Raw genomic sequence first — 198,270 nt, forward strand, 5'->3', positions numbered from 1 at the left:
GTAGTTCTCGTCCTTACCGCTGGCGTACAGCGCGGTCAGCACGGACGCCAGGGCCATCGCGATCAGCGCGGCCCCGGCCAGCGTGATCACCGCCAGGGTGAGCAGCCGCTGCGCGTACGCCTCGCCCCGGTCGGCGTCGAGCTTGCGGCGGCGCACCAGCACCGGGATCAGCACGCTGGTGAGCACCCCACCGAGCAGGAACTCGTACACCTGGTTCGGTAGGAACTGTGCCGTGGTGTACGCGTTGCCGACCAGGCCACCGCCGAGCGCGGCGCCGATCATCAGGTTGCGGATGAAGCCCGTACCCCGGCTGACCAGGCTGCCGACCGCCATCACCGCGCTGTTCGCCGCGGCGCTGGTCTCGGCGACCACCTCCTGCGGTGGCGCGGTCGCCTCCACCCCCGGCTGGTTCAGCGGCTCGGCGGAGATGAAGGTCGCCCCGTCGTACGGCCGGGGCCCGTCGCCACCCTGCGCGGCGTTCGCGCTGCGGTAGAGCCCGCCGCTCATCTCCAGCCTCCCAGGGGTACGGCGGAGCCGGCACCGGTCCGCACGTCCATGACCATAGTCAACCCGCACCGGATACCCACGCCCGGCGGATCGGTTCCCGTCCCCGCCCGATAGGCTGGCGATCCCATGTCCGAAGCCTCCGCACCCCAGGCCGCCGAGCGTCGTGAGCTGACCGCCGCGCAGCGCAACGCCGTCGCCGAACTGCTCCGCGTCTCCCCGGTCGCCGACGAGTTGGGCCGCCGGTTCGCCCGCGCCGGCCACGAGCTGCACCTGGTGGGTGGTTCGGTGCGCGACGCACTGCTCGGCCGGCTCGGTGACGACCTGGACTTCTGCACCGACGCCCACCCCGACCAGACGCTCCGGATCATCAAGGGCTGGGCCGAGTCGATCTGGGAGACCGGCCGGGAGTTCGGCACCATCGGTTGCCAGCGCGACGGTCTCCGGCTGGAGGTCACCACCTTCCGCGCCGAGGCGTACGACCAGGTAAGCCGCAACCCGGTCGTCGAGTACGGCACGAACCTCACCGACGATCTGAAGCGGCGCGACTTCACCGTCAACGCGATGGCGGTCAGCCTCCCCGAGCACCGCTTCACCGACCCGTACGGCGGGCTGGACGACCTGGCTGCCAAGATCATCCGTACGCCGGGCACCCCGGACGAGTCGTTCGGCGACGACCCGCTGCGGATGCTGCGGGCGGCCCGGTTCGCCGCCCAGCTCTGCTTCGCCGTCCACCCCGACGTGCGCACGGCGATGGCCGCGATGGCCGCCGACCTGGACCGGATCACCGCCGAGCGGATCCGTGACGAGTTCACCAAGCTGCTCTGCGGCACCGATCCGATCACCGGGCTGCGGCTGCTGGTCGACACCGGGCTGGCCGACCGGTTCCTGCCCGAGCTGACCGGCCTCAAGCTGACCATCGACGAGCACGCCCAGCACAAGGACGTCTACGAGCACACGCTGACCGTGGTGAGCAACGCGGTGTCGTACGAGACGGACGGCTGCGACTTCGTGCTCCGGATGGCCGCGCTGATGCACGACGTGGGCAAGCCGGCCACCAAGGCGGTCGGGTCGGACGGCCGGGTCAGCTTCCACCACCACGAGGTGGTCGGCGCCCGGCTGACCAAGGCCCGGATGAAGGCCCTGCGCTACCCGAAGGACGTCACCGCCCAGGTCACCAAGCTGGTCGGCCTGCACCTGCGGTTCTACGGGTACGGCCGGGGCGAGTGGACCGACTCGGCCGTGCGCCGGTACGTCACCGACGCCGGTGACCTGGTGAGCCGGCTGCACAAGCTGACCCGGTCGGACTGCACCACCCGCAACCGTCGCAAGGCCGCCCAGCTCGCCGCCGACTACGACGCGTTGGAGGAGCGGATCACCCGGATCGCCGCCGAGGAGGACCTGGCCCGGGTCCGGCCCGACCTGGACGGCAACGCGATCATGGAGCTGCTCGGGGTGCCGCCGGGGCCGGTGGTCGGCCGGGCCTGGCAGCACCTCAAGGAGCTGCGCCTGGAACGCGGCCCGCTCGACCGCGACGAGGCCGAGGCGGAGTTGCTGCGCTGGGCCCGCGATCAGGGCCTGGTCTGACGTACGCGAAGGGGCCGTCCGATGCCGGACGGCCCCTTCGTCGTCGGGTCAGCGGGTCTCGACCGCGCTGCCCTCGACCGACGACTTGCCGTTGGCCGTTGCCGCGCCCAGCTTGGCGAGCAGGGCCGGCAGGTCGATGCCGGTGAGGTCGGAGCCGAGCTGGAGGCCCTGGGCCACGTTGCCGGCCACCGACTTCGTCAGCGAGGACGCCCCGTCGGTGGAGATCACCGTCAGCTTGTCGATCGCGCCGATCGGGGCGCTGGCCGCCTCGACCACCTGCGGCAGCACCTTGACCAGCAGGTCCAGCACGGCTGCCTCGCCGTACGCGGCGAACGCCTCGGCCTTGCGGGCCATCGCGTCGGCCTCGGCCTGGCCCCGGGCCAGGATGGCGGTGGCCTCGGCCTGGCCCTCCCGCTCGACCGCCTCGGCGATCGCGGAACGCCGGCGCTGCTCGGCCTCGCCCTCCTTGGCGCCCTCGATGGCGTTCGCCTCGGCGAGCGCGGCCCGGCGGGCCCGCTCGCCCTCACCGGTGAGCCGGGCCTGCTCGGCGGCGGCCTGGGCGGCGGCGATGGTGGCCTGCCGCTGCGCGTCGGCGTTCAGCACCGCCGCGTTGCGGGCCGCCTCCGCCTCCTGCTCCACCTTGTACCGGGCGGCGTCGGCGGGCTTGCGGACCTCGGTGTCGAGCTGACGCTGCTTCAGCTCGGCGTTGCGCTCGGCCACCTTCTGCTGCTCGGAAAGGATCGCCTGGTCCCGCTCGGCCTGGGCGAGCGGCCCGGCCGCCGCCGACTTCGCCTTCGCCGCGTCGATCTCGGCCTGGATGCCGGCCTGCTTCAACGACAGGTTCCGGTTCGCCTCGGCGATCGCCTCCTCGGCCAGCAGCCGCTCCTGCTCGGCCTGCTGCCGGGCGCGGGCCTCGGCGATGGCCGCGTCCTTGAGCACCCGGGCCGCCTCCGGCCGACCCAGGTCCTGCAGGTACGACCCCTCGGCCAGGATGTCCTGGAGCTGGAAGGTGTCCAGCACCAGCCCCTGGTTGGTCATCGAGTGCTCGGCCTCCTCGGCGACCGCGTTGGCGAAGGCGGCCCGGTCCCGGATGACCTCCTCGACGGTGAGCCGACCGACGATCGAGCGCAGCGCGCCGGCCAGCACCTCCCGGGTGAAGTTGTCGATCTCGTCCTGCTGGTGCAGGAAGCGCTGGGCGGCGGCGCGGATCGCGTCCTCGGTGCCGCCGACCTTGACGATGGCGACGCCGTGCAGGTCGGCCCGGATGCCCTGCTTGCTGACCGCGCCCCGGATGCCGACGTCGATGCGGCGGCTGGACAGGTCGAGCGACTGGAGCTTCTGCACCACCGGCAGGACGAAGACCGACGCGCCGAGGACGACCTTCTGGCCGGAGTTGTCGGTGGACCGGCCGCCGTCGGCGGTCTGCGTGGTCCGGCCCTTGCGGCCGGTGACGATGAACGCCTCGTTGGGCCCGGCCACCTTGATCCGGGAGAGCACGAACAACACGAGGACGAGGGCGAGGACGACCGCGCCGCCGATGGCGATGAGGAGTGGCATGGGGGTTCCGTCTCTGCGAGAAGAGGGTCAGTAGGTCTCGACGTGCACGCTGGTCTCGCTCAGCGTCTGCACCACGAAGATCTGCGCGCCGAGCGGGATGGGCCGGTCGGCGCGGGCGTTGAGTTTCACCGGCTGGCCGGCGACGCGTACCCGCACCTCGCCGTAGCCGGCAGCCGGGATCGGGGTGACCACCAGGCCGAGCGCGCCGACCAGGTCGTCGCGGGTGGGGGTGGCGTCGGTGCGCATGTCCCGCGCCGCCCGGCTCATCCGCCGTGCCAGCCAGGCGGTGGGCACGGCCGCCAGCACGCCGCCGCCGACCGCCGCCGCGATCATTCCCGGGGTACGCCCGCCGAGCAGCTCGTTGACGATGGCCGCGCCGAAGCCGAACGCGCCGAGGAAGCCGGCGACCGCCTCGACGGAGATCGGACCGTCGAGGTCGGGATGACCGAAGTGGAGGAGTTCGCCGCCGAGCAGGGCCAGCGCCAGCACGCCGACGCCCACCCCACCGATGATCAGAAAAATGAGCGTCCCCGTGGCCACGACCTGCACGGTAGCGAGCCGGCGCAACGCGCCGCGTGATCATTTCGGGGCGACGGTCACCGTCCGTTCGGCCAGCTTCCTCGGCAGCGGCAACCGTTCCCATTCGTGCCCGGCGGGGTCGGCGAGCACGACGTCCTGGTACCCGCCCGGCCGCCGGTAGAGCAGTCGGTCGTCGGTGACCCAGGCGACGTCGACCACCGGCAGGGTGCCGAGCACCGTGCCGGTGACCGCGTCGACCAGCAGCCATCCCGCTGCCGGTCCGCCGATCGGCCTCGAACGTCATCGCGAATAGCCCTGTGCGCCCGTCACCGGGGATGGAGCATCTCGTACGGGAACTGACGCCGGCGTGCCGGGTACGTCACCGGCTCCGCCCCCGCCCGATCAACGAGCCGAGGGATCACGGCCGTTCCACCACGTAGCGTTCGGCCACGATCGGGGGCGGGTGTCGGTTGCCCGGCCCGGCCGGAAGAATGGTCGGCATGCGTTGGACCGTGTTGGACTCCCCGATCGGAGAGTTCTCCGTGGCCGTCGACGGCACGGCGGTCTGCGGCACGTACTTCGGCCGCATGGCGTCGGCCGGGGACAGCTCCGGTGCCGGGCCGGCCGACCGGGCGGTGGCGGAGCTGCGGGCGTACTTCGCCGGTGAGTTGACCGAGTTCACCGTGCCGGTGGCGGTGCCGCGCGGCTCCGAGTTCGAACGTGCGGTCTGGCAGGAGATGACCCTGATCCCGTACGGGGAGACGCTCACCTACGGCGAGGTGGCCCGCCGGGTCGGCGATCCCGGCGCGGCGCGGGCGGTCGGAGTGGCCTGCAACCGCAACCCGATCCCGGTGATCGTCCCCTGCCATCGCATCGTGGGCGCGGGCGGGAAGCTGGTCGGCTTCGGTGGCGGGCTGCCGCGCAAGGTGAAGCTGCTGGAACTGGAGGCCGGCGTCGCGCTGCGCCGCGCCTGGTCGTGATCGTCAGCCCCACCCGTACTCCGCCCGGGGATCGGTGTCACCGCGTACGGGGTGTCCCGGGCGCGTTCGGTCAGCTGGGCGACGATCTGTGGGGAGTCCACGCCTGCTCCTTGGGTGGGGTCGGAGGGAGGTGGCTCAGGTCGTACCCGGAAAGGGTGGTCGTGACGCGCGATGGCCGGGCCCCGTTCGGGCCCGGCCATCGCGGCGGTGCTGGTGTCGTCGGGTCAGCGCTCGATCTCGCCCTTGATGAAGGACTCGACGGCGGCGTGCGCGTCGTGGTCGGCGTACTGCTCCGGCGGGGACTTCATGAAGTACGAGGAGGCCGAGAGGATCGGACCACCGATCTTGCGATCGAGGGCGATCTTGGCGGCCCGGACGGCGTCGATGATGACGCCGGCCGAGTTCGGCGAGTCCCACACCTCGAGCTTCAGCTCGGCGTTGAGCGGGGTGTCACCGAAGGAACGGCCCTCCAGGCGGATGTAGGCCCACTTGCGGTCGTCGAGCCACGGCACGTGGTCCGACGGGCCGATGTGCACGTCACTCTTGACCATCTCGTGCGGGATCTGGGACGTCACCGACTGGGTCTTCGAGATCTTCTTCGAGACCAGCCGGGTGCGCTCCAGCATGTTCATGAAGTCCATGTTGCCGCCGAAGTTGAGCTGGTACGTCCGCAGCAGCTCGACCCCACGGTCCTCGAACAGCTTCGCCAGCGCGCGGTGCACGATGGTGGCGCCGACCTGGCTCTTGATGTCGTCACCGACGATCGGCAGACCGGCGTCGGTGAACTTCTGCGCCCACTCCGGGTCGGAGGCGATGAAGACCGGCAGCGCGTTGACGAAGGCGCAGCCGGCGTCGATCGCGGCCTGGGCGTAGAACTTGGCCGCCTGCTCGGAACCGACCGGCAGGTAGCAGACGACCACGTCGACCTGGGCGTCGCGCAGCGCCTTGACCACGTCGACCGGGGCGGCGTCCGACTCCTCGATGATCTCGCGGTAGTACTGGCCCAGGCCGTCGAAGGTCGGGCCGCGCTGGACGCTGATGCCGGTCGGCGCCAGGTCGCAGAGCTTGATGGTGTTGTTCTCACTGGCGACGATCGCCTCGGCGAGGTCCATGCCCACCTTCTTGGCGTCCACGTCGAACGCCGCGACAAAGTCCACGTCCGATACGTGGTAGTCGCCGAAGGTGACGTGCATGAGACCCGGGACGCGGTCGTTCGGGTCGGCGTTGCGGTAGTACTCCACGCCCTGTACGAGGGACGAGGCGCAGTTACCCACACCGACGATGGCGACGCGGACGGAGCCCATAGCGTCTGCCTCCTTCTTCTTCATCACGGCCGCTCATTCCTGGACTCACCAGGCGGAGGCGGGCTGTTGTTGTCTCGTCGGCCGCCGGCCGTCCCGGGTTGCGGGACTGTCGGGGCACGGCCGGAGCGCTCGTTGGCGATGAGCTCCTCCAGCCAGCGGACCTCGCGCTCGCAGGCGTCGAGCCCATGGCGCTGCAGTTCCAGGGTGTACGCGTCGAGGCGCTCGGCTGCCCGGCCCAGCACGTCACGAAGTCCCTCGCGACGCTCCTCGATGGTGCGGCGGCGACCCTCCAGGATGCGCAGGCGGGTCGCCTGGTCGGTACGGGCGAAGAACGCGAAGTGCACGCCGAAGCCCGTGTCGTCGTACGTCTCGGGCCCGGCCTGCGCGATCAGCTGGGCGAATCGTTCCTTGCCCTCCGCGGTGATCTTGTAGACCACCCGACCTCGTCGGCTGGTCAGCGCGGGAACCTCCTCGGCGGTGGCGGGTGCCTCGGCGGCTTCGGTGATCCAACCCGCCGCCTGCAACCTGCGCAGGGTCGGGTAGAGCGAGCCGTAGCTGATCGCCGCCCGGATGGCGCCGAGCTTGGCGGCGAGCTCCTTGCGGATCTCGTAGCCGTGCATCGGGGCCTCCTGGAGGAGGCCGAGGATGGCGAGTTCGAGCACGGGCCACCCTTCCCTTACCCTCGGGGTGGAACGTTAACCACCTCGATGTATCGGACCGATACATCGCACGTTAGTACCTCACCCGCCATCAGGGCAAACCCTCGTTCCGCCGCAACCTCCTCACCGATCGTGACGGTGGTCGCCCCACCCGGGCGAAACGCGTACCCTTTGCCGCATGCGCACGTCTCGACAGGTGGTCGACTACTCGCTCCAGAAGCGAGCGGTGCTGCGTGAACTGCTCGCCGGGCGGGTCGGCACGTACGACGTCTGCGACGCGTCGCCCTACCTGAAGAACGCTGCTCGCTTCCACGGGGAACCGACCGAGGAGCGGTGCCCGATCTGCCGAAGCGAGAACCTGACCCACGTCCACTACATTTACGGGGACGAACTCCGGCAGTCCGCCGGCCAGGCGCGCACATTGGCCGAATTGCCCGTGCTGGCGATGACGCTGCGTGAGTTCCAGGTCTTCGTGGTGGAGGTGTGCCTCGGCTGTGACTGGAACCATCTCGTCGAGCAGTTCCTGCTCGGCCGGGACGGGCTGGCCGAGGGCGGTCCGGAGCAGGGAGCGGCGGAGGCCGCCGCCACTGCGACCCAGGGGCGAAGGCGAGAGGCGCAACGGTGAAGCTTGCTGATCCGGTCGACTCGGGTGTCGTACGACACAGACACCGCGACCGGCGGCTCATCGGCCCGAATGGCCCGATTGATGTGGAAATTGCAGCGCGACCCTGGCCCCTCCCCGGCCTCATGGCGCGTGTGTCAACTCACGGCAACCCGGTGGTGGCGCCCCCGCGTCCCACCGCGACCGGCAGGGTGTGAGGAATGAACTCGTACGGCGATCCCAGTTCCCCGCGTGCGCGGGCCCAGGTACCGGGCTCGAGCGGCGGCCCCGGACCGGGGGACGACGCGTACCCCCGACGCTCCGGTGAGGCCCGGGGGGCGGCTCCGGCCGGCGGCCGGGCCTCCGTCGGCGGTGCTGCGCCCACCGGGCGGGCCTCGGCGGCGGTACCCCCGCCGCGGTCGGCGGGTGGCGCCGCCGGCTCGGCCTCGGTCGGCCGGGCGGGCGCGGGGCGGGCCTCGGTGCCGGTCTCCCCGGCCGGGCCGGGCCGGGCCTCCGTGCCGGTCTCCCCGGCGGCGCCGGGTCGAGGTGGCGCGGGTCGGGCCTCGGTGCCGGTCTCCCCGGCAGCCGGACCGGCCGGCCGGGCCACCGTCGGGACGGCTTCCGCCGGCCGGGCCAGCGTCGGCGCGGCCTCGGTCGGCTCCGCCGGGCGGGCCTCGGCGCGGGCCGGCGTCGCACAGGTCGGCGGCGGTCCTGGTGGTCCGGGTGGCCCGAACGGGCCGGGCCGTGGCCACGGCGGCGGTACCGGCGGCGGGCGTGGGCGTGGGCCGGGTGACCCGGACGCGATGGCGCGGGCGAAGCGGCGCAAGCGGATCAACCTGCTGATCGCCGGCTTCGCGGTCTTCGTCATGCTCGCCGGCCTCGGCGTGGTCGGCTTCACCTACTACTCCACCACGGTGGTGCTGCCCAACCAGATCAAGCTGCCGCTCGCCACGACCATCTACGCCAGCGACAACAAGACGGTCATCGCCAAGGTGGGCGAGCAGAACCGCACCTTCGTCTCGATCAACCAGATCCCGCAGCACATGCGGGACGCGGTGGCGGCGGCGGAGGACAAGAACTTCTACGAGCACGCCGGCGTCGACTACAAGGGCATCGCCCGCGCCGCCTGGAACAACCTCTCCAACGGTGACAAGCAGGGTGCCTCGACGATCACCCAGCAGTACGCCCGCAACGCCTACGAGAACCTCCAGGACGACTCGTACGCGCGAAAGGTGAAGGAGGCGATCGTCGCCTCCAAGCTCAATGATCAGTTCACCAAGGACCAGATCATGGAGCACTACCTCAACACCATCTACTTCGGTCGCAACGCGTACGGCATCGAGGCGGCGGCCTGGGCGTACTTCGGCAAGCCGGTTTCGAAGGTCGACGTGGCCGAGGCCGCCGTGCTCGCCGCATTGATCAAGCAGCCGGAGCCGAGCGCCACCCACCAGGGCTACGACCCGTCGGTCAACCCGACCGCGGCCAAGGAGCGGTGGGACTACGTCGTCAAGAACATGATCGAGATGCACTGGGTCGACGCACCCAACCGCCCGGCGCACCCGACGGTGTACCCGACCAAGACGTTGCAGACCCCGAAGGAGTCCCGGTCCGGCGTCAAGTTCGGCGTCAACACCCCGATCGGTAACGTGATCAACTACGTCTCGGCGGAGATGCGGGGAAAGAAGCTCTGCACGGAGAACGAGGCGGAGATCACCGACCGCAAGCCGCTCTGCTCGGCGATGCTCCGCGAGGGCGGCTACCGGATCCGGACCACCATCGACAACAAGGTGCAGAAGGCCATCACCGACGCCGCCCAACGCAGCACCAAGGGCTCCGAGCTGGACGGCTCCCGGAAGAACCTGATGGCCGCCGTGGTGTCGATCGACCCGAAGAACGGCCGGGTGGTCGGCTACTACGGCGGAGACGACGGCACCGGCACCGACTACGCCGGCAAGAACACCGACACCAACGGCAACGTCACCGGCGGTCACTCGCCGGGCTCCAGCTTCAAGATCTACACGCTGGCGGCGGCGCTCGAGGCCGGCAAGTCCGTCGAGTCGCGTTGGAAGGGCCGGGCGTTCACCCCGGAGGGCGTGGAGTTCCGGGTCAGCAACGCCGGCACCGACAACCCCACTTGCGGAGACTCCTGCACGCTGCGGGAGTCGACGCTCAAGTCGTTGAACGTGCCCTTCTACCACGTCAGCCTTGACATCGGGCCCGACAAGATCGTCGACATGGCGGCCAAGGCCGGCGTCAGCATGATGTGGCAGACGAACGTCGACCCGCCGAAGGGCCACGACCTGACCAAGACGAAGGCCGCCGACCTGGCGCCCGACCCCTTCTACCACGTGGTCGCCTACGGTCAGTACCCGATCACCGTGCTCGACCACGCCAACGGCATCGCCACCTTTGCCAACAGGGGCGTCTACAACAAGGCCCACTTCCTGATCTCCGCGGAGAAGCAGAACAAGGAGACCGGCAAGTGGGAGAAGCTCGGCGACGAGCAGCTCAAGCCGCAGAAGCGGATCAACCCGGACGTGGTCGCCGATGTGACAGACGTGCTGGAGGACTATCCCGGCCGGATCAACCACACCCTGGCGGACGGCCGGAAGGCGACCGCCAAGACCGGCACCTGGGAGCTCAAGGAGGGCACCACCGAGAACGGTGACGCCTGGACCATCGGGTACACCCCGCAGCTCGCCACCGCCGTCTGGGTCGGCAACAAGGGCAAGCGGGAAGCCATCAAGCTGAAGGACGGCACCAACATCAGCGGTGCCACCATGCCCGGTGAGATCTGGGAACGGGTCATGAACGGCGCGCTCAAGGGCAAGGAGAAGGCGGACTTCCCGCCGGCCGCGAACGTCGGCGACCCGAACTCCGGCAACGGCACCCCGCCCCCGCCCCCGCCGCCCAGCACGCCGCCCGACGCGCCGGGTTGTGACCCGGCCGACCTGGCCTGCCAGCTCGGTGGCGGCAACCAGGGTGGAAACCAGGGTGGAAACCAAGGCGGCAACCAGGGCGGCAACCAGGGTGGAAACCAAGGCGGCAACCAGGGCGGCAACCAGGGTGGAAACCAAGGTGGCAACCCGGGCGGCAATCCAACGGACCCGCTCAACCCGGGCGGCCCGGGTGGCGGAATCGGTGGCGGCATCCTGCCAACCCCGTCACCCCGTACCCGGGAGTGACCTGATCCCGGGTCGACCATCGATGCCGCTGCCGGCGTCCGCAGAGCTGCGGACGCCGGCAGCGGCGTTTCTCGCCAGGCCCTGGGATGCGCGGTTCGGGGACGGCTGTGCCGGTCCGGCGGAATACTCGGCCGGAACATGCTCCTCGTCCGGGAGCCATTCATAGGGCAGGATGTTTCCTCATGAGCACCCAGCCCACGGCCGGCATCGACGACGCCGGGAGCAGCGACCACCCGTCCCGATCGGACGGCTTCGTCCGTGGCGCCTCAGAGGCGATCGGTGGGCCACTCGGCGACCACGCCGTCGCCCTCGACCGGCCTGTCGGTCGGGAGAGTCGGTTCTGGACGGCGGCCCGAATCGTCCTGGCCCTGGTCTGCCTGACCCTGGCCCTGCACTGGGTGCAGAAGTCGCCCTGCCAGGACGGCGCCTGGCAGAACAACGTGCAGTACACCCGGATGTGCTACACCGACGTGCTCGCCCTCTACTACGCCGAGGGCCTCAACGAGGGCAAGGTCCCCTACCGGGACCACCCGGTCGAGTATCCGGTGCTCACCGGCTACATGATGGGCGCGCTCGGCCTGCCGGTGCACGCGCTCGGCGTCGACGACCCGACGATCAACCAGGGGCGATGGTTCTACAACGCCAACGCGTTGACCCTCGGCGCGCTCGCCGTCGCCACGGTCGCGGTGATCCTCGCCCTGCGCCGCCGACGACCCTGGGACGCCGCCCTCTTCGCCCTGGCCCCGGCGCTGTTCCTCACCGCCACCGTCAACTGGGACTTCCTCGCCATCGGGCTGGCCGCCTTCGGGCTGGGCGCCTGGGCGAAACGACAACCCGTCCTGGCCGGCGTCCTGCTCGGCCTGGGCGGCGCGGCGAAGATGTGGCCGCTGTTCCTGTTCGGCCCGATCCTGATCCTCGGCCTGCGCGCGGGTCGGCTGCGGGCCGCGCTCACCGCCGTCGCCACCGGCCTGGTCGCGCTGGTCGCGGTGAACCTGCCGGCGGCGATCCGTCACCCGGACAACTGGGGTCGGTTCTTCGAGCTGAACACCACCCGGCCCATCGACTGGGGCACGCTCTGGTACATCGGGCGGTACCTGGACGGCAAGGTGAACGCCGGCAATCCCGGCGACCAGGGCCCGTTCCAGTGGCTGAACGCCAACATCCCGACCCTCAACAACCTGTCGTACGCCCTCTTCGGTCTGGCCTGCATCGGGGTGGCCGTGCTGGCCCTGCGGGCACCACGCCGGCCCCGGCTGGCACAGCTCGCCTTCCTGGTGGTGGCCGCCTTCCTGATCTTCAGCAAGGTCTGGTCCCAGCAGTTCGTGCTCTGGCTGCTGCCGCTGGCGGTGCTCGCCCGGCCCCGCTGGGGGGCCTTCCTCGCCTGGCAGCTCGCCGAGGTGTGCTACTTCGTCGCCTTCTACGGCGAACTGCTCGGATCGGCCACCAGCCGGCCGATCTTCCCCGAGGGGGTCTTCGTGCTCGCGTCGTCGTTGCGGCTCGGCACGGTGGTGCTGCTCTGCGTCCTGATCGTCAAGGACATCCTGCACCCGGAGCGCGACGCGGTCCGCTGGACCTATCCCGACGACCCGGACGGCGGCGTCCTCGACGGTGCCCCCGACGCCCCCTGGCTGGCCAAACTACGCCGCCCAGCCCCCACCCCCGAGCCAGAACCAGCCCCCACCCCCGCCTGAAACCACTGAACCCCAAACCCCACCCAGACGCGCTAGTCCGAGACGGCCATGCGCCCGTCAGGTTTGCGGGGAGCCCAGCCGGCGCAGGGATCAAGCCTGACCGCCCGGAGCCGGCTGGGCTCCCCGCAAAACCCCACCGCAACCGCGACCTCAGAGACGGAACACCACAGCGTTGCCGACCTGTTGGCGGGTGATGCCCAACTGGTCGACCGGGGCGTCCACGGTCACCTCCCACGGCGTGCCGACGATCTGGTCCCGCAGCACCACCACGTTGCGCACGCCGAGGGTACGCAGGTAGTCGACGCTGGTCCGGTCGGGGAAGGCGACCGTCACCCGGCGTACGTCGTCGAGCTGCCTCGGGGTGAACCCGCTGCCACCGTTCACCACCTGCTGGAAGCGGCTGGTCGACCAGAGCATCACCGGCTGGTCCTGGTTCTGGCCGCTGGGCAGCACCAGCAGCGGACCGTCCACCGTGCGCATCGCCACCGGCTGCTCCGGCACCACCGGGTGCGGCATGTCGTTCAACCCCTCCACCGTCACCAGCAGCAGCGGAAGCAGGGTGGCGGCACGCAGCCACGGCGACGGCCAGGACGGCACCCGGTCGGCGCTGATCTCGCGTACCCGCTCGGCGAAGGCGCTCACCGCACCGGCCGCCAGCACGCCGAGCAGCAGCGTCGTCCAGAGCATCATCCGACCCGGCGTGCGCAGCCCGTTGAAACCCGGCAGGTACTCGAAGAGCGGCGCGTAGGTGAAGGTGCCGTCGAAGAACCGGGTGCCCATCGCCAACACCATGGTGACCAGCACCCCGGCGAGCAACAGCAGCCGGTGCCGCAGTCGCCACACCGAGAAGAACAGCCCGCCGGCCGCCAACGCGTACAGCACGAAGCCCGGCAGCAGCGTCATCTCCGGCGACCAGGACAGCGTCGCCCGCGCCCCCTCGTGCAGTCCACCCCAGATCCACGACTGGGCCGGCGCGGTGAAGAAGCCGCTGGCCGGTGGGGAGTAGACGTCGATGTCACCGATCGTCCGCTCCGCGTTCGGGTGCAGCTCGGCCACCTTGAAGTACGGCACCGCCAGCAGCGCGCCGACGGCGGCGAAGAGCAGGCCGCCCACCAGGTCGGCGACGAACAGCTTTCGGCCGAACGGGTGCCGCACCGTCCGCCGCCGCCAGAACCACACCACCGCCGAGACCAGCAGGATCGCCGCGAGGACGTAGGCGAACACCAGGCCGATACCGAAGCCCAGGCTGAGCTGCCAGGCGGCCACCATCCAACCGGCGTACGCCCAACCGACCCGCCGACGCTCGGGGCGGTAACCGTGCCGGAGCGACCAACCGTGCCCCCGGGCCAGCATGGCCAGCGCCAGCGGAATTCCGCCGTTGGAGACGATGTGCAGGTGACCGGCCTGGGCGAGCAGCCACGGCGCGTAGGTGTAGCTGACCCCGGCGACCGCCGAACCGATCCGGCCCGCGCCCAACTGCCGGGCCAGCACGTACGCCCCGAACGTGGCCATCGCGTGGGCCAGCACGAACATGATGTTGTAGCGGAGCACGGCGGCGTCGGGGCCGGAGCCGATCAGGCCGGCGGGGGCGTACCCGAGCAGCATGTCGGAGAAGGCGAAGCTCCACGGTTCCGGGAAGAACGTGTTGGAATGGAACAACTGCCCCGGGTCGGTCCGCAGGGCATGCCCCGACCAGGCCATCTGCCAGGCCTGAAGACTCGGATCCCAGTAGTCCATGGGCAGCGTGTAGAGCGGGTAACGCAGGGTCGGCCAGGTCATCCCCACGGCGAGGGCGAGCGAGGCGACGACGGCGAGCGTCCACTCGTGCACCAGGAACCGGCCGGTGGCGCGGGCCGCCCGCCGGGGGCGACCGGGCACCGGCTCCGGCGCGGGTGCGAACGAGGTCCACGGGTCGGCCTCGACGGCCGTGTCCTTCCGGTCCGCCTCGCTCGCGGCGCTGCCGGTACCGGCCTTGTCGTCCTTGCCCGGCCCGGCCTTGCTGGCCCCGTCCTCGCTCGTGCCGGTCTTGTCCTCGCCGTCCTTGTCCTTGCCGTCCTTGTCCCTGTCGGTCTTGCCCTGGGCGGTCTTGTCGTTGTCGGTCTGGTCCCTGCCGGTCTTGTCCTGGGTGGCCTCGGACCTGTCGTCCTTGCCCCGACGGCTGGCCTTGTCGTCCCTGCCCGGGAGGGCTTCGTCCCTGTCCGGGGTGGCCTCGGCCTTCGTGCCGGTGTCGCGCCTGGCGTCCGTGGCCGGGGTAGCCTCGGCGTCCTTGCTCGTGCCGGGCTCGCGCCCGTCGCTCGTGCCGGGCTCGCGGTCTCCGGTCGGGACGGGCTCGCGCCCGCCGGTCGGGACGGGCTCGGTGTCCCCGGCCGGGGCGGGGACACCGGCGGAACCGGGAGCCGGGTCGGGGGTGGTGTCGGCCCGGCTGGTCTGCCGGGGCGGCTGGCTGCCGCCTGTCGCGTTGGTGGTCATCGGCGCTCAGGCTCCCGTGCCGAGTTGCTCACGGAGGAAGGCGATGTCCGCGCCCTGACCGGTGGCACCGCCGGGAGTCTCCACGATGACCGGGGCGTCGGCCGCCCGGATCACCGCCACCAGCAGCTCCGGGTCGATGGTGCCGCCGTCGAGGTTGTCGTGCCGGTCCTGCCCGGAGTTGAACCCGCCCTTGGAGTTGTTCGCGTGCACCAGGTCGATCCGGCCGGTGATCGCCTTCACCCGGTCGACCAGGTCGAGCAACTCCTCGCCGCCGGCGTACGCGTGACAGGTGTCGAGGCAGAAGCCCACCTCGTAGTCACCGAGCGCGTCCCAGAGCCGGGCCAGCGCGTCCAGCCGTCGGGCGCAGGCGTTGTCGCCGCCGGCGGTGTTCTCGATCAGGACCGGGACGGGGAAGCCGCCGGAGTCGGCCGCGTACGCGAAGGTCTTGCGCCAGTTGTCGAAGCCGACGGCGAGGTCGTCGCCGGCGTTGACGTGGCCGCCGTGCACGATCAGCCCTCGGGCGTCGAGTTGCGCCGCGGCGGTGGCGTGGCCGAGCAGGAGCTTGCGGCTGGGAATGCGGATCCGGTTGTTGAGGGTGGCCACGTTGATGACGTACGGGGCGTGGACGTAGAGGTCCACGTCGGCGGCGCGGAGCCGGTCGGCGTCCTCCCGGGGTTTCGGGGCCTTCCAGCCCTGCGGGTCGGAGAGGAAGAACTGCACCGCCTCGGCGGCACGGGTGGTCGCCTCCGCCAGCGGGTCGGCCTGGTCGACGTGGGCTCCGATACGCATGCAGGCGAGCCTACGTCCCGCGGCCGACGCCGGCGGTGATGGTCACGGGCAAGTCGCGCCGTCCGCGTGGGCGCGTCACCTGCCGACCCCGGCGATCGTTGAGCCGGGTGGGACCGCCGGGACACGCCGTACCGTCGCCATCGTAATCTCGGACTAATAGCTTCAATTCGGCTATCACGTGACGATTGCTGTTGTACCGTCAGATAACAACAGGATGAAGCTCCGCGGGGTGTCCTCGATCCAACCTCATCGGTGTGGTCGTTCCTCCCCAGGTCCCACCCAAGGAATGCGGACGGGACGCCCCGCGGTCTCGTGGACAGGGGTCCGCCGCCGGCCTTCGGGTGTCGCGGCGGGCCCCTGTCGCTCTCCCTCGACCTGCCGGGCCGACCTGCCCGGGGGTGATCGTCGCGACCGGGTATCCTGGTGCGGTTGTCCGCGTCCGGCCGGGTTCCCCCGACGCCGGGCGGGCACGACGCACGACCTCCTGCCACGGAAGGACCGTGGCCGCCTAGCCCACAGGAGGTGAGCACGTCTTGCGTCATTACGAAGTCATGGTGATCCTCGACTCCAGCCTCGAGGAACGCACCGTTGCACCGTCGCTCGACACGTACCTGAACGTGATCCGGACTGCGGGTGGCTCGGTGGAGAAGACCGACGTGTGGGGCCGCCGGCGCCTCGCGTACGAGATCAACAAGAAGGCCGAGGGCATCTACGCCGTCATCGACCTTCAGGCGACGCCGGAGGCGGTGGCCGAACTCGACCGCCAGCTGCGGCTCAACGAGTCCGTGCTGCGCACCAAGGTCATCCGGCCGGAGATGCGCTAAGCATTCAACCCCGGTTCGCCCGGATCAGCCTCGTCGATGCTGTCGGAGGGCTCTGAGAGCCTGTACGGCAGAACGATGAGTGCGCGAGGAGATGGTCATGGCAGGAGACACCACCATCACGGTCATCGGCAATCTGACCGATGACCCCGAGTTGCGGTTCACCCCGTCCGGTGCGGCGGTCGCCAAGTTCCGGGTCGCTTCGACGCCCCGGTTCATGGACAAGACCACCAACGAATGGAAGGACGGCGAGCCGCTCTTCCTGGCCTGCACCGTGTGGCGGCAGGCGGCGGAGCACGTCGCCGAGTCGCTCCAGCGGGGCGCCCGCGTGATCGTCTCGGGCCGGCTGCGTCAGCGGTCGTACGAGACCCGCGAGGGTGAGAAGCGTACCGTCATCGAGCTCGAGGTCGACGAGATCGGCCCGTCTCTGCGCTACGCCACGGCGAAGGTGCAGAAGATGTCGCGCTCCGGTGGCGGCGGCGGTGGCTTCGGCTCCGGTGGCGGTGGCAATCAGGGCGGCGGCGGAGGCAACTTCGACGACCCCTGGGCCTCTGCTGCTCCGGCTGCCTCCTCTCGCGGTGGTTCGGGCGCCAATTTCGATGAGGAGCCTCCGTTCTAATGGCGCCGAGCGCCCGCGATCGCAAACCAGGAGCACGTGCAATGGCCAAGGCTGCGGCACTTCGCAAGCCGAAGAAGAAGGTGAACCCGCTCGACAAGGACGGGATCACCTATATCGATTACAAGGACACCGCGCTGCTGCGTAAGTTCATCTCCGACCGCGGCAAGATCCGCGCTCGGCGGGTGACCGGCGTCACCTCGCAGCAGCAGCGGCAGATCGCCCGTGCGGTCAAGAACGCCCGTGAGATGGCGCTCCTGCCGTACACCGCCACGGCCCGCTGAGAGGAGGCACCGACATGAAGATCATCCTGACCCAGGAAGTTTCCGGTCTCGGTGCCCCCGGCGACATCGTCGAGGTCAAGAACGGCTACGGCCGTAACTACCTGCTGCCGCAGGGCTTCGCGATCAGCTGGACCAAGGGTGCGGAGAAGCAGGTCACGGTCATCAAGCGGGCCCGTTCGGCCCGTGAGATTCGCGACCTGGGCCACGCCAACGAGGTCAAGGACCAGCTCGAGGGTCTGAAGGTCAGTCTGAAGGTCCGCGCCGGCGACGGTGGCCGGCTCTTCGGCTCGGTCACCCCGGCCGAGGTCGTCGACGCCGTCAAGGCGGCCGGCGGCCCGGTCCTCGACCGTCGTCGGCTGGAACTGCCCGGTCACATCAAGTCGACCGGCTCCTACCCGGTGCGGGTCAAGCTGCACCCCGAGGTGGCCGCCAAGTTCGACCTCAACGTCGTCCAGGGCTGACACCGCAGCACGGCATCACGTGAAGGGCCCGCACCGGACACGGTGTGGGCCCTTTCGCCGTACCCGGCCCCGCCGCACTCGCACCACCTCGCCCACGGTGACCCGTACCGCGGAAGTCAGCCGATCGGCTGACCGGTGACCGCGCTGATCATCACGGTGGAGAGACCACCACCGACCACCGCCGCCGCCAGCGCCACCGTCGCCGAACGCCAGGTCGTCCCGACCCGGCGCAGCAGCACCGCCACCACCAGGCTGCTCAGCAACGCCAGACCGAACCGGGGCGCGCCCGCGATCAGTGAGCCGAAGGCGTGTGCCCGGGGCGGTTCGCACCCGCCCCCGCTGATGTCCGTGACACAACCGGCCGGCGGCTGACCGTCCAGGGTCAACAACCACAGGAACACCAGCACCGCCGGCACCAGGTAACAGGCGGCGGTGTAGACCAGCGGACGCAGCGGACCACCCGGGTCCGGGTCGAGCAGGTCGTCCTCCAGGCGACGGTTCCACGACCCGCCGCCCACCGACCCGATCCGGTCCCGCAGTGAGGACGCCGCCACCGCCCGGCCGGACACCGGCTCGGCCCGACGTCGTGGGGCCGTCCGTGGCCTCGGCGCGGTGTAACCCACCACCGGGGACCGGGGCGCCGAGGCCGGCGGATCCATCCACCGGGGATCGTCCCCCGCCAGCCGGGTGCCCGACCAGAACCCCTCCGGCTGCTCACCCCACGGCCAGCCCTCACCCGTCACCGGCTGCGACGACCGGGGCGGCACCGACCGCTCCCACCGGCCGGCGTCGCCCCGGTCCCGGCGGTCGACCTCATCCCGGCCCCGGCGGTCGAAGTCGCCCGTGTCCCGGCGGTCCGTCTCGTCACGGTCCGCGGTCACCGGACCCCACCGGCCGACGTCCGTCCGGTCCCACTGCGCGGTGTCCGTGAACCGGTCCCACTGGCCGGTGCTGTCGCGCTGCTCCCAGCCCGACGCCGCGCTGAGACGGTCCCACCGGTCGTCGGCGGCCGGACTCTGCCAGGTGTGCAGGCCGGATGCGTCCCACGGGTCCACCGCAGGGCGGTCCTCCGGCTCCGGCTCGGCGAGACGACTCCACGGGTCGGCCGCCGGACGGCTTTCCGGGCTGGTCATCGGGCGGGCCCACGAATCGTCCGTGTTGCGTCGCCGACGTCGGGGCGGCTGCTCGGGCACGGTCTCGACGGGGAGGTCGGAGTCGTCACCGCCGGACCAGATCACCTCCGGACGACGGGACGGGGAGCGGCGCGGGCGGGTCGTCGGCGCGGCCCCGGAGATCGGCTCATCCTCGTCGGAGTCCGCCCGCCGGCTGCCGACGTACCCCTGTTCCTGGGGGCGGTCGAAGGTCCACTCCCGGGTGTGGTCGGACTCGGGGGCCGCACCGATCGCCCGGGGCTCCCGACGTGCGCTCTCCCGCCGCCGCCTGGCCGCGCGCCGGCTCACCCCGGACACCGGACGGGTGTCGTCGTCCTCGTCGTCGTCTGGGGCGGCGTGCCGACCCCTGCCGTCGGCGTGCGCGATCCCCGATTCGACCGCCCAGCGAGGCAGGTAGGCGTCGACGGGTTCCTGCTGGCCACGCCCGACCGCCCGTCGGCGGCTCGGCGTACGGTAGCGGTCCGTCGAGGAGTACGAATCTGACGGAACCGGGTCGCCGAGGTCGTCCCACGGGGCGATCGGCTGACGCTCGCGCGGGCTGCCCTCCCCGCGCTCCCAGTCCCGGTAACTCACGGCCGGAGCGTGACCCTTCTCAACCGAAAGTGCAATCCGCTGTCCAGGTGTAGCCGTTTCGCAGCGATAGTACGGGAAGACCGACCCAAGAGCCTTACCGGAAATTATTCGTCCACAGGGTGTGGACAACGAACTAGCAGGTCAGAGGCGTGTCGCCCGGAATTCCCCCACAGTTTTCCACAGGCTGTGCACACGCTGCGCACATGGTTGTCCACTCGCGTCCACAGGTTGTCCCGAGGCTCGTCCACCGCGGCGGTTGAGGGGCTGACCTCGGGGTCCGTATCGTGGGGCACCGACCGGTCGCGCGATGGCCCCCGATCGACCGGACCGGTCCGATCGGAAGGTGGCACACCGCCGGCGTACTGCCTGCTGGACCAGCTCGACCTGACGCTGTGGAGGGGGAACCGTGTCGGTCACCGACGACATGCGGGCGGAGCCCCGAGTCGCGGGGCAGTCGTCCGCCCCGCCGCCGCGCGACGGCCAGTTCGACAAGACCCCACCCCAGGACGTCGCCGCCGAGCAGTGCGTCCTCGGTGGCATGCTGCTCTCCAAGGACGCGATCGCCGACGTCGTCGAGATCCTCAAGTCCACCGACTTCTACCGGCCCGTCCACGCCACCATCTTCGACGCCATCCTCGACATCTACGGTCGCGGCGAGCCGGCCGACGGCATCACGGTCGCGGCGGCCCTGTCCGACTCCGGCGACCTCGCCCGGATCGGGGGCGCTCCCTACCTGCACACCTGCATGGCGGCCGTGCCGACGGCGGCGAACGCCTCCTACTACGCCCGGATCGTGGGCGAACGCGCGGTGCTGCGCCGGCTGGTCGAGGCCGGCACCCGGATCGTGCAGCTCGGCTACGGCACCGCCGCCGGTGGCAGCCGGGACGTCGACGACGTCGTCGACCTGGCCCAGCAGGCGGTCTACGAGATCACCGAACGGCGGGTCAGCGAGGACTTCGCGGTGCTCGCCGACATGCTCCAGCCGACCCTGGACGAGATCGAGGCGGTCGGCGCGCAGGGCGGCGTGATGACCGGGGTACCGACCGGCTTCACCGACCTGGACCGGCTGCTCAACGGCCTGCACCCGGGCCAGTTGATCATCGTGGCCGGCCGGCCCGGTCTCGGCAAGGCGCTCGCCCTGGACACGCCCCTGCCAACCCCGGACGGCTGGACCACCATGGGCGAGGTCGAGGTGGGCGACCGGTTGCTCGCCGCCGACGGTACGCCGACCACGGTCACCGCCGCCTTCGCGGTGCTCACGGGCCGCCCCTGCTACGAGGTCGAGTTCTCCGACGGCAGCGTGATCGTCGCCGACGCCGAACACCTGTGGCAGACCACCCACGCGCAGTCCCCGGCACCGGTCGGCGCGATGCCCGGGAGCACACGTCCGGGCCGTACCGGGATCCTGGCGCGTCGCGACGGCGTGGTCACCACCGCGGAGATCGCGGCGACGCTGCACACCGGCCCGGACGCCCGCCCCAACCACACCGTCACCGACTGCGCCCCCCTCCAACTGCCCGAACGGCGGCTGCCGATCCCGCCCTACAACCTGGGCGGATGGCTCGGCGGCGGGCACCGCGACCGGGCCGGGCTCACCGACTCGCTCCGCGCGTCGCTGCGGCGGATCGGCGTCTCCCCGGAGAAGCACATTCCCCAGGAGTACCTACGGGGCTCCGAGGCGCAGCGCCGGGCGCTCCTCGCCGGCCTGATGGACGCCGCCGCCACGATCGCCCCGACGGGCAACCTCCGGTACACCTCGACCTCCCGCCGGCTGGCGGAGGACGTCCGGGAACTCGTCGTCAGCCTCGGCTACCACTGCACGGTCACCGGGCGGGCGGTACACGGCCGTACCGAGAGGTCGTCGACGGCGTACACGATCGACTTCGCCGCCCCGGACGCCGTTTTCCGGCGGGAGCACAAGGCGTCCGTCCACGCCGCCCGCCGGCGCACCGGTTCGGACGTGCGGGCCGGCGTCCGGCACGTGGTGGATGTCCGGCCGGTGGCCAGCGTGCCGGTCCGGTGCGTGACCGTGGACAATCCGGAACACCTCTACCTGGCCGGTCGGTCGATGATTCCGACGCACAACAGCACGGCAAGCATGGACTTCGCCCGCAATGCTGCGATCCGCGCCAACCAGGCCGCCGCCATCTTCTCGCTGGAAATGAGCAAGGTCGAGATCGTCATGCGGCTCCTCTCGGCCGAGGCGCGGGTCCCGCTGCACGTGCTGCGCAGCGGTCAGCTCTCCGACGACGACTGGACCAAGCTGGCCCGCTGCATGGGCGAGATCAGCGAGGCGCCGCTCTTCGTGGACGACACCCCGAGCATGAACCTGATGGAGATCCGGGCGAAGGCCCGTCGGCTCAAGCAGAAGCACGACCTCAAGATGATCGTGGTCGACTATCTCCAGCTGATGACCTCACCGAAGCGCACCGAGAGCCGCCAGCAGGAGGTCGCCGACCTGTCCCGTGGCCTGAAGCTGCTCGCCAAGGAGGTCGAGTGCCCGGTGATCGCGGTCAGTCAGCTGAACCGTGGCCCCGAGCAACGCACCGACAAGCGCCCTCAGCTGTCTGATCTGCGTGAGTCCGGCTGCCTGACGGCAGAGACCCGGTTGATCAGGGCCGACAACAACGCGGAAGTCACCATGGGCGAGTTGCTGACGGCAGGGACGAGGGAGATCCCGGTCTGGGCACTTGACGAGAATCTCCGGTACTCACCCCGCACCATGACCCATGTCTTTCCCAGCGGCCGCCGGGAGATCTTCCGCCTGACGCTCGCGTCGGGAAAGCAGATCGATGCGACGGCAAACCATCCGTTCCTCACCTTTGCCGGCTGGGTGCCGCTCGGCGAACTGGCTACCGGAGCGCGTCTGGCCACGCCGAGGCACCTACCTCCGCCTCTGGCGACGCGGCCGTGGGCAGAGGCGGAGGTGGTACTACTCGCGCATCTTCTTGGTGACGGCTCATTCGTCCGACGTCAGCCCATTCGGTACGCCAGCCGGGACGAGGAGAACCTGTCGGCCGTCGCTGAGGCCGCAAAGCACTTCGGGATCACCGCCGTACGAGACGAGTACGAGGCTGCCCGGGTCACGACGCTCCGGCTGCCCGACCCGTACCGACTGGCCCGGGGCAGGCGTAACCCGATCGCGGAGTGGCTGGACAGGCTGGGGCTCTTCGGGTTGAGGTCGCACGAGAAGTTCCTTCCCCAGGCGGTCTTCAGCCTGCCCAAGGAGCAGGTCACCCTGTTCCTTCGCCACCTGTGGTCGACCGACGGATCGGTGCATGTCAACAGGTCGGGTCGGGGCGGACGCGTCTGTTTCTCCTCGACCAGCCGTCGAATGCTTGAGGACATCTCCCGTCTCCTCCTGCGGTACGGCATCACCGCACGCCTCGAAGTCGTGCCGGTGGTGGCCCACCGACCCCAGTACACCCTCGACATTTCGGGCCGGGACGACCAGTTGCGGTTTCTGCGTGAGATCGGAGTTCACGGGGAGCGTGCGGATGCGTGTGGCGCGCTGCTCACCGCTCTGGAGACGACAGAGAGCAACACCAACGTCGACACCGTGCCGACCGAGGTGTGGAGCCGGGTCCGGGAGATCCTGGTGGAGCAGGGCATGAGCCACCGCGACTTCGCGCGATCCGTCGGTACCCAGTTCTGTGGCAGCGCGCTCGGGAAACACGCACCCAGCCGATCCAGACTGGCGAAGATCGCCTCGGTGCTCGACGCTGCCGACCTCGACCTGCACGCCACCAACGACATCTTCTGGGACGAGATCATCTCGATCGAGTCCCTGGGTGAACAGGAGGTCTACGACGCGACCGTGCTCGGCACCCACAACTTCATCGCCAACGGGATCGCCACCCACAACTCGATCGAGCAGGATGCCGACGTAGTCATTCTTCTGCACCGGGACGATTACTACGACAAGGAGTCGCCGCGCGCCGGGGAGGCGGATTTCATTGTTGCCAAGCACAGAAATGGACCGACCGACTCAATTACGGTGGCGGCCCAGCTCCACCTGTCCCGCTTCGTCGACATGGCGATCGTCTGACCCACGCCGACGCCGCTCCGGTACGCCGTAGCACGAGTGGCCGTCGTGCCGGGCAACGTGTCGCCGGCAGGGCACCGGCTCGGACACGCCGCAGGCGGCGCGGTCGTCCGCTCCGGCCCGCCGCCGGCCGGGCGACGACTCCGGTGACTCAGCCGAGCAGGGGGAACCAGCCAGCGGCCTCGCCCAGCTCCCGCCGGTCCCGGTCGGTGAGCGGTTCCCGGCCGGTGGCCTTGAGCAGGTACTCCGCGTCGTCCCAACTGCCGGGCCGGACGGCGTCGTCGCTGAGCAGGCCGTCCATGGCGGCTACCGCGACCCGGACGGCGAGCGCGCCGGGCGGCGGCGCGTCGGGCAGGTCGAGTACCAGGTCCAGGTGGTGGATGGTGGCCTCGGTGGTCAGCGTGGCCAGGAAGTGGGGCACCCGCAGCACGTGTCCCTGGGTGGCGACGTGGCCGTCCGGGTCGGCGGCGCCCGCCGCGCGGACGGCGGCCGGGGCGGTGTCGGCCCAGATCCGGACCACTGCGGTGGGCCGGTCGAAGGCGGCGGCGGAGCGGCGGGCCCACCAGGCGTGTCGGGCCGCGTCGCCGCCGTCTCGGCCGGGCGGGAACGACCGCCAGTAGCTGACGTCGTCGACGTCCGGTGGCCCGTCGGCGGGGCTGGCCAGGGTGACCATTGCCCGCTGGGCGTCGCAGAGCAGGTGGAAGAGCAGGTCGACGACGACCCAGCCGCGACATCGGGTGGGTCGTTGCAGGGCGTCGTCGTCGAGGTCGGCGACCACCCGGGTGATGCCGTCGTAGGCCTGCGCCAACGCGAGGTGCTGCCCGGCGAACGTCATGCAGTGCAGCGTCGCATGCGGGACACCGCCCGGCACGACAGTCGGCGACCCGGGGTCAGGGAGCGTCGACCGGGCCGGGTGGTGAGCGTCCGGCCCGGTCGCGACCTGTCGGTCAGCCGAACATCTCGTCGAGGAAGCCCTTGTGCTTCTTGCGCTTGTAGTGGCCGTGGTAGCCGTGGTGCTGCTGCGGGTGGCCGTAGCCGCCGTGGGTGCCGTACGCGGGCTGCGGCGGGTAGCCCGGCGGGGGCGGGGGCGGCGGTACGGCACCGTAGCCCGGTTGGTGGCTCGGGGCGGGCGGCGGCGGAGGTGGCGGCGGGTAGCCACCCGGCGTCTGGACGTGCTGCTGACCGGGGGCGGGCCCCGGCTGGCCGGGCGCGGGTGCGCCGCGCTGCTGGTTCCAGTTCGCTTCGGCCTCGAACAGCTTTTCGAGTTCGCCGCGGTCCAGGAAGATCCCCCGGCACTCGCCGCACTGGTCGATGACGACTCCGCTGCGCTCGTACTGGCGCATGTCTCCGTGGCACTTGGGACAGGTGAGCTGCATCGCTCGACGGTACCCGGTCGACGCGGGATTCAGGCGGTGGTGATCAGCGCCTCGGTCACCTCGTCGTCGTCGACCTCGTGAAAGTCGTCGTAGTAGGCGCTGACCGCGCCGAAGTCGACGGGGTGTTGGGCGCATACCACCTGGTCGGCCTCGGCGGCCAGCATCTCGTACGCCTCCTGCGCGCCGACCGGCACCGCGACGACGACCCGTCGGGCGCCGAGCCGGCGGGCGACCTGTACGGCGGCGCGGGCGGTCGCCCCGGTGGCCAGGCCGTCGTCGACGATCAGGGCGGTCCGTCCGGTCAGGTCGAGCGGGGGGCGGCCGGTGCGGTAGCGGGCCTCACGGCGGTCCAGCTCGGCCTGCTCGCGGCGCTGCACGTCGGCACCGTCGGCCGGGTCGAGCCGGGCGGCGACCGCGTCGTTGAGGACCCGGACGCCACCAGGGCCGAGCGCGCCGAAGGCCACCTCGGGGGCCCAGGGCAGGCCGAGCTTGCGGACCACCAGCACGTCGAGCGGTGCGCCGAGCCGGTCGGCGACCACCCGGGCGACCGGGACTCCGCCGCGTACCAGGCCCAGCACGACGACGTCGGGTTGGCCGACCAGCGCGGTGAGCCGTTCGGCGAGTTGCCGGCCGGCGTCGGCGCGATCACGGTAGCTGCCCATGCTCTCAGGTCTACGCCCTGCGGGCGGGCCGTGCCGGGGACTCGGCGGAACCGGTGCCCGGTGGGCGGTCAGGGCGGTGGCCCAGCTCAGCAGGGCAAGCGGGTAGAGCAGGTAACCGAAGCGGGTGGTGGGCATCAGCCCGATCGCGGCGAGCAGGCCGTACCCGCAGATCAGCGCGGCGGCGGCGGCGCTGCGCGGCGGGCGGCGGAGGAGCCGGACGGCGATCGCGCCGCCGACGGCGACGAGCAGCCCGGCGGCGATGATCCGGCCACCGGGCAGGGCCGTGGCGATCAGCTGGCCGGGAAACGGGGACTGGGCGGGGCTGGTGACCTGCCCGTGGCCGAGCGGAAAGCGGATCACGTTTTCCACAAGCGCGTCCCGGTCCACCAGCAGGGCGGGGAGCAGGGCGAGGACGGGCAGGCCGAGCGCGCCGGCGGCGACCCGCAGCCCGGCCCGTCGGGTCACCCCCCAGAAGATCAGGACCAGGGCGACCGGCCAGGCGAAGAGCTTCAACGCGCCGGCCAGCCCGACCGCCGCGCCGGCCGGGCCGGGTCGGCCGGCGGCGGCGAGGGCCAGCGCCAGCAGACAGAGCGCGAGTACGGGCAGGTCGTCGCCGCCGGTGGCCAGGGTGAGCGCGCAGATCGGCAGGACGGTCGCCGCCTGTACACCGCGCAGTACCGCAGGTGCTTCGGTCCATCGTCCGGTGGGGCGGGCGGAGCGGCGGAGCGCGCCCACCGCGAGGGCCAGTGCCGCTGCGGTGACCAGGGCGAACCAGACGCGGGAGTCGGTCCACCAGGCGTCGGCGGCGGCCCGGGGCAGCCCGAACAACGCCATCCCCGGCTGGTACGGGGTGTAGCCGAGCAGCCGCTCGTCGGCGGGCAGCGCGGCGATCGCGTCCGGCCCGAGGTAGGGGGTGCCGTGCTCGGCGAGCCGGATGCCGGCGTGCTCGACCACCACCACCTCCTCCTGGGCCCGGTCGGTCCGCCCGGCGGCCCGTTGCCCGGCCTGGACGACCAGGGGGAGCAGGGCGGTGGTGGCCCAGGCGAGGCCGGTGACCACCCAGCGGGCGGTGGTGCCGGCCAGGGCCGGGCGGCGGTGCCGGTTGAGGAACTGACCGGCGACCAGGAGGGTCGCGGCGAGGTAGCCGACGGCGGCGATGCTCCCCCAGGCCCGGTGCGGTGCCAGGGTGGAGGTGACGGCGGTGGCGGCGGCGAACGCGGCGGAGACCGCGTAGAGGCCGAGGTCGAGGGCGAGTCCGCCGGCGGCGGTGTCGACGGCCCGCCAGGTGCGGGCGGCTCGGTCGGCGGCGGTCACGCCGGCAAGTGTGGCAGACCCGTCGGACGGTTCCGGGCGGGCTGGCGGCGGCCGGGGGTGCTGAGTCGGATGACCGCGCCGGTGTCGTGCAGTGGGGTGGCGAGGGTGCCGGGCCGTCCGCCGGAGCCGCGCTGGAGGGCGGCGAGGAGCGCACCGGCCGGCAGCGGGCGGGCGAAGAGGTGCCCCTGGCCGGCGGCGCAGCCGAGTGACCATAGTGCCCGGCGTTGGGGTTCGCTCTCCACACCCTCCGCGACGACCGCCAGGTCGAGGCTGCGGCCGAGGTCGAGGGTGGAGCGGATGACGGCCGCCGCCTCCGCGGAGCTCTCCATCGCGGTGACGAAGCTGCGGTCGATCTTCAGCTCGTGGACCGGGATACGGGAGAGCAGGGAGAGCGAGGAGTAGCCGGTGCCGAAGTCGTCCAGCGCGAGCCGGATGCCGGAGTCGCGCAGCCGGCTGAGCACCCGGTCGACCACGTCGAGCTGGCTGAGGGTCAGCGTCTCGGTCAGCTCCAGGACCAGCCGGTCCGGGGGGAAGTCGTGGGCCTGTAGCCGGGCCAGCACCGCGCCGGGGAACCGGGCGTCGAGCAGGCTGCGGGGGGAGACGTTCACCGAGACCGGCAGGTCGAAGCCAGCGCTCCGCCAGGTGACGGCGGCGACGAGCGCCTGGTCGAGGATGGCCTCGGCGAATGCGGGGAGCATGCCGGAGCGTTCCACCGCCTCGATGAAGCGCAACGGGTCGATCATCCCGTGTCGGGGGTGGTGCCAGCGGGCCAGCGCCTCGGCCCCGGTCACCTCGCCGCTGCCGAGGTCGACGATCGGCTGGAAGTTGACGGTGAACTCGTGGTCGGCCACCGCGCGGGGCAGCTCCCCGCCGAGGGTGAGCCGGCGCAGGTCGGCGGTGTCCCGGGCCGGTGCGTAGGTGGCGATCCGCTGACCGGCCCGTTTGGCCTGGTACATGGCGACGTCGGCGCGGCGTAGCAGTTCCGGCACCCCGCCGCTGGCGGGGGCAGCCGCGATGCCGCCGCTGGCCTCCACGCTGATCCGCATGCCGTCCACGTCGAGCGGTTCGTGCAGCGCGTTGAGCAGCATCTCGGCCCGGTGTGCGGCGATGGCGGGGGCGGGCAGGGCCCGCAGCAGCACGGCGAACTCGTCGCCGCCGAGGCGGGCGACCAGGTCCTGGTCGCGGGCGGCGGCGCGCAGCCGGCCGGCGACCTGCATCAGCACCTGGTCACCGGCGGCGTGGCCGAGGGTGTCGTTGACCTCCTTGAAGTGGTTGAGGTCGATCAGGACGAGCGCGGTCACCCCCTCGGCGTGCCGGGTGCCGAGCTGTTCGGTGCCCCGGTCCAGCAGTTGCCGGCGGTTGGCCAGGCCGGTGAGCGCGTCGTGGCTGGCGGCGTGGGCGTGTTCGTCGGCCACCCGGGCCAGTTCGGCGTACGCCTGGGCGTTGCGGACGGCGGTGCACAGGGCGGAGGCGAAGGTGCGCAGGGTGTACTGCTCGCGTTCGTTGAGTCGTACCGGGCCCCGGAACCGTAGCCGCAGCATGCCGACGTCGGCGGTCCGGTCGTGGCCTTCTAGGCGGGCGGACAGGACGGTGCCCGCGATCTCGCTGGGCGTGCCGGACGGCCCGTCGTAGGTGATGGTGCCGCTGGCGCCCCGCACGGTGCGGCCGGCGTCGCGCAGCTCGATCTCGACCTCGTCGGCGGAGAAGAGTTCGGTGGCCTGGGTGACGGCGGTGGTGAGGACCTTGTCCAGGTCGACCACGTTGAGCGCGTCGGTGGTGCGGGCGAGGCGCTGCCAGGCCTGCTGCTCGGTACGGGACTTGACCTGGTTGGAGTAGAGCAGGTGGAGGCTGAGCACCAGGGGTGGCACGGCCAGCAGGAGCCGGGGATCGGCCTGGAGGATGACCAGGGTGACGCCGATGATGACGAACCGGGCCAGGGCGCTGGTCAGGCGGAGCCCGAGGTCGTCCCAGAAGAGCCTGCGCAGCGGGGTGCCGGTGGCCATCGCGATGACCGGCAGGGTCAGCAGCTCGTCGAGGACCACCGCGACGATGTAGGCGAGCCCGATCATGCCGATGACGTGTTGGAGATCGGTGTTCTGGGGCGACCAGCCGAGAGCGTGCAGGGCGATGCCGCCGCCGGCCGCCAGCAGCATGCTCTTGGCGATGCCGAAGGCGGTCTTCAACGGTGAGCGCTTCATGGACAACAGGGCGATCGCGACGCCGGTTCCGGTGGTCAGCACGACCAGTGGCGCCGGGGCGACGGCCAAGCCGAGGACGATCGCCGTCTCGCTCCAGGAGATTGCGTGGACCGTGGCCCGAATTCGAATTTGCCAGTTGATCCGGACGCCGAGTGCGGCCATGAAGGCCAGGGCGAATGATCGGGTGAGGTCGTCGCCGGTGAGGTCAAGGTGGACCAGTTGGTAGAGGGCGACGACCGCCGCTGCGGTAGCCACCACGCAGACGAGGCCGACGTGCAGCTTCAGCTGCCGCTCGGCCTCCGTCTTGCCATCGTCCGGTCGTGCCATCGTGTCCTCGACAACCACTCCGTGTCGCTGAGCAGAAGCCAAGGCTACGTGGGGTCACGCCGCCACCACAATCGTCTACAGCCACTCGTGTGCGGACATCGCGTTGCCCTCCCCTGATCGTTGCGCCGACGCTTCCGGTCGGCGTCTGACAGGGGACAGCCTAAGTGCGGTTAGGCCGATTTTGGAGGTATAAATGTAACTATGAGCGATAGATGAGAATTGAGTGGGAGTTGGTGACTTTCCGTTTCCGTGGGGAAACGGAGTGCTGAGTACTCCGGCCGGTTCTCGTTAACGCTAGATAATGGTGCAGCGGCCAGGTCTGCGACATCGGGCGAGGGGTGCTGGTTGCGGTTACTCCGAGGTGGCCGGCGTCCAAGTGTGGCGGATCACTCGATGGCGGAACGGAGGGTAGTCGGATCGGCGCGTACGTGCCAACGTCGCCGAAGTGGGCCGGTAGCGATTCGCGGTCGCGGTGCGACGTAGGGTTTCTCGGCGGTGACGTTCCCGTGTCCGATCCCGGATGCGATGGCGTTTCCCGCTCTCCCTCCGGTCGGAGAACCTATTAGTGGCGACCGATGAAATCGACGATGAACTATCGATCAAGAATCATCCCGTACGGCGTCGACCCGTCGTTCCCCACGGTCCGGTGCGAACCGGACGTACCCCCCTGTCGGATCCGACCGTTAGGCTCCTGGACGTGATCGATCCCGCGCAGCTCAGCCATGTCGACGCTGCGGGCGCGGCCCGCATGGTCGACGTCTCCGCCAAGCCGGTGTCCGGCCGGCTCGCCGTGGCCGCCGGCCGGTTGCGCACCACCGTCGAGGTGGTGGAGCTGCTGCGCCGCGACGGGCTGCCCAAGGGCGACGCGTTGGCCGTCGGCCGGCTCGCCGGCATCATGGGCGCCAAACGCACCCCGGACCTGATCCCGCTCTGCCACCCGATCGCGCTGCACGGGGTCACCGTCGACCTGAGACTCACCGACGACACCGTCGAGATCACCGCCACCGCGCGCACCGCCGACCGGACCGGGGTGGAGATGGAGGCGCTGACCGCGGTGGCCGTCGCCGGGCTGGCCCTGATCGACATGGTCAAGGCGGTCGACCCGGCCGCAGCCGTGGACGCGGTCCGGGTGTTGCGCAAGTCCGGTGGCAAGACCGGCGAGTGGGTCCGCCCGGAGGACCGGCCGTGATCCGGGCCCGGGTGATCGTGGCGTCCAACCGGGCCGCCGCCGGGGTGTACGCCGACACCAGCGGCCCGCTGCTCGTCGCCGGCCTGCGCGAGCTGGGCTGCCAGGTCGACGAACCGGTGGTGGTGCCCGACGGCGAGCCGGTCGGCGAGGCGCTGCGCGCCGCCCACGCCGACGGGGTCGACGTGGTGCTGACCAGTGGCGGCACCGGCATCACCCCCACCGACCGGACCCCGGAGGTGACCCGGGCGTTGCTCGACCACGAGGTCCCCGGCATCGCGGAGGCGATCCGCGCGCACAGCCGGGACCGGGTGCCCACCTCGGCGCTGTCCCGGGGGCTCGCCGGCGTGCTGGGCCGGATGCTGGTGGTCAACCTGCCCGGCTCGCGGGGCGGTGCGAAGGACGGGCTGGCCGTGCTCGGGCCGATCCTCAGCCACACGGTGGACCAGCTGCGCGGCGGCGACCACTGACCGCATGGCCGGTGCGGCGGCGTTAGGCTCGCGGGGTGAACGCGAGGCCCTCGCCCCGCGTCCCGTCCGAACGGAGGCCCGCCCGGTGAGCACGGAAACCGCCGCCGCCGCGGCGCAGGTCGCCGCGCCGCCGCCGGCCGGATGGGAAGAGGCCCGCTCCCGGGTGTACGCGGTCGGTCTGGCCGCCGTCCTGCCCACGGTCAACCGTGCGCTGGCCGATGCCGACGGGCACACCCTGGCCGAGCCGTTGACCACCCGGACCGACCTGCCCGCCTTCCCCACCTCCAGCGTCGACGGCTGGGCGGTGCGCGGGGCCGGCCCGTGGGACGTCGTGGGGCGGGTGCTCGCCGGCCACACCCCGGCCGCGTTGACCGCCGACGGCACCACCGTCGAGATCGCCACCGGCGCGATGGTCCCCGCCGGGACGACCGCCATCCTCCGGATCGAGGACTCGGACCGTACCCCCGACGGACGGGTGACCGGCACGCCCCGGGTCAACCCGGAGTGGCGCGAGCCGGGCGAGGAGGCGGTGGCCGGTGAGGAACTGCTGCCCGCCGGCACCCCGGTCGACCCGGCGCTGATCGGGCTGGCCGCCTCCTGTGGCCACGACCAGCTGCGGGTACGCCGTCAGCCCCGGGCCGCGCTGCTGGTCTTCGGCGACGAACTGCTCACCGCCGGCCCGCCCGGGTCGGGTCGGGTCCGCGACGCGCTCGGTCCCGCCGTGCCCTCCTGGCTGCGCCGCTACGGCTGCCAGGTGCGGCCCGCCGACGTGGTCGGCCCGGTGGCGGACACCCTGCCCGCCCACGTGGCCGCCCTGCGCGGGGCGCTCGCCGTGGCCGACCTGGTCTGTACCACCGGCGGCACCATGCACGGCCCGGTCGACCACCTGCATCCCGCGTTGGAGGCGCTCGGCGCCGACCACGTGGTCAACACCGTCGCCGTCCGGCCCGGCTTTCCGATGCTGCTGGCCCGGCTGGTCGACGCCGACGGGCGGGTCCGCTTCGTCGCCGGGCTGCCCGGCAACCCGCAGTCCGCGATCGTCGCGCTGGTGTCGCTGGTCGCGCCGCTGCTCGCCGGGCTCCAGGGCCGCGCCCTGCCGGCGCTGCCGCAGGCCACCCTCGCCGAGCCGGTGCCCGGTCGGGGTGAGTACACCCACCTGGCCCTGGTCCGGCTGGACCGGGCCGCCGGCACCGCCCACCCGGTCCGGCACGTCGGTTCGGCGATGCTGCGCGGGCTGGCCGGCGCGGACGGGTTCGCGGTGATCCGACCGGGCACCTCCGGCGAGGTCGGGGCCCGGGTGCCGGTCGTACCGCTGCCGTTGCTGCCCGGGGAGCGCTCGTGGTGACGGCCGGCCCGACGACGGCCCTGCTCGCCGTCACCGACCAGCCGCTGGACCTGGCCGCGCACGAGGCGGCGGTCGCCGACCGCCGGGCCGGCGCGGTGGTCTCCTTCCGGGGCGTGGTCCGTGACCACGACCACGGCCGACCGGTCACCCTGCTGGAGTACGAGGGTCACCCGAGCGCCGTCGAGACGCTGCGTGCGGTGGCCGCCGAGATCGCCGCCGACCCCGATGTCTACGCGGTGGCCGTGTCGCACCGGGTCGGCCGGCTCGACATCGGTGACGTGGCGCTGGTGGCGGCGGTCAGCACGGCGCACCGGGCGGCGGCCTTCACGGCCTGCGCCCGGCTGGTCGACGAGGTGAAGGCGCGACTGCCGATCTGGAAGCGGCAGGTGTTCGCCGACGGCACCGAGGAGTGGGTCAACTGCCCCTGAGCGGGGTGTGCCGTCGTCGGTGGTCCGGCCCGGCGGGTGTCTGCCGGGCCGGACGGGGTCAGCGGCGGCCGGCTGCGGAGGTGGCGCGGGCCAGCCGGTCGGAGTAGAAGGCGGGCTCGGCGCCGGGCCGCCACGGCAGGGCGGCGACCAGCACGATCAGCGACAGCGCGAGCGAGTTCTCCATCAGCGCGCCGAAGAGGCCGTCCTGGTAGTGGGACACCTCGGGGAGCTTGTGCTCGTACGGCCAGATCGGCGAGACCAGGAAGAGCAGGTACAACCCGAGGGCCGCGACACCGTGCCGCAGGCCGGTCAGCGTGGGGTACCAGATCGGTGGGCGCAGCCCGCTGACCCCGGGTGGCCCGCCGAACGACTGGTGACCGGTACGCAGGGACAGCCCCCGGCTCGCCTCGCGGCGGCGTACGGCGGCATCGGCGAGCACGACGATCGCCGGGATGACCCAGACCAGGTGGTGCGACCAGGAGATCGGGCTGATCACGTTGGCGGTCAGCCCGACCAGGGTGAACGCGGTCAGCTCGTCGCCGTCGGCGCGGGCGTTGGCGGCCCGGGACATCCCGAGGGCCAGGATCAGCACCGAGAACGCCAGCCAGAGCAGACCGGGCGTCTCGATCGAGTCGTAGAGCCGGGCGAGCAGGCCGGCCAGCGACTGGTTGGGCGTCATGTCGGCGGCCCCGACCCGTTCGGTCTGCCAGAGCACCCCGCCGAAGTAGGCCCGCGACTCGGTGCCGACCAGCGCGAAGCTGCCCAGGGTGACGCCGATGGTGGTGCCGACGGCGGTGGCGGCGACCCGCCACTGCCGGGTGATCAGCAGGTAGGCGATGAACAGCGCCGGAGTGAGCTTGACGGCGGTGGCCAGGCCGATGCCCATCCCCGCCCAGGAGCCGCTGTAGAGCAGCCGCAGGAACGGGCCGTCGGTGTCGCGCCCGTGGGTTCCCCGCCGGGAGCGCCAGCGTAGGCCCACCAGATCGGCCATGATCAACGCGAACAGGAGCAGGTTGACCTGCCCGTACCCGAGGGTCTCCCGGACCGGTTCGATGGCCGCCGCCATCGGGGTGGCGATGGCCACGGTGAACCAGAGGGGCCAGCCGAGCCGGTCGACGATCGGACGCAGCAACGCGGCGAGGACCACGGCCAGGGCGGCGATGCTGCCGGCCGCGTTGATCCACCCGGCCACCTCGATCGGCAGTCCGGCCATCGGCAGCATGGCCAGCGCGGCGAAGGGCGGGTAGGTGAAGCCCAGCGTGGTGGTGGGCGCGATGAACTCGTACAACTCGTGCCCGCTCGCCCACCACACCACCGCGCCGTGGTAGATCTTCATGTCGAAGAAGTTGTACGGCCGCCCGAAAGCACCGATGGCGAGCCATGCGGCATAGGCGACGGCGGCCACGATGCCGGTCCGTACGACTGTCCTACGATCGATCCCACGCGTTGCGCGACGGACTGGGGCGAGGCGGTCCGCACGTCTACCGACGGTTGTCGGCATGGCGTGGCCACCCCCGTACCAAGGTCGTCCTACCCGTCCAGGTCCGGTACGGAGCCTAGAACGGCGCCTCACCTTGCTGCCTCCCGCGTTATCCGACCGTGTCCGATCCCACACATGTTTGCGACATTTCCACCGCGTTAACGGCTGTCGGGTGGTTCAGGTAATTCGCGGCCTTGCGGGGGGTGATGGCCGGATCGCTGCGGGTCAGCCAGGAAGCCGGCGGGCGGCGGAGGCCGACCGGACGGCGATCCGGGCCTCCCGCCGGGCGGTACGCACCGCGCGACCGACCGATCTTCGGGAGTGGCCGATACGGTGGCCGGCCCGCCAGCGCAGGCCCGGCCTGCCCTCGGTGTCGGCGGCGGCGAGCAGCAGGCCACCGAAGAGCCCGAGGTTCTTCAGGAAGTGGACCTGGTTGTTGCTCCGCGTCGCCGGGTCGTCGTTGTCCCAGAACGGGTGACCGGCGGCGGTGGTGGGCACCAGCGTGCCGGCGAGGACCAGCGCGGCCGGCCGGGTGAACTTACCGGTGGCCAGCATCAGGCCGGCGGTGAGCTGCACGGCGGCGTTGGCGCGGATCAACGTCTCGGTGTCGGTGGGGAGCTGCGGCGCGGCCCGTTGGATCAGCGGGGCCACCCGGTCGGTGACCGGCTTGGCCGCCGGGACGAGCCGCTGGGGGTGTTGGAAGTTACGGGCGCCGCTGACCACGAAGATGCCGCTCAACATGACACGGGCGAGGGAGCGCACGGGTTTCATGGATCAGTCATACCCCGTTCGGACCCCCACTATCCGGGCAACGGCCGATCCGGATCGGTCCGGGTGCCGTCGGCGCGGACCGTTCCGGGCCGACGACCCGGATCGGTGGACGTGGACGTCCCGCCACGCCGAACGGAGCGACCGTCGCTGATGGACCGGCCCCGACCGGTAACGTCGCGCGGGTGACAACCCTGCGGTTGCGTCCCGAGGGCCCGGCCGACGCCGGCCCGGTACGTCGGGTGCTGGCTGCCGCCTTCGCCCGCCCCGACCGCAGCACCCCCGGTGAGGTCACGCTCGTGGACGAGCTGCGGGGCAGCGCGGCGTGGCTGCCGGAACTGGCGATGGTCGCCGAGTACGGCGGCGAGGTGGTCGGGTACGCGCTGCTCACCCGGGTCCGGGTCGAGGCCGACCGGGCCCGCGTCCCGGCGCTGGTGCTCGGCCCGGTGGGGGTGGCTCCGCACCGGCAGCGGGTCGGGCACGGCACGGCGGTGGTGCAGGCCGCGCTGGAAGCCGCCACCGAGCTGGGCGAACGGCTGGTGGTGGTGCTCGGCGACCCGGCGTACTACCGGCGTTTCGGCTTCACCCGGGCGGACCGGATGGGGCTGACCAGCCCGTGGTCGGGGCTGGGGGAGCCGTGGCAGGCGCTGGTGCTGCCGCCGGACACCAGCGACGCGCCACCGCCGCCGCGCGGCGAGGTGGTCTTCCCGTCGCCCTGGTCCCGCGTCTGACCCGGCCGGCCGGTGCTTCGCCGGCCGGCGGCTGGGCGGAGCGGCCCGGTGGTCTCGCGGCCCGGACGGCGGGTGCGGCGGCGTGGCGGGTGGGTCAGGCCGGTTGGGTGCGCAGGTACCGGCCGAAGTGCGGGACGGTGAAGGCAACCGTGCCGCGCTCCCCGGAGTAGATCAGCCCCTTCTTGATCAGCGCGTCCCGGGCCGGGGAGAGGCTCGCCGGCTTGCGCCCCAGCGCGCGGGCGATCTCGGCGGTCGGCACCGCGGCGTCCATGTCGTCCCGACCACCGCTGTCGGCCTCCCCCGCGACCTGGGAGAGAGTGGCCATGGCCCGCATGTACTCGCGTTCGGCCGGAGTGGCCCGTTCGAACCGGGAACCGAAGAAACCGACCGCCAGCTCCGCCTCCGCCTCCGGCGCGGCGACCCGGACGTCCGCGTCGGTGATCGGTGACCGGGGAGCATGGTCCCAGGTCGCCTTCCCGTACGCCTGGACGAAGTACGGGTAGCCGCCGGAGGACTCGTAGAGCAGGTCGAGGGCCTTCTGCTCGTACTCGACCTGCTCCCGCTCGGCCGGCGCGCAGAGGGCCTGATCGGCGGCGATCCGGTCCAGCCGGTCGATCCGCAGATAGCGGAACAGCCGCTCGGAGTACGACTTGGCGGCGCTGAGCACCGCAGGCAGGTGCGGCAGACCCGCGCCGACCACGATCAGGGGAGCGCCGAGCTGCGACAGCTCGTGGCAGGCGGCGCAGAGCGCCGAGACGTCCTCCGCGCCGAGATCCTGCATCTCGTCGATGAAGACGGCGATTCCGGTACCCACGTCGCCGGCGATCGCCGCCGCGTCGGTGAGCAGCTCCACCAGGTCGATCTCGATGTCGCCGGAGTCGGCCCGGCCGCTGCTGGCCGGCACGTCGATGCCGGGCTGCCAGCGGTCACGCAGCCGGGGGGCCGCACCGGCCCGCCCGGTCGACGGCGCGCTGCGCTGCGCAAACGCCTTGAGTACGCCGAGGAAGGCGTCGATCCGGTCCGGGGCGCGGTGGCGGGGGGCCAGCTCGCGGACCGCCATGTGCAGCGCGGCGGCGATCGGTCGACGCAGCGACTGGTCCGGTCGGGCCTCGATCTTGCCGGTGCCCCAGAGCTGGTTGATCGCCTGTGAGCGCAGCGTGTTGAGCAGGACGGTCTTGCCGACGCCCCGCAGGCCGGTGAGCATCAGACTGCGTTCGGGGCGGCCCCGGGCGATCCGTTCCAGCACCACGTCGAAGACGTCCAGCTCCCGCCCCCGCCCGGCGAGTTCGGGCGGGCGCTGACCGGCGCCCGGAGCGTACGGGTTGCGGACCGGATCCACGATCGCACAGTATCGGGCGGTCTAGCCTCCGGACTAGAGATGCGTAGACGGGGCTATCGGCGTGTTTCCCGCCCGGTCCGGCGGCGGCCCTCGATACGAATCTGGGGCTGTCTAGCATCCACGCTAGACAGCCCCAGATTTGCCTGTTCAACTGCGTTTGCGCAGGCAGAGCACGTAGTCGAAGAGGTCGACCGAGTTGTCGTGCACGTAGTTGGCGTTCGACTCCGGTGCCAACGACTTGCACCGCTCCCCGTTGGTGGAGGCCGGAATCCGCAGCAGCACCTCGTACGTGTTCGGGCCGCACGGCACCTTGCGCAGGTCGGCGTTGCTGGCCGTGCCGTCGTTGACCACACAGTCGCCCTTGGCGAACTGCTCCGCCCGGGTCGGCGTCTGGGTCGGCTCGGCCGTCGTCGGTTCGATGGTCGGTTCGGCGGTCGGCTCCGTCGGCCCGGTCTCCGTGGGCCCGGTCTCCGTGGGCCCGGCGGACGAGTTCGCCACCGGTGGCGAACCGTCGCTGTCGGCCGACGTCACGAGGAACCAGCCGGCCACCCCGAGGCACGGGCAGAGCAGCAGGATCACCACCAGCCCGACGATCAGGGCGATCCGCCCGCCCCGCCCCTTCGCCGGCGGCACGGGCGGGGGCGGGTAGCCCGGAGTGGGCTGACCCGGATATCCCGACGGCGGCACGGGCTGACCCGGGAAGCTGGGCGGGGGCACGGCCTGGCCCGGATATCCGGGGGACGGCGTGGCCTGGCCCGAGAAGCCGGGTGGCGGTGGCGGCAGGGACTGGCCGGGATGACCGGCCGGCGGCGGTGCCGGTGAGCCGAACGCGCTTGCTGCCGGTGCGGCAGTCGGCCCGGCAGGCGGGAAGGGGCCCGGTGGCGGCCAGCCGGCCCCCGAGTTCGGCGTCGGCTGGCCGGTCGGCGGAAGGTAGGTGTCCGGCGGCGGGTAGCCGGCTCCTGAGGTCGGCGGCGGGTAGCCGGCTGTCGATGCGGGCATCTGGGTGGTCGGGGAGTACCCGCCTTCCGACGCGGGCATCTGGGTGGTCGGTGAATACCCGCCTTCTGGTGCGGGCATCGGTGTGGTGGCGGGATGCCCGCCTTCCGACACCGGCAGCCGGGTGGTCGGGGGTTCCGGTTCCGGTGGCGTGGATACCGGTACGGTCGGGGGTTCCGGGGGCGACGGGGCCATCGGTGCGGTCGCCGGCTCGTCCGCCGCGTTCGGCGGAGGCGGGGAGATCTGGGCGGTCGGCGTCTCGTCCTGGCCACGGGCGAGGGGAGCCGTCGGCGACTCGTTCGAATCACGCGGGATCGGGGCCGTCGCCGGGTCCGTGTCCGACGGGATTCCCACCGTGGGCTGCTCCGGCTCGGAGCGAGCGATGTGCTTCGTCGGTGGTTCGGGGTCGGAGTGTGCGAGGGGCGTGGTGGGTGGTTCGGGGTCGGGGTGTGCGAGGGGCGTGGTGGGTGGTTCGGGGTCGGGGGTCGGGGACCGGTGTTCCTCGTCGGGGCGGCCGGAGTCGGGTGGGCCGTAGGTTGACAATTTCTCCCCCAGGGGTGGGCTCAGCGCTGCTTGAGGCAGAGGACGAAGTCGAGGGTGTCCAGCTCGCTGTCGAAGAAGTACCAGTTGGTGTAGCCCTCCACCTTGCCGCACTTCGCCTCGGCGTCTCTTTCACCACTGGTGGCCCCGTCGAAACGACGTAGCACCTCGTACGTCGTCGGGGCACATGCGGTGATCAACAGCTTGGGCTTGCCGCCGGCCGGGCCCTCGTTGCGGACGCACTGTCCCGCCTTGACGAAGCGAGGATCGGCCGACGAGGCGGGGGCGGGGGTGGTGGTTGTCGGCTCGACCGGGCCGGTGGTCGCTGCGTCCGGCTCGACAGGTGACGTCGGAAGCACGGTGCCGGCCGGCTGCTCGTCGTCGTTCCCCAGCAGGTACCACAGGGTGCCACCGCCGACGACCAGCACCGCGAGTACGGCCAGCACCGCGATCAGCGGACCACGACCGCGCCTCGGCGTCGGGTTACCCGGGTACGCCCCCGGCCCGCTCGTCGGATACGGCTCCGCCGGCCCGTACGTCTGCGGCGGGTACTGGTCGTACGACGGGTAGCTGGGCTGGCCGCTCTGCGGTTGCACCGGCACGACCGGCGGTGGGTGCTGGTCCGGGGCGGGCTGGCCCCAGCGGTCGTCCGGGCGTCGCCCACCCCACGGTTCCGGGGAACCGCCCGGTGGTCCATAGTTCGCCATGCCCCTCCTCCCGCGTGTCGAGATGCCGGCCGTCCGGGAAGGACGTCGACGACCTGGTCACCGTAGCGTGGTCCCGCGATGACCTCATCCTCCTCGGCTGCGACACCCACCCGACCTGCCCTGATCTGGACCGCACTGATCCTGGTCTACGTGCTGTGGGGTTCCACGTACCTCGGTATCCGGGTCGCGGTGGAGTCGTTGCCGCCGCTCGGCTCGGCCGCCGTCCGTTTCAGTGGCGCCGCGCTGGTGCTGGCGGTCGTCCTGCGGCTCCGGCGGGGGCCGGGCGCGCTGCGGGTCGACCGTCGGCAGTTCGGCTCCGCCGCGCTGATCGGGGTGCTGCTGCTGGCCGGGGGCAACGGCCTGGTGGTGCTCGCCGAGTCCGGCCCGTCCGGCGTGGCGGTGCCGTCGGGAATCGCCGCGCTGCTGGTGGCCACCGTCCCGCTGTTGGTGGTGGTGCTGCGTACGGTCACCGGGGACCGACCCCGGGGGTGGACGTTCGCCGGGGTGACCGTGGGCTTTCTCGGGCTGGTGCTGCTGGTCCTCCCCCGGGGCGGGTCCGGGGTGGTGCCGTTGGTCGGCGCGCTGACCGTGGTCGCGGCGGCCACCTGCTGGTCGGTGGGGTCGTTCCTCTCCGGCCGGCTACGGATGCCCGCCGACCCGTTCGTCGCCACCGTCTACGAGATGGTCGCCGGGGCGGTGGTGCTCATCGGGCTGGCCCTGACCCGGGGTGAGCTGCGGGGGTTCTCCCCGACACAGGTGACGGCCCGTTCCTGGCTCGCCCTGGTGTACCTGATGCTGGCCGGGTCGGTGGTGGCCTTCACCGCGTACGTCTGGTTGCTGGCCCACGCCCCCATCTCGCTGGTCTCCACGTACGCCTACGTCAACCCGGTGGTGGCGGTGGCGCTCGGCGCGCTGCTGGTCGCCGAGCCGATCACCGGCCAGGTGCTGCTCGGCGGTGCGGTGATCGTGGCCGGCGTGGCGCTGGTGGTGACCACCGAGCGAACCCGACGGTCGGCCGGTCGCGGGGCAGCCACGACGCTGTCCCGCCGGTAACGTCGAGGGTCGTGTCCGTCGACCCGGTGACCGCAGCGGCGACCCTCGGCGTCCTGGCCGGCCTCGCCGCACCCCGGATCGCCCGCGCCTTCCCACCTGTTCCCGCCGCACCTCTCTCCGCCGCACCTTGCCCCGCTGCACCTCTCCCCGCCGCACCGACCGAGGTCACCGGTCGTTTGGCGGCCGAGACCTCGGTTGTCCCGTCGGTCGGGTCGTCAGCGGGCTCGCCGGCTGGCTCTCTGGATCGTCCCCTGGTCAGCTTCCTGCCTGGTGGTCGTCCGGGCGGATCGCCGATCGTGGTCGCGGTGGTGGGGGCGGTGGTCTTCGGCGGGTTGGCCGCCGCGCGGGGACCGGAGCCGGCGCTACCGGCGTTTCTCCTGGTGGCGGCCGTGGGACTGGTGCTGGCGGTGGTGGACGTGACCAGTCTGCGCCTGCCCGACCCACTCGTCGGCGCGGCGGCCCTCGGCAGCGGCACCGCGCTGACCGGTGCGGCCGTTGCCGCCGGCACTCCGGGCCGCCTGCCCCTCGCGCTGGCCGGGGCCGCGCTCTCCTTCCTCCTGTACGTGGTGCTGGCGCTGCTGCCCCGGTCCCGGCTCGGTTTCGGCGACGTGAAGCTGGCGGCGGCACTCGGCCTGCCGCTGGGTTGGCTGGGCTGGCCCGCCCTCTGGCTCGGCCTGCTCCTGCCGCACCTGCTCAACGGGGTGGTCGTGCTGGCGCTGCTGGCCGTCCGGCGGGTACGCCGGGACACCACCCTGCCCTTCGGCCCCGCCCTGCTTGCCGGTGCCTGGCTGGCCGCCGTGCTGGCCTGAGCCCCACCCGCTCCCGCCCACCGACAACCAAAGGAATCGAGGTAGATCTTGGAAGATGTCGGCCCTCCCAGGGACCATTTCTTACCAGATCACTCGTTGGGCTGGCTGCCGGTGCCTCGTCCGACCGCTTGGCCAGCGACGGGTGCCGGCGGGGTGCGCAGCGAGGGTCAGATGAGGCGGAGTTGGCGGTCCTTCGGGCGGCGCGGCTCGGCCTCGCCGAACCGTTCGAACAACCCGGGGTCGACGACGTCCAGGAACGGTGACGGTCGGCAGTCGCGTTCCGTGCCGTGGCGTACCCGACGGGCGGCGTGGCTGACGTAGAGCCGGTCCTGGGCGCGGGTCAACCCGACGAAGAAGAGCCGCCGTTCCTCGGCGATCGCGTCGTCGTCCGGTGTCGAACCGGGCCAACGCAGCGGCAACAGGCCGTCCTCCACGCCGACCAGGAAGACCACCGGGAACTCCAGCCCCTTCGCGGCGTGCAGGGTGAGCAGGGTGACCGCCTCGGCGCGCGGGTCCAGCGCGTCCACCTCGGCACCCGTGGCGAGCTGGGAGAGGAAGAGTTCCAGGTCGTCGCCGCAGCGCCGGGCCAGCGGCGCGAGCAGGTCGACCGCCGTCCGGACGTCCTCGGGGCGGACCGTGCCGGCGGCGTCCAGAGTGGGGGCGGCGAACCGCTCGGCGAGCACCTGCCCGGCGAGGCGGACCCGGGCGGGCAGCCCACCGGCGAGCCCGTCGGCGTGCCGCAGCTCCCGGGCGATGGCGAGGACGCCGGGCCGGTCCCGGAGCCGGTCGTGCGAGCGCTTCTGCACCGGGATGTTCGCGCGGGCCAGCGCGTCCACGATCGGGGCGGCCTGCGCGTCGGTGCGGTAGAGCACCGCGATGTCGGAGAAGGACAGGGTGGTCGAACGGCCGTCGATGCGTCCCGAGTCCAGCGACCGGTGGGAGAGCCCGCCGACCAGGTCGTCGACGGTGCGTACCACGAAATCGGCCTCGTCGGCGACGGACGCCGCCGGGTAGCGGCCGACCAGCGGGGCCTCCGGGTCGAGCCGGGCCGGGTCGAGCCGGCGGCCCCGGACCAGCGAGGACGGCGCGATGGCCTGGACGGCGGCGGCCAGGATCGGCGCGGACGAGCGGTAGTTCCGGTTGAGCCGGACCAGCCGGGCGTCGGTGAAGTCCTCGGAGAAGCGCAGGAAGTAGCCGACGTCGGCACCCCGGAACGAGTAGATCGCCTGGTCCGGGTCGCCGATCGCGCACAGGTTGCCGTCGGCGGGGCTGAGCAGCCGCAGCAGGTCGTACTGGACGGCGTCGACGTCCTGGTACTCGTCGACGAAGATCCACCGCCAACGTTCCCGGTAGTCGCGTACCAGCTTCTTGTCACCCTTGAGCAGCGCGACCGGCAGGGTCAGCAGTTCGTCCAGGTCGACCAGGTCCTGCTTGCGCAGCAGCGCGGTGTAGCGGGCCGGGTCGTCGCCGGCCTCCGTCCGCGCCGCCGTCCGTTCGGCGTCGTCGGCGATCCGGAAACCCTCGGGCAGCCCGGCGGCCCCGGCGTTCTCCCGCAGGATGCTCAGCCCGAGCGAGTGGAAGGTGCCGACGGTGACGTCCTCGGCGACCGGGCCGAGCAGCCCGTCGAGCCGGTGCCGCAGCTCCTCGGCGGCCCGCCGGGTGAAGGTGATCGCCAGGCACTGCTCGGGGAAGACGTTCAGCTCCGCGCAGAGGTACGCGATCCGGTGGGTCAGCGTCCGGGTCTTGCCGGTGCCCGGCCCGGCCACGATCAGCAGCGGACCGCCCGGTGCGGAGGCGGCCACCCGCTGCATCGCGTCCAACCGGTCCAGCAGGCCGGTGCCGACCTCCTCCATCCCGGCGAGCATCGGCTCGAACGGCTCGTGCGGGGAGGGCGTCGAGGCGAGCGGTGGCGGTGGTGGGGTCGGCGCGGGCTTCGGCTCGGCCTTCGCCGCCACCGTCGGCCGCTTGGCCTTCGGTTTCGCCGCCGGCTCCGTCGGCCTGCGCTGCGCCGGCACCGGTACGTCGAACAGCGTCTCCTGCCCCGACCCGGCGGCCCCGCCCAGCTCGGCGGGGTCGAAGAGGGTGATCACGCCGTACTCGCCGTCGTAGCCGGGCACCCGGCGCACGTCGCCCCGGCGCAGCCGGCCGATGCCCTCGGCGAGCAGTTCCCCACCGACCCGGCCGATCTCGTCGACCGGGGTGCGGGTCAGGATCTCCAGCTCGGGGCCGAGCGCCGCGACCAGCTCGTGGAGCTTTCCCTCGACCCGCTTGGACCGGGCGCCCACCTTGTTGATCTCGCCGAGGATCTCGGCCAGCGGCACCAGGTGGGTGACCTCGCGGGCGTGCTCGGGGCGGTGCCCGTCCGGCCGGTCGGCCAGCTCCTCGACCCGGCTGAGCACCCCCACGGTCAGCGGCTTGCCGCACTCCGGGCATCGGCCGCCGGACGCCCGGGTCTGCTCCGGTGACCAGTTGACGCCGCAGAGCCGGTGCCCGTCGGCGTGGTACTTGCCCTCCTCGGGGAAGAACTCGATGGTCCCGGCCAGCCCGTCGCCGGTACGCAGCGCGTCCCGGATGGCGAAGTAGTCGCGGGTCGACGAGAAGACGGTGGCCTCCCGGGCCAGCGCCGGCGGGGAGTGCGCGTCGGAGTTGGAGACCAGCCGGTAGCGGTCCAGGCTGCCGACCCGCCAGTTCATCGCCGGGTCGGAGGAGAGCCCGGTCTCCACCGCGAAGACGTGCTCGGCCAGGTCGGCGTAGCAGTCGGCGATCGCGTCGAAGCCGGACTTGGAACCGAGCGCGGAGAACCACGGCGTCCAGATGTGCGCCGGCACCAGGTAGCCGTCCGCGCTGGCCTCCAGGGTGATCTCCAGCAGGTCCCGGGAGTCCAGACCGAGGATCGGCCGGCCGTCCGAGCCGAGGTTGCCGATCCGCCCCAGCGCGGCGTTGAACCGGGCCACCGCGTCCAGGTCGGGCAGGTAGATCAGGTGGTGCACCTTGCGGGTCCGGTCGTCCCGCTTGTAGATGGTGGAGATCTCCACGCTCAGCATGAACCGGACCGGGTCGGCCTCCGCCGCGTCGGCCAGCCGGGGCGGCAGCCGCCGGGCGATGTCCGCCTCGGCTTCCGGGCCGAGCCGGTACAGGCCGGGCTCGGCCGGCTGCAACGTCTCGCGCAGGTGGTCGTACCAGGCGGGATGGGTGAAGTCCCCGGTGCCGAGCACGCCGATGCCCTTGCGTCGGGCCCACCAACCGAGGTTGGGCAGGGTGAGATCGCGGCTGCACGCGCGGGAGTACTTCGAGTGGATGTGCAGGTCCGCGACGAACGGCGGGACGCCACCGGGGGGAGTGGCGTTGAACGGAGGCACGCCGCATCCTGTCACGACCGGTCCCCTACCCGCCCTCCGCCACGCGTACGCGTGACCTGAGCAATCCGGTGCTGGACACTGCCGGCCGGGCGCGCTATGGGCCTGAACTCCCCCGCCCCGGGGCGCGCACGGGCTGAACTCCTCCCGCCCGGGGCCGCGCTACGGGGCGCGCAGCTCCACCAGGGTCACCTGTGGCGGTGCGCCGACCCGTACCGGTGGGCCCCAGAAACCGGCTCCGTTGGTGACGTAGACCTTGGTGCCGTCGATCTCGCCGAGGCCGGAGACCACCGGTTGCTGGAGCTTGACGGCCAGGTTGAACGGTGCCAACTGGCCGCCGTGGGTGTGCCCGGAGAGCTGGAGGTCGACGCCGAACTTCGCCGCCTCGTGCGCGGCCACCGGTTGGTGGGCGAGCAGCACCACCGGGCGACTGACGTCCCGGTCGCCGAGCGCGGCGGCGAAGTCTGCCGGCCCGGCCAGGCCGGTGCCGTCGGCGGTGACGTCGTTGATCCCGGCCAGGTCGAGCACCCCGCCCCGGGCCCGGATCTCCTGCCGCTCGTTCTGGAGCACCCGCAGGCCGAGCCGGTCGACCTCGCGGACCCACTCCTCGACGCCGGAGTAGTACTCGTGGTTGCCGGTGACGAAGAAGCTGCCGTACCGGGAACGCAGGTCACGCAGCGGCTCGGCGGCCTCGCCCAGCTCGGCGACCGAGCCGTCGACCAGGTCACCGACGACCGCGACCAGGTCGGCGTCCAGTCGGTTGATCATCGCGACGATCCGCTCGGTGTGCGCCCGGCCGCGCAGCGGACCGAGGTGGATGTCCGACACGGTGGCGATGCGCAGGCCGTCCATGCTGCGGGGGAGCTTCGCCAGTGGGATGCGTACCCGGTCGAGCTGTGGCGGTCCCAGCGCGGTGCGGACGCCGTACCCGGTGATGCCGACGGCGGTGAGCCCGGCGAAGATCGCGGCCCCCCGGGCGAGCAGCAACCGGCGGGACGCGTCGTGGTCGGGTTGGTCCACCGCCTCGGCGGCCGGCGGGTCGGCGCTGCCGGTCGCGCCGACCAGCACCGGCTCGGGGGCGGCCGTGGTCGCCTCGGCGGCGGCGCTGCGGCGACGCAGCACCAGCCGGGTCACCGCCATCGGCACTTCCAGCAGCAGCAGGACGATCAGCAGGTAGAACATCACCGCGAGCCAGAGGTAACCGGGCCAGGCCAGCCAGAACGCCCCGGCCACCTGGGTGCCGGCCATCGTCGCCGGGACGAGCACCGCCAGCACCAGCGCGACGACCGTGCCGACCCGCCGCAACCGGCCCGGACCGGTGGTGTCCTTGACCAGCCGCTTCCACAGGTAGCAGTGGATCAGGCCGGTGACCAGCGCGAGCATGCCCACGAATCCCAGAATCGCCAACACGACAGAGCCCTCTCTCAGCCGCCCGCGAAGGGAGGCAGCACGTCGATCGTGGCCCCGGCCGGCAACGGTGTCTGACGATCATGGCAGGCCACCCCGTCGACCAGGAAACTCGCCACCTGGAGCACCGCAGCCAGCCGGGGGCCGTGCCGGTGCGCGAGTTCACCGAGCAGTTCGTCCAGGGGACGGCCGGCGGATGCGGTCTCCTCGCTGCGCCCGGCGGCGGCCCGCGCCCCGGCGAAGTACCGGACGGTGAGGTGCACCTCAGCCTCCGATCGCCGACATGGGTCGGACGGGTTGCAGGAAGGTCGGATCGTCGATGCCGTGCCCGGCCCGCTTGACCACCGTGGCGGCCTGCCAGCGCCGGGCCAGTTCGGTGTCGTCCGCGCCGGCCCGCAGCGCGCCGCGCAGGTCGGACTCCTCGGTGGCGAAGAGGCAGTTGCGGATCTGACCGTCGGCGGTGAGCCGGGTCCGGTCGCAGTCGCCGCAGAACGGCCGGGTCACCGTACCGATCACGCCGACCCGGGCCGGACCGTCGCCGACCAGCCAGGTCTCGGCCGGGGCGGCGCCCCGCGCGACCGGGTCGGCGGTGAGGGTGAACTCGGCGGCCAGCGCGGCCAGGATCTCGTCGGCGGTGACCATCGTGGCCCGGTCCCAGCCGTGCTGGGCGTCCAGCGGCATCTGCTCGATGAACCGCAGCTCGTAGCCGTGGTCGAGGGCGAAACGCAGCAGCGCCGGTGCCTCGTCGTCGTTCACCCCGCGCATCAGCACCGAATTGATCTTCACCGGGGTGAGCCCGGCGGCGGCGGCCCCGGCCAGCCCGGCGAGCACGTCGGCCAGCCGGTCCCGCCGGGTCAGCGCCGCGAACCGCGCCGGGTCCAGGGTGTCCAGCGACACGTTCACCCGGTCCAGGCCGGCGTCGCGCAGCGCCGGGGCGAGCCGGTCCAGCCCGAGACCGTTGGTGGTCAACGAGATCCGGGGACGGGGGCTGAGCGCGGCCACGGCGGCGACGATGCCGACCAGGCCCGGCCGGATCAGCGGCTCACCGCCGGTGAACCGCACCTCGGTCACCCCGAGCCGCTGCACGGCGACCCGCACCAACCGGACGATCTCCTCGTCGGAGAGCAGCTGCGGCCCGGCCAGCCAGGGCAGCCCCTCCGCCGGCATGCAGTAGGTGCAGCGCAGATTGCACTTGTCGGTCAGCGACACGCGCAGGTCCCGGGCGACCCGGCCGTGCCGGTCGACGAGAACGCCGGGGGTCGTCGGGACGCCGGCGGTCGTCGGGGCGGCGGTCACCCGTCGACCGTAGCGCGGCCGGCACCCCGCAGCGCCGTGCGGGCGGCTGCGGTGACCGCATCGCGGTACGCCGCACCGAACAACGCGGTGTGCACGAGCAGCAGGTGCAGCTGGTGCAGCGGTACCCGCTCCCGCCAGCCGTCGGCGAGCGGCCACGTCTCCCGGTAGCCGGCCATGATCCGGTCGTGGTGCGGCGGGCCACCGAAGAGCGCCAGCTGGGCCAGGTCGGTCTCCCGGTGGCCGCCGTGCGCCGCCGGGTCCACCAGCCAGACCCGGTCGTCGGCACCCCAGAGCAGGTTGCCGGGCCAGAGGTCGCCGTGCAGCCGGGCCGGCGGCTCGTCGCCGCCGAACTCGCCGACCCGCGCCACCACCTGCTCGACCAGGGCGGCGTCCGGACCATCGAGCGCGCCGCCATCGACCGACATCCGCAGGTACGGCAGGAGCCGCCGCCGGGCGAACCAGTCCGGCCACGGCCCCTCGTCCGGGGTGTTGTCCGCGGGGAGCGTGCCGATGAACCCGGGCCACGCTGCCCCGAACGCGGCAGCGCCGGCCCGGTGCGTGGCGGCCAGCTCCCGACCGAACCGCTCGGCCGCCTCCGGCGTCGGCTCGCCCGGGTCGACCCAGTCGAGCGCCAGCAGCTCCGGCAGCGCCACCACCACCTCCGGTACGGCCACCGCGCCGGCCTCCCGCAGCCAGCGCAGCCCGGCGGCCTCGGTGCTGAAGAAGCCCTCCGGCACCGGCCGGCCGGCCCGCTCCGGCCATGACTTCGTGAAGATCGAGTGACCGTCGTCCAGGGTCAGCCGGGAGGCCGCGCAGCTGTCTCCGCCGGCTACCGGGGTCTCCCGGATGCGCTGGTGGGTCAGGAAGGTGGGCAGGTGCTCCGGGTGCGCCCGCAGGTACGCCAGGTCCATCAGCGCAAGGTAGCCCCTCTTTCCGACCCCGGTGGGCCGTGCCGCCTTCCGAATCGTGGCTACCTGCACAAATACTCTCCGTATCTGTGGATAAGCCGCGTGTCGTCCACAGGGCGTCCTCGGGGTCTGTCGGGGCGTTCCCGCGCGCCGCAGGCTGCCGAACATGAACGCGACCGACCGCCCCCGGCTCACCGTCCGCTCTCCCGCCGACCTGATCACCGCCGTGCCGTACCTGCTCGGCTTCCACCCCACCGACAGCGTCGTGGTGGTGGCGATGCGCGGCCGGCGGATCGTCTTCGCCGCCCGCGCCGACCTGCCCGCGCCGGGCACCGACCCGGCGCTGCCCGCCCGGCACCTCGGCGACGTCCTCGGCCGGCAGGACGCCGAGTCCACCACCGTCGTCGGCTTCGGCCCACCCGAGCGGGTCACTCCGGCGGTGGACGCCGTCCGGTCGGCGCTCACCGCCATCGGGCTGCCTGTGCTCGACGCGCTGCGGGTGACCGGCCGCCCTCTGCACCGCGCCGGACTGCTGCCCGCCCGACGGCACCCCGTACGACCCGGACGCCAGTCAGGTCGCCGCCGCCGCGGTCTTCGCCGGCCAGGTGGCGCTCCCCGACCGGGCGGCGCTCACCGCACAGGTCGCCCAGGCCGCGGGTATCGACCGGGTCGCGTTGCGCCAGGCCGGCGACCGCGCCGAACGACGCCTGCTCGACCTGCTGGAATCGGCCCCCGCCGCCGACGAGTTCGGCGAACGGACGATCCGCAGGGCCGGCATGGCAGCGGTCCGGCAGGCACAGCGCCGGCACCGGCGCGGTGAGCGGCTCACCGACGACGAGGTGGCCTGGCTGACCCTGCTCCTGACCCACCTACCGGTACGGGACCACGCGTGGGAACGCACCGACGGGCGGGAGGAGGACATCGCCCTCTGGGGTGAGGTGCTGCGCCGCACCGAGGAGGAGTTGGTTCCCGCCCCGGCCTGTCTGCTCGCCTTCGCCGCCTGGCGGGCTGGCCAGGGCGCGCTCGCCGCCGTGGCGCTGGAACGGGCGCTCACCCTCCGCCCGGACTACACCCTCGCCCAGATCCTGGACGACCTGCTCCGCACCGGTGTGCCGCCGTCCGACCTGGACGGCTGGCCGGCCGTGGCGCAGCCGGGGGTGCTGCGCCGTCGCCGTCGCCGACCTCGTCGCCGCTGACCGGCCGCGCCTTCGGCCTGGTCCGTACCGGTGACTTCGCCTGCGCCTCACGGCGGGTCGCTCGACAGTGGTGGGTCGGTCGGTGGCGGTGGATCGGGGTTCGACCGGTAGCGGCGGTTCGGGGGTTCGGTCACGGCGGTGGGTGGCACTGGGCTGGTAGGTGGCGGTGGGGTCAATGTGTTGCCGGAGAGAGGTATGCCGAGCTGTCATGTTCATGCCGCAGTGGCATATCGAATGGCTCGGGTGGCTGGCGGCGGACGAGGAAGGTCGATGCGGCTTTCGGGGTGGCCCGTCGGCCGGGGACGCGCGAGCAGTCGCCCTCCAGGGTCACCTCGGTGCCGATGGCGAGACCAATACGAAGCGCCTGCCCTGAAACCAGGGCAGGCGCTTCGTCGAGACGGGGTCGGTCAGGTTCGGTCGGTGATCCGGGCGACGAACGTGCGCCATGCGGTCGGCGCGATCGTCAGCGCCGGGCCGTCCGGGTCCTTCGAGTCGCGAACGGCGACTGCGCCGGGAAGGTTGTCGGCGACCTCGACGCAGTTTCCGCCGCTGGTGCCGCTGCGGGAGGACTTGCGCCATCGCGCGTCAGTCAGGTCCATTGATTCGCCACCTTCTCGCAGGCGTTCGGCCAAGCTACGCAAATCCTCGGAATCTATTGTGGACCGGGTTGGTCAGGTTCGGTAGGTCAGCCCGGCGACAAAGGCGCGCCACGCGGTCGGCGCGAACGTCAGGGTCGGTCCGTCCGGGTCCTTGGAGTCGCGGACCGCGACCGCGCTGGGAAAGTTGTCAGCGACCTCGACACAAGCGCCGCCATTGGAACTGCTGCGGCTACTCTTGCGCCAGTGCACGCCGGTCAGTTCATCCATGATCGTGCTCTCAAAAGCTCGATGGTCTGGTCACGCGGTAGCGCTACCGACCTGACTGTATCCCAGACCGCCCAGAGGGACGCAACGTCCTTTGTGATGCGTCCTGCGGCTTGGTCGTCCAGGTAGCCGACATCTTCACCGTCTGACGTGCTCGCGATGATGAACGGGCCGGCCTGGCCCGGGTGCAGCCCGGCGCGTAGCGGCAGGACGTGAATCATCAGGTTTGGTCGCTGGGCAAGCTGCACCAGGTGGTCCAACTGGGGAGCAAGAATATCGGGAGTACCCCGACGAAGCGCCGCCTCGTCGATCACGAACACGAGCAAAGGTGGGCGCGGCCGGTCGAGTACGGCAGCCTGCCGTTGTAGTCGAGAGTCGACATGATCCTCCGCGTCGGCGGCAAGGGGACCGCTGGCGATGATGGCACGCGCATAGTCGGGAGTCTGGAGTAGGCCCGGCAGGACGGCGCTCTCAAACCATCGCAGGCCGGATGCCTCGCGCTCGATCTCGGCCCAAGGTCTGAACCAAGTTGGCTCACGTTTCTTCAGAACGTCCGGCCATAGTTCCTCAATGTCCTTGCGCAGAATCTCGGCGACCTTGGCGCGGTGGCGAGTTTGAGGGATCCGTCCTTGGTTTACCCATCGAGCTGCCGTCTTCGGATCGACTCCGATTTGAGCTGCAAGGCTCTCGGCGGTCTCGCCAACGGCGACCATCGCTCTCTGAACTGTCCGGTTCACCCAAACTCCTCGGACTGAACGTCCCGAATGTCTTGGGTACAGAGTGCTACGCGGTGTCATTGCTTCGCAACCCTCGGCAAGGTCGAATCAGGGCGGCGCTGTCGGTAGTGGTCGAGAGCTGTCGATCGCGTCTGCCGAGGGGCTGTCCCGTGGAAGGGCGGGACGGCCCCTCTTCCATGCCGACGAACAGGAGGGGATCTCGTGCCCAGGGAGAAGCCGAAGCCTGAGAAGAGCCCGACGCCCGTACCCAGCCCGACGCCCACGCCCGGCACGGAGCCCGATCCGGCCCCTGGGCCGCCAGCGCGTCCGATCGTCCCGGGACCGATCGGGCCGTTCATTCCGCCGTATCGGGGGCCGGGACGGATGACCGGCATCGTGCCGGCGCATCGCTGGGCGGTCGGCCGGAACCGGGGGCCCGGTGAGTGAGCCGGAGGTCAGGTCGGGCGACGTGTTGCGCCTGTCCCGCGCCGCGAGTGTGCAGTTCATCCGGCCGATCACGGTCCGGGTCATCCGGTTGCTGACCGACTGGCACACGTACGACGGGTGGTTGTGGATCGACGCGTACGAGCTGAACGCCGCAGGCGACGCGGTCCGTCGGCGGACCCTGTTCTTCATGCCGGCGGGTGCCCGCCGGCTCACCCCGCAACCGAGGCCACCCGCCGCGCAGTCAAAGGCGGCGGCCCCGCAGCCGAGGCCAACGACTACCCAGCCGAGGGCGGCGGCTGCGCAGCGCGGGGCGACAGCCGCGCAGCCAAACGGAACAACTGCGCAGCCGAAGGTGGCGGCTGCGCAGCGCGGGGCGGCTGCGCAGCGCGGGGCGGCTGCGCAGCGCACCGCCCGGTCCGGGGCGGCGCAGGTGCGCGGGGCGGCGGTGACGCGGTGACCGCACCGCTGCCGGGCCGGCACACGCCGGTGCGCCCGATCTGGTTGTGCCGGGTCGACGCGAGCCCCTGGCCTTGCGGCGAGGCGAAACTCGCCCTCCTCGCCAGGTACGACGGCGACCGGGCGGGCCTGCTGATTCTGCTGTCCAGGCTGTCGGCCGAGGCGACCGACCACCTGACGCAGCTCGACGGCGGGCGTCAGGTCGACCTGACCCGCCGCTTCCTGGACTGGGCCCGCCCACCCACCGACTGACCCTCCTCCACCGATTGCCCTCCCCGTCGACTGCCCTCCTCCACCGACCGGCTTCCCTCCGCCGACCCGACAGGTGGCCGCCAATCATCGCCCCTCGATCCCGATAGCCGGGACAGGGGACGACACCCGATGGATTGTGAAGAGTTGTTGCGGCCCTGGCGACAACAACTCTTCACAAACCACACCGCACTCTCTTCTACCCGCACCGCACCGTGCCGTGCCGCAACCGAACCAATGCCGCCACCGCGCCCGTGCCGCCACCGCGCCCGTGCCGCCACCGCGCCCGTGCCGCCACCGCGCCCGTGCCGCCACCGCGCCGTGCCGCGCCGCGCCCGTGCCGGCCGGGCCTGGTTGCGCCGGGCAGGGCCGGGTTGCGTTGCGCCGGGTTGCGTTGCGCTGGGCTGGGCTGGGCCGTGAGTGGACCTGATCAGGGTGTGACGCGGTGGGATCCGGTGTAGACGTTCATCGTCCGGCCACGCAGGAAACCGACCAGCGTCATACCCGCCTCGTCGGCCAGGTCGGCCGCGAGGGTGCTCGGCGCAGATACCGCTGCCAGCAGCGGTATCCCGGCCATCCAGGCCTTCTGGGTCAGCTCGAAGCTCGCCCGACCGGACACCAGCAGCAGGTGCCCGGCGAGCGGCAGCAGTCGTTGCCGTACCGCCCAGCCGACCACCTTGTCCACGGCGTTGTGCCGGCCGACGTCTTCGCGCAGCACCACCAGCTCGCCCGCGGGGGTGAACAGGCCCGCCGCGTGCAGGCCACCGGTGCGGTCGAAGGCGCGCTGCGCCGCGCGTAGCCGGTCGGGCAGGTCGGCCAGCAGCTTTGCCGGCACGGTGAGCGGGTCGTCCGCGACGGTGAAGCGGGAGCGGGTGCGTACCGCGTCGATGCTGGCCTTGCCGCACACACCGCAGGAACTGGTCGTGTAGAAGTTGCGCGACGGGTCGGTAGCCGGTTCCGGTACGCCGGGGGCGAGCACCACGTCGACCACGTTGTACGTGTTCGGCGTCTCCGCCCCGGAGCAGAGCTGGGCGGTGTGCACGTCGGCGTCGGTGCGGATCAGCCCCTCGGTCAGCAGGAAGCCGATCGCCAGGTCGAGGTCGTCGCCGGGGGTACGCATGGTCACCGCCAGCGGGCGGCGTCGACCCGGGCCGCCGGGACCGACCCGGATCTCCAGCGGTTCCTCCACGGCGAGCGTGTCCGGCCGGCGTAGCGCCACCCGGGCGTCGTCCGCCGCGTCGAGGTCGATCCGGAGCACGCTCCGCCGGTCAGTGGCCCGTCCCATCCCGCCATCCTGCCCCGCCCGCCCGACCCTCCGCACGCCGACGGCCACGGCTGAGAAGGGCCACCGCTGTGCACGGCCACGGCTGCGCACGGCGGCGGCCACAGCCACGGCTGTGCGGGGCCACGGCTGAGAAGGGCCACGGCTGCGCACGGCGACGGCTACAGCCACGGTTGTGCACGGCCACGGCCACGGCGACAGCTGCGCACGGCGACGGCTATGGGCTGTGCGGGGCGACGGCTACGGTGGCCAGGTGACGGCGTACGCGGCGGTGGTGTTGGCGGGTGGGGCCGCCCGCCGGATGGGCGGACGGGACAAGCCTGCGGTGCCGGTGCACGGGCGGCCGATGCGCGACCGGGTGCTCGCCGCGGTCGCCGACGCCGTACCCCGGGTGCTGGTCGGGCCGGCCGGGCCGCTCCCCGCCGACGTCCTGGTGACCCGGGAGGAGCCGGCGGGCGGTGGCCCGGTGGCTGCCACGGCGGCGGGGCTGGCCCTGCTCCACCCCGGTACGACCGTCGTCGCCCTGCTCGCTGCCGATCTGCCGCTGCTCACCCGCCCGGCCGTCGGCGTCCTGCTCGACGCGCTGGCCGGCGGCTCCGGCCCGGCGGCGGACGGCGTCTGCCTCCTCGACGATCAGGGACACCGACAGCCGCTGTGCGGGGTGTGGCGGGTGCCTCCGCTGCGCGCCGCGCTGGACCGGGTGGCCGCCCGGCGGGCCGGCACGCTGGCCGGGGCGTCGATGCGGGAACTCCTCGGCGAGTTGACCGTGCGCGAGTTGGCCTGGTCCGCTGCCGGCCCGCCACCGTGGTTCGACTGCGACACTGACTCCGACGTACGCCGGGCGGAGGAGTGGACGCGATGACGGTGCTGGACGACTGGGTGACGGCTGCCTGCGCCGAACTGGGGCTCGATCCGGCCGAGGTGTCGGTGCCGACCGTGCTGGACCTGGCCCGGGACGTCGCCCACCAGGTGCTGCGACCGGGTGCGCCGGTCACCGCGTACCTGCTCGGGGTGGCGGTCGGGCGCGGCGCGGACCCGGCTGCGACAGCGGCCCTGCTCAGCGGGCTGGCCGCCGATTGGCCGGTCGAGTTGGGCGGTAAACGTCCCGACTGAGCGGCGGGGGGTGCGCTGTCCGATCCCGGTCGCGGTGGATTCGTCAGGCGGCCCGCCTGGGTAGGGTGACCTTGACGGACGGAGGCGATCATGACGGCGGACCACCCCTCGAAGCCGACCGGTGATCAGCCCGGCACCTCGCCGGAGCACCACGAGCACCACGATTCGGTCCTGCTGGACGAGCCGAGCACGGCCGACCTGCGGGCCAAGGTGACCGAAGCCTGGCGGGAGTTCGCCCGCGCGCTGGCCGAACGGCTGCGCGAGCTGCCGGCCGGGGCACACCTCGAACTGACCCTCGACCCGACCGCCTCCGGTACGGGTGACGCGGTCTACTCGATCAGCGTCGCCGTCGGCGAGGAGGGCCGGCTCTCGGCGCGGGCGGTCGGCAACGCCACCCTGCCGCAGGGTTACCGGCTGGACCGCGCCGCCGTGGCCGACATGATCGCGCTCGGCTGGTCGCCGCCCGGTGTGGTGGCGGGCTCCGGCGAGCATTTCGGCCTGGACGGGTCGACCGGCGACGCCAGCAAGCTGGCCGGGCTGCTCTCCCGCACCCTGCGGGACGTGTACGGCGCTCCGCACCCGGCCTTCCTGGTCTACCTCTGTCAGGACGCCGAGGGCGAGTCGTTGCCGATCGAGGCGCTCGGCACCGCGCGCAGCGAGTTCGGCCCCGACCAGGACGTCGAGGCCGACCTGGATGAGGCGTTGGCCGCTGCGGCGACCGCCCAGAACGGCGACCAGGACGTGCTGGACCTGCCGGAACGGGTCCGGACGGTCGTCTCGACCATGCTGAAGTCGACGTCCGACCACCTCCAGGTCGACTCCGACGGGGACATCAACATTCGGGCCGGCTCGGCGATGGTCTTCGTCCGGGTCCGTGACAATCCGCCACTGGTCGACGTCTTCTCGCCGGTGCTGACCGAGGTCGAGCCGACCGAGCGGCTGTACGTGAAGCTCTCCGAGCTGACCAACCGGATGCCGATCGGCCGGCTCTACTGCGCCGACGACACCGTCTGGGCGTCCATCCCGGTCTTCGGCCGCAACTTCCAGGCCACCCACCTGATGCTGGCGGTGCAGGTGATGACCGGGCTCGCCGACGAGCTGGACGACCGGCTGCACGGTGAGTTCGGCGGGAAGCGGTTCTTCGGTGAGGGCGACAAGCCGGGCCGGGGCGACACCGAGCACCGCACCGGCATGTACCTCTGATCCACCGCCCGCGCCGCTGGCGCGCTGGTCGGGGCGTCAGGGGGTGGACGGGCCGACGCCCGGCGACTCGACCAGCCGGGACAGCACGATGGTGCTCCGGGTGGAGGTGACGAACGGCTCTGCCCGGAGCCGTTCCAGCGCCTCCTCGAGGTGGGAGATGTCGGCGGCGCGCAGGTGCACGAGCGCGTCGGCCTCACCGGAGACGGTGTACGCGCCGACCACCTCGGGGTGCCGCCGGGCAGCCACCCCCAACTGGGTGGGTGTGGTCCGGCCGGCGCAGAACAGCTCGACGAACGCCTCGGTGGTCCAGCCGACGGCGGCCGGGTCCACCACGGCGGTGAAGCCCCGGATCACCCCGGTGGCCCGGAGTCGGTCCACCCTCCGCTTGACCGCCGGCGCGGAGAGTGACACCCGGGTGCCGATGTCCGCGTACGAGGCGCGGGCGTCCGCCACGAGCAACGCAATGATTCGCTGGTCCACCGCGTCTATCTGCAACGTTCCGCCTCTGGGAAGCAATGGTTCTGGCTGTTACCAAAGTTCCAGGCTACCTACCCTTGGTCACCGTGAACCAGCAGCGCGTCCCGCGAAAGCGGACATACCTCATGTGTGCCCCGGAGCACTTCGCGGTCGAGTACGCCATCAATCCGTGGATGGACGTCACCGCCGGTGTCGACGCGGCGCTGGCGGTCAAGCAGTGGGACCGGCTGCGGGAAACCCTGGTGGGTCTCGGCCACGAGGTACACGTGCTGACCCCGGAGGCGGGGCTGCCGGACATGGTCTTCGCGGCCAACGGCGCCTTCGTGGTGGACGGGACGGTCTACGGCGCGCAGTTCAAGCACGAGCAGCGGGCCGCCGAGGCCGCCGCGCACCGGGCGTTCTACCAGGAGCACGGCTGGCACTTCATCGCACCGAGCGAGACCAACGAGGGCGAGGGCGACTTCGCCTACCTGCCGGAGGCGCACGGTGGGCTGATCCTCGCCGGGCACGGCTTCCGTACCGAGTTGTCGGCGCACGCGGAGGCGCAGGAGGCGCTGGGCCGCCCGGTGGTGTCGCTGCGCCTGGTCGACCCGCGCTTCTACCACCTGGACGTGGCGCTCGCCTCGATCGACGACGGCAACATCGCGTACTTCCCGGGGGCCTTCTCGGCGGCCAGCCAGCGGGTGCTCACCCAGCTCTTCCCGGACGCCGTGCTCGCCGCCGACGACGACGCGCTGGCCTTCGGCCTGAACCTGGTCAGCGACGGGGCGAACGTGGTGCTCAACAGCGACGCGGCCCGGCTGGCCGGGAAGCTCAAGGCGGCCGGGTACACCCCGGTGCCGGTGGAGCTGGCCGAGCTGAAGAAGGGCGGTGGCAGCGTCAAGTGCTGCATCGCCGAGCTGCGCCACTGACGAGGCCCGACCCGGGCTCAGCCGAGCGTGGCGATCTCGTTGATCAGGACGTTGGAGAGCAGCCGGCCGTCGAACTGCACCTTGCGCAGGTACCACTTCTGCTGCGGGGTACGCGGCTGGTTGAACTGCCACGGACCGCGCGGACTGTCGATCTGGCCGATCTTGCCCAGCGCCAGGTTGACCTGCTGCGGGTTGGGCTCCGCGCCGGCCAGCCGGAGCGCCTTGTCGAGCACCTGCGCGGCGTCGTACGAGGCCATCGCGTAGGTGGTGGGGGAGACGTTGTAGGTCTTGCGGTACGCCGAGGCGAAGATCCGGTTGGCGTTGTTGTTCAGGTCGGCCGAGTAGTTCAACGAGGTCTGGATCGTGCCGGCCTTGAGGCTTTCGTCCGCGTTGACCAGGATCGAGCGCAGGTCGGTGAGGATGTTGCCCTCGGTCAGGAAGCCGGGCGCGTAGATGTCACCGAACCAGCGGCTGCGGCGTAGCTGCCGGATGAACTGCTCACCCGCGGTGCCGGAGTAGAAGCAGAAGATCCCGTCCGGCTGGCGGTTGAGCGCCTGGCTGATCTGCGGGCCGAACTCGTCCTCGCCCGGAGTGGGGTTGGCGGTGGTGAGGATCGGATCGCCGATGATCCGTGGGTCGTCGGCGCCGAAGCCGTCGCGGAAGCCCTGGATCACGTCCAGGCTGGCGGTGCCCTCGGGCGCGACGATGGCGAGTCGACTGTCGTTGGGCAGCGTCCGCCGCAGGTACGACCCGAGCGCCCGGCCCGGCTCGTCCAGCACGTACGACGTCCGCCAGATGTAGACGACGCTCTGGAGGCTGGGCGGGGAGGCGTTGGACCCGATCAGCGGCACCCGGGCCTTCTCCACCGCGTCCCGGATGCCGGACATCACTGTCGAGTTGACCACGCCGCTCATGGCGAGCACGTTCTGGGCGAGCAGCTTGTCGACGGCGGCCTGACCGCTCTTGGCGTTGTCGCCCTCGTCGACGGTCACCACGGTCGTCGGGTGCCCGCCGAGCTGCTGCCCGTTCATCGCCAGGAAGAGCTGGAAGCCGTTCTCGATGTCCTCGCCGATCGCCTTGCCGTCGCCGCTCTCCGGCCTGATCAGTCCGATCTTGATCGGGCTCCCCGCGGCCGGCGTCTCGGTGTCGTCCGTGCCGCAGGCGGCGGCCAGTCCGGTCGTACCGAGCGCGGCCAGCAGTTGGAGGGCCCGCCTGCGGTTCATCTGCGACACCGAAAATCCTTCCGGGAGCATGGCCGGGCGTCACCGCCCCTCCGGCGTTCTACCTGGTGGCCGACGCTGCGTCAATGGATCTTGATCTTCAAGGAGTGACTGCAACGCAGCCCTTACCTGCGGCCAGGCAGCCGAGAGCGGGTCGATCAACCCGAAGTGCTCGCATTCCGGCAGCTCAACGAGGGTGACCGGGGCGCTGGCGGCCCGTGCGGTGGCAGCATATGACCTGCTCAGAGCGACCGGGACCTGCCGGTCCTCCGTACCGTGCAGAATCACCGTCCGTGTCCGCGGTGGCACCGAGCATCGCGGATCGGCCACCGCGTACCGCTCCGGGTGGTCGGTCGGGCCGCCGCCGAGCAGGGCGGCCACCGCGCCGGAGTCCAGATCCAGCCGGTACGCCTCGGCGAGGTCGGCGACCGGGGCCAGCGCCAGCACCCCGGCCACGGTCTGCGGGGCGTACGCCGCGACGTGCAGCGCGAGCTGCCCACCCGCCGAGTGCCCCAGCAGCACCGGCGGCCCTGCGGCGACCTGCCCCGGCAGGGCGTGCGCCGCCAACCCGGGCAGGGCCGCCACCCCGGTCCGGACGTCGGTGAGGGTGTTCGGCCAACCACCGCCGGGCTGACCGGTGCGCCGGTACTCCAGTTGGGCCACCGGCCAACCCAGGTCGGCCAGCGCGGCGGCGAGCGGGCCGGTGTGGGTGCGGTCGTACCCGGCCCGCCAGAAGCCGCCGTGCAGCACCGCCACCAGCGGGCGGACCGGACCGTCGCCGGCCGGTCGACGCAGGTCGACGAGCTGCTCCGGATGGTCGCCGTAGGAGACGGTCAGGTCCGGTGGCGGGGCGGGCCGGGTGAGCACGGCACGCGGGTCGGCGGGCATGCCGGCGACGGTAGCGCGACCGACGGCCCGGCAGCGTCCCCGATCAGCGGCGACTCGTGACCGACGGCCCGCCCCGGCCCACCCGCCACGGCCCGGCGGCGGCCCGCCACGGCCCTGCCCACCCGCCCCCGGCCCGGCGGCCCGCCACGGCACGGCCTGGCGGCGGCCCGGCCGGCGGTGACGGGCCGGGCTGCCGGTGGTCCGGGCGCGTGCGGCGGGAGCGGGTGGGCAAAGATGGTGCCATGACCGAAGCGCACTCCACTGGACAAGATGACGAGCCGGGCCGCGAGGACGGACACTCGGGCACCGTGGTGGTGGTCGGCCCGGACGGTCGCCCGGTCGGCACCGTGCAGACCGACGAGGCCGGCGAGGACCCGACCCGCCTGGTCGAGCAGCCGGCCAAGGTGATGCGGATCGGCAGCATGATCAAGCAGCTGCTGGAGGAGGTCAAGGCCGCTCCGCTCGACGACGCCAGCCGGCACCGGATGCGGGAGACCCACGAGCGGTCGATCGTCGAGCTGAAGGACGGTCTCGCCCCCGAGCTGCGCGAGGAGTTGGAACGGCTCTCGCTGCCGTTCGCCGAGGACCAGGCGCCCAGCGAGAGCGAGCTGCGGATCGCCCACGCCCAGCTGGTCGGCTGGCTGGAGGGGCTCTTCCACGGCATCCAGGCCGCCCTGGTGGCCCAGCAGATGGCCGCCCGGGTGCAGTTGGAGCAGATGCGTTCCGGTGGCCGTCCCGCCCTGCCCAGCGGCCCCGGCGGGCTGGTCCCCGGCATGCCCGGCATGGGTCAGCAGCCCGGCGGCGAGGGCCACAACACCGGCCAGTACCTCTGATCGCTGGGCCGGGGCGTCGCGACCTCTGAATCCCATGTCCGGGGCGTCGCGACTCTGATGAGCCGGTGCCGGGGCATCGCGTCCGGCGCGGCGTCCCGGCCCGGTCAGCCCACCCCGAAGACCTTCTCCAGGTACGCCGCCACGCCGTCGGCGGTGTTCGCCCCGGTCACCTCGTCGGCGATCTCCAGGACGGCGGGGTGCGCGTTGGCCACCGCCACCGCCCGCCCCGCCCAGGTCAGCATCGGTACGTCGTTGGGCATGTCACCGAAGGCGAGCACGTCGCGCTGCTGCACGCCGATCCGGGCCGCGTACCAGGCCAGCCCGGCAGCCTTGGTCACCCCGGCAGCGGAGATCTCCACCAGCCCGCTGTACGACGAGTGCGTCGCCTCGGCCAGCCCCTCCAGGGCCCCCGCCACCACCTGTACGAAGGCGTCCGGGTCCTGCGTGCCGGCACGGGCCAGCAGCTTCACCGCCGGCACCGAGGCCAGCTCCTCCGGCGACTCGACGGCCCGGATGGCCTCGTGGTCGGCGTCCCAGCGCAGCGGGTAGTGCGCCTCGTGGCGCATCTCACGGCTGTCCACGATCTCCACCGCGAAGCTGACCTCCGGCACCGCCGCCCGTAGCCGTCGGGCCACCTCGGCGAGCAGTTCCGGGGCGAGCGGGTCGGCCCGCAGCACCTGGTCGGTGTCCGGGTCGTACACCACCGCGCCGTTGGCGCAGACCGCCGGCAGCGGCGCGGAGAGCTGGTCGTACACCAGTTGGAGCCAGCGGATCGGGCGGCCGGTGACCAGCACGACGGGCGTGCCCGCCGCGGCGATCCGCTCCAGCACCGCCGTGGTGCGCGCGCTGAGCTGCCGGTCGTCGCCGAGCAGGGTGCCGTCGATGTCGCTGGCGACCAGCCGTGGTGTCTCTCCCATCACCGGGAGAGTAGTCGGTCCAGGTAGACCGCCACCCCGTCGTCGTCGTTGCGCAGGGTCACCTCGTCGGCGGCGGCCCGCACCAGCGGGTGGGCGTTCGACACGGCCACCCGGGACCAGCCGGCCCACGCGAACATCGGCAGGTCGTTGGGCATGTCACCGAAGACCAGCACGTCCGCCGGGTCGACGCCGAGCCGCTCGGCGACCACGCTCAGGCCGCTGGCCTTGTCCACCCCCGCCGGGCAGATCTCGACGAAGCCGAGGCCGGCCTGGGTGAGGGTGGCCACCTGCGGCCCGACGATCCGGCGGGCGGTGTCCAGCAGTTCGTCCACGTGGTGGTCGGCGGTCCGGACGAATGCCTTGATCACGTCGTGGGAGAGGCACTCGGCCCGGCTGCGCGCCTCGAACCGGTCCTGGTAGGGCCAGGCCGGGTGATAGTCGCCCCAGAGCGGCGCGTCGTGCTCGTCGGACCCCTCGACCATGACGGTGAGCGGGCCCACGACGGCCTCCAGGTCGGCCAGCAGCCCGGCCAGTACCTCGCTGGACAGGCGCTCGTCCCGCAGCGTCACCGGCCCGGTCGGGTCGCTCTGGTCCACCACACACCCGCCACCGGCCATCACCAGGTAGTCGGCGGCCCGGATGTCGTTGCGGGTGAGTTCCTTCAACCGGGGGCCGCGGCCGGTCGCGCCGACCACCGGGATGCCGGCGGCCCGCACCCGGTCGAGCACCCCGTGGGTGTACGCCGACACGGTGTCGTCGCTGCGCACCAGCGTGCCGTCGAGGTCGGTGGCGATGAGTTTGGGCAGCCCAGGGCGGGTCATGGTTCCTCCTTGCCCGCCGCCGTCCGTACCGGTCGTCCGACCCGGTGTGACGGCGGGCAGCAACCGTACCTCGCCGGACAGGTCGCAACCATGGCTTCCCGGCGAATCGGGTGCCAACGCCCGATGGCCGACGGACCGCCGCCCGGCGGGCCGGTCACCGCGGTCGGCGGGGGCCGGTCGTGGCTGGTGGCGATGCTCAGGCGTCGGGTTCGCGGCGGGCGAACGGGACCGTCGGGGCGACGGTCAGGTCGGCCGGTCCGGCCAGCCGGTCGTCGTCCTCGTCGGGGTCGACCCCGTCCGGCCCGGCCTCGTCGCGGGGGCCGTCGTCCAGCCGGTCGTCCGGTTGCCCGACGGCGGTGAGCAGCGCCGCCCCGACCAGCGCGACGGCGACGAAGGCCATCACCAGCCCTCGGCCGTAGTCCACCCGGAATCCGTCCTCCGGGGAGTAGAAGAGCGCCCGCTGCCCGGAGTCGTCCAACGAGAAGGCGGTGACGGTGAGCAGGACCAGCAGGGCACCCGCCACGGACAGCCCGGCCACCCGGGCATCGTGCCGGGCCGCCGGACGCCCGCGCAGGGTCAGCGCCACCGCAGCGCTGAGCAGCAACAATCCCACCAGGTACGCGACCCCGAAGCCGCCCACCTCTGCCACCCCACCGGGCACCCGCAGGGTGCCGCTGCCCGCCGGACCGCCGTTCGGCACGGTCATCACCAGCCACTCCCCGGCCATCGACGCCGTGGCGGCGACCGCGCCGAGCAGGGCCAGCACCGGGGGCAGCCGCCGGTCCCGGCGCAGCGCGGCGGGCCAATGCCCGAGCCGCCGGACCGTCGGTCGTTCGGCGGCACCCCACTCCAGCAGGGAGGTGTCGTCCGAGCGGTCGTCCTGTCGCGGGATGGGGAGATCCTGGGACATCGGCCACCTTCCGCGTCGCGGGCCTGACCCGCATCATCCCACGGCGGTCCGCCCCCGCCCGGGAGCGCCGACGCCCGGAAGCGGCGTACCGATGGCTCACATCGACGGTCTCGACCGGGTCGGTCGCCGCGGGCGGGGGTTTCGACTAGCGTTCGGGGTATGCCTATCCGTACCGCTTCCGCACGTTGGCAGGGCAACCTCACCGAGGGTGCCGGGACCGTCCGCACCGGCAAGGGTGGCCTGGAGGGGAACTACTCCTTCAAGTCGCGCTTCGAGGAGGGCGAGGGCACCAATCCGGAGGAGCTGATCGGTGCCGCCCACGCGGGCTGCTTCTCGATGGCGCTCTCCAAGCAACTCGCCGACGCCGGCGCGTCCGACACCTCGGTGGAGACCACCGCCAAGGTGCACTTCGACAAGACCGACGCGGGGATGACCGTCACCCGGATCGACCTGGAGACCGTCGGTCGGGCTCCGGGCCTGGACGAGGCCCAGTTCGCCAAGCTGGCCGAGGCCGCCAAGGAGAACTGCCCGATCTCCCGGCTGCTCTCCCCCGGCGCGCAGATCAGCCTCACCGCCCGCCTCGCCTCCTGACCCGATCCGGCCCGCCGCCCGGTCCCTTCGGAGGCCGGGCGGCGTTCGTGTCGACCTGCGTGACCCTGTCGGGCCGGGTGGGGTGAGGTCGGCCGGCGGAGTACGGCGGGTGGGCGGCGGGTCGGGCACAATGGGTGAGGTGCCCGTGGAGATGAGCCGTGAACGCTTCGAGGAGCTGGTCGGCGAGGCCCTCGACGAGGTGCCCGAGGAACTGCTCCGGCTGATGAGCAACGTGGTCATCCTGGTCGAGGACGACCCGCCCGCGGGCGAGAACCTGCTCGGCCTCTACGAGGGGCATGCGCTGACCGAGCGGGGCTGGAGCTACTCGGGCGTGCTGCCCGACCGCATCTTCATCTACCGCCGACCGATCCTGCGGATCTGCGCCACCGAGGACGACGTGGTCGACGAGGTGGCGGTGACCGTGGTGCACGAGATCGCCCATCACTTCGGCATCGACGACGAGCGGTTGCACGCGCTGGGCTGGGGCTGAGCGCACCGCTCGGCCGATGCGGCCGGTTGCGGGGGCTGCCTACCGTTGGGGGAGCACACCCCGAATCAGGAGGAAACCCAATGCGCAGCGCGCTGTTCTCCGCGGAGAACCTGGAGAAGGAGTCCGCCCAGCCCGGCATGCGGCTGCAGAACTCCAAGATGTTGAAGATCGAACTCAACGGCGAGGCGATGGCCCGGGTCGGGTCGATGGTCGCCTACCAGGGGCAGGTGCAGTTCCAGGCGCTCGGCTCCGGCGGCATCGGCAATTTCATCAAGCAGCGGCTCACCGGTGAGGGAGTGCCGCTGATGAAGCTCAGCGGCCGTGGCGACGTCTTCCTCGCCGAGCTGAGCAAGGACGTGCACATCATCGACCTGGAGCCGGGCGACGCCCTGTCGATCAACGGTTCCAGCGTGCTGGCCTTCGACTCCACCCTGTCGTACGACATCAAGATGGTCGGCGGCGCGGGGATGGCCTCGTCCGGTCTGTTCAACTGTGTGTTCAGCGGTTACGGCCGGATCGCCATCACCACCAAGGGCACCCCGGTCGTGCTCAACGTCGACGCCCCCACCTACGTCGACCCGCAGGCCGCCGTCTGCTGGTCGGCCAACCTCCAGACCGGCTACCACCGGGCCGAGCAGCTCGGCCTGGGCACCCTGCTCGGCCGCAGCACCGGTGAGGCGTTCACCATGAGCTTCGCCGGCCAGGGCTTCGTCGTGGTCCAGCCGTCGGAGGAGCCGCCGGTCCAGGGCAGCGGCACCCAGCAGCAGCAACAGGGCGGCCTGCTCGGCGGCCTGCTCAGCTGATCTTCGCGGGCGGGGCGGTCCCGGTTCCCGGGCCGCCCATACCGTCTGCGTCGGGCGTCAGCTCAGCTCACCGGAGCGCAGCCGGGCCAGCCAGGCCGCCGCGTCGGTGTAGTCGGTGTCCGACAGGCCGGCCGGCGCGGGGACCGGCCGGTCGCCCGCCGCGTCGGTCCACCGGTGCCGGGGGTACGACCCGAGGAAGCGCACCTCGGCGCAGACCCGACGCAGCCCCTGCAACGCCTCGCCGAGCCGGACGTCCGCGACGTGGCCGGTGCAGTCGAGGAAGAAGACGTACCGGCCGAGCGCCTCCCCGGTGGGGCGGGACTCGATCCGGGTCAGGTTGACCCCCCGGACGGCCAGCTCCATCAGCACCGACAGCAGTGCGCCCACCCGGTCGTGGGCGATGTAGACGACCAGCGAGGTGACGTCGTCGCCGGTGGGCGGCGGAGGCGGGCCGGGGCGGGACAGCAGCGCGAAGCGGGTCACCGCGTCCGGGTGATCGGCGATCTTGTCGGCGAGCAGCGTCAACCGGTGCCGGGCGGCCCCGATCGGGGCGCAGATCGCCGCGTCGTACTCACCGTTCGCCGCGCCGGCCGCCGCCGCGCCGTTGGAGAGCACATCGATCACCGTGGCGTCGGGGAGGTGGGCGCGCAGCCAGTTACGGCACTGGGTGGACGCCTGCGGGTGGGCGGCCACACTCCGCACCCGGTCGAGATCGGTGCCGGGCCGGGCGCCGAGCACGAACTCCACCGGCAGGATCACCTCCCGGGTGATCACCAGCGGCTCCCCCTCGGCCAGCTCGTCCAGGGTCACCCCGACCGCGCCGCCGATCGAGTTCTCCATCGGTACCAGCGCCGCGTCCGCCTCGGCGGCCCGTACGCTCTCCAGCGCCTCGCCGACACTGCGGGCGGGCGTACGACTGCCGTGTTCAGCGGCCGGGATGGTACGCAACGCCTGTTCGGCGAAGGTGCCCTCGGGGCCCAGGTAGACGTATCGGGTCGGCGGTGTTCCGGGCATGTCGCCCAGCCTACGCACCCGGTGGCAGCCCGGTCCCGGCGTCGCAGGCCAACGTCCGGATGGCGGGCGGCGCGATGGCCTTCACCTCGATCGAGCAGACGTCCGTACCGGCGGTGACCAGCCGCAACGCGCCTGGTTCTCCCCGGCTCACCGCCTGAAGTTCCTCGTGCCCGCTGACTGCCAGCACGGTGTACTGCCAATCGTCGGCGCAGAGCGGCCCCTCGACGGCCCGCACCGACACGTTCCGGGGCAGCACGTCGCCGCGGAGCAGCCCGATCACCCGGTCGGCCGAGGGGCGGCCGGCACAGGGCACGGTGACCACGGCGGCGGTGGGGGTGGGCAGCACGGAGGTCGGCGGCAGGGTGGGGATCACCGGCAGGGTGGTCGGCATGGTCGGCGGCACTGCCACGGTGGGCGTCGGCGGCGCGATGGGCGCGGTGACGCGGCGCTCGGGTGGGGCAGCGCACCCGGCGAGCGGCAACGCGGCGAGCACGGCCACGGCGAACCCGATCGTGACCTGCCGGGCGGTGGCGCATCGGCGGTACGGTGCGTGGCGGGCGGGTTCAGGCGGCACGGGTCACGCTGCGGCTGTCGGTCAGATCGCGGAGAAGAAGGTGAGTGAACCGGCAACCGAACCGTCGGTGAGCATCGGCGTGGAGATGGCGTCGACGGTCGCGTAGGTGCTGTCGTCACCGGCGGGTTGCACCCTCAGCAGCCCGCGGGCGAGTCGACCGGAGTGCAGGGCGAGCAGCGGGGGGATCTTGTCGGTCTCCTGCTCGGGCAGCTCGTGGCGGGCGGCGGTGAAGTCGAGCAGCCGCAGGCCCCCTTCGAGCAGCGGCAGGCCGACCACGTTCTCGGGAGCGCCGAGGCAGAGCAGTTCGCAGCCGGCGGCGGAGATGGCCACCACCCGGGTGCCGGCGTCGATCAGGAGGCAGGGCTCCTCGGCGCGTGAGACGGTGGCCGACCACTGCCCGACGTTGTCGCACCCCGGCTCTGTCGGCGTCCGTGCCGCCGACCCGAACACGTCCGGAAGCGAGAGTTCGACGTGGGCCACCGCGCCTCCTAGGTACACCGACGGTCTGTCCACGCTAGCCGGTCTTCGTGACGGTCGCCGACCGCGCCGGAGCCACCGACCGCCGGTGTGTGGATCGGTTGCCCTGGTGGGCGGCCGGCGACGGCGCGGACCGGATTGTCGCGGGGACCGGTACCGCGGGGCGTCGCCGGTGACGTTACCGGCGACCCGCCGGCTTGTCAGCGGCCGTTCGGCCCTCGTCGTACCACCGGTAGTCGCCAGCCGGACGGTACGTGCCGTTGTGCCAGGTCTGCGGCTGCTGGGCCACCCGGGACAGCTTTTCGGCGGTGGCCGGGCTGATCCGGTTGCCCCCGGCGACGAGGAGCCGGTCCAGCTCCCGGTGGGTCGCCATCATGCAGTCCTTCGGCAGGCCGTAGACGCTGATGACGCCGGAGCCGACGAAGGTCAGCACCGGCGTCACCGGGATCGGCAACCCGACCGCCTCGGTGAGCGCCTTGCTCGCCCGCTTGGCGTCCCGCCGGGCCTCGGCCACGTAGGGCGGGCGCTTGCCGTTGATCTGGACGACGTCACCGGCGACCAGCACCCGGGCGCGGCCGTGGTCGGCGATGCTGACCGCGAAGAGCCCGCTGGGGCCGATGGCGAGGAACCCGGCGCGCTCGTCCTGGCCGTGGTCGCGCAGGACGTCGGAGACGTCGGTGCGGGGCCACTCGATCACGTGCCAGGCGGGGCCCAGGTGGTCGAGCTGACCGAGTGCCCGCGCACCTGCGGCCTCCAGCCGGCGGGCACCCCGCTCGGCCCGGCGCCGACGTGCCCACTCCAGTGGGGTCGGACGGGCCGAATCGAGTGCCGCGGACCCGTCGGAACGGGGGTGCGGCACCGCCACGGGCGGCAGTGCCCGGGTGGGTACGGCTCGACGAGCGGGAAAGACAGTCATCGCGACCTCCGGCAAAAGGTCCCTCGAAAGTTATGGTCTCACTACCCTACGTCGACACTCCGGGGGTACGGCAAGTTGGAGCGCCGGAATGAGTGCGGATGAATGCCATATTCATCCACAGTTCTTCCGCTGAAGATCGTTCAGCACTGCCCTACGCTGCGGGGGTGACCCACTACGTGGACAGCGAGGTCGGTCGACTCGGCACGGTGCTGTTGCACCGGCCGGGTCCGGAACTGGCCCGTCTCACCCCCCGCAACAACGACTCGTTGCTCTTCGACGCTATCCCATGGGTCGGTCGGGCCCAGGAGGAGCACGACGCCTTCGCCGCCGAGCTGCGCGAGCGGGGCGTGGAGGTGCTCTACCTCGCCACCCTGCTCGCCGAGACCCTCGCCGTCGCCGAGGCCCGCGCCGAACTCACCGAGCAGGTGCTCGGTTCGCCCCGGCTGGGCGACACCCTGCGCCGCCGGGTCGCCGACCACCTCGCCTACCTCGACCCCGCCGCGCTGGCCGACGTGCTCACCGCCGGCCTCGCCCACGAGGAGGTACGGATCAGCGCCGAGCGCCCCGGTGGTCTGGTCTGGACCATGATGGACCGGCACGACTTCGTCATCGATCCGCTGCCCAACCTGCTCTTCACCCGGGACTCGTCACTGTGGATCGGTGACCGGGTCGGGGTCACCAGCCTCGCCATGCCGGCCCGCCGCCGGGAGACCACCCTGACCGACGCGATCTACCGCTACCACCCGCGCTTCGTCGGCACCCGGGCCGTCTACCACCCCGGCCTGGAACACCTCGAGGGCGGCGACGTGCTGCTGCTCGCCCCCGGTGTGCTCGCCGTCGGGGTGGGCGAGCGGACCACCCCGGCCGGCGCCGAACGGCTGGCCCGGCAGGTCTTCGCCGCCGGCCTGGCGCACACCATGCTGGTGGTGCCCATCGCCCAGGAGCGGGCCACCATGCACCTCGACACCGTCTGCACCATGGTCGACGTCGACGCGGTGCTGATGTACCCCAACGTGGCCAGCACGCTGTCCGCGTACACGGTGATCGCCGGTCCGGACGGCGAGCCCCGGGTGGACGGCCCCGCACCGTTCCTGCGCGCGGCGGCCGATGCGATGGACCTCGACCAACTCCGGGTGATCGACACCGGCCTGGACCCGGTGACCGCCGAACGCGAACAGTGGGACGACGGCAACAACACCCTCGCCCTGGCCCCCAGGCTCTGCGTCGGCTACGAACGCAACGTGGAGACCAACGCCCAACTGGAGCGCGCCGGCATCGAGGTCATCCCGATCGCCGGTTCGGAACTGGGCTCCGGCCGGGGCGGCCCCCGCTGCATGTCCTGCCCGCTGGTCCGCGAGCCACTGGGCCCACCCGCCGCCTGAGCGGCAGCGCTGACCGCATCGGCCCGCCCGCCGCCTGCCGACGGCGCTGGACCGTATCGACCCGCCCTGCCCGAACCGGCGGAGCTGACCGCGCCTGCCGCCAGCCGGCGGCGCTGGACCCCCTGCCCGAACCGGCGGAGCTGACCGCGCCTGCCGCCAGCCGGCGGCGCTGGACCCCCTGCCCGAACCGGCGGAGCTGACCGCGCCTGCCGCCTGAGCCGACGGCAGGCGGGGCGGCTCAGCGGAGGGTGAGCTGGCGGCCGAGCAAGCCCTGCCGGGCCCGGCGGCCGGTGGCGTCCAGCGGCTCCTTCTCCGCCAGCGCGTCGGCGTACCGCTTGGCGAACGCGGCGACCGGCTCCTCCCACTCGGCGGCCGGGACGTCCTCCGGCAGGTCCCAGACCGGTGCCAGCCGGCCGTGCGCCCGGAACATGCCGGCGAACTTCGTGCCCTCGCCCAGGGTGAGGGTGGCGGTGGCGGAGAGCCGGGAGAGCGCGTCCAGCGCGGCGTCCTCGTCGTCGCCGAGCACCCAGCGCACGTGTGCCTTCTCCGGCACCTGGCACCAGTAGGCGGCCCGCGCGGCGGCCAGCTTCACGGTCGGGTAGATCGCCGAGTTCGCCCGTTCCAGGGACGCCTGCACGGTCGGGTCGTCGGCCGCGCCGGGATCGAGCCAGAACTCGAAACCGTCGTGCATCGTGATGTCCAGCGGGCCGTCCACCAGGATGTCCTGGAGACGGGGGCCGGGGCCCGGCAGCGGCGGCACCGACACCTGCCCGCCCGGCTCGGTACGCAACGCGCAGAGCAGCGCCTCGGCCAGGTCCCGGGAGACGTCGCCGGACTGCTGGTGCCGCTGGAGACCGATGAACACCCGTCCGTCCGGCTTGGTCATCGCCGGGGCGGCCATCGGCAGCACGGTGGCCAGGGTGACCGGACGGTCGCCGTGCTCCTCGACCAGTTCAGGCGTGAGCCGCAGCGGCGCGGAGGCGGCCGGTACGAGTTCGCGCAGGGCGATCCACTCCGGTTCGTCCGCCAACCCTTCGAACGGACGGGGGACGAAGACGTCCCGGATCTTCTCCCGACGGGGAGCGGCCTCGGCGCGCTGGTTCTTTCGACGCTTGCTCACGGCGAGACAGCCTAGAGGCCGACCGGCGGCGGTGGGGCAGGACCCGCCCCGGGACAGCCCGGTCAGCCGGCGGTGACCGGGATCGACCCCCGGTCAGCCGGCGGTGACCAGGTCCGGCCGGCAGTCGGCGGGGTCGAACTCGGCCCAGACGCTCTGCCCCAGGCCGTCCCGCTCGACCCCCCAGCGACTGGCCAGCCCGGCGACGATGTGCAGGCCCCGGCCGTCGACCGCGTCCGTCCCGGCGTCCCGCATCCGGGGGCCGGCCCCGGCGCCGCCGTCGGTCACCCGGACCGACAGGACCGGACCGATCCGGGTCGACCGCAGTCGCCAGGCGACCCGGACCACCCCACCGGGCAGCGGGTCGGCGTGCCGGACCGCGTTGCCGACCAACTCGGCCAGGACGGCCACCAGGTCGGCGAGGAGCGCCGGGGGGACCAGGTCGGCCAGTTCGTCGGCGAGCCGGTGCCGGGCCAGCCGCGCCCCCGTGGCGTGGTGGGGAACCACCACACACCACGAACGCTCGACTCGTCCCGTCGACACCCTGGCTCCTTCTTGGCCCGTGCCCGTCGGTGCCGCGGATCACCCCGGGCCCGCCGGATGACTGATCACCCGCGCGGCAGCCGTACCTCTGCGACCGTACCGCCACCGTCTCGTGGACGTAGGGATACCCATCCGTTCTGTTGTTCAACGATCCGGCGGACGAGATAGAGGCCGAGTCCGGCGCCCGGATAGCCCCGGCGGTCCCCGGACTCGCCCTGCCAGAACCGGTCGAAGGCACGTTCCACGTGCTCCGGCCGGATGCCCACCCCCCGATCGGCCACCCGGAACGACACGGTCTGTCCGTCGGCCGCCGCGAGGACCTCGATCGGGGAATCCGCCGGCGACCACTTCCCCGCGTTGGTGCACAGCTCGGTCAGCACGGTGGTCAGGCTGTGCCGGTCCCCGAGGGCCTTGGGCAGGTCGGCCGGGACCTGCAGGCGCAGTCGACGGCGCAGGTCACCGGTGAGGTCCTGCACCGCCGCGCGCAGCGCCTCCCCGAGGTCGAACGGGACGGCCGGCTCACCGCTGGGGCGTACGTCGGTGGCCGAGGTGAGCAGTCGGTCGACCAGTCGGGCCAGTTCGTTGGCCCGTTGACCGATCACCCGGGCCGCCTGCCGCCGGTCGTGGTCGGTCAGCGACTCCCAGTGGTCGGTGAGGGTGTCCGCGTACCCCTTGATGACGGTGACCGGGGTCCGCAGCTCGTGGCTGGTGACCGCGACGAAGAGATCCCGGTCGGAGTCCCGGCGCTGCTGGTCGGTGATGTCGCGGAAGGTGACCACCCGGAGCGTGCCCGGCCCGACCAGCTCGCCGGAGGTGATCCGCAGCCACCGCCCGTCCGGCAGTTGGTGGTCGAGCACCTGACCGGCCGGGGGGAGCGGGAACGGTAGTGGCCGGTTCATCGCCTGACCGGCGCTGCGGCCGGTGACCTCGGTGGCGGCCGGGTTCCAGAGCCGGACCCGGCCGTCCCGGTCGACCACGGCCAGGCCGTCGGCGAGCGCCGCGACGACCGGGCCGTCGCCGTGCACCGGCAGGCCGCTCTGGTCGCCGTACATGTGGGCGATGCAGGAGGCGAGGTAGCCGAGGGTGGCGTGCTGGACCCGGTCCTCGGACTCCTCACCGTCGGGGTACAGGGCGTGCAGGCTGCCGACGGTGAGCCCGTTGAGCTCGGCGCGGGCGACGATCATGCGGCGCAGGCCCCGCTCGGCCAGTTCCCCGGCGAGCGCACCGCCGAGGTGGTCCACCCGGGTCTGCCGGACCCGGGGGCCGGTGAGCAGACAGACGGTGGCCGGGTCGGAGGCGGGCAGCGGGCGGCCGATGGTCCACTCTGCGCAGCCGCTGGCGGCGATCACCCGTCCGCCGGTCGGGGCGAACTCGACGAAGGCCACGCAGGCCGCGCCGAGCGTGCGCCGGGCCGCTTGGAGCAGCGCGGTGAGCACCGGCAGCCCGGCCTCACCCGAATTGATCATCTCGATCACCGCGTCGTGGTCGGAGATGAGGGCGGCGAGATCGGTGCGCTCCGGCATGTCCCGAGTGTGCCCGGTGTGCTTCCCTTCGGACACCCCCCGGGAGTCGGCCCGGCCCGGGACCCGGTGCCGGCCCACCCGGTCGGTCTCGACCCGGGGCGGGTGGGCGGGTGTCATCGGCCGAGCCGGGCCAGGGTGCGTGCCGGTCGGTCGGTGATCACCCCGTCCACCCCGGCACCGAGGACCAGTTCCAGGTCGGTCGGCTCGTTGACCGTCCAGACGTACACCTGGTGGCCGGCGGCCTGCAACGCGGGCACCAGTTCCGGGCGGGCCCGGACCAGGCCGATGCCCGGCCCGGCGATCCGGGCCCCGAACGGCAGCCGGCCGAGCCGCAGCCAGCGGGGCAGCACCTCCAGCAGCAGCACCGTCGGCAGCGCCGGGGCCAACTCACGGACCCGGCGCACCGCCAGCGGGGAGAAGGACATCACGGTGACCTGGATCGGGTCGTCGGGGCCCGGCTCGGCCAGCCCGTGCCGACGCAGCAGGGCGACCAACCGGCGCTCGACGTCGCCCCGGTAGCGGGACGGGTGTTTGGTCTCCACCAGCAGCCGTACCGGGCGGCCGGCGGCCTGGACGGCGGTCAGCAGCCGGTCCAGGGTGAGCAGCCGGGTGTGTGCGTCGTCCAGCACCTCGTCCCCGTCGGCCGGTGCGCACCCGGGATGCCAGGAGCCGAAGTCCAACGTCTCCAACTCGGCCAGGGTGCGGGCGCTGACCAGACCGTGACCGTTGCTGGTCCGGTTGAGCCGGCGGTCGTGTACGCAGACCAGGTGCCCGTCGCGGGTCAGCCGGACGTCGCACTCCAACCCGTCGGCACCCTCGTCGAGGGCCCGCAGGTAGGCGGCCAGGGTGTGTTCGGGGAGGTCGGCCGACGCGCCACGATGCGCGAAGACCAGTGGGTCACCCATCCTCCGGCGCTCAGATGACCTGGCCGGGCTGCCCGTCCCCGGTGACCACCGGTCTGCCGACGGCCACCCACTGCCGCATCCCGCCGTCGGCGTTGCGCACCTGCTCCCAGCCGTTGCCGAGCAGGTATCCGACCACCTGCGCGGAGCGCCCGCCGGAACGGCAGATCACCGCGACGTCGCGGTCGGTGGGCACCTCGGCGAGCCGGGCCGGCAGTTCCATCATCGGTACGTGGTGGGCGTCGGGCGCGTGGCCCGCCGCCCACTCGTCGTCCTCACGGACGTCGAGCAGGTAGGTGTCGTCGTCGATCGCGGTCACGGGGACGCTGGGAACCTGGGAACCGAACACGGTCACCAAGCCTAGATCCTCGGTGCCGACAATGGCACTGCGGCGGTCGGCGTGGCGGTCACAACCGGTTGACCCAGCGGGGGTTGGCCTGCGACCAGTCGGGCAGCCGGTCGGCGCGGACGGCGTCGAAGAGCCCACTGCCACCGTGGTCCAGCACCACGTACGAGATGCCGTCGATGGTCTGCGGGTACGACGGCAACTGCACCCCGTGCAGCGCGTCGGCGGGCAGCGAGCGCAGGGCGAAGACCAGTTCGTCCAGGGGTACGCCGTTGGTGTCGACGGTGAGTGAGCCGCCGACCGCCCGCAGCACCCGGTCCAGCTGCACCGGGTCACTGCGCAGGTGGGCCTGGGCGGCCCGGTCCATCATCGCCCGCAGCATCTGTTGCTGGTGGCGTTGCCGGTCGTAGTCGCCGCCCGGGAGGCCGTAGCGTTGCCGGGCGTAGTCCAGCGCCTGTGCGCCGTCCATCTGCTGGCAGCCGACCGGGAAGACGGCCCCGGTGTGGATCGACCGGACCTCGGTGTCGACGCACATCCGGACACCCCCCAGCAGGTCGATGACCTGCCGGAAGCCGGCGAAGTCGACAAGTGCCGCACCGTCGAAGCGGATGCCGGTGAGCCGGGTCAGGGTGGCCGAGAGCAGCCGGGTGCCGGCTTCTCCGCCGCCACCGTGCTCGTACGCCGAGTTGATCTTGTCTTGCCCCCCGCCGTAGCCGGCGCCGTCGGGTGGGATCGCGACCAGCAGGTCGCGGGGAACGGAAATCAGGTACGCCTGCCGCAGGCCGGGCGGGACGTGCACGATCAGGATGGTGTCCGAGCGCTGGTCCGACTGCTGCGCGTCGGCTCGTCGGTCGGAGCCGACGATCAGGTAGTTCAGGCCGGTGTCCAGTTCGGTGCGGGCCTGCCGGGCGTCCGGGGAGAGCAGTTGTTCCTTGCTGACCGTCCGGTCGTAGCGGTGGGTGAGCATCCGTACCCCGACCACGGCGAGCCCGGCGAGCAGCACCAGGGCCAGGCCGACGCCGAGCAGGATCCGCGGCCAGCGTGCCCCGCGCCGGCCGGGAGACGGTGTACCCCGCCCCCGGTCGGATCGCGTTGACCTGGCCGTGACGCCCTCCCCGTGGCCGTGACGTGAAAGCTCTTCACGTCACGCTACGACGGGTCGACCGGCCGCCGGGCCGGTTCGCCGTGACTACCGGCGGGTCACTTGCGGGTGGAGAGGACGTCCGGGTTGGCGTAGACGAACTCGCCCAGCTTGTCTTCCTTGATCGCCTGGAACATGTCCAGCGTCTGCTGGCTGAGCGCCTCACGGTTGTTGGCGTTTCCGTTGAACGTGCCGCCGTTGGTGCGCAGCATGGTCAACTCGTTGGCGGTGACCCCGCGCATGGTGAAGACCAGGTCCGCGACCGCCACACCGCCGGTGTCCAGGATGAACGCCTTGCCGGCCGCCTTGATCAGCTGGTTGATCTTCACCGGGTTGGTCAGCATGCCCTTGTCGGTGGCCTTCCGGGCCATCGCCTTGATCAGCTGCTGCTGGTTCTGCTGCCGGTCGTAGTCGCTGTTCGGCAGGCCGTACCGCTGCCGCGAGTAGTCGAGCGCCTGGAGGCCGGTCATCTCCCGGCAGCCCTTCTTGTAGACCACCGGCGTCATCGGCCGGTTGGTCTTCTTGGCGTCCGCGTTCCACATCTGCTTGCCGTCGACCATCATCATGTGGTGCGACTTCACCTCGTGGCTGACGCAGATGCGCACCGTGCCGAGGGCGTCGATGACGTTCTTGAAACCACCGAAGTTGATGATCGCGGCACCGTCGAAGCTGACCCCGGTCATGTTCTTGATGGTCTGGGCCATCAGCTGCGCGCCGCCCTCCCAGCCGCCGCCGTTGCGTGCACCGGCCTGGAACGCCGCATTGATCTTGTCGGTGCCGCCCTTGAACCCGCTCTTCTTGAACGCGGGGATCTGTGCCTCGGTGTCCCGGGGGATCGAGATCAGGTACGCCTGGTCGTGGCTGGCCGGGATGTGCAGCACGATGATGCTGTCCGACCGGACGTCGTCGGCGGCCCAGCGCTCCCGGGCGTCCACGCCGAGCAGCAGCATGTCGATCGGGCCGTCCAGGTTGGCGCCGCCCTCGGCCTCGGACTTGCCCGCCCCGCCGAGCAGGTTGCGCTGGGCGATGTTGCCGGTGGCCTGGCTGATCAACGCCTTGCTGCCGACGATCGCGACGCCGCTGGTCAGCATCAGCACCGCACCGAAGACCACGGTCAGCCGCGCCCAGAGCGGGTCCTTGCGCCTGGTGCGCTTCCGGGTCTTTCCGGTGGGCCGACCGCCGCGACCGCCCTGTGACGGGACGGCGGCCGACGCGCGGTAGGGGTCGGCGTTCAGCGACGAGGGGCGGGGGCTGGTCTGAACCGGCATGCGTGCTCCAGCTCGCGTTGTCGGGGGGCGGGACCACTTTACGTACCGCTTCCCGTCGAGGCGAGGACGTGACACGCACAAATCCCAGACAACCTGACCTTTACCCCCCGTTTTTCATCCGTTCGGGCGAGATGATGAGACCGGACAGCCGTTGGCGTTCGATGATCAAGTCGTCCGGAAACGACCTCTGATGACGCTCGTCGAAATCTGCCCGACACATCGGCACCCCCGTCGGGAGGTTCAGTTCCCGTTGCCCGCCGTGTCCGCTTTCTGGTTGGCCGCCACCCAGCCCGCCATGGTGTCGCTGGACATCGCCTTGTACATCGCCAACGCCTTCTCCCGGTCGGAGACCACCACCGACTCCCCGTTGATGGTGTCGCTGCCGGTGTTCGGGCTGGTCAGGAAGGTCAGGTTCTCGCCACGTAGATTGCGGAACTGAAGGGCCATGTCGCTCAGGGAGAAACCGTTGTCCACGGTCACCGCGGCGGTCACCGACTGGAGGAACGCGTTCAGCTTCTTCGGACTGGTCAGCGTGCCCGTGCTCGCCGCCTTGTCCATCAGCGCCCGCAGGAACTCCTGCTGGTGGCGCATCCGGGCGAAGTCACCCTGCGGGAACTGCTTGCGCTGGCGAATCCAGTCCAGCGCCGTGGCGCCGTCCATGTGCATGGTGCCCTTGGTGAACTTGCGGTACGGCTTGTGGATCGAGGTGATGGTCTGGTCCACCTTCAGGTCGACGCCGCCGACCGCGTCGGTGACCTCCTTGAAGCCACCGAAGTCGATCGCCATCACGTGGTCGATCCGGACGTCGGTGAAGCACTCCACGGTGCGTACCGCCAGCGGCAGGCCACCGAAGGCGAACGCCGCGTTGATCTTCGCACGCTGACCGGAGTCGCAGTCCGCGCCCGCGCTCTCCGGGATCGGCACGTACAGGTCACGCGGGACGGAGACCAGGTAGGCCGACTTGTGGTCGGCCGGGATGTGCATGACGATCAGCGTGTCCGCCCGCCACTCGCCCTGCTTGTCGACCGGCGCGTCCGGATCCCGCGAGTCCGAGCCGACCAGCAGGATGTTGAGCGCGCCGTCGACCGCCTTCGCCGGCCGCCCCCCGGTGATCTCGGAGAACGGGTCGGTGCGGGCCAGGTCGTCGTTGAGGTTGCTGGTGTAGAGCCAGGCCCCGACCCCGCCGAGCAGCGCCAGCACCAGCACGGCCACGCCGCCCACCAGGGCGATCCGGCCCCAGCGCGGGCGCGGCCCGCGCCGGCCGTAGTTCCCCGGCCCGCCGGGCCCCGAGGGTGTGCCGGGGCCGCCCGGCCCGCCCGGACGGGGCTGGTCTTCCCGGTACGACGGGTACCACTGCGCGTCGGACTGGCGGGAGCGCCCGGTGGTGCCCCGGTCGGAACCGGGCACCGAGGCACGGCCCGCGCCGCGGTGCAGGAACGGGAGCGAGGCGCCGGCAGACGAGGTCGCTGACATGCGTTTCAGCGTACGTAGGCCCGTCGAGCGTTGGCTGAACGTGAGGACCACCGGCCGGCCCGCGTGGCGCGGGAGCGCTACCCTAGCCGGTCGCGGAAATGGTCGATGGTGCGTCGCAGGCCCTCATCGGGCGAGACCGTCGGTTGGTATCCCAGCAGGTCCCGGGCGAGAGTGAGGTCGGGGCGGCGCATCTCCGGGTCGTCCGAGCTGCGGGTGACGTAGGTCACCTCTGATGCGCTCCCGGAGAGTGACACGATCGTCTCGGCGAGTTGCCGCATGGTCAGTTCGTGTTCGGTGCCGCAGTTGATCGGACCGGTCTCCGTCGAGTCGAGCAGCAGCAGGATTCCGCGCACCAGATCGTCGACGTAGCAGATGGACCGGGTCTGCTCGCCCGTGCCGTGCACCGTGATCGGCGCGCCGCGCAACGCCTGGGAGATGAAGGTCGGGATGGCCCGGCCGTCGTCCGGGCGCATCCGCGGGCCGTACGTGTTGAAGATCCGGACGATCGCCGCGTCCAGCCCCCGGCTGCGGTGGTACGCCATGGTGGCCGCCTCGGAGAAGCGCTTCGCCTCGTCGTAGACGCTGCGTACCCCGATCGGATTGACGTTGCCCCAGTACGTCTCCCGCTGCGGGTGCTCCTTCGGGTCGCCGTACGCCTCCGAGGTGGAGGCCATCAGGAACCGGGCGCCGTCGGCGACCGCGCGGTCGAGCAGGTGCAGGGTGCCCACCGAACCGACCCGGAGGATCTCCACCGGCAACTTCTCGAAGTCGGTCGGGCTGGCCGGGGACGCCATGTGCAGAATCGCGTCGAAGCGCTGCGCCAGGGCCGGCTGATGGGTGGGCAGGCCCTCGGAGATGTCCGCCTCGACCAGGGTGAAGCGGGGGTGCTCCGCGAGGTGCGCGACGTTGTCCTTGGAACCGGTGACGAAGTTGTCCAGCGCGACCACCGTGCATCCGCGCTCGATCAGGGCGTCCACCAGGTGCGACGGCACGAACCCGGCGCCGCCGGTGACGAGGATCCGGTGACCGCTTCCGAAACGCTGGGCAACCTTCATGGCGGTCAGCCTACTCAGCGTGGCATCCGTGCGCGCTTTCGACCTGGAACATCCGGGTGCCCCGTACGTACCCTGCCCGTCCCGGCTCCGTGCCGGTCGGTGGCCGGCACCCCGCGGTACGACGGAACCCCCGACGCGTGATCGCGTCGGGGGTTCCGTGCGACGGGTCGCTCAGTGCGCTCCCGCGCCGGTCAGGGCACGCACCTCCAGCTCGGCGTACTTGTCCTCGTCGTGCTCCTTGGAAAGGATCGTGCCGATCCATCCGCAGAGGAAACCGAACGGGATGGAGAGGATGCCCGGGTTCGACAGCGGGAACCACTGCCAGTCGTGGTCCGGGAACATCGAGGTCGGCGCACCGGAGACGACCGGCGAGAAGAACACCAGGAACACGGCGGAGAGCAGGCCGCCGTAGATGGCCCAGACCGCGCCCGAGGTGTTGAACCGCTTCCAGAACAGGCTGTAGAGGATCGCCGGCAGGTTGCCCGAGGCGGCCACCGCGAACGCCAGCGCCACCAGGAAGGCCACGTTCAGGCTCTGTGCGTAGATCGACAGGGCGATCGAGACCGCGCCGATGACCAGGGCCGAGATCCGGGCCACCCGTACCTCCTGGCGCTCCGAGGTCTGCCCGCGCTTGACCACGTTGGCGTAGAAGTCGTGCGCCAGGCTGGACGACGACGCCAGGGTCAGGCCGGCGACCACCGCCAGGATGGTCGCGAACGCCACCGCCGCGATGATCGCCAGCAGGGTCGCCCCGCCCAGGTCGCCACCGAAGAAGTCCTTGCCCAGCGCCTCGGCGAGCTGTGGTGCGGCGGTGTTGCCGGCCTTGTCCTGCGCGGTGATCGCCTTGCCACCCACCAGCGCCGCCGCACCGAACCCCAGGGCCAGGGTCAACAGATAGAAGGTGCCGATGATGCCGATCGCCCAGAGCACGCTCTTGCGGGCCGCCTTGGCCGTCGGCACGGTGTAGAAGCGGATCAGGATGTGCGGCAGGCCGGCGGTGCCGAGCACCAGGGCGATGCCCAGCGACAGCAGGTCCACCTTGTTGTAGAAGGTCTGGGTGGCGTTGCCGGCCACCTCGACGCCGTACCGGAGCCCGGGTTCGAGGAACGCGTTGCCCTTGCCCGACGTGGCGGCGGCGTCACCGAGCAGCGCCGACAGGTTGAAGTTGTACTTCGCCAGCACCAGCAGGGTCATCACCAGCGCGCCGGTCATCAGCAGGAACGCCTTGACGATCTGGACGTAGGTGGTGCCCTTCATGCCACCCACGGTGACGTAGATGATCATCAGGGCGCCGACCATGATGATGGTGGCCACCTTGGCGGTGTCGGCGTCCATGCCCAGGAAGGTCGTGCCGGGCTTGATCCCCAGCAGCAGTGCGACCAGGGCACCCGCGCCGACCATCTGGGCCAACAGGTAGAAGATCGACACGGTGATGGTGGAGACCGCAGCGGCGGTCCGTACCGGACGCTGGCGCATCCGGAAGGCCAGCACGTCCGCCATCGTGTACCGGCCCGAGTTGCGCAGCAGCTCCGCGACCAGCAGCAACGCCACCAGCCAGGCGACCAGGAAGCCGATCGAGTAGAGGAAGCCGTCGTAGCCGTACAACGCGATGATGCCGGCGATGCCGAGGAACGACGCGGCCGACATGTAGTCGCCGCCGATCGCCATGCCGTTCTGGAAGCCGGAGAAGGACCGGCCGCCGGCATAGAAGTCGGTGGCCGTCTTGGTCTGCCGGCTGGCCCAGATGGTGATCGCCAGGGTCACCGCCACGAAGACCAGGAACAGGGTGATGGTGAGGTTGCGGGCGGTGCCGCCACCCGCCTCAGCCGCGAGGACCGTGTTCATGGGTCACCTCCCCGATCTCGGCGCGGATGCGGTCGGCGACCGGGTCGAGCTTCCGGTCGGCGTACCGCGAGTAGAGCCAGGCGATGAGGAACGTCGAGACGAACTGGAGCAGGCCGAAGACCAGCGCGACGTTGATGTTGCTGCCGAAGAGCTTCGTGCCCATGAAGTCCCGCGCGTAGGCGGAGAGGATCACGTAGAGCGCGTACCACAGGAAGAACGCGACGGTCATCGGGAAGACGAAGCCGCGCAGCGCGCGACGTAACCCGACGAACTCGTCCGACCGTTGTACGGCCAGGTAACGCTCCGCCGCCGACTCGGCGGGGGCGGGCGCGGGTGTGTCCGTGGACATCTGTGGATCACCACCTTCACAGGCATGGGGAGTTTCGCGCACCGTAAGGAGCGCGTTGCCTGCGGGGAAAGGCCGGGATCGATCCCGGCAGCCACCTGCGCCGAACGGTCCCCCATCTGCGCCGAGTGACCCACGTCACCCCGTTCACCGGCCCCGCGTCTGCTCGCGAGCCCCTCCGTCGGCTTCCACGGGGGTGTCCCAATCGGCCCGTGCCGTGATCCCGGTCGGGCGGGACGACAGCACCGAGGTCGACCGCCACCCGGAGATCCTGCCGGGCCGGGTGGTTCAGGGGAGCTGGTGGTAGCGGCCCCGGTAGTGGAGGAGCGGCGGGGTGTCGGTGATGATCTCGACCGTCTCGATGGTGGCCTCGACGAGGAGGGCCCAGCCGTACTCCCGGGAGGTGTCCAGCCGGCAGCCGGCCCAGCTGCCGGCGTCGGCGGGCACCGGTCCGTAGCGGGTGTCGGCCCACGAGTCCGTGGCGAAGAGTCCGCCCGGTGAGGGGAAGAGGCCGGCGAACCGGTCGGCGAGCTGCCGGTGTGCCGCGGCGAGCGGGGCGACCGCGAACCGGCCGGCCTCCTCGATCGCCGCCCACAGGTCCGACTCCGGGTCGACCAGCCCGAGCAGTCGGTCCGGCTCCCCCTCGACGATCAGGGTGGACGACACGGTCAGCCCGGCCGGGCCGGGAGCCGTCCAGAGCGTCACCGGTGCGGGCAGTCTGCCCCGCAGCCGGCGTGCCGGCGAGCGCTGGCCGGTCGGCACCGCGAACGGGTCGGTGTGGTGGATCTCGGCACCGGGTTCTGGATTCACGTGAAACATTGTGGCCCCGTGCGGCCCGACGGACCCGAGCCCAGTGGCCTGTTCCGTCGACAGTTGCGTAGAGTAGCCGAGTTCAGGGGCGCTGAACTGCGACTGGGCTTCGGAGTGGGACGGCGTGGTTTCGCCGACGCGAGCGGGAAGGCGGAGGTCGGCATATGTCTGCGGCGAAGCGCAGGGCTGTGGTGCTGCTCAGTGGGGGGCTCGACTCGGCCACGGTGCTCGCGATGGTGGTGCACGAGGGCTACGAGGCCTACGCGCTGAGTTTCCGCTACGGTCAGCGGCACACGGTGGAGCTCGACGCCGCGGGTCGGGTGGCGGAGCGGCTCGGAGCGGTCAGGCATGTGATCGCTGATATCGATCTTCGCGTGTTCGGTGGTTCGGCGTTGACCGACGACGCCCTCGCGGTGCCGCACCACGACAGTGCGGACGATCTCGGTGAGGGCATTCCGATCACCTATGTGCCTGCCCGGAACACCATCTTCCTGTCCTTCGCGTTGGCATGGGCGGAGACCCTGGACGCCTCGGATGTGTTCATCGGGGTGAGTGCGCTCGACTACAGCGGCTATCCCGACTGCCGACCGGAGTACATCGCCGCCTACGAGCAGATGGCCAACCTGGCGACGAAGTCGGGTGTCGAGGGCCGCCAGCGGCTGCGTGTGCACACCCCGTTGATCCAGTTGACCAAGGCCGAGACGATCCGTCGGGGTTTGGAGCTGGGCGTGGACTACGCCTGGACGCACAGTTGCTACGACCCGGTCGAGGGTCGTGCGTGCGGGACCTGTGACTCCTGCCTGTTGCGGGCCCGTGGGTTCGCCGAGCTCGGACTCGTCGATCCGGCTCTGGCCTCGGCGGACGGGTGAGTGTCGGTGTACCGGGTCAAGGAGATCTTCTACACGCTGCAGGGTGAGGGCACCCACGCCGGCCGGCCCGCCGTGTTCTGTCGGTTCACCAGTTGCAACCTGTGGACGGGGCGGGAGCAGGACCGGCATCGTGCCGTCTGCCAGTTCTGCGACACGGACTTCGTCGGCACGGACGGCCCCGGTGGGGGCCGTTTCCGTTCGGCGGCCGAGCTGGCCGGCGCGGTGGCGGCGATGTGGCAGGGGCAGCGGCATCCGCGTAGCCGCCCGTACGTGGTGTGCACCGGCGGCGAGCCGCTGTTGCAACTGGACGAGGCGGCTGTCCGGGCGCTGCACGGCGAGGGCTTCGAGGTCGCGGTGGAGACCAACGGCACCAGGCCGGCACCGGCCGGGCTCGACTGGATCTGCGTGAGCCCCAAGGCGGGCGCCGACCTCGTGCTCACCCGGGGGCATGACCTCAAGTTGGTCTATCCGCAGGTCGGAGCCGAGCCGCCCCGGTTCGAGGAGCTCGACTTCGAGCACTTTCTGTTGCAGCCCATGGACGGTCCGGACCGGGTGGCCAACACCGAGGCCGCGGTGCGGTACTGCCTCGATCACCCGCAGTGGCAGTTGAGTCTGCAGACGCACAAGTATCTAGGAATCGCCTGATGGAAATCTTCCGGGAGTTCACCTTCGAGGCCGCGCACCGGCTGCCCCACGTGCCGGCCGGGCACAAGTGCGCCCGCCTGCACGGCCACTCGTACCGGGTGCAGGTGCACGTCGAGGGTGACGTCGATCCCGAGGCGGGTTGGGTGATGGACTTCGGTGATCTGAAGAAGGCCTTCGAACCGCTGCGTGAGCGACTTGACCACTACTACCTCAACGAGGTGCCCGGTCTGGAGAACCCGACCAGTGAGGTGCTGGCCCGCTGGATCTGGGACCGGCTGATCGACCAACTTCCCCTCTCGGCGGTCATGGTCCGCGAGACGTGCACCTCCGGCTGCGTCTACCGGGGAGAGCGTTGACGCTTCCCGGCGCGCAGGCAGTGCCCGGTTCCCTCAGGATCAGCTGGGGCGTCGGATGACGCTGCCCTCGGTGTCAGCGCTCACTACCGAACTCGCCCAGCAGCCGCCCCACCCGGCTGATTCCCTCCTCGAGCACGGGTAGCTCCGGGCTGAGACTCAGGCGTATGCAGCGGGTGCCGTGCGTCGACAGGAACGGTGACGTCAACGGGGCCACGAAGAAGTGCCGGCCGGGCACGATGAAGACGTTGTTGCGCTTCATCGTCTCGTAGAAGGCGAGGTCGTCGAAGCCGGGATGGTCGATCCACAGCCAGCAGAACATGCCGCCGTCACTGGCGTGCAGACGCCAGTTCACGTCCGCCGGGAGGTGCCGGGCGAGCAGTGCTTCGGCGGTCTTCCGCTTGCGCAGGTAGTAGGGGCGGAGCACCTCCCGGGACAGCGTGTCGAGCTCGCCGTCGGCCAGCGAGCGTTCGAGCACCGACTGGACGAGCTGGGGTGGATGCAGTGAGACGTTGGCCGTGAAGGCCACGACGGCGTCGATGATCTCAGGCGGGCCGATCGCGAAGGCGATCCGCTCACCGGGGATGCCCGCCTTGGAGGCGGTGAACAGGTTCAGGACGTGGGGGTGGAAGCGCAGCCCGGAGGGCGACTCGGCGACCCGCGGGAACGGTTCGCCGTAGGCGTTGTCGACCACCAGCGGGACGTCGCGCTCGGTCGCCACCTCGACCAGGAGATCCAGCTCCGCCGAGGTGAGGCCGCGTCCGCTGGGATTGGCCGGGTTGGACACCAGCATCATGCCCATCTCCTGCTGCCGGTGCAGGGCCTCCGGGTTCAGCTGGTACCGGAAGTACCTGTCGTCCAGCAGCTCGACGGACGGCTCGATGCCGACGATGCCGCCGGGCACCAGTGACAACCCGTGGTAGCCGGTGTAGTCCGGCGTGCACGGCAGCACCAGCGGCCGTCGACCGGATGACGTCGTGCCGGTGAAGATGGTGGTGGTCATGAAGGCGAGGAGTTGCGCCCCGGCCGCGACGGCGACGTTGTCCGGCCCGAGGTCCCAGCCGTAGCACGCGCGGAAGTGGCGGACGATGGCGTCGACCAGGCCGGTGGTGCCCCGCGAGGGCCCGTACCGCGTGCTCGCCTCGAAGGTGTCGGCGAGCGACTGCTCGGCGAGACGACGCCAGACCTTGACCGCCTCCGGGATGGCGGCCGGATTTCCCGGGCTCAGGTTGAGCCACCGCCCACCGTCGGCGGTGGCCGAGGCGATGTCCCCCATGATGTTGCGGATACCGGTCATCGTCGACATGCTGGTGCCTGCAATCGACAGCTGCACGCGTCCTCCCGTCTGCCTGCCGGCCGGATCGTCCGGCAGGCAGGTCCTCGTGTGCCGGGGCGTCCGGTCGGCGTTCGGCACCGAACCTCGTTCGGCAGGTGCGCTCGGCCCGCGTCGTGCCCCCCGCGCCGACCGTCTCCGCAGAACCGTTCTAGCACAGTGGCCGTAGATCCGCCCCCCGCACCAGCCTGCTCCAGCCCGCTCCAGGCATCGATGATGACGAGGTGGGGGCGGCGGAGTAGGCTCGTCGCCGAACGGGGAACGGCGGCGGTGCCGCATCTGTGCCGGCACGCGTACTTCTTCTCGCCCTGTCTCCCATGCCTGTGCCCAGCGCACTGCCGACGACTCGTTCACGCCACGCCGCCGTCCCTCGCCGCAGTGTCCGGGCGAGCGGGCTCGTGACTGCTCGTTGAGAGGTGACCTGAATGCCTGCGGACAACAGCGCTCCGCGCTACTACGTCGAACTCACTCTTCCCGGTCTGGAGATGTGGCCGGAGCTCCACCTGCGCATGCAGCAGATGCGAAAGCTGGGGCACCGCATTCTGGTGCTCTCGACCGCCGAGGCCGCGCCCACGCTCGCGGACGCGGCGGACAAGGTGGTGGTGTGCGACGACGTGTTCTCTGCGGACTCGCTCGCCGCGGCGCTCGCGCCGTACGCTGCGGACGGTCTGCGCTTCTCCATCATCGGGGACCGGACGTGGGCCTCGCAGTTCGGCGCCGCGAAGCGGCTGGGCCTGCCGTTCCCCGGGATGGCGGGCCAGTTGAACTGCCGCATCAAGCCACGGCTGCGCCGCGTGCTGGCGGACACCATGCCGCTGCGGACGACGGTCCTCGCCGCGGACGAGGCCACGCCGGAGCGGATCGACGCGCTGGTGACGGAGATCGGTCTCCCCTTCGTGGTGAAGCCGATCTGGGGTGCGGCCAGCAGCTACGTCGAGTTCGTCCACGACCGGGAAGCCGCGCACGAGGTCATCGGCAACACCTTCACGGCGCTCGCCGAAGACCAGGACCTCAGCCCGGTCGACGGCGGCGACCAGGTATGGGACCCGAAGCGGCAGATCCTGATCGAGGAGTTCATCACCGAGGGGCGGGAGCTGTCGTACGAGGCGTTCGTGCAGCACGGTCGGCTCGTGCCCCTGCTGATCCAGGAGAAGTACAAGTTCAACCGTGAGGGCAACTTCCACTTCGAGACGGCGAACCTGTGTCCCACGCCGTTCGTGAGCGCGGAGGAGGAGGCGCTGATCCATCGCCAGATGCAGGAGGCGATGACGAAGCTCGAGGTGGACGACACCTTCGTCCACGTCGAGTGCAAGTGGGACGGTGAACGTGTCCGGATCATCGAGGTGAACTCCCGCATCGGCGGTGGCAGCGTGCCGAAGATGCTCAACATGTTCCTCGGAATCGACCCGCGCGAGATGACGCTCAAGCTCGCGTTGGGCGAGCCGTTGCCGACCGAGTACCCGCGAAAGGGCGGCTTCCTGCTCGGCGTGTTCGTCAACGCGCACGAGTCGGGTGAGTTCGTCGGCTTCGACGGTCTCGACTGGGGCCGCGAACGGCCCGAGTTCTCGTTCGACCTGCAGTACCTGCAGCCCGGGACGATCGTGCCGCCGCGTGACGTCAAGAGCGGTCGTGAGCGCTGGCTGTTCTGCTACGACGTCTTCTACCAGTGCAGCGACCAGGCCGAGATTCCCTACCTCTACGAGGAGACGCTGCGTCGGGTGCAGTTGCGGTTCAGGGAGACCGGCTGACCGCAAGGGTCGGAAACGCTCGGTCCGGGCGCACCAGGCAGGGACCGTCAGGTCGACGAGGACACGTCGAGCAGGCGGTTCCGCACGAGATCGGCGACGGTCGCCTGGTGGCCCGGATCCGAGAAGTAGAAGTGCCCGCCCGGGAACTCCCGCAACTCGAAGGGGCCGGCGGTCACCGCCGACCACGCCTGGGTGGCCGACAGGTCGACCCAGTGGTCGTCGACTCCGCGGATGGCGGTCACCGGCATGCTCAGCGGCGTCCGGGGGCGCTGTCGGTAGAGCTCCACGGCCCGGCTGTCCGACCGGAGGATCGGCAGGAGGAGTTCACGCATCCCGGGGTCGTCGAGGACGGAGGCGTCGGTGCCGCCCAGCATCTTTAGGTCGGCGATGATGGTGTCGTCGGTCGTCCGTACCGCGGCGGTGCCGTGCAGGGTGCTGGGCGCGCGGCAGGACGAGGCGAAGAGCTCCCGCGCCGGTAGGCCCTTCCCGGTCAGGATGCTCGCTGCCTCGTAGCCGACGAGGGATCCCATGCTGTGGCCGAAGAACGCGAGCGGCAGGTCGGTGAGCTCATGCTCGATCAGTGCCGCGGTCAGCTGCCTGGCCATCTCCTCGATGTCACCGACGAGAGGCTCGGCGTGCCGTTCCATCCGGCCCGGGTACTGCACGGTGAGCACGTCGATGTCGCCCGCGAGGAGCTGCGAGAAGCCGTGGAAGTAGCTGGCGGAGCCGCCCGCGTGGGGCAGGAGCAGCAATCGGCAGGTCGGACGATCGGATCCACCGTGGTAACGCCGCAGCCACCGGCCGGCGGGCGTCTTGACGAAAGCGGTCACGCCGATTCCAGGCCGTTTCCAGGGCCGGACGACAGCATGGACAAGAACATCGCTTCCCCCATGTGATGTCTGCCGACAACATAGATGTCGTCACATGCCACGGTGGCGGTCCAGCTCCACCGTCGCCGCAGCTGACGCCGCTCGAACGTACAGCGCGACGCCTGGTGCTGCAACCGGTGCGAACCTTCCCCGCACGACCCGTCGGCGTGCTGGTCCCGATCCGGTGACCGCGACGCGCGAAGCCCTCAGCGGCCAGGTCAGGGACGGGCCGCCAGCGTGAACACCGGCCCGGCCCGCCTTCGCAGGTCCGATTGACACTCCTCCGTGGGCTGTGGCATGGTCCAAGTCGTTCGTCGATGAATGATCTTCATCTACGCCTAGCTGGTCATCATGCCGCCGTCGTGGTTCCGCAGTAGCTTGTGAGTGCCTCTCAACCCCTTGGGGGGTGGATTGGGGGAGTCTTCACTTTGAGGTACGGGGGAACGCCTCTCGTGGATGGTGCCGTGTGGGGCCATCCGGGGACCAAAGCCGACATTGCCAGTGGATCGATCCATCTTGACATGAGGGAGGCCCGTCGGCGGGCCAGAGCACTGGCCAGCACATTGCTGGTGCGGGGCCTGAATCCGTCCGCCGAGTCTCCGGTGGCCGTCTGTCTGCCCCGCTCGGCCGACCTGGCCATCGCCTATCTCGCGATCGCGATGGCCGGCGGTGTGATCGCGCCGATCGACCCGACCCTTCCCGAGCTCCGCCGGCGCGACATCCTGCGCCAGTTGCGGCCGGCCTTCGCGATCGCCGCGCCGACCGTGGCGGACGCCTTCGCCGTCGACTGCACGGTCCTTGCGCCGGACGCCTGGTCGGCCGTGACCGAGGCGGACGTCGAGGCCGCCCAGCCCGCGCTGGACGTCGCCGCTCCCGACGACCGCGCCCTCTACATGATCTTCACATCCGGTACGACGGGCGTGCCGAAGGGTGTCGTCTGCACGGCGGCGAACCTCGAACATCTGCTGCGCTGGAGCCTCGACGACCACGACTTCGGCAACGGCGCGCGGATCTCGGTGACCGTCTCGCCCGGCTTCGACGTCTCCATCTGGGAGCACTTCGTGGCGTTCGCCGCGGACGCCTCGTTGCACATCGTCGACGACGAGCTCCGGCTCGACCCGCAGGCGCTGCGGACGGCGTGGGCCAGGCACGACGTGACGCACTCGTTCGTGTCGCCGCAGCTGGCCGAGGAACTCGTCGCACTGGACTGGACCGCGCAGCCGACCACCCTGCGCGAGCTCTACGCCGGTGGGGACCGGCTGCGTAAGCGGCCTCCGTCGACACTGCCCTTCCCGCTGGTCAACCTGTACGGGCCGACCGAGTGCACGGTGATCTCGACCGGCGGCGTGGTGCAGCCCGCCGACGACACGAATGCCGACACCTACCCCGACATCGGCACCGGGGTGCCCGGTCTGTTCATCGCCGTCGTCGACGACGAACTGCGGCCGGTGCCTCCGGGCACCCGTGGCCAGTTGTGCATCGGCGGGCCGCAGGTGACCCGGGGGTACCTCAACGACGAACAGCTGACCGCCGACAAGTTCCGGATGCTCGCCGGGCCGGACGGCGTCACCCGACGGTACTACTGCACCGGCGACCAGGTCACCGAGAACCCGGACGGCACGTTGCAGTTCCACGGTCGCAACGACGGCCAGATCAAGGTCGGCGGCGTCCGGCTCGAGATCGGCGAGATCGAGGCTGCGCTCACGGCACACCCCAGTGTGGACCGCGCCGTGGCGCTGACCGTCACCCACCCCAGGTCGGGCAGTCTGCGGGTCGCGGCCACCGTGGTGACCGGCGCCGAGATCACGGCGCGGGAGATCAAGGACTGGGTCGCGGCGCGGTTGCCGCGTGCCGCGGTTCCCGCCTCGGTGCTGTTCAGCGAGCGTATGCCGCTGACGCACAACGGCAAGACCGACATGCGTGCGCTCCGCGCCGAGCACGAGGCCGCCCTGCGGGAGACGGTGGCGACGTTCGACGAGGCGGCTGACGGCGGGACCGACACCGACGACCACGCCTACGTCTTCCCCGTCAACCAGGAGCAGCGCAGCCTGTGGTTCCTCTGGCACGTCGCGCCGAGGTCGCCCCGGTACAACGTCACCGCCGCCTTCGTGGTCGACGGTGGCATCGACGAGTCGCGTCTGCGGATGGCAGTCGAATCCGTGGTACGGGCGCACCCCTCGGTCGTCGGATCGTTCCGGGAAGGCCGGGACGGCGTGCTGGAGCTGGTCGCCGAGGCGAAGGCCCGGCACGCGGGCGGCGAGCTGGTGCAGGTCTTCGACCCTGCGGCCAACCTGGCGGCGGCGGTGCGCACCGCGGACGAGCAGTACAACGAGCCGTTCGATCTGCGTACCGGGCCACTGATGCGGGTGGCGTTGATCCCGGTGGCGCAGACGGACACCGCCGTCATGCAGCTCGTCCTGCACCACACGGTCGCCGACGGTGTGTCCATCCAGGGCCTCCTGGAGAAGATCACCGAGAGCTACCACGGCCGGGCCCTGCCCCGTACGCCGGTGCGGGCCGGTGAGCACGCGGCCGGTGTCGACACCCCGCCCGCTGTCGTGGCGTTCTGGGAGAGCCGGCGCGACACGTACCAGCCGCTGGAGTTGCGCCGCGAATTCGATCCCGAGCTGTCCGACGGCAGCGCCATCGAGGTCCGTAGCACCGGCCGGCTCGGTGAACGGCTCCGCGTGGCGGCGGCCCGCGCTCACACCACGCCGTTCCGCCTCATGCTTGCGGCCTGGATGATCGCGGCCGGCCGCTGGACCGGTCAGGACGCGCTGACCGTCGGCGTTCCCGCGCACGGGCGGTCCAGCAGCGACGCCTCGTCGGTCGGCATGTACGTCAACACGCTGCCGGTGACCGTGCCGCTGCGTGACCTGGACTTCGCCGACGTCCTGGCCGCGGTCGAGACCGAGTTGGCGGTGACCGACGAGCACAGCGCGCCGTTCAGCGTGATCGCCCGTGCGGGACGCAGCGCGTCGGCGCTCGCGCTGGACATCGTGAACAGCACCTTCAGCCTGGAACTCCCGTTGCGGCTGGGCATCGGTGACCGGGCCACCCGGATGCAGCCGCGACTCGACGCGTGCCCGTACCCGTTGAGCGTCTTCGCCGATCCTCTCAGCGGCGACGAGGTGAACGTGTTCGCGCAGTTCGGCCGGAGCTGCGTCGACGCGGCGGATGTCCGGGGGATGGTCGCGGCCTTCCTGGCGCAGCTCGCGCACGAGGCCGACGTCACGCCCGATCGCCTCAGCGTGCCGGCGCGTGAACGACGGCGCGCGGACGATGCTCCGGTTCCGGCACCGGCGAAGCCGGCGGACGCGGCACTCGCCGCGGTCACGCAGGCCTGGGAGAGTGCCCTCGGGTTGGCCAACCTGCCGGCGGATGCCGACTTCTTCGAGTTGGGCGGCGACTCGCTGGCCGCGTTGAAGATCGTCGGCCAGCTCTCGGCCTCCGGCTACCCACTGTCGCTTGCCGACTTCTTCCGCTATCCGAGCATTGCCGAGCAGGCTTCGACGATGGGAGCAGGCGATGGGGACCGGTGACCTAGCGAGCGCGGGGGGCCACGGCGGGCACGAGGCTGGGAAGCCGTTCTGGCAGACGCAGCAGCCCAGCGGCATGCCGTATCAGAAGTACCGGACCGACGGCGATCCCGGGGTGCGGCTGGGGGTCGGGCGTGCCTGGCCGGACCGCGAGATCAGCGTGGCGCCGCTGTGGGTGCCGGTCGATCTGCGCGACGGCAACCAGGCACTCGCCGAGCCCATGACGCCGGAACGCAAGCTCCGGATGTTCCACCTGATGGTGCAGATGGGGTACAAGGAGATCGAGGTCGGTTACCCGGCGGCGAGCGAGCTCGACTTCCGGTTCGTCCGCGTGCTGGCGGAGCGTGAGCAAGTCCCGGACGACGTCACGATCGTGGTGTTCACGCCCGCCCGTGAGGACGCGATCGACCGGACGATCGACTCGCTGGAGGGCATCCCGTCGGCTGTCGTCCACCTCTGCGTGCCGACGGCGCCGCTGTGGCGCGACATCGTGCTGCGCCGGAACCGCGAGGAACTGCTCGACCTGATCGCCACGTCGGCGCACCAGGTGCAGAAGCGTTCGGCGGGTCGGCACCGCTTCCAGTTCTCGCCCGAGGCGTTCACCTCCACCGAGATCGACTTCGCGGTCGAGGCGTGTGACCTCGTGACCGACATCTGGGAGGCGTCGCCGGACCGGCCGGTCGTGCTGAACCTGCCGGCGACGGTGGAGACGGCCGGGCCGAACCACTTCGCCGACCAGATCGAGTACATGCACCGCGCCATCGCGCGGCGGGACGGGGTGATCCTCTCCGTCCATCCGCACAACGACCGGGGCACCGGCGTCGCCGCCGCGGAGCTGGCCGTCCTCGCCGGTGCCCAGCGGGTGGAGGGCTGCCTCTTCGGCAACGGGGAGCGGACCGGCAACGTCTGCCTGGTCACCCTGGCGCTCAACCTCTTCTCCCGAGGCATCGATCCGATGATCGACTTCTCGAATCTGGACCACGCGCGGCGCATCGTCGAGGAGTGCACCAGCCTTCCGGTGCACCCGCGGCACCCGTACGGCGGCGACCTCGTCTTCACCGCGTTCTCCGGCACCCACCAGGACGCGATCCGCAAGGGCCTCGACGCCCAGTTGGCACCGGCCGAGCCGGGGCAGGTCAAGCGGTGGCAGGTCCCGTACGTCCCGGTCGACCCGGCTGACCTCGGCCGGCCGTACGACCGCCTCATCCGGGTCAACAGCCAGTCGGGCAAGTCCGGGATCGCGCACGTGCTCCGTTCGGTCAGCGGGCTGTTCCCCCCGGCCGACCTGCAGCGCGAGTTCTCCGCGGCTGTGCAGGAGGTCGCCGAGGCGCACGGTGAGATCCCTCCGCCGGTCCTCTGGGCGGCCTTCCGGGAGCTGTACTTCTTCGACGAGCCGGACAACCGCGTCGAGGAGTGGGTCGCCGGAGACGACGGGGCCTACGAGGCCCGGCTGCGCCTCGACGGCGACCTGGTCACCGCCCGGGTGTCGCACACCGACCCGGCGGCCGGCGCGATCGAGCTGATCACGCAGGCCACCGGATCCTCCTGCCTGCTCCGGCGGACCGTGCGTCAGGTAGCCGACGTGGCGGGCCGTACCGCGCAGGCGTGCTTCGCCGAGGTCTCGGTCGGCGACCGTACCGGATGGGGCAGTGCCGTCGGAGAGGACTCCGTACAGTCGACCTTCCTGGCCGTCCTCGCCGCACACAGATCGCTGCGACGGGAGAGCGACGCAGTGGTGAGTGGTGCCGACGTGGTCGTCGCAGCGCTGCGGCAGCACACGGGCCGGAGCTGAGCCCCGGACCGGACCCGTCGACGGTGAAACCGCCCCCCGCGCTCCGCCGCGGGTACGAACTGTCCAGAGGCGCACCCGCAGCCGCAGGCGTGCCTGCGGACGGCCGCCGGATTCCACATCGGGAGAGATGCGTGGATCGCACAGCCCAGATTCGCCAGTTCCTGGCCGAGCACATCGCCGAGCCGGTGGCCGACGAAGACGACATCTTCGCCCGGGGACTGGTGAACTCGATGTTCGTCGTCCAGCTCGTGGCGTTCCTCGAGGAGACCTTCGACCTCCAGATCGACGGGCAGGATCTCGTCTTCGAGAACTTCCGGTCCGTGAAGGACATCGACGCCCTTGTGCTACGCCTGACCGGCTCGTGACCGTGACGCAGCCGGCCACAGCGGACCAGAGGGTTCGCGTTCCCCTGTCCCGGCCGCTTCCGGTGCGGCTCGAGGCGGAGTTGGGCAAGCGGATCCACTTCATCAGCCCGGACGTCCGTGACTTCGCGTTCGTCCGCGGTGACGAGGGCGTCGAGGCTCTGGAGCTGACGCTCGTGCCGGAGCCGGCGGACACCGTCGAGGACCTCACCAGCAAGATCAACCGAGTGGTGGAGCGGGAGGTGCGGGTCCAGCGCGCCTGGCAGCCCAAGGTGCTGTGGACCTCCGCGCGCCCCAGCGAGCAGTGGCCGGACCCCCTGCCGGAGATGGAGCGTGCCGGTCTCGTCCACGCGCCGGGCCCCGGCACGATGACCTTCGGCGACCTGATGATCAGACTCGTCGACTACCTGGACCGGCAGGTACGGGCCATCGCCATGAGCATGCCGGCCAGCACCGAGTACCGGTATCCGACGCTGTTGCCGCTGGAGGTGCTCGAACGGCAGAGCTACTTCGAGTCGTTCCCGCACTTCGTCATGTTCGTCTCGCGTCTGCACAACGACGCGGACAACTACGAGACGTTCCTGCGCCGCTACCGTGACGCCGGGCGTCGCATCACGCCGGAGATCTTCAGCCTGTGCCGGGACGACCGGTACTGCCTGCCGCCGACGATGTGTTACCACACCTTCAACCAGCTCTCCGGCACCTCGGTGGACCAGCGGGTGGTGACCTCCCGGGGCAAGAGCTTCCGGTTCGAGTCACGCTACGAGTCGGGTCTGGACCGGCTCTGGGACTTCACCATCCGGGAGACCGTGTTCCTCGGCCCCGAGGAGTACGTCGTCGGTGCCCGCCGGCGGTTCCTCGAGGCGGCGTTCGCGTTGGTCGACCAGTTGGGGCTCGCCGCCCGCTGCGAGGTCGCCAACGACCACTTCTTCGGCGACGCCTCCAAGGACAGCGTGCTCTCGCAGCGGCTCATGGAGCTCAAGTACGAGATGGTCGTCGACGTCGCCGAGGGGCGCAGCATCGCGGTGGGGTCGTTCAACCTGCACGGCCGCCACTTCGGCGAGGTGTTCGACATCTCGCACGCCACCGGGCCCAGTCACACCGGCTGCGTCGGCTTCGGCCTCGAACGACTGGCGTACGCGTTCGTCACGCAGCACGGGACGGATCAGAAGAACTGGCCTGAGGCGGTCCGGGCGGGGGTTTCGGAGTGAGTGGCGACAGGCAGGAAACCGACGTCCTGCGGCAGAGCAAGGAGTTCCTGGACCGGGCGGTGACGCCGAACGCCGGCGCGTGGGACCGCGCGCAGGAGATGGACGAGAAGATCGCCGGGCTGCTCGGGGCCCAGGGGCTTCTCGTGCCGTCGCTGCCGGAGCAGGCCGGCGGTCGAGGCTTCGACATGGACCTTCTCGGACGCTTCAACGAGCAGGCGGGTCGCGCGTGCGGCTCCGTCCGCAATCTGATCGGTGTGCAGGGCATGGTGGCGCACGCCCTGCACCGGTGGGCGAAGCCGCCGCTGCGGGACCGCTGGGTGCCGCGGCTGGCCGCCGGTGACGTGTACGGGTCGTTCGCCCTCACCGAGCCGCACTCCGGCAGCGATGCCCGCGCGGCGGCGACGGTCGCCGAACGTCGGGGCGGGTCCGTCGTGCTCAACGGTGAGAAGTCGTGGATCAGCTTCGCGGCCCGTGCCGGCGTGTTCCTGGTCTTCGCCCGGCTGGACGGGCACGTGGCGGCGATCGTCGTCGAACGCGACACCCCCGGGGTCCACGTCACGCCGCAGGGCGACCTGCTCGGCCTGCGCGCCTCGCACCTCGCGGCCGTCCGCTTCGACGACTGCGAGGTCCCGGCCGAGCACGTCGTCGCGCAGGGCGCGCTGGCCTTCGACGCGGTGGCGACCGCCGCGCTGGACCACGGTCGGTTCAGCACGGCCTGGGGCAGCGTCGGGCTGGCCGCAGCGTGCCTCGACGCCTCCCTCGACCGGGCGGTCACGCGTGAGCAGTTCGGGACGCCCATCGGGGACCACCAGCTGGTAGCTCGCATGGTCACCCGGATGGTGTGCGCCGTCGACGCCGCGCGCATGCAGTGCGAGGCGGCGACCCGGGCGCGGGACTCGGGTGACCGGGACGCTGTCCGCCGGACCCTGATCGCCAAGTACGTCGCGTCGGAGAACGCCTTCGCGGTGGCCTCGGACGCGGTGCAGGTGCACGGTGCCTATGGGTGCTCGGCGCAGAGCAGCGTCGAGCGGCACCTCCGGGACGCCAAGATCCAGTGCGTCATCGAGGGCACCTCGCAGATCCAGGAGACACAGATCAGCCAGCTGACACTGACGTCCTGGCGGGCCGCCCAGCGCCGATCGGAAGCCCTGGCGCCCTCGGACAACGGAAGGTGACAGTCATGACCACAGCAAGTCCGTCGCTGGTGAACGCCTGGAACGAGTGGGATCCGTTGGAGGAGATCATCGTCGGTCGCGCCGACGGGGCCGCCTTCGAGCCGGTGGAGCCCGGTTCCCGCCCCCAGCTGCGCGACGGTTCGGGTGGTCCCTTCCCCACCGGGCCGAAACCCGACGACATGGTCAAGGGTGCGAACGAGGAGCTCGACAACCTGGCCGAGGTGCTCAAGGGGTACGGCGTCACGGTCCGTCGCCCCGAGGCGTACGACTACACGACCTCCGTGAAGGCGCCGACCTTCGAGGTGTCGAACCAGTACTGCGGGGTCTGCCCCCGGGACGTGCTCATCACCATCGGCAACGAGATCATCGAGGCCACGATGTCCCGCCGGGCACGCTTCTTCGAGTACCTGCCGTACCGGCCGCTCATCTACCACTACTGGAACAACGACCCGAACATGGTGTGGACGACGGCTCCGAAGCCGTCGATGGCCGACGACATGTACCGGCAGGAGTTCTGGGACTGGCCGCTCGAGAAGCGCCACGCCGAGATGCACAACTTCGAGTTCTGTGTGACCCAGGACGAGGTCATCTTCGACGCCGCGGACATGAGCCGGTTCGGCCGGGACGTGATCGTCCAGGAGTCGATGACGACGAACCGGCAGGGCATCAACTGGCTTCGTCGGCACCTGGAGCCCAAGGGCCTGCGGGTGCACACCGTCCACTTCCCGCTGGACTTCTTCCCGTCCCACATCGACTGCACGTTCGTGCCGCTGCGGCCCGGACTGATCCTGACCAACCCGGACCGTCCGCTGCGTGAGGGCGAGGAGCGGCTGTTCCTCGACAACGGCTGGGAGTTGGTGGACGCGCCCACGCCGAGCACCGACAACCACGAGATGCCGCTGTACTGCCAGTCGTCGAAGTGGCTGTCGATGAACGTCCTGAGCATCGCGCCGGACGTGGTGGTGTGCGAGGAGCAGGAAAAGCCCATGCACGACCTGCTCGAGGAACGCGGCTTCGAGGTGGTCAGGGTGCCGTTCCGCAAGGTCTACGAGTACGGCGGCTCGCTGCACTGTGCGACCTGGGACGTGCGGCGCAGCGGCGTGGCCGAGGACTACTTCCCGAACGTGAAGGGGTGAGACCGTGTACATTCTCGGCGTCAACAGCGTCTACCACGAGTCGTCTGCGGCACTGCTGAAGGACGGCGTGCTGCTGGCCACCGCCGAGGAAGAGCGCTTCAACCGGGTCAAACACGGCAAACAGGCCCGATCGGATAACCCGCACGAGTTGCCGATGCACTCGATCGCCTACGTCCTCGGCCACGCCGGCATCACGCTCGCCGACGTCGACATGACGACCTGCGCGGCCGACCTCGACGAGATGCGGCGCGTCCACGAGGAGGGACTGCCCTCCGCGTGGAACGACGCCGAGGACCGGGTGCGGTTCCTGGAGAACGTTCCGAAGATCCCGCAGGTCCTGGCCGGGCACGGGTTCCGCGGTGACTTCCGCTGGGTGCCGCACCACACCGCGCACGCCGCGTCGACGTTCCTCGCCTCGCCGTACGAGGAGGCGGCCGTCCTGGTCGTGGACGCGTTGGGTGACGACGCCTGGTCGACCCGGCTCTACCACGGGCGGGACCGGTCCCTGGAGTCGCTGCTCGACGTGCGGTACCCGGCCTCCCTCGGCTACCTGTGGGAGACCATCTCGGTCCTGCTCGGCTTCGGGGTGTACGACGCCGCGAAGGTGATGGGGCTGGCCGCGTACGGTGACCCTGCCGTGTTCAAGGATGCCTTCGACCAACTGGCCTGGCCGACGCCGGACGGCGGGTTCGAGATGGACAGCGAGGCCCTGCGCTTCGCCGAGATCATGTACTACCCGCCGAGCGCCTACCACGACCGTCTCGTCGAGCTGTTCGGGATCTCCCCACGGCGGCCGGGCGACGACCTGGAGCCGGTGCACGAGCACATCGCGGCGGCACTGCAGGACAAGACCAACGAGATCATGCTGCACCTCGCCGCCCACCTGCGGCGGCGTACCGGCTCGGCGAACCTCTGCCTGGCCGGCGGGGTGGCGCTCAACTGCGTGACCAATACGCTGCTGCTCGCCGAGTCCGGATTCGAGAGTCTCTACGTGCAGCCGGCGGCCAACGACGCCGGTCTGGCGGTGGGTTCGGCGCTGTACGTGTGGAACGGCGAGCTGGACAAGCCCCGTACCGAGCCGATGACGCACGCGTACTGGGGGCCGGAGTTCGGTGACGACGAAATCCGGGCGGAGCTGGACCGGCGTGAGCTGTCGTACACGATCCCGGACGACATCGACGCCACGGTCGCGCGGCTCATCTCCGAGGGCAAGGTCGTCGGATACTTCCAGGGCCGGATGGAGTTGGGGCCGCGCGCGCTGGGCTGCCGCAGCATCGTGGCCGACCCACGGGATCGCGCGATGCGCGAGATCCTCAACCAGAAGGTGAAGCACCGCGAGTACTTCCGGCCGCTGGCGCCGAGCGTGCTCGCGGAGGACGTCGCCGACTGGATGGAGGTCCCCGGGGACACCCTCGCGGCCGACATGATGCTGGTGACCTACCGGGCCAAGGAGGACAAGAAGTCGCAGATGGGGGCAATTCTGCACGTCGACGACACGTGTCGCCTGCAGGCGGTGAGCGCCGCCACCAATCCCCGGTTCCACCGGATGATCTCCGAATTCAAGAAGATCACCGGGGTGCCGATGGTGCTCAACACGTCGTTCAACGACCAGGAGCCCATCATCTGCACGCCCGCGGACGCCATTGCCACGTTCGAGAAGACTCAGATCGACTACCTGGCTGCTGGTAGCTTTCTGGTCGCTAAGGTGTGATGCCAACGAAGGTGACTTGATGTTCTCGCGTGAGCTTGTGATCAACAACGGGCGGATGTTCGAGTTGCCCATCTTTCTCCCGGTCTATCAACCGCACCGAATGCAGGCTCTGCGGTCCGCATGGGTGGAAGGTCCGGAGATCGAAGGCTGCATCGTCAACTCGTACTTCCTCTACAAGCAACGCGAACTTCGGCAACAGCTCGTCGAAGGTCCCGGGCTGCACGACTACCTGGGCTTCGACGGGCTGGTCACCACCGACTCCGGGGCGTTCCAGGGCCTGACCAGGCAGCTCTACCTCAACAACGCCGATATTGTCCGTTTCCAGGACCGCATCGGCAGCGACGTCATCGCCCCGCTGGACCTCATCACCCCGCCCGGTGACAAGAAGGCCGTCGCCGAGGCGAAGCTCGTCTCGACGGAGAAGCGCATCGTCAAGGCGATGGGCCTCGTCGAGCGGGGCATCCTGGTCGGGGTCCAGCAGGGGGGCCGCTACGCCGACCTCCGCAAACGCAGCGTCGAGTTCCTGCGGGACCTGGGCGTGCGCTATCTGGCGCTGGGCTCACTCGTGCCCTTCTTCAACCGCAACCACGACCTGCGCTTCGTCGGCAGGACGGCGGCGGAGGCGCGCGAGATCATCGGCCCCGACGTCCCGATGCACGTCTACGGTGCCGGCGACCCGGTGGAGATGCCCTTCCTGGTCGCCTCCGGCGTGAACGTCTTCGACTCCGCCTCGTACGGGCACTACGCCCAGGCCGGGTGGTACATGACCCCGTACGGCGCGCTCCAGGATCTGGACAAGCTCGCGGCGGGCGAGTTCGTCTGCACCTGTCCCGTCTGTCAGGGCGAGCCGCCACGGACGATGCCCGACACCGAGCAACTGATCATCCACAACCTGTGGACCATCCTGGTCACCATCCAGGTGATCCGCTCGCACCTCGGCGCCGGCACCCTGCCCGGACACCTCGACGACGTGCTCAAGCTGCACGACGAGTGGTTCCCGACCAGTGCCCTGCACCGTTCGTGGCAGGAGGTCGGTCTTGCCTGAGCAGGGCGAACAGATCCTGGCGGAGCTCGCGGTGGAACTCGCCGGGGACGTGGTCCGGCGCTACCGGATCGACGAGGCGCGGGCGGTCGAGGTCATCCTCGACGAGTGGCGGCGCAACCCGAAGCTGCTGGCCGTGGTGGCCTCCGCCGGCTCGGCGAAGGAGGCGCAGCGCACCCGGGTGTACAAGGACGCGGCCACGCTCACCAAGAAGACGATCTACAACCGGTTGCGCGCCTACCGGTCGGAGCCGGCTGCCTTCGACACCGCGCTACGGAACCTGGTGGAGCTGCCCGGCGACGCGTCGGCCCAGCAGGTCGAGGAGGCCGCGACGGCGATCGCCGCAGCCCACGTCAGCACGGCGGAGCGGCTCGGCCACCGCGCCGAGTTCCTCCGGGTGCTCGAGGCGGCGAACCCGCCCGGGAGCCGGGTCGTCGTCGACGCCGGCGCCGGCGTGCTGCCCACCCTGCTCGGTGCCGACTGGCTCCACGGGCAGGGCATCACGCAGTACTGGGCCCCCGACAAGGACGCCAGAGCGGTGGCCGCGGTGGAGGCGTACGCGGCCAGGCTGCCTGCGGGACTCGTCCGGCCGGCGCAGTGGAACGTGGCCGACGGATGGGAGGCGCTGCACCGCCTGGGTCTGCCGGCGACGTGCGACGTGGCGTGGCTGCTCAAGGTGGTTCCGGTCGTTCTCCGTCAGGAACCGCAACTTGCTCCGGTGCTCGCCGCGGCACCCGCGGCCCGGATCCTGATCAGCGGATCACGGGTGGCGATGGCCAAGCGGCAGAACATCGAGGCGCGGGAACGCCGCGTGGTCCAGCGGTTCTGTGCCGACCACGGGCTCCGCGTCGTCGACGAGCACGTCACGGACGACGAGTTCTTCCTGCTGGCTGAGCGCGGCTGACCCGCCGCGCCCAGCCGGCAGCAGGATCAGTAGCGGTAGAACCCCTGGCCCGCCTTGCGGCCCACCGCACCGTCGGCGACCTTCTGCTGCAGGAGCCGGCAGGGCTCGTACCGGTGCTCCTGGGTGCTCTCCCGCAGGTGTCGCAGGGTGAGCACGACGGTGTCCAGGCCGATCAGGTCCGCGGTCTCGAGCGGACCCATGGTGTGGCCGAAACAGCGCTTGAACACCTGGTCCACGACGGTCGGCTCGACACCTTCCTCCTGCACCAGGCGAGCCGCCTCGTTGAAGAAGACGTGCGAGATGCGGTTGCTGACGAAGCCCGGGAAGTCGCCCACCACGATCGCCTGCTTGCCGAGGGACCGCACCAGCTCCTCGACGTACGCCAGGCAACTGTCCGAGGTGTTCTTACCCCGCATCACCTCGACCGCCTCGGTGGCGTACGCGGGATTCATGAAGTGGATGCCGATGATCCACTCCGGCCGGCTCGTCTCGGCCGCCAGCCGCTGGATCGAGATGCTCGACGTGTTGACGCCGATGCCGACGTGCGGCGGCAGCGCCGCGTCGAGCCGGGCGTAGAGGTCCCGCTTGACCGCCCAGTCCTCGGTGACGTTCTCCACCACGAACTCGCAGCCGGCGAGGTCGCCGAGGTCGACGCTGTACCGCGCCCGTTCGGCCAGCTCGGCACGGGTGAGCCGGCCGAGGCCCGGCCGGAACAGCGGCGCGAACCGGACCCCCTCGGCCACCTTCACCGCCGCCGCAGCCAGGGTCTGCTCGTCGCGGTCCACGAAGACGACGTCGAAATCGTGCAGAAGGAAGTCGGCCCCGACGCTCGTGCCGATCGCTCCCGCCCCCACGACGCCGATACGCCGCCGCGTCGCTGCTGCTGAGTCGCTCATCACCCTTGGTCTTCCTTGTTGTCGTACGCGGTGGAGAACTGCTCGACCACCCAGGTGCCGAACTGGACGGGCTCGTAGCGCGGCGGATCGTCCTCGCCGCAGCACTCCGGCACCGGTTCGATGACCGCGTCGAAGGCGGGTTCGAAGAAGAACGGCATCGAGTAGCGGTGCCGCCCGCCCGGGAACCGCACCCGGTGCCAGGTGGCGGTGTAGCGGTCGTTCGTCCAGCGCTGCATCATCAGGCCGATGTTGACCAGGAGCGTGCCGGGGATGTGCGGCGCGTTGACCCACTCGCCCTCCGGGTTGCGGACCTCCAGGCCGTCCACCCCGTCCTGCTGGACGATCGCCAGGAACCCGTAGTCGACGTGCGCGCCCATGCCGAACTCGACGTCGTCGAGGCTGCGGTCCGGCTGGAACGGCGGATAGTGCGACAGCCGCAGGTCGCACAGCTCGTCGCCGGCGTACTTCTGGAAGAACCCGGCGTCGAGGCCCAGGCTGAGCGCCATCCCGGTGGCGAGCTGCTCGCCGAGCCGGGTGAGCGAGGTCCACGCCTCCATCATCACCGGCCGGAACTCGGGCAGCGCCGCCGGCCACTGGTCCGGATCGTCGAGCGGGTGCCGGCCGGCGCGGGCGTTCTTCGCCGCCGCGATGGTCTCGGCGTCCCTGCCGGACAGCGGCTGGAGGTCGAGGCACTCGTGGTAGTCCCGCTTCGTCGCCGTCACCTCGGCGAGCATCGGGATGTAACCGCGGAACTGGCTGGTCTGCCCGAGCCGGAGCTTCATCTTCTCCTCGAGCGGCAGGTCGAAGAAGGCCCGCGTCTGCGCCATCATCCGCTCGGACAGACCGTCGGGGAGACCGTGGTTCCGCACGTACAGGAACCCGACGTCACGACAGGCGTCGCCGATGCGCCGCACGGTCTCGTCGAGGGCCGCCGGGTCGGGGTCCTCGACGACCAGGGCGCCCACGTCGATGACCGGGACCTCGTGGAACGTGTGCTGCCTGCTCACTTCGCCACCTCCTGCTCGTCGGCGCTGCGGGGAAAGATCTCGTGCACGCGGGCCCACTCCCGCTCACCGACCACGAACGGCTCGACGGCGTCGCCCTTCTCGCCGGGACGCAGCCACGGGTTGTCCGCCGCGACGGCGACCACCACGTCGGTCCCCTCGGCCGCAGCCGCCTGCGTCGGGTCGATGGGACGCAACACGCTGCCGAGTTCCGGGATGAAGAAGGTGATCACCGAGACCCGGTCGCCGCGCAGGTTGTCGGTGTGCACCCGGTGCCGGCATGCGGGGTAGTAGCCACCGCTCCACAGACCCATCAGCTCGCCGGTGAAGACGACACACGCGCCCGGCGGCGGCGACACCAGCAGCCACTCGCCGTCCTGGGTGCGTACCTCGAGGCCGTCGGAGTCCTGGATGCTCACGGTGAGCATGCCGCTGTCGGTGTGCTCGCCGAGGCGGACGTCCTCGCCCCGGTACTCGTCGCTGTCCCGGTAGTAGATGAGCCGGGAGAACCAGTGCAGGTCCTCGCCGAAGGCCGAGTCGGGCTTGCCGAGGACGTCGTGCTGCCCCATCGACCGGGCGAGCGCCTGGACGACGGTCCGGCCGACCTGCGACACCCACCCGGTGTAGCGGTCCACCGCCGGCCGGAAACCGGGCAGGTGGGTCGGGTCGGGCCACTGGTTCCCGCCGTACATGACGAACCAGTCCTGCGGCTCGGCGTCCGCCGGAGGGATCGCCTCCCGCCCGAACTCCCACGACTCCTTCAGATCCTCGGTGCCGTTGGTCGACTCCTCGCGTGGCGCGACGAAGCCGCGGTAGTGCGGTGAGTGCCGGACGCTGATGGCCGACTTGACCTCGTCCGGAGCGTGGAAGAACCGGCGCGTCTCGACGAACAGGTCCTCGAAGGTCTCCGCCCCGATCTCGGGTCGCAGGTCGAGGTAGAAGAGGCCGATCTGCCGCGTCGCCTGCCGTACCGCCGCGACGGCCTCCGGGTCGTGGGCGGCCAGTGCGCCGATGTGCACGGTCGGAATCGTCATGACGTCACCTCCTTGATGTGTCGTAGCGAAGTACTCGGACCGGCCACGACGGCCCGCACCGTCGCGACGAAACGATCGGTCCAGTCGGCCACCTGAGCGGCGTCGTGCACGCTCGTGCGGTAGTCGACGGTCAACTGCAGGTGGTCGCCCGACTCGATGAGGTCGAGCCGGAGGTCGACGAGGGCCGCTCGGGCCGGCACCGGGCGGAACCGCGCGGACAGGCCCGGGAACTGCGGCGGGGCGACCGCGTGGTCGAGGTTGAAGACGGTACGCAGCGGGAAGACCCCGGCGTCGCCCAACAGGTCGGCGATGTCGGCGAGCGGTAGTTGGTGCGCGAGGCCGTCGAGCACCGACTGCCGCAGGGCGCGATGGTGGTCCTGGAGCGTGCCGTCGCGGTCGAGGTGGCTGTGGATCGGCAGCATCTCGGCGCAGTAGCCGACGACGGAGACGCCGCGCGGATAGTCGCGACCCGCCACGGGCACCCCGATGACGATGTCGTCCTCGCCGAACTGGTGGTGCACCATGAGCGCGTGCGCGGTGAGCAGCACCTGGAACGGCGTGCTGCCGAACTCCCGGGCGGCCTTGTGCACGGCTGCGGTCAGCTCGGCGTCGATGACCCCGAAGTGCCGGGCGCCCACGTCCTCGGCTGCGGCCGGCGCGGAGTACGGGCGCAGACCGGCGAGCTTCGTCTGCCAGTACGCCCGCCCGCCCGCCACGTCCCGGAGCGCGAGCTGGGCGAGGTGGTCGGTGTACTGCAACGCCGGCCCGGTCGGGCCGGTGCCGGCGTACCCGGCCGCCAGCTCGTCGAGCAGCACGGTCATCGAGATGCCGTCGGAGACGACGTGGTGGGCGTACAACACCAGGTGTTGCTCCGCGCCGCCCCGATGGACCAGGAAGAACCGGGTCAGCGGCCCGGTGGCGAGGTCGAACGGTTCGGTGAGCCGGTCCTGCCACCACTGCTCGTAGGACTGCGCCGTCGCGGCGAGGTCCACGATCTCCAACTGCGGTCGCGCATCCCGGACCGGCCGGCCGTCGCGGAACACGACGCGCAGCGCCTCGTGCCGGTCCACGGTGTGGTCGACCGCCCGCCGGAGCGCCGCCAGGTCGACCGGACCGGTCAGCTCCACGTCCTCGGCCACGATCCAGGCGGGGGCCTGCGGTGCGGCGACGGACCGGGCCAGCAGCGCCTCCTGCGCGGGGGAGAGCCGCGGCGGGACCTCCCCGGTGACGAACCCGCCGTCCCGCATGGCCAGGACGGCTTCGGTGGCGGCGGTGAAGACCCGCTCCACGTCCGCCCGGGTGTGCGCGGTCGACAGGAAGCAGGTCCGCCCCTCCCACAGGTAGATCCCCCGCAGCAGCAGGTGGAAGTGGAACACCTCCATCGCCAACGGCTGGTACGCGTAACTGGCGTTGCCCTTCCAGGTGAACCGGAACAGCGACCCGTAGTGCATCACCCGGATCGGTGCCCCCTCCCGACGGAACATCGTGTTCAGCGTCGTGGCCAGGTAGTCGGTCTCGGCGTTCAACCGGTCCTGGAGGGCCGTTCCCTGCTCACGGAGGTGGCGGAGCATCGCCAACGTTCCCGCGACGGTGGCCGGATGGTTCTCGAAGGTGCTGCCGATGTACGTGGTCTCCGGCACCGCCTGGCCGGGGCCGTCCTGCCAGGCACCGCCGTCGACGGCGTCCAGGTACCGGGCGGCGCCGGCGACCACGCCCACCGGGTGACCGCCGCCCACGCACTTGCCGTACGCGGCGAGGTCGGCCTCGACCCCGAACCACTCCTGCGCGCCACCGAGCTTGACCCGGAACCCGGTGATCACCTCGTCGAAGATCAGCGGGATGCCGGTCCGCGCGGTGATCTCGCGCAGCCGGCGCAGGAACGCGTCGGGTCGTACCCCGGGGTTCCGGCTCTGCACGGCCTCGACGAGCACCCCGCCCAGCTCGTGGGCGTGCTCCTCGATGATGCTCAGCGACCGTTCGCTGTCGTAGGGCAGGATCAGCGCGTCCGCGGCGGCCGACGGCGAGATACCGGGCGCCATCGGTACCGAGACGAGCGGGTCGCCGCTCACGTCGGGCAGGGCCAGCACCCGGTCGTCCTGACCGTGGTACGAGCCGGCGAACATCACGAAACGGGACCGGCCGGTCGCCGCCGCCGCCACCCGCAACGCACCGCGTACCGCGTCGGTGCCGCTGACGGTGAAGAAGGCCCGTTCCTTGCCGGTGATCTCGCAGAACAGCCGGGCGACCTCGTCGGTGCCGTCGACGACCGGACCGACCGAGATGCCCCGGGCGGCCTGCTCGGCGACGGCCTCCGCGACGAAGTCGGGGTTGTGCCCGCAGAGCAGCACCCCGAAGCCCATCGCGAGGTCGACGTAGTCGTTGCCGTCGATGTCGGTGAGGTGGGCTCCGGAGGCGCTGCCCGCGACGATCGGGTAACAGGCCCGTCGGGTCTCCGGCCGTACCGTCCGCATCCGGGTGTCCACCCGGTACGTCCGGTGCGTCCGGGCCCGGTCGAGCGATCCGGCGGTCCGGGCGGTGAACGCGCCGAGCAGCTCGTCGAGGTGGCGGCGTTGCTGGTCGGTGAGCTCGGACAGGGCGGCCTTCGCCACGGTCGGCACCCCGTCCACGGTCGGCACCCCGGACGGCCCGGACCGCGCGGGCGTCCGCCGGTCCGCCGGGGGCGGCGTCCGGGTGGCGTGCGGACCCTGCGCCGACGCGCTGCCGAGCATGTCGAGCTGGCGGTTCATCAGCGCGATCTGCGCCTGGATCAGCTCGTGCAGCCCGCCGTCCTCGCCGGGCTGCCCGGCCGGCGCTGCCGGCACCGCAGGCCCCACCGGTACGGCCGGTGCCGAGGGCCGCTGCGGCACCGGCGGACGACCGTGCGCCCGGAGATCGCCGGCGAGTGCGGCGACGCTGTCGAGCCCCTCGAACAGCTGACCCACGTTGAGCCGTACGCCGTAGCGTTCGTTCACGTCCTGGACGAGACGGGCCATGACCAGCGAGTCGGCCCCCAGCTCGAGGAACGAGGCGGTCGGCGACAACAGGTCCGCCTCGGTCTCCAGGTACTCGGCGAGTTGCTCGGCGACGAACCGGGCCGGATCGTCCGCCGATGCCGATGCCGATGCCGATGCCGATGCCGCCACGGGCGTTGCCTGCGCCACCGGGTGCGGTGGCGCGGCGGCGTCCGGCTGCGGTCGGGCCGGCGTCGACTCCAGCCAGTGCCTGCTGTGCTGGAACGGATATCCGGGCATGCTCACCGGGGCCCTCCCTGGTCCATGGAAACCGTGCCGGTCGAGATCGACGCCGATCGTGTACAGCTCCACGGCAGCGGCGGCCAACTGCTTGCCGTCGTCGAGGTTCTCGGCGAGGGACGACGCCCAGACGATGGGCGCTCCGGTCCAGTTCTGCCGGCCGAGCAGCGTCAGCACCGGTGCCGCGCTGACGTCGAGGGCCACGTCGCAGCCGTGTTCGGTGAGCGACCGGACGCTGTCGGTGAACCGTACCGGCTCGCGTAGCTGCCGGCACCAGTAGTCTGCGTCGATCCGGTCCACCATGCCGCCCGTCACGTTCGAGATCAGCGCGACGGTGGGCGGCGCGTACGTCAGCCGCCCGGCGAAGGCCCGGAACTCGTCGGTGACCGCGTCGACCATGGGCGAGTGGGGCGCGTGCGGCACGGTCACCGGACGATGCTGTAGGCCCCGCTCACCGCAGGCGGCCAGCGCGGCGGCGACCCCGTCGCGGGGGCCCGCGACGAGCGTCTCCCGCGGGCCGTTCCAGGCGGCCACGGTGACGTCGGCGATGCCGGCCAGCGCCGCCTCGACCTCGGCGGCGGATGCGAAGACCGCAGCGGTGCGGCCCCGGCCGCCCGTCGCCGCGTCGATGAGCTGTGCGCGGCGTGCCACGAGGGCCAGCCCGTCCTCCAGCCCGAACACGCCGGCGACGTGCGCCGCGGCGAACTCGCCGGTGGAGTGGCCGAGCACCACGGACGGCCGGACTCCCCACGACTCCCAGACCCGGGCCAGCGCGCACTCGACGGCGTAGACGGCGGGCTGCGCGTACCGGGTCTCGTGCAACCTGGGGTCCGGCTCGTCGGCACGGAGCAGGTCGACCAGCCGAACCTCCCAGCCGGCATGGTCGCTCAGCCAACGGTCGCAGGTGTCGACGGTGTCCCGGAAGACGGCATTGGTGGCGTACAACCCGCGACCCATTCCCGGGTACTGCGATCCCTGGCCCCCGAACAGGAACGCGACCACCGGGCGGCGCTTCGCCTCCCGCTGCCGGACCCGGGCCTTCCGGCCACCGAGATGCCCGGCGAGCTGCTCGGCAGCCGCGGCGCCGCTGGTCGCGGAGAGGGCCAACCGGTGCTGGTCACCGGCGTACGCCGCGGCGGCGGCGCAGACGTCGGCGAACGCCTCCGGGGTCTGGCCGGCGGCCAGGACCGGCACGACCTCGGCCGCGAGCGCCCGCAACGCCTCCGGTGTACGGGCGGACAGCGTCAGGACGCGGTGCCCGCCGGCCGGGGCCACCGGCACCGTGCGCTGCGGTGCCCGGCCCACCACGACGTGGGCGTTGGTGCCGCTGAACCCGAAGGAACTCACCCCGGCCAGCTCGCCGGCGAGCGCGGTGGGCTCGGTGGGCAGGGTGACCGGAGTGGACTCCCAGTCGACGTGCGGGTTGAGCTGGCGAAGGTGGGTGGCGGGCGGAATCTCCCCGTGCCGGAGCACCAGGATCGTCTTGATCAGCCCGGCGATGCCCGCCGCGGCCTCCAGGTGCCCGATGGTGGCCTTGAGCGCGCCGACCGGCAACGGGCGCGAGCGGTCGCCGAACACGGCGGTGAGCGCGTCCGCCTCGACCGGATCCCCCAGGGCGGTGCCGGTGCCGTGCGTCTCGACGTACCCGATCTCGTCCGGCGTCGCGCCCGCGTTCGTCAGCGCCGACCGGATCACCGACTGCTGGGCGAGCCCGCTCGGCGCGGTCAGGCCGTTCGTCCGGCCGTCCTGCTCCACCGCGGTGCCCCGGATGACCGCCAGGATCTCCTCGCCGTCGGCGAGCGCCTCGTCGAGACGGCGGAGGACCAGCACGCCGCATCCCTCACCGCGGCCGTAGCCGTCGGCGGAGGCGTCGAACGCCTTGCACACCCCGTCGGGGGCCAGGGCGCCACCGTCCATGAAGGCGGTGAACGTCTCCGGCAGCAGGAGCGCGTTGACGCCACCGACCACCGCGAGATCGGACTCGCCGGAGCGCAGGCTCGACACCGCCAGGTGGACCGCGCTCAGCGAGGACGAGCACGCGGTGTCGATGGAGAGGTTGGGGCCCCGGAACCCGAGATGGTACGAGATCCGCCCACCCGCGACACTGCACGCGTTGCCGGTGATGCCGTACATCGCCGCGGTGTCGGCACCGTGGCGCTCGGCCAGCCGGGCGTACTCCGATTCGGCGATGCCGACGAACACCCCCGTACGGGTGCCCGCCAGCGTTCTCGGATCCCGGCCGGACGACTCCAGCGCGTGCCAGCTGACCTCCAGCAGCAGCCGCTGCTGGGGATCCATCTGGCGGGCCTCGCGGGGCGAGACGTTGAAGAAGTGGTGATCGAAGCCGTCCAGGTCCGGCAGGAAGCCGCCCCGGGCCCGCCACGGCCGCCCCTGCGCGTCCACCGGCGGCGTGTCCCACCTCCCGGCGGGCACGTCACCGATCGCGCTGCCGCCCTCCCGTACCAGCTGCCAGAACTGCTCGATGGTCGCGGCGCCCGGGAAGCGGCAGGCCATGCCCACGACGGCGACGGGCCGGGTCGCCGCGCCCTGGAGTTCGGCGATGGACGCGCGCAGGGTGCGGATCGTCCGGGCCGCCTTGCGCAGCCGGTCGAGATCGTCGGAACTTTCCGTCGGCGACAACTCACTCCATCCCTTCGTCGAGTTCCCCGAGTTCCTCGTCGAGGATGCGGCGGAGGTTCTCCGCGTCCGCCTCGTCCAGGTCCCGGGTGCGCGGCAGGCGAGGGCCCGGTGCCGGGGCTCCGGGCGGCGGGGGCGCCAGCCGGGCGAGGAGGTAGCCGGCCATGTCGCCCAGCGACGGGTGGTCGAAGACCGCCGACGCCGGCACCGACACCGTCAGGTCCCGTTGGATGCACTGGCGGAACTCGATGAGGACCAGCGAGTCCACCCCGACGTCGGCGAAGAGCGTCCGGTCGTCCAGCGGCACCCGCGCCGGCAGTCCGGTGAGGCGGCGGACCAGACCCGCCAGGTAGTCCGTCATCGCCGCCGGGGTGCGGGGCCGGTCCGCCCCGGTGGGCCCGGCCGGCGACGCGGCGGGCTGCCCGGGAGACGTCGCCGGAGTCCGGTTGGGATCGACGATGACGGTGGCGGGCGTCGCGGTGCCGGCGGTGACGAGCCGGCGCAGGACGGTGACGCCCGTGTCCGGGTCGATCTTGCGGACGCCGTCCAGGCTCGCGGCCATTCCGGCCCCGGCCCACGGCCCCCAGGCGATCGAGAGCCCCGGCAGGCCGTCCGCCCGGCGTCGGGCGACCAGCCCGTCGAGGTACGCGTTCGCCGCGCCGTACGCACCCTGACCGCCGCGCTCCTCGACAGCGGTGACCGACGAGAAGACCACGAAGAACTCCGGGCGGTGCTCCCGGGCGACCCGGTCGAGCACGGCCCCGCCGGACACCTTGGGTCGCAGGACGGTGGCGAACCGCTCGGCGCTCTGGCCGCGCAGGACACCGTCCTCGAGGACGCCGGCGGCGTGCACGATCCCGCCCAGCGTGCCGGTACGCGCGACGGCCTCCCGCACGTCCGCCTCCACGGCCACGTCGCCGGCCACGAACTCCACCTCGGCACCCCGGTCGCGCAGGTCGTCGACCACCGTGCCGGCCGGCGTGCCGCGCCCCATCAGGACGAGCCGGCGTACCCCCGCGTCCGCCAGCATCCGGGTCGCCCGCAGGCCCAGCGCGCCGGTGCCGCCGGTCACCAGGACCCCGGCCGTCGCCGGTAGTTCCACGGGCGTCGGCGGCACGAGCACGAGCTTGCCGACGTGCCGGGCGCGCTGCATGTACCGGTACGCCTCGGCCGCCTCCGTCATCGGGAAGGCCCGCAGGGGCAGCGGCGTGAGCTCCCCGGTACCGAACCGGGGGAGGAGGTCGGCGAACAGGCGCGCGACGAGGGTGCGGTCCTGCTCCGTGACGTCACCGAAGTCGAAACGGTGGTACCGCACGTCGGGCCGGACCCGCTGGGCCTGTTCGGTGCTCCAGACGCCCACCCGCCCGAGTTCGACGAACCGGCCACCGTGGGCCAGGGCCCGCAGGCCGGCCTCGATGCTGTCGCCGCTGAGGCTGTTGAGCACCACGTCCACGCCACGCCCGCCGGTGAGGTCGAGGACCCGCTCGGCGAACCCGGTGCTCCGGGAGTCGAGGACGTGGTCGACCCCGATCCGCCGCAGGACGTCGTGCTTCGGCGCGCTCGCCGTGCCGAACACCTCCGCGCCCGCAGCCCTGGCCAGCGCGACGGCGGCCTGCCCGACACCGCCGGCCGCGGCGTGGATCAGCACCCGCTCCCCGGCGCGCAGCTCCGCCAGGTGGTGCAGGGAGTACTCGGCGGTGAGGAACGCCAGCGGCAGGGTCGCGCCCTGGGCGTGACTCATGCCGGCGGGCAGCGGCGCGGTGTGCGCCGCCCGGACGTTGACGTGCGTGGCGAAGGCATGCTCCGTGTACGCGACGACGTCGTCGCCGACAGCCCGGTCCGTGACCCCCGGCCCCACCGCCACCACGACCCCCGCGCACTCGAAGCCGAGGGGGACCTCGTCGGCCCGGGTGATGCCGAGGTCGTCGGCGTAGTGCTCGGCCAGCATGCCGAGGGAGATGAGCACGTCACGGAAGTTCAGCCCGGCCGCGCGTACCGCGATCTCGACCTCGCCGGGTCCGGGCGGCCGGCGGTCCAGCGGGACCATCGTCAGGGCGTCCGGGCTGCCGTACCCGGTGAGGACGAGCCTCGCCGGCTCGGGCCGGGTGGGCGGATCCGCCTCGGCGAACGACTCCCGGTAGGTCTGGCCGGCACGGATCACCAACCGGTCGCCGGAGTCCGGATCGGCGATCCGGGCCGCCGCCTCGGCCAGATCCGACTCGTCCGCCACGTCGACGGCACGGCAGCGCAGGTCGGGGTACTCGGCGGAGACGGTCCGCGAGAAGACCCAGACCGCGGTCTGGGACGGCGTCACCACGCAGGCGTCGACGGGCTGCGCGCCACGGGTCAGCACCGTCAGCGTGGGCGGCGTGAGGCGGTCACCCAGCCGGCGTACGTGCCGGAGCAGGGTGTCGAGGAACCGGGTGGTCGCGTCGGCGTCGTCACCCGTCGGCGCGAACGCGGCGACGACGTGGACGGCCCCGCCGGGCCCCTCGTCGAGGTCGCCGTCCAGGTCACGTCGGGGGCAGCCGAGGGCCCCGGCCACCGTCGCCGCCCATGGCGTGTCGTCGGCGAGCAGCAGCAGACCCTCCGGCCGGGCGGCGGTCGCCGTGGTCGGCGCAGCCGGCTGCCACTCCTGCCGGGCGAACCATCCGCGTTCCCGCTGGTGCCCGGCGAGGGCCTCCCGGTCGACGACGCGGTCCCGGAAGCCGTCGAGGACGCCGACCGGCTCGCCGTCCGGGGCGAGGATCGTCAGCCGCCAGGTGCCGTCGTCCGCCCGTCGACCGTGGACGTACCGGGCCCGGTGCAGGGCCGATCCGTCGAGGGTGAGCCGGCCCAGCGCGAAGGGCAGCCGGGCTGCGGTGTCGTCCGTGGCCCGCGTCGCCTCGGTGAGCTGGAAGCAGGCGTCGAGGAGCCCGGGATGCACGCTGTCGGGGTGCGGTGCCGGCGGCTGCGGCTGCGGCGTCAGCTCGGCGAGTGCCTCGTCGGCACCGACCCGCACCGCCGTGAGCCACCGGAACGCCGGCCCGAGGTCGACGCCCCCGGCGGCGAGACGCTCGTACAGGGCGACCGGGTCGACGGTGCGGTCGAGGCGGGACCGGAGCACGACCGGATCGAGCCGTTCGCCCAGGACGGGCGCGGCGCTGGCGCGTACCTGCCCGACGGCATGGGTGACACGTCCGTCGGGGGTGACGGTCTCCAGCGTGCACTCCCGCTGGGCGGTGCTGCCGTGCAGCCTGGCCTGGACCCGTACGGCGTCCTCCGCGGGCACGGCGAGCGGGGCGGGAAAGACCAGGTCGACGAGGTCGACGTGCCGGCCCCCGGCCTCGACGCGGGCCGCGTCGAGGAGGACCGCCAGGTGGAACGCGGCCGGTGCCACGACGTCACCATGGATCCGATGCTCCGCCAGCGCGGCGGTCGCGGGGGTGAGCCGGGTCTGGGCCACCAGCGAGCCGTCCCCGGTGTCCTCGACGAGATCGGTGAACACGCCGTGCCGCGGGTGGGCGGCCGGTGGTGGCTCGGGCAACCAGTACCGTTCCCGCTCGAAGGGGTAGGTCGGCGCGGCGACGCGTACGGTGTCGTGGTCGCCCTCGAACGCCCGCCAGTCGACGTCGGCCCCGCGCTCGTAGCATTCGGCCAGGCCCGCCGCCAGGGTCGACCACTCCTGTCCGGGCCGGATGCTCGGCACGAACCGCACGTCCTCCCGATCGGCCAGGCAGTCGCGGGCGAACCCCAGCAGGACCGCCTTCGGGCCGATCTCGACGAAAAGGTCGGCCCCCGCGTCGGCGGCGGCCCGGATGCCGTCGGCGAACCGCACCGGGCTCACCAGATGGTCGGCCCAGTACTCCGGCCGGGTGACGAGCTCCGGGTCGGCGACGCCGTGGACGTTGGCGACGATCGGGATCTGCGGTCGGCGCAGTGGCACCTGCGCGACGACCCCGGCGAACGCGGCGGCGGCCTCCGTCATCAACGGCGAGTGGAAGGCGTTCGACACCGCCAGCCGACGCACCCGTACCCCGTCGGCCCGCAGCCGCGCCTCCGCCGCGCCGACCTGGTCCTCCGGACCCGAGATCACCGTCTCGTGCGGACTGTTCACCGCGGCCACGGCGGTCCTGTCGAGGTCGCCGACGGCGGCGGCGGTGGTCTTCTCGTCCGCCGCGACGGCGGTCATCACCCCGTCACCCGGCCCCTCCGCCATGAGTCGGCCACGGGCGACGACCAGCCGCAGCGCGTCGGCCACGGAGAGCGTGCCGGCCACACAGGCGGCGGTCAGCTCGCCGACGCTGTGCCCGACGAGGACCGTCGGGGTGACACCCCACGACTGCCACAGGCGGGCCAGGCCGAGTCCGAGCACGAAGAGGCCGGGCTGGGTCCAGGTGGTGTGCGCCAGGTCGCCGCCGGAGCCCTCGAACATGACGGTGCGGATGTCGGTGCCGGTCAGCTCCCGGATCGCGGGCACGCACTCGTCCACCGTCGCCCGGAACACCTCGGCGGTGGCGTACAGCTCCGCACCCATGCCCACCCACTGCGCCCCCTGGCCGGTGAACAGGAAGGCGACTGTCGGCTTCCGCGCCGGGGGAGGCGGCACCGCGTTCCGGCGCTCACCGAGCCGCTCGACGAGTTCGGCGCTCGTCTCGCCGGTCACCGCCACCCGTACGGGCAGGTGGGCCCGGCCGGTGGCGGCGGTGAGACACAGCGCCGTGACGTCGGCGTCGTCGCGCAGGGCGTCGGCGTACCGGTCGAGCAGGACGGCGAGGGCGGCCGGCGTACGTGCCGACACGGGCAGCACCCGGGCCGGACGCCGGGGCCCGGTGGTGGCCCCGCGGGCCGGGGGCGGACCGAGCACGAGGTGCGCGTTGGTGCCGCTCATGCCGAACGAGCTGACCCCCGCGTAGCGCCGATCCGCCGGCCAGGGCCGGGTGTTCGACGGGATCGAGAACGGCAACGCGTCCCAGTCGACGTGCGGGTTCGGTGGTTCGGCGTGCAGGCTGCGCGGGACGAGCCCGTGCGCGATGGCCAGCACCGTCTTGATCACCGAGGCGGCACCGGCCGCGCCCTCGGTGTGACCGATGTTCGACTTCACCGAGCCGAGCCAGACCGGCCCGGTGACCGTGCCGAAGACCGAGGCGAGCGCGTCGATCTCGATGGGGTCGCCGAGCAGCGTGCCGGTGCCGTGGGCCTCGACGTAGCCGATCTCCTGTGGACCGACCCCCGCGCGGCGCAGGGCCGCACCGACAAGCGCCGCCTGGGCGGCTCCGTTCGGCGCGGTCAGGCCGCTGGCGGGGCCGTCGTGGTTGACCGCGCTGCCACGGACCACGGCGAGCACCGGGTCACGGTCGGCCAGGGCGTCATCCAGCCGCTTGAGCACGATCATCCCGCAGCCCTCGCTGCGCCCGAATCCGTCGGCCGCGGCGGAGAAGGTCTTGCACCGCCCGTCTGGCGACAGCGCGCCGGTCCGGGCGAGGGCCAGCGTCGTTTCCGGCGCGAGCCGCAGGTGCACCCCGCCCGCGAGGGCCACGTCGCACTCGCCGGACCGGAGCGCCCCGATCGCCTGGTGCATGGCGACCAGCGCGCTGGAGCACCCGGTGTCGACCGCCAGGTTGGGGCCGTTCAGGCCCAACACGTGCGAGATCCGGCCGGCGGCGAAGCACGCTCCCGTGCCGGTGGCGTCGTACGGGTCGACGACACCGCTGCGCTCGGTCAACCGGTCGACCAGCTTCGCGTAGTCGTTCTCGGCGTACCCGACGTACACCCCCGTCCGGGAACCCCGGAGCAGCTGCGGTGACTGCCCGGCGTGCTCCAGCGCCTCCCAACTGACCTCGAGCAGCATCCGGGCCTGCGGGTCGGTGCGGGTGGCCTCCCGGGGGGACATGCCGAAGAAGGCCGCGTCGAACCTGTCGACGTCAGCAACGAAGCCGCCCCGCCTGCTGTACATCTTGCCGGGGGCGGCGCGGTCCGGGTCGTAGAAGCGGTCGACGTCCCACCGGTCGGCGGGGATGTCGCTGATGGCGTCCACCCCGTCGAGGAGCAGCCGCCAGTACGCGTCGAGGTCCGCCGCCCCGGGGAAGCGGCACGCCATGCCCACCACGGCGATCGGCTGGTCCGCCCGCTCCAGGCGGCGTTCGAGCGAGTCGATGACCGCGACGGATCGTCGCAGCGCCTCACGGAGCTCAGCCTCGTTCACGTACTCCCCCTCCGGCGCTGGTCTGCGGTGCGTGCTGTGCCCCGAACCGCGTCATCACATGCCTTGGATCTCGCGGTAGCCACGATCGACGCGGGCGAGCAACGCGGCCAGTTCGTCGTCCCCCTCCGGGGCGGTGACCTCCGGTGCGACGGGCGGCGCGGTGCGCGGTGGTTCCGCCTCGGCCAGGCCCAGGTCGGCCCGCAGCCGCTCGACGAGCCGTGCCACCGTCGGGAAGGCGAAGGCCACGGTGGAGGGCAGCCGGACGCCCAACTCCGCCTGCAACCGGGTACGCAGCTCCAGGACCGTGAGCGAGTCGAAGCCCATGTCGAAGAAGCCCTCGTGGTCGTCCACCGGCCCGCTGATCCGCAGCACGTCGCGTACCACCTCCACCACGTGTTCCCGCAGCGCCGTGGTGTCCTCGACCCGCACCTGCCGCGCGGTGGGCTCCTCGGGGCCGTCCGCCGGGGCGGCCACGGCGTCGAACATCCCGGGCGGGCAGGACTCGGCGAGCGCCGCCCGGAACCGCGACCAGTCGGCAGGGGCCACCACCACCCGGGCCGGCACGTCGGGGTCGGACAGCAGCGCGAGCAGCGTGGCGGTCCCGGCGGCCGGGTCGATCATCCGCAGGCCCATCGCCTCGTGCAACGCGGCCTCGCCGGACGCCATCCCCGGGCCGGCCCAGGGCCCCCACGCCACCGAGATCGCCGGCAGGCCCGCCGCGCGGCGGCCGGCCACCAGGCCGTCGAGGTACGCGTTCGCGGCCCCGTACGCGCCCGACCCACGCGTCGGCACCACCGCGGCGAGCGACGAGTAGGCCACGAAGAACCGGGGCTGCAGCGGTCGGCTCAGCTGATCCAGCAGGTGTCCACCGCGTACCTTCACCCGCAGCACCGCGGCGAACCGCTCGGGGCTCTGTTCCGTGAGCGGTCCGTCGTCGAGCACCCCGGCGGCGTGCACGACACCGGCGAGCGGGGTGGCCTCGTCGAGCGCGCGACGGACGTCCTGCTCCGCCGTGACGTCGCCCCGGACGAGCCGGACGTCCACCCCGTCACCCCGGAGCCGGTCGACGACCATCCGCGCGGCAGCCGAGGGCGCGCTACGGCCGAACAGGACCAGGTGCCGTACGCCCGCGGCAGCCAGGTCCTGCGCGAGGCGCAGGCCGAGCGCGCCCAGCCCGCCGGTGACGAGCACGGCCCCGGGCGGTGGCTGCCAGGGCGGGCCGGCGGAGATCGGCACCGGTGTGAGCACGGGCGTCAGCCGGCGGATGCCGTCCAGCCGGACGAACCGGTGCCCCGCCGGGGCGGTGAGCTCGGCCGCGAGCAGGCCGGGCCGCACGTCGACGGCGACGTCGACGGCGAGGCAGTCGAGGGCCGGGTACTCGGCCTGCACGGTACGCATCAGGCCCCAGAGCGCGACCTGACCGGGGTCGGCCGCCTCGGCGACCGCGCCGCGCGTCACCAGGACCAGCCGGGGCGGTACGGCCCGCGAGGCGAGGTCACGGGCCACCGACAGGAGTTCGGCGCAGGCGGCGGCCGTCCGCTCGGGATCCCCGCTGGTGGCCGGGGCGGCGTAGACGACGTCGCTGACCCGGGTGTCCGGCTCCAGCCGGCCGGTACGGCACGGCAGGCTCACCGCACCGGCCAGCGACTCGGCGTCCGGCCCGACGAGCAGACCGTCGAACCTGCGCGGTGGGCCGACCGGCCGCCGCTGCTCGTGCCAGGCGGTGTGGACCACGTCGAGCGGGCGCACCTGGCGGCCCCGGCCGGTGGTGTCGGTCAGCGCCCAGTGGCGTTCCCGCTGGAACGGGTACGTCGGCGCGGCGACGAACCGGCGGCCGGTGGCGTGCCGCCGGGTGACGGCGGCCCAGTCGATGTCGGCACCGCTGTCGTACAGCCGGGCCAGGCTGTCCAGCAGGGTCTCCCGTTCCCGGCCGCCGCGCAGGCTCGGCAGCCGCCGGGCAGCCGCCCAGTCCTGGCCGGCGATGCCGAGCAGCACCGGTTCCGGACCCAGCTCGACCAGCGTGTCCACGCCCGCCTCGCGCAGCGTCTGCACACCACTGTGGAACAACACGGGCTTCATGGCGTGCTCGCGCCAGTAGTCGGCGTCGGTCGTCGTGACGACCGTACCCGTGAGGTTCGAGACCAGAGGGATCTCCGCCGTGCGGTACGTGAGGCGGCGGGCGAACGCGGTGAACGGCTCGGCGAAGTCGGCGAGCAGCGGTGAGTGGAACGCGTGCGACACGGTGAGCCACCGATGTGTCACGCCCCGGGCGGTCAGCGCGTCGAGGACCGGCCGCAGTTCGTTCTCGTCGCCCGTCAGCACGGTGCTCTCGGCACCGTTGACCGCGGCGACGGCCGACCGGGACGCTCCGGCCAGGAGCGGCTCGACCTGCGCGACGCCGCACCGGACGGCGACCATCACCCCGGGCGGGCACTGCTGCATGAGGCGGGCCCGCTCGGCCACCAGGCGCAGGGCGTCGGGCAGCGTCAGGATCCCGGCCACGCAGGCCGCCGTGTACTCCCCGACGCTGTGGCCCAGGACGTGGTCGGGGCGGACGCCCCACTCCCGCCACAGCCGTGCCAGCGCGTAGCCGACGGCGACCAGCGCGGGCTGGGTGAAGCGGGTCTCGTGGATTTGCTCCCCGGATTCGAACAGCAGCTTCGGTAGGGGCACCGGGAGCACCGGACCCAGGATCTCGGCGCACTCCTCGATGGCGGCGCGGAACACCGGCTCGGTCCGGAACAGCTCGGCGGTCATCCCCGGCCGTTGGGAGCCCTGGCCGGTGAACAGGAACGCCACCCTGGGCCGCTGCCCGGTGGGGTCGGCGGGCCCCGGCCGCCGCAGGGCGGCGTCGAGCTCCTCGACTGTCGTTCCGACGGCGCACCGACGCCAGGGGAGATGGCTGCGGCCGACGGCGGCGACCAGGGCGAGCGCCGCCGGGTCGGCGGTCGTGCGGAGCTGCCGGCGGTAGGCGTCCGCCAGGTCGGCGAGGGCCTGCGGGTGACGCGCCGACAGCGGTAGCAGCAGCGGACCGTCGGCCCCGGCGGGCGGCGCGGCGGCGTGGTCCGTGTCCAGCGCGCCGACCTGCTCCATGGCCAGCGGGCCGACCTGGTCCGCGCCCGACGCCGCGGCGACCTGGTCCGCGTTCGGTGCGGCGGCGGCCTGCTCTGCGGGCGGTGCGCCACCCTCATCCGTGGCCGGCGTGGCAGCCTGGTCCGCCGTCGGTTCGGCGACGACCAGGTGGGCGTTCGTGCCGCTGAAGCCGAAGGAGCTGACGCCCGCGATCCGGCGGGCGTCGCCCGGCCACGGCTCGCCAGTGGACGGCACGCGGACCGGGATGTCGTTCCAGTCGATGCGGGGATTGGGCCCGGTCACCTGAGGCGTCGGCGGTATCTCCCCGTGTCGCAGCATGAGCAGCACCTTGAGCAGGCTTGCGATGCCGGCTGCGGACTCCGCGTGGCCGATGGCGGCCTTGACCGAGCCGATCCGCAGGTGGTCACGACGCCCGGCGAAGACGGCACCGAGCGCGTTGACCTCGATCGGGTCACCGAGGGCGGTGCCGGTGCCGTGCGCCTCCACGTATCCCACGGCGTCCGGCTCCACCCCGGCGTCGCGCAGCGCCGCGCGGATCACCTCCTGCTGGGCGGGACCGTGCGGCACGGTCAGACCGCTGCTCCGGCCGTCCTGGTTCACGGCGCTGCCGAGGATCAGGCCGAGGACCCGGTCGTGCGGGCCGACGTCCGACGCCCGCTTGAGCACCACGAGACCGCCGCCCTCGGCGCGTACGTAGCCGTCGGCGGCGGCGTCGAACGGAAGGCAGCGTCCGGTGGGCGACAGCATGCCGGCCCGGGTGAGGCTGCGGCTCTCGTGTGGCGTGACCATCCTGTTGACCCCGCCGGCCAGGGCCAGGTCACACGTGCCGTCCCGGAGGTGCCGGACGGCGAGGTCCACCGAGACCAGCGAGGACGAGCACGCCGTGTCGATCGACAGGGCCGGCCCCCGGGTGCCGAAGACGTACGCGAGCCGCCCGCTCGCCGTGCTGGGCGTGGCGCCGGAGGAGAAGTACCCGTCGAGGTCGTCCTCGTGGGTCATGCCCTCGCGGTAGTCGATGTTGCTGATGCCGACGAAGACACCTGTCGGCTCCGGAACCGACCGGCCGGGAATGCCGGCGTCCTCGAACGCCTCCCAGGCCAGCTCCAGCAGCAGACGTTGCTGGGGGTCGAGAGTGACGGCCTCCCGACCGGAGATTCCGAAGAACCGGGCGTCGAAGTCGCGGAGGGCGCCGACGAAGCCACCGGCGTCGACGAAACTCCCGTCCACCGGCCAGCGGTCGTCCGGCACGGGCCCCAGGGCGGACTTCCCACCGGACAGCAGGTCCCAGTACGCCGCCGGGTCCGGTGCGCCCGGCAGCCGGCAGGCCATCCCCACCACGGCGATCGGCTCGTGCCGGCGGGCCGCCGCGGTCTCCAACTCGTCGATGCGGGCGAGCGCCCTGCGCAGCAGCGGACCGTAGTCGACACTCATCGGATCCCGAGCCTCTTCGCCAGCAATGCGGCCACCTCGTCGATCGACTGTTCCTCCGCCGACGCCTCGTCGGACGGCTCGTCGGTCGGCAGATCAAGGACGACGAGCAGGTGCTCGGCGAGCCCCGCCACCGTCGGATGGTCGAACACCGCCGTCTGACCGAGCCGGACGGCGAACGCGCTCTGCAGCCGGTTGCGCAGCTCCAGCGAGGCCAGCGAGTCCAGGCCGAGCGAGAAGAGCCCGGCGTCGGTGTCCAGGCGCGGCACGCCGAGCACCTCCGCGACGATGTCGTGGACGTACTCCTCGGCGAGCTTGCGCCGGTGGTCGGGCGTCGCCTCGCGCAGCCGGTCCGGCAACCCACCGGCGTCGGGCCGTCCCACCGGCTCGGCCGGCAGCAGATCACGCACCGGACCCGGAGGTGTGGCGTGGTGCGCGGCGTATCGCGGCCAGGTGTGCGCCAGGACAGCCACCACACCGTCGTCCGGTGGCGCCGCCAGGATCGCCCGGAATGCCCCGGTGGCCTCCCGCAGCGGCAGCACGCCCTCACCGAGCCGGTCGAGGCGCTCCTCGAGGCCGGCTCGGGCCGTCATGCCCGTCTCCGCCCACGATCCCCACTGGATGGACACCGCGGGGAGTCCGGCGGCGCGTCGGGCCGCCGCGAGGCCGTCGAGGTACGTGTTGGCCGCCGCGTAGTTGCCCTGCCCGGCGGTGCCGAGCAGGCCGGACGAAGAGGAGAACAGGACGAAGTGGGCGAGGCGGAGGTGGGCGGTGGCGCGGTGGAGGGCGAACGCGCCGCCCGCCTTGGCGGCCCACGCCTCGTCGAAGCGCTCGGGGGTCTGCGACTCCAGGAGACCGTCGGCGAGCGTGCCGGCGAGGTGGTGCACGCCGACCAGCGGGGGCATCTCCCGCTCGACCGCGGCCACGAGCGCGGCGACCTGCTCCCCGTCGCTGACGTCGGCGGTGAACGTACGCACCTCGACGCCGGAGACGGCGAGGGCGCCGATCCGCTCCCGTGCGTGCTCGCCGGGCTGCTGGCGGCCGACGAGGGCGAGGTGGCGCACACCCATGGCGGCCAGCGTCGCGGCGACCTCGAGGCCCAGGCCGCCCAGGCCGCCCGTGACGAGGTGGGTGCCGTCGGGGCTGATCGTCAGGTCGTCCGGCTGGTCGGTGTCCGGCCGCAGCCGCAGGACCCGGCGTCGCCCGTCGTACAGCGTCACCTCGTCGGCGACCCGGGCGGCCGTCTCCGCGACGATCGCATCCGGGTCCGCGCCGTGCGCGGGCAGGTCGACGAGGGACGGCAGGCTGTCGGGACGCTCCTGACCGAGGACCCGGGTGAGTCCCCAGAGCGCGGTCTGCGCGGGCCGGGGGGAACTGCCCCACGCCTGGCGGGTGAGGACCGTCACCGACGGTGGGGACGGCAGGTCCAGCAGGCCCCGGAAGCAGCCCAGCAGCGACAGGGTCAGATCCCGGGCCGGGCCGGCGTCGGGGCCCGGGTCGGGACTCTCCGCAGGCCAGGCGAGCAGCACGGCGTCCGGCTGCTCCCGGGAGACGGCCTCGGCCAGGCCGGTGGCGTCGGCGACGACCCGGCACCGGACACCCTGGCGTTCGGCCGCGCCCGCGACGGAGTGCGCCAGCTCGGCGCCGACGGCGATCCACGAGCCTGCCGGCGGCGCGACCGGGGGCAGCGACTGCTCCACCCACACCGGCCGGTACCGCCGGCGTCGCCACCGGCCGGCGTCCGCGTCCCCGGCCATCGCCTCGGCGGTCGCCTGCCGCAGCAGCACGCCCGACATGACGACCAGGACCCGCCCGTCGTCGTCGTAGAGGGTGATGTCCCCGACCAGCGAGCGGGGATCCGGGTCGTCGGTCGGCCGCAGCTCGGCGTGACACCAGGCGCTCCCCGGCGTCCCGGCCTGGTGCAGGGTGACCCGCTGGGCCCCGACCGGAATGTACGTGCGTTCGGCGAACGGCCGGGGGTACGTCACCGTGAGCGCGAGCAGACACGCCTCCAGCAGGATCGGATGCACCGCGTGCAGATGGGCCGCCGAGGTCACCCGGGACGGCAGTTCGATGCGGGACAGGCATCCCGAGCCGTCACGCCACAGCGCCCGGGTGACCTGGAACCACTCGCCAAGATCGATGAGTCGACCGCGCTCGCCGCGGTAGATCTCCTCGGGAGAGACCGGTGTGACGAATCTCCGGCGCAGCGACGCCAGCTCGGCGACGGGCGACGCCGCACCGGCCGTGAGGGTGCCGGTGGCGTGCCGCGCCCACGGCCCCGCCCCGACGGTGGACCGGGAGTGGATCTCCACCGCGTGGCCGTCCGCGACCGGCTTCAGCACCACGTGCAGGTCGCGGGCCTCGGTGTCGTCGGCGAAACGCATCGCCTGGTGGATGAGGAAGTCGTCGAGGGCGGGCCGGAGCAGGCCGAGCTCCCCGGCGGCGGCGAACGCGAGGTCCTGGTACGCGACCCCGGGCAGCACCACGCGCCGGAAGATGCGGTGCTGGGTCAGCCACCGTGGGTGGTCCGGGTCGACCTGGGAGACGAACCGGATCTCACTGCTGCCCGGCTGGTCCACGCGGTCCCCGAGGAAGACACCGGCGGCCCGGCCCGGCCCGGTGCGCGTCACCCGGCGGACGGGTTCGATCCAGTGCCGGGTGCGCTGCCACGGGTAGGCGGGCAGCCCGACCCGCTCACCGTGCCCGTGGACGCCGGACCAGGCCACGTCCCGACCGTCCAGGTACAGCCGGCGCAGCGAGTCGAGCAGCTGTTCGCGTCCGGCGCCTTCGCGCAGGGTCGGTACGACCAGCACACCCTCGCGGGCGGCGAACCGGACCAGGGTCGGCTTCGGCGACACCTCGACGATCGTGGTGACTCCGTGGTCCTCGACGGCGCTGTCCACGCAGCGGGCGAAGTGGACGGTCTCCCGGGCGTGCCGTACCCAGTGCTCGGCGTCGAAGGCCCACACGGCCGCCCCGGTGCGGTTGGCGAGCACGGGAATGCGGGGCGCGCGGTAGCTCACCCGCTCGGCCAGCACGCGGAACTCGTCGAGCATCGGGTCCATCAGCGCGGAGTGGAAGGCATGCGAGACGCGCAACCTGTTGTGCCGCCAGCCGCGACGGTCCGCCTCGGCGCGGACCCGGTCGATCAGCTCGGCGGCACCGGACAGCACCACCGAGTCGTGGCCGTTGACCGCCGCCACGCTCACGTCGTCGCCGATCCCGTCGAGCAGATCGGCGACGGCGTCGGGTGGGGCGAGCAGCGACAGCATCGCCCCGCCGTCGGGCAGCGCGTCCATCAGGCGACCCCGGGCCACCACGAGGCGCAGCGCGTCCGGGAGGGACAGGACGTCGGCGAGGCAGGCCGCCACGAACTCGCCCACACTGTGCCCCGTCACGACGTCCGGCTGCACGCCCCAGGACTGCCAGAGCCGGGCGAGCGCGTACTGCACCGCGAAGAGGGCGGGCTGGGCCCAGGCCGTCCGGTCCAGGTCGCCGCCGACGCCGTCGAAGACGAGTTCGCGCAGGTCGGTGCCGGTTGCCCGGCGGACCTCCGCGGCGCAGTCGTCGAGGACCGACCGGAACACCGGGTAGGTGGCGTAGAGGTCAGCGCCCATGCCGACCCACTGGGCGCCCTGGCCCGCGAAGACGAAGGCGACAGCCCTCTCGGCGCGTGGCCCGTGCACGGTCGCACGTCCCAGGAGCTCCGCCGCCTCCCTGGCGTCGGTGGCGAGCACGGCGACCCGGTACGGGTGCTGGGTACGCCCGAGCGCCGCCGACCGGGCGACGTCGGCGAGGTCGGCCCCGTCCGTGGTGAGCAGGGCCTGGTACCGGGTGACCAACGCGTGGGCCGCCTCCGGGGCGCGGGCGCTCACCGGCAGCAGCACCGGGCCGGCCGGCGCGGTGGTCGCGAGGGACGCCGACGCACGCTCCGGCGCCTGGGTGAGGACGAGGTGGCTGTTGGTGCCACCCATGCCGTGCGAGCTGACCGCCGCCACCCGGGGCCGTCCCGCCGGCCACGTCTCGGTGGTGGTCGGCACCCGCAGCGCGCTGGACGCGAAGTCGATCTCCGGGTTGGGGGTACGGAAGTGCAGGCTCGCCGGGATCACCCCGTGGTGGACGGCGAGCGCGGTCTTGATCAGTCCGGCGATGCCGGCGGCCTCGTCGAGGTGCCCGATGTTGCTCTTGACCGAGCCGACCGCGACGCTGGCGGGCGCGGTGCCGCCCACCGCCCGCAGGGCCTGGTCCAGACCGGCCACCTCGATCGGATCGCCGAGCGGCGTGCCGGTGCCGTGTGCCTCGATGTAACCGAGTTCGGACGCGCGGACCCCGGCGTCCGCCAGGGCGGCGGCCACCACCTCGGCCTGCCGGGCGGCGCTCGGCGCGGTGAAACCGAGCTTGTCGACGCCGTCGTTGTTGACGGCGGAACCGGCCACCACGGCGTAGACGCGGTTGCCGTCGGCGATCGCCGCCGAGAGCCGTTTGAGCAGTACGACGCCGCAGCCGTTGCTGAAGATCGTGCCGGATGCGTCGGCGTCGAAGACCCGGCTCCGGCCGTCGCGCGAGCGGATCAGGCCGTCCTCGTACAGGTAGCCGGCGGACTGCGGCACCACCACCGACACGCCACCGGCGAGAGCGAGGTCGCACTCGCCCGCCAGCAGGGCTCGACGGGCCAGGTGCACCGCGACCAGCGAGCTGGAACAGGCCGACTGCACGCTGATGCTCGGACCACCGAGGTCGAGCCGGTAGGAGACCCGGGTCGGCAGGTAGTTCCGGTCGTTGCCCAGCTTCACCATGAACTGCTGGGTGTCGGCCTCGGTCAGCGGCCGGCCCTCGGTGTAGCCGAAGTGCGGCACCAGGTTGTTCACCAGGTAGGTGCTGATGCTGCTGGAGGCGTACACCCCGGTACGCGAGCCGGCCGGCACCTCACCGGCGTCCTCGAACGCGTCGACCGCGCACTCAAGGAAGATCCTGTGCTGCGGGTCCATCAGCGCGGCTTCCTTGGCGTTGATGCCGAAGTACGCCGCGTCGAAGTACTCGGGGTCCGCGATCGGGCCCGCCATCCGGACGAAGTCCGGGTCGGTCAGCAGCGCCGGGTCCTGGGAGCGGACGTCCTCGGCGGTGCACTCCACGATCGCGTCGACGCCGTCGCACAGGTTGCGCCAGAACGTCTCCAGATCGGGAGCGGCCGGGAAGCGGCCGGCCATGCCGACGATCGCCACCCGGTCGTCCGGGTCGCCGGCACGCGGAACGGCGACCGGCGCGGCGTCGGCGACCGCCGAGCCGTCCGCGCCGAGCCGCTGGGCCAGCGCCCGGATGGTCGGGTACTCGACCAGGTCGGCCGCACCGACGCGCAGCCCCAGTTCGGTGGTGAGCCGGCGGCGGACGGTGATCAGCTGCGCCGACACACCGCCGAGGTCGAAGAAGTTGTCCCGGACCCCGACGTCGTCGAGACCCAGTTCCTCCCGCCAGATCGCGGCGATCCGGCGCTCCAACTCGCTGCGCGGCAGGGCCGTGGCCGTCGGCGTCGCGCGGATCAGTCGTTCCGGTGGCCGTAGCCGGGCCCGTGCCGTCTTGCCGCTCGAGGTGAGCGGGAGCTCGGTCAGCACCGCGAACCCGTACGGGCGCACCGCCCCGGGCAGCCGTTCGGCGACCGTTGCGGGCACCTCACGCAGGACGTCCTCGGCGACCACGCCGTCACGCAGGACGACGTGTACGACAAGCCGCGATCGGCCGTCGATCTCGTGCAGCGCGGCGGCGGCCTGGTGGACGCCGGGGTGGGCGCAGGTGGCGGCCTCGATCTCGGCCGGCTCGATCCGGACGCCGTTGACCTTGAGCTGGGCGTCGACGCGGCCCTGGTGCTCCAGCCCCGCGTCGGTGAGGCGGGCCAGGTCACCGGTGCGGTACCACCGTCCGGACAGCCCGGCGGGGGTGGTGAACCGCTCGGCGGTGAGCGCGGGCTGGTTGCGGTACCCGGGTGCGACGCCGGCCCCGCCGACGTACAGCTCACCCGGTTCTCCGGCGGGGACCGGCCGGCCCTGCTCGTCGAGGAGCGCGACCTCGACGTTGTCGATGGGCCAGCCGATCGGAGCGATCAGCGGCCACCGCGTCACGTCGTCGGGCAGCGTCGCCACCGTCGCGTCCTGGAACTCGGTGGCGCCGTAGTGGTTGTGCAGCCGCACGCCGGTGCGTTCGGCGAGGACGCGCATCGGTTCGGTGAGCCGCAGCTGCTCGCCGGTGGTGACGACGTGCTGCAGCGCCGGCGGCTCGGGCAGCTGCACGGCGGCCTCCGCGAACTGCGCCAGCGCCGGTACGGGGAGGAACACCCGTTCCACCCGCTGCTGCACGGCGAAGGTGGCCAGGGCGTACGGATCCCGCCGGTGGCCGTCCTCGGCGACGACGAGCGTGCCGCCGAGACAGAGCGCGGAGTAGATCTCGTGGAAGGAGAAGTCGAAGCTGACGGCGCACGCCTGCAGGGTCCGCGACCGGTGCACCCCGGGGCGGGCGTGCTCGTGCCAGCGGAGCATGTTGACCAGCGCGCGGTGCGTCATCGCCACGCCCTTGGGGCGGCCCGTCGATCCCGACGTGTACAGCAGGTAGGCGGCCACGTCGGGATCGTCGTGGTCGGGTGCCCGTCCGGTGTCGTCCGGCGTCCGCCACGAGGCGTCGAGGCGGTGCACGCGGTCGCTGCCCAGGGCGGACGCCAGGCCCTCGGGCTCTGCTCCGGCGTCGTCGTCCGGGACGAGCAGGACCGCCGGGTCGGCGTCGGTGAGCAGCTGACGATGGCGTTCCACCGGGTCGGCCGGGTCGAGCGGCAGGTAGCAGGCGCCCGTGGCCATGATGCCCAGCTCGGCCGCGAACAGCACGGCCCCGCGTGGCATCCGGACGGCGACGACGTCGCCGGGGCCCACGTTCCGCCGCCGCAGCCGGTCGGTGATCCCGACGGCGAGCCGGCGGAGCTCCGCATAGCTGGTCTCGCCGGTGGTGTCGACGACCGCGACACCCTGGGCGTACCGCTCGGCGACGTCGGCGAACATCCCGTGCACGGTCTCCCCGGTGCGGGGGACCGGCGGTCCACCCAGGACGCCCCTCTCCCCCACGGAGCCGCCAGCGGCGAACGTCCGGTTCATGGCACCGCTCATGCTTCTACCCCCGTTCGTACCGAGCGCTCACCGATCGCTCATGGGATGTCTGTGGGTGCCTCGTACCATCGCACCGGCGGATCCCCGGCACGCATCGGAAGCAGGAAACGGTCGATCTCCCGGTCGGCCAACTGGTACTCCTGGAACGCGTCTCGGAAACGTTCACGGATCGCGGTGGAACGCGCCCCGTAGTCGGCCACGGTGAGCTGCCGCAGGATGGCCTTCTCCGGCTGCAACATGAACAGCATCCATCCTTGCACGCCGTGCAGGTAGCGGGAGTGGTCGTGCGGGTAGCAGGGCGCGAAGACGCTGACGAAGCACTCCTCACCCTCCAGCACGAGATACCACTTCGGATCGGTGACGGTGGCGACGTCGAGGCCCGCCGGTGCCGCGCTGGTCAGGGTGCGGATGAGGTGGTCGACGAAGGATCGGAACAGCCGGCCGAGGTCGTCGATCGACTCGCCGAAGACGTCGGTCGGGAAGGCGAAGACGAAGCCGTCGAGGACGTCACCGTCGAGCACCCGGACGAAGCGGCGTACCCAGGGCACGGCGGCGTCCATGTTCTGCGCGAACGACAGCGTCCGGTCGTACGCCGGCGGCCCCCACAGGAACGACTTCTGGGCGAAAGGGCAGTACGTCTGCTCCTGGACGGGACGGATGAGCCGTACCGAGTCGGCGCAGGACGGGTCGAACTCCACGCCGACGTCCTCGGCTGGCCGCTTCGCTCTCCCCAGCCGGGCCGTGAGGCGGTCGGCCAGGTCGTCCGCGGAGTCGAAACCGGCGCAGGCCAGGAGGATCAGTTCCGGCAGGACCGCGTGCAGCCCGGTGATGTCCGGTTCCCTGCCGGGCGGAACGTCGGAGCGGTAGTACGCCACCGCCCGTACGACCTCCTGCGCCGTGTGCCGGAGCCGGTCGGAAAGATCGGCGGGCGGGTTCGGGTCGGTCGCCGTGGCCACCGCATCCGCCAGGTCCGCGCTCCTCGACGCGCCGGTGAGCGCGTGCTGGAGCACACAGCCGTACTGGTTCGCCAGGCAGAGGGCGATGGTCATGATCTCGACGAGGGAGTCCCGCCGGGTCTGGGCATCCGTAGCGGCGGAACACGCCTGCACCTGCGAGGTCAGGTAGTCGCCGGGCGGGTCGGGCGCCCAGCACTCGCCGGTGTCGACGACCATGCGGCGGAAGGCGTCCTGGAGTCGCTGGACGTGCAACTTCATCGGTTGTCCCTTCGCTGGAAGGTCTCGGCGGGGAGCGCGCCGATCCGGTGCCCGCGCCGTCAGCCCAGGAACATGCTCCGCAGGCGCGTACGGGCCACGTACAGCCCGCCCAGGGCCAGGACGGCGAGATACGCCGTGTGCAGCAGCGCGCTCGGGCCGGGCGCACCGAGGAAGAACGTGCGTGCCAGCTCGACACCGTGGTACAGCGGTGACAGCTGCACCAGGAACTGCAGCGGTGCCGGGTAGCTGGACAGCGGGAAGAAGGTGGCCGAGAACAGGAACATCGCGGTCGAGGCCAGGGTCACGTAGTCCAGTTGGGCGTTGGAGCGCAACATGGTGGCCCAGGCCATGCCCAGCGCGGCGAAGGCGAAGGAGACCAGCAACCCCACCGGGACCAACGCGAGGGCCCAGGGCGTCGAGACCAGGCCCATGGCGGTCAGCACCCCGAGGAAGACGGTGCCGTAGAAACCGCCGCGCAGGACCGCCCAGCCGACTTCCCCGAGGACGATGTCCAGCGGGCCGACGGGGGTGGTGAGCATCGCCTCGTACAGCTTGTCGTAGCGCAGCTTGAAGTAGATGCTCAGCGTCTCCGAGATCGCCCCGTTCATGGCGGAGGCCGCCAGCAGCGCGGGCGCGACGAAGTCCACGTAGGGCAGCACGGTGCCGTCGGCCAACGTCACGGTCGGCACCAGCGAGCGGAAGCCCACCGCGACCGCGAGCAGGTAGAACAGCGGCTCGAAGACGCCGGAGATCAGCACGGCCCAGGCTCGCAGGTACAGGCGGGCGGAGCGCTCGACGATGACCCGGGCGAGGCCCGCGTACTCGTCGACGGGCAGTATCCGCCGCAGCGCCCTGCGCGTGTGGCGCTGGACCGCCGGCCGGGTCTGGGTCGTCGTCATACGACCAGCCGCCGGTAGAACTGGCGTCGGGCCACCACGACGCCGACCGTCAGGAGCGCGACGAGGAAGGCGGTGTGCAGGACGGCACTCGGTGCCGACAGGCCGCCGAGCGTCAGGCCCCGGGCCAGTTCGGTGCCGTGCCACAGCGGGGAGATCCAGGCGATCGGTCGTACCGCGAGGGGAAGCGCCGAGACGGGGAAGAACGTCCCGGCGAACAGGGTCATCGGCAGCACGACGAACCGGTTGATGGCGACCAGGCCGTGCCCGTCCCCGCGAATCGTCGCCGCGAAGGCCGCGACCGGCGCCGCGCACGCCGCGCCGGCGAGGACGGCGACCGGCACCGCGAGGATGGCCCACGCGCTGGCCCAGCCGCCGAGGAGGACGCCGATCAGCAGGAAGATGACGGCCCCGATGAAGAGCCGTAGCGTGATCCACAGCAGCTGCCCGGCGAAGAGCTGGCCCGGGGTCACCGGGGTGGCGGTCACCGCGATGAAGTCCCGTTGCCACTGGAAGCTCGACAGGACCGGCTTGCCGGCCTCGGCGACGGCCGTGGTCAGGACGGTGCTCACCATCAGCGCCGGCGCGATGTACTGCAGGTAGGGGTGGCCGCCGGTCGCCGGGCCGGGCTGCACCTGCGAGCCGAAGCAGAGGCCCATCGCGCCGAGGAACAGCAACGGCTGGAGCGCGGAGGCCTGCAACGTGGTACGCCAGCTGCGCCGGTACCACCGCCAACAGGCCTCGACCCGAAGAGCTGCCGCGCGCCACACGCCGACGACCTGGCCGGTCGCCTTCGGCGCGGCGGCCACCGTGGTCTCCGCCATCGTCAGTCCACCAGCTTCCGGCCGGTCAGCCTGAGGAAGACGTCCTCCAGGGAACTGCGGCGGACGAGGCTGGAGACGGGATGCATACCGGCGGCGGAAACCCGTTCGAGGAGGCGTTCACCGCTGTCGGAATACAACAGGAACCGGTCGGGCAGCGCCTCCACGCGCTCCGCGAGACCCTCGAGCGCCGTGCGCTCCATCGGACGGTCGGCGGGGAAGCGGAGTTCGAGCACCTCGCGGCTGGAGTAGTGGGCGATGAGGTCTGCGGGAGACCCCTCCGCCACGATGCGGCCACCGTCCATGACCACCAGACGGTCGCAGAGCTGCTCCGCCTCGTCCATGTAGTGGGTGGTGATGATGAGGGTGACGCCGGCCTGCTTGAGCTGGTAGAGCCGCTCCCAGAGCAGGTGTCGGGCCTGCGGGTCGAGCCCGGTGGTGGGTTCGTCCAGCAGGACCAGTTCGGGGTCGTTGACCAGCGCGCGGGCGATCGTGAGCCGGCGCTTCATGCCGCCGGACAGCGGCTCCACGTGGTCGTTGGCGCGGTCGGAGAGCCGGGCGAACGCCATGAGCTCGGTGGCCTTCTCCGCCACGTGCGCCCGGGACAGGCCGAAGTAGCGCCCGTAGACGACCAGGTTCTCCCGGACGGTGAGTTCGTTGTCGAGGTTGTCCTGTTGCGGGACGACGCCGATCCGGGCCCGGATGTGCGGCCCCTGGGCCTGCGGGTCCATGCCGAGTATCCGCAGCTCACCCCCGGAGCGGGGGGAGACACAGGAGATCATGCGCATCGTCGAGGACTTGCCTGCGCCGTTGGGTCCGAGGAATCCGAACACCTCACCGCGCTGGACCTCGAAATCGATACCACGTACGGCCTCGAAGTCCCCGAAGCGCTTCTCCAGAGCCTTCGCCGACACGACAGGTGACGTCGAAAAAGCAGCATCAATCATGGCGTTAAGGGGTTTCCTCGGATCAATCGCTCCGTGATCAACCGTCGACTCGGGTCAACATGACAGGTCGGCCTCGAGTCGCCGTCCTGCCCGTTCGTCAACGTGCCGGGAACATGAGTATCGAGGGCATGGCCACGCATTACGGCTCTGGCTACCGATGCTCGTCACCCCCCTGTCACTGGCCTGGCCACGCTACTACGGCGCTCTCGCTGGTCGCAAGTAAGATCATAAATGGATCAGCAGCTCCGGGCCGCCCCGGAGCGGCCCGGCCACCGCCCCACCCGCCGTCACCGCGTGAGCCCCGCACCGACCAGCAGGCGCTCGTCGACGCAGGCGTCCTGCCCGAGGGGTGGCCGGGACCTCGTTCCCGTCATGGCCGTGCACCACGATCAACTGGTCCGGGCCGGAAGCACCGCCTGACCGGAAGTGACCAGGGTCAGCGCGCGAGCATCTCGTGCAGGAACGCGGTGATGTCGGCGGGCGCGGACTCGGCCATGTAGTGACCTGCGGTGACGAGGTGGTGGCTCAGGTCCGGCGCCCAGGCCCGCCAGACGGCCGACGCGTCGTACCCGAGCTGGGCACCCCAGTCCTGCTGGATCACGGTGACCGGCATCCGCAGCTTGTTGCCCGCGTCCAGGTCCGCCTGGTCCTGCTCGATGTCGATGCCGGCGGTGGCCCGGAAGTCCGCCACGATCGACGGCACGGCTGCGGCGCAGGCCCGCAGGTACTCCGCCCGGACGTCGGCGGGGATGGCGGCGGGGTCGGCGCCCCAGGCGTCGAGGAAGTGACCGAAGAACGCGTCCGCACTGTTGCTGATCATGATCTCGGGCAGCCGCGGCGGCTGTGCCATGAGGAAGATGTGGAACGCGACGGCGGCGGTCACGCCGTTGAGCACCTTCCAGGTGTCCAGGGTGGGAACGATGTCGAGACACGCCAGGTGGGTGATCACGTCCGGGTGGTCCAGGCCGGCCCGGAACGCGACCAGGGCACCCCGGTCATGGCCCGCGAGCGCGAACCGGTCGTGTCCGAGCTCCCCGGCGAGCGTGACGATGTCGGCGGCCATCGTCCGCTTCGAGTACACCGCCGGGTCGTCCGCGGACGGCTTGGAGCTGTCGCCGTAGCCGCGCAGGTCGGGACAGATCACCGTGTGGTCCGCGGCAAGGTCGGCGGCCACGTGCCGCCACATGAGGTGCGTCTGCGGGAAGCCGTGCAGCAGCACGATCGGGCTGCCGGTCCCGCCGACGGCGACATTGAGGTCGACGCCGTCGGCCACCCGCACCTGCTCGTACCGGAAGTTGTCAATGATGGTGGTCATGGGCGTCATCGTGGCACCGGCCGATCAGCAGCCAATCAGCAAACGCCCCACCGGCACCGGGACATAATGTCCCGGTGGTCGTCTTTGCGGTGCTGGGTGCGGTCCGAGCGTACGACCGAGCCGGGCGTCCGCTGGATCTGAAGGGCCCGCGCCACCGGGAGGTGCTGGGCCGGCTGCTCGTCGCGAACGGCCGCGTCGTTACCGTCGGTGATCTGATCGACGATCTGTGGGAGCGGCCACCCGCGAACGCGCTCGGTGCCGTCCGGACCTTCGTGGCGGCGCTGCGCCGGGGCCTGGAACCCGAGCGGCCCGCCCGTAGCCCGTCCCGGCTGCTGACCTCGAACGGCAACGGCACCGGCTACGCGCTCGAGACGGACCGCGACACGGTGGATGCCCGGCGGTTCGAGGATGCGGTCGCCGCCGCACGTGACGCGCCGGCCCACCAGGTCGTCGACACCCTGACCCGGGCCCTGGGCCGGTGGACCGGATCCCCGTACGCGGAGTTCCCCGAGGCCCGCTGGGCCGAGGCCGAACGTGCCCGCCTGGACGAGGTACGCCTGGAGGCGGTCGAACTGCGGGCGGCGGCGCACCTCGACCTGGGCAGGGCCGCCGAGGTCATCGGTGACCTCAAGGCACAGGTGGCGGAACGGCCCTGGCGGGAGCGCGCCTGGTGGCTGCTGGCCCTCGCGCTCTACCGCGACGAGCGGCAGGGCGAGGCGCTACGCGTGCTGCGCGACTCCCGGGCGGTCCTGACCGGTCAACTCGGCGTGGACCCGGGCGAGGACCTGCGCAAACTCGAGGTCGACATGCTGCACCACGCCCGGGGGCTGCGCACCGCGCCGGTGCACGGGAACGGGCCGGTCTGGGGACGGACCACCGCGCTGTACCAGCGCACCATCGCACCCGACTCCCGCACCGGGCTGCGCTCGACGGTCGACCTGCTCCGGACGCTCGCGGTCACCGGCGGCGAGGGCCTGATCGCGGCACGACAGCAGCGACTGGCCGCGATCCTGGCCGCGGAACGGACCGGCGACGCCGAGCTGACCGCCCGGATCATCGGCGCCTACGACGTACCGGCGGTCTGGAGCCGGTCCGACGATCCCGAGCAGGCCCGCCAGGTGACGGACGCCGCCGAGCGCACCCTGGGCAGGCTCGGCCCGGAAGCCGCCGACGCGATCCGGGCGCGACTGCTGACCACCATCGCGATCGAGACCCGGGGGACGGGGCAGCCGCGCGGGCGTGCGGCGGCCACCGAGGCCGAGCGCATCGCCCGCCGGTTGGCGGACCCGGGCCTGCTCCTCTTCGCCCTCAACGGTGTCTTCCTGCACACCTTCGTCCGCTGCGGTGCCGCCGCCGAACGGGACACCCTCGGTACGGAGATCATCGAGGTGGCGGCCCGGCACGGCCTCACCACGTACGAGATCCTGGGCCGGCTGATCCTGGTGCAGTCCCGCTCCGCACACGGCGACTTCACCGCCGCCGACGCCCATGCCGCCGCCGCGGAACACCTGGCCGACCAGTACGAATCCCCGCTCGTGACCGTCTTCACCGGGTGGTACCGCGCCATGCGTGCGGCGGCGTCCGGCGTCGATCCCCGAACCGCGTCCGACGGCTACCGCGCTGCGGCTCGTGACCTGCCGGAGTCCGGCATGCCCGGGTTGGCCCGGGGGCTGCTCCCGCTGGCTCTTCTGAGCGCCCATCTCCAGCACGGACGGTTGGCACCCTCACCCGAGGCCGACGGCGATTTCGGGCCGTACGAGAGATGGGCTCGTCCGCTCCTGCTCCTCGCCCAGGGTGACCGGGCGCGGGCCCGACGCCTGCTCCGACACATTCCCGATCCGCCGCCCGACCACCTGCTGGAGGCCGTCTGGTGCCTGCTCGGGCACGCGGGCGTGCTGGCCGGCGACCGGGAGATCGTCGCGCGGGCCCGGACCGCGCTGACACCCGCCGCCGGGCAACTCGCCGGCGCGGACAGCGGCGTGCTGACCCTGGGACCGGTGGCGCGCTGGCTGCGCAGCTTCGACGAGCATGTCAGCTGACCGGAACCCGGGCTGCAGCTCGCCACGCTCAGGGGGGCCGGACGGCTGCGCGAGGCTGTCGACTGCCTGAAGGAGAAGGGCTATAAGGCGCGCGTCGACCCGGGTGGTCCGCGGATCGCCTATTCCAGCACCGCGGAGTTCGCCCGCGCCGACGCGGACCAGGCCAAGTGTGAACGTGAGGCATTCAGTGAGGCCATCGCCGCCTACGACAACGGCTGAACGGTGTCCCTGCCGGGCTTGTGGGCACTTCCGAAGCGGTTTAGAGTTTGACGAAATCCATTGATCAGAACTGACGGCAATATTGACCTTGATATTGACGTCGATGTCGGGTTCTGGTCGATGCGCGACGGCCCGAACCCGTCCCGCGAGAGGGAGCCTGATGATCACACGGAAGGTCATCTCGGCCCTGGCGGCGTCCGTCTTGCTGGCCGTGAGCCTGTTCGGCGCGGCGCAGCCGGCGCGGGCCGCCGTGGTTGGCGGGGAGCTGCGTAACAAGGACACCGGGCTGTGTGTCGACCGCCGGGAACGCCCCGAGTGGCCGGTGTCGGCATTCACGACGGAGTGCACCGGCGTGGACACGCAGCGCTGGGTCTACTCGGCGTCCGACCAGACCATCCGTACCCCGGACGGTCGGTGCCTGGGTACCGGAAGCACTTCCGGGATCTTCGTCGTGGACTGTGCCGGTGGTGCGCTGGTGCGCTGGGGATTCACCATTGACGGGCGTATCCACCAGCTCGACTGGGGCATCGGTTGCATCGAGGACTATCGCACGGAGTGGCTCACCTGGGGTGGCTGTGACAACAATCCCAACGAAGTCTGGTCGTCGCTGCCGACCGGCTGAGCCTCTCCGAGGCGCGCGAGGGTGGGCACGGTGGCGGATCGCCACGGTGTCCACACCGCATTGCGGGTCCGTCCGGCGGAGCCTCCGGGTGACCGTCCGAACCGCGTTGATCCACAGTGGACGTGAGCTATGCTCTTCGCCGGGCTGGCCGGCCCGCCCGGCGCGTACGACGGAGGCAGCCGCCGGCAACGGTGGCCGACACCAACCATAAACCCGGGTTGACCTGCGGATATCTCCGTCCACCCGGCGCCGATCCCGGTGGCTTCCCCGCCACCACCGCCGACGAAGGACCGACAGATGTACGACGCGATCGTGATCGGTGCCCGCTGTTCGGGTGCGTCCACCGCCCTGCTGCTCGCCCGGCGCGGACACCGGGTGCTGGTGGTGGACCGCTCCTCGTTTCCCAGCGACGTCATCTCGACGCACTTCCTGTGGCCGCACGGGATGTCCTACCTGAACCGGTGGGGGCTGCTGGAGGAGGTCCTGGCGGTCACCCCGGCACACACCACCGTGGAGGTGGTCAACGACGGCATCCGGCTCACTGGCTCGGTGCCCCCGGAGCTGCTGCGGGAGTACTTTCGGGACCTGCACGGCGACGACTCGGGGGTGGTGCAGAGCTACGCCTCGGTGCGGCGTCGGGTGCTCGACCAGATCCTGGTCGACGCGGCGGCCAGGGCCGGTGCCGAGGTACGCACCAACTTTACCGTCCGTGAGCTGATCGTCGAGGACGGGCAGGTCGTCGGCATCCGGGGGCGGGCGGCCGACGGCGAGCCGGTCGAGGAGCGGGCCCGGATCGTGGTCGGCGCCGACGGTCGGAACTCGTTCGTCGCCCGTACCCTCGGGTTGCCCAAGTACGACGAGCGGCCCCGCTGCACGTTCGCCTACTGGAGCTACTGGTCGGGTTTCGACCTCGGCCCCGCGCAGCTGCACCGGCGCGGCCGGTTGGCCTGCGCGGTGGTGCCGACCAACTTCGCGCAGAACATGGTCCTGGTCTGGGGGCCGAGCGAGTGGTCGCGGGAGTTCCGCAGTGACGTGCCGGGCAACTACCAGAAGGCGTTGGACTTCGTCAGCCCGGAGCTGGGCGAGATGGTGCGGGTCAAGGGGATCAGGCAGGAGCGCATCTACGGCACCCTGGACCAGTCGGCCTTCCTGCGGCCACTGCACGGGCCCGGCTGGGTGCTCGTCGGTGACGCCGAGTCGGCCAAGGACCAGTGCACCGCGATCGGCATGACCCATGCCTTCCGCGACGCCGAGCTGGTCAGCGCCGCACTGGACCAGTGGCTCCGTGGCGACGCGTCGATCGACGAGGCGATGACCGCCTACGAGGGCCGTCGCCGGAGCCAGAACGCCGCCGCCTATCACGACTACGTCTGCACGCTCGCCGAGATGCGGCCGTACCGGCACGACGAGTTGCAGTTGTTCGTCGCGCTGCGGGGCAACCAGCAGGAGACCGACCGGTTCATCGCCACGCACGCCGACGTCGCGCCGGTGTCGGAGTTCTTCCAGGCGTCCAATCTCTTCCTGCTCAACGACGCCGCCAAGGAGTCCTCGGCCGACCATGCGGTCTTCGCCGACTTCGCGGAGACGTCCCGCACGTACCAGCAGAACCTGTTCGCCTGATGCCGCACCCGGGAGACGACACCGTGACCATCGAGCTGGACCAGCGTGAAGACGGCGAACTGATCGGGATCATCCTCCAGGCGGCACAGCGCGGGGACTTCGAGACCATGGCGCGTACCGCACCCGAGGTCTCCGAGATGACCCGCAACTGGGCCACCCACATCCCGTGGGACGGCCTCGCGTCGCTCGACGGCGCCGAGGACGAGCTGGCCCAGGTGGTCGCCGACCTCACCGAGATGTGGGAGCCGGCGCACCTGCGCAACCCCGTCGACCCCGACGAGGAGTACGCGCTGGACAAGAACGCCTACGACTTCTACCGGCCCGCCGGCCGCAACCTGCTGACCCGCACCGAGGACTTCTACGACTGGGTGCAGGCCCGTCGTCGCACCGAGACCTGGCAGTACTCCCGGGTGCTGGAGGCGGCCCCGGACAGCGTCGCCCAGATCACCAACGACCTGGGCAAGCGGGCCCGGGGCATCAACTTCAACTCGCAGGACTACCTGTCGTTCAACACCCACCCGGGAATCCGGGAGGCGGCGGCTCGGGCGATGCACGACTACGGGCCGCACAGCGCCGGCTCGCCGATGGTGCTCGGCAACACCCGCATCTCCGACGACCTGGAGGCGGCCCTCGGTGACCTGGTCGGGCTCGACCACGTGACGCTCTTCCCGACCGGCTGGGCGGCCGGCTTCGGCGCGGTCGTCGGTCTGGTCCGGCAGTCCGACCACATCCTGATCGACCGGTTGGCCCACTCCTGCCTCCAGCAGGGTGCGCGGGCGGCCACCCGCAACGTGGTCCGCTACGAGCATCTCAACGTCGAGGCGGTACGCCGGCACCTGGCCGAGATCCGGGCCACCGACACCCGCAACGGCATCCTGGTGGTCACCGACGGGCTCTTCTCGGTGGACGCGGACTGGCCGGATCTCGTCACCCTGCAACAGGTCTGCCGGGAACACGACGCCACGCTGCTGGTCGACGTGGCGCACGACCTGGGCTCGATGGGGCCGGGCGGCACGGGTGTGCTGGGGATGCAGGGCCTGCTCGGCGACGTCGACATCGTGATGGGTGCCTTCTCCAAGACGTTCTGCTCCAACGGCGGCTTCGTGGCGTCCCGCTCGCCGGCGTTGAAGCAGTACGTCAAGATGTTCGGCGGCTCGCACTTCTTCTCCAACGCGTTGTCACCGGTGCAGACCGCGGTGGTGCGGGAGGCCACCAGGATCATCCGGTCGGCCGAGGGCGACGCGCTGCGGGCCCGGCTCTTCACCGCGATCCACGCCCTGCGCGACGAGCTGACCGGCCGGGGCCTGACCTGCATGGGCGAGCCGTCGCCGATCGTGCCGCTGCTGATCGGCAACGAGAAGCTGGCCCGGACGGCGAACCGGCTGCTCTTCGACCGGGGGGTGCTGGCGTTCATGGTCGAGTTCCCGGTGACCCCGACCGGCTCGTCCCGGTTCCGGCTCCAGGTGCAGGCCGGGCACCGGCCCGAGGAGGCCCGCGAGGCGGCCCGGATCATCGAGGGCGCCATCGCCGATTCCCGGGCCTACCTCTCCAGCGCGTTCGGCAGCGCACCACGTTGACGGGTGTCCTGCCGGTCCACGCCGGTTCAGTCCTCTATGACGGGGCGGATGGGTGACAGGAACGGATCGGGGCGTTCGGTGACCTCACCCCGGGCCATGACGTGCACCCGGAACGCGTTCGGGCCGGGAGGGACGGGCATCTCCTCGTCCCTCTCGTAGAGGAGGCCGTAGGAACCCGGCAACCGTCGTACGACGAACCGGAGCACCTGGCGCATCCCCGTCGCCTCGTCCCGGCGTCGGTTGGCCACCCCGTGCAGGAGCAGGTAGTACTCCCCGTTGAGCACGGTCACCTCCGCGGAGACGTTCGTCGGGAAGTCCAACCCGGCCACCAGTTCGTTCAGCTCACCGACGATGGAGTCGAGTTGGCCGGCGTCCGACTCCTCGGTGGTCTGCGAGAGGCTGAACCAACCGTGGAACTCGTACATGTCCCCTCCGTGCCGTCAGGTCCGCACCGGCCCGTGACGTGCCCACCCGCACGGTCCTGTCGTGAAGCTACCTCGGCCGGCCCGGACGGTCGTGCCGCCCTTCGGCAGGGTCTCCGTCACCACCACCTGATCCGTCAGTGCAGCCGGGGCGATGCCGTCCCGGCCGCGCCCACAGTGCTGGCGATCAATTCGTGGGCGTGCGTAGCTGGGGTGATCACACGGGACCGTGTGACCACCCCAGCGTCACGAAAGGCGGATCGCTCATGTCGCAGACGGAGAACGTCGGCAGTCCGGAACAGCTGCCGGGGATATCCCGGCGGAGCGTGATCCGACGCAGCAGTCAGGTCCTGCTCGGCGGGGGAGCGGCCCTGCTGGCGGGCGGTCCGGCAGCCGGCGGCACCCCCGCCCGAGCCGCCACCCCGGCCGGCACCCAGGTGACACTGCACGAGGCGAGCGGCCTGGCGGTCACCCTCTCCCCGGACGGCCGTACCCTGGTCATGGATGCGCTCAACGTCCTCTGGGCGGTCCCGGCGGCCGGCGGGCCGGGCCGACGTCTCACCGAGGACATCCAGGAGGCGGCCCAGCCGCACTTCTCGCCGGACGGACGTCGGGTGGTCTTCCAGTCGTACCGCGAGGGCACGTACGACCTGTGGACGATCAATGCCGACGGGACCGGGCTGCGGCGGCTGACCAGCGGACCCGGGTACGACGAGAGCCCGCGCTGGTCGCCGGACGGCCAGTACGTCGCGTTCTCCTCCGACCGCGGCAACGCCAGCCACATCTGGCTGCTGCGACCGGCCGACGGGACCGTGCGTGTGCTGACCTCCGGCGACCACCGGCACAGCATGCCCACCTGGTCGGCGGACGGGACCAGGGTCGTCTACGTCCGTGACGACACCAGCATCCAGTCGCACGACATCGGCACCGGGACGGTCGAGCAGCTCGCCGCCGCCACCGGCTTCGCGGCACTGTACGGGCCGTCGGTCAGCCCCGGCGGGCGGCACCTGAGCTATGTCAGCGTCGACGGTCCGAAGGCGACGCTGATCGTCGACGGCAGGGTGGTCAGCGACGGTGCGGACGTCTCGCCGACGACCGCCGCCTGGGCCGACGAGAACACGATCCTCTACCACGCGGACGGGCGCATCCAGCGCCGCGAGCTGGGCGGCGACGTGGTCACGGTGCCGTTCGCCGTCACCGTGCCGGTCGCACGACGTACGCGTGCCTTCGTCGCGCGTGACCACACCGCCGGCGGGGACCGCGCGGTCAAGGGGATCTGCGGCCCGGTGCTCTCCCCGGACGGACGTCGGGTGGCCTTCCGCGCCCTGAACGCGTTGTGGCTGCTCCCGGTCGGGGGTACGCCCCGGCGCATCGTGGACGACGGGTACTTCACCACCGATCCGGACTGGGCGCCGGACGGGCGGTCGCTGGTCTACGTCAGCGACCGCGCCGGGACCGCCAACCTGTGGCGTTTCGACCTCGCCACCGGGCTCTCCACCCGGGTGACCGATCTGCCGGACGGCCAGCTGCGCCCGCGCTGGTCGCCGGACGGCACCCGCATCGCCTACCAGGACGAGAAGGACGCCACCTGGGTCCTGGACGTCGACACCGGGGTGGTCCGCCAGGTCCTGCCCGCGCTGTACCAGCCGGGACGGCCGACCTGGTCGCCGGACGGCACCGTGATCGCGCTCGCGGCGTCCCGGCCTTACTCGCGGCGCGGGCGGTTCGGGCACAACCACATCGTCACGGTCGACCTGCGGACGGGGACCATCCGCTACCAGGCGCCCGCGCCGGAGCGGTCGCTGTCCACCCGCGGTGAGGACGGGCCGGTGTGGACGCGGGACGGCCGGCACCTGCTGGTGTCGATGGAGAGCCTGGCCTGGCGGATCCCGGTCGCGCCCGACGGCACCGTCACCGGTGCGCCGGTGCAGGTCAGCTCGGAGGTGACCGACTCGCTGTCGGTGAGCGCCGACTCGCGCACCCTGCTGTACCTCAACAACGGTCGGCTGCGCACCGTCGACCTGGCCGGGGGCGGCGTCCGTACCGTGCCGACCGGCCTGACCTGGCGTCCGCGCCGGCCCGCCGGTCGCCTCGTGGTCCGTGCGGGTGCCATCTGGGACGGCACGAGCGGGCACCTGCGTCACGACGTGGACATCGAGGTGGCGGGCGACCGGATCGTGCGGGTCCGCCCCGGCGGCAGCGGCTCCGGCGACCGGGTGGTGGACGCGCGGCACCTGACCGTCATGCCGGGCCTGATCGACACCCACTGCCACTGGCACTGGCGGGGCAAGCAGTGGGGCGACCGGCAGGGCCGGGCCTGGCTCGCGTACGGGGTCACCACCAGCCGCTCGCCCGGCGACCCGGCGTACCAGATGGTGGAGAACCGGGAGGCCATCGCCGCGGGGCTGCGGGTGGGCCCGCGCTACTTCGGCACCGGCGAGGCGTTGGACGGCTCCCGCACGTACCACTACGTCATGCGGCCCACCTTCACCGTCGAGCAGCTCGACCGGGAGCTGGACCGGGTGAGCGCCCTGGAGTACGACATCCTCAAGTCGTACATGACGCTCCCCCAGTCCTTCGAGCGGCACGCGGTACGCCGGGCGCAGGCCGAGGGGCGGCCGGTCACGTCGCACTACCTTTATCCGGCGGCGCACACCGGGCTGTCCGGTATGGAGCACACCGGCGGCGGGAGCCGGCTCGGCTACTCGCGCACGCTGTCCTACGGAGCCGGCCTCACGTCCGAGGACTCGGTCGCGCTGCTGGCCGCCAGCGGGATGTGGATCTCGTCGACCACCCTGTTCGCCACCGAGCTCTACGCCGACGACCGTTCGTTGGTCGAGGACGAACGGACCCGGGTGCTGTTCCCGGAGTGGGACTACCGACGGCTGCAGGCCAAGGCCGACGACGCCGCGTCGGGCCCGTCGGCGGAGCTCAACCAGGCGTGGACCAAGGGTGACGTGGACATGCTGCTGCGGGTGCACCGAGCCGGCGGGCTGGTGGTGGCCGGCACCGACGCCGCGCTCGACGACATCGGCATCAGCATGCACCAGAACCTGCGCGCGATGGTCAAGTACGGCTTCACCCCGGCCGAGGCGCTGACCACCGCGACCGTGAACGCCGCCCGGGGCATCGGCATGGCCGGCCGGCTCGGCGTCATCGCTCCCGGGCACCTCGCCGACCTGTCGTTCGTCGCCGGCGACCCGCTGCGCGACATCGCGGCGGCTGCGGCGGTACGCCAGGTCATGACCGGTGGCGTGCTGCACACGGTCCCGGAGCTGATGGCGCCGTTCCGCGCCGCGACCGCCCCGGCCGCCGTCCGGGCCAACCGGGTCGGCCCGGCGGCCCGTTCCGCCCGCGCGGACGAGCAGCACTACTGGCACCATTCCGAGAGCGACGTGCACGGATGCTGCCGGGCGCGGTGACGGCCGGCAACCGCTGAGAGCGGACGGGTGGGTGCCGGCCCACCCGTCCCACTCCCGGGTGGCGCGTCGCGTGGGCCCGCCGGTCGGTGCGGACGGCAGCGGGTCGTGCTGCTGCGGCGTGCCTATCGTGGCCCGGCCGCTGTCGTCGATGGATTCAGCCCTGGCTAAATCGACCGGACTGAAGCTCTACCGGGGATCGTCGGATGGCGCTGCGGCGGTTACTGTCGCCATCGCGGATGACCGATCCCTTTCGACGCCCGTCCCCGTTGGCCTGCCTGCGGCGTCGGTGGCGGACCGGCGGTCCGCACCACCCGCCCGCACCGCGTACGGGGAGACAGTGACCATGGGCCGACCTGAACGACCGCTCGATCCCGCCGCCGGGCCGGTGGCGGCCTTCGCGTCCGAGCTGCGCCGGCTGCGTGCCGAGGCCGGCCTCAGCTACCGGGAGCTGGCGCTGCGCTGCGGCTTCTCGCCGTCGGTGTTGTCCGGGGCGACCAGCGGCTTCCGCCTGCCGTCCCTACGGGTGACCCAGGCGCTGGTCGCCGTCTGCCACGGGGACGTCGGGCAGTGGACGCGACGCTGGCGCGAGGCCGCCGCGTCGCTCACCGGCCGCGACGACCTGGCGACGAACCCGATGGTGGACGCCTGCGGTGCCCTCCCGCCGGCCGCACGGCAGGTCGCGAAGCGCGGCTGACGGCGGCCTCTGCGTCGGCCGGGACATTGATCTGTGACCTTCTCTGGCCCCGATTGTCGAGTGCCGAGGGATCGATCACTATGGTTGACGGCGTGTGCCCGGCCGGGCACACACCGTCCTGCTGAGGTGGGCTTCGCGCCCCTGACGACTGGAGCCCCATGATCGACCTCACGTTGCCGCTGACCACCGAACGGCTCACCCTGCGGTTGTTCGGTCCGGACGATGTGGAGGACATGTTCGCCTACCAGGGGCGCGAAGAGGTCGCCCGGTACCTCTACCGGCCAGCCCGTACGCGTGCGCAGTGCGCCGATGTCGTCGCCCGTATCTCGGCCGGCACCGACTGGCAGGCCGACGGCGACTCCCTGGTCCTGGCGATCCGTCGGCGCACCGGCGGCGAGGTGGTCGGCGAGATCGTCCTGCGGCTGGAGAGCGTCGCCGCCCGGCAGACCGAGATCGGCTGGGTGCTGCACCCCGCCCACGAGGGAAACGGCTACGCCACCGAGGCGGCCCACGCCGTCGCCGCCCTGGCCTTCGACCGGCTCGGCACCCACCGGCTGTACGCCCGGCTCGACGTGGAGAACACCGGCTCGGTCCGGCTCTGCGAGCGCCTGGGCATGCGCCGCGAGGCGCACCTGATCGACAACGACGTGCACCCCGACGGCCGCTGGGGCAGCGAGTATGTGTACGCGATCCGGCAGGACGAGTTCAAATGATCTCGTACGCGACCACACCCACCGATGTCAGCCGGCTGCGTTTCGCCTTCGCTCCGCTGGGCGAGGCGGTCGCCAGCCTGCGGATGATGCGCTCCGACGTGCGTCGGCGTGCCCACCTGCCGTGGCTGCGCCAGGTCGGGCCGAAGGTGCGTCACGCCGACCTGCGGCCGTTGCGGGCCCTGGTGCCGCCGACCGGGTACGTGCCCGACTTCCTCACCCCGGGCGACAGCCTCGGCTACGGGGACCTCGACACGGACCTGGAGGCGGTGCGCGAGACCCCGCCGGAGCGGCTGGTCGCCGAGGTCACCTGGATGATGAGCGACCCCGGTGTGCCACCGGGATGGCACCGGGCCACCGGCCCGGTGCACCGCTGGATGGTCGAGCACCCGGAGCGGGCCCTCCAGGTGGTCGCCGACCAGTTGGCGACGTACTGCGGCCTCGCGCTGCGGCCGTACTGGAAGCGGATGCACGCCAGCATGCGGGCCGACGTGCACCACCGGATGCGGGTCATGGAGAAGTCGGGTGCCGACGCGGTGCTCTCGTCGCTGAGCCGGCACATCGTCTGGCGGAACGAACACCTCACGGTCCGCAGCAACTACGACTTCGAGGCCCGGCTGGACGGTCGCGGGATGGTGCTGGTCCCCAGCATCTTCTGTGGCCCCGAGGTGCTGACCATGCTGCCGCCGGACCAGTCCATGGTGGTCTACCCACAGCCCGACGCGTCCCGGCTGTGGGCCGCCTCCGAGGGTGCCGACGCCAACCCGCTCGCCGCCCTGATCGGCTCGGTCCGCGCCGAGATCCTCGAGACGCTGCACCAGCCCCGGTCGACCTCGGACCTGGCTGCCGAGATCGGCGTCACCCCGGGGGCGGTCAGCCAGCACCTGACCGTGCTGCGGCGGGCCGGGCTGGTGAACAACAGGCGGGCCGGGCGGCGGGTGCTCTACACCCGGACGCCGAGCGGGGAGAGCCTGGTGCACGGCGCCCGGTACGGCGGCGACGCGGTCCTGGTCTGAGCGTCGACACTTTAGCCGACGCTAAATGTCTCGATGGTCATCGATGTCTACGGATACGCTTGCTCCCGTACCTGATCGGGAGAGGAGGTACGCCGGCGCGTGACGCATGCGTGACCGGCACGACCGCAGCTGGCGACCACTCCCGGCCGGGCCGACCCGGCCGCCGAGGGGCGGGTTCCGCCGCTCTCCCGGCCTTGTGAACAACCATGCTCTGCCCGGCGGACGACCGCCGTGGCGGCGTGCACCGGCGCACGCCCGCACACCGCGAGCACCACCCAACACGCCCAGGTCAGCGGGGAGAATCACACATGTCAGCACGCCGCCAGGACGTCATCGTCGTGGGTAACGGGGCCGTCGGTGCCTCGATCAGCTTCGAACTGCAGCGTCGCGGATTCGCCGTCACGCGGATCGGCCGGCGTACCCGCCCGTACGCCGCGTCGCTGGCTGCCGGCGCGATGCTGGGCTGCTTCGGTGAGGTGACCGAGTCGCTGCTGGCCAGCGACCACGGGCGGGCCAAGCTCGACATGGACCACCGGGCCCGCACCTTCTGGCCGGAATGGGACCAGCAGCTGTCGGAGGACTCCGGCGACGAGACGTCGCTGTTCACCGCGCACGGCACCTTCGTGATCCTCAACTCGGCCGGCTCCCGCGCCGTCGACTCGGGCAACTTCCACGCCATCGAGCGCACCCTGCGCGAGTACGACGAACCGTACGAGACGGTCGACCCGGAGGCGATGGACTGGCTCACCCCCAACGACCTGACCCGGTCGCTGCGGGGCCTGTTCCTGCCCGGCGAGCACGCGGTGGACTCGCACCGGCTGCTGACCAAGCTCGATGAGGCGTTCGTGCGCCGCGGCGGGCGGCTGCTCGACGACGAGGTCACCGCCGTACAGGTGGACGGGGACCGGGCCACCGGTGTGCAGCTCGCCTCCGGCGACGTCCTGGCCGCCGACCAGGTGGTGGTGGCCGCCGGCGCCCGGTCGCTGACCCTGCTGGAGAACCTGCCCGAGGTGCTGCGCCGGATCCCGCCGATGGTCAGCGGGTACGGCGTCTCCGTCCTGGCCGAGACCGAGGACGGCCGGGTGCCGTCCTCGGTCGTACGCACACCCAACCGGGCGTTCGCCTGCGGTCTGCACTGCGTGCCGCGCGCCGACGGCGTGGTCTACCTGGGTGCCACCAACATCATCAGCGTCCGGCCGCGGCAGCACGCCGCCATCGGTGACCTGCAGTTCCTGCTCGGCTGCGCGGTCGACCAGCTGCACACCAACCTGTCGGAGGCGTCGCTGCGCTCGGTGCAGGTGGGCAACCGGCCGGTGCCCGCCGACGGCTTCCCGCTGGTCGGCTCGGCCGGGGTGCAGGGGTTGTGGCTGGCGACGGGCACCTACCGGGACGGTCTGCACCAGTCGCCGCTGCTCGCCCAGCACGTCGCCGCCCTGGTCGAGGGCAAGGTCAGCGAGTTCGACTTCCTCACCGCGTTCGGGCCGGTCCGCAGCCCGCTCGCCGGCGCCACCCGCGAGCAGGTCGTCGCGACCACCGTCGAGCACATGATGGCCACCGGCTGGGAGTACCGCTGGAACGTCATCCCGGAGTGGCCGCCGCGCATCGAGCGGCACCTCGGCCGGCACTACGCCGCCATGGTGGACGAGCTGCACCCCACCTTCACCCCACCGGCGGAACTGGTCGCGGCGATGACCGACGACCTGCGCGTGGCCCTGACCCGCTACTACGCCGCGTGGTCATGACCGGCCCGTCCGACGACGAGCTGCTGGATCAGGCCCGCCGGGAGCTCACCGAGGCCGGGCTGTGGGACGTGGACGGCGACGTGGCCGCGCTGGCCGAGCGCTTCCTCGGGCACGCTCCGCGCCCCGTCCGGGTCGCCGAGTTCACGGCGGCGGTGGCCGAGCGGCGGGCGCGCATCCCGCTCGGGCATCTCACCGGCACCACGACCTTCGACGGGCTGCGCCTGGTGGTGGGCAGTGGGGCGTTCATCCCGCGTACGGAGAGCGTCGCGCTGGTCGAGTGGGCCGCGCAGCCGGACGTGCTGCCGACCGCCGGCACGGTGCTGGATCTGTGCTCCGGTGTCGGGGCCATCGGCCTGGCCCTGGCCCGGCGTCGCCCGGACGCCACCGTGTGCTGCGTCGAGCGCGACGACACCGCCCTGCAGTACCTGCGGCGCAACGCCACCCGGCTCGCTGACGTCACCGGGGCGGTCGGCGTCCTGACGGTCGACCTGACCGAGCCCGGCTGCCTCGACGCGTACGAGGCAGCCACCGACCTGATCGTGGCCAACCCGCCGTACGTGCCGCCGAGCCTGCGGCTGCTGCCGGAATGGGCCGACCACCACCCCCGGGACGCGATCTACAGCGGCCCGGACGGCCTGGACCTGATCCGCCGGATCGCCGCCCTGAGCGCCACCACGCTGCGCCCCGGCGGGTGGCTCGGCGTGGAGCACGACCGGGCCCAGCCGGGGGCGGTCCGGCAGATCCTCACCGAACACGGCTTCACCGACATCGTGACCCTGACCGACTCCGCCGGCGAGACCCGGCTGAGCGTGGCCCGCACCGCCACCAAGGAGCCCCGCTGATGAGCCCCTCCACCACCCCGGCGAACTGGGTCGCGACCCGCCGCGACCGGACCTCCTCGGCTCTGGACCGCTGCTTCGCCGAAGGGCTCACCGGGCACACCGTCGTCAAGCGCGAGGGCAAGCGCATCGAGCTGACCGACGGCTCGGTGGTCACCGAGTTCGTCTCCTGTTCGTACCTCGGGCTGGAGTCGCATCCGGCCCTGGCCGAGGCGGCGGTCGCCGCCACCGCGACCTTCGGGGTGCACCTGTCGTCGTCGCGCAACCGGATGCGCCCGGTCTACCTGCCGCAGCTGGAGGAGCTGCTGGGTGAGATCTACCCGGGCACCGCGCCGTGCGTGTTCACCTCCACCAGCAACGTGCACCTGGGCGTGCTGCCGCTGCTGGCCTCCGGTTCGCTGCCCAGCTACCCGATGACCCGCGAGCCGCACTTCTTCGTCGACCGCAACGCGCACGCCTCGATGCAGGTGCTGCGCGGCATCTACGAGCAGTTCGGCCCGGTGAGCCGGCTGCCCTCGGCCGACCCGGACGAGGCCGAGCGGACCTGGCAGCGTGCGGCCGGCGACCGGACCCCGATCGTGCTCTCCGACGGGGTGCAGTCGATGACCGGCCTGACCGAGGTGGGTGAGCTCGCGGCCCGGCTGCGGCGGGCCGGCGGATACCTGTACGTCGACGACGCGCACGGTGTCTCCATCGTCGGCACCGACGGCTGCGGCTACGCCTTCGACGACATGGGCGGCCGACTGCCGGCCAACGTCGTGCTGGCCGGTTCGCTGTCCAAGGGCTTCGGCGGCTCGGGCGGCTTCCTGCTGGTGGCCTCACCCGACGACGTCGCGGTGGTCCGCAAACTGGCGAACCCGCTGGTCTTCGGGCACTCGGTGATGGTGCCGATGATGGCCGCCAACGTCGCCTCGGCCCAGCTGCACCGCACCCCGGAGGTGCGGCAGCTGCAGGACCGGCTGTGGGCCAACGCCGCATGCCTCGACGAGCTGACCGGCGGCAAACTGTCCAACGCGGGCCTGCGGTCGCCGATCCGCGGCGCGCTGTTCGGCACCGAGGAGGACGGACTGCGAGCCGCCCGGCTGCTGCGTGACCGCGGTGTGGTCATGCTCCCGGCGTTCTACCCGACGGTGGCGCAGGGCACCTCGCTGCTGCGCTTCGCGATGTCGAGCCTGCACACCGAGGAGGAGATCCGGCTGCTGGCCGCCACCCTGGAGAAGGTGGGCGGGTACGGCCTGCCGGTGGCCGCCGCGGAGGCCGAACGTGGCTGACGGCAGCGTCCTGACGGCACCGGACGAGCGGCTCGGTGGGCCCTGGCACCCGCTGGTCGGGTCGTACTTCGTCACCTATCTCGGCGACGGTCTGTTCTACGTGTGCGCCGCGCTCTACTTCACCCGGATCGTCGGCCTCGACCCGGTCACCTACGGCGCGGCCCTGACCGCGTCCTGGCTGGTCGCGCTCCTGCTCGGCGTACCGGTGGGGCAGCTGGCCGACCGGTACGAGGCCCGCGCGGTGTCGATAGCCATGCTCACCGTCTCGGGGCTGGTCGTCGGCGTCTTCCTGATCACCCCGAACCTGCCGGTCTTCGTCGTCGCGGCCTGCGTGTTCTCGATCTGCACCCAGGGCACCCACTCGGCCCGCTCGGCGCTGATCGCCCGGGTCTTCCCGGTGGAGCGCGTCACCCGGGTACGGGCGCTGCTGATCGCCACCGCGAACGCCGGGCTGGCCGTCGGGGCGCTGCTCGGCGGTCTGGTCATCGCGGCCGACAGCGCGTCGGCGTACCGGACGGCGTTCGCGGCCGACGCCCTGATGTTCCTGGTCGCCGCCGCGCTGCTCCTGCTGGTGCCGAGGGCCCTGCGGACGCCTGTCGCGAGCGACGTCGACGAGTCGCCGGCCACCCGGCAGCGCATCCGGAACGTCTTCGCCGATCGCGGGTACGTGGCGGTCGGGCTGGCGAACATGCTGCTGTGCCTGCACATCCCGCTCATCGACGTGGCCATCCCGCTGTGGGTCGTGCAGCGCACCGCTGCCCCGGAGTGGATCATCGCGGGCGTCTTCGTGGTGAACACCCTGCTGGTGGTCCTGTTGCAGTACCGGATGGCCAGGCGCATCCGCAGCATCGACCACGGCGTACGGACCCTGCGCTGGGCCGGCGTGCTGCTGTTCGGCGGCATGGCGCTGTACGCGGCCTCGGCCGTGCCGTCACACGGCTGGGTGTCCGCCGCGCTGCTGCTGGCCGGTTCCGCCGTGCTGACCTTCGGGGAGATGCGGCAGACCGCCAGCATGACCGAGATCAGCTTCCGGCTCGTCCCGGACGGCCGCTACGGGCAGTACCAGGGCTTCTTCGGGATGGGCTCCACCGCGGCCGAGGCGGCCGGTCCGCTGGTGGTGACCTGGCTGGTGATCAGCCAGGGTGCCTGGGGCTGGCTGGCGCTGGGGGTGGTGTTCCTGGTGGCGAGCTTCGCCGTCCGGTTCGGCGTCGACCTCGCGCGCCGCTCCCCGCTGTTGCGGGAGAACGCGGCATGAGCGGCGACCGTCCCATCCTGCTGTTGCTCAGCGCCAGCCGGCGGGTCATCGTCAAGGCCCGTGCGCTCGGGCTCGACGTCGTGCACGTCGAGGCACCCACGATGAGTGACCCCGGGCTGCGTGAGCTGTGCCGGGAATCGCTGGTGGCCGACCTGCTGGACGTCCCCGGCATCGTCGAGCTGGCCCGCTCGCTGCACCGCCGGTACGGCTTCGCCGGCGTCACCAGCAACCACGAACCGGCCTGTCCCGCCGCCGAGGCGGTCGCCCGTGACCTGGGCCTGCTGGCCGCCGGCACCGGGGTGACGACACTGCTGCGCGACAAGATCGCCACGCGTGCCCGCCTCGCCGGGGATCCCGACCTGGACAGCCCCTGGGCCGAGATCCGCGACGCCGGCGACGTCCCGGCCGCTGCCCGGGTCGTCGGCTATCCGATGATCATCAAGCCCGGCAGCGGTTCGGCCAGCCTCGGCATCATCCGGGTCGACGGCCCCGACGACCTGGACGAGGCCGCCCGGCAGGTCCGCCGGATGGCACGCAACGAGCACCGCTACCACGAACTGCTGCCGGTGACCCGGTTCCTCGCCGAGCCGCTGGTGGCCGGTGACGAGTACAGCGTCGAGACCTTCAGCCGCGCCGGGCGGCACGAGATCCAGGCGGTGGTCCGCAAGATCACCTCGTCGGTGTCGTTCGTGGAGCTGGGTCACCTGACGCCTGCGGAGCTGGACCCGGCCCTGCGCACGGCGGTCGGGGACCGCGTCCGGGCGTTCCTCGACCGGGTGGGGCTACGGGAGGGGCCGGCCCACACCGAAGTGATCACCGGTGACGCCGGGCCGCACGTCATCGAGTCGCACGCGCGTACCGGTGGCGACGGGATTCCGGAACTCGTCCAGCTCGTCAGCGGGCGTGACCCGGAGGCCGAGATGCTCGCCCACTTCGCCGGCGTGCGACCGCCGGCACCGGTGCCGGCGGTCGCACGCGCCACCGCCAAGGTCTACCTGACCGCAGCCGGCACCGGGCGCATCCGCGCGGTCGACGGCGAGGCCGAGGCCCGCGCCGTGCCGGGGGTGCACGCCGTCGAGCTGTACGCGGGGCCGGGCGACCAGGCCGGCCCGCTGACCGCGAGCTGGGACCGCCTCGGCGCGCTGGTGGCCACCGCCGAGACCGTGGCGCAGGCCTGGGGCATCGCCCAGCACGCCGCGAGCCTCATCAAGATCCACCTGGAGGAGGCATGAGAGCGATCGACCTCGCCGTCGACCGTACCGGGCTGCTGGCCGCCCAGGCCAGCAACCTCGACCTGATGCGGGCCGCCGTGCAACGCTCGCGGACCTGTACGGCGGTGCAGCCGTACGCCGGCCTGCTGACCCCGCAGCGCCTCGCCGAGGCGCCGCTGATGACCCGGGACCAGCTCGCCGCATGGGGCTCGCAGCCCGCTGCGCCGAACCGGATCACCACCGGCGACGTCCGCCTGGTGCTGCGCTCCAGCGGCTCGTCCGGCCGGGTCCGCACCCTGCTGCACGACCGCGCCTTCAACGAGCGGGTCGAAGCCCTGGGCGCGCGGGGGCTGTGCCTGGACGGGCTCGGCCCGAACCCGTTCGTCGTCAACGCTCTGACGCCCGGTGACCTGTTCGGCGGCTTCGGCTTCGCCGAGGCGGTGCTGGCCCGGCGTGGCGCGGCGGTGCTGCCCACCGGGACGACCCTGCCGCCGGAGCACCTCGCCGAGCTGATCACCGACCTCGACGTGGCGGCGATCGTCGCCCTGCCCGCCCTGCTGCACCGGCTGCGCGCTGCCATGCCGGCGGAGCTGGCCCGGCTACGGTGCGTCTACTTCCTCGGCGACCGGATGGACGGGGCGTTCGCCGCGGAGCTGCGGGCCGGGGGCACCGCGGTCCGCTCGTTCGCGTACAGCACCACCGAGACCGGACCCATCGGCTACCAGTGCGCCCACCTCGACGGCGGCGACCACCACCTGCACGAGGACCTGGTGATCGCCGAGGTGGTCGACGAGGACGGTCGGCGGCTGCCCGACGGCGTGCCGGGTGCCCTCGCCGTGACCGTGCTGACCGAGACGGGTGCCGCACTGGTCCGCTATCTCGTCGGTGACCGGGTCACCCTGCTCGCCCACGGGTGCCCGTGCGGATCGCCCGCCCGCGTGCTGCGTCTCGGTGGCCGCGACGACACCTCGGCCAACATCGACGGGACGCTTGTCACCCGGGACATGTTCGACAACGCGCTGGCGGCGCACGGCGTCACCGGCAGCTCCGCGTACCAGGTGGGGGTGTCCGTCGAGGAGGGTCTGTTCCGCCTGGCGCTGGCCGGCACGGCGGTCGCCGCGCTGCCCGCCGACGCCGCCCTGGCCGCCCTGCGTAGCCACCCGACCCTGCGCAAGGTCGCGGAGTCGCCCCGGTTCCGCGGTCTGACGGTCGACCCCTCCGGGTCGCTGCCGCGCACCACGGCCCGGGGCAAGGTGCCATTCTTCGCGATCGGGGGAGACCACGATGGACAGTCCTGACACCGCGACCGGGGCGACCACCGCCGTCGACGCCGGCGCCGTCCTGGCCCCGCTGCGCGGGCAGCTCGACGAGATCGACCGGGAGATCCTCGCGCTGATCGTCCGCCGGATGCGCGTGTGCCTGGACGTCGCCCGGCTCAAGTCCGAGCACACCATCCCGATGATGCAGCAGTCGCGGGTGAGCCAGGTCGTCGGCCGGGCCCGCGCGTACGCCGCCGAGCACGGCCTGTCCGAGGACTACCTCGGCGACCTGTACACCCGCATCATTGCCGAGACCTGCGCCGAGGAGGACAGGCTCATCAGCGAGCTGACCCGGGAGGCACGGCCGTGACGATCATCCTGGTCGACAACTTCGACTCCTTCACCCTCAACATCGCCCAGTACCTGTACGAGGTGAGCGGTGTGCACCCGCGCGTGGTGCCCAACAACGTCAGCTACGACGACCTGCCGCTGCACGAAGCGACGGCGGTGGTGCTCTCACCCGGTCCGGGCCGCCCCTCGCGCGCCGGCGACTTCGGCGTCTGCCGGGACCTGATCCTGCGGTGCGACCTGCCGATCCTCGGTGTGTGCCTGGGCCATCAGGGCATCGGTGAGCTGTTCGGCGCCCGTACGGTGCACGCGCCGGCGCCGATGCACGGCATCGTCGACACGATCAAGCACAGCGGCACCGGCTTGTTCCAGGGACTGCCCCAGGACATCCCGGTGGTGCGCTACCACTCGCTGGTCAGCACCGAACTGCCTGCCGAGCTGGAATGCACCGCCTGGACCGCCGACGGGCTGGTCATGGCGCTGGCCCACCGTTCCCGTCCGGTCTGGGGTGTGCAGTTCCACCCGGAGTCCATCGAGACGCGCGGCGGGCACCAGATCCTGAGCAACTTCCTGACCCTGGCGGCCGAACACCGGCGGCTCTCCGGCCCGGCGGCCACGACCGGCCCGGCGGCCACGACCGGCCCGGCGGCCACGACCGGCCCGGCGGCCACGACCGGGGCGGTGCCCGACGACGACAAGCAGACCATCGCCGTCAGCGCCTTCCACGGGGTCGGCGGCGCGGGCCGTTACCGTCTGCACACCCGGCGCGCGGGCGACGTGAGCGAAGGGGTCAGCCCTGCGGCGCTGTTCCGCAGCCGCTACGCGGACCGTGAGCACGCGTTCTGGCTCGACTCCGAGGGCAGCGACCGGCCGGGCTCGCGGTACTCCTTGATGGGCGCGGCCGGCGGCGAGGGCGACGTGGTCCTCACCTACGACCTCGCCGGGCGCATCCTGACGCTGACCGGCCGGACGCACACGGCACACGTCCCCGGGGACCTGTTCACCCTGCTGGAGGAGATCGGGGGCACGGTCGACGTCGACGTCCCGGACGACTGGCAGCTTCCGTTCAAGGGCGGTCTGGTCGGCTGGTTCGGCTACGAACTCAAGGCGCTGACCATCGGCGAGGAGCGCCACCGGTCACCGGAGCCGGCGTCGTGGTTCGTGCTCGCCCGGCACTTCACCGTCGTCGACCACGCCACCGGTCAGGTGCTCGACTGCCACCTGGAGGCGGTGGACGAGCCCGCCGCCGGGCCGGCGGCCCGGCAGTGGCCGCAGCCGCCGCCCACCCCGCCCACGATGGCCGCACCGGTGGCCGCGCGCTTCGTGCCGGGTCCGGTACCGGAGGAGCGGCTCGGCCTGCGCGCCTCGCGTGAGCAGTACCTGGACATGATCCGGCGGGCCCAGGAACTCATCGTGGACGGCGAGACCTACGAGCTGTGCCTGACCAACCGGGCCACGGTTCCGACACCGGCCGACGGGCTGGCCGCGTACGAGCGGATGCGCCGGGTCAGCCCGGTGCCGTACGGCGCGTACCTGCGCTGCGGTGACCTGGAGGTGCTCAGCTCCTCGCCGGAGACCTTCCTGCGCATCGGGGAGGACCGGATCATCGAGTCCCGGCCGATCAAGGGCACCCGGCCGCGGGGGCGGACCCCGGAGGAGGACGAGGCGCTGCGCACCGACCTGCTGCGGTCCCCCAAGGACCGGGCCGAGAACCTGATGATCGTGGACCTGCTGCGCCACGACCTGAACACGGTCTGCGAGCCGGGCAGCGTGCACGTGTCCGAGGCGTTCGTGGTGGAGAGCTACTCCTCGGTGCACCAGCTCGTCTCGACCATCCGGGGGCGGCTGCGCTGGGGCCGCTCGGCGATGTCCGCGGTCCGCGCGGCCTTCCCGGGCGGCTCGATGACCGGTGCGCCCAAGAAGCGGACCATGCAGCTCATCGACGACCTCGAAGGTGCGCCGCGGGGCATCTACTCCGGGGCGCTGGGGTGGTTGGGCTTCTCGGGCGCGCTGGACCTGAGCATCGTCATCCGTACCGCGGTGATCCGCGACGGCGTGGCGACGTTCGGGATCGGCGGGGCCATCACCGCCAAGTCCGACCCTGCGGAGGAGTTCGAGGAGACCCTGGTCAAGGCGAGCGTGCCGCACTACGGGCTGCACGGTTGGTCCGACGCGGTCCGGGGCGGTGCCGGTGTCCGGTGACGTCCCCGACGACGCCCGCCGGGTGCTGATCCTCGGTGGCACCGGGACGGTCGGGCGCTGGGCCGCGAAGTATCTCACCGGTCCCGGTGACCGGGTGGTCACGGTGGACCGCCGGGGCGAGGTCGACCTGCACGCCGACGTGCTGCGACCGGAGCCGGCCCTGCGTACGGCGGCCGACGCCGCCGGGATGATCGTGCTCGCGCTGCCCGAGGACGTCGCGCTGGGCTGTGCCGACTGGCTGGCAACGGTCGTCGGTACGGACGCCGTCCTCGTGTCGACCTGCTCGGTGCAGCAGCCACTGTTCGCCGCTCTGGCCACGGCGGACCACGCCCCGCGCCTGGTCGGCGTCAACCCGATGTTCTCCCCGACGCTGGACTCCGCAGGCCGACCGGTGGCGCTGGTCCGTACCGCGTCGGACGCGGTGACGGACCTGCTGCGCCGACGGCTGAGCGCCGGCGGCATGCTCGTCACCGAACTCACCCCGGACGCGCACGACGAGGCGATGTCGTATCTCCAGGCGCTGCCGCACGCGGTGCTGCTGGCGTACCTTCAGGCGTTGGTGGAGTCGCCGGTCGAACCGGCCGTCCTGCTGCGGCTGGCTCCGCCGCCGGCGCGGACGCTGTTGGCCCTGGCCTGCCGGATCCTCAGCGCGCCCCCGGAGATCTACTGGGACATCCAGCACGCGAACGCCGCAGGCGCCCAGCGCCGGCAGGCGTTGCGCCGGGCGCTCGACGAGCTCGACGACACCGTGACGGCAGGGGACTCCGACCGGTTCCGGGCGACGCTCGCCGCCGCGGGGGACCGGCTCGGCCCGCAGGTCACCCTCAGCGCGCAGGAGTGCCACCGCCTCTTCAGCCTGCTGTCCACCCCCTCGTCGACCTGACCGACGTCGACGCGACCCGCTGACCTCGCGTACCGGCCGTGGCACGGCGACCGCCACCGGCCCGACACGGCGCGGCGAGTAGCGAAGTGGCGATGGGTGTCGACCGCCCCGAAAATGATCATGTAGATCGATGAAGCTTGACGTCTGGTAGTCCGGCGCGCATCCTGGCATCAGGCTGTCGAATCGGTTCGCTGACGCATCGACCGGGCTGCCACCCCAGCCATTTCCCTTCGCCCACCAGGCTCGTCACGAGAGGCCCCGGTCATGTCCCCAGCTTCCTTCCCGATGTCGCGCCGCCGGCTCCTCACGACGGCCGGGCTCACCGGGGTCGCCGTGCTCACCGGCATGTCGCGGTCCGGCATCGCGGCTGCCATCAGCGGCCCGAGCAGCTACACCCCGTCGTGGTCGTCGGTGGACCAGCATCCGGCGGCGCCGGAGTGGTTCCAGGACGCGAAGCTCGGCATCTACTACCACTGGGGGGCGTTCAGCGTCCCCGCGTTCGAGAACGAGTGGTATCCGCGCAACATGTACCTCGGTGGCTCGTCGGCGAACAGGCACCACATCGCCACCTACGGCGACCCGTCGGTGTGGCCGTTCCACAACTTCATCAACGGAGCGCGGGACAAGGCGGGGACCTTCGTGCAGTTCGCGCCGAAGTTGACCTCGGCCGGCGGCAACTTCGACCCGGATGCGTGGGCGCAGTTGTTCGTCGACGCGGGGGCGAAGTTCGCCGGGCCGGTGGCCGAGCACCACGACGGGTTCTCGATGTGGAACAGCAGCGTGAACGAGTGGAACTCGGTGGCGAAGGGGCCGAAACTCGACCTGGTCGGGCTGCACGCCACCGCGATCCGGGCCAAGGGCCTGAAGTTCATGGTGTCGATGCACCACGAGTTCAACTTCGGCGGCTACTACGACAATGTTCCGTACCAGTCCGACCCCAGCCTGCGCAAGCTCTACGGGCAACTCGGTGCCGCCGCCGAACAACAACTGTGGTTCGACAAGCTGCGGGAGGTCATCGACGGCTACCAGCCCGACCTCATCTGGCAGGACGGCGGCCTGGTCGCGCTCCCGGAGTCACGACGGCTGGAGTTCCTGTCGTACTACTACAACAAGGCGGTGGCCTGGAACCGGGACGTCGTCGCCACGTACAAGGACGGCTTCAACACCAGGGGCGAGGTCTTCGACATCGAGCGGGGTGGGCCGGCGGACATGCTGACCCCGTACTGGTTGACCGACGACAGCATCTCCAGCTCAAGCTGGTGCTACACGGTGGGCATCGGGTACTACACGCTCAACCAGATGGTGCACTCCCTGGTCGACCGGGTCAGCAAGAACGGCAACGTGCTGCTCAACATCGCCCCCATGGCCGACGGCACCATCCCGGACGGGCAACGCGCCATCCTGCTGGCCATGGGCGACTACCTCAGGCGCTTCGGCGAGTCGATCTACGCCACCCGCGCCTGGACCGTCTACGGCGAGGGGCCGACCAAGATGGGTGGCGGGTCCTTCACCGGCCCGCAGGCGGGGACCAACCGGGACATCCGGTTCACCCGCAACAAGGACGACACCGTGCTGTACGCCACGGTCCTCGGCTGGCCGGGCAGCACGTTGGACATCACCACCCTGAACGCGAACCGGATCAACGTCGGCACGCTGACCTCGGCGCAACTGCTGGGCCCCACGGCGGGCGCGTACCTCGACCTGTCCCGGCCCGTCCAGGACGCCGCCGCCCTGCACGTGGCGATGCCCTCGGCCACCGCACCGTTCAACGCCTCGGCGTACGTGGTGAAGCTGACCTTCTCCGGCCAGATCCCCACCCTGGGCGGCGGTGGGCCCACCACCGGCTACGTGCGGATCGTCAACGCCGCCACCGGGCTGGCCCTCGACAGCGGCGGGAACGTCGCGGCGGGGTCGAACCTCAAGCAGTGGAACTGGGACGGCAGCACCAACCTGCAGTGGCAGCTGGTGGACCTCGGCGGCGGCTACTACCGGATCGTCAACCGCACCAACGGCATGGTGGCCGACAGCTGGGGCAACACGGCCAACGGGGCCCCGGCCAGGCAGACGACCTGGAACGGCGGCAACAACCAGCAGTGGCGGTTGAACAGCGTGGGCAACGGCCGCTACCAGATCGTCAACCGAGGTACCGGCACCGCGTTGGACGGCATGGGCAGCAGCGCTGCCGGCTCCACTGCGGGCCTGTGGTCGCCGAACGGCAGCGCCAACAACCAATGGACGATCACCACCTCCTGACCAGCGCCCGGATCCGGTCTGCACCGCCACGGCTGCCAGGGCGACCGTCCTGGCCCGAGCTCCCGCATCATCGGCCGCTGACCCTCGACGGTCGGCGGCTGGGCGGATCGGCCACCAGTGCCGTCCGATCGTCCTGATTGGAGAAATTAGCCTCGTCGATGTCGGCCACCCGTGCGATCCTTCCCCCGCGGGCGCTCGTCATGTTGCCCGCCATCATCACGGGGAGGACCGACATGCGTGCCCACGCGCGCGCTTCTCGGCGCTTGTTGTCAGCTGCCATGGCCCTCGCGATCGGCTGCGGGACGGTGGTCGGCGCGAACGTCACCCCGGCCGCCGCCGATGTCGGCGGGCCGACCGCACTGACCACCGCCGGCCAGGCGTGCGCCACGCAGGCCCCCGGGCCCTACCTCAGCCCGGACCGCCTCAACGACGCCCACGCCGTGGTGCTCCAGGGCTCCTGGACCGATGCGTCCCAGAGCGCCGACCCGCAGGCCGACTTCCAGGTATGGGACGTCACCAGGCCGGACGAGCCGCAGCAGTGGCGCGACGGGGTCGACCAGCGCAACAACCGGGTCTACATCCAGCTCGAGGACCCCGCCCGCCAGCTCGACGGTGTCACGTACGCGTGGCGGGTCCGCGTCCTCGACGGTGCGGCCACGTCGCCGTGGAGCGACACCTGCTACTTCACGCTCGACCGCACCGGCGGTCCGGCACCGGCCGTCGCCTCGACGAAGTACCCGTCCGGGAACTGGGAGAACGCCGGCGGTGAGGTCGGCGTCGCCGGGGACTTCGTCTTCACCTCGGCCTCCGACGACACCGTGAGCTACCGCTACCGGTTCTACTCCGGGGAGACCGGTGGCGACGACGACTACTCGACGGTGCCGGCGACGAGCCTCGGTGGCCCGGCGACCGTCGCCTGGACGCCGGAGGGCGCGAGCCACCACTCGGTGACCGTCTACGCCCTCGACCGCGCCGGGAACTGGTCCGACCGGACGGTCTACGAGTTCTGGGTACGGGAGACGCGGCCCTCCGTCTTCTCCAGCGCGTATCCGGACTGGAGCACCAACCTGGACTACGGCGTCGGCGTACCCGGAGCCTTCGAGTTCACCGCCAACGTCCCGGGCACGAGGTCGTTCGCCTGGCGCATCGACGGCGGTGGCCCGTCCGGCTCGGTCGCGGCCGACGCCGACGGCAAGGCCACCGCGATGATCGCCCCGACCCGGGTCGGCCGGCAGACCATGTACGTGCGCAGCATCACCAGCGACGGCACGACGCACCCGGAGCGGGCCTACACGTTCGTCGTCGACAACGCGCCCAGGGTCACCGGCGACGTCGACCGGAGCGTCGTCATCGGGTCGTCCCTCCGGTTCCACCTGGCCCCGCGCATGCCCGACGTCGAGTCCTACCTCTACTGGCGACGCGACCACAACGGGAACGAGCCCGACCAGAAGACCGCGCTGCCGGCCGGCGCGGACGGCACCGCGGACCTGACCTGGACCGCCACCAACGAGAACATGAACACGCAGGCGCTTCTGGTGCAGAGCCGCAGCGCCGACGGCACCCTGTCGGAGCCCCGGTTCATCTCCATCTCTGTCTGGGACGCCAGCCCGTACGTGACCCGCAGCGGCGGCGACGCGCTGGGGTCGACGGCCACCTTCACGGCACGCACCGAGATGGCGAACGTCGCGGAGTACGAGGTGCTCCTCAACCGCGACCCCGCCACCCGGCAGGTGCTGCCGGCCGCCGCCGACGGCACGGTGTCGTTCCGGTACACGCTCACCAAGCGCGGCTACACCTACGTCACAGTGGTCGCCCGGAACGCGGCCGGCGTGCGGACGGGCGAGGGCGGCACCTCCTGGTCGGTCACCGACTCCCCGGTGGTCGTCTCCACCGACTTCCCCTCGTCGGGCTCCGGCAGGATCGCGCCGGGCACCTTCACCTTCACGCCGCGGCAGCCCGGCGCAGTGAAGTACGCGTACCAGGTCGCTGGCGTCGAGGAGACCGTCGCGGCGGCGGCGGACGGCACAGCGACGATCACCTGGACGCCGCCGGACTCCGGCTACCACACGCTCTACGTGAAGAGCCGGACGGCGGACGGCGTCGAGTCGATGCAGACCTCCTACTCCTTCTATGTGGCACCCGATCCGCTCACCGTGACGTCGGTGTCGCCGGCGTCGGTCGCGGCCGGCGGTGTGCGCACGATCACCGTCACCGGCACCGGATTCCACCAGGAGGACCAGGTCACGGTCACCCCGACGGGCGGCGCGGCGCTGACCGCGACGGTGCGGAGCGTCTCCGCCGACCACCGGACCCTCACCGCCGAGGTGGACCTGACGTCCGCCGCCGTGGGCAGGGCGTCCGTCTCGGTGCGGCCCGACTCCTGGAGCGACGCGGTGTCGCTCGCCGACGCCTTCTCGATCACCGGTTCACCGGCCATCCGGGCGGTGACCGCACCGGCCATCATCGGCATGGTGGCCGTGGGGGTGAGGGTCCGCGCCTCGGCCGGACAGTGGAGTCCGGCCGCCACGGCGTACACCTACCAGTGGGCGGCCGACGGCACCGCGATCAGCGGGGCGACCGGCCCGACGTACCTGGTCCCGGCGTCCCGGGTGGGCAGGCGGCTGACCGTGACGGTCACCGCGACCAGTCCCGGCTACTCGTCGGCGCAGGCGACGTCGAAGGCCACCATGCCGGTCGGCAAGGGCGCGGCGCGCGGGCCACGGTGAGGCCGACCGTCAACGGGTACGGCCCGGGTCGGCCTGCTGCCAGCCTAGCGGCGACAGCTCGACATCGGCGTCACGACCGGTGAGCCCATGCGCGGCGACACCCCGCGCATGGGCCCCGGCGAAGGTGACGTCGGCGACGCTCTGCCCGTGACGGACGATGGTCAACGCGCCCACCCGCGTCGGTGCCCCCGGTCGGGCGGAGGCCGGCCCGCCTTCGCTCACGATCAGGGCTGGTCGGTGAGTGTCGACCGGACCTCGGCGGCGAAGAGGTCTGCCGGGTCGAACGGCATGCCGGTGAAGTGCCCGGCGACCTCCAGGCTGATCACGCCGTGCACCCGGGTCCAGAAGGTCAACGACCGGCGCATCGACTGATCATGATCGTACGAGAAGGCATCCTGCACGGGGGCGAAGATGCGGCGGGCCAGGTCGGTGGCCTCGGCCGGGGCGGCGTAGCCGGGTACCGGCGTCCCGTACAGCAGTAGGTAGCGGTGTGGGTCGCGCCGGGCCCAGTCGCGGATCGCCGTGGCGATCGCGGTCAGCCGGTCGCGTGGGCTCCCACCGGTGCCGGCCGCGGCCTCGACCACGTGTGCCAGGTCGCGGTAGGCGGCGAGGATCAGCTCGGTGAGCAGGTCGTCGCGGCTGGCGAAGTACCGGTACAGCGCCGGTGCGGTGATCCCCATCTGCTTGGCGATGGCCTTGAGCGACAGCCCTGCCGCGCCGGCCTCGGCGAGCTGCTTCCAGGCGTGTTCCCGCACCTCGGCCCGGACCTGCCGCCGGTAGCGCTCGCGCGGCCCGATCGGCGTTTCCGCCGAATGCTCTTCGGCCGTACGGGTCTCGTTCCCCATGCCACCCCTCCCCTGACGTTGACATCAGATTACTTCAGTTATATGGTGTAACGAAAGCGATCCAGTATTACTTGACTGAGGAGTCACCGTGCAGCACCTCGTCGCCACCACCCTCACCTCCTTCCTGATCGGCGGCTCCGTGCTCGTCGGCAGTGCCGTACCCGCCGTGCCCGGCGGCACGTTCTTCGCCCACCCGCAGCCCGACAGGCACGGCGGCACCGGTCAGGCGCAACAGCTGACCCGCGCCTGGGTTCAGCTCTGGAACGGCGACTACACGCTGGCCGAGCGCATCATCTCCCCGGACGTCCGGGTCCGGGCCGCGCTGCTCGACGGCGGTGACGGCAGCGCCGTGAAGGGTCCGGGCGGCATGGTCGACCTGGTCGGCCAGATCCGGTCGGCCTTCCCCGACCTGCGCTTCGACGTCGAGGTCGGCCCGATCGTCGACGGTGACCACGTGGTCGTGCGGTGGGTCGCCAACGGCACGTACGGCGGAGGCTTCCCCGGTGCGACCGCCGCGCCCGGCACCGCTGTCCGCTTCACCGGCACCGACACGCTGCGCGTCAAGCGTGGCCTGATCACCGACTACTGGCTCAACGCCGACACCCTGCTGCTCGTCACGCAGCTCAAGGTCACGACGGCTGCGGATCGGTAGGTGGGCGAAGTCCTCGCTCCTGGCGGTGAGTGCGGTGCGCGCACAGGCGGAGCGCACTCCTCCTATGCTCGTGCTCTGAGAACGGAACGCCCTTCGTGTCGAAGTACCGCAGATGGGACGAGAGCAGATGACCACGCTCACCGGTCGGCTGGCCGATCTCGCCAGCGGTGCACTGCTGGGCACCGCCCAGATCACCGGCGTCAGTCGCCTGTCGGCCGGGTTCGTGCGGGTGAAACTCACCGCCGAGGCGTTCCAGAAGGCGGCCTGGGCGCCGGGCGTCAAGCTGCAGCTTCGCCCACAGCGGGGCAGGATGGCGCTGCGCACCTACACACCCGTCGACTGGGACGCTACGCGGGGTGCCGTGGACCTGATCGGGTTCACCCATGCCGGCGGCCCGGGGGCGGAGTGGTTCCGCCGGGCGGCAGTCGGCGATGCCTGCCAGGTCTTCGGGCCACGCCGCTCGATCGCCCTGCGCGATCTCGCGGGCGCCGTGCTCTTCGTCGGTGACGAGTCCAGCGTGGCGCTCGCCTGCGCCCTGCAGAGCGTGACCAGCAACGCGTCGTACGTCTTCGAAGCGCGTGATCCGGCCGGACTGAGTCAGCTCCTGGCCGGCCTGGGAATCGCCGAGAGGGTAGCGGTCGTCACCAAGGCCGCGGATCGCACCGACCTGCTCCGGCAGGCGCGCGAAGTCGCCGCCGTCGGACCATGCGCCCTTGTCGTGACCGGCGACGCGGCGACAGTTCATGCCGTACGACGCGACAGCCGGAACTGGGCACCCGCGCCCGTGCAGGTGAAAGGCAAGGCTTACTGGGCCGAGGGTCGCGCCGGCCTCGACTGAGCAAGGCGAATCCCACAAGACGTCAGCCAGCGGTCCCGCCTTCACCGCTGCCGGCTGTCGTCAGTTCACAGTCGACCTCGGCTGCGGCACCCGTGGGGCGCTACGCGAGGCCCCGTCGCGGGCTCACGTCGCGGTGGACGCTTCGAACGCCCGTATGCAGCGTTCGATCCACTCGGTCAGCAGCCCGCGTTCCTGGGCGGTGAGCGGGGTGAGGTCGTCGACGACCGCACCGATCCGGACCAGGGCCGCCAGCGTGTCCTGCCGCGGGTCACCGCCGGCGGGGCGGAGGTCGCTGATCGCCGCGAGTACGGCGTCGAAGACGACATCGGCCAGGCCACGGTCGCGAACGTCGGAGGGTTGGGCGAGGAGCGCGAGGACCGTCCCGCTGCCGGTCGCGTGGATCATGTCGACCGCCCGCCGTTCGCTGACGACGAGGAGCCCCGCGGAGGCCATCCGGCCGACGTGTCGACGGAGGACCCGGATGCCGTCGATGGTCGCCGGGGAGGGGTCCGTGTTCGGGTGGACGCTCAGCATCACGTACAGCTCGGGGTTCGACAGCCCGAAGTCGATGTGCCGCTGCCAGGCCGCGCGGAGCGCGCCGACGGGGTCCAGGTCGTCGTCGAGGTCGGTGGCCTTCGCGGAGGTGTAGTTCCGCATGACCGTCTCGGCGACCGCTTCGACCAGGCCGTCCTTGTCACCGAAGAGGCGATAGATCGTGGGCGCCTGGACGTGTGCCCGCTCCGCGACGCCCCGGGTCGTGACGGCACGTGCGCCGCCCTCGCGGAGCAGCTGCGCAGCGGCTTCGACGATCTTGGCGCGGACCGCGTCGCGCTCGGAGCTGGTGTCGACCTTCCTCATGTAAGCAACGATAACAGGTGGGTTGATTCAGCGTTAGCATCACTGATACGGTCACGTTGTTTTCAACGGTAACAACGTGACGGGCCGGGCGGTGGTGCCGCCCGCCGGGAAGGACGGCACCACATGTCAGGCCGGATCAGGATCGTCGCTCTCGAAGAGCACGTCGCACTCCCCGCCAACCTGGAGGGATGGGTCAGGGGCGGCATCCCGACGAACCCGCACATGGGCTACGGAGACGACCCGTTCGCCCGCCGGCTGCGCAGCCTCGGCGAGGAACGCATCGCCGACATGGACAACCAGGGCGTCGACGTCGCCGTGCTGTCCCTCAACTCACCCGGCGTGCAGAACCTCAGGCCCGCGGACTCCGTCGCGGTCGCGCGCGAGGCCAACGAGCAACTGGCCGCCGCGGTGGCAGAGCACCCGGACCGCTTCCAGGCGTGGGCGGCCATCCCCACCCCGGACCCCGTCGCGGCCGTCCACGAGTTGGAGTACGCGGTCACCAAGCTGGGTCTGCGGGGCGCGATGCTGTACGGACGCACCGGCGAGGACCTGGCCGACCACCCGGCCTTCGACGACCTCTACGCGACGGCGGAGCGCCTACGCGTGCCGCTGCACTTCCACCCGCAGACGCCCACCCAACCCGTCGTCGCCGCCTACTACTCCGGCCTCGGGGCGACCGGCATGGGGCTGGCGACAGCCGGACTCGGCTGGTACTACGACCTGGGCGTGCAGTACCTGCGCATGATCTTCTCAGGGGTGTTCGACCGCCACCCCGACCTGCAGATCGTGGCCGGTCACTGGGGTGAGCTCGTGCTCTTCTACCTCGACCACACCGGAATCCTCGCCCACAACGCCAAGCTCCAACGGCCCCTGCTCGACTACTTCAGGCACAACTTCTGGATCGCCGGCAGCGGCACCGTCAGCGAGCGGTACCTGCGCTGGACGGCGGAGATCGTCGGCACCGAACGCATGGTCTACTCCACCGACTACCCCTACACCTTCGGCACCCGGCCCGGCGGGTTCCCGTTCCTCGACACCAGCAACGGGGTCGCGCGCTCCTTCCTGGTGGACGCGCCGTTCACCCACCAGGAGAAAGTCGCCATCGGCTCCGGCAACTGGGAGCGCCTGACCAGGCACCTCGACGCAGACGGGTCCGAGGGGATCGCGTAACCAGTCGGTAAGAACCCGCGCCATCCGCACGATCTGCACCGCGAAGCGTCTACCGAGTGGAGCCGCTACCAGGTGGTCAGGAGCAGGTGATTGATCAGCAGCGCGACGATGGCCTGCACGGCCAGCCAGGTGCGGCGGTCGTGGGCCTCGATCAGGGCGGCACCGGCCATGAGCCAGCCGGTGAAGGGCAACCAGATCCGTTCGACCTCGGCCTTGCTGTAGCCGGACAGAACGGCGGAACCTGGCGAGCCCGGTTCACCTCGCTGCGGAACCGACCACGGAACTCGTCGTCGTCCGCCAGTTCCGGGCGGACGACCTTCACCGCCACCTGTCGTCCCTGCGGTGAGCGGGCCAGGAAGACACTTCCCATGCCACCCTCGCCGAGCCGGTTGAGCAGGTCGTACCCGCCGAGCTGGGCAGGGTCACCGGGACGCAGGCCGTCGCTCACGTCGGCTGCCCGCAGACCACGACCAGCCCGCGAACCGTTCCGCCAATCACGCGTACCCCTCAGTTAGTGCCGAGACCATCCGCAGCCTATCGCCCGCCCACCCGGCGTCGTCGATGCCGTCCGCAGGTGGTACGGGCCTCGGCCCACACCTTCTGATCAGTCGGCTGGTCAGGGGGTGAGGCTGATGCCCTGAATGTGTGCTTTCCCGAAAGTTTCCGAAAGTTGTTGACGTTTTCGAAACGCCGCTGCAATACTCCGATCCACGTCGAAATCAATAAACGTCGATTGATGTCGAGCGTCGTCAGGCGTCACCGCCCCAAGGAGGACCTGCGCATGTACGCCAGTATCGATGTTCCCCGCCGCCCGTCCGCCTCCCGAGCAACGCGGCTCACCGTCCGGTTGGCCGTGCTCGCCACCACCGTGGCGCTGGGTGCCACCGGTCTCGCGGTCGCCGCCACCCCGTCCAGCGCCGCCGCCTGCAACGGCTACGTCGGCCTCACCTTCGACGACGGGCCGACCGGCAACACCGGCGCGCTGCTGTCCGTGCTGCGCGCCAACAACGTACGGGCCACCATGTTCAACGTCGGGCAGAACGTGCAGGGCAACCAGTCCGCGGCGCGGGCCCAGGTCGACGCCGGCATGTGGGTCGCCAACCACAGTTGGAACCACGCGCACATGACCTCGATGAGCCAGAGTCAGATGCAGTCGGACCTCTCCCAGACCAACACGGCGATCCAGTCGGCGACCGGAGTCCGGCCGCAGTTGTTCCGCCCGCCCTACGGGGAGACCAACTCGACCCTCCAGTCGGTCGCCTCGTCGCTCGGCCTGCGCCAGGTGATCTGGGACGTCGATTCCCAGGACTGGAACGGCGCCAGCGTCAGCCAGATCGTCTCCAACGCCAGCCGTCTCCAGGCCGGCCAGGTGATCCTGATGCACGACGGCATCCAGAACACCCGCGACGCGATCCCGCAGATCATGGCCAACCTGAACAGCCGCAGCCTCTGTCCGGGCATGATCTCACCGAGCACCGGCCGGGCGGTCGCCCCGGACGGCACCCCGCCGACCGGCACCCCGACCACGCCACCCACCGGCACCCCGACCACTCCGCCGGCCGGCGGGGGTTGCACCGCGACGGCGACCTACCCCAACGTGTGGGGCGACCGGTACAACACGTCCGTGACGGTCCAGGGGGCCAGCAACTGGACCGTGGTCGTGGCGGTGACCGCGCCACAGCAGATCTCCACCACCTGGAACGGCACTCCCAGTTGGGACGGCACCGGCTACGTGATGACGATGCGGTCCAACGGCAGCGGCAACACCTTCGGCTTCACCACGATGATGAACGGCAACAGCAGCGCCAGACCACAGATCCGTTCCTGCACCACGGGCTGACCACGGTGGCCCGCCGAGGCCACCGGGAACGGCTCAGCCGAAGCGCCAGCCAGGCCCATCACCGACCAGGCCCTCCCCGAGTGGCTCCGTCGCACTCGGGGAGGGCTCTTCGCGGCCTGGCCCCACCTCGCCGGGCGTGACCTTCAGCGTGGCCAGCGCCCGGTGGAAGAGCCACCGGGCCGCAGCCGCCGCTGGACCGGAAGCGCCGGCAGCTCGGTGCTCCGTGGCACGGCGTCGCGGTGCTGCTGCGCGACGATGCTGGCAGTGATCTCGTGGGGCGGCACCGGACGGCCGAAGTGCCAACCCTGCCCGTTGTCGCAACCGGTCGCGGTCAGCCGGTGGGCCTGCTCTGCGGTTTCAATGCCCTCGGCGGTCACGACGAGGCCGAGCTTGTGCCCGAGCGACACGACGGTGCTGAGGAAGTCGTCGTCCGTGCCGGGGTGGTAGGCCCCCGGTCGCGTGGCCGGGTGCGCCGACGGACGGGTCAGGCTGGCGTCGAGTTTGAGGCCGTGCAGCGGGAGGGAACGGAGATTGGCCAGGTTCGCATAGCCGACGCCGAAGTCGTCGATGACGATCCGGACGCCGAGTTTCATCAGCGCCGCCAGGGTCTCCGTCACCACGCCGGTCAGATCGATCACGGCCTGCTCGGTGACTTCCAGCTGAAGCAGGTGCGGCGGCAGACCCGTCCGGTCGAGGACCTGCGCCACCGCCCCGGCCAGGCCGTTCTGGCGGAGCTGGCGCACCGACACGTTCACACTCACGTACAGGCCGGGTTGGACCCGCTGCCAACGGCTGGCCTGCCGGCACGCCTGCTCCAGCAGTTGGCCGCCGAGCGCCACCACGAGGCCGGTGCGTTCGGCGAGCTCGATGAACCGGGCGGCGCTCAGCAGGCCAAGCTGAGGATGCCGCCAGCGGGCCAGGGCTTCCACCCCAGCCAGCCGCCCGGACCGGAGCGCGGCGATGGGCTGGTAGGCGGCGGTGAACTCGCCCCGCCGCAGCGCCGCCGGCATGGCCGCCGACAGCCGGTAGCGCGTGGCGTCGGCGTTGCTGCGGTCCTGATCGAACTGGCGCAGGGTGGCCTTCCCGTCCGCCTTGGCCCAGTGCAGCGCGATCTCGCTGGCGCGCATCAGGGTCGCGGCGCCACCGTCGGCGACGGTGCCCTCGGCCACTCCCGCGCTCGCCGTCAAGGGCACCTCGGTGCCGTTGACGCGGAACGGGGCGGCGAGCGCGGCGAGCGCCTGATCGGCGATCTTGATGGTGTCCTCGGCGCAGGTGGTGTCGCGGACCAGGATCGCGAACCGGTCGCTGTCCAGCCGCGCCACCAGGTCGATCCGCCGGTCGGTGAGCGCGCCGAGCCGGTCGGCGATCTCGCGGAGCAGCAGGTCACCCACCTGGTGCCCGAGCACGTCGTTGACCGCCGCGAAGTCGTCGACGTCGAGGCAGCAGACGCCGACCCGGTCGAGCGGCACATCGGCGGCGGACAACCGTCCCAACTTCTCGGTGAGCATTGTCAGGTTGGGCAACCCGGTCAACTGGTCGTGGGTGGCGAAGTGGCGGAACCTGGCCTCGCTGACCCGTAACGCCTCCTCGGCCTGGGTGCGGGCGGCCAGCGCGGCCAGCCGGACCGTGTCCTGGGCTCTCAGGCTGCGGTCGTGCGCCGCCGACGCGAAGCCCGACGCGAGTTCAGCCAGTAGGCCGTTCAGCCGAGCGGTACGGGTGGGGTCGGCGGGGATGCCCGGCTCGCCGAGGAACCGCGAGCCGATGACCGCGATCGTCCCACCGAGCGCCTCCGGCGACCCGAAGCCGGCCGCCACCAGATCGGCGCCGATCCGCTGGCCGGTGCCGGGCTCGGCCGGTTCGGCGAGGACCGCGGTGACCAGGCGGTCCGCCAGTCCGGCCACGATGCGATGCCGCTGCTCGCCGCTGATCGGCACGTAGTGGGCCCGGTGCAGGGCCGCAGCCCACGCCGTGACGAACTCTTCGACGTCCGGACAGCTCCGGTCGTCGACCCCGTCGGCGTCGGGCCGATCGCTCACCTGCGGCGTCCGACTCCGACGTAGAAGCTCATCCGCTCCGGGTGCTCCCCGACATCGGCCGGTGACTCGGGACGCCACAGCGGTGACCACACCACGCCGGGTTCCACCAGGTCGAGGCCGGCGAAGAAGTCCTCCACCTGGGCGCGGGTACGGGCGGTGACCGGCGTGTTCGTCCGGCCACTGAGCCGGGTGCCCTCGCCCATCTCGTCCGGCCGACTGTCGGTGGTGACGTGGCTGATCGCCACGCAGCTGCCCGGGGACAGCGCCGTCCACAGTCGCTTGATCAGCCCGTACGGGTCGTCGTGGTCGGGGACCGCGTGCACGACCGAGACGAGCAGGAGGCCGACCGGTTGGTCGAGGTCCAGCAGTCGGCGGGTCTCCGGGTGGTCCAGGATGGCCTCCGGATGGCGCAGGTCTTCGAGCAGTGCGACCGCGTTCGGCTGGCCGGCGAGGATGTGCGTGCTGTGCGTCACCGCCACCGGATCGATGTCCACATAGACCACACGGGTGTCCGGATCCACCTGCCGGGCGATCTCGTGCACGTTGCCCACCGTCGGAATGCCGGACCCGATGTCCAGGAACTGCCGAATCCCCTCGGCGAGCATGAACCGCACCGCGCGATGCAGGAACTCGCGGTTCGCCCGCGCGACCAGGCGAAGATCCGGCACGGCCGCCATTGCCTGGCGGGCGAACTCCCGGTCGACCTCGAAGTTGTGCGAGCCGCCGAGCCAGTAGTCGTAGGCTCGCGCCACGCTCGGCCGGCTGAGATCAACATCTGCTGGCGCCCACTCCGGCCGTTCCATTGCCGCCCTTCCCCACCACCACAGTGACGTGACCGCCGCCACTATAATCGGAAGTTTCCCACCGCTGCAGCGCACCGAGATCACGACGCCGGCCCGCAGGTCGACGGCGGACGCCGGCTCCGTCCACCATCCGTCCACACCGTGCAGACACCGGGACTCGAGCAGGTTGTCGTCCGAGGAGCCGGACGTCAGGGGCGGCACGCCGAACCATGATCAAGACCCATCCGGACGGGGCAGCCGCCCACCGGACGGGGCCGGACGTGAGGGTGCGCGTCGGGGCACCCGACCAACCGCAAGGGACGCAAGGCGAGGGGTCTGACTGCGTCTTGGCAGCGGGCCGGAACGAGCTGGGGCCCGCGCAGGTGTCCTGCCGGTGGGACACCCGGCGCGACGGTGCCGTTGCGGCTCAGCGACTGAAGTGGTGACCCTCGTCCAGGTCGTCGATGAGTCCGACACCCGCCAACGCCGGCCGGCGTCCAACCGCTGCAGCGACTCCACGATCTACCACGACCCGTGTCTGTTCAGGGGCGGCCGGTCCGCGAAGCGGTGAGGTGGGTGTTCACGGTGGGCACGACCGTGCCGGCCAGGTCGCGGACGGCTGTTCGTAGCCGGTCGACGCCGCCGCGGTTGGTGATCTGCCGGACGAGTTCGCCGTCGAACGAGCCCAGCAGCATATGGGCCAGGAACTCGGCGTCGGCGTCCGGGCGGATCTCGTGGATGAGGCCGGCGACGTGTTCGTGCCAGCGGCGGTAGGTGGGGTCCTGGTGCTTGTCGGCCGCGCAGGCCTGCTCGTGCGCGGCGATGAGCGTGATGTTCTTCGCGGCGAGCGTTGCCAACTCGTCGAGGAACTCGATCAGCCGGTCGCCGGGCGGGGCGCCCGGGCCCAGCGGTGGCGGGCCGTTGTCGATCGCGTCACGGATGCGGGACGCGCGCTCGGCGAGCAACTCCTGGAACAGGCCGGTGCGGCTGCCGAATCGCCGGAACACGGTGCCCTTGCCCACGCCGGCCCGGGCGGCGACGACGTCGAGCGAGACGTGTTCCGGCCCGTGCTGGGTCAGTAGTTCCTCGGTCGCCCGCAGGATCGCGTGACGGTTGCGTGCGGCGTCCGCCCGCTCGGCGACCATGACACCCCTCCTAGAAAACGGACTGGTAGTCCGTATATTATCGCAGACGTTAACCGGACCGCTGGTCCGTTTCATCGCGCGGAGGTGTCCTGTGCAAGCACTGATCGCCGCCCCCGAAACCGTCGAGGGCTTCCGGCATGCCGACGTTCCCGAACCGGTGCCGCAACCCGGGCAGGTGCTGGTCGACGTGGGGCAGGTCTCGCTCAACTACGGCGAGGTCCGTCATATGGGCGCCTTTCCGGCCGGTGTGGTGCTTGGCTACGACGCGGCCGGCTACGTCACTCGAGCGGCCGAGGACGGCACCGGGCCGGCCGTCGGCGAGCGGGTGGCCGCCTTCGGTCCGGGCGCCTGGGCCGAGCGGGCCGTCTTCGGCACCGACAGCGTCGCCGTCGTTCCCGAGGGCCTCGACCTCGGCGAGGCCGCCGCGCTGCCGCTGGTCGGCATCACGTCACTGCGGACACTGCGCGCAGCCGGCCCGGTGCTGGGCCGCAGGGTGCTGATCACCGGCGCGTCGGGCGGTGTCGGTCGCCTCGCGGTGCAACTGGCCCGGCTGGGCGGTGCGCACGTCATCGCGTCGGTCGGTGCTGTGCAGCGCGGTGCGGGGCTGACCGAACTCGGGGCGGATGAGGTGGTGGTCGGCCTCGACGACATCGACGGGCCGGTCGACGTGATCCTGGAGAATGTCGGTGGAGCACACCTGGTCAGGGCATGGAGTCTGCTCAAACCCGGCGGCGTGCTGCAGAGCATCGGCTGGGCATCGGGTGAACCTGCGGTGTTTCCGCCCAACTCGATCTTCGCGCACGGGGCGGCGAAGACGCTGCAGTCCTTCGGTGACGCGGCCAGCCCCGGCGCCGATCTGGCCACGCTCGTGGACCTCGCCGCTCGCGGTGTCATCTCGGTGGAGGTCGGCTGGCGCGACTCGTGGAAACGCGTAGGAGACGCGATCCAGGCGCTGCTCGGCAGGCAGGTAGCCGGAAAGGCGGTCATGGACATCGACTGATGATGTCGGGTCCGGACATACAGCCCCCTACCCACCCGCTCGTTCGCCGCGGGTCGAGGACCGGCGGCGGCTCACCCTTCGCGGGTTCCGACGACGCCGAATGAGGTGAGGAAACACGCGACCTCGCCGGTTGTCGTCCGGCCGACCCATGTGCCGAAGACGCCGTCGCCGCCGGTGGTCATCACTGCGACGTTCGCCTTCGTCTCGGTATCCAGTTCGAACATCGTCCACGACTTCCCGTGGAGTTGTATCTGGATGGTCTCGCCGACCGTGTCGTCCTCGGTGGTGGCGAGGTCGAAGCCAGCGGTCACATCTGCGAAGCAGCCGGTACCGCTGTCGACCGGGTAGCCGTTGAGCACGTCCTCGACGTTGGTGGGCTTGAGGCCCGGCCACTGCGCGGGTTCCCAGGTAGCCACTGCCTCGTCGCGGACGACGAGTTGAAGTGCGGCGGGTACCTGCCACGATGGGCCACGAGCAGCGTTGTCGGCCATGACAGCAACGATTCGGTAGCGACCGGGGTCGACGCCCACAGTGAACGGCCTTGTCCGGTAGGTGGCTGCCGTCAGCGGATCGCCGGCCCACACGCTCCCGGTGGGCATGACCAACACACCGACGTCGTGGCGGCTGATCGTATGTGGGTCGTCGCCATACGTGATGGCCGCTCCTTCCTGGAGCAGCGCCTCGAAGCCGGTCGGGTCTGCAGCCACCGAACCTCCGCGCGGATGAGCACCTGGGTCGGCGGACCAGGAACGCCGCCGCGATGGTTGAGCACAGCCTCGCAACGGCGCTCAAGCCCAGATCAACCGGACTCGGGACTGGTTGACGGCTGCGGGTCGCAATGCCGGTCCAGGAGGTTCGTCCGCGCCCTCCACCTGATCAATGTGGTCCTTCTTCTCCGGGTACGCCTTGAGTGCCTTGTGGTCAGCGTCCGCCGCGGATCAGGTCGAGGGGGGCGGTGCGGATGCCGAAGTGCTGCCGCAGGGCGCGGCCGGCGGCGTGCAGCCCGGACATGCCGTGCACGGCCGGGCCGGGTGGGGTGGAGGCCGAGCAGAGGTACACGCCGGGCAGCGGGGTCCGGTACGGATCCCAGCGGGCCGCCGGCCGCATCACCAGCTGCCACGGGGTGACCGCCCCGCCGGAGATGTCCCCGCCGACGTAGTTCGGGTTGTGCGTGCTGGCCTGCGCCGCCGGCACCACGTGGGTGGCCAGGATCAGGTCGCGGAAGCCGGGCGCGAAGCGTTCCACCTGGGCGACGATCTGGTCGCTGACGTCGCGCGGGGAGCCGTTCGGCACGTGCGCGTACGTCCAGAGCACCTGCTTGCCGGCGGGTGCGCGGGTCGGGTCGACCACGCCGGGCTGCACCGCGAGCACGTACGGGCGTTCCGGGTGCCGGCCGCGTACCACCGAGGTTTCGGCGATCCGGGCCTCGGTGGCCGAGCCGACCAGGTGCAGGGTGCCGGCGCGGGCGCACTCCGGATCCGCCCACGGCACCGGCCCGGAGAGCGCGAAGTCGACCTTGCAGGCGGCCCCGCCGTACCGGAAGGAACGCAGACTGCGCACGTAGCCGGCGGGGAGCCGGTCGCCGGCGATGCGCAGCAGGCCGGCGGGGGAGACGTCGAGCAGGACCGCGCGGGCCGGCGGCAGTTGGGCCAGGTCGTCGATCCGGTCGCCGGTGACCACCCGGCCGCCGAGTTGCCGTAGCCGGGTCACCATCGCGTCGGTGATCACCCGGCTGCCACCGGAGGGGACCGGCCAGCCGACCGCGTGTCCGAGGGTGGCCAGCAGCAGGCCGGCCCCGGCCGGGGCGAGCCGGCGCGGTGGGGCGATCGCGTGCGCCGCCACCCCGGCCAGCAGCGCGGCGGCCTCCTCGGTACGGAACCGGGCCGCCGCGGCCGGGGTGCCCTGCTCCAGGGTGCGGAGCCCGAGCAGCAGTGCGGCGAGCGGGTCGCGGGGCACCCCGCGCAGGTCGGACATGGCCGTGTCGACCACTCCCGACCAGCGTCGGACCAGCGGCCCGAGCAGGGACCGCCAGGCCGCCCCGTCGGCACCCAGCCCCTCGGCGGTACGGTCCAGGTCCCGCCAGGCCAGCGCCGCCCGCCCCCCGTCCAGCGGATGGGCGTACGGGATCTCCGGCTGCAACAGCCGTACGCCGTGCGCGGCCAGGTCGAAGGCGCGGAAGAAGGGCGAGCCGAGCGCCATCGGGTGCACCGCCGAGCAGACGTCGTGCCGGAACCCGGGCAGGGTCAGCTCCTCGGTCCGGGTGCCACCGCCGGTGGTCCCGGCGGCCTCGTGAACCTGGACGCTCAGCCCTGCCGAGGCGAGCACCAGCGCGGCGGCCAGCCCGTTCGGGCCGGAGCCGACCACCACCGCGTCCAACCCGCCGGCTGCCGCCCCGGCTTCCGTCTGCGACCCCATGACTCGCCCTTCCGCCTCAGACCAACGCCTGTTCCGCAGCCAGGCTGGCGTAGAGCGCATCGGTGCGGACCAGCTCCGAATGCGAACCAACGGAACGGGCCGTGCCATTCTCCAGCAGAACGATCTTTTCGGCAGCGAGGACCGTGGAGAGCCGGTGCGCGACCACGACCACGGTGGTCCGGCGGGAGACCTCCTGGATCACCTCGCGCAGGGCGGCTTCGTTGGCGGCGTCCAGTTGCGAGGTCACCTCGTCGAGCAGCAGCAGCCGGGGACGGCGCAGCAGCGCGCGGGCCACCGCGATCCGCTGCCGCTCGCCGCCGGACAGGGAGAGCCCCCGGTGCCGGATCGGGGCGTCCAGGTCACCGCCGAGCCGGTCCAGCAGGGTGCTGAGTCGGGTGGTCCGCAGCACCGCCCGGATCTCCTCGTCGGTGGCGCCGGGGGTGGCGTACGCGACGTTCTCCCGCAGCGTCCCGGCGAGCACCGCGACGTCCTGCTCGACGTACCCGATGGCGGCGCGCAGCTCGGCCAGCGGCCAGTCGGCCAGCGGCCGGCCGTCGAAGAGGATCCGGCCCTGCTGCGGCTCGGTGAAGCGCTCGATCAGGGCGAGCACCGTGGTCTTGCCGGAGCCGGAGGGCCCGACCAGGGCGGTCAGCCCGCCCGCCGGCACGGTCAGGGTGAGGTCGCGCAGGGCCGGTTCGTCCCGGTCCGGGTACCGGAAGCAGACCCCTTCGAACACCACCTCCGCCGGCCCACGGGCCGACCCCGCCCCGACCGGCGTGGTCGTCGGCCCGCCGACGTCGACCGGCCCCGCCGGCGCACCGGCTCCGGCCGTCGCCGGGGTGCCGGCCCTGACCGGTGGCGCGGGGGGCAGGTCGATCGGCTCGGTGGGCAGCGCGTCGATCTCGGCGATCCGGGTCAGCGCCGCCCGCCCGATCTGCAGGTAGGTGCCGGCGCCGACGAGCTGCATCACCGGGTGGCTCAGGTAGGCCACGTAGAGCAGGAAGGCCACCAGCGCCGAGACCGGCATCGCGCCGCTGGCCACCCGCGCGCCGCCGACCCCGAGCACCACCAGGAACGCGACCTGGATGGCCAGGCCGGCGCTGGTGCCGGCGACCGAGCCCCAGCGGGCCAGGCTCACCCCCTGGCGGTACGCGGTCAGCGCCGCCGCGTCGATCCGGGCCGCCTCGGTGGCCTCGGTGCCGGAAGCCTTCATGGTGGTGAACGCGCCCAGCGCCCGCTCCAGGGCGGCGCCCATGTCGCCCACCGACTCCTGGGAACGCAGCGCGGCGGCGCGGATGCGGGGCATCAACAACCCCATGATGATCACCAGCAGTACCACCACGACCGCGGTCACCCCGAGCAGGGCCAGGTCGACCACCGCCATCAGCAGTACCGCGCCGAGCAGCATGACAACGCCGGTGAACAGGTCGATCAGGGACTGGCTGGCGACCTGCCGCAGCAGCATGGTGTCCCCGGCGACCCGGGCTAGCAGGTCACCGGGGGCCTGCCGCTGCAACGCCGGCACGGTGAGCCGCAGCAGGTGCCGGACCAGGCCGCGCCGCCCGTCCAGGGCGACCGCCTCGGCGGTCCGCAGGATCAGGTAGTTGCCGACCCCGAGCAGTACGGCGGCGACGATCACCAGCCCGGTGAGCACGACCAGCGCCCGACCCACCCCCTGACCGGCGGTGAGGCCGTCGATCAATGCCTTGGCGGCCAGCGGCTGGGCCAGCCCGAGCAGGCTGGAGACGAGCAGCAGTACGGCGGCGGCCACGAACGGACCCCGGTGTGGTCGGACGTACCCGGCGATCATGCGCAGCCAGTGCCGCTCACCGGCGGCCGGGGCACTCACCGGTCACCCGGGGCGCGGTAGACGTTGACGTACATCGGTTCCACGCCGGTGAACTCGGTGCCGGCCCAGTCGCTGTGCCGGGCCAGCCGGACCAGTCCGGCCTGCTCGGCGTACCCGTCGACCTCGTCGGGGGTGGTGAGCCGGCTCAGTTCCGAGGCGATCCGGGACCGACCCTCGGAGATCCAGATGTGCGCCAGGTGCCAGATCCCGTTCGCCACGTCGATGGTGGAGTACGACAGCAGCCCGGTGTCCCGGCCCGGGTAGGGCACGAAGAAGGAGTCCCGGGCCCGGCCCTGGTTGAGCACGGCCAGCGCGAACTCCGGGTTGTGGGTCTCCACCACGAGGATCCCGCCGGGGGCCAGCCGGGTGGCGGCGGCCTTCACGACCCGTTGCTGCTCCTGCGGGTCCAGCAACATCGACAGGGTGCCGCAGACGCAGTAGACCAGCCCGTACCGGCGGTCGTCGGACCAGTCGCGGATGTCGCCGTGCACCGGCGTGACCGGGCGGGGCTGGTCGGCCAGGGCGGCCCGCAGCGCGTCGAGCATCTCCGGCGACGAGTCCACCCCGACGATCTCGCCGACCCGGTCGGCCAGCGGCAGGGCGATCCGGCCGGTGCCGACGCCGAGCTCCAGGGTGGGTGCTCCGCCGCCCGGGTGCAGGCCGGCGAGGTAGGCGACGGTCGGCTCCACCGCCGCCCCGCCGGGGAAGAGCCGGTCGTAGAAGTCGACGAACTGCCGTCCGTAGCCGCTGTCGGCGATCTCAGTCATCTCGGGTGCCCTCCGGCAACGGTTCGAACGGGGAGACCAGCAGGTAGTCCGGCTTGTGGGACTCGTCGTAGCCGGCGCTGCGGGCGATCACGAACTGGAACCCCCGGGGTACGTCCGCCCCGGCGTACTGCCGGCGTACGGCGTGCTCGACGAAGTCCCGCAGCACCTCGTACGGCGGGGTGGCGGTGACCTCGACGCCGGGGGTGCCCAGGTGCACGATCAGGTCGGCGCAGATGTCGAAGATCGCCTTGTCCTGCCGGCGTTCCGGGAACCAGACCACCTGCCGCCAGTGCCGGCGCGGGATGTGGGTGGTCTCCACCCACCGGGTCTGCCCGCCGTCGGCGGTGAGCACCCGGTGCAGGACGTGGAAGTCGTGCTGCGCCGGTTCGGGGGCGAAGAAGCGCCAGTTGCCGATGAACAACCCGGGTACGTCGTAGCGGCGGAACCGGTCGAAGACCTGCTGCGGGTGCTGGCTGAGCACGGTCACCCCGAACCAGCCGACCAGGCCGGCGGTGATCGCCGTGGTCAGTGGGCGCAGGTCGGAGCCGACCCGGCGGCTCATCGCCGCACCTGCGGGCCCGACTCGGTGACGTCGTCGACGAACGCGGTGAGGATCTTGACGACCTCCGCGGACCGGTCGGCGTCGGTGAGGATCTCGTCGTGGTCGGCGTCGGCGATCAGGTGCCGCTCGGCCCGGGGTGCCGCGGCGGCGAACTCGTCGTGCAGGTCGGCCTGGACGGAGTCGGTACGTGCGGTCCGCCCGGCCGTCACCACCACCAGCGGTACGTCGATCCGGGGCAGCCCGGTGGCCTCGTCGGAGAAGCGTTCCTGCACCACCCGCCACTCCCGCCGGGCGGCGGCCCAGAGTTCCGGGTCGCGGTACTGGGCCAGGGCGAGCGGGCGGACGGACTCGGGCAGCCGGTCGATCCAGGGGGCCCGGGGCAGCAGCGAACCGAACCCGGCCCGCAGTGAACCGGGCATGATGGCCAGGGTGCTGGTCAGCGCCCGGCCACCCTCGGCCTGCCGCAGGGAACGGCGCAGTTCGGCGGGGTGGCTGGAGTCGACCAGGGCCACTCCGCGTACCTGCCCGCCGAGCTGTTCGGCGGCGAGCAGGGCCAGGTAGCCGCCGAGTGAGTGGCCGACCAGGATCACCGGGCGCTCGCCGGCCACGTGCCGGGTCAGCTCGACCAGGTCGTCCACCATGGTCTCGAACCGGTACTCCCCGGTGCCCCGGTAGCGGCTGGCACCGTAGCCGGCCCGCTGGTAGGTGACCGTGGTGAAGCGGTCACCGAGCGGAGCGGCGATCCGCTCCCAGTGCTCGGCGGTGGCGGCCATCCCGCTCTCCAGCAACACCAGCGGCCCGTCGCCGGCGGCCCCGCCGGACCGCGCCCCGGCACCGGCGGTCCGGTCGGGCAGCGGGTCGCCGGCGTACCGGTAGGACAGGACGTTGCCGGCGGCGGTGGTGAAGGTGCGCTCGTCGCCGCGCCCCCGCTCGATCAGCCGACGCCGCCGGATCCGGGCGACCTGGCCGGCGGCGAAGAGCACCAGCCCGGCGGCCGTCGCCATGGCGGGCAGGGTGTCGTCGCGCCGGACGCCGGCCGCGTCGCCGGTGCGTTCCCGGGGCCGGGTGGTGTAGGCGACCGCCGGATAGGTGGAGGTGAACGCCCAGAAGAACCGGCCGAGCCCCATCACCCGCGCGTTGACCAGGTGAAACGCCCCGGCGGTGGCGAGCAGGTACGGCGCGGGGCGACCCTTCGCGGCGTAGGCCAGCGGGAAGGCGCACTCCATCGCCAGCACCCCGTGGGCGGCGAGTTTGGTCAGCCGGGGGTAGCGGCGCATCAGCTGCCAGACCTGCGGGTCGCCGTAGGTGAGGGTCCGGGTGATGCCGGGCAGGGCGCGTCCGGTGCGCCAGGTCTCGCTGGGCAACTTGGCCCAGCCGGAGACCGTGTACGACAGCACCGACTGCAGGGCGACGAACCAGAGGCAGGCGTCGACCACGGCGGGCCGGCGCTGGCCGGCGCGGGCGGCGGTGGTGAGCGCCTGGACCAGGAAGGAGACCTGGTCGGCGCCGTCGCTGCCGTACAGGTGCTGGGCGTGCAGCGCGGCCTGGCTGCCGGTGAGCACCGCGTTCGCGGCGACCCGCTGCCGGCGGCCCAGCGGCAGCCAGAGCGCGGCCGCCGCGACGGCCCGGCTGACGTGCAGCGCGGTGGCCACCCGGTCGTTGGCGGCCAGGTCCAGCGCCCGGGTCAGGCGGGGGGCGTGCTCGTGGAAGGTACGCCGGTTCACCGCCCAGTTGTTCGCCCCGCCCCGCTGCCGGTCCCGGCCCCGGGTGAGGTACTCCAGGCTGGCGAAGAGGTGGGTCACCGAGCTGATCCGCTCGGTCCAGTTCAGCACGGCGGAGCGGTCGAACGTGGCGGGCGGCCGGAGTCGACGGTGCCAGGGTGCTCTCTTCATGGTTCAGCGCTTCCTGAGGGTGCGGGAGGACCGGGGCGGGACGGGTGGCCGGTGGACCGCCGCGACGGCCCACCGGCCCGGACCTGCTAGGGCGATCGCGTCATCCCTTCGGTGGGGGATTCGGCCCGCCGAGGTTGCGCCCGGCGACGTAGCCGGCGGCGAAGAGCGCCGCCACCGAGCCGACCAGGCCGACCCCGGCCGCCACGCCGACGACGGTCGCCGGAGTGGCCAGCACCGGCATCCCGCCGACCTGGTTGCGCGCCTTGTCGCTGTGGATCGGGATCGTGGCGAGGGCGGGGTCCGCGTTCACCCTGTTGGCGAGAACGGACATGGATCACCTCCTGACTGGGGGGTACACAGGTTGTCGGGCGACTAGTTCGGCTGTGGCCTGGTGCCCTCGGCCATGTTGCGGGCGATGCCCACCATGTAGCCGGCGTGGAACGCCACGGCGCCGACGGCGACGCCGAGCGCCACCGCCGTCGGGGTGGCGAGCACCGGGGTGAGCCCGGCCAGCCCCTGGGCGGTCCGGTCGGCCTCGGTGAGCTCACCGAACACCTCCAGGGAGATGTCGTTGGTGTGGTCGACAAGTGCGGTCATCTGGTTCACCTCCTCCGAAAGCTCTCAGCCAGTGTGAAGGGCGGCGTGCAGGCCATTCATCTCAGCTAAAATTCCTGAATCGCTAGGATGTCCGAGGGGGTCGCCGCCGTCAACCACGGGAAACGGGGTCCACCCGATCCGGCGAGGGGAGGGCACCAGATGGACCACCCGACCACGGGCACCCTCGCCGAGAAGATCAACAGACTCTTCGAGGTGGTCCGCCGCCCCGACCGGGAGCAGTACCGCAACGAGGAGGTGGCCACCGCCTGCCGCGAGGCCACCGGGGAGAGCTTCTCCACCACGTACCTCTGGCAGTTGCGCAACGGCCGGCGGACCAACCCCACCAAGCGGCACCTGGAGGCCCTCGCCCAGTTCTTCCAGGTGCCGGCGGCGTACTTTTTCGACGACGAGCAGAGCGCGCGGATCGTCGAGGAGTTGGAGCTGCTCGGCGCGCTGCGCGACAGCGCCGTCCGGCAGATCGCGCTGCGTGCGGTCACCCTCTCCCCGGAAGGGCTGGACACCATCAGCGACATGATCGAAGCTATCGGGCGGCGGGAGGCACGCCGGGCCGGGCCGGCCGGCGTGGAGCTGCCCGGGTCCGGTACAGGCGGGCCGGCGGAGCGCGATGGCAGTTGATCGGGACATGTGGCGTCGGTGCCAACGGATCGTCGACGCGCTGTCGATCCCGACGCCGTTCGAGCCGACCCGGTTCGTCGACGCGCTGGCCCACCAGCGGGGCCGGCCGGTCGAGCTGGTGCCGATGCCCGGTGGGGCCAGCCAGTGCGGCGCACTGGTCGCCACCGACCAGGCCGACTACCTCTTCTATGCCACCAGCACCACCCGGCTGCACCAGGAGCACATCCTGTTGCACGAGGTCGGGCACCTGCTCTGCGGCCACGTCGACGACCGCTCGCTGGCCGCCCTGCCCACCCTGCTGCTGCCGAACCTCTCCACCGACCTGGTCCGCCGGGTGCTCGGCCGTTCCGACTACTCGGCCGGCCAGGAGCAGGAGGCCGAGCTGGTCGCCTCGATGATCGCCCAACGCGCCCGTCGGGGCCCGACCGGCGGCGTCGGCCCGGTCACCCCCGAGGTCGCCGACGGGCTGGCCCGGCTCGGCTCGATCTTCGACACCGGCTGACCGGGGCGGGGTGCCTTGCTGACCTGGCTCAACTTCACCGCCCTGGCGCTCGCCGTCGTGGTCGCCGCCTACAAACTCATCCCGGTACGCGGCCGGCGGCGTGCCGCCGGCACCCGGTACCTCTCCGCCTTCTTCCTCTGCATCGGCCTCGGCCTGGCGGTGATGGCCCACCCGGTCCTGATCGCGATCAGCCACGTCGAGCCGGTGCCGAACCTCGGCCGACTGTTCGGCAACGGCCTGGAGATGCTCGCCGCGTACTTCCTCGGCGCGCTCGGTCAGAGCATCGCCCGCCCGGCCGGCACCCGGCGCTGGCTGCGCCGGCACGGTCTCCTGCTGGTCGGCGCGGTCCTGGTGATGGCGGTGCTGCTGGCCAGCGCCGACACCACCTTCACGTTGAACTTCGTCAACGTGTACTCGCGGGACCCGGTGGTCGTCGGCTACCTCGTGGTCTTCTTCAGCTACATCGCGGTCTGCCTGGTCACCTTCATCACCAGCGTGGGCGGCTACCTGCGGCACGTGGCGGCCGGCGTCCTGCGGACCGGGCTGAGCTTCGTGGTCACCGGTGCCGCGCTCGGCATCGTCTGGGCGGCCTGGTCCGGGGTCCGGCCGGTGGTCACCCTCGTCACCGGCCGGTCCCTGGCCACCACGCTGCCCGTCGGCGCCACCCTCGGCTCGGTCTGCATGCTGCTCTGGCTGATCGGGGCGACCCTGACCGCCTGGGGCGACCGGATCACCGCGCCACTGCGTTGGCTGCGTGCGCTACGCCGGCTGCGCCGGATCGACCCGCTCTGGCGGGCGCTGCGGGCCGCGCTGCCGCAGATCGCCCTCAACACCAGTGGCGGCTGGCCGTTGCCCGGCGCGGAGTTCGCGCTCTACCGGCGGGTGATCGAGATCCGTGACGCGCAGTTGACGCTGCGCCCGTACGCCCATCCGGACGTGTTCCGCTGGGTCGGCCCGGCGGCGGACCCGGCCACCGTGGAGGCGGCGGTGATCGCCGCCGCCCTCGTCGGTCACGCGCACGGCCGGGACTACCGTGCCGAGCACCCGTTCCAGGACGTGGACGCCTCGCTGGCCTCGGAGAGCGCCTGGCTGGCCCGGGTGGCCCGGCAGTTCGCCAGCTCGGCGGAGGTGGCCCGGGTCCGTCAACTCGCTGCCGCCGAAGCCACCACCGGCCAGAACGCCGACCAGGCGTAGACCCCCTCGCAGGTGGATGCCCAGTTCGGGGCAGCCGCGACTCGGCGTGTCCACCGATGCGCCAACACAACAGAGCCGGCGGGACAACCGCCCCTGGATCAGAGCAGCGCGTTCTCGTAGGCGTAGATGACGGCCTGGACCCGGTCGCGCAGCCCTAGCTTCGTCAGCAGGTGTGACACATGCGTCTTGACCGTCTGTTCCCCCACGTACAGACGTTTCGCTATCTCGGTGTTGGAGTAGCCGCGGGCCACCTCGAGGAGAATTTCGCGCTCGCGGGTGGTCAGCCGGTCGAGCGCCGGGGGCTTGTCCACGGTTGCCGGGGCGAGGCCGTTGGCGAACCGGGTCACCAGGCGGCGCGTCACTGACGGGTCGATGAGTGCGTCGCCGCGGGCCACGACCCGGATGGCGCCGAGCAACTCCTCGACGGGCATGCTCTTGAGGCAGAACCCGCTGGTCCCGGCGCGCAGGCCCCGGTAGACGTAGCTGTCGTCGTCGTAGGTGGTGAGCAGCATGATGCGGGTGTCGGTGCCGCGTGACAGGACGGTTTCGGCTGCCGTGAGGCCGTCCATCCGGGGCATGCGTACGTCCAGGACGGCGACGTCCGGGCGTAGCCGTTCGATCTCGGTCACGGCGGCCTGCCCGTCGCCGACGTCGCTCACGCATTCGAGGTCGGGCTGGGTCTCCAGGGCATTGCGGAACCCGGAGCGGAAGAACTCGTGGTCGTCGGCGAGCAGGACGCGGATCGCGGTCAACGGGACTCCTGGAGCGGAATGGCTATGCCGGTGCGCCAGGTGCCTGGCGCGTCCGGTAGCGGGCCGATCGTGACGGCTCCACCGAAGATGCCGACCCGGTGGCGGACGCCGTCCAGTCCTCGTCCGGTGCCGGAGTCCGTGCCGGATCGGGGGTTGGTGGTGTTGCTTCCGGTGATCCGGAATTCGCCACCGGTCTGGGTGAGGGCGAGATCGAGGGTGCCGTCGCCGTGGCGCAGGGCGTTGGTGAGAATTTCCTGGACGATGCGGTAGGCCGCGAGGTCCAGCGACTTCGGCAGGGCTCGAGGTGTGACATCGTCCATGGCCAGGTTCACGATGAGACCGGCGCGGCGGCTGCCGTCGATGAGATCGTCGAGACCGTCGAGACCCGGCTGCAGTACCCCGTCGGAGTCGTTACCGTGCAACAGGTCGAGCATGCGGCGCAGGTCGCCGAGCGCGGCCCGGCTCGACGTCTCGACCTGTTCCAGCGATGTCACCGTCCGGTCCTTGACGGCCGGTAGACCCGACGTCATGCCGAGGCGGGCGGCGGCTGCGTGCACACCCACCGCGCTCACGTGGTGGGAGATCGTGTCGTGCAGGTCCCGGGCGATCGTCGCACGTTCGGTTTCGACCGCCCGGGTAAGTGCGAGGTCCGCGTCACGTCGCTGCTCTTCTGCTTCCCGCTGGATGTGCTCGGCCCGGCGGCGGACTTCCGCGATGTAACCGCTGCGACCGGTGGTGTGCCGGCCGAGCAACCAGGGCAGGACCGTGTTGGAGAGGGTGAGCAGGAGGTTCTCGGCGGTCGCGTCGAAGCCCTGGATCGCCTGGGTGACGGTCATGCCCGCGATGAGGGCGGCCAGCGTCGCCCAGGAGCGCCGGCCCTGGACCCAGGCTCCGGCCCGGTACCCGGCGACGGCCAGCCCGGTCGCGTTGCCGATGCCGTCGCGGTCGCCCGTGGCGTCGAACAGCAGGGCGGCGACCCCGACCCGGACGACGGCGTGCACGACCGCCACCGGCCCGGCGGTCCGGGCCGGCAGCGCAAGTGCCAGGTCGGCCAGCAGGATTGCCAGGCCGGCGATCCAGCTGGCCGGGTGGGGCGGGCTCTGCGACAGCTTGAGCAGGAATGGGGCGCCATCGCAGATCACGCAGCCGATCGCGATCAGCAGCGATTGCCGGCGCAGCGCGGCGTTTTCGTCGCCTTCGTCACGCATGACGCCCCCTTTCCGTATCGGTCGGTCAGCCTTTCGCGTCGCGGATGAACTTGATGATCTCGTTCACCCCTTCCGTGGTACAGGCCGGGGTGTGTCCCGCGCCGGCGATTACCTTGTGCGTCGCGTGCGGGAACTGCGCGGCGGCGGCGTCACCGGATTCGATCGGGGTGTTCGCGTCGAGGTCACCACTGAGTACCAGGACCGGCACGTCGGGCATCGTGGCGCCGGGCGCGAACGGGGGCTGCGCGGTTTCGTCGTTCGGCCAGCGCAGGCAGGCACCGGTGTCGTAGTCCGCCCGAGTGACCCACGCTACAGCGGAGAACGGCGCGAAGTCGGCGCTAATCAGCTTCGCCTGGACCGCAGCGTACTGTCGGGTGCGCTTCGCGACCGGGTCGGCGTAATCGAAGTCACGCAGGTAGTCGTGGCAGGTGACGGCCCAGGACTGCGCGTCCGACAGGATGGCGGCGCCGTAGGAGTAGTTGTCGGCCAGCGCGATCAGACTGTCCCGCACCAGAGCGCGTACCGGGGTGAGATTGCCGCGGCGCGCGGCGGCGGCGGCGTTCGCCAGGGCGAGTTCGACCTTGGTGTCCGGGCGGCTGGAGTAGACCCTGCCGGCCACCGACGTCATCTGCCACTCGTCCAGGGTGACCCGGTGCTTGACGCCGTCGTAGGTGATGTCGAGCTTTTCCGGGCTTTTGCGCAGCCGCTTCATCAGTGCGGCCAGATCGGAGATCACACGGTCGCCGTTGCATTCGCCGGTCCGCTCGCAGACCAGCCGGACTGCTCGCCGAAACGCGACAGCGTTGACCTCGCCGACGGAGTCGACATTGATCGCGTACGCGCCGGCCATGCTGACAGTGCGCACGTGCTGCGGGTACCGCTGAGCGTAGGTAGCCATCAGATAGGTGCCGTACGAGATGCCGAGCAGGTCGAGGCGGCTCAGACCCAGTGTCGCCCGCACGGCGTCGACGTCGTCGGCGACCGCGATGCTTGTGTAGTCGGACACGGCATCGCCGAGCTGTTCACCGCACTCACCGATCAACTGACGCTGTTCGGGCAAGGAAACGAACACCCGGGTCGGACCATCGAGCGCCGCGCAGGTCAGCGGGGTCGAGCGGCCGACCCCGCGGGTGTCGATCAGCAGCAGGTCACGACGGTCGAGCAGTGGTTCGAGGGACTCGGCGAACTGCTGGCCGGCCAGGTCGATGGTGGACGAGCCGGGACCGCCCGGGTTCGGCACGATGGTGCCCAGTCCCGGTTGCGACGTGTCGGTGTGCGGCACCAGCGCGAACCCGATGTCGATCGTGCCCTTGCCGGGGTCGGCGCGGTCCCGGGGCACAGTGATCTGCCCGCAACCCGCGGTCGGCAGGCTGGGCAACTCCGGGCACTCGGCCAGGGCCTGCACGGTTTCGGTGGAGGCCGTCAGCGTGGTCCGGGCGTCGACCCCGGCCACGGGTGCGGTGGCGCATCCGGTGGCGACCGCGGTCACCGCCAGCAGGGCTTCGGCGAATCGTGTCTTCTTCATGAGGTTCCTCTGCGTCCGTGACCTGTCGGGCTGACGAGATCCATCCTCGGCGTGCCCGGCGGCCGCGTCTTCCATCGACGGCGGGAGCTCTCCTCCCTCCGACGGGTGAGACGCAGACCCCCTTTGGCGTGAGGATTCCCGGCCGCGACATCGACAGGCTGAGGCGGTGAATCCCAAGGAGTCCCTGAATCAGGCCGTGGCCCGGTGGAGCATTTCTCGTCCGTGGACGGCCGTCAGCGATGGACTACCACGTCTTCGTGCTCACCCGGATCCGGGAAACTGGTCGCCGACGGGCTGCCGACCCGCGCCGCCGTCGCCCGCGGCATCACCGAATCCGCCGGAACCGTCACCAGCGCAGCCGTGATCATGGTCTCCGTGTTCAGCATCTTCATCCTGGGCCACGGAGTGGAGTTCAAACAGCTCGGCGTCGGCCTCTCCACCGCGGTCCTGATCGACGCTCTGGTCAGCCGCGCGCCGGTGCTCCCCGCCGCACTGAGCCTGCTCGGCCACTGCACCTGGTGGCCGTCCCGGCCGCAGCCGACTCATCCCACCGGGGCCGCCACCGACACCTCCGTCGGAGGGAACGCCGCCGGCAGTACCGGCGGCGTCGACGCAACGGCTCCACTCCCGTACGGACCGGCGGACCGCCCTGCCGGTTCGTCGCCGGCACGGGACGTGGCCGCGCCCTGCGGGTCGTCAGTGCGTCTGCGGGACCGGGGGGAAGTGTGGCCGCAGGTCGGCGGCCAGGATCCGGTCGAGCAGCCGGTCCGGCACGATCCGGGACACCCTGGTCATCAGGGCGGCGTCGCGCCCGATCGTGTACCGGGTTCGCGGCCGGCGAGCGGTCACCGCCTTCACGATCACCTCGGCGGCGTCCTCGGCGGACTGGCCGTTCCTGGTGAACGCCGCAGCGTGCGCCATGACCGCCTGCAGCAACGGACCGTAGCGGTCGGTCTGCTCCGGGGACAGGCCCTCGGCGAGCCGGGTCGCCGTGGCGGTGCCGCGATCGGCCATCGCCGTACGGACGCCGCCGGGCTCGACCACGACCACCTGGACGCCCTGCGGGGCCAGTTCCCGGCGCAGCGCATCGCTGACGGCCTCCAGGGCGAACTTGGTGCCGGCGTAGGCGCCGTACGCCGGAAGTGCGACCCGACCGCCCACCGAGCTGATGTTGACCACCCGGCCGGACCCACGGCGCAGCGCGGGAAGAAGTGCCTGGGTGACGGCGATGTGGCCGAACAGGTTGACCTCGAACTGCCACCGCCACTCGTCCATCGGCAGCGTCTCGACCGGCGCGTTCACCGCGATGCCGGCGTTGTTGACCAGCGCGTGCAGGGTGGTCACCCGGGCGGCGACGGCCTCGATCTGCGCGGGGCGGGTGATGTCGAGCAGCACCGGCTCGATGCCGGGCGCCCGGGGAGCGTCACCCTCCCGCCGGACACCGGCCAGGACGTGGAAGCCTCGGTGGGCGAGTGCGCGGGCGGTGGCGGCACCCATGCCGGTGGAAGCCCCGGTCACGAGGATGGTCTGCGGCTTTTCGGTTGACGTTGTCACCTGAACGACGGTAGGCGATTCGGATGACAACGTCAACCGTAGAATGGCGGACATGATCAGCCGCGTGGATTCCGCCGCCGCCACCCGCCGCGACCTCCTCGCCGCCGCCGCCGAACTGCTCGACCAGGGCGGGCCCGAGGCGGTGACGCTGCGCGAGGTGGGCGCGCGGGCCGGGCTGAGCCGCGGTGCGCCCTACCGGCACTTCGCGGACAAGGAGAGCCTGCTCACCGAGATCGCCGCCGCAGCCTGGGACCGCATCGGTGACGCCGTGCGCGGCCTGCGCGTCGACCCGGAACGCCCGGCCGAGGACAAGCTGCGGGAGGCGCTGACCGGACTGATCGCGGTCGGGCGGCGGCAACCGCACCTGTACCGGCTGATGTTCACCACCCCGGCCGGTGATCCGTCCGTGCTGATCCGGGCGGCGGAACGCAGCCAGGACGAGTTCCTGGCGATCGTCACGGAGCTGACCGGGGCGGCGGACGCGTACCGGTTCGGGGCGCTGCTGATGACCGGGGTGCACGGGATCATCGGGATGGAGCTGAGTGGTCACCTCACCGTGGAGAAATGGCGGATCTCGGCGGAGGAACTGGTCGACACCCTGATCGGGCTGCTGGGAAACCGGGGCTGATACTCCAGCCGTAGCTCTGTGATCTGGAGTATCGCCAGCTCATCGGCACGATTCGTGCCGAGCCGTCAGGTGATCAGCCCGACCAGTGTGATCAGCGCGCTACCGGCGGGCGGCAGCGCTGCGTTGGCGTGCCGATTCGTAGAGTACGACGGTCGCGGCGGCCGCCGCGTTCAGGGAGCTGGCCGCCCCGGACATCGGAACCCGGACGAGCTGGTCGCAGGCCTCACGCCAGCCGACGCTGAGACCGGTGGTCTCGTTGCCGATCAGGGTCAGCGTGGGTTGCGTGAAGTCGTACTCGGCGGCATCCAGTGCGCCGTGCTCATCGGCACCCGCGATGACGACGCCGACGCCGTCGGCACGCACGTCGGCGACCCAGGACAGCACGGCCTGGTGTGCGGGCGCCCGGACCACGGGCAGAGCGAATAGCGAGCCGGTGCTCGCCCGCACCGCCTTCGGGTCGTACACATCGGCAGCATGGCCGGTGACGATGACGCCGGACGCGCCGAAGGCGTCTGCGGACCGGATGAGCGTCCCGATGTTGCCAGGGCTGGTGGGCCGGTCGAACACGACGGTGAGCATGGTCGGCCCGGCCGGGATGCGGCACAGGTCGTCCTCCGGTAGCGCGACCACGGCCAGCAGCTCCGGCACCGTGTCCGCCTTGCCGCCCAGCTCATACATCAGTTCACGGGAGACGGCGTACCTCTCGGCCCGGACGGTGTCCAGGGCTTCGCGTGCCCAGCCGGACAGCTGGACGTCGGCGTCGTAGAGCAGCTCTCGGACCTGCCAGCCGTGTTCGATGGCCATGGCGATCGGGCGCACGCCCTGCACGAGGAATTCGCCGCGACGCTGCCGCTTGGTCCGATTGCGGAGCAGAGCCTCCCACTGCTGGAATCGCGCGTTGCGGCCACTCACCCGCACCCTCACCGTTGTCCCCGCCTCCCCCGTACCTCAAGCGCGGGGGTGTCCTGCCCGAGTCCTCGGCGAATCGCGATCTCCACGGGCGAGTACGCACCGTCGGCCCGTTCCAGTTCGTACGGCGCGGCCGGCATCAGCGGCGGCTGGGCCATGAAGCGCGGCCGCGTCCCGTGGTGCGGTTGCGCCGAGTGCACCAGGAACGGATGGCAGAGGAAGACATCACCCGGGGATCCGGTGGCCAGGGCGAGTGGCCGGTGGTCGGACGCCGCCACCAGCTCGGGCGCGATGTCCAGCCCGCTCGCCCCGTCCTCCCCGTACTTCTCCAGCACCTTCGGCACGTCGAGGTGTGAGCCGACCCGGATCCGGGTCGGGGCGTCCTCTGCACCGACCTCGCTGAACAGGAACAGCATCAGCAGCGCCCGGCCCTGGGAGCGAAGATTCGTGAAGTACCAGTTCGCCCCCTCCGGCAGATAGCTGCCCTCGATGTGCCAGCCCGCATCGTTCGGCTCGTCCTTGTGCGGGAAGCGCAACGGGAAGGTGCCCAGTGAGTAGCGCGGCTCCCAGCGTCCCGCGCCGACGAGCAGGTCGTACGCGTGATGGAGGAACGGAGAATTGGGTGCGGCGGCGAACGGACCCTGCGCCATGCCGGGCACCCAGTGCACGGGCTGCGTCCAGGTGGCCGGGTCGTCCGGGTCGCAGCCGGTTTCCCGCCACAGCAGCCGCGCGCAGTCCGCGGCCACGCGCGGTGCGACGGCACCCGCCAACTTCACGAAGCCGTCGCGAAGGAACCGGGATACCAGTGTCGTGTCGTCCATACACCCATCGTGTGGTGGCACCGATCCCGATCACCCGACACTTTCCGCTCCGCTTCCGTCGGGTCTGCCGCAACAGCGCTGGTCACGATACGGAGGCCCTGTCACACAGCACTGCAGCTCAGGTTCCGCCCAACTGTCGAAGGGAGCGAACGTATGGAAACCCGCATCCTCGACCGTCCCGCGTTCCGGCTCGTGGGGCACGCTGCCCGGGTTCCACTGATCCACCGAGGCATCAACCCGTACATTCAGCGGCACATCGCTGCGCTGCCGGCAGAGGAGCACCTGCGCTTGGGGACACTCGGCGATGTTGAGCCGGGTGGCCTGCTCGCGGTCTGCGACGACCTCGACGCGGACTTCGACGAAGGCAGCGAGCTGACCTACTTGCACGGGGTGGCCGTGTCCCCGAGCACGCCGGTCCCGGGCGACCTCGACGTCATCGAGGTCCCGGCGGGCCGCTGGGTGGTCATCCGGCCGTGGGGGGCCCGTATCCGCAGACCCTGCAGAAGACCTGGGCCACGGCCGCAGCCGAGTGGTTTCCCTTCAACCCGTGGCGGCTGCGGCCGGGCCCGGAGATCGTCGCGGTGCCCGAGCCGACGGACGACCTCAGCACCGTGACCCGCGAGCTCTGGCTGCCGGTCGAGCCGGCGTAGCGACCGGGTGGAACATCCGGGTGCCCGCATTCATCTCGCCGGGCAGCGCCGTCAGCACAGCGTCCCGCAACGTCTGGCACCTGCGGCACCGGAACGGGCGGCGCGGTGCGCATCGTCCCGGACGCCCTGCGCGTCTCGATCACCCGAGTTCCCGCAGCATGGCGTACGCCGCAGGCTCGGCCGGCGAACCTGACATCTTCCTCACTTCCGCTCGACAGGCTTGCCCCGGCCCGCCGGGAGGCTGGCCGCCGTGGCCCGGGATCGTCCCGGGTCGATCGGATGGAAGGGCAATGCCATGCGAAGGAGTCGGGCGCTGTTGGTGAGTGCCGTCATGCTGGTCGCGCTCTCGGCCTGTGGGGCGACGGAGGAGAAGCAGCAGACGGAGGACGGCGCGGCGCAGGTGGCCACCTTGACCAGTCCCGAGCCGGAACGGAGCGGGTCGGCGGAGCCGAAGGAACGACGTCCGCGCGAGCGGCTCGACACCACGGCGGAGGAGTTCCAGGCGATGCTCGGGCCGTACAACGCGTGCCTGCGGGAGCAGGGTTTCAAGAGCGGCAAGACCGGTGCCGCTGGCGGTGACGACGCGCTGCGGCCGACCAACAAGAAGGAGATGGAAGAGTTCGAGGCGGCGAACCGGATCTGTGAGCCACAGTTCTATCCGCTGCCGCCCTGGGAGAAGGACCCGGCCAACCCGGAGGCCCGGGACTTCGCGCTCGGCGTGATGAGGTGCCTCAAGGCCAAGGGGGTCAAGTACGTGGAGGTCGCCGAGGACGGCGTCTCCCTGGCCTTCGGCGGTGACCAGAACGACTCCCGCTCGATCAGCCTGGGCCTGGACCTCGCTCCCGAGTGCGAGCGCAAGGTGGCCGCCGAGTCGAAGTGACCCGGGACGAACACCGAGCGCGGCGGCCGGGGATCCGGCCGCCGCGCTCGTTCGTCCCACCCTTCGTCGCCGCGTGGCGGCGCGGGGCCGGCTTCGTCGCCGCTGGTCAGCTCAGCCGGCGGCGAGGGCCTGCGTCGGGGGTAGGCGAGCCGCGCGGACACACGGGTAGACACCGGCGAGCACTCCGATCACGACGGCCCCGCCCACCCCGAGGGTCGCCGATTCGCCCGGTACCACCAGCGGCCAGCCCTGCCAGGTCGCGTACCCGACGGTGGTGAGCAGACCCAACGCCGTGCCGACCAGTCCGCCGAGCGCCGCCAGCACCACCGACTCGGTCAGGAACTGACCTCGGATCTGTCCCCGGGTCGCACCGAGCGCCCGCCGCAGGCCGATCTCGGCACGCCGTTCCAGGACCGAGACGACCATCGTGTTGGCCACCCCGATCCCACCGACGAGCAGGGCGACTCCGGCCAGGGCCAGGAAGAGCACGGAGAAGCTGCCCGCGGTGGCCCGCTTGGCGGCCAACGCGTCCGAGGGACGGCTCACCACCACCTGGCCGGGTCGCTCCGGTGAGATCGTTGCTGCCAGTACCCCCCGGACCACCTCCAGCTGTGACTCCTCGCAGCGCACGTAGATCACCGTCGGGTGACCGTCGAAGCGCAACTCGCTGCGGGCCGCCTCCCATCCGATCAGCACCGACCGGTCGATGTCCGGTGACAGCGGAGTCTCGGCCAGGACGCCGACCACGGTGAACCGCCGGTCGGCGATCATCACCTGCGGCGCGGGCTGCCCGGTGGGCAGGTCGACGATGCCGAGCCGGGTGGCGGCGACCGAACCGAGCACGACGGTGGGAAAGTTCGCCGTGGCCGGGTTCAGCCAACTGCCGGCCCGGATCCGGGCGTTGATCGTGGGCAGCAGGTCCAGGCGGCTGGCGAGTACGGTGAGGCCGGCGCCGTCCCGGGGGTCGAGGCGGTCGTTCCGGCGTACCACGGTGTGGGTGTTGCCGACCGCGCTGACCGCCGTGACCGGCCCGATGCGCTGGACCATCCCCACTGCCGATTCCGGCAGCCGGGTCGGTGGATCGCGGTCCGGCGCGGCCATCGCCTGAAGGGTGTTCGTGCCGAGCGCGGTCAACTCCGCCAGCAGCGCGGCCTGGCTGGACGCCGGGATGCCGGTCACCACGATCATCGTGGCGATGCCGATCGCGATGCCTAGCGCCGACAGCACCGCCCGCAAAGGACGGGTCCGCAGGCCCGTCAACCCGAGCGCGAGCAGGTCCGGCACGGCCAGGCGGACCGGCCGTGGTGCCCCGTCGATCCGCCCGGTCACCGGTCCGCCGCCATGGCGTGGGCCGGTGGCCAGGTAGCTGGTCCGGCCTCGTCGCGAACCAGTCGCCCGTCGCGGATCTCGACCCGCCGGGGCAGGGCCGCGGCGATGTCGCGGTCGTGGGTGATCAGCACGATGGTGGTGCCTTCCTCGTTGAGCCGGCGCAGCAGCCGCAGCACGGACTGCCCGGTGGCGGTGTCCAGCGCGCCGGTGGGTTCGTCGGCCAGGACCAGCGAAGGGCGGTTGGCCAGGGCGCGGGCGATCGCGACGCGCTGCTTCTCGCCACCGGAGAGCTGCCGTGGGCGGTGCCCGGTGCGGTGCGCCAGGCCGACCCGGGCCAGGGCCCGCATGGCGTGATCCCGCCGCTGCCGACGTGGTACCCCGGCGTAGAGCAGGCCGGCGGCGACATTGTCGAGCGCGCTCAGACCGTCGGCGAGGTGGAACTGCTGGAAGACGAAGCCGATCTCCCGGGCCCGCAGCGCCGACAGCCGCCGGTCGGCCAGCGTCGCGACGTCCTGACCGGCGATATGGACGGTTCCCGAGGTGGGGCGGTCCAGCGTACCGATGATGTTGAGCAGGGTCGACTTGCCCGACCCGGACGGTCCGACGATGGCCACCAGTTCCCCGGCGGCGACATCCAGGCTCACCCCGGCCAACGCGGTGACCCCACCCGGATAGACCATGGACGCGTCGCGGACCGAGAGCACGGGCCGGTCCCTCACGCGGGCACCACCAGCTCGACGCCCTCGGTCAGCCCGTCGCCGGTGATCTCGACCCAGCCGTCGGCGAACATGCCGGTGCGCACCGCGACCAGTCCGCTGGGCGTCTGGACCGCGTAGCCGCCCTCGCGCAGCGCCACCAGCGCCTCGACCGGCGCGACCAGCACGCCAGCGGCGGTACGCCCGGCGAAGTGCACCTGCACCTCGCCGGAGTCGATGTCGGCGATGGTCTGCGCCTTGTCGACGGCGACCGTCACGGTCAGTAGCTGTGGGCCGCTGGCGGGGCCGGCCTCGGCGGCGACGAGTTCTCGGCCAACGGAGAGGACACGGGCGGGAACTTTGCGGTCGTCGGGCAGTGTGACCGTGACCTTGTCGCCTCGCTTGATCGCGGCGGCCTCGGCGGGTTGGGCCTCGACCGTGATCACCTTGCGGACGGAGGTCACCGTCAGCAGTGGCGCGTTCGCCGGGCCGCCGGGCTGCCCGGTGATCGAGTCCACCCGGACCGCCCCACTGGAGACCTCGACGTGCCCCACCGCAATCGTGCCGGTCGCGGGCACCCCGAGGTCGGTCTGCCACCGCTTGATCGCCGTGATCAGGGCTGCGGTGAGAACGCCCTCGCCGCTGCGTAGCCGCTGAGGTGCGCCGGCGGTGGTGCCCTGAGTCGGCGACGACGTCACCCGTTCGCCGGGCGACGGCTGCCGCCCGGTCGGGTAGCCGAGCGCGCTGAGGTTCTCCGCGACGATCCGTACGTCCCGGCCGACCAGATTCAGTCCGGTGATGTCGCGGTACATCGGCATACTGCCGTAGAAGAGCACGACCGGGCGGTCGTCGGCCCGGAACAGTTGACCACCCCGCTTGATCGTGACGCCGGCCTGCGGCAACCAGGTCACCGTCGCCGCCAGGTGCCCGGACAGCGGCCGGGCCGTGCCGAATCCGATGGTGCCGGGCAGCGTCTTGGTGGTGGAGAGATCCCGACGCTCGACCGGTGCGGTCGCCACGGCGGCCGTCTGCTGCGGCTGCGGCTCGGCGGCCCGGTGCCGGGTCACCGCGATCGCGGTCCCGACCGCCAGTCCCGCCGTCACCAGCCCCACGGCGAGCCAGCGGACCGTGACGCGCCGCCGCCCCGGTGGGTCGGGAACACGCGGGATGATCTCGGTCGGGTCGTCATGCTTCGGATGCATGCCGACGAGGGTGTCCAGCAGCCGTTAGGAACCTGTCAGGTATCGCTTCCGAATCCCTGTCGGCGGGATTCGACACCTATCATCGCCGCCATGTGCGCGCAGGTTCTGGTCGCCGACGACGATCCCCGTCAGGCCGAGGTGGTACGCCGGTATCTGACCGCCGAGGGCCACGGTGCCGTGGTGGTGCACGACGGCCGGGCGGCGCTGGACACGGCTCGGCGGCTCCGGCCCGACCTGCTGGTGCTGGATGTGATGATGCCGGAGCTGGACGGCCTGCAGGTGTGCCAGACCCTGCGCCGGGAGTCCGACGTGTTGGTGCTGATGCTGACCGCCCGCACCAGCGAGGGCGATCTGCTGACCGGACTGGAACTCGGCGCCGACGACTACCTGACCAAGCCGTACAGTCCACGGGAGCTGATGGCCCGGGTCCGTACCCTGTTGCGGCGGGCGGGTCGGGGCGCACCCGTGGCGGCCGGGGCCGGGTTGCGGCGGATCGGTCCGATCGAGATCGACACGGCTGCGCACCAGGTGACCGTGGACGGCGTCCGGGTCGCCTGCACCCGGGGTGAGTTCGCCATCCTGGCGGCCATGGCGGAGCAACCGAACCGGGTCTTCACCCGGGCCCAGCTGCTGCACCACACCCACGGCATCGACCGGAACTCGACCGCGCGGACCATCGACGTGCACCTGATGAACCTGCGGCGCAAGATCGAACGCGATCCGCAGCGCCCCGCATGGTTGGTCACCGTGTTCGGCGTCGGCTACAAGCTGACCACGGTCGCGGCGACACCGCAGTGAGTAGCCGGCGGGTGCCGATCCGGCACAGTCTGGTGACCCGGCTACTGGTCACCTCCGTGCTGATCGTGGTCGCCGCCATCGTCGCCACCGCGTGGCTGGCCACCCGGACCGCGACCCGGGCGATCAGCCAGGAACAGGGCCGCTCGCTCGCCGAGAACACCAGCGTGTACGACCTGCTGGTCAGCTACGCCGCCAGCCACCCGGACTGGTCCGACGTGCGGCCGGTGATCGAACGACGCGCCGCCGAGCTGGACCGCCGGATCACCCTGACCACCGAGGACCGGACGGTCATCGCCGACACGTCGTCCGGCCCGTCGCTGCGTACCGCCCGGCCGGCCGCCGTGGTGGACCCGTTGAACCTGGATCTCGGCCTCACCGGTGGCACCGACCGCATCGACCGCCGGGCGGTCGGCCCGTTCCGACTGACCCAGGCCGAACGCGCCGAGTTGCGCGCCCTGGCCGACAAGAAACTGTCCTGCGTACGGGCGTCCGGGTTCGACGCAAGGATCGAGGAGCAGCCCAACGGTCGATCCGAGGTGGTTCTGAACACGCCGGACCCGAGCGGAATGGTGCAGGCCTGTGGTGCGGAGTCCCGTGAGACGACCACCCGTTCCGAGGCGGAGACGTTGCGCTCGCTGGGTCGGATGGCGGCCCGCTGCCTCGACCTGGACGAGAACCGACAGCACCTGGAGGTCCTACCCGACTTCTCGGCGTACGTGGTCGCCGTGGTCGACGGGGAACGGACCAGCCGGCCCGTCCCGGAGGACGCCCTTCGGGCTGACGTGGGAGTGGCCGTCTCGGCCCGGATCAACGGCTGCGTGGAGAAGTCACGACGGACCCTGCTGCAGCCGTACGTGGCCCCGGCCGTGCTGCTGTTCATCACCGCCCCGGACGCCGGCACCGACCAGACCACCTTCACCCTGTCCGGTGAGAACACGGCCCGTATCGTCACGGTGACCGGCGCGGTGCTGGTCGCCACCATCATGGTCACGGTGTTGGTGGGTCGCCGGCTGGTCCGCCCGTTGCGGGCGCTCACCGACGCCGTCGACCGGCAGAGCCCCGCCCCGGTGTCCGCTCCGGACGAGATCGGCCGGCTGGCCCGTGCCCTCAACGACTCGATCCAGCGCCGGGACCGGGCGGAGGCCCAGCGGCGGGCCATGGTCAGCGACGTGGCGCACGAGCTGCGCACCCCACTGACCAACATCCGTAGCTGGCTGGAGGCGGCCCAGGACGATCTCGCCCCGACCGACGCCCAGTTGCTCGGCCTGCTGCACGAGGAGGCGGTGCTGCTCCAGCACATCCTCGACGACCTGACCGACCTGGCCGCCGCGGACGCGGGCACGCTGCGGATCCATCCCGAGCCGACGTACGTACGCGACGTGCTCACCCAGGTGGTGGACAGCCACCGGGGCACGGCGCAGGCGGCCGGCATCGAGCTGAGCATGCAGATCCGCGACGACCCGGTGCTGCCGGCCGACGCGGTGCGACTCCGCCAGATTGTCGGCAACCTGGTTTCCAACGCGATCCGCTACACCCCATCCGGTGGGTCGGTCACCGTCGGTGCCCACGACACCACGATCACCGTACGGGACACCGGCGTGGGCATCGCGGCCGAGAACCTGTCGAAGATCTTCGACAGGTTCTGGCGGGCGGACGAGTCACGCAACCGGGCCACCGGCGGCAGCGGTCTGGGTCTGGCGATCACCCAGCACCTGGTCGAGGCACACGGCGGCACCCTGACTGTGCAGAGCGTCCCCGGTGACGGCAGCCTGTTCACCGTCCGACTGCCCAGGGGCGTGGCGGGTGGGTCAACCCCTGCTGGGTAACGGGAACGGGACTCCTGACAGATCAGCGTGTGTCGAAGCGTCTCCTTGCCCGGTGAGGTCGTCGTCCCGTGTCCGGTCCTGGTCCCCGCCGCCGTCGGCGTTCGTCGGGTTCCGGTTCCCGTCCGAGGTGATTGTCCTGGCGATCCGGTGGTACCTACTGTTCCGTCTCAGTTTTGAGTAGCCGTTTGCTGGAGGGCGACTCGCCACGTCGGACTTTGGCGAGTATCGATTCGGCGGTGGCGGTCCACACGAATGGTTTCGGGTCGTCGTTGTGCACGCGTAGGTACTCCTCGATCGCGGTGATGAGGTCGTCCACGCTGTGGAACACGCCGCGGCGGATCATCTTGTCGGTCAGTGCGGCGAACCAGCGCTCGACCATGTTCAGCCAGGATGAGCTGGTCGGGGTGAAGTGCAGGTGGAAGCGGGGATGCTTGGCCAGCCACGCCTTGACGTTGGGGTGGGTGTGGGTGCCGTAGTTGTTGTCGGCGATCATGTGGATCTGCAGGTTGCGGGGCACCGTGGTGTCGATCGTGCGTAGGAACCGCAGGAACTCGTCGTGGCGGTGCCGGGCGAAGCACTTGCCGATCACCTTGCCCGTCAGCACGTCCAACGCGGCGAACAAGGTGGTGGTGCCGTGCCGCTTGTAGTCGTGGGTCATCGTGCCGGCCCGGCCGGGTTTGAGCGGCAGGCTCGGCTGCGTGCGGTCGAGGGCCTGGATCTGCGACTTCTCGTCCATGCACAACACGACGGCCTTGTCCGGCGGGTTCAGGTACAACCCGACGACGTCGACGAGCTTCTCCTCGAACCGCTTGTCGTTGGACAGCTTGAACGTCTCCACCAGGTGCGGCTTGAGCCCACGCGCGTCCCAGACCCGCTACACCGTCGCCGGACTCACACCGACCTTCGCCGCCATCGACCGGCACGACCAGTGCGTGGCCCCCTCCGGCTTCGAGCGCAGCGTCAACTCCACGATCTGGTCGATCACCGCTTGCGGGATCGACGGCTTACGGCCCCGACCAGCGGCCACCTTGCCCAGATCGGCAAGCCCGCGCTCGGCGAACTCGGCCCGCCACGCCCGAACCGTCATCCGGGTCACCCCGGCCATCACCGCATTATCGGCGTTGGACACCCCGTCCGCGGCGCGCAGCAGCACCTGCGCCCGCCACACCAGCCGATGCTCGACCGTACGCGACCCGGCAAGAGACTCCAGCAGTTCCCGCTGACCTGTTTCGAGCACCAACGGCGCGGCAGCACGTGTCACGCCCAGAGTCTACTAAACGGCTAGCTATTTGCGAAACAGACACTAGCTTGATCTTTAACCCGTCCGTCGTGGCCTCGGGTTATGCGAAGCCTTCGTTTTCTTCGTGCCGCCTATGGCCTTTGTGCTGGTGGCGGCGG

At 71.8% G+C, this 198,270-nt stretch carries 160 protein-coding genes and 8 pseudogenes (1 of these 168 cut by a window edge); 76 read left to right on the forward strand and 92 right to left on the reverse strand.

The window, feature by feature from the left end:
* Window positions 1-507: the 5' portion of a murein biosynthesis integral membrane protein MurJ gene (gene murJ / locus ACIG87_RS09985; RefSeq protein WP_396849883.1), read on the reverse strand. Its footprint begins 1,242 nt before the window's first position; only the first 507 of its 1,749 coding nucleotides appear in the window; the start codon lies at window positions 505-507; the stop codon falls past the left edge of the window.
* A gap of 126 nt (window positions 508-633) precedes the next feature.
* Between murJ and ACIG87_RS09990 the strand changes: the two genes are divergently transcribed.
* Complete coding sequence (locus ACIG87_RS09990; protein WP_396849885.1) at window positions 634-2,091, forward strand: CCA tRNA nucleotidyltransferase; 1,458 nt, start codon at window positions 634-636, stop codon at window positions 2,089-2,091.
* Window positions 2,092-2,139: 48 nt separating this feature from the next.
* On the opposite strand, the gene ACIG87_RS09995 is transcribed toward ACIG87_RS09990, so the two are convergent.
* The 3 genes from ACIG87_RS09995 to ACIG87_RS10005 are packed head-to-tail and all read right to left on the reverse strand — an operon-like array spanning window position 2,140 to window position 4,404.
* Window positions 2,140-3,648 carry a flotillin family protein gene (locus tag ACIG87_RS09995; RefSeq protein WP_396849887.1) on the reverse strand — a complete coding sequence of 503 codons (1,509 nt, stop codon included), beginning with the start codon at window positions 3,646-3,648 and terminating at the stop codon, window positions 2,140-2,142.
* Between the two features lie 27 nt (window positions 3,649-3,675).
* On the reverse strand, window positions 3,676-4,197 hold the full coding sequence (locus tag ACIG87_RS10000) for a hypothetical protein (RefSeq protein ID WP_396850135.1): 522 nt from the start codon (window positions 4,195-4,197) through the stop codon (window positions 3,676-3,678).
* A 30-nt stretch (window positions 4,198-4,227) separates the two neighbouring features.
* Window positions 4,228-4,404, reverse strand: a complete 177-nt coding sequence (locus ACIG87_RS10005; protein ID WP_396849889.1) for a hypothetical protein — start codon at window positions 4,402-4,404, stop codon at window positions 4,228-4,230.
* A 263-nt stretch (window positions 4,405-4,667) separates the two neighbouring features.
* Between ACIG87_RS10005 and ACIG87_RS10010 the strand changes: the two genes are divergently transcribed.
* A complete protein-coding gene (locus ACIG87_RS10010; RefSeq protein ID WP_396849891.1) occupies window positions 4,668-5,147 on the forward strand; it encodes a methylated-DNA--[protein]-cysteine S-methyltransferase in 480 nt (159 codons plus the stop codon).
* Window positions 5,148-5,371: 224 nt separating this feature from the next.
* On the opposite strand, the gene ACIG87_RS10015 is transcribed toward ACIG87_RS10010, so the two are convergent.
* Together ACIG87_RS10015 and ACIG87_RS10020 are read right to left on the reverse strand one after the other, a co-directional pair.
* On the reverse strand, window positions 5,372-6,451 hold the full coding sequence (locus ACIG87_RS10015; protein WP_396849893.1) for an inositol-3-phosphate synthase: 1,080 nt from the start codon (window positions 6,449-6,451) through the stop codon (window positions 5,372-5,374).
* Between the two features lie 23 nt (window positions 6,452-6,474).
* Window positions 6,475-7,113, reverse strand: a complete 639-nt coding sequence (locus ACIG87_RS10020; protein WP_396849894.1) for a PadR family transcriptional regulator — start codon at window positions 7,111-7,113, stop codon at window positions 6,475-6,477.
* 175 nt (window positions 7,114-7,288) lie between these two features.
* On the opposite strand from ACIG87_RS10020, the gene ACIG87_RS10025 reads away from it, so the two are divergent.
* The 3 genes from ACIG87_RS10025 (at window position 7,289) to ACIG87_RS10035 (ending at window position 12,587) form a co-directional block, all read left to right on the forward strand.
* A complete protein-coding gene (locus tag ACIG87_RS10025) occupies window positions 7,289-7,735 on the forward strand; it encodes a DUF5318 domain-containing protein (protein ID WP_396849896.1) in 447 nt (148 codons plus the stop codon).
* Between the two features lie 197 nt (window positions 7,736-7,932).
* The gene (locus ACIG87_RS10030; RefSeq protein ID WP_396849897.1) at window positions 7,933-10,896 is read left to right on the forward strand and encodes a transglycosylase domain-containing protein; all 2,964 of its coding nucleotides are present in this window, start codon (window positions 7,933-7,935) and stop codon (window positions 10,894-10,896) included.
* Between the two features lie 182 nt (window positions 10,897-11,078).
* The gene (locus tag ACIG87_RS10035; protein ID WP_396849899.1) at window positions 11,079-12,587 is read left to right on the forward strand and encodes a glycosyltransferase family 87 protein; all 1,509 of its coding nucleotides are present in this window, start codon (window positions 11,079-11,081) and stop codon (window positions 12,585-12,587) included.
* Between the two features lie 150 nt (window positions 12,588-12,737).
* On the opposite strand, the gene ACIG87_RS10040 is transcribed toward ACIG87_RS10035, so the two are convergent.
* Together ACIG87_RS10040 and ACIG87_RS10045 are read right to left on the reverse strand one after the other, a co-directional pair.
* The gene (locus ACIG87_RS10040; protein ID WP_396849901.1) at window positions 12,738-15,056 is read right to left on the reverse strand and encodes a hypothetical protein; all 2,319 of its coding nucleotides are present in this window, start codon (window positions 15,054-15,056) and stop codon (window positions 12,738-12,740) included.
* Window positions 15,057-15,062: 6 nt separating this feature from the next.
* On the reverse strand, window positions 15,063-15,845 hold the full coding sequence (locus ACIG87_RS10045) for a deoxyribonuclease IV (RefSeq protein WP_396849902.1): 783 nt from the start codon (window positions 15,843-15,845) through the stop codon (window positions 15,063-15,065).
* 533 nt (window positions 15,846-16,378) lie between these two features.
* On the opposite strand from ACIG87_RS10045, the gene rpsF reads away from it, so the two are divergent.
* From rpsF to rplI, 4 genes are all read left to right on the forward strand, one after another.
* The gene (gene rpsF, locus ACIG87_RS10050; RefSeq protein WP_067301247.1) at window positions 16,379-16,669 is read left to right on the forward strand and encodes a 30S ribosomal protein S6; all 291 of its coding nucleotides are present in this window, start codon (window positions 16,379-16,381) and stop codon (window positions 16,667-16,669) included.
* A 79-nt stretch (window positions 16,670-16,748) separates the two neighbouring features.
* On the forward strand, window positions 16,749-17,285 hold the full coding sequence (locus tag ACIG87_RS10055; RefSeq protein ID WP_396849904.1) for a single-stranded DNA-binding protein: 537 nt from the start codon (window positions 16,749-16,751) through the stop codon (window positions 17,283-17,285).
* 41 nt (window positions 17,286-17,326) lie between these two features.
* Entirely contained in the window at window positions 17,327-17,566 is a 240-nt protein-coding gene (gene rpsR, locus ACIG87_RS10060; protein WP_007073789.1) for a 30S ribosomal protein S18, read from the forward strand.
* Window positions 17,567-17,580: 14 nt separating this feature from the next.
* Window positions 17,581-18,027 (forward strand): 50S ribosomal protein L9, encoded by a 447-nt coding sequence (rplI, locus tag ACIG87_RS10065; protein ID WP_396849905.1) that lies wholly within the window; start codon window positions 17,581-17,583, stop codon window positions 18,025-18,027.
* Between the two features lie 116 nt (window positions 18,028-18,143).
* Here the strand turns inward: rplI and ACIG87_RS10070 are convergent, their stop codons facing one another.
* Complete coding sequence (locus tag ACIG87_RS10070; protein ID WP_396849906.1) at window positions 18,144-19,772, reverse strand: hypothetical protein; 1,629 nt, start codon at window positions 19,770-19,772, stop codon at window positions 18,144-18,146.
* A gap of 424 nt (window positions 19,773-20,196) precedes the next feature.
* On the opposite strand from ACIG87_RS10070, the gene ACIG87_RS10075 reads away from it, so the two are divergent.
* Window positions 20,197-23,820 (forward strand): replicative DNA helicase, encoded by a 3,624-nt coding sequence (locus ACIG87_RS10075; RefSeq protein ID WP_396850136.1) that lies wholly within the window; start codon window positions 20,197-20,199, stop codon window positions 23,818-23,820.
* 148 nt (window positions 23,821-23,968) lie between these two features.
* Here the strand turns inward: ACIG87_RS10075 and ACIG87_RS10080 are convergent, their stop codons facing one another.
* The 5 genes and pseudogenes from ACIG87_RS10080 to ACIG87_RS10100 form a co-directional block, all read right to left on the reverse strand.
* Window positions 23,969-24,652, reverse strand: a complete 684-nt coding sequence (locus tag ACIG87_RS10080; protein ID WP_396849907.1) for a maleylpyruvate isomerase N-terminal domain-containing protein — start codon at window positions 24,650-24,652, stop codon at window positions 23,969-23,971.
* 112 nt (window positions 24,653-24,764) lie between these two features.
* Complete coding sequence (locus ACIG87_RS10085; RefSeq protein ID WP_396849908.1) at window positions 24,765-25,193, reverse strand: zf-TFIIB domain-containing protein; 429 nt, start codon at window positions 25,191-25,193, stop codon at window positions 24,765-24,767.
* Between the two features lie 29 nt (window positions 25,194-25,222).
* On the reverse strand, window positions 25,223-25,855 hold the full coding sequence (locus ACIG87_RS10090) for a phosphoribosyltransferase (RefSeq protein ID WP_396850137.1): 633 nt from the start codon (window positions 25,853-25,855) through the stop codon (window positions 25,223-25,225).
* 30 nt (window positions 25,856-25,885) lie between these two features.
* Window positions 25,886-27,169: pseudogene (locus ACIG87_RS10095) on the reverse strand (glycosyltransferase 87 family protein); the annotation flags it as partial.
* Window positions 27,166-29,694, reverse strand: a complete 2,529-nt coding sequence (locus tag ACIG87_RS10100) for a putative bifunctional diguanylate cyclase/phosphodiesterase (RefSeq protein ID WP_396849909.1) — start codon at window positions 29,692-29,694, stop codon at window positions 27,166-27,168. The gene ACIG87_RS10100 and the pseudogene ACIG87_RS10095, both read right to left, overlap by 4 nt.
* Window positions 29,695-30,391: 697 nt before the next feature.
* Here ACIG87_RS10100 and moaC point away from each other — a divergent pair.
* The 4 genes from moaC (at window position 30,392) to ACIG87_RS10120 (ending at window position 33,123) form a co-directional block, all read left to right on the forward strand.
* Window positions 30,392-30,883, forward strand: coding sequence for a cyclic pyranopterin monophosphate synthase MoaC (moaC, locus tag ACIG87_RS10105; RefSeq protein WP_396849910.1), 492 nt, complete (start codon window positions 30,392-30,394; stop codon window positions 30,881-30,883).
* A complete protein-coding gene (locus tag ACIG87_RS10110; RefSeq protein ID WP_396849912.1) occupies window positions 30,880-31,350 on the forward strand; it encodes a molybdenum cofactor biosynthesis protein B in 471 nt (156 codons plus the stop codon). Before moaC ends, ACIG87_RS10110 begins: the two co-directional genes overlap by 4 nt.
* An 85-nt stretch (window positions 31,351-31,435) precedes the next feature.
* Window positions 31,436-32,695 carry a molybdopterin molybdotransferase MoeA gene (locus ACIG87_RS10115; protein ID WP_396849913.1) on the forward strand — a complete coding sequence of 420 codons (1,260 nt, stop codon included), beginning with the start codon at window positions 31,436-31,438 and terminating at the stop codon, window positions 32,693-32,695.
* A complete protein-coding gene (locus ACIG87_RS10120; RefSeq protein ID WP_396850138.1) occupies window positions 32,692-33,123 on the forward strand; it encodes a molybdenum cofactor biosynthesis protein MoaE in 432 nt (143 codons plus the stop codon). The genes ACIG87_RS10115 and ACIG87_RS10120 overlap by 4 nt, the downstream gene beginning before the upstream one ends.
* A 58-nt stretch (window positions 33,124-33,181) precedes the next feature.
* On the opposite strand, the gene ACIG87_RS10125 is transcribed toward ACIG87_RS10120, so the two are convergent.
* Both ACIG87_RS10125 and ACIG87_RS10130 read right to left on the reverse strand, forming a co-directional pair.
* A complete protein-coding gene (locus ACIG87_RS10125; RefSeq protein WP_396849915.1) occupies window positions 33,182-34,624 on the reverse strand; it encodes a glycosyltransferase 87 family protein in 1,443 nt (480 codons plus the stop codon).
* A gap of 204 nt (window positions 34,625-34,828) precedes the next feature.
* Window positions 34,829-35,374: a DoxX family protein gene (locus ACIG87_RS10130; RefSeq protein ID WP_396849916.1), complete on the reverse strand. Its 546-nt coding sequence runs from the start codon at window positions 35,372-35,374 to the stop codon at window positions 34,829-34,831.
* 182 nt (window positions 35,375-35,556) lie between these two features.
* Between ACIG87_RS10130 and ACIG87_RS10135 the strand changes: the two genes are divergently transcribed.
* Window positions 35,557-36,102, forward strand: a complete 546-nt coding sequence (locus tag ACIG87_RS10135; protein WP_396849918.1) for a GNAT family N-acetyltransferase — start codon at window positions 35,557-35,559, stop codon at window positions 36,100-36,102.
* Window positions 36,103-36,196: 94 nt separating this feature from the next.
* Here ACIG87_RS10135 and ACIG87_RS10140 read toward each other — a convergent pair whose 3' ends face one another.
* The 3 genes and pseudogenes from ACIG87_RS10140 to ACIG87_RS10150 form a co-directional block, all read right to left on the reverse strand.
* Window positions 36,197-37,441, reverse strand: a complete 1,245-nt coding sequence (locus tag ACIG87_RS10140) for an AAA family ATPase (protein ID WP_396849920.1) — start codon at window positions 37,439-37,441, stop codon at window positions 36,197-36,199.
* A 147-nt stretch (window positions 37,442-37,588) separates the two neighbouring features.
* A complete protein-coding gene (locus tag ACIG87_RS10145) occupies window positions 37,589-38,038 on the reverse strand; it encodes a hypothetical protein (RefSeq protein WP_396850139.1) in 450 nt (149 codons plus the stop codon).
* Window positions 38,039-39,000: 962 nt separating this feature from the next.
* Window positions 39,001-39,480, reverse strand: a pseudogene (locus ACIG87_RS10150) (flagellar basal body protein FliL); the annotation flags it as partial.
* Between the two features lie 282 nt (window positions 39,481-39,762).
* Here ACIG87_RS10150 and ACIG87_RS10155 point away from each other — a divergent pair.
* Together ACIG87_RS10155 and ACIG87_RS10160 are read left to right on the forward strand one after the other, a co-directional pair.
* Window positions 39,763-40,737: an EamA family transporter gene (locus tag ACIG87_RS10155; RefSeq protein ID WP_396849921.1), complete on the forward strand. Its 975-nt coding sequence runs from the start codon at window positions 39,763-39,765 to the stop codon at window positions 40,735-40,737.
* 11 nt (window positions 40,738-40,748) lie between these two features.
* Window positions 40,749-41,546, forward strand: a complete 798-nt coding sequence (locus ACIG87_RS10160) for a prepilin peptidase (RefSeq protein ID WP_396849923.1) — start codon at window positions 40,749-40,751, stop codon at window positions 41,544-41,546.
* 167 nt (window positions 41,547-41,713) lie between these two features.
* Here ACIG87_RS10160 and ACIG87_RS10165 read toward each other — a convergent pair whose 3' ends face one another.
* The 5 genes from ACIG87_RS10165 to ACIG87_RS10185 all read right to left on the reverse strand — a co-directional run bounded on the left by ACIG87_RS10165 (window position 41,714) and on the right by ACIG87_RS10185 (window position 48,516).
* Entirely contained in the window at window positions 41,714-44,905 is a 3,192-nt protein-coding gene (locus ACIG87_RS10165; RefSeq protein ID WP_396849924.1) for a UvrD-helicase domain-containing protein, read from the reverse strand.
* Window positions 44,906-45,064: 159 nt separating this feature from the next.
* Window positions 45,065-46,312 (reverse strand): metallophosphoesterase, encoded by a 1,248-nt coding sequence (locus ACIG87_RS10170; RefSeq protein ID WP_396849926.1) that lies wholly within the window; start codon window positions 46,310-46,312, stop codon window positions 45,065-45,067.
* A gap of 14 nt (window positions 46,313-46,326) precedes the next feature.
* On the reverse strand, window positions 46,327-46,572 hold the full coding sequence (locus ACIG87_RS10175; protein ID WP_067301193.1) for a MoaD/ThiS family protein: 246 nt from the start codon (window positions 46,570-46,572) through the stop codon (window positions 46,327-46,329).
* A gap of 1 nt (window position 46,573) precedes the next feature.
* Window positions 46,574-47,605, reverse strand: coding sequence for a GTP 3',8-cyclase MoaA (gene moaA / locus ACIG87_RS10180; RefSeq protein ID WP_396849927.1), 1,032 nt, complete (start codon window positions 47,603-47,605; stop codon window positions 46,574-46,576).
* The gene (locus ACIG87_RS10185; RefSeq protein ID WP_396849929.1) at window positions 47,602-48,516 is read right to left on the reverse strand and encodes a fructosamine kinase family protein; all 915 of its coding nucleotides are present in this window, start codon (window positions 48,514-48,516) and stop codon (window positions 47,602-47,604) included. The genes moaA and ACIG87_RS10185 overlap by 4 nt, the downstream gene beginning before the upstream one ends.
* A gap of 163 nt (window positions 48,517-48,679) precedes the next feature.
* On the opposite strand from ACIG87_RS10185, the pseudogene ACIG87_RS10190 reads away from it, so the two are divergent.
* A pseudogene (locus tag ACIG87_RS10190) lies at window positions 48,680-49,709 on the forward strand (DUF4192 domain-containing protein).
* A 407-nt stretch (window positions 49,710-50,116) separates the two neighbouring features.
* On the opposite strand, the gene ACIG87_RS10195 reads toward ACIG87_RS10190, so the two are convergent.
* The 3 genes from ACIG87_RS10195 to ACIG87_RS10205 all read right to left on the reverse strand — a co-directional run bounded on the left by ACIG87_RS10195 (window position 50,117) and on the right by ACIG87_RS10205 (window position 51,309).
* On the reverse strand, window positions 50,117-50,308 hold the full coding sequence (locus ACIG87_RS10195) for a DUF397 domain-containing protein (RefSeq protein ID WP_396849931.1): 192 nt from the start codon (window positions 50,306-50,308) through the stop codon (window positions 50,117-50,119).
* A gap of 72 nt (window positions 50,309-50,380) precedes the next feature.
* The gene (locus ACIG87_RS10200) at window positions 50,381-50,575 is read right to left on the reverse strand and encodes a DUF397 domain-containing protein (protein WP_396849932.1); all 195 of its coding nucleotides are present in this window, start codon (window positions 50,573-50,575) and stop codon (window positions 50,381-50,383) included.
* On the reverse strand, window positions 50,563-51,309 hold the full coding sequence (locus ACIG87_RS10205) for a Scr1 family TA system antitoxin-like transcriptional regulator (RefSeq protein ID WP_396849934.1): 747 nt from the start codon (window positions 51,307-51,309) through the stop codon (window positions 50,563-50,565). The genes ACIG87_RS10200 and ACIG87_RS10205 overlap by 13 nt, the downstream gene beginning before the upstream one ends.
* A 418-nt stretch (window positions 51,310-51,727) precedes the next feature.
* Here ACIG87_RS10205 and ACIG87_RS10210 point away from each other — a divergent pair.
* A pseudogene (locus ACIG87_RS10210) lies at window positions 51,728-51,970 on the forward strand (hypothetical protein); the annotation flags it as partial.
* A gap of 218 nt (window positions 51,971-52,188) precedes the next feature.
* Complete coding sequence (locus ACIG87_RS10215) at window positions 52,189-52,443, forward strand: flavin reductase (RefSeq protein WP_396849935.1); 255 nt, start codon at window positions 52,189-52,191, stop codon at window positions 52,441-52,443.
* A gap of 427 nt (window positions 52,444-52,870) precedes the next feature.
* On the opposite strand, the gene fdhD is transcribed toward ACIG87_RS10215, so the two are convergent.
* Window positions 52,871-53,725 (reverse strand): formate dehydrogenase accessory sulfurtransferase FdhD, encoded by an 855-nt coding sequence (gene fdhD, locus ACIG87_RS10220; protein ID WP_396849936.1) that lies wholly within the window; start codon window positions 53,723-53,725, stop codon window positions 52,871-52,873.
* A gap of 250 nt (window positions 53,726-53,975) precedes the next feature.
* On the opposite strand from fdhD, the gene ACIG87_RS10225 reads away from it, so the two are divergent.
* The 3 genes from ACIG87_RS10225 to ACIG87_RS10235 all read left to right on the forward strand — a co-directional run bounded on the left by ACIG87_RS10225 (window position 53,976) and on the right by ACIG87_RS10235 (window position 56,038).
* A complete protein-coding gene (locus ACIG87_RS10225; RefSeq protein ID WP_396849938.1) occupies window positions 53,976-54,584 on the forward strand; it encodes a molybdenum cofactor guanylyltransferase in 609 nt (202 codons plus the stop codon).
* Complete coding sequence (locus ACIG87_RS10230; RefSeq protein ID WP_396849940.1) at window positions 54,581-54,835, forward strand: DUF6457 domain-containing protein; 255 nt, start codon at window positions 54,581-54,583, stop codon at window positions 54,833-54,835. Before ACIG87_RS10225 ends, ACIG87_RS10230 begins: the two co-directional genes overlap by 4 nt.
* 90 nt (window positions 54,836-54,925) lie before the next feature.
* Window positions 54,926-56,038 (forward strand): T3SS (YopN, CesT) and YbjN peptide-binding chaperone 1, encoded by a 1,113-nt coding sequence (locus ACIG87_RS10235; protein ID WP_396849942.1) that lies wholly within the window; start codon window positions 54,926-54,928, stop codon window positions 56,036-56,038.
* A 36-nt stretch (window positions 56,039-56,074) separates the two neighbouring features.
* On the opposite strand, the gene ACIG87_RS10240 is transcribed toward ACIG87_RS10235, so the two are convergent.
* The gene (locus ACIG87_RS10240) at window positions 56,075-56,533 is read right to left on the reverse strand and encodes an Lrp/AsnC family transcriptional regulator (protein WP_396849943.1); all 459 of its coding nucleotides are present in this window, start codon (window positions 56,531-56,533) and stop codon (window positions 56,075-56,077) included.
* A gap of 59 nt (window positions 56,534-56,592) precedes the next feature.
* On the opposite strand from ACIG87_RS10240, the gene ddaH reads away from it, so the two are divergent.
* A complete protein-coding gene (ddaH, locus tag ACIG87_RS10245; protein ID WP_396849945.1) occupies window positions 56,593-57,426 on the forward strand; it encodes a dimethylargininase in 834 nt (277 codons plus the stop codon).
* A gap of 17 nt (window positions 57,427-57,443) precedes the next feature.
* Here ddaH and ACIG87_RS10250 read toward each other — a convergent pair whose 3' ends face one another.
* Entirely contained in the window at window positions 57,444-58,658 is a 1,215-nt protein-coding gene (locus tag ACIG87_RS10250) for an ABC transporter substrate-binding protein (RefSeq protein ID WP_396849947.1), read from the reverse strand.
* 30 nt (window positions 58,659-58,688) lie between these two features.
* The gene (locus tag ACIG87_RS10255; protein WP_396849949.1) at window positions 58,689-59,534 is read right to left on the reverse strand and encodes an alpha/beta hydrolase family protein; all 846 of its coding nucleotides are present in this window, start codon (window positions 59,532-59,534) and stop codon (window positions 58,689-58,691) included.
* A gap of 242 nt (window positions 59,535-59,776) precedes the next feature.
* Between ACIG87_RS10255 and ACIG87_RS10260 the strand changes: the two genes are divergently transcribed.
* Window positions 59,777-60,367 carry a bacterial proteasome activator family protein gene (locus ACIG87_RS10260; RefSeq protein ID WP_396849950.1) on the forward strand — a complete coding sequence of 197 codons (591 nt, stop codon included), beginning with the start codon at window positions 59,777-59,779 and terminating at the stop codon, window positions 60,365-60,367.
* Between the two features lie 104 nt (window positions 60,368-60,471).
* On the opposite strand, the gene ACIG87_RS10265 is transcribed toward ACIG87_RS10260, so the two are convergent.
* The 3 genes from ACIG87_RS10265 to ACIG87_RS10275 all read right to left on the reverse strand — a co-directional run bounded on the left by ACIG87_RS10265 (window position 60,472) and on the right by ACIG87_RS10275 (window position 63,015).
* Window positions 60,472-61,284, reverse strand: a complete 813-nt coding sequence (locus ACIG87_RS10265; protein ID WP_396849952.1) for an HAD family hydrolase — start codon at window positions 61,282-61,284, stop codon at window positions 60,472-60,474.
* Window positions 61,284-62,105 carry an HAD-IIB family hydrolase gene (locus tag ACIG87_RS10270; RefSeq protein ID WP_396849953.1) on the reverse strand — a complete coding sequence of 274 codons (822 nt, stop codon included), beginning with the start codon at window positions 62,103-62,105 and terminating at the stop codon, window positions 61,284-61,286. Before ACIG87_RS10270 ends, ACIG87_RS10265 begins: the two co-directional genes overlap by 1 nt.
* 196 nt (window positions 62,106-62,301) lie before the next feature.
* Entirely contained in the window at window positions 62,302-63,015 is a 714-nt protein-coding gene (locus ACIG87_RS10275; RefSeq protein ID WP_396849954.1) for a hypothetical protein, read from the reverse strand.
* 159 nt (window positions 63,016-63,174) lie between these two features.
* Between ACIG87_RS10275 and ACIG87_RS10280 the strand changes: the two genes are divergently transcribed.
* From ACIG87_RS10280 to ACIG87_RS10290, 3 genes are all read left to right on the forward strand, one after another.
* Entirely contained in the window at window positions 63,175-63,606 is a 432-nt protein-coding gene (locus ACIG87_RS10280; protein WP_396849955.1) for an OsmC family protein, read from the forward strand.
* 145 nt (window positions 63,607-63,751) lie between these two features.
* A complete protein-coding gene (locus ACIG87_RS10285; RefSeq protein WP_396850140.1) occupies window positions 63,752-64,096 on the forward strand; it encodes a metallopeptidase family protein in 345 nt (114 codons plus the stop codon).
* A gap of 80 nt (window positions 64,097-64,176) precedes the next feature.
* Window positions 64,177-64,899, forward strand: a complete 723-nt coding sequence (locus ACIG87_RS10290) for an AIM24 family protein (protein WP_396849957.1) — start codon at window positions 64,177-64,179, stop codon at window positions 64,897-64,899.
* Between the two features lie 57 nt (window positions 64,900-64,956).
* On the opposite strand, the gene pheA is transcribed toward ACIG87_RS10290, so the two are convergent.
* From pheA to ACIG87_RS10310, 4 genes are all read right to left on the reverse strand, one after another.
* Entirely contained in the window at window positions 64,957-65,913 is a 957-nt protein-coding gene (pheA, locus tag ACIG87_RS10295; RefSeq protein ID WP_396849959.1) for a prephenate dehydratase, read from the reverse strand.
* 10 nt (window positions 65,914-65,923) lie between these two features.
* Complete coding sequence (locus ACIG87_RS10300) at window positions 65,924-66,424, reverse strand: hypothetical protein (RefSeq protein ID WP_396850141.1); 501 nt, start codon at window positions 66,422-66,424, stop codon at window positions 65,924-65,926.
* A gap of 84 nt (window positions 66,425-66,508) precedes the next feature.
* Window positions 66,509-66,967 carry a hypothetical protein gene (locus tag ACIG87_RS10305; RefSeq protein ID WP_396849960.1) on the reverse strand — a complete coding sequence of 153 codons (459 nt, stop codon included), beginning with the start codon at window positions 66,965-66,967 and terminating at the stop codon, window positions 66,509-66,511.
* Window positions 66,968-67,142: 175 nt separating this feature from the next.
* Window positions 67,143-67,880, reverse strand: a complete 738-nt coding sequence (locus ACIG87_RS10310) for a hypothetical protein (protein WP_396849961.1) — start codon at window positions 67,878-67,880, stop codon at window positions 67,143-67,145.
* A gap of 164 nt (window positions 67,881-68,044) precedes the next feature.
* Between ACIG87_RS10310 and ACIG87_RS10315 the strand changes: the two genes are divergently transcribed.
* Window positions 68,045-69,262 (forward strand): arginine deiminase, encoded by a 1,218-nt coding sequence (locus ACIG87_RS10315; protein WP_396849963.1) that lies wholly within the window; start codon window positions 68,045-68,047, stop codon window positions 69,260-69,262.
* 238 nt (window positions 69,263-69,500) lie between these two features.
* Here the strand turns inward: ACIG87_RS10315 and ACIG87_RS10320 are convergent, their stop codons facing one another.
* The 12 genes and pseudogenes from ACIG87_RS10320 to ACIG87_RS10375 form a co-directional block, all read right to left on the reverse strand.
* A complete protein-coding gene (locus ACIG87_RS10320) occupies window positions 69,501-70,382 on the reverse strand; it encodes a DUF5926 family protein (protein ID WP_396849965.1) in 882 nt (293 codons plus the stop codon).
* A 93-nt stretch (window positions 70,383-70,475) separates the two neighbouring features.
* Entirely contained in the window at window positions 70,476-70,889 is a 414-nt protein-coding gene (locus ACIG87_RS10325; protein WP_396850142.1) for an ATP-binding protein, read from the reverse strand.
* A 98-nt stretch (window positions 70,890-70,987) separates the two neighbouring features.
* Window positions 70,988-72,445, reverse strand: coding sequence for an ATP-binding protein (locus ACIG87_RS10330; RefSeq protein ID WP_396849967.1), 1,458 nt, complete (start codon window positions 72,443-72,445; stop codon window positions 70,988-70,990).
* 113 nt (window positions 72,446-72,558) lie between these two features.
* Window positions 72,559-73,350 (reverse strand): glycerophosphodiester phosphodiesterase, encoded by a 792-nt coding sequence (locus tag ACIG87_RS10335; RefSeq protein WP_396849969.1) that lies wholly within the window; start codon window positions 73,348-73,350, stop codon window positions 72,559-72,561.
* 10 nt (window positions 73,351-73,360) lie between these two features.
* The gene (locus ACIG87_RS10340; RefSeq protein ID WP_396850143.1) at window positions 73,361-73,696 is read right to left on the reverse strand and encodes a rhodanese-like domain-containing protein; all 336 of its coding nucleotides are present in this window, start codon (window positions 73,694-73,696) and stop codon (window positions 73,361-73,363) included.
* Between the two features lie 58 nt (window positions 73,697-73,754).
* Entirely contained in the window at window positions 73,755-74,696 is a 942-nt protein-coding gene (locus ACIG87_RS10345) for an LCP family protein (protein ID WP_396849971.1), read from the reverse strand.
* Between the two features lie 197 nt (window positions 74,697-74,893).
* Window positions 74,894-76,102 carry an LCP family protein gene (locus ACIG87_RS10350; RefSeq protein ID WP_396849973.1) on the reverse strand — a complete coding sequence of 403 codons (1,209 nt, stop codon included), beginning with the start codon at window positions 76,100-76,102 and terminating at the stop codon, window positions 74,894-74,896.
* A gap of 240 nt (window positions 76,103-76,342) precedes the next feature.
* Window positions 76,343-77,575 carry an LCP family protein gene (locus ACIG87_RS10355; RefSeq protein WP_396849974.1) on the reverse strand — a complete coding sequence of 411 codons (1,233 nt, stop codon included), beginning with the start codon at window positions 77,573-77,575 and terminating at the stop codon, window positions 76,343-76,345.
* Window positions 77,576-77,652: 77 nt separating this feature from the next.
* The gene (locus ACIG87_RS10360; RefSeq protein ID WP_396849976.1) at window positions 77,653-78,630 is read right to left on the reverse strand and encodes an NAD-dependent epimerase/dehydratase family protein; all 978 of its coding nucleotides are present in this window, start codon (window positions 78,628-78,630) and stop codon (window positions 77,653-77,655) included.
* A 171-nt stretch (window positions 78,631-78,801) separates the two neighbouring features.
* A complete protein-coding gene (locus ACIG87_RS10365; RefSeq protein ID WP_396849977.1) occupies window positions 78,802-80,475 on the reverse strand; it encodes a cation acetate symporter in 1,674 nt (557 codons plus the stop codon).
* The gene (locus ACIG87_RS10370) at window positions 80,453-80,824 is read right to left on the reverse strand and encodes a DUF485 domain-containing protein (protein ID WP_396849979.1); all 372 of its coding nucleotides are present in this window, start codon (window positions 80,822-80,824) and stop codon (window positions 80,453-80,455) included. Before ACIG87_RS10370 ends, ACIG87_RS10365 begins: the two co-directional genes overlap by 23 nt.
* A gap of 285 nt (window positions 80,825-81,109) precedes the next feature.
* Window positions 81,110-81,640 (reverse strand): annotated as a pseudogene (locus ACIG87_RS10375) (flavin reductase family protein); the annotation flags it as partial.
* A gap of 155 nt (window positions 81,641-81,795) precedes the next feature.
* On the opposite strand from ACIG87_RS10375, the gene queC reads away from it, so the two are divergent.
* The 3 genes from queC to queD are packed head-to-tail and all read left to right on the forward strand — an operon-like array spanning window position 81,796 to window position 83,501.
* On the forward strand, window positions 81,796-82,500 hold the full coding sequence (gene queC / locus ACIG87_RS10380) for a 7-cyano-7-deazaguanine synthase QueC (protein WP_396849981.1): 705 nt from the start codon (window positions 81,796-81,798) through the stop codon (window positions 82,498-82,500).
* The gene (gene queE, locus ACIG87_RS10385) at window positions 82,501-83,145 is read left to right on the forward strand and encodes a 7-carboxy-7-deazaguanine synthase (protein WP_396849982.1); all 645 of its coding nucleotides are present in this window, start codon (window positions 82,501-82,503) and stop codon (window positions 83,143-83,145) included. It abuts the gene before it with no gap.
* Window positions 83,145-83,501, forward strand: a complete 357-nt coding sequence (gene queD, locus ACIG87_RS10390) for a 6-carboxytetrahydropterin synthase QueD (protein WP_396849983.1) — start codon at window positions 83,145-83,147, stop codon at window positions 83,499-83,501. The genes queE and queD overlap by 1 nt, the downstream gene beginning before the upstream one ends.
* A gap of 73 nt (window positions 83,502-83,574) precedes the next feature.
* Here queD and ACIG87_RS10395 read toward each other — a convergent pair whose 3' ends face one another.
* Window positions 83,575-84,795 carry an aminotransferase class I/II-fold pyridoxal phosphate-dependent enzyme gene (locus tag ACIG87_RS10395; protein WP_396849985.1) on the reverse strand — a complete coding sequence of 407 codons (1,221 nt, stop codon included), beginning with the start codon at window positions 84,793-84,795 and terminating at the stop codon, window positions 83,575-83,577.
* 461 nt (window positions 84,796-85,256) lie between these two features.
* Between ACIG87_RS10395 and ACIG87_RS10400 the strand changes: the two genes are divergently transcribed.
* Window positions 85,257-86,579 carry an acetyl-CoA carboxylase biotin carboxylase subunit family protein gene (locus ACIG87_RS10400; protein WP_396849987.1) on the forward strand — a complete coding sequence of 441 codons (1,323 nt, stop codon included), beginning with the start codon at window positions 85,257-85,259 and terminating at the stop codon, window positions 86,577-86,579.
* A gap of 47 nt (window positions 86,580-86,626) precedes the next feature.
* On the opposite strand, the gene ACIG87_RS10405 is transcribed toward ACIG87_RS10400, so the two are convergent.
* Entirely contained in the window at window positions 86,627-87,409 is a 783-nt protein-coding gene (locus tag ACIG87_RS10405; protein WP_396849989.1) for a thioesterase II family protein, read from the reverse strand.
* Between the two features lie 503 nt (window positions 87,410-87,912).
* Here ACIG87_RS10405 and ACIG87_RS10410 point away from each other — a divergent pair.
* The 9 genes from ACIG87_RS10410 (at window position 87,913) to ACIG87_RS10450 (ending at window position 100,320) form a co-directional block, all read left to right on the forward strand.
* Window positions 87,913-90,990, forward strand: a complete 3,078-nt coding sequence (locus tag ACIG87_RS10410; protein WP_396850144.1) for an AMP-binding protein — start codon at window positions 87,913-87,915, stop codon at window positions 90,988-90,990.
* A 73-nt stretch (window positions 90,991-91,063) separates the two neighbouring features.
* Entirely contained in the window at window positions 91,064-92,779 is a 1,716-nt protein-coding gene (locus ACIG87_RS10415) for a 2-isopropylmalate synthase (protein WP_396849990.1), read from the forward strand.
* A 131-nt stretch (window positions 92,780-92,910) separates the two neighbouring features.
* Window positions 92,911-93,144, forward strand: a complete 234-nt coding sequence (locus ACIG87_RS10420) for an acyl carrier protein (protein WP_396849992.1) — start codon at window positions 92,911-92,913, stop codon at window positions 93,142-93,144.
* A gap of 62 nt (window positions 93,145-93,206) precedes the next feature.
* The gene (locus ACIG87_RS10425) at window positions 93,207-94,352 is read left to right on the forward strand and encodes a hypothetical protein (protein WP_396849993.1); all 1,146 of its coding nucleotides are present in this window, start codon (window positions 93,207-93,209) and stop codon (window positions 94,350-94,352) included.
* Window positions 94,349-95,527 (forward strand): acyl-CoA dehydrogenase family protein, encoded by a 1,179-nt coding sequence (locus tag ACIG87_RS10430; RefSeq protein WP_396849994.1) that lies wholly within the window; start codon window positions 94,349-94,351, stop codon window positions 95,525-95,527. The genes ACIG87_RS10425 and ACIG87_RS10430 overlap by 4 nt, the downstream gene beginning before the upstream one ends.
* 5 nt (window positions 95,528-95,532) lie before the next feature.
* On the forward strand, window positions 95,533-96,663 hold the full coding sequence (locus ACIG87_RS10435; RefSeq protein ID WP_396849996.1) for an arginine deiminase family protein: 1,131 nt from the start codon (window positions 95,533-95,535) through the stop codon (window positions 96,661-96,663).
* A gap of 4 nt (window positions 96,664-96,667) precedes the next feature.
* Window positions 96,668-98,374, forward strand: coding sequence for a carbamoyltransferase (locus ACIG87_RS10440; protein WP_396849998.1), 1,707 nt, complete (start codon window positions 96,668-96,670; stop codon window positions 98,372-98,374).
* A gap of 19 nt (window positions 98,375-98,393) precedes the next feature.
* A complete protein-coding gene (locus ACIG87_RS10445; RefSeq protein ID WP_396850000.1) occupies window positions 98,394-99,419 on the forward strand; it encodes a tRNA-guanine transglycosylase in 1,026 nt (341 codons plus the stop codon).
* Window positions 99,412-100,320 carry a hypothetical protein gene (locus tag ACIG87_RS10450; RefSeq protein WP_396850001.1) on the forward strand — a complete coding sequence of 303 codons (909 nt, stop codon included), beginning with the start codon at window positions 99,412-99,414 and terminating at the stop codon, window positions 100,318-100,320. Before ACIG87_RS10445 ends, ACIG87_RS10450 begins: the two co-directional genes overlap by 8 nt.
* Before the next feature lie 26 nt (window positions 100,321-100,346).
* Here the strand turns inward: ACIG87_RS10450 and ACIG87_RS10455 are convergent, their stop codons facing one another.
* The 12 genes from ACIG87_RS10455 to ACIG87_RS10510 all read right to left on the reverse strand — a co-directional run bounded on the left by ACIG87_RS10455 (window position 100,347) and on the right by ACIG87_RS10510 (window position 132,185).
* Window positions 100,347-101,216: a 3-hydroxyacyl-CoA dehydrogenase family protein gene (locus ACIG87_RS10455; protein WP_396850003.1), complete on the reverse strand. Its 870-nt coding sequence runs from the start codon at window positions 101,214-101,216 to the stop codon at window positions 100,347-100,349.
* Window positions 101,216-102,223 carry an isopenicillin N synthase family dioxygenase gene (locus ACIG87_RS10460; RefSeq protein WP_396850005.1) on the reverse strand — a complete coding sequence of 336 codons (1,008 nt, stop codon included), beginning with the start codon at window positions 102,221-102,223 and terminating at the stop codon, window positions 101,216-101,218. Before ACIG87_RS10460 ends, ACIG87_RS10455 begins: the two co-directional genes overlap by 1 nt.
* On the reverse strand, window positions 102,220-103,254 hold the full coding sequence (locus ACIG87_RS10465) for an isopenicillin N synthase family dioxygenase (protein WP_396850007.1): 1,035 nt from the start codon (window positions 103,252-103,254) through the stop codon (window positions 102,220-102,222). The genes ACIG87_RS10460 and ACIG87_RS10465 overlap by 4 nt, the downstream gene beginning before the upstream one ends.
* Complete coding sequence (locus tag ACIG87_RS10470; protein ID WP_396850009.1) at window positions 103,251-109,145, reverse strand: aminotransferase class III-fold pyridoxal phosphate-dependent enzyme; 5,895 nt, start codon at window positions 109,143-109,145, stop codon at window positions 103,251-103,253. The genes ACIG87_RS10465 and ACIG87_RS10470 overlap by 4 nt, the downstream gene beginning before the upstream one ends.
* A 1-nt stretch (window position 109,146) precedes the next feature.
* Window positions 109,147-115,326 carry an SDR family NAD(P)-dependent oxidoreductase gene (locus tag ACIG87_RS10475; protein ID WP_396850010.1) on the reverse strand — a complete coding sequence of 2,060 codons (6,180 nt, stop codon included), beginning with the start codon at window positions 115,324-115,326 and terminating at the stop codon, window positions 109,147-109,149.
* Between the two features lie 54 nt (window positions 115,327-115,380).
* On the reverse strand, window positions 115,381-119,850 hold the full coding sequence (locus tag ACIG87_RS10480; RefSeq protein WP_396850012.1) for a type I polyketide synthase: 4,470 nt from the start codon (window positions 119,848-119,850) through the stop codon (window positions 115,381-115,383).
* Window positions 119,847-126,992, reverse strand: a complete 7,146-nt coding sequence (locus tag ACIG87_RS10485) for an amino acid adenylation domain-containing protein (RefSeq protein WP_396850014.1) — start codon at window positions 126,990-126,992, stop codon at window positions 119,847-119,849. The genes ACIG87_RS10480 and ACIG87_RS10485 overlap by 4 nt, the downstream gene beginning before the upstream one ends.
* A gap of 38 nt (window positions 126,993-127,030) precedes the next feature.
* Complete coding sequence (locus tag ACIG87_RS10490; RefSeq protein ID WP_396850016.1) at window positions 127,031-128,206, reverse strand: hypothetical protein; 1,176 nt, start codon at window positions 128,204-128,206, stop codon at window positions 127,031-127,033.
* 59 nt (window positions 128,207-128,265) lie between these two features.
* Window positions 128,266-129,105, reverse strand: a complete 840-nt coding sequence (locus tag ACIG87_RS10495; protein ID WP_396850018.1) for an ABC transporter permease — start codon at window positions 129,103-129,105, stop codon at window positions 128,266-128,268.
* Window positions 129,102-129,926, reverse strand: a complete 825-nt coding sequence (locus ACIG87_RS10500) for an ABC transporter permease (protein ID WP_396850020.1) — start codon at window positions 129,924-129,926, stop codon at window positions 129,102-129,104. Before ACIG87_RS10500 ends, ACIG87_RS10495 begins: the two co-directional genes overlap by 4 nt.
* A gap of 2 nt (window positions 129,927-129,928) precedes the next feature.
* Entirely contained in the window at window positions 129,929-130,870 is a 942-nt protein-coding gene (locus tag ACIG87_RS10505; protein WP_396850022.1) for an ABC transporter ATP-binding protein, read from the reverse strand.
* Window positions 130,871-131,306: 436 nt separating this feature from the next.
* Window positions 131,307-132,185, reverse strand: a complete 879-nt coding sequence (locus ACIG87_RS10510; protein WP_396850024.1) for an alpha/beta fold hydrolase — start codon at window positions 132,183-132,185, stop codon at window positions 131,307-131,309.
* Between the two features lie 74 nt (window positions 132,186-132,259).
* Here ACIG87_RS10510 and ACIG87_RS10515 point away from each other — a divergent pair, with 74 nt between their 5' ends.
* From ACIG87_RS10515 to ACIG87_RS10530, 4 genes are all read left to right on the forward strand, one after another.
* Window positions 132,260-134,224, forward strand: a complete 1,965-nt coding sequence (locus ACIG87_RS10515; RefSeq protein ID WP_396850026.1) for a BTAD domain-containing putative transcriptional regulator — start codon at window positions 132,260-132,262, stop codon at window positions 134,222-134,224.
* 379 nt (window positions 134,225-134,603) lie between these two features.
* The gene (locus ACIG87_RS10520; protein ID WP_396850028.1) at window positions 134,604-135,065 is read left to right on the forward strand and encodes a ricin-type beta-trefoil lectin domain protein; all 462 of its coding nucleotides are present in this window, start codon (window positions 134,604-134,606) and stop codon (window positions 135,063-135,065) included.
* A 297-nt stretch (window positions 135,066-135,362) separates the two neighbouring features.
* Window positions 135,363-136,685 (forward strand): NAD(P)/FAD-dependent oxidoreductase, encoded by a 1,323-nt coding sequence (locus tag ACIG87_RS10525; protein WP_396850029.1) that lies wholly within the window; start codon window positions 135,363-135,365, stop codon window positions 136,683-136,685.
* A gap of 23 nt (window positions 136,686-136,708) precedes the next feature.
* On the forward strand, window positions 136,709-138,262 hold the full coding sequence (locus ACIG87_RS10530) for an aminotransferase class I/II-fold pyridoxal phosphate-dependent enzyme (RefSeq protein ID WP_396850031.1): 1,554 nt from the start codon (window positions 136,709-136,711) through the stop codon (window positions 138,260-138,262).
* A gap of 26 nt (window positions 138,263-138,288) precedes the next feature.
* On the opposite strand, the gene ACIG87_RS10535 is transcribed toward ACIG87_RS10530, so the two are convergent.
* Entirely contained in the window at window positions 138,289-138,687 is a 399-nt protein-coding gene (locus ACIG87_RS10535; RefSeq protein ID WP_396850033.1) for an Imm7 family immunity protein, read from the reverse strand.
* Window positions 138,688-138,950: 263 nt separating this feature from the next.
* Between ACIG87_RS10535 and ACIG87_RS10540 the strand changes: the two genes are divergently transcribed.
* The 14 genes from ACIG87_RS10540 to ACIG87_RS10605 all read left to right on the forward strand — a co-directional run bounded on the left by ACIG87_RS10540 (window position 138,951) and on the right by ACIG87_RS10605 (window position 157,789).
* Window positions 138,951-142,106, forward strand: coding sequence for an amidohydrolase family protein (locus tag ACIG87_RS10540; RefSeq protein WP_396850035.1), 3,156 nt, complete (start codon window positions 138,951-138,953; stop codon window positions 142,104-142,106).
* Between the two features lie 343 nt (window positions 142,107-142,449).
* The gene (locus ACIG87_RS10545) at window positions 142,450-142,800 is read left to right on the forward strand and encodes a helix-turn-helix domain-containing protein (RefSeq protein WP_396850036.1); all 351 of its coding nucleotides are present in this window, start codon (window positions 142,450-142,452) and stop codon (window positions 142,798-142,800) included.
* Between the two features lie 158 nt (window positions 142,801-142,958).
* Window positions 142,959-143,513 carry a GNAT family N-acetyltransferase gene (locus ACIG87_RS10550; RefSeq protein ID WP_396850038.1) on the forward strand — a complete coding sequence of 185 codons (555 nt, stop codon included), beginning with the start codon at window positions 142,959-142,961 and terminating at the stop codon, window positions 143,511-143,513.
* A complete protein-coding gene (locus ACIG87_RS10555; protein WP_396850040.1) occupies window positions 143,510-144,526 on the forward strand; it encodes an ArsR/SmtB family transcription factor in 1,017 nt (338 codons plus the stop codon). The genes ACIG87_RS10550 and ACIG87_RS10555 overlap by 4 nt, the downstream gene beginning before the upstream one ends.
* Before the next feature lie 308 nt (window positions 144,527-144,834).
* Entirely contained in the window at window positions 144,835-146,268 is a 1,434-nt protein-coding gene (locus ACIG87_RS10560; protein WP_396850041.1) for an NAD(P)/FAD-dependent oxidoreductase, read from the forward strand.
* A complete protein-coding gene (locus tag ACIG87_RS10565; protein WP_396850043.1) occupies window positions 146,265-147,110 on the forward strand; it encodes a N5-glutamine methyltransferase family protein in 846 nt (281 codons plus the stop codon). The genes ACIG87_RS10560 and ACIG87_RS10565 overlap by 4 nt, the downstream gene beginning before the upstream one ends.
* Window positions 147,110-148,378, forward strand: a complete 1,269-nt coding sequence (locus ACIG87_RS10570; protein WP_396850045.1) for an aminotransferase class I/II-fold pyridoxal phosphate-dependent enzyme — start codon at window positions 147,110-147,112, stop codon at window positions 148,376-148,378. The genes ACIG87_RS10565 and ACIG87_RS10570 overlap by 1 nt, the downstream gene beginning before the upstream one ends.
* Window positions 148,371-149,633, forward strand: a complete 1,263-nt coding sequence (locus ACIG87_RS10575; protein WP_396850047.1) for an MFS transporter — start codon at window positions 148,371-148,373, stop codon at window positions 149,631-149,633. The genes ACIG87_RS10570 and ACIG87_RS10575 overlap by 8 nt, the downstream gene beginning before the upstream one ends.
* Entirely contained in the window at window positions 149,630-150,865 is a 1,236-nt protein-coding gene (locus ACIG87_RS10580; RefSeq protein ID WP_396850048.1) for an ATP-grasp domain-containing protein, read from the forward strand. Before ACIG87_RS10575 ends, ACIG87_RS10580 begins: the two co-directional genes overlap by 4 nt.
* On the forward strand, window positions 150,862-152,142 hold the full coding sequence (locus ACIG87_RS10585; RefSeq protein WP_396850050.1) for a phenylacetate--CoA ligase family protein: 1,281 nt from the start codon (window positions 150,862-150,864) through the stop codon (window positions 152,140-152,142). Before ACIG87_RS10580 ends, ACIG87_RS10585 begins: the two co-directional genes overlap by 4 nt.
* Window positions 152,129-152,473: a chorismate mutase gene (locus ACIG87_RS10590; RefSeq protein WP_396850052.1), complete on the forward strand. Its 345-nt coding sequence runs from the start codon at window positions 152,129-152,131 to the stop codon at window positions 152,471-152,473. Before ACIG87_RS10585 ends, ACIG87_RS10590 begins: the two co-directional genes overlap by 14 nt.
* Window positions 152,470-154,653 carry an aminodeoxychorismate synthase component I gene (gene pabB / locus ACIG87_RS10595; RefSeq protein ID WP_396850054.1) on the forward strand — a complete coding sequence of 728 codons (2,184 nt, stop codon included), beginning with the start codon at window positions 152,470-152,472 and terminating at the stop codon, window positions 154,651-154,653. The genes ACIG87_RS10590 and pabB overlap by 4 nt, the downstream gene beginning before the upstream one ends.
* The gene (locus ACIG87_RS10600; protein ID WP_396850056.1) at window positions 154,643-155,536 is read left to right on the forward strand and encodes a prephenate dehydrogenase dimerization domain-containing protein; all 894 of its coding nucleotides are present in this window, start codon (window positions 154,643-154,645) and stop codon (window positions 155,534-155,536) included. Before pabB ends, ACIG87_RS10600 begins: the two co-directional genes overlap by 11 nt.
* Window positions 155,537-155,821: 285 nt before the next feature.
* A complete protein-coding gene (locus ACIG87_RS10605) occupies window positions 155,822-157,789 on the forward strand; it encodes an alpha-L-fucosidase (protein WP_396850057.1) in 1,968 nt (655 codons plus the stop codon).
* Window positions 157,790-157,856: 67 nt separating this feature from the next.
* On the opposite strand, the gene ACIG87_RS10610 is transcribed toward ACIG87_RS10605, so the two are convergent.
* On the reverse strand, window positions 157,857-158,069 hold the full coding sequence (locus ACIG87_RS10610) for a hypothetical protein (protein WP_396850059.1): 213 nt from the start codon (window positions 158,067-158,069) through the stop codon (window positions 157,857-157,859).
* On the opposite strand from ACIG87_RS10610, the gene ACIG87_RS10615 reads away from it, so the two are divergent.
* Complete coding sequence (locus ACIG87_RS10615) at window positions 158,068-160,515, forward strand: IPT/TIG domain-containing protein (RefSeq protein WP_396850061.1); 2,448 nt, start codon at window positions 158,068-158,070, stop codon at window positions 160,513-160,515. The two genes, ACIG87_RS10610 and ACIG87_RS10615, sit on opposite strands and share 2 nt — an antisense overlap.
* A 9-nt stretch (window positions 160,516-160,524) precedes the next feature.
* On the opposite strand, the gene ACIG87_RS10620 is transcribed toward ACIG87_RS10615, so the two are convergent.
* Window positions 160,525-160,680, reverse strand: coding sequence for a hypothetical protein (locus ACIG87_RS10620; protein ID WP_396850063.1), 156 nt, complete (start codon window positions 160,678-160,680; stop codon window positions 160,525-160,527).
* 59 nt (window positions 160,681-160,739) lie between these two features.
* Complete coding sequence (locus ACIG87_RS10625) at window positions 160,740-161,360, reverse strand: TetR/AcrR family transcriptional regulator (RefSeq protein ID WP_396850064.1); 621 nt, start codon at window positions 161,358-161,360, stop codon at window positions 160,740-160,742.
* 88 nt (window positions 161,361-161,448) lie between these two features.
* Here ACIG87_RS10625 and ACIG87_RS10630 point away from each other — a divergent pair, with 88 nt between their 5' ends.
* Together ACIG87_RS10630 and ACIG87_RS10635 are read left to right on the forward strand one after the other, a co-directional pair.
* Complete coding sequence (locus tag ACIG87_RS10630; protein WP_396850065.1) at window positions 161,449-162,012, forward strand: ester cyclase; 564 nt, start codon at window positions 161,449-161,451, stop codon at window positions 162,010-162,012.
* A gap of 127 nt (window positions 162,013-162,139) precedes the next feature.
* Entirely contained in the window at window positions 162,140-162,850 is a 711-nt protein-coding gene (locus ACIG87_RS10635; RefSeq protein WP_396850067.1) for a siderophore-interacting protein, read from the forward strand.
* A gap of 123 nt (window positions 162,851-162,973) precedes the next feature.
* On the opposite strand, the gene ACIG87_RS10640 is transcribed toward ACIG87_RS10635, so the two are convergent.
* Window positions 162,974-163,708 (reverse strand): TetR/AcrR family transcriptional regulator, encoded by a 735-nt coding sequence (locus ACIG87_RS10640; protein WP_396850068.1) that lies wholly within the window; start codon window positions 163,706-163,708, stop codon window positions 162,974-162,976.
* Window positions 163,709-163,831: 123 nt separating this feature from the next.
* On the opposite strand from ACIG87_RS10640, the gene ACIG87_RS10645 reads away from it, so the two are divergent.
* Window positions 163,832-164,878: an amidohydrolase family protein gene (locus ACIG87_RS10645; protein ID WP_396850069.1), complete on the forward strand. Its 1,047-nt coding sequence runs from the start codon at window positions 163,832-163,834 to the stop codon at window positions 164,876-164,878.
* Window positions 164,879-164,943: 65 nt separating this feature from the next.
* Here ACIG87_RS10645 and ACIG87_RS10650 read toward each other — a convergent pair whose 3' ends face one another.
* Complete coding sequence (locus tag ACIG87_RS10650) at window positions 164,944-165,069, reverse strand: hypothetical protein (protein ID WP_396850071.1); 126 nt, start codon at window positions 165,067-165,069, stop codon at window positions 164,944-164,946.
* A 590-nt stretch (window positions 165,070-165,659) separates the two neighbouring features.
* Between ACIG87_RS10650 and ACIG87_RS10655 the strand changes: the two genes are divergently transcribed.
* Complete coding sequence (locus ACIG87_RS10655; RefSeq protein WP_396850073.1) at window positions 165,660-166,718, forward strand: polysaccharide deacetylase family protein; 1,059 nt, start codon at window positions 165,660-165,662, stop codon at window positions 166,716-166,718.
* 143 nt (window positions 166,719-166,861) lie between these two features.
* Here the strand turns inward: ACIG87_RS10655 and ACIG87_RS10660 are convergent, their stop codons facing one another.
* The 3 genes from ACIG87_RS10660 to ACIG87_RS10670 form a co-directional block, all read right to left on the reverse strand.
* Window positions 166,862-168,754: a putative bifunctional diguanylate cyclase/phosphodiesterase gene (locus tag ACIG87_RS10660; protein WP_396850075.1), complete on the reverse strand. Its 1,893-nt coding sequence runs from the start codon at window positions 168,752-168,754 to the stop codon at window positions 166,862-166,864.
* Window positions 168,751-169,557 (reverse strand): SAM-dependent methyltransferase, encoded by an 807-nt coding sequence (locus ACIG87_RS10665; RefSeq protein ID WP_396850145.1) that lies wholly within the window; start codon window positions 169,555-169,557, stop codon window positions 168,751-168,753. Before ACIG87_RS10665 ends, ACIG87_RS10660 begins: the two co-directional genes overlap by 4 nt.
* Before the next feature lie 521 nt (window positions 169,558-170,078).
* Window positions 170,079-170,681, reverse strand: coding sequence for a TetR/AcrR family transcriptional regulator (locus ACIG87_RS10670; protein WP_396850077.1), 603 nt, complete (start codon window positions 170,679-170,681; stop codon window positions 170,079-170,081).
* On the opposite strand from ACIG87_RS10670, the gene ACIG87_RS10675 reads away from it, so the two are divergent.
* A complete protein-coding gene (locus ACIG87_RS10675) occupies window positions 170,680-171,681 on the forward strand; it encodes a zinc-binding dehydrogenase (protein ID WP_396850079.1) in 1,002 nt (333 codons plus the stop codon). The genes ACIG87_RS10670 and ACIG87_RS10675 overlap by 2 nt on opposite strands.
* Before the next feature lie 71 nt (window positions 171,682-171,752).
* Here ACIG87_RS10675 and ACIG87_RS10680 read toward each other — a convergent pair whose 3' ends face one another.
* From ACIG87_RS10680 to ACIG87_RS10715, 8 genes are all read right to left on the reverse strand, one after another.
* On the reverse strand, window positions 171,753-172,388 hold the full coding sequence (locus ACIG87_RS10680) for a DUF4241 domain-containing protein (RefSeq protein ID WP_396850081.1): 636 nt from the start codon (window positions 172,386-172,388) through the stop codon (window positions 171,753-171,755).
* Window positions 172,389-172,602: 214 nt separating this feature from the next.
* Window positions 172,603-174,096, reverse strand: coding sequence for a phytoene desaturase family protein (locus ACIG87_RS10685; protein WP_396850082.1), 1,494 nt, complete (start codon window positions 174,094-174,096; stop codon window positions 172,603-172,605).
* A gap of 16 nt (window positions 174,097-174,112) precedes the next feature.
* Complete coding sequence (locus ACIG87_RS10690) at window positions 174,113-175,945, reverse strand: ABC transporter ATP-binding protein (RefSeq protein WP_396850084.1); 1,833 nt, start codon at window positions 175,943-175,945, stop codon at window positions 174,113-174,115.
* Window positions 175,942-176,712 carry a class I SAM-dependent methyltransferase gene (locus ACIG87_RS10695; RefSeq protein WP_396850086.1) on the reverse strand — a complete coding sequence of 257 codons (771 nt, stop codon included), beginning with the start codon at window positions 176,710-176,712 and terminating at the stop codon, window positions 175,942-175,944. Before ACIG87_RS10695 ends, ACIG87_RS10690 begins: the two co-directional genes overlap by 4 nt.
* Entirely contained in the window at window positions 176,705-177,274 is a 570-nt protein-coding gene (locus tag ACIG87_RS10700; RefSeq protein ID WP_396850088.1) for a DUF5819 family protein, read from the reverse strand. Before ACIG87_RS10700 ends, ACIG87_RS10695 begins: the two co-directional genes overlap by 8 nt.
* Window positions 177,271-179,166, reverse strand: coding sequence for an alpha/beta fold hydrolase (locus ACIG87_RS10705; RefSeq protein WP_396850090.1), 1,896 nt, complete (start codon window positions 179,164-179,166; stop codon window positions 177,271-177,273). The genes ACIG87_RS10700 and ACIG87_RS10705 overlap by 4 nt, the downstream gene beginning before the upstream one ends.
* 100 nt (window positions 179,167-179,266) lie before the next feature.
* Window positions 179,267-179,497, reverse strand: coding sequence for a hypothetical protein (locus ACIG87_RS10710; RefSeq protein WP_396850091.1), 231 nt, complete (start codon window positions 179,495-179,497; stop codon window positions 179,267-179,269).
* Between the two features lie 41 nt (window positions 179,498-179,538).
* Window positions 179,539-179,763, reverse strand: coding sequence for a hypothetical protein (locus ACIG87_RS10715; RefSeq protein WP_396850093.1), 225 nt, complete (start codon window positions 179,761-179,763; stop codon window positions 179,539-179,541).
* A gap of 159 nt (window positions 179,764-179,922) precedes the next feature.
* Between ACIG87_RS10715 and ACIG87_RS10720 the strand changes: the two genes are divergently transcribed.
* Genes ACIG87_RS10720 through ACIG87_RS10730 form a run of 3 tightly spaced genes read left to right on the forward strand, consistent with a single transcriptional unit; the run spans window position 179,923 to window position 182,095 of the window.
* Window positions 179,923-180,399, forward strand: a complete 477-nt coding sequence (locus ACIG87_RS10720; protein WP_396850095.1) for an XRE family transcriptional regulator — start codon at window positions 179,923-179,925, stop codon at window positions 180,397-180,399.
* A complete protein-coding gene (locus tag ACIG87_RS10725; protein WP_396850097.1) occupies window positions 180,389-180,901 on the forward strand; it encodes a hypothetical protein in 513 nt (170 codons plus the stop codon). Before ACIG87_RS10720 ends, ACIG87_RS10725 begins: the two co-directional genes overlap by 11 nt.
* A gap of 15 nt (window positions 180,902-180,916) precedes the next feature.
* Entirely contained in the window at window positions 180,917-182,095 is a 1,179-nt protein-coding gene (locus ACIG87_RS10730; RefSeq protein WP_396850099.1) for an MAB_1171c family putative transporter, read from the forward strand.
* Window positions 182,096-182,193: 98 nt separating this feature from the next.
* Here ACIG87_RS10730 and ACIG87_RS10735 read toward each other — a convergent pair whose 3' ends face one another.
* From ACIG87_RS10735 to ACIG87_RS10750, 4 genes are all read right to left on the reverse strand, one after another.
* On the reverse strand, window positions 182,194-182,847 hold the full coding sequence (locus tag ACIG87_RS10735; protein WP_396850101.1) for a response regulator: 654 nt from the start codon (window positions 182,845-182,847) through the stop codon (window positions 182,194-182,196).
* Complete coding sequence (locus tag ACIG87_RS10740; RefSeq protein WP_396850103.1) at window positions 182,844-184,055, reverse strand: sensor histidine kinase; 1,212 nt, start codon at window positions 184,053-184,055, stop codon at window positions 182,844-182,846. The genes ACIG87_RS10735 and ACIG87_RS10740 overlap by 4 nt, the downstream gene beginning before the upstream one ends.
* A 25-nt stretch (window positions 184,056-184,080) precedes the next feature.
* Window positions 184,081-185,655 carry an alpha/beta hydrolase gene (locus ACIG87_RS10745; protein ID WP_396850104.1) on the reverse strand — a complete coding sequence of 525 codons (1,575 nt, stop codon included), beginning with the start codon at window positions 185,653-185,655 and terminating at the stop codon, window positions 184,081-184,083.
* A 158-nt stretch (window positions 185,656-185,813) separates the two neighbouring features.
* Window positions 185,814-185,972, reverse strand: a complete 159-nt coding sequence (locus ACIG87_RS10750; RefSeq protein WP_396850106.1) for a hypothetical protein — start codon at window positions 185,970-185,972, stop codon at window positions 185,814-185,816.
* Between ACIG87_RS10750 and ACIG87_RS10755 the strand changes: the two are divergent.
* Window positions 185,905-186,051: pseudogene (locus tag ACIG87_RS10755) on the forward strand (hypothetical protein); the annotation flags it as partial. The gene ACIG87_RS10750 and the pseudogene ACIG87_RS10755 sit on opposite strands and share 68 nt — an antisense overlap.
* Before the next feature lie 225 nt (window positions 186,052-186,276).
* Here the strand turns inward: ACIG87_RS10755 and ACIG87_RS10760 are convergent.
* Window positions 186,277-187,134 (reverse strand): SDR family oxidoreductase, encoded by an 858-nt coding sequence (locus ACIG87_RS10760; protein ID WP_396850107.1) that lies wholly within the window; start codon window positions 187,132-187,134, stop codon window positions 186,277-186,279.
* A 52-nt stretch (window positions 187,135-187,186) separates the two neighbouring features.
* Here ACIG87_RS10760 and ACIG87_RS10765 point away from each other — a divergent pair, with 52 nt between their 5' ends.
* Window positions 187,187-187,762 carry a TetR/AcrR family transcriptional regulator gene (locus ACIG87_RS10765; RefSeq protein ID WP_396850109.1) on the forward strand — a complete coding sequence of 192 codons (576 nt, stop codon included), beginning with the start codon at window positions 187,187-187,189 and terminating at the stop codon, window positions 187,760-187,762.
* A gap of 99 nt (window positions 187,763-187,861) precedes the next feature.
* Here the strand turns inward: ACIG87_RS10765 and ACIG87_RS10770 are convergent, their stop codons facing one another.
* A complete protein-coding gene (locus ACIG87_RS10770; protein WP_396850147.1) occupies window positions 187,862-188,680 on the reverse strand; it encodes a TrmH family RNA methyltransferase in 819 nt (272 codons plus the stop codon).
* Window positions 188,681-188,682: 2 nt separating this feature from the next.
* Window positions 188,683-189,492, reverse strand: coding sequence for a phytanoyl-CoA dioxygenase family protein (locus ACIG87_RS10775; protein WP_396850111.1), 810 nt, complete (start codon window positions 189,490-189,492; stop codon window positions 188,683-188,685).
* Window positions 189,493-189,645: 153 nt separating this feature from the next.
* Here ACIG87_RS10775 and ACIG87_RS10780 point away from each other — a divergent pair.
* From ACIG87_RS10780 to ACIG87_RS10790, 3 genes and pseudogenes are all read left to right on the forward strand, one after another.
* Window positions 189,646-189,903: pseudogene (locus tag ACIG87_RS10780) on the forward strand (GyrI-like domain-containing protein); the annotation flags it as partial.
* A gap of 62 nt (window positions 189,904-189,965) precedes the next feature.
* Entirely contained in the window at window positions 189,966-190,142 is a 177-nt protein-coding gene (locus ACIG87_RS10785; RefSeq protein WP_396850150.1) for a GyrI-like domain-containing protein, read from the forward strand.
* Between the two features lie 319 nt (window positions 190,143-190,461).
* On the forward strand, window positions 190,462-191,022 hold the full coding sequence (locus tag ACIG87_RS10790) for a hypothetical protein (RefSeq protein ID WP_396850113.1): 561 nt from the start codon (window positions 190,462-190,464) through the stop codon (window positions 191,020-191,022).
* A gap of 111 nt (window positions 191,023-191,133) precedes the next feature.
* On the opposite strand, the gene ACIG87_RS10795 is transcribed toward ACIG87_RS10790, so the two are convergent.
* The 3 genes from ACIG87_RS10795 to ACIG87_RS10805 are packed head-to-tail and all read right to left on the reverse strand — an operon-like array spanning window position 191,134 to window position 194,248.
* The gene (locus ACIG87_RS10795; protein ID WP_396850114.1) at window positions 191,134-192,351 is read right to left on the reverse strand and encodes an ABC transporter permease; all 1,218 of its coding nucleotides are present in this window, start codon (window positions 192,349-192,351) and stop codon (window positions 191,134-191,136) included.
* Entirely contained in the window at window positions 192,348-193,031 is a 684-nt protein-coding gene (locus ACIG87_RS10800) for an ABC transporter ATP-binding protein (protein ID WP_396850149.1), read from the reverse strand. Before ACIG87_RS10800 ends, ACIG87_RS10795 begins: the two co-directional genes overlap by 4 nt.
* Before the next feature lie 35 nt (window positions 193,032-193,066).
* The gene (locus ACIG87_RS10805) at window positions 193,067-194,248 is read right to left on the reverse strand and encodes an efflux RND transporter periplasmic adaptor subunit (protein WP_396850116.1); all 1,182 of its coding nucleotides are present in this window, start codon (window positions 194,246-194,248) and stop codon (window positions 193,067-193,069) included.
* Between the two features lie 90 nt (window positions 194,249-194,338).
* Between ACIG87_RS10805 and ACIG87_RS10810 the strand changes: the two genes are divergently transcribed.
* Window positions 194,339-195,046 carry a response regulator gene (locus ACIG87_RS10810; RefSeq protein ID WP_396850118.1) on the forward strand — a complete coding sequence of 236 codons (708 nt, stop codon included), beginning with the start codon at window positions 194,339-194,341 and terminating at the stop codon, window positions 195,044-195,046.
* 11 nt (window positions 195,047-195,057) lie between these two features.
* Complete coding sequence (locus ACIG87_RS10815; protein ID WP_396850119.1) at window positions 195,058-196,872, forward strand: sensor histidine kinase; 1,815 nt, start codon at window positions 195,058-195,060, stop codon at window positions 196,870-196,872.
* A 154-nt stretch (window positions 196,873-197,026) separates the two neighbouring features.
* Here the strand turns inward: ACIG87_RS10815 and ACIG87_RS10820 are convergent.
* Window positions 197,027-198,133: pseudogene (locus ACIG87_RS10820) on the reverse strand (IS630 family transposase).
* Window positions 198,134-198,270 lie beyond the last annotated feature (137 nt).

This window comes from Micromonospora sp. NPDC051925, assembly GCF_044548625.1.
In the GTDB taxonomy this organism is placed as follows: domain Bacteria; phylum Actinomycetota; class Actinomycetes; order Mycobacteriales; family Micromonosporaceae; genus Micromonospora.

Excerpts from the sequence above, each read along its gene's own strand:
- ACIG87_RS09990 (WP_396849885.1), top strand. The coding sequence starts at position 634 with ATGTCCGAAGCCTCCGCACCCCAGGCCGCCGAGCGTCGTGAGCTGACC.
- ACIG87_RS09995 (WP_396849887.1), bottom strand. The coding sequence starts at position 3,648 with ATGCCACTCCTCATCGCCATCGGCGGCGCGGTCGTCCTCGCCCTCGTC.
- ACIG87_RS10010 (WP_396849891.1), top strand. The coding sequence starts at position 4,668 with ATGCGTTGGACCGTGTTGGACTCCCCGATCGGAGAGTTCTCCGTGGCC.
- ACIG87_RS10015 (WP_396849893.1), bottom strand. The coding sequence starts at position 6,451 with ATGGGCTCCGTCCGCGTCGCCATCGTCGGTGTGGGTAACTGCGCCTCG.
- ACIG87_RS10025 (WP_396849896.1), top strand. The coding sequence starts at position 7,289 with ATGCGCACGTCTCGACAGGTGGTCGACTACTCGCTCCAGAAGCGAGCG.
- ACIG87_RS10030 (WP_396849897.1), top strand. The coding sequence starts at position 7,933 with ATGAACTCGTACGGCGATCCCAGTTCCCCGCGTGCGCGGGCCCAGGTA.
- ACIG87_RS10035 (WP_396849899.1), top strand. The coding sequence starts at position 11,079 with ATGAGCACCCAGCCCACGGCCGGCATCGACGACGCCGGGAGCAGCGAC.
- ACIG87_RS10040 (WP_396849901.1), bottom strand. The coding sequence starts at position 15,056 with ATGACCACCAACGCGACAGGCGGCAGCCAGCCGCCCCGGCAGACCAGC.
- ACIG87_RS10045 (WP_396849902.1), bottom strand. The coding sequence starts at position 15,845 with ATGCGTATCGGAGCCCACGTCGACCAGGCCGACCCGCTGGCGGAGGCG.
- rpsR (WP_007073789.1), top strand. The coding sequence starts at position 17,327 with ATGGCCAAGGCTGCGGCACTTCGCAAGCCGAAGAAGAAGGTGAACCCG.
- rplI (WP_396849905.1), top strand. The coding sequence starts at position 17,581 with ATGAAGATCATCCTGACCCAGGAAGTTTCCGGTCTCGGTGCCCCCGGC.
- ACIG87_RS10075 (WP_396850136.1), top strand. The coding sequence starts at position 20,197 with ATGCGGGCGGAGCCCCGAGTCGCGGGGCAGTCGTCCGCCCCGCCGCCG.
- ACIG87_RS10080 (WP_396849907.1), bottom strand. The coding sequence starts at position 24,652 with ATGACGTTCGCCGGGCAGCACCTCGCGTTGGCGCAGGCCTACGACGGC.
- ACIG87_RS10085 (WP_396849908.1), bottom strand. The coding sequence starts at position 25,193 with ATGCAGCTCACCTGTCCCAAGTGCCACGGAGACATGCGCCAGTACGAG.
- ACIG87_RS10090 (WP_396850137.1), bottom strand. The coding sequence starts at position 25,855 with ATGGGCAGCTACCGTGATCGCGCCGACGCCGGCCGGCAACTCGCCGAA.
- ACIG87_RS10100 (WP_396849909.1), bottom strand. The coding sequence starts at position 29,694 with ATGGCACGACCGGACGATGGCAAGACGGAGGCCGAGCGGCAGCTGAAG.
- ACIG87_RS10125 (WP_396849915.1), bottom strand. The coding sequence starts at position 34,624 with ATGCCGACAACCGTCGGTAGACGTGCGGACCGCCTCGCCCCAGTCCGT.
- ACIG87_RS10130 (WP_396849916.1), bottom strand. The coding sequence starts at position 35,374 with ATGAAACCCGTGCGCTCCCTCGCCCGTGTCATGTTGAGCGGCATCTTC.
- ACIG87_RS10155 (WP_396849921.1), top strand. The coding sequence starts at position 39,763 with ATGACCTCATCCTCCTCGGCTGCGACACCCACCCGACCTGCCCTGATC.
- ACIG87_RS10185 (WP_396849929.1), bottom strand. The coding sequence starts at position 48,516 with ATGGACCTGGCGTACCTGCGGGCGCACCCGGAGCACCTGCCCACCTTC.
- ACIG87_RS10195 (WP_396849931.1), bottom strand. The coding sequence starts at position 50,308 with ATGGACCTGACTGACGCGCGATGGCGCAAGTCCTCCCGCAGCGGCACC.
- ACIG87_RS10200 (WP_396849932.1), bottom strand. The coding sequence starts at position 50,575 with ATGGATGAACTGACCGGCGTGCACTGGCGCAAGAGTAGCCGCAGCAGT.
- fdhD (WP_396849936.1), bottom strand. The coding sequence starts at position 53,725 with ATGGGACGGGCCACTGACCGGCGGAGCGTGCTCCGGATCGACCTCGAC.
- ACIG87_RS10230 (WP_396849940.1), top strand. The coding sequence starts at position 54,581 with ATGACGGTGCTGGACGACTGGGTGACGGCTGCCTGCGCCGAACTGGGG.
- ACIG87_RS10235 (WP_396849942.1), top strand. The coding sequence starts at position 54,926 with ATGACGGCGGACCACCCCTCGAAGCCGACCGGTGATCAGCCCGGCACC.
- ACIG87_RS10255 (WP_396849949.1), bottom strand. The coding sequence starts at position 59,534 with ATGCCCGCCGACCCGCGTGCCGTGCTCACCCGGCCCGCCCCGCCACCG.
- ACIG87_RS10260 (WP_396849950.1), top strand. The coding sequence starts at position 59,777 with ATGACCGAAGCGCACTCCACTGGACAAGATGACGAGCCGGGCCGCGAG.
- ACIG87_RS10265 (WP_396849952.1), bottom strand. The coding sequence starts at position 61,284 with ATGGGAGAGACACCACGGCTGGTCGCCAGCGACATCGACGGCACCCTG.
- ACIG87_RS10270 (WP_396849953.1), bottom strand. The coding sequence starts at position 62,105 with ATGACCCGCCCTGGGCTGCCCAAACTCATCGCCACCGACCTCGACGGC.
- ACIG87_RS10275 (WP_396849954.1), bottom strand. The coding sequence starts at position 63,015 with ATGTCCCAGGATCTCCCCATCCCGCGACAGGACGACCGCTCGGACGAC.
- ACIG87_RS10280 (WP_396849955.1), top strand. The coding sequence starts at position 63,175 with ATGCCTATCCGTACCGCTTCCGCACGTTGGCAGGGCAACCTCACCGAG.
- ACIG87_RS10290 (WP_396849957.1), top strand. The coding sequence starts at position 64,177 with ATGCGCAGCGCGCTGTTCTCCGCGGAGAACCTGGAGAAGGAGTCCGCC.
- pheA (WP_396849959.1), bottom strand. The coding sequence starts at position 65,913 with ATGCCCGGAACACCGCCGACCCGATACGTCTACCTGGGCCCCGAGGGC.
- ACIG87_RS10310 (WP_396849961.1), bottom strand. The coding sequence starts at position 67,880 with ATGACTGTCTTTCCCGCTCGTCGAGCCGTACCCACCCGGGCACTGCCG.
- ACIG87_RS10330 (WP_396849967.1), bottom strand. The coding sequence starts at position 72,445 with ATGCCGGAGCGCACCGATCTCGCCGCCCTCATCTCCGACCACGACGCG.
- ACIG87_RS10335 (WP_396849969.1), bottom strand. The coding sequence starts at position 73,350 with ATGGGTGACCCACTGGTCTTCGCGCATCGTGGCGCGTCGGCCGACCTC.
- ACIG87_RS10350 (WP_396849973.1), bottom strand. The coding sequence starts at position 76,102 with ATGCCGGTTCAGACCAGCCCCCGCCCCTCGTCGCTGAACGCCGACCCC.
- ACIG87_RS10355 (WP_396849974.1), bottom strand. The coding sequence starts at position 77,575 with ATGTCAGCGACCTCGTCTGCCGGCGCCTCGCTCCCGTTCCTGCACCGC.
- ACIG87_RS10360 (WP_396849976.1), bottom strand. The coding sequence starts at position 78,630 with ATGAAGGTTGCCCAGCGTTTCGGAAGCGGTCACCGGATCCTCGTCACC.
- ACIG87_RS10365 (WP_396849977.1), bottom strand. The coding sequence starts at position 80,475 with ATGAACACGGTCCTCGCGGCTGAGGCGGGTGGCGGCACCGCCCGCAAC.
- ACIG87_RS10370 (WP_396849979.1), bottom strand. The coding sequence starts at position 80,824 with ATGTCCACGGACACACCCGCGCCCGCCCCCGCCGAGTCGGCGGCGGAG.
- queC (WP_396849981.1), top strand. The coding sequence starts at position 81,796 with ATGTCTGCGGCGAAGCGCAGGGCTGTGGTGCTGCTCAGTGGGGGGCTC.
- queD (WP_396849983.1), top strand. The coding sequence starts at position 83,145 with ATGGAAATCTTCCGGGAGTTCACCTTCGAGGCCGCGCACCGGCTGCCC.
- ACIG87_RS10395 (WP_396849985.1), bottom strand. The coding sequence starts at position 84,795 with ATGACCGGTATCCGCAACATCATGGGGGACATCGCCTCGGCCACCGCC.
- ACIG87_RS10400 (WP_396849987.1), top strand. The coding sequence starts at position 85,257 with ATGCCTGCGGACAACAGCGCTCCGCGCTACTACGTCGAACTCACTCTT.
- ACIG87_RS10415 (WP_396849990.1), top strand. The coding sequence starts at position 91,064 with ATGCCGTATCAGAAGTACCGGACCGACGGCGATCCCGGGGTGCGGCTG.
- ACIG87_RS10435 (WP_396849996.1), top strand. The coding sequence starts at position 95,533 with ATGACCACAGCAAGTCCGTCGCTGGTGAACGCCTGGAACGAGTGGGAT.
- ACIG87_RS10445 (WP_396850000.1), top strand. The coding sequence starts at position 98,394 with ATGTTCTCGCGTGAGCTTGTGATCAACAACGGGCGGATGTTCGAGTTG.
- ACIG87_RS10455 (WP_396850003.1), bottom strand. The coding sequence starts at position 101,216 with ATGAGCGACTCAGCAGCAGCGACGCGGCGGCGTATCGGCGTCGTGGGG.
- ACIG87_RS10465 (WP_396850007.1), bottom strand. The coding sequence starts at position 103,254 with ATGACGATTCCGACCGTGCACATCGGCGCACTGGCCGCCCACGACCCG.
- ACIG87_RS10480 (WP_396850012.1), bottom strand. The coding sequence starts at position 119,850 with ATGAGTGTCGACTACGGTCCGCTGCTGCGCAGGGCGCTCGCCCGCATC.
- ACIG87_RS10485 (WP_396850014.1), bottom strand. The coding sequence starts at position 126,992 with ATGAGCGGTGCCATGAACCGGACGTTCGCCGCTGGCGGCTCCGTGGGG.
- ACIG87_RS10490 (WP_396850016.1), bottom strand. The coding sequence starts at position 128,206 with ATGAAGTTGCACGTCCAGCGACTCCAGGACGCCTTCCGCCGCATGGTC.
- ACIG87_RS10495 (WP_396850018.1), bottom strand. The coding sequence starts at position 129,105 with ATGACGACGACCCAGACCCGGCCGGCGGTCCAGCGCCACACGCGCAGG.
- ACIG87_RS10500 (WP_396850020.1), bottom strand. The coding sequence starts at position 129,926 with ATGGCGGAGACCACGGTGGCCGCCGCGCCGAAGGCGACCGGCCAGGTC.
- ACIG87_RS10505 (WP_396850022.1), bottom strand. The coding sequence starts at position 130,870 with ATGATTGATGCTGCTTTTTCGACGTCACCTGTCGTGTCGGCGAAGGCT.
- ACIG87_RS10510 (WP_396850024.1), bottom strand. The coding sequence starts at position 132,185 with ATGACCACCATCATTGACAACTTCCGGTACGAGCAGGTGCGGGTGGCC.
- ACIG87_RS10520 (WP_396850028.1), top strand. The coding sequence starts at position 134,604 with ATGATCACACGGAAGGTCATCTCGGCCCTGGCGGCGTCCGTCTTGCTG.
- ACIG87_RS10525 (WP_396850029.1), top strand. The coding sequence starts at position 135,363 with ATGTACGACGCGATCGTGATCGGTGCCCGCTGTTCGGGTGCGTCCACC.
- ACIG87_RS10535 (WP_396850033.1), bottom strand. The coding sequence starts at position 138,687 with ATGTACGAGTTCCACGGTTGGTTCAGCCTCTCGCAGACCACCGAGGAG.
- ACIG87_RS10540 (WP_396850035.1), top strand. The coding sequence starts at position 138,951 with ATGTCGCAGACGGAGAACGTCGGCAGTCCGGAACAGCTGCCGGGGATA.
- ACIG87_RS10545 (WP_396850036.1), top strand. The coding sequence starts at position 142,450 with ATGGGCCGACCTGAACGACCGCTCGATCCCGCCGCCGGGCCGGTGGCG.
- ACIG87_RS10550 (WP_396850038.1), top strand. The coding sequence starts at position 142,959 with ATGATCGACCTCACGTTGCCGCTGACCACCGAACGGCTCACCCTGCGG.
- ACIG87_RS10555 (WP_396850040.1), top strand. The coding sequence starts at position 143,510 with ATGATCTCGTACGCGACCACACCCACCGATGTCAGCCGGCTGCGTTTC.
- ACIG87_RS10560 (WP_396850041.1), top strand. The coding sequence starts at position 144,835 with ATGTCAGCACGCCGCCAGGACGTCATCGTCGTGGGTAACGGGGCCGTC.
- ACIG87_RS10565 (WP_396850043.1), top strand. The coding sequence starts at position 146,265 with ATGACCGGCCCGTCCGACGACGAGCTGCTGGATCAGGCCCGCCGGGAG.
- ACIG87_RS10570 (WP_396850045.1), top strand. The coding sequence starts at position 147,110 with ATGAGCCCCTCCACCACCCCGGCGAACTGGGTCGCGACCCGCCGCGAC.
- ACIG87_RS10580 (WP_396850048.1), top strand. The coding sequence starts at position 149,630 with ATGAGCGGCGACCGTCCCATCCTGCTGTTGCTCAGCGCCAGCCGGCGG.
- ACIG87_RS10585 (WP_396850050.1), top strand. The coding sequence starts at position 150,862 with ATGAGAGCGATCGACCTCGCCGTCGACCGTACCGGGCTGCTGGCCGCC.
- ACIG87_RS10590 (WP_396850052.1), top strand. The coding sequence starts at position 152,129 with ATGGACAGTCCTGACACCGCGACCGGGGCGACCACCGCCGTCGACGCC.
- ACIG87_RS10605 (WP_396850057.1), top strand. The coding sequence starts at position 155,822 with ATGTCGCGCCGCCGGCTCCTCACGACGGCCGGGCTCACCGGGGTCGCC.
- ACIG87_RS10615 (WP_396850061.1), top strand. The coding sequence starts at position 158,068 with ATGGCCCTCGCGATCGGCTGCGGGACGGTGGTCGGCGCGAACGTCACC.
- ACIG87_RS10610 (WP_396850059.1), bottom strand. The coding sequence starts at position 158,069 with ATGGCAGCTGACAACAAGCGCCGAGAAGCGCGCGCGTGGGCACGCATG.
- ACIG87_RS10625 (WP_396850064.1), bottom strand. The coding sequence starts at position 161,360 with ATGGGGAACGAGACCCGTACGGCCGAAGAGCATTCGGCGGAAACGCCG.
- ACIG87_RS10635 (WP_396850067.1), top strand. The coding sequence starts at position 162,140 with ATGACCACGCTCACCGGTCGGCTGGCCGATCTCGCCAGCGGTGCACTG.
- ACIG87_RS10640 (WP_396850068.1), bottom strand. The coding sequence starts at position 163,708 with ATGAGGAAGGTCGACACCAGCTCCGAGCGCGACGCGGTCCGCGCCAAG.
- ACIG87_RS10645 (WP_396850069.1), top strand. The coding sequence starts at position 163,832 with ATGTCAGGCCGGATCAGGATCGTCGCTCTCGAAGAGCACGTCGCACTC.
- ACIG87_RS10655 (WP_396850073.1), top strand. The coding sequence starts at position 165,660 with ATGTACGCCAGTATCGATGTTCCCCGCCGCCCGTCCGCCTCCCGAGCA.
- ACIG87_RS10665 (WP_396850145.1), bottom strand. The coding sequence starts at position 169,557 with ATGGAACGGCCGGAGTGGGCGCCAGCAGATGTTGATCTCAGCCGGCCG.
- ACIG87_RS10675 (WP_396850079.1), top strand. The coding sequence starts at position 170,680 with ATGACACCCCTCCTAGAAAACGGACTGGTAGTCCGTATATTATCGCAG.
- ACIG87_RS10670 (WP_396850077.1), bottom strand. The coding sequence starts at position 170,681 with ATGGTCGCCGAGCGGGCGGACGCCGCACGCAACCGTCACGCGATCCTG.
- ACIG87_RS10685 (WP_396850082.1), bottom strand. The coding sequence starts at position 174,096 with ATGGGGTCGCAGACGGAAGCCGGGGCGGCAGCCGGCGGGTTGGACGCG.
- ACIG87_RS10695 (WP_396850086.1), bottom strand. The coding sequence starts at position 176,712 with ATGACTGAGATCGCCGACAGCGGCTACGGACGGCAGTTCGTCGACTTC.
- ACIG87_RS10700 (WP_396850088.1), bottom strand. The coding sequence starts at position 177,274 with ATGAGCCGCCGGGTCGGCTCCGACCTGCGCCCACTGACCACGGCGATC.
- ACIG87_RS10705 (WP_396850090.1), bottom strand. The coding sequence starts at position 179,166 with ATGAAGAGAGCACCCTGGCACCGTCGACTCCGGCCGCCCGCCACGTTC.
- ACIG87_RS10710 (WP_396850091.1), bottom strand. The coding sequence starts at position 179,497 with ATGTCCGTTCTCGCCAACAGGGTGAACGCGGACCCCGCCCTCGCCACG.
- ACIG87_RS10715 (WP_396850093.1), bottom strand. The coding sequence starts at position 179,763 with ATGACCGCACTTGTCGACCACACCAACGACATCTCCCTGGAGGTGTTC.
- ACIG87_RS10720 (WP_396850095.1), top strand. The coding sequence starts at position 179,923 with ATGGACCACCCGACCACGGGCACCCTCGCCGAGAAGATCAACAGACTC.
- ACIG87_RS10725 (WP_396850097.1), top strand. The coding sequence starts at position 180,389 with ATGGCAGTTGATCGGGACATGTGGCGTCGGTGCCAACGGATCGTCGAC.
- ACIG87_RS10740 (WP_396850103.1), bottom strand. The coding sequence starts at position 184,055 with ATGCGTGACGAAGGCGACGAAAACGCCGCGCTGCGCCGGCAATCGCTG.
- ACIG87_RS10745 (WP_396850104.1), bottom strand. The coding sequence starts at position 185,655 with ATGGAAGACGCGGCCGCCGGGCACGCCGAGGATGGATCTCGTCAGCCC.
- ACIG87_RS10750 (WP_396850106.1), bottom strand. The coding sequence starts at position 185,972 with ATGAAGATGCTGAACACGGAGACCATGATCACGGCTGCGCTGGTGACG.
- ACIG87_RS10765 (WP_396850109.1), top strand. The coding sequence starts at position 187,187 with ATGATCAGCCGCGTGGATTCCGCCGCCGCCACCCGCCGCGACCTCCTC.
- ACIG87_RS10775 (WP_396850111.1), bottom strand. The coding sequence starts at position 189,492 with ATGGACGACACGACACTGGTATCCCGGTTCCTTCGCGACGGCTTCGTG.
- ACIG87_RS10800 (WP_396850149.1), bottom strand. The coding sequence starts at position 193,031 with ATGGTCTATCCGGGTGGGGTCACCGCGTTGGCCGGGGTGAGCCTGGAT.
- ACIG87_RS10805 (WP_396850116.1), bottom strand. The coding sequence starts at position 194,248 with ATGCATCCGAAGCATGACGACCCGACCGAGATCATCCCGCGTGTTCCC.
- ACIG87_RS10810 (WP_396850118.1), top strand. The coding sequence starts at position 194,339 with ATGTGCGCGCAGGTTCTGGTCGCCGACGACGATCCCCGTCAGGCCGAG.